Origin of the sequence: Sneathiella chinensis (assembly GCF_012720115.1) — a bacterium.
GTDB lineage: Bacteria > Pseudomonadota > Alphaproteobacteria > Sneathiellales > Sneathiellaceae > Sneathiella > Sneathiella chinensis.
In genome coordinates this window covers 282,000-488,587 of sequence record NZ_VNWN01000007.1, presented here as the reverse complement: position 1 = coordinate 488,587, position 206,588 = coordinate 282,000, and the positions used below count along the sequence as shown (strand labels likewise).

General features: G+C 57.2%; 201 protein-coding genes and 5 tRNA genes (1 of these 206 only partly in view). 124 read left to right on the top strand and 82 right to left on the bottom strand.

Translation table 11 applies throughout. From position 1 onward, the window contains the following. Positions 1-98: 98 nt before the first annotated feature. The 27 genes from rpsJ (at position 99) to rplQ (ending at position 13,857) form a co-directional block, all read left to right on the top strand. Positions 99-413, top strand: a complete 315-nt coding sequence (gene rpsJ, locus FQB27_RS14845) for a 30S ribosomal protein S10 (protein ID WP_169561832.1) — start codon at positions 99-101, stop codon at positions 411-413. A 6-nt stretch (positions 414-419) separates the two neighbouring features. Further along, a complete protein-coding gene (gene rplC / locus FQB27_RS14840; protein ID WP_169561831.1) occupies positions 420-1,154 on the top strand; it encodes a 50S ribosomal protein L3 in 735 nt (244 codons plus the stop codon). A gap of 14 nt (positions 1,155-1,168) precedes the next feature. Beyond that, on the top strand, positions 1,169-1,789 hold the full coding sequence (gene rplD, locus FQB27_RS14835) for a 50S ribosomal protein L4 (protein WP_169561830.1): 621 nt from the start codon (positions 1,169-1,171) through the stop codon (positions 1,787-1,789). Further along, on the top strand, positions 1,786-2,079 hold the full coding sequence (locus tag FQB27_RS14830; protein WP_169561829.1) for a 50S ribosomal protein L23: 294 nt from the start codon (positions 1,786-1,788) through the stop codon (positions 2,077-2,079). The genes rplD and FQB27_RS14830 overlap by 4 nt, the downstream gene beginning before the upstream one ends. A 3-nt stretch (positions 2,080-2,082) precedes the next feature. Then, the gene (gene rplB, locus FQB27_RS14825; protein ID WP_169561828.1) at positions 2,083-2,919 is read left to right on the top strand and encodes a 50S ribosomal protein L2; all 837 of its coding nucleotides are present in this window, start codon (positions 2,083-2,085) and stop codon (positions 2,917-2,919) included. A 10-nt stretch (positions 2,920-2,929) separates the two neighbouring features. Further along, positions 2,930-3,208, top strand: a complete 279-nt coding sequence (gene rpsS, locus FQB27_RS14820) for a 30S ribosomal protein S19 (RefSeq protein ID WP_169561827.1) — start codon at positions 2,930-2,932, stop codon at positions 3,206-3,208. A gap of 2 nt (positions 3,209-3,210) precedes the next feature. Beyond that, positions 3,211-3,591, top strand: a complete 381-nt coding sequence (rplV, locus tag FQB27_RS14815) for a 50S ribosomal protein L22 (protein WP_169561826.1) — start codon at positions 3,211-3,213, stop codon at positions 3,589-3,591. Next, positions 3,591-4,301 (top strand): 30S ribosomal protein S3, encoded by a 711-nt coding sequence (gene rpsC / locus FQB27_RS14810; protein WP_169561825.1) that lies wholly within the window; start codon positions 3,591-3,593, stop codon positions 4,299-4,301. The genes rplV and rpsC overlap by 1 nt, the downstream gene beginning before the upstream one ends. 17 nt (positions 4,302-4,318) lie before the next feature. Further along, a complete protein-coding gene (rplP, locus tag FQB27_RS14805; RefSeq protein WP_169561824.1) occupies positions 4,319-4,738 on the top strand; it encodes a 50S ribosomal protein L16 in 420 nt (139 codons plus the stop codon). Between the two features lie 2 nt (positions 4,739-4,740). After that, the gene (rpmC, locus tag FQB27_RS14800; RefSeq protein WP_169561823.1) at positions 4,741-4,932 is read left to right on the top strand and encodes a 50S ribosomal protein L29; all 192 of its coding nucleotides are present in this window, start codon (positions 4,741-4,743) and stop codon (positions 4,930-4,932) included. A 12-nt stretch (positions 4,933-4,944) separates the two neighbouring features. Further along, positions 4,945-5,181 carry a 30S ribosomal protein S17 gene (gene rpsQ, locus FQB27_RS14795; protein WP_169561822.1) on the top strand — a complete coding sequence of 79 codons (237 nt, stop codon included), beginning with the start codon at positions 4,945-4,947 and terminating at the stop codon, positions 5,179-5,181. Positions 5,182-5,215: 34 nt separating this feature from the next. Next, entirely contained in the window at positions 5,216-5,584 is a 369-nt protein-coding gene (rplN, locus tag FQB27_RS14790; protein ID WP_169561821.1) for a 50S ribosomal protein L14, read from the top strand. Beyond that, a complete protein-coding gene (rplX, locus tag FQB27_RS14785; protein ID WP_169561820.1) occupies positions 5,584-5,907 on the top strand; it encodes a 50S ribosomal protein L24 in 324 nt (107 codons plus the stop codon). Before rplN ends, rplX begins: the two co-directional genes overlap by 1 nt. A gap of 11 nt (positions 5,908-5,918) precedes the next feature. Then, entirely contained in the window at positions 5,919-6,467 is a 549-nt protein-coding gene (gene rplE, locus FQB27_RS14780) for a 50S ribosomal protein L5 (protein ID WP_169561819.1), read from the top strand. Positions 6,468-6,484: 17 nt separating this feature from the next. After that, complete coding sequence (gene rpsN, locus FQB27_RS14775) at positions 6,485-6,790, top strand: 30S ribosomal protein S14 (RefSeq protein ID WP_169561818.1); 306 nt, start codon at positions 6,485-6,487, stop codon at positions 6,788-6,790. Positions 6,791-6,805: 15 nt separating this feature from the next. Beyond that, positions 6,806-7,204 (top strand): 30S ribosomal protein S8, encoded by a 399-nt coding sequence (gene rpsH / locus FQB27_RS14770; protein ID WP_169561817.1) that lies wholly within the window; start codon positions 6,806-6,808, stop codon positions 7,202-7,204. Positions 7,205-7,212: 8 nt separating this feature from the next. Beyond that, the gene (rplF, locus tag FQB27_RS14765) at positions 7,213-7,746 is read left to right on the top strand and encodes a 50S ribosomal protein L6 (protein ID WP_169561816.1); all 534 of its coding nucleotides are present in this window, start codon (positions 7,213-7,215) and stop codon (positions 7,744-7,746) included. 9 nt (positions 7,747-7,755) lie between these two features. After that, on the top strand, positions 7,756-8,118 hold the full coding sequence (gene rplR, locus FQB27_RS14760) for a 50S ribosomal protein L18 (protein ID WP_169561815.1): 363 nt from the start codon (positions 7,756-7,758) through the stop codon (positions 8,116-8,118). Positions 8,119-8,129: 11 nt separating this feature from the next. Beyond that, positions 8,130-8,681 (top strand): 30S ribosomal protein S5, encoded by a 552-nt coding sequence (gene rpsE / locus FQB27_RS14755; RefSeq protein WP_169561814.1) that lies wholly within the window; start codon positions 8,130-8,132, stop codon positions 8,679-8,681. Continuing rightward, positions 8,674-8,862: a 50S ribosomal protein L30 gene (gene rpmD / locus FQB27_RS14750; protein ID WP_169561813.1), complete on the top strand. Its 189-nt coding sequence runs from the start codon at positions 8,674-8,676 to the stop codon at positions 8,860-8,862. Before rpsE ends, rpmD begins: the two co-directional genes overlap by 8 nt. A gap of 30 nt (positions 8,863-8,892) precedes the next feature. Further along, the gene (gene rplO, locus FQB27_RS14745; RefSeq protein ID WP_169561812.1) at positions 8,893-9,372 is read left to right on the top strand and encodes a 50S ribosomal protein L15; all 480 of its coding nucleotides are present in this window, start codon (positions 8,893-8,895) and stop codon (positions 9,370-9,372) included. A 52-nt stretch (positions 9,373-9,424) separates the two neighbouring features. Next, positions 9,425-10,771, top strand: a complete 1,347-nt coding sequence (secY, locus tag FQB27_RS14740) for a preprotein translocase subunit SecY (protein WP_169561811.1) — start codon at positions 9,425-9,427, stop codon at positions 10,769-10,771. After that, a complete protein-coding gene (locus FQB27_RS14735; RefSeq protein ID WP_169561810.1) occupies positions 10,768-11,418 on the top strand; it encodes an adenylate kinase in 651 nt (216 codons plus the stop codon). The genes secY and FQB27_RS14735 overlap by 4 nt, the downstream gene beginning before the upstream one ends. A 102-nt stretch (positions 11,419-11,520) precedes the next feature. Beyond that, entirely contained in the window at positions 11,521-11,889 is a 369-nt protein-coding gene (gene rpsM / locus FQB27_RS14730; RefSeq protein ID WP_169561809.1) for a 30S ribosomal protein S13, read from the top strand. A 2-nt stretch (positions 11,890-11,891) separates the two neighbouring features. Then, positions 11,892-12,281 carry a 30S ribosomal protein S11 gene (gene rpsK / locus FQB27_RS14725; RefSeq protein WP_169561808.1) on the top strand — a complete coding sequence of 130 codons (390 nt, stop codon included), beginning with the start codon at positions 11,892-11,894 and terminating at the stop codon, positions 12,279-12,281. Between the two features lie 100 nt (positions 12,282-12,381). Continuing rightward, positions 12,382-13,395 carry a DNA-directed RNA polymerase subunit alpha gene (locus FQB27_RS14720; protein ID WP_169561858.1) on the top strand — a complete coding sequence of 338 codons (1,014 nt, stop codon included), beginning with the start codon at positions 12,382-12,384 and terminating at the stop codon, positions 13,393-13,395. Positions 13,396-13,425: 30 nt separating this feature from the next. Then, on the top strand, positions 13,426-13,857 hold the full coding sequence (gene rplQ, locus FQB27_RS14715) for a 50S ribosomal protein L17 (RefSeq protein WP_169561807.1): 432 nt from the start codon (positions 13,426-13,428) through the stop codon (positions 13,855-13,857). 72 nt (positions 13,858-13,929) lie between these two features. Here the strand turns inward: rplQ and FQB27_RS14710 are convergent, their stop codons facing one another. Then, positions 13,930-14,379, bottom strand: coding sequence for a hypothetical protein (locus tag FQB27_RS14710; protein WP_169561806.1), 450 nt, complete (start codon positions 14,377-14,379; stop codon positions 13,930-13,932). Positions 14,380-14,534: 155 nt separating this feature from the next. On the opposite strand from FQB27_RS14710, the gene FQB27_RS14705 reads away from it, so the two are divergent. From FQB27_RS14705 to leuA, 6 genes are all read left to right on the top strand, one after another. Continuing rightward, on the top strand, positions 14,535-15,965 hold the full coding sequence (locus tag FQB27_RS14705) for a DegQ family serine endoprotease (protein WP_169561805.1): 1,431 nt from the start codon (positions 14,535-14,537) through the stop codon (positions 15,963-15,965). Further along, entirely contained in the window at positions 15,962-17,278 is a 1,317-nt protein-coding gene (locus tag FQB27_RS14700) for a replication-associated recombination protein A (protein ID WP_169561804.1), read from the top strand. Before FQB27_RS14705 ends, FQB27_RS14700 begins: the two co-directional genes overlap by 4 nt. Beyond that, positions 17,275-17,655, top strand: a complete 381-nt coding sequence (gene crcB / locus FQB27_RS14695) for a fluoride efflux transporter CrcB (protein ID WP_169561803.1) — start codon at positions 17,275-17,277, stop codon at positions 17,653-17,655. The genes FQB27_RS14700 and crcB overlap by 4 nt, the downstream gene beginning before the upstream one ends. After that, positions 17,652-18,653: an RluA family pseudouridine synthase gene (locus FQB27_RS14690; RefSeq protein WP_169561802.1), complete on the top strand. Its 1,002-nt coding sequence runs from the start codon at positions 17,652-17,654 to the stop codon at positions 18,651-18,653. Before crcB ends, FQB27_RS14690 begins: the two co-directional genes overlap by 4 nt. A 21-nt stretch (positions 18,654-18,674) precedes the next feature. Beyond that, positions 18,675-19,190 carry a hypothetical protein gene (locus FQB27_RS14685; RefSeq protein WP_169561801.1) on the top strand — a complete coding sequence of 172 codons (516 nt, stop codon included), beginning with the start codon at positions 18,675-18,677 and terminating at the stop codon, positions 19,188-19,190. A 381-nt stretch (positions 19,191-19,571) separates the two neighbouring features. Beyond that, positions 19,572-21,242 carry a 2-isopropylmalate synthase gene (gene leuA, locus FQB27_RS14680; RefSeq protein ID WP_169561800.1) on the top strand — a complete coding sequence of 557 codons (1,671 nt, stop codon included), beginning with the start codon at positions 19,572-19,574 and terminating at the stop codon, positions 21,240-21,242. Between the two features lie 31 nt (positions 21,243-21,273). Here leuA and FQB27_RS14675 read toward each other — a convergent pair whose 3' ends face one another. Then, positions 21,274-22,224, bottom strand: coding sequence for a DMT family transporter (locus FQB27_RS14675; protein ID WP_206374693.1), 951 nt, complete (start codon positions 22,222-22,224; stop codon positions 21,274-21,276). A gap of 234 nt (positions 22,225-22,458) precedes the next feature. Between FQB27_RS14675 and FQB27_RS14670 the strand changes: the two genes are divergently transcribed. The 3 genes from FQB27_RS14670 to FQB27_RS14660 all read left to right on the top strand — a co-directional run bounded on the left by FQB27_RS14670 (position 22,459) and on the right by FQB27_RS14660 (position 24,390). Next, positions 22,459-23,139 (top strand): HAD-IA family hydrolase, encoded by a 681-nt coding sequence (locus tag FQB27_RS14670; protein WP_169561799.1) that lies wholly within the window; start codon positions 22,459-22,461, stop codon positions 23,137-23,139. Positions 23,140-23,239: 100 nt separating this feature from the next. Next, positions 23,240-23,935, top strand: a complete 696-nt coding sequence (locus FQB27_RS14665; RefSeq protein WP_169561798.1) for an ATP12 family chaperone protein — start codon at positions 23,240-23,242, stop codon at positions 23,933-23,935. A 176-nt stretch (positions 23,936-24,111) separates the two neighbouring features. Continuing rightward, positions 24,112-24,390, top strand: coding sequence for an acylphosphatase (locus tag FQB27_RS14660; RefSeq protein ID WP_169561797.1), 279 nt, complete (start codon positions 24,112-24,114; stop codon positions 24,388-24,390). On the opposite strand, the gene lipB is transcribed toward FQB27_RS14660, so the two are convergent. Continuing rightward, positions 24,368-25,024, bottom strand: a complete 657-nt coding sequence (gene lipB, locus FQB27_RS14655; protein ID WP_169561796.1) for a lipoyl(octanoyl) transferase LipB — start codon at positions 25,022-25,024, stop codon at positions 24,368-24,370. The genes FQB27_RS14660 and lipB overlap by 23 nt on opposite strands. A 131-nt stretch (positions 25,025-25,155) precedes the next feature. Between lipB and FQB27_RS14650 the strand changes: the two genes are divergently transcribed. The 3 genes from FQB27_RS14650 (at position 25,156) to FQB27_RS14640 (ending at position 27,235) form a co-directional block, all read left to right on the top strand. Then, entirely contained in the window at positions 25,156-25,404 is a 249-nt protein-coding gene (locus FQB27_RS14650) for a FliM/FliN family flagellar motor switch protein (protein WP_169561795.1), read from the top strand. Between the two features lie 114 nt (positions 25,405-25,518). Further along, a tRNA-Leu gene (locus tag FQB27_RS14645) sits at positions 25,519-25,605 on the top strand. 577 nt (positions 25,606-26,182) lie between these two features. Further along, complete coding sequence (locus FQB27_RS14640) at positions 26,183-27,235, top strand: hypothetical protein (protein WP_169561794.1); 1,053 nt, start codon at positions 26,183-26,185, stop codon at positions 27,233-27,235. Between the two features lie 79 nt (positions 27,236-27,314). Here the strand turns inward: FQB27_RS14640 and FQB27_RS14635 are convergent, their stop codons facing one another. The 3 genes from FQB27_RS14635 to FQB27_RS14625 form a co-directional block, all read right to left on the bottom strand. Then, the gene (locus FQB27_RS14635; RefSeq protein WP_169561793.1) at positions 27,315-28,544 is read right to left on the bottom strand and encodes an NnrS family protein; all 1,230 of its coding nucleotides are present in this window, start codon (positions 28,542-28,544) and stop codon (positions 27,315-27,317) included. 105 nt (positions 28,545-28,649) lie between these two features. After that, positions 28,650-29,300, bottom strand: a complete 651-nt coding sequence (gene msrA / locus FQB27_RS14630) for a peptide-methionine (S)-S-oxide reductase MsrA (RefSeq protein ID WP_169561792.1) — start codon at positions 29,298-29,300, stop codon at positions 28,650-28,652. A gap of 99 nt (positions 29,301-29,399) precedes the next feature. Further along, positions 29,400-29,975 carry a PAS domain-containing protein gene (locus FQB27_RS14625; protein ID WP_169561791.1) on the bottom strand — a complete coding sequence of 192 codons (576 nt, stop codon included), beginning with the start codon at positions 29,973-29,975 and terminating at the stop codon, positions 29,400-29,402. A gap of 220 nt (positions 29,976-30,195) precedes the next feature. Between FQB27_RS14625 and FQB27_RS14620 the strand changes: the two genes are divergently transcribed. Continuing rightward, positions 30,196-32,523 carry an NADP-dependent malic enzyme gene (locus FQB27_RS14620; protein WP_169561790.1) on the top strand — a complete coding sequence of 776 codons (2,328 nt, stop codon included), beginning with the start codon at positions 30,196-30,198 and terminating at the stop codon, positions 32,521-32,523. Then, positions 32,523-33,929 carry a magnesium transporter gene (gene mgtE, locus FQB27_RS14615; protein WP_169561789.1) on the top strand — a complete coding sequence of 469 codons (1,407 nt, stop codon included), beginning with the start codon at positions 32,523-32,525 and terminating at the stop codon, positions 33,927-33,929. The genes FQB27_RS14620 and mgtE overlap by 1 nt, the downstream gene beginning before the upstream one ends. Positions 33,930-33,940: 11 nt before the next feature. Here mgtE and FQB27_RS14610 read toward each other — a convergent pair whose 3' ends face one another. Next, the gene (locus tag FQB27_RS14610; protein ID WP_169561788.1) at positions 33,941-34,840 is read right to left on the bottom strand and encodes a LysR family transcriptional regulator; all 900 of its coding nucleotides are present in this window, start codon (positions 34,838-34,840) and stop codon (positions 33,941-33,943) included. A gap of 105 nt (positions 34,841-34,945) precedes the next feature. On the opposite strand from FQB27_RS14610, the gene FQB27_RS14605 reads away from it, so the two are divergent. From FQB27_RS14605 to FQB27_RS14580, 6 genes are all read left to right on the top strand, one after another. Then, positions 34,946-35,425: a PaaI family thioesterase gene (locus FQB27_RS14605; protein WP_169561787.1), complete on the top strand. Its 480-nt coding sequence runs from the start codon at positions 34,946-34,948 to the stop codon at positions 35,423-35,425. After that, entirely contained in the window at positions 35,422-35,874 is a 453-nt protein-coding gene (locus FQB27_RS14600) for a PaaI family thioesterase (RefSeq protein ID WP_169561786.1), read from the top strand. Before FQB27_RS14605 ends, FQB27_RS14600 begins: the two co-directional genes overlap by 4 nt. After that, on the top strand, positions 35,874-37,046 hold the full coding sequence (locus FQB27_RS14595) for an isovaleryl-CoA dehydrogenase (RefSeq protein ID WP_169561785.1): 1,173 nt from the start codon (positions 35,874-35,876) through the stop codon (positions 37,044-37,046). The genes FQB27_RS14600 and FQB27_RS14595 overlap by 1 nt, the downstream gene beginning before the upstream one ends. Before the next feature lie 55 nt (positions 37,047-37,101). Beyond that, positions 37,102-38,289: an acetyl-CoA C-acyltransferase gene (locus FQB27_RS14590; RefSeq protein ID WP_169561784.1), complete on the top strand. Its 1,188-nt coding sequence runs from the start codon at positions 37,102-37,104 to the stop codon at positions 38,287-38,289. A 39-nt stretch (positions 38,290-38,328) separates the two neighbouring features. After that, the gene (locus FQB27_RS14585; protein ID WP_169561783.1) at positions 38,329-39,462 is read left to right on the top strand and encodes an acyl-CoA dehydrogenase family protein; all 1,134 of its coding nucleotides are present in this window, start codon (positions 38,329-38,331) and stop codon (positions 39,460-39,462) included. Positions 39,463-39,600: 138 nt separating this feature from the next. Further along, positions 39,601-40,206, top strand: a complete 606-nt coding sequence (locus FQB27_RS14580; protein WP_169561782.1) for a 2-hydroxychromene-2-carboxylate isomerase — start codon at positions 39,601-39,603, stop codon at positions 40,204-40,206. A 59-nt stretch (positions 40,207-40,265) separates the two neighbouring features. Here FQB27_RS14580 and FQB27_RS14575 read toward each other — a convergent pair whose 3' ends face one another. Next, a complete protein-coding gene (locus FQB27_RS14575) occupies positions 40,266-41,048 on the bottom strand; it encodes an SDR family NAD(P)-dependent oxidoreductase (protein ID WP_169561781.1) in 783 nt (260 codons plus the stop codon). A gap of 147 nt (positions 41,049-41,195) precedes the next feature. Between FQB27_RS14575 and FQB27_RS14570 the strand changes: the two genes are divergently transcribed. The 5 genes from FQB27_RS14570 (at position 41,196) to FQB27_RS14550 (ending at position 47,056) form a co-directional block, all read left to right on the top strand. Then, positions 41,196-42,803: a carboxyl transferase domain-containing protein gene (locus tag FQB27_RS14570; RefSeq protein WP_169561780.1), complete on the top strand. Its 1,608-nt coding sequence runs from the start codon at positions 41,196-41,198 to the stop codon at positions 42,801-42,803. A gap of 10 nt (positions 42,804-42,813) precedes the next feature. After that, positions 42,814-43,608 carry an enoyl-CoA hydratase-related protein gene (locus FQB27_RS14565; protein WP_169561779.1) on the top strand — a complete coding sequence of 265 codons (795 nt, stop codon included), beginning with the start codon at positions 42,814-42,816 and terminating at the stop codon, positions 43,606-43,608. Between the two features lie 17 nt (positions 43,609-43,625). Next, entirely contained in the window at positions 43,626-45,641 is a 2,016-nt protein-coding gene (locus FQB27_RS14560; protein WP_169561778.1) for an acetyl/propionyl/methylcrotonyl-CoA carboxylase subunit alpha, read from the top strand. Positions 45,642-45,644: 3 nt separating this feature from the next. After that, positions 45,645-46,550, top strand: coding sequence for a hydroxymethylglutaryl-CoA lyase (locus FQB27_RS14555; RefSeq protein ID WP_169561777.1), 906 nt, complete (start codon positions 45,645-45,647; stop codon positions 46,548-46,550). A gap of 71 nt (positions 46,551-46,621) precedes the next feature. Then, positions 46,622-47,056: a DUF1489 family protein gene (locus FQB27_RS14550; RefSeq protein ID WP_169561776.1), complete on the top strand. Its 435-nt coding sequence runs from the start codon at positions 46,622-46,624 to the stop codon at positions 47,054-47,056. A 52-nt stretch (positions 47,057-47,108) separates the two neighbouring features. Here FQB27_RS14550 and FQB27_RS14545 read toward each other — a convergent pair whose 3' ends face one another. From FQB27_RS14545 to FQB27_RS14530, 4 genes are all read right to left on the bottom strand, one after another. After that, positions 47,109-47,903 carry an ABC transporter ATP-binding protein gene (locus FQB27_RS14545; protein ID WP_169561775.1) on the bottom strand — a complete coding sequence of 265 codons (795 nt, stop codon included), beginning with the start codon at positions 47,901-47,903 and terminating at the stop codon, positions 47,109-47,111. After that, entirely contained in the window at positions 47,900-48,811 is a 912-nt protein-coding gene (locus FQB27_RS14540) for an ABC transporter permease subunit (protein WP_169561856.1), read from the bottom strand. Before FQB27_RS14540 ends, FQB27_RS14545 begins: the two co-directional genes overlap by 4 nt. 18 nt (positions 48,812-48,829) lie before the next feature. Continuing rightward, the gene (locus tag FQB27_RS14535; RefSeq protein WP_169561774.1) at positions 48,830-49,813 is read right to left on the bottom strand and encodes an ABC transporter substrate-binding protein; all 984 of its coding nucleotides are present in this window, start codon (positions 49,811-49,813) and stop codon (positions 48,830-48,832) included. 110 nt (positions 49,814-49,923) lie between these two features. Beyond that, complete coding sequence (locus FQB27_RS14530; protein ID WP_169561773.1) at positions 49,924-51,990, bottom strand: molybdopterin-dependent oxidoreductase; 2,067 nt, start codon at positions 51,988-51,990, stop codon at positions 49,924-49,926. A 208-nt stretch (positions 51,991-52,198) separates the two neighbouring features. Between FQB27_RS14530 and FQB27_RS14525 the strand changes: the two genes are divergently transcribed. From FQB27_RS14525 to FQB27_RS14510, 4 genes are read left to right on the top strand one after another with little or no spacing between them, the layout of a single operon-like run. Next, complete coding sequence (locus FQB27_RS14525) at positions 52,199-52,930, top strand: lysophospholipid acyltransferase family protein (RefSeq protein WP_169561772.1); 732 nt, start codon at positions 52,199-52,201, stop codon at positions 52,928-52,930. A 6-nt stretch (positions 52,931-52,936) separates the two neighbouring features. Further along, positions 52,937-54,208: a 3-deoxy-D-manno-octulosonic acid transferase gene (locus tag FQB27_RS14520; protein WP_169561771.1), complete on the top strand. Its 1,272-nt coding sequence runs from the start codon at positions 52,937-52,939 to the stop codon at positions 54,206-54,208. Continuing rightward, complete coding sequence (gene lpxK / locus FQB27_RS14515; RefSeq protein ID WP_169561770.1) at positions 54,205-55,191, top strand: tetraacyldisaccharide 4'-kinase; 987 nt, start codon at positions 54,205-54,207, stop codon at positions 55,189-55,191. The genes FQB27_RS14520 and lpxK overlap by 4 nt, the downstream gene beginning before the upstream one ends. After that, on the top strand, positions 55,184-56,074 hold the full coding sequence (locus FQB27_RS14510; protein WP_169561769.1) for a lysophospholipid acyltransferase family protein: 891 nt from the start codon (positions 55,184-55,186) through the stop codon (positions 56,072-56,074). Before lpxK ends, FQB27_RS14510 begins: the two co-directional genes overlap by 8 nt. A 21-nt stretch (positions 56,075-56,095) precedes the next feature. Here FQB27_RS14510 and FQB27_RS14505 read toward each other — a convergent pair whose 3' ends face one another. Both FQB27_RS14505 and FQB27_RS14500 read right to left on the bottom strand, forming a co-directional pair. Next, positions 56,096-57,175, bottom strand: a complete 1,080-nt coding sequence (locus FQB27_RS14505; RefSeq protein ID WP_169561768.1) for a Leu/Phe/Val dehydrogenase — start codon at positions 57,173-57,175, stop codon at positions 56,096-56,098. A 224-nt stretch (positions 57,176-57,399) separates the two neighbouring features. Beyond that, positions 57,400-58,503, bottom strand: coding sequence for an NAD(P)/FAD-dependent oxidoreductase (locus FQB27_RS14500; RefSeq protein WP_169561767.1), 1,104 nt, complete (start codon positions 58,501-58,503; stop codon positions 57,400-57,402). 260 nt (positions 58,504-58,763) lie between these two features. Between FQB27_RS14500 and FQB27_RS14495 the strand changes: the two genes are divergently transcribed. Next, a complete protein-coding gene (locus FQB27_RS14495; protein ID WP_284347891.1) occupies positions 58,764-59,636 on the top strand; it encodes a division plane positioning ATPase MipZ in 873 nt (290 codons plus the stop codon). A gap of 236 nt (positions 59,637-59,872) precedes the next feature. Continuing rightward, positions 59,873-60,238, top strand: a complete 366-nt coding sequence (locus FQB27_RS14490; protein ID WP_169561765.1) for a hypothetical protein — start codon at positions 59,873-59,875, stop codon at positions 60,236-60,238. Between the two features lie 87 nt (positions 60,239-60,325). Here the strand turns inward: FQB27_RS14490 and pgmG are convergent, their stop codons facing one another. From pgmG to FQB27_RS14465, 5 genes are all read right to left on the bottom strand, one after another. Then, positions 60,326-61,711, bottom strand: a complete 1,386-nt coding sequence (gene pgmG, locus FQB27_RS14485; protein ID WP_169561764.1) for a phosphoglucomutase/phosphomannomutase PgmG — start codon at positions 61,709-61,711, stop codon at positions 60,326-60,328. A 27-nt stretch (positions 61,712-61,738) separates the two neighbouring features. After that, positions 61,739-63,049, bottom strand: coding sequence for a UDP-glucose dehydrogenase family protein (locus FQB27_RS14480; protein WP_169561763.1), 1,311 nt, complete (start codon positions 63,047-63,049; stop codon positions 61,739-61,741). 47 nt (positions 63,050-63,096) lie between these two features. Continuing rightward, positions 63,097-63,978, bottom strand: a complete 882-nt coding sequence (gene galU / locus FQB27_RS14475; RefSeq protein ID WP_169561762.1) for a UTP--glucose-1-phosphate uridylyltransferase GalU — start codon at positions 63,976-63,978, stop codon at positions 63,097-63,099. A gap of 70 nt (positions 63,979-64,048) precedes the next feature. After that, the gene (locus FQB27_RS14470; protein ID WP_169561761.1) at positions 64,049-64,783 is read right to left on the bottom strand and encodes a DnaJ domain-containing protein; all 735 of its coding nucleotides are present in this window, start codon (positions 64,781-64,783) and stop codon (positions 64,049-64,051) included. Positions 64,784-64,792: 9 nt separating this feature from the next. Next, entirely contained in the window at positions 64,793-65,500 is a 708-nt protein-coding gene (locus FQB27_RS14465) for a vWA domain-containing protein (protein ID WP_169561760.1), read from the bottom strand. 114 nt (positions 65,501-65,614) lie between these two features. On the opposite strand from FQB27_RS14465, the gene FQB27_RS14460 reads away from it, so the two are divergent. Both FQB27_RS14460 and FQB27_RS14455 read left to right on the top strand, forming a co-directional pair. Further along, entirely contained in the window at positions 65,615-66,904 is a 1,290-nt protein-coding gene (locus FQB27_RS14460; RefSeq protein ID WP_169561759.1) for an NAD(P)/FAD-dependent oxidoreductase, read from the top strand. A 32-nt stretch (positions 66,905-66,936) separates the two neighbouring features. Next, positions 66,937-68,265 carry an MATE family efflux transporter gene (locus FQB27_RS14455; RefSeq protein ID WP_169561758.1) on the top strand — a complete coding sequence of 443 codons (1,329 nt, stop codon included), beginning with the start codon at positions 66,937-66,939 and terminating at the stop codon, positions 68,263-68,265. Between the two features lie 42 nt (positions 68,266-68,307). Here FQB27_RS14455 and FQB27_RS14450 read toward each other — a convergent pair whose 3' ends face one another. The 5 genes from FQB27_RS14450 to FQB27_RS14430 all read right to left on the bottom strand — a co-directional run bounded on the left by FQB27_RS14450 (position 68,308) and on the right by FQB27_RS14430 (position 72,165). Further along, positions 68,308-69,357 (bottom strand): AbrB family transcriptional regulator, encoded by a 1,050-nt coding sequence (locus tag FQB27_RS14450; RefSeq protein ID WP_169561757.1) that lies wholly within the window; start codon positions 69,355-69,357, stop codon positions 68,308-68,310. A gap of 90 nt (positions 69,358-69,447) precedes the next feature. Further along, entirely contained in the window at positions 69,448-70,056 is a 609-nt protein-coding gene (locus tag FQB27_RS14445) for a pyridoxamine 5'-phosphate oxidase family protein (RefSeq protein ID WP_169561756.1), read from the bottom strand. Next, on the bottom strand, positions 70,053-70,790 hold the full coding sequence (locus tag FQB27_RS14440; protein ID WP_169561755.1) for a hypothetical protein: 738 nt from the start codon (positions 70,788-70,790) through the stop codon (positions 70,053-70,055). Before FQB27_RS14440 ends, FQB27_RS14445 begins: the two co-directional genes overlap by 4 nt. Before the next feature lie 20 nt (positions 70,791-70,810). Next, the gene (locus FQB27_RS14435) at positions 70,811-71,224 is read right to left on the bottom strand and encodes a response regulator (protein ID WP_169561754.1); all 414 of its coding nucleotides are present in this window, start codon (positions 71,222-71,224) and stop codon (positions 70,811-70,813) included. Between the two features lie 173 nt (positions 71,225-71,397). After that, complete coding sequence (locus tag FQB27_RS14430) at positions 71,398-72,165, bottom strand: SDR family NAD(P)-dependent oxidoreductase (RefSeq protein WP_169561753.1); 768 nt, start codon at positions 72,163-72,165, stop codon at positions 71,398-71,400. Positions 72,166-72,337: 172 nt separating this feature from the next. Here FQB27_RS14430 and FQB27_RS14425 point away from each other — a divergent pair, with 172 nt between their 5' ends. Beyond that, the gene (locus FQB27_RS14425) at positions 72,338-73,246 is read left to right on the top strand and encodes a pseudouridine-5'-phosphate glycosidase (protein ID WP_169561752.1); all 909 of its coding nucleotides are present in this window, start codon (positions 72,338-72,340) and stop codon (positions 73,244-73,246) included. On the opposite strand, the gene FQB27_RS14420 is transcribed toward FQB27_RS14425, so the two are convergent. Genes FQB27_RS14420 through FQB27_RS14405 form a run of 4 tightly spaced genes read right to left on the bottom strand, consistent with a single transcriptional unit; the run spans position 73,238 to position 76,172 of the window. Continuing rightward, complete coding sequence (locus FQB27_RS14420; protein ID WP_169561751.1) at positions 73,238-73,654, bottom strand: DUF6691 family protein; 417 nt, start codon at positions 73,652-73,654, stop codon at positions 73,238-73,240. The genes FQB27_RS14425 and FQB27_RS14420 overlap by 9 nt on opposite strands. A 2-nt stretch (positions 73,655-73,656) precedes the next feature. Next, complete coding sequence (locus FQB27_RS14415) at positions 73,657-74,100, bottom strand: YeeE/YedE family protein (RefSeq protein ID WP_169561750.1); 444 nt, start codon at positions 74,098-74,100, stop codon at positions 73,657-73,659. Continuing rightward, positions 74,101-75,867, bottom strand: coding sequence for a SulP family inorganic anion transporter (locus FQB27_RS14410; protein WP_169561749.1), 1,767 nt, complete (start codon positions 75,865-75,867; stop codon positions 74,101-74,103). Further along, a complete protein-coding gene (locus tag FQB27_RS14405; protein ID WP_169561748.1) occupies positions 75,864-76,172 on the bottom strand; it encodes an ArsR/SmtB family transcription factor in 309 nt (102 codons plus the stop codon). Before FQB27_RS14405 ends, FQB27_RS14410 begins: the two co-directional genes overlap by 4 nt. 81 nt (positions 76,173-76,253) lie before the next feature. Here FQB27_RS14405 and FQB27_RS14400 point away from each other — a divergent pair, with 81 nt between their 5' ends. Further along, complete coding sequence (locus tag FQB27_RS14400; RefSeq protein ID WP_169561747.1) at positions 76,254-77,114, top strand: MBL fold metallo-hydrolase; 861 nt, start codon at positions 76,254-76,256, stop codon at positions 77,112-77,114. 165 nt (positions 77,115-77,279) lie between these two features. Here FQB27_RS14400 and FQB27_RS14395 read toward each other — a convergent pair whose 3' ends face one another. Then, positions 77,280-78,503, bottom strand: coding sequence for a serine hydrolase (locus tag FQB27_RS14395; RefSeq protein ID WP_206374688.1), 1,224 nt, complete (start codon positions 78,501-78,503; stop codon positions 77,280-77,282). Positions 78,504-78,856: 353 nt separating this feature from the next. Here FQB27_RS14395 and FQB27_RS14390 point away from each other — a divergent pair, with 353 nt between their 5' ends. From FQB27_RS14390 to clpA, 5 genes are all read left to right on the top strand, one after another. Continuing rightward, complete coding sequence (locus FQB27_RS14390) at positions 78,857-79,549, top strand: hypothetical protein (RefSeq protein WP_169561746.1); 693 nt, start codon at positions 78,857-78,859, stop codon at positions 79,547-79,549. 213 nt (positions 79,550-79,762) lie between these two features. Beyond that, a complete protein-coding gene (locus FQB27_RS14385) occupies positions 79,763-80,344 on the top strand; it encodes a phasin family protein (protein ID WP_169561745.1) in 582 nt (193 codons plus the stop codon). Between the two features lie 196 nt (positions 80,345-80,540). Next, a complete protein-coding gene (locus tag FQB27_RS14380) occupies positions 80,541-80,747 on the top strand; it encodes a dodecin (protein WP_169561744.1) in 207 nt (68 codons plus the stop codon). A gap of 158 nt (positions 80,748-80,905) precedes the next feature. Further along, positions 80,906-81,268 carry an ATP-dependent Clp protease adapter ClpS gene (gene clpS, locus FQB27_RS14375; RefSeq protein ID WP_169561743.1) on the top strand — a complete coding sequence of 121 codons (363 nt, stop codon included), beginning with the start codon at positions 80,906-80,908 and terminating at the stop codon, positions 81,266-81,268. Between the two features lie 44 nt (positions 81,269-81,312). Then, on the top strand, positions 81,313-83,625 hold the full coding sequence (gene clpA, locus FQB27_RS14370) for an ATP-dependent Clp protease ATP-binding subunit ClpA (protein WP_240953540.1): 2,313 nt from the start codon (positions 81,313-81,315) through the stop codon (positions 83,623-83,625). An 81-nt stretch (positions 83,626-83,706) separates the two neighbouring features. Here the strand turns inward: clpA and FQB27_RS14365 are convergent, their stop codons facing one another. From FQB27_RS14365 to FQB27_RS14345, 5 genes are all read right to left on the bottom strand, one after another. Then, positions 83,707-84,828: a ferritin-like domain-containing protein gene (locus tag FQB27_RS14365; protein WP_169561741.1), complete on the bottom strand. Its 1,122-nt coding sequence runs from the start codon at positions 84,826-84,828 to the stop codon at positions 83,707-83,709. Between the two features lie 144 nt (positions 84,829-84,972). Further along, positions 84,973-86,124 (bottom strand): GNAT family N-acetyltransferase, encoded by a 1,152-nt coding sequence (locus FQB27_RS14360; protein WP_169561740.1) that lies wholly within the window; start codon positions 86,122-86,124, stop codon positions 84,973-84,975. Beyond that, complete coding sequence (locus FQB27_RS14355) at positions 86,121-86,915, bottom strand: glycerophosphodiester phosphodiesterase family protein (protein WP_169561739.1); 795 nt, start codon at positions 86,913-86,915, stop codon at positions 86,121-86,123. The genes FQB27_RS14360 and FQB27_RS14355 overlap by 4 nt, the downstream gene beginning before the upstream one ends. Continuing rightward, positions 86,899-87,366 carry a RidA family protein gene (locus FQB27_RS14350; protein ID WP_169561738.1) on the bottom strand — a complete coding sequence of 156 codons (468 nt, stop codon included), beginning with the start codon at positions 87,364-87,366 and terminating at the stop codon, positions 86,899-86,901. The genes FQB27_RS14355 and FQB27_RS14350 overlap by 17 nt, the downstream gene beginning before the upstream one ends. A 47-nt stretch (positions 87,367-87,413) precedes the next feature. Next, positions 87,414-88,889 (bottom strand): aldehyde dehydrogenase family protein, encoded by a 1,476-nt coding sequence (locus tag FQB27_RS14345; protein ID WP_169561737.1) that lies wholly within the window; start codon positions 88,887-88,889, stop codon positions 87,414-87,416. A gap of 199 nt (positions 88,890-89,088) precedes the next feature. Here FQB27_RS14345 and FQB27_RS14340 point away from each other — a divergent pair, with 199 nt between their 5' ends. Beyond that, a complete protein-coding gene (locus tag FQB27_RS14340; RefSeq protein WP_169561736.1) occupies positions 89,089-90,378 on the top strand; it encodes an adenylate/guanylate cyclase domain-containing protein in 1,290 nt (429 codons plus the stop codon). Between the two features lie 23 nt (positions 90,379-90,401). On the opposite strand, the gene FQB27_RS14335 is transcribed toward FQB27_RS14340, so the two are convergent. After that, positions 90,402-91,133: a GGDEF domain-containing protein gene (locus FQB27_RS14335; RefSeq protein WP_169561735.1), complete on the bottom strand. Its 732-nt coding sequence runs from the start codon at positions 91,131-91,133 to the stop codon at positions 90,402-90,404. Between the two features lie 294 nt (positions 91,134-91,427). Here FQB27_RS14335 and FQB27_RS14330 point away from each other — a divergent pair, with 294 nt between their 5' ends. The 3 genes from FQB27_RS14330 (at position 91,428) to FQB27_RS14320 (ending at position 94,704) form a co-directional block, all read left to right on the top strand. Continuing rightward, positions 91,428-92,294: an EipB family protein gene (locus tag FQB27_RS14330; RefSeq protein ID WP_169561734.1), complete on the top strand. Its 867-nt coding sequence runs from the start codon at positions 91,428-91,430 to the stop codon at positions 92,292-92,294. A gap of 62 nt (positions 92,295-92,356) precedes the next feature. Further along, on the top strand, positions 92,357-93,607 hold the full coding sequence (locus tag FQB27_RS14325; RefSeq protein ID WP_169561733.1) for a YjgN family protein: 1,251 nt from the start codon (positions 92,357-92,359) through the stop codon (positions 93,605-93,607). Then, positions 93,607-94,704 carry a M48 family metallopeptidase gene (locus FQB27_RS14320; protein WP_169561732.1) on the top strand — a complete coding sequence of 366 codons (1,098 nt, stop codon included), beginning with the start codon at positions 93,607-93,609 and terminating at the stop codon, positions 94,702-94,704. Before FQB27_RS14325 ends, FQB27_RS14320 begins: the two co-directional genes overlap by 1 nt. Positions 94,705-94,714: 10 nt before the next feature. Here FQB27_RS14320 and FQB27_RS14315 read toward each other — a convergent pair whose 3' ends face one another. Genes FQB27_RS14315 through FQB27_RS14300 form a run of 4 tightly spaced genes read right to left on the bottom strand, consistent with a single transcriptional unit; the run spans position 94,715 to position 97,893 of the window. Continuing rightward, entirely contained in the window at positions 94,715-96,007 is a 1,293-nt protein-coding gene (locus FQB27_RS14315) for a DNA polymerase IV (protein WP_169561731.1), read from the bottom strand. 14 nt (positions 96,008-96,021) lie between these two features. Next, positions 96,022-96,927: an ROK family protein gene (locus FQB27_RS14310; protein WP_169561730.1), complete on the bottom strand. Its 906-nt coding sequence runs from the start codon at positions 96,925-96,927 to the stop codon at positions 96,022-96,024. A 2-nt stretch (positions 96,928-96,929) separates the two neighbouring features. Further along, positions 96,930-97,601, bottom strand: a complete 672-nt coding sequence (locus FQB27_RS14305) for an HAD family hydrolase (protein ID WP_169561729.1) — start codon at positions 97,599-97,601, stop codon at positions 96,930-96,932. 16 nt (positions 97,602-97,617) lie between these two features. Then, on the bottom strand, positions 97,618-97,893 hold the full coding sequence (locus tag FQB27_RS14300; protein WP_169561728.1) for a DUF3572 domain-containing protein: 276 nt from the start codon (positions 97,891-97,893) through the stop codon (positions 97,618-97,620). Between the two features lie 200 nt (positions 97,894-98,093). On the opposite strand from FQB27_RS14300, the gene FQB27_RS14295 reads away from it, so the two are divergent. Both FQB27_RS14295 and FQB27_RS14290 read left to right on the top strand, forming a co-directional pair. Next, positions 98,094-98,471, top strand: a complete 378-nt coding sequence (locus FQB27_RS14295; protein WP_169561727.1) for a response regulator — start codon at positions 98,094-98,096, stop codon at positions 98,469-98,471. A gap of 3 nt (positions 98,472-98,474) precedes the next feature. Then, positions 98,475-99,848 (top strand): PleD family two-component system response regulator, encoded by a 1,374-nt coding sequence (locus tag FQB27_RS14290; protein WP_169561726.1) that lies wholly within the window; start codon positions 98,475-98,477, stop codon positions 99,846-99,848. Positions 99,849-100,043: 195 nt separating this feature from the next. Here FQB27_RS14290 and rpmG read toward each other — a convergent pair whose 3' ends face one another. The 11 genes from rpmG to FQB27_RS14235 all read right to left on the bottom strand — a co-directional run bounded on the left by rpmG (position 100,044) and on the right by FQB27_RS14235 (position 113,380). Continuing rightward, positions 100,044-100,211 (bottom strand): 50S ribosomal protein L33, encoded by a 168-nt coding sequence (gene rpmG / locus FQB27_RS14285; RefSeq protein ID WP_025899811.1) that lies wholly within the window; start codon positions 100,209-100,211, stop codon positions 100,044-100,046. Between the two features lie 100 nt (positions 100,212-100,311). Next, a complete protein-coding gene (locus tag FQB27_RS14280) occupies positions 100,312-101,490 on the bottom strand; it encodes an MFS transporter (protein ID WP_169561725.1) in 1,179 nt (392 codons plus the stop codon). A gap of 6 nt (positions 101,491-101,496) precedes the next feature. Then, positions 101,497-102,129, bottom strand: coding sequence for an NUDIX hydrolase (locus FQB27_RS14275; protein ID WP_169561724.1), 633 nt, complete (start codon positions 102,127-102,129; stop codon positions 101,497-101,499). Continuing rightward, entirely contained in the window at positions 102,126-102,845 is a 720-nt protein-coding gene (locus FQB27_RS14270) for an NUDIX hydrolase (protein ID WP_169561723.1), read from the bottom strand. The genes FQB27_RS14275 and FQB27_RS14270 overlap by 4 nt, the downstream gene beginning before the upstream one ends. A 188-nt stretch (positions 102,846-103,033) precedes the next feature. Next, positions 103,034-103,441: a DUF983 domain-containing protein gene (locus FQB27_RS14265; protein ID WP_169561722.1), complete on the bottom strand. Its 408-nt coding sequence runs from the start codon at positions 103,439-103,441 to the stop codon at positions 103,034-103,036. 138 nt (positions 103,442-103,579) lie between these two features. Further along, a complete protein-coding gene (gene rnr, locus FQB27_RS14260; protein ID WP_169561721.1) occupies positions 103,580-105,889 on the bottom strand; it encodes a ribonuclease R in 2,310 nt (769 codons plus the stop codon). 29 nt (positions 105,890-105,918) lie between these two features. After that, the gene (gene topA, locus FQB27_RS14255) at positions 105,919-108,636 is read right to left on the bottom strand and encodes a type I DNA topoisomerase (RefSeq protein WP_169561720.1); all 2,718 of its coding nucleotides are present in this window, start codon (positions 108,634-108,636) and stop codon (positions 105,919-105,921) included. A 68-nt stretch (positions 108,637-108,704) separates the two neighbouring features. Then, positions 108,705-109,826: a DNA-processing protein DprA gene (dprA, locus tag FQB27_RS14250; protein ID WP_169561719.1), complete on the bottom strand. Its 1,122-nt coding sequence runs from the start codon at positions 109,824-109,826 to the stop codon at positions 108,705-108,707. A 626-nt stretch (positions 109,827-110,452) separates the two neighbouring features. Then, positions 110,453-111,097, bottom strand: coding sequence for a glycerol-3-phosphate 1-O-acyltransferase PlsY (plsY, locus tag FQB27_RS14245; protein WP_169561718.1), 645 nt, complete (start codon positions 111,095-111,097; stop codon positions 110,453-110,455). 43 nt (positions 111,098-111,140) lie between these two features. Beyond that, positions 111,141-112,436, bottom strand: coding sequence for a dihydroorotase (gene pyrC, locus FQB27_RS14240; RefSeq protein WP_169561717.1), 1,296 nt, complete (start codon positions 112,434-112,436; stop codon positions 111,141-111,143). Next, positions 112,433-113,380, bottom strand: a complete 948-nt coding sequence (locus FQB27_RS14235) for an aspartate carbamoyltransferase catalytic subunit (protein WP_169561716.1) — start codon at positions 113,378-113,380, stop codon at positions 112,433-112,435. The genes pyrC and FQB27_RS14235 overlap by 4 nt, the downstream gene beginning before the upstream one ends. Positions 113,381-113,637: 257 nt before the next feature. Between FQB27_RS14235 and FQB27_RS14230 the strand changes: the two genes are divergently transcribed. Beyond that, a complete protein-coding gene (locus FQB27_RS14230; RefSeq protein ID WP_169561715.1) occupies positions 113,638-115,200 on the top strand; it encodes a PAS domain-containing sensor histidine kinase in 1,563 nt (520 codons plus the stop codon). 64 nt (positions 115,201-115,264) lie between these two features. Here FQB27_RS14230 and ruvX read toward each other — a convergent pair whose 3' ends face one another. After that, the gene (gene ruvX / locus FQB27_RS14225) at positions 115,265-115,666 is read right to left on the bottom strand and encodes a Holliday junction resolvase RuvX (protein WP_240953518.1); all 402 of its coding nucleotides are present in this window, start codon (positions 115,664-115,666) and stop codon (positions 115,265-115,267) included. A gap of 167 nt (positions 115,667-115,833) precedes the next feature. On the opposite strand from ruvX, the gene gatC reads away from it, so the two are divergent. The 3 genes from gatC to gatB are packed head-to-tail and all read left to right on the top strand — an operon-like array spanning position 115,834 to position 119,058. Further along, entirely contained in the window at positions 115,834-116,121 is a 288-nt protein-coding gene (gene gatC, locus FQB27_RS14220; RefSeq protein WP_169561713.1) for an Asp-tRNA(Asn)/Glu-tRNA(Gln) amidotransferase subunit GatC, read from the top strand. Next, positions 116,121-117,602: an Asp-tRNA(Asn)/Glu-tRNA(Gln) amidotransferase subunit GatA gene (gene gatA / locus FQB27_RS14215; protein ID WP_169561712.1), complete on the top strand. Its 1,482-nt coding sequence runs from the start codon at positions 116,121-116,123 to the stop codon at positions 117,600-117,602. The genes gatC and gatA overlap by 1 nt, the downstream gene beginning before the upstream one ends. Before the next feature lies 1 nt (position 117,603). Further along, positions 117,604-119,058 (top strand): Asp-tRNA(Asn)/Glu-tRNA(Gln) amidotransferase subunit GatB, encoded by a 1,455-nt coding sequence (gatB, locus tag FQB27_RS14210; protein ID WP_169561711.1) that lies wholly within the window; start codon positions 117,604-117,606, stop codon positions 119,056-119,058. 190 nt (positions 119,059-119,248) lie between these two features. Here gatB and ppa read toward each other — a convergent pair whose 3' ends face one another. Then, positions 119,249-119,782 (bottom strand): inorganic diphosphatase, encoded by a 534-nt coding sequence (ppa, locus tag FQB27_RS14205; protein WP_169561710.1) that lies wholly within the window; start codon positions 119,780-119,782, stop codon positions 119,249-119,251. Between the two features lie 435 nt (positions 119,783-120,217). On the opposite strand from ppa, the gene FQB27_RS14200 reads away from it, so the two are divergent. After that, complete coding sequence (locus FQB27_RS14200; RefSeq protein WP_169561709.1) at positions 120,218-122,326, top strand: sodium-translocating pyrophosphatase; 2,109 nt, start codon at positions 120,218-120,220, stop codon at positions 122,324-122,326. A 104-nt stretch (positions 122,327-122,430) separates the two neighbouring features. Here the strand turns inward: FQB27_RS14200 and FQB27_RS14195 are convergent, their stop codons facing one another. Beyond that, complete coding sequence (locus tag FQB27_RS14195) at positions 122,431-124,662, bottom strand: methyl-accepting chemotaxis protein (RefSeq protein WP_169561708.1); 2,232 nt, start codon at positions 124,660-124,662, stop codon at positions 122,431-122,433. A gap of 283 nt (positions 124,663-124,945) precedes the next feature. Next, a complete protein-coding gene (locus FQB27_RS14190) occupies positions 124,946-125,407 on the bottom strand; it encodes an outer membrane protein assembly factor BamE (RefSeq protein ID WP_169561707.1) in 462 nt (153 codons plus the stop codon). A gap of 189 nt (positions 125,408-125,596) precedes the next feature. On the opposite strand from FQB27_RS14190, the gene FQB27_RS14185 reads away from it, so the two are divergent. The 9 genes from FQB27_RS14185 (at position 125,597) to FQB27_RS14145 (ending at position 131,764) form a co-directional block, all read left to right on the top strand. After that, entirely contained in the window at positions 125,597-126,145 is a 549-nt protein-coding gene (locus tag FQB27_RS14185) for a ubiquinol-cytochrome C chaperone family protein (RefSeq protein WP_169561706.1), read from the top strand. A 189-nt stretch (positions 126,146-126,334) separates the two neighbouring features. Continuing rightward, positions 126,335-126,904 carry a DUF177 domain-containing protein gene (locus tag FQB27_RS14180; protein ID WP_169561705.1) on the top strand — a complete coding sequence of 190 codons (570 nt, stop codon included), beginning with the start codon at positions 126,335-126,337 and terminating at the stop codon, positions 126,902-126,904. A 68-nt stretch (positions 126,905-126,972) separates the two neighbouring features. Beyond that, positions 126,973-127,158, top strand: a complete 186-nt coding sequence (gene rpmF, locus FQB27_RS14175) for a 50S ribosomal protein L32 (RefSeq protein ID WP_169561704.1) — start codon at positions 126,973-126,975, stop codon at positions 127,156-127,158. Positions 127,159-127,204: 46 nt separating this feature from the next. Beyond that, complete coding sequence (gene plsX, locus FQB27_RS14170; RefSeq protein ID WP_169561854.1) at positions 127,205-128,317, top strand: phosphate acyltransferase PlsX; 1,113 nt, start codon at positions 127,205-127,207, stop codon at positions 128,315-128,317. 50 nt (positions 128,318-128,367) lie between these two features. Beyond that, positions 128,368-129,339 (top strand): beta-ketoacyl-ACP synthase III, encoded by a 972-nt coding sequence (locus tag FQB27_RS14165; RefSeq protein WP_169561703.1) that lies wholly within the window; start codon positions 128,368-128,370, stop codon positions 129,337-129,339. 223 nt (positions 129,340-129,562) lie between these two features. Next, entirely contained in the window at positions 129,563-129,868 is a 306-nt protein-coding gene (locus tag FQB27_RS14160) for an integration host factor subunit alpha (protein WP_169561702.1), read from the top strand. Between the two features lie 14 nt (positions 129,869-129,882). Continuing rightward, complete coding sequence (locus FQB27_RS14155; protein ID WP_240953516.1) at positions 129,883-130,380, top strand: MerR family transcriptional regulator; 498 nt, start codon at positions 129,883-129,885, stop codon at positions 130,378-130,380. Between the two features lie 106 nt (positions 130,381-130,486). Continuing rightward, positions 130,487-130,563: transfer RNA gene (locus FQB27_RS14150), tRNA-Pro, on the top strand. Between the two features lie 139 nt (positions 130,564-130,702). Next, a complete protein-coding gene (locus FQB27_RS14145) occupies positions 130,703-131,764 on the top strand; it encodes a COX15/CtaA family protein (RefSeq protein WP_169561701.1) in 1,062 nt (353 codons plus the stop codon). 157 nt (positions 131,765-131,921) lie between these two features. On the opposite strand, the gene FQB27_RS14140 is transcribed toward FQB27_RS14145, so the two are convergent. The 6 genes from FQB27_RS14140 to FQB27_RS14115 form a co-directional block, all read right to left on the bottom strand. Further along, positions 131,922-132,689 (bottom strand): hypothetical protein, encoded by a 768-nt coding sequence (locus tag FQB27_RS14140; RefSeq protein WP_169561383.1) that lies wholly within the window; start codon positions 132,687-132,689, stop codon positions 131,922-131,924. Between the two features lie 48 nt (positions 132,690-132,737). After that, positions 132,738-133,559, bottom strand: coding sequence for a CsgG/HfaB family protein (locus FQB27_RS14135; RefSeq protein ID WP_169561700.1), 822 nt, complete (start codon positions 133,557-133,559; stop codon positions 132,738-132,740). Further along, on the bottom strand, positions 133,549-133,944 hold the full coding sequence (locus FQB27_RS14130) for a hypothetical protein (RefSeq protein ID WP_169561699.1): 396 nt from the start codon (positions 133,942-133,944) through the stop codon (positions 133,549-133,551). The genes FQB27_RS14135 and FQB27_RS14130 overlap by 11 nt, the downstream gene beginning before the upstream one ends. A gap of 266 nt (positions 133,945-134,210) precedes the next feature. Further along, complete coding sequence (locus tag FQB27_RS14125) at positions 134,211-135,491, bottom strand: O-acetylhomoserine aminocarboxypropyltransferase (RefSeq protein ID WP_169561698.1); 1,281 nt, start codon at positions 135,489-135,491, stop codon at positions 134,211-134,213. Continuing rightward, a complete protein-coding gene (locus tag FQB27_RS14120; RefSeq protein ID WP_169561697.1) occupies positions 135,478-135,981 on the bottom strand; it encodes a CoA-binding protein in 504 nt (167 codons plus the stop codon). The genes FQB27_RS14125 and FQB27_RS14120 overlap by 14 nt, the downstream gene beginning before the upstream one ends. Positions 135,982-135,984: 3 nt before the next feature. Next, complete coding sequence (locus FQB27_RS14115) at positions 135,985-136,782, bottom strand: enoyl-CoA hydratase (protein ID WP_380683354.1); 798 nt, start codon at positions 136,780-136,782, stop codon at positions 135,985-135,987. Positions 136,783-137,004: 222 nt separating this feature from the next. On the opposite strand from FQB27_RS14115, the gene FQB27_RS14110 reads away from it, so the two are divergent. From FQB27_RS14110 to rpsI, 3 genes are all read left to right on the top strand, one after another. Beyond that, positions 137,005-137,424, top strand: a complete 420-nt coding sequence (locus FQB27_RS14110; RefSeq protein ID WP_169561696.1) for a PaaI family thioesterase — start codon at positions 137,005-137,007, stop codon at positions 137,422-137,424. A 234-nt stretch (positions 137,425-137,658) separates the two neighbouring features. Continuing rightward, entirely contained in the window at positions 137,659-138,123 is a 465-nt protein-coding gene (gene rplM / locus FQB27_RS14105) for a 50S ribosomal protein L13 (protein WP_169561695.1), read from the top strand. A gap of 2 nt (positions 138,124-138,125) precedes the next feature. Further along, positions 138,126-138,644, top strand: a complete 519-nt coding sequence (gene rpsI / locus FQB27_RS14100) for a 30S ribosomal protein S9 (RefSeq protein ID WP_206374683.1) — start codon at positions 138,126-138,128, stop codon at positions 138,642-138,644. A 175-nt stretch (positions 138,645-138,819) separates the two neighbouring features. Here rpsI and FQB27_RS14095 read toward each other — a convergent pair whose 3' ends face one another. After that, entirely contained in the window at positions 138,820-139,716 is an 897-nt protein-coding gene (locus FQB27_RS14095; protein WP_169561693.1) for a hypothetical protein, read from the bottom strand. Between the two features lie 557 nt (positions 139,717-140,273). On the opposite strand from FQB27_RS14095, the gene FQB27_RS14090 reads away from it, so the two are divergent. Further along, a complete protein-coding gene (locus FQB27_RS14090; protein ID WP_169561692.1) occupies positions 140,274-140,795 on the top strand; it encodes a PAS domain-containing protein in 522 nt (173 codons plus the stop codon). Between the two features lie 21 nt (positions 140,796-140,816). Here the strand turns inward: FQB27_RS14090 and FQB27_RS14085 are convergent, their stop codons facing one another. Then, positions 140,817-141,446 (bottom strand): CatA-like O-acetyltransferase, encoded by a 630-nt coding sequence (locus FQB27_RS14085; RefSeq protein ID WP_169561691.1) that lies wholly within the window; start codon positions 141,444-141,446, stop codon positions 140,817-140,819. Positions 141,447-141,624: 178 nt separating this feature from the next. On the opposite strand from FQB27_RS14085, the gene FQB27_RS14080 reads away from it, so the two are divergent. Together FQB27_RS14080 and FQB27_RS14075 are read left to right on the top strand one after the other, a co-directional pair. Then, entirely contained in the window at positions 141,625-142,221 is a 597-nt protein-coding gene (locus tag FQB27_RS14080; RefSeq protein ID WP_169561690.1) for a TetR/AcrR family transcriptional regulator, read from the top strand. Next, positions 142,218-143,177 (top strand): MBL fold metallo-hydrolase, encoded by a 960-nt coding sequence (locus tag FQB27_RS14075; protein ID WP_169561689.1) that lies wholly within the window; start codon positions 142,218-142,220, stop codon positions 143,175-143,177. The genes FQB27_RS14080 and FQB27_RS14075 overlap by 4 nt, the downstream gene beginning before the upstream one ends. 76 nt (positions 143,178-143,253) lie before the next feature. Here FQB27_RS14075 and FQB27_RS14070 read toward each other — a convergent pair whose 3' ends face one another. Then, positions 143,254-143,904 (bottom strand): LysE family translocator, encoded by a 651-nt coding sequence (locus FQB27_RS14070; RefSeq protein WP_206374681.1) that lies wholly within the window; start codon positions 143,902-143,904, stop codon positions 143,254-143,256. A 355-nt stretch (positions 143,905-144,259) separates the two neighbouring features. Between FQB27_RS14070 and FQB27_RS14065 the strand changes: the two genes are divergently transcribed. From FQB27_RS14065 to argC, 6 genes are all read left to right on the top strand, one after another. Next, the gene (locus tag FQB27_RS14065) at positions 144,260-145,321 is read left to right on the top strand and encodes an extracellular solute-binding protein (RefSeq protein ID WP_348540536.1); all 1,062 of its coding nucleotides are present in this window, start codon (positions 144,260-144,262) and stop codon (positions 145,319-145,321) included. Between the two features lie 82 nt (positions 145,322-145,403). Further along, positions 145,404-146,549, top strand: a complete 1,146-nt coding sequence (locus tag FQB27_RS14060) for an ABC transporter ATP-binding protein (protein WP_169561687.1) — start codon at positions 145,404-145,406, stop codon at positions 146,547-146,549. After that, positions 146,546-147,409 (top strand): ABC transporter permease, encoded by an 864-nt coding sequence (locus FQB27_RS14055; protein WP_169561686.1) that lies wholly within the window; start codon positions 146,546-146,548, stop codon positions 147,407-147,409. The genes FQB27_RS14060 and FQB27_RS14055 overlap by 4 nt, the downstream gene beginning before the upstream one ends. A gap of 11 nt (positions 147,410-147,420) precedes the next feature. Further along, entirely contained in the window at positions 147,421-148,281 is an 861-nt protein-coding gene (locus tag FQB27_RS14050) for an ABC transporter permease (protein ID WP_169561685.1), read from the top strand. A 202-nt stretch (positions 148,282-148,483) separates the two neighbouring features. After that, the gene (locus tag FQB27_RS14045; protein WP_169561684.1) at positions 148,484-148,795 is read left to right on the top strand and encodes a hypothetical protein; all 312 of its coding nucleotides are present in this window, start codon (positions 148,484-148,486) and stop codon (positions 148,793-148,795) included. Between the two features lie 42 nt (positions 148,796-148,837). Continuing rightward, a complete protein-coding gene (gene argC / locus FQB27_RS14040) occupies positions 148,838-149,905 on the top strand; it encodes an N-acetyl-gamma-glutamyl-phosphate reductase (protein ID WP_169561683.1) in 1,068 nt (355 codons plus the stop codon). Between the two features lie 136 nt (positions 149,906-150,041). On the opposite strand, the gene FQB27_RS14035 is transcribed toward argC, so the two are convergent. After that, complete coding sequence (locus FQB27_RS14035) at positions 150,042-151,862, bottom strand: PHA/PHB synthase family protein (protein ID WP_206374679.1); 1,821 nt, start codon at positions 151,860-151,862, stop codon at positions 150,042-150,044. Between the two features lie 230 nt (positions 151,863-152,092). Between FQB27_RS14035 and FQB27_RS14030 the strand changes: the two genes are divergently transcribed. The 8 genes from FQB27_RS14030 (at position 152,093) to FQB27_RS13995 (ending at position 159,757) form a co-directional block, all read left to right on the top strand. After that, complete coding sequence (locus FQB27_RS14030; RefSeq protein ID WP_169561682.1) at positions 152,093-153,334, top strand: OmpA family protein; 1,242 nt, start codon at positions 152,093-152,095, stop codon at positions 153,332-153,334. A 114-nt stretch (positions 153,335-153,448) separates the two neighbouring features. Beyond that, positions 153,449-154,660, top strand: coding sequence for an LL-diaminopimelate aminotransferase (locus tag FQB27_RS14025; RefSeq protein WP_169561681.1), 1,212 nt, complete (start codon positions 153,449-153,451; stop codon positions 154,658-154,660). Between the two features lie 10 nt (positions 154,661-154,670). Further along, entirely contained in the window at positions 154,671-155,951 is a 1,281-nt protein-coding gene (locus FQB27_RS14020; protein ID WP_169561680.1) for a homoserine dehydrogenase, read from the top strand. Between the two features lie 53 nt (positions 155,952-156,004). Beyond that, entirely contained in the window at positions 156,005-156,964 is a 960-nt protein-coding gene (glpX, locus tag FQB27_RS14015) for a class II fructose-bisphosphatase (protein ID WP_169561679.1), read from the top strand. A gap of 8 nt (positions 156,965-156,972) precedes the next feature. After that, positions 156,973-158,757, top strand: coding sequence for a single-stranded-DNA-specific exonuclease RecJ (recJ, locus tag FQB27_RS14010; RefSeq protein ID WP_169561678.1), 1,785 nt, complete (start codon positions 156,973-156,975; stop codon positions 158,755-158,757). Between the two features lie 124 nt (positions 158,758-158,881). After that, positions 158,882-158,956 (top strand) — tRNA-Glu (locus FQB27_RS14005). A gap of 181 nt (positions 158,957-159,137) precedes the next feature. Then, a tRNA-Glu gene (locus FQB27_RS14000) sits at positions 159,138-159,212 on the top strand. A gap of 242 nt (positions 159,213-159,454) precedes the next feature. Continuing rightward, a complete protein-coding gene (locus FQB27_RS13995; RefSeq protein ID WP_169561677.1) occupies positions 159,455-159,757 on the top strand; it encodes a hypothetical protein in 303 nt (100 codons plus the stop codon). A 12-nt stretch (positions 159,758-159,769) separates the two neighbouring features. Here the strand turns inward: FQB27_RS13995 and FQB27_RS13990 are convergent, their stop codons facing one another. Continuing rightward, positions 159,770-161,062 carry a pentapeptide repeat-containing protein gene (locus FQB27_RS13990; RefSeq protein ID WP_169561676.1) on the bottom strand — a complete coding sequence of 431 codons (1,293 nt, stop codon included), beginning with the start codon at positions 161,060-161,062 and terminating at the stop codon, positions 159,770-159,772. A 160-nt stretch (positions 161,063-161,222) separates the two neighbouring features. On the opposite strand from FQB27_RS13990, the gene FQB27_RS13985 reads away from it, so the two are divergent. Next, positions 161,223-161,474, top strand: a complete 252-nt coding sequence (locus FQB27_RS13985; protein ID WP_169561675.1) for a hypothetical protein — start codon at positions 161,223-161,225, stop codon at positions 161,472-161,474. A 101-nt stretch (positions 161,475-161,575) separates the two neighbouring features. Here the strand turns inward: FQB27_RS13985 and FQB27_RS13980 are convergent, their stop codons facing one another. After that, a complete protein-coding gene (locus FQB27_RS13980; RefSeq protein WP_169561674.1) occupies positions 161,576-161,929 on the bottom strand; it encodes a PilZ domain-containing protein in 354 nt (117 codons plus the stop codon). Between the two features lie 259 nt (positions 161,930-162,188). Between FQB27_RS13980 and FQB27_RS13975 the strand changes: the two genes are divergently transcribed. Together FQB27_RS13975 and FQB27_RS13970 are read left to right on the top strand one after the other, a co-directional pair. Beyond that, positions 162,189-162,452 (top strand): hypothetical protein, encoded by a 264-nt coding sequence (locus FQB27_RS13975; protein WP_169561673.1) that lies wholly within the window; start codon positions 162,189-162,191, stop codon positions 162,450-162,452. Continuing rightward, positions 162,452-162,976: an O-acetyl-ADP-ribose deacetylase gene (locus FQB27_RS13970; RefSeq protein ID WP_169561849.1), complete on the top strand. Its 525-nt coding sequence runs from the start codon at positions 162,452-162,454 to the stop codon at positions 162,974-162,976. Before FQB27_RS13975 ends, FQB27_RS13970 begins: the two co-directional genes overlap by 1 nt. 91 nt (positions 162,977-163,067) lie before the next feature. Here FQB27_RS13970 and FQB27_RS13965 read toward each other — a convergent pair. Next, positions 163,068-163,141, bottom strand: a tRNA-Gln gene (locus tag FQB27_RS13965). A 330-nt stretch (positions 163,142-163,471) separates the two neighbouring features. Here FQB27_RS13965 and FQB27_RS13960 point away from each other — a divergent pair. The 4 genes from FQB27_RS13960 to FQB27_RS13945 all read left to right on the top strand — a co-directional run bounded on the left by FQB27_RS13960 (position 163,472) and on the right by FQB27_RS13945 (position 168,129). Continuing rightward, positions 163,472-164,434, top strand: a complete 963-nt coding sequence (locus FQB27_RS13960; protein WP_206374675.1) for a Ppx/GppA phosphatase family protein — start codon at positions 163,472-163,474, stop codon at positions 164,432-164,434. 6 nt (positions 164,435-164,440) lie between these two features. Next, a complete protein-coding gene (locus FQB27_RS13955) occupies positions 164,441-165,163 on the top strand; it encodes an RlmE family RNA methyltransferase (protein WP_169561672.1) in 723 nt (240 codons plus the stop codon). Between the two features lie 185 nt (positions 165,164-165,348). Continuing rightward, entirely contained in the window at positions 165,349-166,809 is a 1,461-nt protein-coding gene (gene guaB / locus FQB27_RS13950) for an IMP dehydrogenase (RefSeq protein WP_169561671.1), read from the top strand. A gap of 9 nt (positions 166,810-166,818) precedes the next feature. After that, a complete protein-coding gene (locus FQB27_RS13945; RefSeq protein WP_169561670.1) occupies positions 166,819-168,129 on the top strand; it encodes an RsmB/NOP family class I SAM-dependent RNA methyltransferase in 1,311 nt (436 codons plus the stop codon). Positions 168,130-168,185: 56 nt separating this feature from the next. Here the strand turns inward: FQB27_RS13945 and FQB27_RS13940 are convergent, their stop codons facing one another. Next, complete coding sequence (locus FQB27_RS13940) at positions 168,186-170,024, bottom strand: hybrid sensor histidine kinase/response regulator (protein ID WP_169561669.1); 1,839 nt, start codon at positions 170,022-170,024, stop codon at positions 168,186-168,188. Between the two features lie 287 nt (positions 170,025-170,311). Between FQB27_RS13940 and guaA the strand changes: the two genes are divergently transcribed. The 6 genes from guaA (at position 170,312) to FQB27_RS16730 (ending at position 189,215) form a co-directional block, all read left to right on the top strand. Beyond that, positions 170,312-171,859 (top strand): glutamine-hydrolyzing GMP synthase, encoded by a 1,548-nt coding sequence (guaA, locus tag FQB27_RS13935; protein ID WP_169561668.1) that lies wholly within the window; start codon positions 170,312-170,314, stop codon positions 171,857-171,859. A 269-nt stretch (positions 171,860-172,128) separates the two neighbouring features. Then, positions 172,129-174,891, top strand: coding sequence for an AAA domain-containing protein (locus tag FQB27_RS13930; RefSeq protein ID WP_169561667.1), 2,763 nt, complete (start codon positions 172,129-172,131; stop codon positions 174,889-174,891). A gap of 542 nt (positions 174,892-175,433) precedes the next feature. Then, on the top strand, positions 175,434-178,628 hold the full coding sequence (locus FQB27_RS13925; RefSeq protein WP_169561666.1) for a hypothetical protein: 3,195 nt from the start codon (positions 175,434-175,436) through the stop codon (positions 178,626-178,628). A gap of 11 nt (positions 178,629-178,639) precedes the next feature. Next, complete coding sequence (locus tag FQB27_RS13920; protein ID WP_169561665.1) at positions 178,640-183,970, top strand: hypothetical protein; 5,331 nt, start codon at positions 178,640-178,642, stop codon at positions 183,968-183,970. Continuing rightward, on the top strand, positions 183,967-186,738 hold the full coding sequence (locus tag FQB27_RS13915; RefSeq protein ID WP_169561664.1) for a hypothetical protein: 2,772 nt from the start codon (positions 183,967-183,969) through the stop codon (positions 186,736-186,738). Before FQB27_RS13920 ends, FQB27_RS13915 begins: the two co-directional genes overlap by 4 nt. Before the next feature lie 140 nt (positions 186,739-186,878). Then, positions 186,879-189,215, top strand: a complete 2,337-nt coding sequence (locus FQB27_RS16730) for a YecA family protein (protein WP_169561663.1) — start codon at positions 186,879-186,881, stop codon at positions 189,213-189,215. A gap of 909 nt (positions 189,216-190,124) precedes the next feature. Here the strand turns inward: FQB27_RS16730 and FQB27_RS13905 are convergent. Then, positions 190,125-190,304, bottom strand: a complete 180-nt coding sequence (locus tag FQB27_RS13905; RefSeq protein WP_169561662.1) for a hypothetical protein — start codon at positions 190,302-190,304, stop codon at positions 190,125-190,127. Positions 190,305-190,469: 165 nt separating this feature from the next. Between FQB27_RS13905 and FQB27_RS13900 the strand changes: the two genes are divergently transcribed. The 4 genes from FQB27_RS13900 (at position 190,470) to FQB27_RS13885 (ending at position 194,505) form a co-directional block, all read left to right on the top strand. Continuing rightward, positions 190,470-191,117 (top strand): DUF2659 family protein, encoded by a 648-nt coding sequence (locus FQB27_RS13900; RefSeq protein WP_169561661.1) that lies wholly within the window; start codon positions 190,470-190,472, stop codon positions 191,115-191,117. Between the two features lie 56 nt (positions 191,118-191,173). Beyond that, on the top strand, positions 191,174-192,517 hold the full coding sequence (locus tag FQB27_RS13895; protein WP_169561660.1) for an outer membrane protein assembly factor BamB family protein: 1,344 nt from the start codon (positions 191,174-191,176) through the stop codon (positions 192,515-192,517). A 9-nt stretch (positions 192,518-192,526) separates the two neighbouring features. Then, on the top strand, positions 192,527-193,861 hold the full coding sequence (gene der / locus FQB27_RS13890; RefSeq protein ID WP_169561659.1) for a ribosome biogenesis GTPase Der: 1,335 nt from the start codon (positions 192,527-192,529) through the stop codon (positions 193,859-193,861). Positions 193,862-194,103: 242 nt separating this feature from the next. Beyond that, positions 194,104-194,505 (top strand): hypothetical protein, encoded by a 402-nt coding sequence (locus FQB27_RS13885; protein ID WP_169561658.1) that lies wholly within the window; start codon positions 194,104-194,106, stop codon positions 194,503-194,505. A gap of 68 nt (positions 194,506-194,573) precedes the next feature. Here the strand turns inward: FQB27_RS13885 and FQB27_RS13880 are convergent, their stop codons facing one another. The 13 genes from FQB27_RS13880 to rpsF form a co-directional block, all read right to left on the bottom strand. Beyond that, positions 194,574-195,629, bottom strand: coding sequence for a hypothetical protein (locus FQB27_RS13880; protein WP_169561657.1), 1,056 nt, complete (start codon positions 195,627-195,629; stop codon positions 194,574-194,576). A gap of 87 nt (positions 195,630-195,716) precedes the next feature. Beyond that, positions 195,717-196,427 (bottom strand): SDR family NAD(P)-dependent oxidoreductase, encoded by a 711-nt coding sequence (locus tag FQB27_RS13875; protein ID WP_169561656.1) that lies wholly within the window; start codon positions 196,425-196,427, stop codon positions 195,717-195,719. Between the two features lie 17 nt (positions 196,428-196,444). Continuing rightward, entirely contained in the window at positions 196,445-197,914 is a 1,470-nt protein-coding gene (purF, locus tag FQB27_RS13870) for an amidophosphoribosyltransferase (protein WP_169561655.1), read from the bottom strand. Beyond that, on the bottom strand, positions 197,911-198,603 hold the full coding sequence (locus tag FQB27_RS13865) for a CvpA family protein (RefSeq protein WP_169561654.1): 693 nt from the start codon (positions 198,601-198,603) through the stop codon (positions 197,911-197,913). Before FQB27_RS13865 ends, purF begins: the two co-directional genes overlap by 4 nt. Before the next feature lie 22 nt (positions 198,604-198,625). After that, a complete protein-coding gene (gene radA, locus FQB27_RS13860) occupies positions 198,626-200,002 on the bottom strand; it encodes a DNA repair protein RadA (RefSeq protein ID WP_169561653.1) in 1,377 nt (458 codons plus the stop codon). 67 nt (positions 200,003-200,069) lie between these two features. Next, entirely contained in the window at positions 200,070-200,846 is a 777-nt protein-coding gene (locus FQB27_RS13855; protein ID WP_169561652.1) for an ABC transporter ATP-binding protein, read from the bottom strand. 4 nt (positions 200,847-200,850) lie between these two features. Beyond that, a complete protein-coding gene (locus FQB27_RS13850) occupies positions 200,851-201,627 on the bottom strand; it encodes an MlaE family ABC transporter permease (RefSeq protein WP_169561651.1) in 777 nt (258 codons plus the stop codon). A gap of 19 nt (positions 201,628-201,646) precedes the next feature. Then, on the bottom strand, positions 201,647-202,765 hold the full coding sequence (alr, locus tag FQB27_RS13845) for an alanine racemase (RefSeq protein WP_169561650.1): 1,119 nt from the start codon (positions 202,763-202,765) through the stop codon (positions 201,647-201,649). Continuing rightward, positions 202,765-204,243 (bottom strand): replicative DNA helicase, encoded by a 1,479-nt coding sequence (locus tag FQB27_RS13840; protein ID WP_169561649.1) that lies wholly within the window; start codon positions 204,241-204,243, stop codon positions 202,765-202,767. The genes alr and FQB27_RS13840 overlap by 1 nt, the downstream gene beginning before the upstream one ends. A gap of 233 nt (positions 204,244-204,476) precedes the next feature. After that, entirely contained in the window at positions 204,477-205,052 is a 576-nt protein-coding gene (gene rplI, locus FQB27_RS13835; RefSeq protein WP_169561648.1) for a 50S ribosomal protein L9, read from the bottom strand. Continuing rightward, entirely contained in the window at positions 205,052-206,008 is a 957-nt protein-coding gene (locus tag FQB27_RS13830; RefSeq protein ID WP_169561647.1) for a DUF2232 domain-containing protein, read from the bottom strand. Before FQB27_RS13830 ends, rplI begins: the two co-directional genes overlap by 1 nt. Before the next feature lie 46 nt (positions 206,009-206,054). Further along, the gene (gene rpsR, locus FQB27_RS13825) at positions 206,055-206,291 is read right to left on the bottom strand and encodes a 30S ribosomal protein S18 (RefSeq protein WP_169561646.1); all 237 of its coding nucleotides are present in this window, start codon (positions 206,289-206,291) and stop codon (positions 206,055-206,057) included. After that, positions 206,291-206,588 carry the 3' portion of a 30S ribosomal protein S6 gene (rpsF, locus tag FQB27_RS13820; RefSeq protein WP_169561645.1) on the bottom strand. The gene runs 125 nt beyond the window's last position, so the window shows 298 of its 423 coding nt (coding positions 126-423); the start codon falls outside the window, past its right edge; it ends in the stop codon at positions 206,291-206,293. The genes rpsR and rpsF overlap by 1 nt, the downstream gene beginning before the upstream one ends.

The following is a 206,588-nucleotide window of genomic DNA, read 5'->3' as shown; positions in this document are numbered from 1 at the left end:
GGACTGTTGGTGCTGGCGTCGTTTCCAGCATCACCGAGTAAGAAGATATTATTTAGGCCGCTCCAGCGGGGCGGCCATTTTCTGGAGTGACCAGAGTAATGGAAAACCAAAATATCCGCATTCGCCTGAAGGCGTATGATCACCGTGTACTCGATGCTTCGACAGGTGAGATCGTCAACACAGCCAAGCGCACAGGTGCGCAGGTTCGTGGTCCGATCCCTCTGCCGACACATATCGACAAATACACCGTTCTGCGTGGTCCGCACATCGATAAGAAGTCACGTGAGCAGTTCGAAATTCGCACTCACAAGCGTGTTCTGGATATCGTAGAGCCGACGCCTCAAACTGTGGATGCACTGATGAAATTGGACCTCGCCGCAGGCGTCGACGTGTCCATCAAGTTGTTGGGGTAAGGCAAAATGCGTTGTGGAATTATCGCAAAGAAAGTCGGAATGACCCGAGTCTTCGACGACGAAGGCCGCCATGTTCCGGTAACCGTTCTGGAAGTTGACAACTGTCAGGTTGTTGCCCACCGGAACACAGACAGCCACGGTTACAATGCCATGCAGATCGGCGTTGGCAAAGCCAAGGTCAAGAATGTCAGCAAGGCAATGCGCGGTCACTATGCGAAAGCAAATGTTGAACCGAAGCGCAAGCTGGCTGAATTCCGGATCTCTGAAGACGGTTTTGTCGATGTTGGTGCTGAACTCACTGTCGACCATTTCGTCGCTAACCAGCAGGTTGACGTTGTGGCAACCAGCATCGGTAAAGGCTTCGCCGGCCCGATGAAGCGTCACAACTTCGGTGGTATGCGCGCCTCTCACGGTGTGTCTGTTTCTCACCGTGCACACGGTTCTACGGGTCAGTGTCAGGATCCGGGTCGTACCTTCAAGGGTAAGAAGATGGCCGGTCACATGGGCGCAGCCCAGGTGACAACACAGAACCTGAAGGTTGTCTCCACTGATCTGGAGCGTGGCCTGATCCTCCTGAAGGGTGCCGTTCCGGGCTCCAAGGGCGGTTGGGTATTCGTTTCTGACGCCGTGAAGAAAAATCGTCCGGAAGATGCTCCGTTCCCCGCTGCCGTTCGCGTAGCTGGTGGTGCAGCAGCACCTGCCGAGGAAGCGCCTGCGACAGACGCTCCCGTTGAAGAATAAGAGGGACTGACCCAATGAAGGTTAAAGTAATCAACCTCGAGAACAAGGCAGCCGGCGAAATTGAGCTGGCCGACGAGGTATTTGGATTGGCTCCGCGTGCGGATCTGCTCCAACGGATGGTAAAGTATCAGCTGGCGGCTCGCCGCTCCGGCACACACAAGACGAAAGACGTCTCCGAGGTTTCCGGTACTGGTACCAAACCGTTCAATCAAAAAGGTACAGGACGTGCCCGTCAGGGTCAGAAGCGTGCACCTCACCAGCGTGGTGGTGGTGTGGCTCATGGTCCGGTTCTTCGCTCTCATGCGCACTCTCTGCCGAAGAAAGTGCGGAAGCTGGCACTGAAGAACGCCCTGTCCGCCAAACAGGCTGAAGGCAAACTGATCATCGTTGATGAACTGAAGGCCGATGCCGCCAAAACCAAAGTGATGGCAGAAAAGTTCAAAGCCCTTGGCTGGGAATCCACACTGATCGTGGACAGCAAGGAACCTGATGCCAATTTCGCGCTGTCCGCACGGAACCTTCCCCGTGTCGACATTCTGCCGGAAGCCGGTGCAAACGTTTACGACATCCTGCGTCGTGACACACTGGTTCTGACAAAGAGCGCAGTTGAAAGCCTGGAGGCACGACTGAAATGAACCAGGAACGTATGTACGACATCCTGCTGGGCCCGGTAGTTACCGAAAAGTCCACAATGGGATCCGAATTCAATCAGGTTACATTCCGTGTAGCCCTGGACGCAACAAAGCCTGAAATCAAAGAAGCAGTGGAAACACTCTTCAATGTGAAGGTGACCAACGTCAACACCAACCGGACAAACGGTAAGGTAAAGCGTTTCCGCGGTCGCATCGGCCAGCGTTCAGATTACAAGAAAGCCATGGTGACCTTGGAAGAAGGTCAGACCATCGACGTGACTACGGGGATCTAAACAATGGCGCTGAAGAATTACAAGCCGACTACACCCGCTCAGCGTGGCCTGGTCCTTGTTGACCGGTCCGAGCTGCACAAGGGCAAGCCTGTTAAGTCTCTGACAGAAGGCCTGTCCGGAAGCGGCGGTCGTAACAACTACGGTCGTATCACTGCACGCCGTCGTGGTGGTGGACACAAACGGACATACCGGATTATCGACTTCAAACGTCGTAAATTTGATGTACCGGCCACCATCGAGCGTTTCGAATACGATCCGAACCGTTCTGCCTTCATCGCGCTGATCCGCTATGAAGATGGTGAGCAGGCCTACATCCTGGCCCCGCAGCGTGTGTCCGTTGGTGACACCGTTGTTGCCGGTCAGAATGTTGACATCAAGCCGGGCAACGCCATGCCGATGAAGAACATGCCGGTCGGTACCATTATCCACAACGTGGAAATGAAGCCGGGCAAGGGCGGCCAGATGGCCCGTTCCGCCGGTACCTATGTTCAGCTGATTGGTAAAGACGCCGGTTACGCCCAGCTTCGTCTGGCTTCTGGTGAGCAACGCATCGTTCCTGCTGAATGCATGGCAACAATCGGTGCCGTATCCAACCCGGACCAGAAGAACGTCAAACTGGCGAAAGCCGGTCGTTCCCGCTGGCTTGGCCGTCGCCCGTCCGTACGTGGTGTGGCCATGAACCCGATCGATCACCCGCATGGTGGTGGTGAAGGTCGTACTTCCGGTGGTCGTCACCCGGTTACTCCGTGGGGTAAACCGACTAAGGGCAAACGGACTCGTAACAACAAGTCCACAGACAAGATGATCATGCGGCGCCGTCCGCAGAAGCGGAAGAAATAAGGAGCGCTAGATGGCACGTTCAGTTTGGAAAGGCCCATTTGTTGATGGGTATCTGCTGAAAAAAGCAGAAACTGCTCGCGAAAGTGGCAAGAAACAAGTTATTAAGACCTGGTCTCGCCGTTCGACAATTCTTCCCCAGTTCGTGGGTCTGACTTTTGGCGTTTATAACGGCCAGAAGTTCGTCCCGGTCCTGGTGGATGAAGACATGGTGGGGCATAAATTCGGAGAATTCTCTCCCTCCCGTACATACTACGGCCATGCGGCCGATAAAAAGGCCCGGAGGAAATAAACATGGGTAAGCAGTCCCTCGAAAGGCAGCTTGCGGATAACGAAGCACAGGCCAAAGGCATTCGTCTTCGTGTCAGTCCCCAGAAGCTGAACCTCGTGGCAGGACTTATCCGCGGTAAGTCCGCGGAAGCCGCGCTGAAAGACCTGACCTTCTCCAAGCGTGCGATTGCACGCGACGTGAAGAAGGTTCTTCAGTCCGCCATTGCCAACGCTGAGAACAACCACCAGCTGGACGTTGACCAGCTCTATGTTGCCGAAGCACATGTTGGTAAAGCGCTTGTCATGAAACGGTTCCGGGCTCGTGGACGTGGCCGCGCAAGTGGTATCGTCAAACCTTTCAGTAACATCACCATTGTGGTCCGTGAACGTGAGGAGCAAGCATAATGGGTCAGAAAGTTAATCCGATTGGCCTTCGCGTCGGCATCAACCGTACCTGGGATTCCCGCTGGTACGCCGATGCGTCTTATGCTGATCTCCTGCACGAAGATCTGAAGATCCGCAAATTCGTGGAAAAAGAACTGGCACAGGCTGGTGTCAGCCGTGTGATCGTTGAGCGTCCGGCCAAAAAGTGCCGCGTTACGATCCACGCTGCACGGCCGGGTGTGATCATCGGCAAGAAGGGCGCAGACATCGAAAAGCTGCGCTCCAAGATTGCCCAGATGACTGCGTCTGAAGTTCACTTGAACATCGTCGAGATTCGCAAGCCGGAAATCGATGCTGCCCTGGTGTCCCAGAACATCGCCCAGCAGCTTGAACGGCGTGTGGCATATCGTCGCGCCATGAAGCGGGCTGTACAGTCTGCCCTGCGTCTTGGCGCAGAAGGCATCAAGATCAACTGCTCAGGCCGTCTTGGCGGTGCTGAAATTGCACGTGACGAATGGTACCGCGAAGGTCGCGTTCCGCTTCACACCCTGCGTGCGAACGTTGACTACGGAACCGCCGAAGCGCTGACCACTTACGGTATCATTGGTATCAAGACGTGGATCTACAAAGGCGAAATTATGGAACATGACCCGATGGGACAGGAAAAGGCCCAGGAAAAGCACCAGTCATCTGGTCGTCCTGCAGGTCGCCCCGGTGGACGTCGCGGATAATATAAAGAGGTGATCTCATGCTTCAACCGAAGCGCACAAAATTTCGTAAAGCGCACAAAGGACGCTTGAAGGGCGTCGCAAGTTCAGGTACAACCCTCAACTTCGGCGCCTACGGTCTCAAGGCTGTAGAACCCGGACGTATCACTGCGCGTCAGATCGAGGCAACTCGTCGTGCGGTAACACGTCATATCAAACGTGCTGGTCGGGTCTGGATTCGTGTCTTCCCCGATGTTCCGGTATCAAAGAAACCTACCGAAGTCCGTATGGGTAAGGGTAAGGGGTCTCCGGAATATTGGATGGTTCGTATCCAGCCGGGCAAGATCATGTTTGAACTTGACGGTGTTCCCGCTGACCTTGCCAGAGAAGCGTTTGAACGCGGTGCGGCAAAGCTGCCGATTAAAACCAAGTTTGTTACCCGTCTCGGCGAAGGGGGTTGACCATGAAGGCACAGGAATTACTGGGCAAAAGTGCGGATGAGCTCAAAGAAGAGCTCATCTCACTCAAAAAAGAGCAGTTCAATCTTCGCTTCCAGCAGGCCAGTGGTCAGCTGGAGAACACGGCACGTGTGCGCGAAGTTCGTCGCGACATCGCTCGTATCAAGACAGTGATGTCCGCGAACACAGCGTCATAGGAGAATTAAGCAATGCCGAAGCGTATCCTGCAAGGGACAGTTGTAAGCGACAAGAACAACCAGACTGTTGTTGTCAACGTAGAGCGTCAGGTCATGCACCCGCTCTACAAAAAATACATTGGCCGGTCTAAAAAGTACCATGCCCATGATGAGAAAAATCAGTTCAAGGAAGGGGATGTGGTTCGCATCCAGGAAGCCGCCCCTCGCTCTAAACTGAAACGTTGGGAAGTCCTTTACGATAACGCTTGATTGAGCGTAATCGTACCAAACGAAGGTAAAGACTATGATTCAAATGCAAACCAACCTGGAAGTCGCCGACAACTCCGGCGCGAGACGGGTGCAGTGCATTAAGGTTCTGGGCGGCTCCAAGCGGAAAACCGCCTCAGTTGGTGACAAGATCATCGTTTCCGTAAAGGAAGCCATTCCGCGTGGTCGCGTTAAAAAAGGTGACGTGCAGACAGCCGTTATCGTGCGCACCAAGAAGGAAATCCACCGTCCGGACGGAACCGCAATCCGGTTCGACACGAACGCTGCCGTTCTGGTCAACAAGCAGGGTGATCCTATCGGAACCCGTATTTTTGGCCCGGTCACCCGTGAGCTGCGTGCCAAAAACTACATGAAAATCATTTCATTGGCTCCGGAGGTGCTGTAATGGCTGAGAAATTTGCTGTTAAGAAGGGCGACAAGGTTGTCGTCCTCACCGGTAAGGATAAAGGCAAGAGCGGCGAAGTTCTGCGCGTTGTCCGCGAAGACCGCCGTGCCGTCGTTTCCGGCGTCAACATGGTGAAGCGTCACACAAAACAAAGCCAGACCGAACAGGGTGGTATTGTTGAGAAGGAAGCGCCGATCCACCTGTCCAACATCGCCGTGCAGGATCCGAAGGATGGCAAGGCAACTCGCGTTGGGTACAAAACACTCGATGACGGTCGGAAAGTTCGCTTTGCCAAGCGCTCCGGCGAAGTTATTGATCAGTAAGGGGCAGGAATATGACTACGCCAAGACTGAAAACCGTTTACAACGAAGAGCTTCGTGCGAAGCTTATGGAAAAATTCAGCTACGCCAACGAAATGATGATTCCGAAACTGGAAAAAATCGTCATCAACGTTGGCTGTGGTGATGCCGTAAGCGACTCCAAGAAAGTTAAGTCCGTTGAAGCCGAGCTGGCCAAGATTACTGGTCAGCGTCCGGTTATTACGATTGCGAAGAAATCCAACGCGGCCTTCAAGCTGCGTGAAGGTATGCCGATTGGCGCCAAGGTGACCCTTCGCAAGAACCAGATGTACGAATTCCTCGATCGTCTGGTCAACATCGCACTGCCACGTGTACGTGACTTCCGCGGTGTTTCTGCAAAGAGCTTTGACGGTCGTGGCAACTACGCCATGGGCCTGAAAGAGCAAATCGTGTTCCCGGAAATCGACTATGATGATGTAGCCGACGTTCGGGGTATGGATATCGTGATCTGTACGACTGCGAAAACCGACGAGGAAGCTCGTGAGCTTCTGAGCGGTTTTAACATGCCGTTCAAGATCAATTGATCCAAGGAGAATAGAGAATGGCTAAGAAAAGCGCCGTTGAAAGAGATCTGAAGCGCCGCAAGTTGGTGGAAAAATTTGCCGCCAAACGTGCAGAACTGAAGGCGATTTCTTCAGATGAGAGTCTTCCCCAGGAAGAACGCTTTGCCGCCCGCCTGAAGCTGGCTGCATTGCCGCGCAACTCATCAAAGACCCGCATCCGCAACCGGTGTGAACTGACCGGTCGTCCGCGCGGTGTCTATCGTAAACTGAAACTGTCCCGTATCGGCCTGCGCGATCTCGCGTCCACAGGTCAGATCCCGGGTATGGTCAAGTCAAGCTGGTAATAGGGAGATACAAAGATGTCATTCAGTGATCCCCTCGGCGATATGCTGACCCGTATTCGTAACGGACAGAAAGCCCGGAAAAGCTCTGTAAAGAGCCCGGCCTCCAAACTGCGCGTAAACGTTCTGGAAACCCTGAAGCGTGAAGGCTACATCCGCGGTTATGAAACTGCTGAAACCGAGCCAGGCAAAGCGGAAATCACCATCGAACTGAAATATTATCAGGGCGAAGGCGTGATCGAGCACGTAAGCCGTGTTTCCAAGCCAGGCCGTCGTGTCTACTCTGGTGTTAAGGATCTGCCGACTGTTCGTAACGGTCTTGGTATTGCCATCCTGTCCACACCGCGTGGTGTTCTGTCAGACAATGAAGCTCGCGAAGCCAATGTAGGCGGCGAAGTTCTCTGTAAAGTCTACTAGGAGGAATTATGTCTCGTATTGGAAAACATCCGGTGACAATCCCTTCAGGTGTAGATGTACAGCTGAACGACAAGGACGTTACCGTTAAAGGCAGCAAAGGCGTCATGAGCATGACCTTTGTTGACGATGTCGTGGTTGAGCGCGTGGAAGACCAGATCTGGGTCAAGCCGCGTGACGCAAGCCAGAAAGCCCGCCAGATGTGGGGTATGCAGCGGACACTGCTGAACAACCTGGTTGAAGGTGTAAGCAATGGCTTCACCAAGAAACTGGAAGTTGTCGGCGTTGGTTACCGTGCTGCCGTACAGGGCAACACCCTGACTTTGAACCTGGGCTTCAGTCATGACGTGAACTATCCGATTCCGGAAGGGATCGAGATCAAGTGCCCGTCACCGACAACCATTGAAGTTTCCGGCTCCAACAAACAGCGTGTTGGACAGGTTGCTGCTGAAATCCGCAGCTACCGCAAACCGGAACCCTACAAGGGTAAAGGTGTCAAATATGCGGACGAGTTTATCTTCCGTAAAGAAGGTAAGAAGAAGTAGGACACGACCATGGCAAATTCTAGAGAATTATTTGAGCGTCGTCGCCGTAGAATGCGGGCGCGCCTTCGCAAGGTATCCAACGGGCGTCCGCGTTTGTCCGTACACCGCTCCGACAAGCAGATCTATGCCCAGATCATCGATGATGTTGCAGGCCGCACACTGGCGTCTGCTTCAACACTCGAAAAGGATCTTCGTGAAAAACTCAAGTCCGGTGCTGACAAGAGCGCCGCGGCTGAAGTTGGTAAGCTGATTGCCGCACGTGCCCTCGAGGCAGGTGTCAAGGAAGTCGCTTTCGATCGCGGCGGATATCAGTATCATGGCCGGGTCAAGGCCCTCGCCGATGCCGCCCGTGAAGGCGGGCTTACCTTCTAAGGGGATTGACTATGAGCAGACCTGAGCAAACAGAAAAAGGCGATTCAGAATTCGTCGAAAACCTTGTCCACATCAACCGTGTGGCCAAGGTTGTAAAGGGTGGTCGTCGCTTTGCCTTCGCCGCCCTGGTAATTGTTGGTGACCAGAAAGGTCGCGTTGGGTTCGGTCACGGTAAAGCCCGTGAAGTTCCTGAAGCGATCCGCAAGGCAACCGAGGATGCAAAGAAAAAACTCATCCGTGTACCGCTTCGCGAAGGCCGGACACTTCACCATGATGTGAAGGGTCACTACGGTGCCGGTAAAGTGATGCTGCGTCCTGCACCGGCTGGTACTGGCGTTATCGCCGGTGGTCCGATGCGCGCAGTCTTTGACTCCCTTGGCGTCCAGGACGTTGTGACAAAGTCCATCGGTACCTCAAACCCGTACAACATGATCCGTGCGACGTTTGAAGGCCTGAAGTCCATGCAGTCACCGCGCCAGATTGCTGCCAAGCGTGGCAAGAAGGTTTCTGATGTGGTCGGACGTCGTTCCGTTGATACAGTGAAGGAGGCCGTCGATGGCTAAGGCAACTGTTAAAGTAACACAGACAGGCAGCCCGATCGGTCGGCACAAGTCCCAGCGTGCAACGCTGGTCGGCCTTGGCTTGAACAAAATGAACCGGACTGTTGAACTGGAAGATACCCCGTCCATTCGGGGTATGATCCGCAAAGTCAACCACCTGGTGCGTGTTGAAGAAGCCTCCTGAGGCTTTTCGGCAGGATAAGGAAAACACAATATGCGTTTGAATCAAATTTCCGACAATGCAGGTGCCGTCAAGAACCGCACCCGCGTTGGCCGCGGTATCGGTTCCGGTAAAGGTAAGACTTCCGGTTCCGGTCAAAAGGGTCAGAAATCACGGTCCGGCGTTGCCATTAAAGGTTTCGAAGGCGGCCAGATGCCGATCCACCGTCGTCTGCCGAAACGGGGCTTCAAGAACATCTTCAGCAAAGACTTTGCTGTTGCCAACTTGGGCCGCGTACAGGCAGCGATTGAGGCTGGTAAACTGGATGCCAAGGAAACCATCACAATTGCCAAGCTGCAAGAAGCTGGTGTTGTGGGCAAGGTTGTCGACGGTGTTCGTCTGCTGGCGAAGGGTGAGCTGACATCGAAGGTTTCCTTCGAAGTTACTGGCGCTTCAAAATCAGCAATCGAAGCTGTTGAAAAAGCAGGCGGCTCTGTCACTCTGACAGCACCGGCTGCGGCAAAATCCGAGTAAAGAATGAGTACAGGGCAGCGTATGCTGCCCTTTTAATCTGGAGTTTCTCTACATGGCGTCTGCAGCAGAACAAATGGCTTCATCCATGAGCTTTGGGGCATTTTCCAAAGCGACGGAACTCAAGAAGCGTTTGTGGTTTACGCTTTTCGCTTTGATCGTGTACCGGATCGGTACCTACATCCCGATTCCGGGTGTCGATCCCAACGTTCTTGCTGATGTGTTCGCCCAGAACTCCGGTGGCGTACTCGGGATGTTCGACGTTTTTGCTGGTGGTGCGCTTGGCCGCATGACCATTTTTGCGTTGAACATCATGCCTTACATTTCCGCCTCCATCATCATGCAGTTGATGACGTCCATCTCTCCGCAGATGGCGCAACTGAAGAAAGAAGGAGAGCAGGGGAGGAAGAAGATCAACCAGTATACCCGCTATGGCACAGTCTTTCTGGCTGCCTTGCAGGGGTATGGTATCGCGGTTGGCCTGGAGGGGATGTCCCTGTCCAGCGGCCAGTCTGCGGTGATTGATCCCGGCCTCTATTTCCGCATTACCACAGTGATCACACTGGTTGGTGGTACCGTCTTCCTGATGTGGCTGGGTGAGCAGATCACCGCCCGCGGTGTTGGTAACGGTATCTCCCTGATCATTTTCTCCGGTATTGTCGCAGCCTTGCCCGGTGCCCTTGTAGGGACACTTGAACTGGGCCGTACAGGCGCGCTTTCCACCCTCATTATCCTGTTCCTGCTGATCCTGTCAGTTGCCGTGATCGCGTTCATCGTGTTCGTCGAACGGGCGCAGCGCCGGGTCCTTGTCCAGTATCCAAAGCGTCAGCGTGGCAACAAGACCTATGGGGGCCAGAATTCCCACCTGCCGTTGAAACTGAATACCGCAGGTGTCATTCCGCCGATCTTCGCATCCTCTCTGTTGCTGATGCCGATTACAGTGGCCGGTTTCTCTGCTGGCTCCGGTCCGGAGTGGCTGACAACCATCACCACCCTGCTGGGGCATGGGCAACCGCTCTATATGCTGCTGTATGTGGTTGGTATCGTGTTCTTCTGTTTCTTCTATACGGCTGTTGTGTTCAATCCGGACGATACAGCGGACAACCTGAAGAAACATGGTGGCTTTGTGCCTGGCATTCGCCCCGGTAAACGGACGTCGGAATATCTCGACTATGTCCTGACCCGTTTGACTGTTGTTGGCGCTGCCTATCTGTCCCTGGTCTGTATCCTGCCGGAGATCCTTGTCTCCCAGTGGTCCGTACCGTTCTACTTCGGTGGTACATCCCTGTTGATCGTGGTGTCGGTAACCATGGATACGGTGGCACAGATTCAAAGTCACCTGTTGGCCCACCAGTATGAGGGATTGATCAAAAAATCCAAATTGGGGGGACGTCGTAAATGATTCTTATTCTCTTGGGGGCACCAGGTGCCGGTAAAGGAACCCAGGCTCAGCGTCTGCAGGACAAACATGGTTTGATCCAGCTCTCCACCGGAGACATGCTGCGGGCGGCCGTGGCCGAAGGGACCGAAGTGGGCCTGAAGGCAAAGGAAGTGATGGAGCAGGGTGGACTGGTGTCAGACGACATCATGACCGGCATCATTTCCGACCGTCTGGACCAGCCGGATTGTGCCAATGGGGTCATCCTGGATGGCTTCCCCAGAACCGAAGCACAGGCAGAAGCACTTGATTCGATGTTGAAGGACAAAAAACTGTCCCTGAACGCCGTAATCGAGATGAAAACTGACGATGAGGTACTTGTAGAACGGGTCACGGGCCGTTATACATGTGCCAACTGTGGCGCCGGGTATCACGATATTTTCTTGAAACCGGCAAAAGATGGTGTGTGTGATAAATGCGGAGGGACCGAGTTTACCCGCCGTAGTGATGATACTGAAGAGACCGTAAAGTCCCGTTTACAGGCTTATCACAATCAGACCGCACCACTGTTACCCTACTACAAGGGCAAAGGCGTTCTTAAGCAAGTCGATGGAATGGCCGATATTGATGAAGTCACACAACAGATCGAAGCAGTCCTGCAGGAAATCTAGGGTGTTGACTACGTATTACAAATTTATATAATCGCGCGCTTCCCGGAAGCGGGTGAGACACCGGGTCAGTGTGGCCCGAATTGGTGATGAGGAGAAACTAGCGTGGCTCGTATTGCTGGTGTAAATATCCCGACTAACAAGCGGGTTCAAATTGCACTGACCTACATTCACGGCATTGGCCCGGCCTTTGCCAAGGAAATTTGTGAATCTGTTGGCGTTGAAAGCGCTGTTCGTGTCAACGAACTGAGCGACGCTGACGTTGTGAAGATTCGCGAATTCATCGACAGCCATTATACGGTTGAAGGCGATCTGCGTCGTGAAACCGCAATGAACATTAAACGACTGATGGACCTCGGTTGCTACCGTGGCCTTCGGCACCGTCGCGGTCTGCCGGTTCGTGGACAGCGCACACATACAAATGCCCGGACCCGTAAAGGCCCGGCCAAGCCAATTGCTGGGAAGAAGAAGTAACAATGGCACGTGATAAAACCCGTATTCGCCGCCGCGAACGTAAAAACATTATCTCCGGTGTCGCGCACGTAAGCGCAACCTTCAACAACACCAAGATTACCATCACCGATGCACAGGGCAACGCCATTGCTTGGTCATCCGCTGGTTCTCAGGGATTCAAGGGTTCCCGCAAATCCACTCCGTTCGCTGCGCAGATTGCTGCTGAAGATGCAGGCAAGAAGGCACAGGAACACGGAATGAAGACCCTTGAGGTTGAAGTTAAAGGTCCTGGGTCAGGACGTGAATCCGCTCTGCGTGCATTGCAGGCTGTCGGCTTCACAATCACGTCCATTCGTGATGTGTCTCCGATTCCGCACAACGGTTGCCGCCCTCCCAAACGCCGTCGCGTTTGATCCGGAACGGATTTCGTTGTGGGTACAGTAAGGACTGTACTGACTGTTTTGAGGACAAAGCAGGCCCGTGGTGGGCCTGCAAAGCTATGAGGTCAATGCCGTGATTCAGCAAAACTGGAAAGAGCTAATCCAGGCTAATCTCTCGATCGAACCGGGAGATCAGAGTGATCGCGAAGCAACCATTGTCGTTGAACCGCTTGAAAGAGGGTTTGGCCTGACACTTGGTAACGCTTTGCGCCGTGTTCTTTTGTCAAGTTTGCAAGGCGCCGCGATCACATCCATTCAGATCGATAACGTTTTGCACGAATTCTCCTCTATCGCCGGCGTGCGTGAGGATGTCACCGATATCGTCCTGAACCTGAAATCGCTTGCCATTCGCAGCCATGTGGAAGGTCCGAAACGGATCAGCCTGAAAGCGTCTGGCCCGTGTGCTGTTACCGCAGGCATGATCGAAACCGGTGCCGATATCGAGATCATGGATCCTGAACAGGTTCTGATGCATCTTGATGACGGGGCGACCATCAGCATGGAAATGACGGTCAACACAGGCAAGGGATATGTTCCCGGCTCTGCAAACCGTCCTGAAGATGCGCCGATCGGCCTTATTCCGATCGATAGCCTCTATAGCCCAGTCCGCAAAGTGACTTACAAGGTCGATGCCGCCCGTGAAGGTCAGGTTCTCGACTATGACAAACTGACATTGAAGGTTGAGACTAACGGAACGGTTAGCCCGGAAGATGCTGTTGCATTTTCTGCCCGTATCCTGCAGGAGCAATTCCAGCTGTTCATCAACTTTGAAGAGCCGGAAGAAGTTGTCATCAAGGAAGAAGTGAACGAGCCGGAATATAATCCGAATCTGTTCCGCAAGGTGGATGAACTGGAACTGTCCGTTCGTTCTGCCAACTGCCTCAAGAACGACAACATCACCTATATCGGTGACCTGGTACAGCGCACAGAAAACGAGATGCTGCGTACGCCGAACTTCGGCCGTAAGTCACTGAATGAAATCAAGGAAGTATTGGCCGGTATGGGTCTGCACCTTGGAATGGAAGTTAAGAACTGGCCGCCAGAGAATATTGAAGATCTGGCTAAGCGGTACGAACAACAATATTAAAGCAGATCTGGCTGCTTTGGAGTTACTACAATGCGTCATCGTAAATCTGGACGTAAGTTCAGCAGAACATCATCCCACCGTCAGGCGATGTTTGCCAACATGGCAGCGTCCCTGATTAAGCACGAACAAATCAAAACCACGCTGCCGAAGGCAAAAGACCTTCGTCCGATCGTTGAAAAACTGATCACCCTTGGCAAGCGCGGCGACCTGCACGCCCGTCGTCAGGCTATGGCCGTTCTTTCCGAAAAGGCGATCGTCGACAAGCTGTTCAGTACGCTGGCAGAACGGTATGCAGAACGTAAGGGCGGTTACTCCCGTGTTCTGAAAGCCGGCTTCCGCACAGGCGACGCAGCCCCGATGGCTGTCATCGAGCTGGTTGAGCGCGACGTCGAAGCAAAGGGCAAGGACAGCGGTCCGGTCCAGTCTGACGAAGAAGTTCTGGAAGCAGAAGCTGTTGCATAACAGCGAGGCTTGATAGACATTAAAAAAGGCAGCCGATTGGCTGCCTTTTTTATTGCGGATATGGGGGAAGGGTCAGTTGACGATATCCTTGATGATGTCATAGATCAGGTTGGCCCCACGCTTTAGAAGCACCACATCATTCCCGACAATGACCCGTTCATACAGGCCATCCCGGTGGGGAAGGCGGTAATAGAGGTCACGCGGCAGGTCCCGCTTGGCAAGGCCGGGGGGCAGGGTGCCATTGCGGGCCAGTTGCTTTGCCAGCCCGGGAGGCAGTGTGTCCTTCTTGGCGAGGCCGGGCGGCAGACCCTTTTTCGATTTGTGTTTCTTGTCATGATACCGGTCATCCCGGTCGCGGAAAAAGTCCCGGATGATCCGGCGTTCGATTTCACTGAAGACGATATCAAGGGCTTCGTCAGAGTCCTTGACGGTTCTTTGGGAAGCCATTGCGGAAGGGGTAACGGCGGCGGTGCTGCCAATCGCCACGCTACCAAGGACCAGACACGCCAAAATTTTCTTCAAAATGCATCTCCAAATGTGGTGCCAAGGGGTTATATTTCGAAAGAAGGGCGGGAATTTCCCCCTTCCTGATACAAGAGAGTAAAACATCTCAATCGCTGTTGGATAGCGGTAAAAATTGGTTTTTTTGTGAAGCGGTACAAAGCGGAGAAAATGAAATGAACGCAACAGGATCAATCGGACGACAAGGTCTGTTCGCTTTGGTGGTTGCCGGCAGCCTGATCATGGCGGGGGGAACCGTCGCCGCAAAAGAGGATCGGGTTCCGACCAATCAGGCTGAAATCACCCTGACATTTGCGCCGCTGGTGAAAAAGGCCGCGCCCGCCGTGGTGAATATCTTTACCAAAAAAACCGTAGAGGCAAAAAGCCGGAGCCTGTTCCGCGATCCGTTCTTTGAACGGTTTTTCGGCCCCGGTTTCGGGAAGCAGCGGAACCAGAAGCGCACACAAAACTCGCTGGGCTCCGGGGTGATCATCAATGCGGACGGCACCATTGTCACCAACTATCACGTTGTGAACGGGGCCGATGAAATCACCGTGGCCCTGCATGACCGGCGCGAATTTGACGCCAGTGTGGTGCTGGAGGACGAGCGGACCGACCTTGCCGTGTTGAAAATCAACACCGAGGGCGACCCGCTGCCATTTCTGGAGTTCAATGATTCCGATACCTTGGAGGTTGGTGATCTGGTGATTGCCATTGGGAACCCGTTCGGCGTGGGCCAGACCGTCACCAGCGGGATTGTGTCCGCCCTCGACAGGAATGCCGGTGTGGGCAACGACATTCGGTCCTTCATCCAGACCGATGCGGCCATTAACCCCGGAAACTCCGGCGGCGCGCTGCTGACCATGGACGGGCGACTGGCCGGGGTCAACTCGGCCATTTTTAGCAAGGGCGGCGGATCTCTTGGTATCGGATTTGCGATCCCGGCCAATCTGGTCCGGTCTGTTCTGGCCAATGGTCTTGCCAATGGCGAGGTGATCCGGCCGTGGCTTGGCGCCAGTGGGCAGCGGGTAACACGGGATGCCGCAGAAAGTCTTGGGCTGGACCGGCCGGGCGGTGTGCTGGTGAACAGTATTTATCCGGGTGGGGCCGCCGCAAAGGGGGGCCTGAAGGTTGGCGATGTGGTGACATCGGTTGATGGCAAGGAAGTGCTGGCGCCGGAAGCCCTGCTCTATCGGGTCTCCACAGGGGAGATCGGCAAGACGACCGCTCTCGGTATTTACAGGAACGGCCAACATATCGAAGTGAACGTTCCCTTGCAAAAAGCGCCGGAAGACCCGCCGCGGGATCTGGTGACACTGGGCGGGCCGCAGCCACTGGCCGGTGCAGAGGTGGGGAACCTGTCTCCGGCCCTTGCCCTTGAAATCGGATTTCCCGCCTTGGCCAAGGGGATCGTTGTCACGGGCGTGGAAAAAGACAGTCTGGCCGAACGCTATGGCATTCGGCGGGGCGATATCATGCTGGCAGTCAACGGCAAGAAGGCCGCCAATACCCGTGATTTGCAGCGCCTTCTGGTGGCAGCGAAGGGCCGCTGGACCATTCAGATGGCCCGCAATGGTCGGGTGCTGACCTTCCAGGTGTCCCGGTGACCGACCTGTTTGGGGATAAGGGCGCCGCAGCGGACAGCAACCGTCCGCTGGCCGAAAGGCTGCGCCCGACAACCCTGTCCGAGGTGGTCGGGCAGGACCACCTGTTGAAGGAAGGGGGGACGCTGCAGCGGATGCTGGATGCTGGCTGGTTGGCGTCCCTGATCCTGTGGGGGCCGCCGGGGTCCGGAAAAACCACCATTGCCCGGCTTCTGGCCGAGGAAGTGGACTTGCATTTCGAGCAGATTTCCGCCGTCTTTTCCGGCGTTGCCGATCTTCGAAAGGCCTTTGATGCCGCTAAAATGCGCAAGCAGAACGGCAAGGGAACCCTGTTGTTCGTGGATGAGATCCACCGCTTCAACCGATCCCAGCAGGACGGCTTTCTGCCCTATGTGGAGGATGGCACCGTGACCCTGATCGGGGCGACCACGGAAAACCCGTCCTTTGAACTGAACGGGGCCTTGTTGTCCCGCTGTCAGGTGCTGGTGCTGGAGCGCCATAACGAGCAGTCTTTCGCCGCCTTGCTGGAGCGGGCGGAGGAGGTGGAAGGGCGTCCTGTCCCGCTTGATGAGGAAGCGAGGGAGGCCCTTGCCGCGCTTGCCGATGGGGACGGGCGGTTCTTCCTCAATATGGTGGAGACAGTTTTCAAGACCGGAACAGAGCCGCTGACCCGCAGCCAGTTGTCACAGGTCATTTCCAAGAAGGCGCCGGCCTATGACAAGGACCGGGACGGACATTACAACCTGATCAGTGCCTTGCACAAATCCTTGCGCGGGTCCGATGTGGATGCGGCCCTCTATTGGTTTTCCCGCATGATGGATGGCGGCGAGGACCCGCTTTATATCACCCGCAGGCTGGTGCGGTTCGCCGTGGAGGATATCGGTATGGCCGATCCCAATGCGGTGCTGCAGGCCAATGCAGCGCGGGATGCCTATCAGTTTCTGGGCAGCCCGGAAGGGGATCTGGCCATTGCGCAGGCGGTGATCTATCTGGCGACGGCGCCGAAATCCAATGCGGGATATGCGGCGTTCAAGTTGGCGGCGAAATCGGCGCGGAAAAATGGCTCGCACATGCCGCCCATGCATATCCTGAACGCCCCCACCCACTTGATGAAGGATTTGGGCTACGGCGACGGATACGCCTATGATCACGATGCCGAGGATGGTTTTTCGGGTCAGAACTACTTCCCTGATGACATGCCGCGCGAGGCGTATTACAAGCCGGTGGAAAGAGGGTTTGAAAGGGATATTGCCAAGCGCCTTGACTACTGGAAACGGCTCAGGGCAAAACGGCAGACGAGCGGAGGCGACAGATGAACATGTACCTGTCCATTGCGATCGGGGGTGCCCTTGGGGCGTGCGCCCGATATGGTATGGGAACCATGGCCTTGCGTCTTCTTGGTCCGGGCTATCCGTATGGAACGCTGGCGGTGAATGTTCTGGGGTCGCTGGTGATGGGGGTCCTGATCGAACTGATGGCCCTGCGGTGGTCACCATCGCCTGAGCTTCGGGTGTTTCTGGTCACTGGGTTTCTCGGCGCGTTTACGACCTTTTCGACCTTCTCCCTTGATGCGGCGAACCTGTTCCAGAAGGGCGCCTATGTGGAAGCTGGGGGGTATATCCTTGTTTCCGTTGTTCTTTCCATTGGTGGCCTGTTTGCGGGCCTCCAGTTAATGCGGGTGATCCTGTCATGAGCCGTGTACACTATATCGAAGTCACCGAAGCCGAGGGAGACCAGCGGCTGGACCGGTGGTTCAAGACCCATTTTCCGGGGGTCACCCACGGGCAGCTTGAAAAACTGCTGCGAAAAGGGGAAATCCGGGTCGACAAGAAACGGGCCAAATCCAAGGACCGGCTTGAGGCCGGGCAGTCTATTCGTATTCCGCCGTTGCCCGATGATGCCTTCAAGCCGGCGCAGGCCCGAAGCGAAAAGCGCGCCGAGCAGAATGTCCTCAGTGATTACGACATTGCCGATATTCGCGGTATGATCCTGCATATGGACGATCAGGTGATTGTCCTGAACAAGCCCGCAGGTTTGCCCGTACAGGGCGGCAGCGGACAGAGCCGCCATGTGGATGGCCTGCTGGACGGTCTTCGGTTTGACTATGACGAGCGGCCCCGCCTGACCCACCGGCTTGACAAGGATACGTCCGGGGTTCTGGTGATCGGGCGCACCCGTCAGGCGGCCAAACACCTGACAGAGGCGTTTAAGCGCCGCACCACCCGCAAGATTTACTGGGCACTGGTTGCCGGTGTTCCGCGTCCGGCGCAGGCGACCATTTCCTATAACCTGACAAAGATTGTCACAGCCAACGGGGAAAAGGTCGTTGTAGATCGGGACGGGCAGAAGGCTATCAGTGACTATTCCGTTGTGGCCGTGGCCGGTACCAAGGCGGCGTGGCTGACGCTGAAGCCGCTGACCGGACGGACCCACCAGTTGCGGGTCCATTGCGTGGCCATTGGCACCCCGATTGTTGGCGATGGTAAATACGGCGGCAGCGATGCCTTTCTGGAAGGGGCGATTTCCAAGAAGATGCATCTGCATGCCCGCGAGATCACCATTTCCCACCCGGACGGGCATGACCTGACCGTCACGGCGCCGCTGGCACAGCATATGGCCGCCACATGGAAGCTGCTGGGGTTCCATGAAAATGATTACGAGGACCCGTTCCTTGATCTTGGAAATGTATAGAGTTTAGGTGAGGAGAAGATCATGAGCTTTCGGGCACTGGTGGCGGTCGCCATCCGGTTGGCGGGTGTTTTCATTCTGGTCAGTCAGCTTTATTCCCTGATGTATGAATGGGAATTCTGGGTGACGGAAAATTCGCTGGAATATTTGAATTTCTTCCTGTTGGCCTTTGTGTTTAGCCTTGTGGGGTTGCTGATGATCAGCTTTCCGGTCGCCCTGTCGGGGTTGGTGCTGAAGGGGATTGTCCCGTCGGATGAACCCATGCCGGAATGGAAGCGGGATGACCTGCAATCGGTCGGCGTGATGGCTGTCGGGGTGTTCCTGCTGTCCGGCGTGGCGGTGGATGCGTCCTACTATCTGACGCAGGTGGCACAGGCGGCGTCCGGCAATGACGGCCCGTCCCAGGTGGAACTGATCCGGGATCTGGTTCCCTTGGTGGTTCAGGCCGTTCTGGCGTTGTGGCTGTCCTTCGGGGCACGGGGGCTGGTGTCGCTTTTCACCGGGAAAAAGCAGGCGGACACAAAAACCGGGTCTGTATAAGGTTTTTACCTTGACTATCTGTTGGGGATCGATAAATTTTCCTTCATGCAATATTCAGATCGACTACTAGGGCTACTACGACTAAGCAACCCGACGCTTTGAAAAGTGTCGGGGTGGATGATGTCCTTTTCCCTAATTCAGTCGAGAACTCAAATGCAATATGACAGCGCCGACCGGCCTGAAATCAGAAAAAACAGCAGAAAATTACAGACGGGATACAAACGGCAGGATGACTGGATAGGGTCATCCGGGGGGCTCTCTCGACTTATTGGCGGTCACCAAGGCTGGTAGCGCTTTGGTGACCGTATCCGGGCTGCTTAAAAACACAAAAACTGAGAGACAAGGCACAACTAGAGCCGCTAGAAATTTGAGGATAGAGTAATGAACTTCGTTCCCGGTGAAAAATACAAGGCATTCGAACCGATCAACTTGCCGGATCGCCAATGGCCCTCCAAGGTGATCGAGAAGGCACCGATCTGGTGCAGCGTGGATTTGCGGGATGGTAACCAGGCCCTGATCGAACCCATGGGGCACGAGCGTAAGCTGCGCATGTTCCGTCATCTGGTCAGCCTTGGCTTCAAGGAAATCGAGGTCGGTTTCCCGTCCGCATCCCAGACCGATTTCGACTTTGTTCGCTACCTGATCGACAACAACGAAATTCCCGATGGCGTCAAGATCCAGGTCCTGACCCAGTCCCGCGAGGAATTGATCCGCCGGACCTTTGAAGCCGTTCAGGGCGCAAAAGAGGCGATTGTTCACCTCTACAACTCCACCTCCACCCTGCAGCGGCGGGTGGTGTTCGACATGGACCGGGAAGGGATCAAGCAGATTGCCATCGAAGGCGCGAAGCTGGTGCGCCAACTGGCCGACGAGATGCCGGAAACCAAGATTCAGATGGAATATTCTCCGGAAAGCTTTACCCAGACCGAGCTGGATTACGCCTGCGAGGTTTGTGGGGCTGTCATGGATATCTGGAAGCCGACCCCGGACAACAAGATCATCATCAACCTGCCGGCCACGGTCGAGGTGGCAACCCCGAATATCTATGCCGACCAGATCGAGTGGATGCACCGCAACCTGCCGAACCGGGACTGCATCATCCTGTCCCTGCACCCGCATAACGACCGGGGCACCGGCGTTGCCGCGGCCGAGTTCGGCATCATGGCCGGTGCAGACCGTGTGGAAGGGACCCTGTTCGGCAACGGCGAGCGGACCGGGAACGTGGACGTGGTGAATATCGCCATGAATATGTATACCCAGGGCGTCAACCCGGAACTGGATTTCAGCAATATCAACGAAGTGGTTCGCACCGTTGAATATTGTAACCAGTTGCCGGTTCACCCGCGTCATCCGTATGGCGGTGAGTTGGTGTTTACGGCCTTCTCCGGCTCCCATCAGGATGCGATCAAGAAAGGCTTCGCGGCCCTGAAACAGGCCAATGCCGAATTGTGGGAAATTCCGTATCTGCCGATCGATCCGCAGGATCTGGGACGCAGCTACGACGCGGTGATCCGTGTGAACAGCCAGTCCGGCAAGGGCGGCGTCGCTTATCTGCTGCAAGAGGATTACGGCATTGAACTGCCGCGCATGTTGCAGGTCGAGTTCAGCAAGGTGATCCAGAAAATCACGGATGAAACCGGCAAGGAACTGTCATCGTCCTTTATCTATGACGTCTTTACCGAGGAATATCTGGAAGCCAAGGGCGATCTCAGCTTTGTCAATCACCAGACAACCGTGGACACCCATGCGTCCGAGCGTCGTGTCCTGAGCGCCAACGTGGTGTACAAGGGCGAGGAGAAAACCGTTGAAGGGTCCGGCACCGGCCCCATCGATGCCTATATGAGCGCCCTTAAATCCAGCATCGGCGTTGATCTGTCGGTCAATGACTACCGCGAACATACAACAGGGTTCGGTGCCGATGCGGTTGCCGTCGCCTATGTGGAAATGCGGAAACCCGACGGAACACCGGTTTACGGTGTCGGGCGTCACGCCAATATCGTAACGGCGTCCTTGCGGGCCATTACCAGCGCGGTCAACCGGGCTGCTAACTGACCTATAATTTGATCCTGAAAAAGCCCGGTGTTCAGCCGGGCTTTTTTGTGCCGAAATGCCGGAATATCCGGCCGTCAATAACCAGAAGACCCAAGGCGATGCAGCCCATACCAAGAACCATCAGCGTCGTCAGGGCCTCATCCAGAAACAGGATGCCGAGCACGACCGCGCTGGCCGGGACCAGCAGGGTAACGAGCGACGCATTGGTGGCGCCCGCGTTATGGATCAGCCGAAAATAGAGAATATACGCGAAGGCGGTACTGAACAGGGCCAGCGCCGCAAGGGACAGCCCCACATGCAGGCTGAGGGAGGGGATGAACGTCCACGGACGGTCCAGCAGCAGGACCGGCAAGAGCAGCAGCAGGCTTGATCCGCTGACCTGCCCGGTGGCAGTCACAAGCGGCGACAGGCCAGCCCGACCAAACCGACGCCCATAGACAACAGCAACCCCATAGGAAAGCGCCGCCCCCAGAATGGCCAGTTGTCCCAGAACCTCCGGTCCGGAAAAGCCAACCGACCGGATGTCCGGCCCGATCATGAGCGCCACGCCTGCAATTCCGAACAGAATGCCGACAATCCGCTGACCGGTCAGGCGCTCCGATGGCTCGCGGGTGGCCAGATGGGCAACCACGGCGGCAAAAAGCGGTGTTGTGGCATTCAGGATCGCCGCAAGACCGCTGCCGATCTGGGTTTGGCCCGCAACGATCAAGGAAAAGGGGATCAGATTGTTGATCAACCCCATCAACAGGAAGGCTTTCAGCAGCGCCGGGTCTCGGGGGAAGGCAATGCCGCGTATCTTCAGGAACAGAAGCAGGGCGCAGGCCGCAATGAAGACGCGGGCAAAGACCACGGACAGAACCGGAACTTCCTGAACGGCCACCCCGTTGAAGAAAAAGGACCCGCCCCAAAGAACGGACAGGAAAAGAAGCAGGCCCCAATTTGCAAGGGACATTCCGGTTGAGGGGGAGGGGCAGGGCGTCATTGGTAATCCTGATGCGGGACGATAAAAACAAGAACGGTGAGCATAGAGGATCGGGCGGCAGTGGTCTTCCCGGATTTGGGGATTGAATATGCTAGGCTTTCTGCACGGGAACCCCGGCGGCGGCGCTAATCCGTTTGGCGTTCAAGGGGGGAATAGTCTAAAGATTGAAGGCAGAAAAGTAATTTTTAGCGGGCGTTCCCGAAGACAGGGCGCCTGACAAGGGAAACGGTTTCAATGGTGAATGACTCTCCTCTCAAACTTGTCGTGTTCGATTGCGACGGAACGCTGGTCGACAGTCAGTACAATATCATCAGTTGCATGGACCGGGCGTTTGAAGAAAGCGGCTTGATCCCGCCGGAGGGGCGGGCTGTGCGCTCCATCATCGGCCTCAATCTGGATCAGGCCATTCATGAACTGATGGAGGACAAGGAGGATTTCGATCTTCTCGCCCGTCTGGTGGAGAGCTACCGGCAGGCGTTCAAGGCGCAGCGACTGTCCGCCGATCATCACGAGCCTTTGTTCGAGGGAGTACGGGAAATCCTTGAGCAGTTGGAGGCCGACGGCGTGCTGATGGGGGTTGCCACCGGAAAATCCATGCGCGGCCTGAAGGCGGTGATCGAGCAGCACGGCCTTGAGAAATACTTCATCACCTTGCAAACCCCGGATCACAATCCCGGAAAGCCCCACCCGCAGATGCTGGAGAAGGCCATGGATATGGCGGGGGTTGGGCCTGAAAATACGCTCATGATCGGGGACACAAGTTTTGATATGATGCTGGCCAAGAATGCGGGCAGTACGGCCGTCGGCATTACATGGGGCTATCATGACCGGGATATTCTGATTGGCTCAGGCGCGGATCACCTGATTGACAACTTTGCCCCGCTGCCCGGGTTGTTGGCCGGGCTTGGGCGCTGAATGTTGGCAGTTTTGCTTGCAATTCTGCAAATAAACTCTATAAACCAAACGACTGTTTGCTTTATGCAATTGTAACAGACCGAACAGGTAAAGACATTTTATGAAAAGGTTTTACAAGACAGCCGCAGCAGGGGCCGTTGACGGCGGATATTCTGTGTTTCTGGATGGTCGTCCCCTCAAGACACCGGCCAAATCCCCGCTTGTCGTATGTTCATCTGCCTTGGCTGAAACAATTGCAGGGGAGTGGGAGGCGCAAGGGGAGAAAATCCAGCCCCAAAGCATGCCCCACATGAAACTTGCCGCCACGGCCATTGACCGGGTTACGACCCAGCGGGACCATGTGGTGGAGGAGATCGCAGCCTACGGCGGAACGGATTTGCTTTGTTACCGGGCCGCCTATCCCCAGCAACTGGTGCGTAAACAGACAGCAGCGTGGGATCCGGTACTGGACTGGCTGGCGGGACGGTTTGACGTTCACCTGAAAACCACGACCGGGATTGCCCATGTTCAGCAGGACCCGAACCATCTGGCCATCATGAGGGAGGTTGTGGAACAGCAATCCGACCTGAAACTGTCCGCCATCCACACAATTGTCAGTCTGACCGGGTCGCTGGTGGTGACATTGGCGGTTGTGGACGGGCATCTGGATGCGGATCGGGCCTTCGAGATCAGCGAACTGGATGAAACCCATACCATAGAGGAATGGGGTGAAGATGCGGAAGCCGCAGAACGAAGAAGGAATAACAAGCAAACCCTTGCGGCAGCCGTAGAATATTTGAACCTTTGTGAACAGTGACAAAACCTGGCCCAGATCAGGGACCATGTCCGGGAGATGATATGAAAGATATAATTCAACAACTCTTTAAGGCGAAAAAGGGAGAAAAAGAAAAATGTTCAAGCGGTCAAGGCCAAGGCGGGCGATACATTGGCTGTGGATGATGTCATTCTTGAATTTGAATAGGACATGATCCCATGAAAACAGTTCACGCTCGCATCTCAGGCAAGGTACAAGGTGTCTGGTATCGGGCGTGGACCGTTGAACAGGCCAAAACCCATGGTATCCGGGGGTGGGTGCGCAATCGCACGGACGGAACGGTCGAGGCCCTGTTTCAGGGCGATGGCCAGACCGTTCTTGCCTTGCTCGAAAAATGTAAGGATGGGCCCCCCATGGCCAAGGTAACGGACATCTCCACCGAAGATGTGGTTGAGGCGTCCGTCTATCTGGACTTTACGGCAGAATCGACCCTTTAAGGCCGTTCTGCAGGAAGATTTTCTCAAAACTGGCACGAAGTTCGATGTCGAATTCCGGCAGGGTAACGGGAATACCCTTATCCACCAGCGACGTCACACCGTGTTCTGTAATCCCGCAAGGGACAATCCCGGCATAATGCCCAAGATCCGGCTCCACATTGATGGAGATACCGTGAAAGCTGACCCATTTGCGGACCCGCACGCCAATGGCGGCAATCTTGTCTTCCCTGGCGCCATCGGCAACCCAGACACCAACCCGGCCATCGCGCTTTTCCCCCTTGATCTGATATTGGGCCAGCACATCAATGACCCAGTCTTCAAGATCCTGCACAAAGGCGCGGATATCGGCACCCCGCTTTTTCAGGTCCAGCATCACATAGGCAATCCGCTGTCCGGGGCCGTGATAGGTATACTGGCCGCCGCGGCCCGCCGTATGGACGGGAAACAGGTCCGGGCGGACCAGATCAGCCGCATCGGCGCTGGTGCCCGCTGTGTACAGGGGTGGGTGCTCCAGAAGCCAGACAAGTTCGTTGGCGGTGCCGGCACGAATGGCGGCCACCCGGTCCTCCATTTCCTGAAGGGCCTGCTCATAGGGGACAAGCTCGTCCGATATCTTCCATTCAATCGTATGCATAGGGCCTTATAACATTTTTCTGTTTCCGGGCAACCGGATCGGATATATCTCGGAAAACGGTCACATTTTAAGGGAATGGTAACCATACCCGATCATAGTAGGGCGGAATTGGTTCATGAACAGGGTGCATTATGGAAGATAAGGCAATCAAGGGCGTTGATGTGGAAATCTCGGTCGTTCTCGGCAAGGCCGTGATGCCGATTCACCAACTCCTGAAAATGGGTCGCGGCGCCGTGATCGAGCTGGATACCGGGGTCGATGACGACGCCATGGTGCTGGCCAACAACAAGCCCATTGCCTTTGGGGAAATCATCGTGGTGGATGACAATATTGGGGTTTCGATCACCGACAAGGTCAGCCCGAACCAGCGGGATTTCTGATCCGGCTCCTGTCTTTTTCATATCAGGGAAATAAAATTAAGTGGCGGATTTGAAAAATAATTCATTCTCCACTTGCCAGTGAGGAAAACATTTGTTATTTCCCTGCCTCACCAAGCGGTCGTGGCGGAATTGGTAGACGCGCAGCGTTGAGGTCGCTGTCCGGTAACACGGGTGGAAGTTCGAGTCTTCTCGACCGCACCAAAACAAAAAGCCCCTGAGGTCTCTGACTTCAGGGGCTTTTTGTTTTTTGGTCGATTGCGCTGAGATGTTGCAGGGATTGCATGAAACATCCTGTGAGTGCAGCACTCCTTTCGCGCCCCTTATGTGCTATACGGTTGATCCTGCCTGACCCGGTGAATTGAGGTCATCGGTGGTGTCCATGTGATTGTCTTCATCGACCCTTCGACTGGTCTTCCCGGTCTCCCCTAAAGTGATCCCGGCTGCGACGATCCCCGATGCTGCGAGCATGGGGACGACTTACACCATTTTATCGGTGAAGAAGGCGACGGTGTAGGATGGCACCAGCGCAATCGCTGCCTTGAGCAACGCTCCCTTCAAGCTTTCCATAGTCATTCTCCCTGTTTTGTTCGGAGCGTACGTCTTTATGTGTGGAAGGGTAAATGGGCCGGGGTGTTGGGAGGGTGAATGTGGTGTTTTTGTTGATAACAACATTATTTGACCGACTGCGGTGTTTTGAAGTGTAATTTATGTGAAATTTTGTTGTCATAAAGGCGTGGGAAGGTGAGGTCCTTGGAAAACTAGAAATGGTGGACGTCACATGTTCAAAAAAGCTCTTCTTGTTGCAACCTGCCTTGTTGTCGGAACCTACGGGTCGATTGCAGGCGCTGCCGAAATTTCAAAAGACCGCCTTAACAGCATTCTGGCAACCAGCCCGCTGGAAATGGCCACAACCGGGGCCTGGACCGTATCGGCCTATGACCGCCTGATGGGGTATATCCATTCCATTCAGGACAAGGAACTGCGGACCCTTGTTCTGGACATGTACCAGAACCCGAAAACCACCGTCTTCAAGGCGGAAGCCGACCGGGATGCGCTGCGGATTGCACCGGCCGCCGGGGGCATCGGGCACCATTACTATCCGGGCGGGCTTGCCGTTCATCTGGTGGAAGTGATTGAAACCGCCCTTGGTTGGGTCCGCATGTTTGAGGAAATTCACGGCATCCGCACCACCGACCGGGATCTGGTGATTGCCCAGCTTGCCCTGCATGACTGGAGCAAGCTGTGGTACAACTGGGATGAAAAAACCGGCAAGGTGAAGAAGCCTGAATGGTTCCCGAAATCTTGGGGTGGTCAGGACGGCATCGCCCGTTGGGGCTGGATGGGTGAGCATGGTGCGGTTGTCTATGCGGAACTGATGAAGCGGAATGCACCGCAGGATGTTCTGTTCGGCGCGGCCTCCACCCACTTTGATCCGCACTGGGATGTGGATGTAACGGACAAGGATGGCAAGAAGCAGGGCTTCAACGCCGCCATGGTTGAGGCCGCCGACTATGCTGGCACCAAGGCCCCGCAGATTGACATGGAAAAACGCAAGGCGGAATGGTTCCTGTCCAACTACACCGATGGCGACTGGTCTTATTCCCAGTATGTGGCAGGCCTGTCCGCTCACAAATGGATCCGCGATGTGGCCGAGGAACTGGGTTACAAGCGGGACAGCGTCGAGGCCAACAAGCTGGCCTGGTTCGTTCTGTCACGGATTTCCGATTTCAAGCTGTATAGCCTGTACCAGAATGCGGATTTCTCTGACGAGGGGGTCAAGGAAACCATTCGCGATATTCTGGCCGATTCCTCTGATTTCGAAGTGAAATAAGACCGTCTGTCATTGCTCTGTTCAGGCCCACCGGTGTTTTGCGCCGGTGGGCTTTTTTTATGGTGCGGGCGGGGACGGGTTAGCCCGCTTTTCCGTCCGGGCGGGGGCGGATCAGGATGGGGGTATAGACCACCAGATACAGGCACCAGACAACCAGCCAACCGGCGCCTGCCGTGATGATCCCGGCAAAATACCAATCAGGCAGAAAAGTGGCCGGAATAACCCGCAGCAGCATGGACAGGATCAGGATGAAATAGGCGGCGGTGATAAAAGGGCTGACAACAAGGGGGCGGCCCGTGTGCCCAAGGGCGATGCGGGACATCATGCCGTAAATCATGACACCAAGGCCCCCGATGGTGATCACATGCAGGCTGGCGGGCTCGCTGATACTGTCAAAGCTGTGCGAGGTCGCCGCGGCAAGGAACCCAAGGCCGAGCAATCCATACCCCGCATGCAGGACCCACATCAGCGGATCGGACAGGGTGCGTCCGCCCTGCCAACGGGACAGGCGGGCCAGAACCAGCAGGCCTGCCGCCACATTGAGAAGAGCCAACACCCAACCCGGCAGGGGAAAGAGGCTGGCAAGGACGGTCAGCAGGCACGCAATCAGGGTCGCCCGGACAAGAAGCGGGGGGCTGTCGGACAGGGGAGGCTTGCCCTGTCGGGCCAACCAGTTGGAGGTGAAAAAGGGAATGACCCGCCCGCCGATCATGACGGTCATCAGGACGAACAGCCCGATGGCAAAGCGCAGGCCCGTTGCCGCCGCCCCGTCTGTGCCCGTCCCGCCAAGGGTTTCGGCATGAAACAGGATATTGCCAAGGGTGATCAGCAGCAGCAGGGGGATAAAACCGGCATTGCGCCAAAGGCGCTTTTGCAGGATGGGGCGGGCAATCATGAAGGCAAGGGCCGGGACGAAGGCAAGGTCAACCAAAGCCACCATCCATGCGGGCAGCAGGCCGGCGAAAGTCATGGTCAACCGCCCGGCCAGCCACAACAGGAACAGGCCGACCAGCGGTGCCCCGTGAATGCGGGGGCTGCCCGCCCAGACGGGCACGGCCGTTGTCAGGAAGCCGGCGGCAACAGCGACGATAAACCCGAACACCAGTTCATGCCCGTGCCAGAGGGTAAGGGAAAGCGGGGTCGCCCCCGCCAGCGGGGAGGCGAGGCCCGCCAGATCAAGCAGAAACAGGAGGAGCGCCAGCGGTGCGTAAAGCGCCGCTGCCAGAAAGAAAACCCGAAAGCCTGTTTCGAAGAGGGGGAGGCGGGCGAGGGTCTCAGTGCCGGTGTGGGTGTCGGAAGCGTTTTGCATGGCAGGCTCCTGTCCAGTGATCAGGAAATGCTAATTTTAATAACGCTCCTTGGAAAGGGGAAAATGGGCCTGCGTGACAATGGGTCGCAAGAGACGCGAAGGCAATCAGGGCCTGTGCCCGGCAGGCCGAATGGTGGAGGATGGGGCCGCTGCAATGCCCTTGTGGGCCTCGTCCCCCCACAGGTCGCGAATGCGGGCGTCACGGCCACAGTTGAAGCGGTAGAATTTATAGCGGATCGGGTTTTTCAGGTAATAATCCTGATGATACTCCTCGGCGTCGGTCCAGAGGCCTGCGTCCCGAACCGGCGTGACGATAGGGGCGGGCAGGCGGCTGGATGCCTCCAGTGCGGCCTTGGAGGCCTGTGCCTGACGTTTCTGTTCGGGGGAGTTTGCGAAAATGGCCGTACGATAGGAATTCCCCCGGTCACAGAACTGGCCGCCGTCGTCGGTCGGATCAACAGACCGCCAAAAGACATCCAGCAACGCCTGATAGGAAACGCGGGACGGATCGAAGGTAATGCGTACGGCCTCGATATGATTGCCGTGATTGCGATAGGTGGGGTTGGGCATCTGCCCGCCCGTATAGCCGGAGACGGCAGAGATCACGCCGTCCACATGCTCGAAATCCTTTTCGACGCACCAGAAGCATCCACCGGCAAAGGTGGCAACCTCAAGGGGTGCCTCGGCGAAGGTGGTCTTGCCAGCAAGGGTCGCCGCGATCAGCAGGGCGGCAAGGGAAACGGGTCTGGTAAGCATGTCTTTCTCCTTCGTTTTTCATGAAGGTAGGCATTGCGGGGCCAGACGCCAATCACCCTTGAACACAGATCGGTGAACAGGGGCCGGTAAGCCGGGGGGTTAGAGGATCGTGGCAAAGTCTTTCGGGACGGTGCCCACCAATATGCGGTCAAGAACACCATCCCGGTTTTCCATGGGCAGGAGAAGGCGGCACCAGCGTGTTGATTGTGAAGCGCTGTAAGAGGCTGTATGCTCGGAATACAGGGGCGTCTTGAGTTTCATGACGGCCGGATATTGGGCCAACGACAGGCGGCCCGGCACTTCGCCAAATTCGGAAATCCACTTGCCGGTCATTTCGCGTCCGACCAGTTTGGCCACATTGGAGCCATAGACGCGATAGCGGAAGTCGGTGCCGTTCTCGTTGGGTTCCAGAAGCAGCACATTGCCGATGGCCTTGATGAAGTCCTCCGGGTTGATCTGGGAGTAACGGGCAATCGTCCCGTCGCCTCGCAACCCCTGCCAATAGGTCCAGAGAATCCGGTGTTCGGGGATGTCGAAGTCTTCTTCGCGGGTTTGGTCAGGGTCAAGGGTACAATAGGACAGGGCCTGGACTTTCAGATCCCTTTGATCCGGAAGGATGGCCTTGATGGGATCATTGTCGGGACAGGAACCGGTGTAATAACGAAATGAAGGCATTGTACAGCTTCTGATGTAAGATGAGGGCGGATAACTTCAATCAAGAGTAACTGCCGGAATTTTCAAACAGATTATGTTGATATAGGCAAATGGTAAACTTTTCGTAGACAGGGAAAGAAATAAAGCGAAATGCCGGATTTTCCTGAAAATTAAGGTGGTCATTCACGGGCGCTTTGGGTAAACCCTAGGGCGTTGCCGACTCATTTCAAAGGACACAGGTATGGCGTCAGATTTGCAGCAAAAAGCATTGGATTATCATCGGTTTCCCAAAGCCGGTAAGCTGACCATCTCCCCGACAAAACCCATGGAAACGCAAAGCGACCTTGCACTGGCCTATTCGCCGGGGGTAGCGCATCCGTGTCTTGCCATTGCCGAGGATGAAAATCAGGCGGCAAGCCTGACGGCCCGCGGCAACCTTGTCGGCGTCGTGACCAACGGCACGGCCGTGCTGGGCCTTGGGGCCATTGGCCCGCTGGCATCCAAGCCGGTGATGGAAGGGAAAGCGGTCCTGTTCAAGAAATTCGCCGGTGTCGATGTGTTCGATATCGAGCTGAATGAGCGAGACCCGGAAAAGCTGGTGGATATCATTGCGGCCATGGAACCCACCTTTGGCGGCATCAACCTTGAGGATATCAAGGCCCCGGAATGCTTTATCGTCGAAAAGCTGTGCCGGGAGCGGATGAACATCCCGGTTTTCCATGACGACCAGCATGGCACGGCCATCTGTGTGGCGGCGGCGGTTTATAACGCGCTGCGGGTTGTGGGCAAGGATATCGGCAAGGTCAAGCTGGCGGCCTGCGGGGCCGGGGCGGCGGCGTTGGCCTGCCTCAAGCTGCTGGTCAGTCTGGGGCTGCCGAAAGAAAATATTGTGGTCAGTGATATCCACGGCGTGGTCTATGAAGGCCGCGAAGTGGAGATGGACCCCTACAAGTCCGAGTTCGCGGTGGACACCAACATGCGGACCCTGTCCGAGGCTGTGAAGGATGCGGATATCTTCCTTGGCTGCTCCGGTCCGGGGGCCCTGACCAAGGACATGGTTGCCACCATGGGGGAACGTCCGATCATTTTGGCGCTGGCCAACCCGACACCGGAAATTCTGCCGGAAGAGGTTCGCGAGGTGCGCCCGGATGCCATCATCGCAACCGGCCGGTCCGATTATCCCAACCAGGTGAACAACGTTCTGTGTTTCCCGTATCTGTTCCGCGGGGCGCTGGATGTGGGCGCGACCGAGATCAACGAAGACATGAAGATTGCCGCCGTCAAGGCCATCGCCGATCTGGCGCAGGCCGAACAGTCGGACATCGTGACCAAGGCCTATGGGGGCGCGGCCCTCAGTTTCGGGCCGGAATACCTGATCCCGACACCGTTCGATCCGCGTCTGTATGTTGAAGTGGCCTATGCCGTGGCCAAGGCGGCCATGGACAGCGGTGTTGCCGCCCGTCCGGTGGATAGCCTTGAGCTGTACCGCGAGAAACTGCGGAACTTCATTTACCGGACCCGCTTTGTCATGAAGCCGGTCTTTGACAAGGCCCGCAAGCAACTGATGCGGGTCGCCTATGCGGAGGGCGAGGACGAGCGGGTGCTGTCCGCCGTCCAGACCGTGGTGGATGAAGGGCTGGCCCTTCCCATTCTGGTGGGTCGCCGCAAGGTGATCGAATTCCGGATTGAAAAGATGAAGCTGCGCCTCAAGCTGGATCGGGACTTCCAGCTTGTCGATCCTGAAGATGATCCCCGCTACCGGGAATATTGGCAGGCCTATCACGCCATTCGCGAACGCGAAGGCGTCGATCCGGATACGGCCCGGGCGCATATCCGCACCAATACGACCATTATCGGTGCCATGATGGTGCATCTGGGGCATGCGGACGCGCTGGTCTGCGGGACCTACGGGAAGTACAGCAAGCATTTCAACCGGGTATCCGGCATCATTCCGCTGCGGGATGGGGTCCGTCACGCATCGGCGCTGCATCTTCTGGTGTCCAACGACCGGGCGCTGTTCTTCTCGGATACGCAGGTACGCGAACAGCACACGGCGGAGGAACTGGCCGAACTGACGATTTTGGCGGCGGATGAGGTCAAGCGTTTCGGGATTGAGCCGAAGGTGGCGCTGATTTCCTATTCCAACTTCGGGTCTGCGGATGTGCCGTCTGCCCGAAAGGCGCAGGCAGCCCTGAAGATCATCAACCGGTTGGCGCCGGAGCTTTCCGTGGAAGGCGAGATGAAGGCGGATTCGGCGCTGGTGCCGGAAATCAGAAACACCATCTTCCCCAATTCCCGCATGGAAGGGGCGGCCAACCTGCTGATCATGCCGGACCTGGATTCTGCGAATATCAGTTACAATATTGCGAAAAGTCTTGGAAACGGGATCGCCGTTGGACCAATCCTGATCGGTATGTCAAAATCCGTTCATATTACTGTGCCATCTGTCACGGTTCGGGGGCTTGTCAATATTACAGCGATTGCGGCCGTGGATGCACAGGATCATCAGGCAGGGACCATGATGCATGGCCTTGCTTCACGGAAAAAGCGTATCAAGGGTGATGGTTAATGAATGAACTGCGATTTCAGGACGGAAACGAAGAAGCCGCGCCGCCGCGTGAAGACGACGAAGGTCTTTACGGCATGACGGACACGACCGTTCAGGAAATCGCAGAGTCCCTTGAACTGGGACAGGAAGACCCTATTCGTGAGGTGGTGGCCGAGTTGCACACCGCCGACCTTGCCGACCTGATCGAACAGTTGAAGTCCAAACACCGGACGCTGCTGTTCGAGGTGGCCGGGGACCTGATCGACCCGGAAGTCTTTTCGGAAATTGACGAAAGCATCCGGGATGATCTGGTCGAGGACATGGACCCGACGGAAATCGCGGCCGTTGTCACCGAACTGGAACTGGATGACGCGGTTCACGTTCTGGAAGACCTTGAAGAGGAAGACCAGCAGGATGTTCTGAGGGAGCTTCCCGCAGAAGACCGGCTGGTGATCGAGCAGAGCCTGTCTTATGACGAGGATTCTGCCGGTCGTCTGATGCAGCGGGATACCATCGCGGTGCCCGAATACTGGAATATCGGTCAGACCATCGATTACCTGCGGGATACGCAGGACCTGCCCAACGAATTTTACGAAATCTTTGTCGTTGACCCGCGCCACCATCCGGTGGGCACCATCCCCCTTGACCGGGCCATGCGCAGCCAGCGGACAGTCAATGTGCGGGACATCATGAACCGCGAACAGAAACTGATCCCCGTTGATATGGATCAGGAAGAAGTGGCCTATCTGTTCCAGCAATATCGTCTAGCATCAGCGGCGGTGGTGAACGAGAGCGGGGCGCTGATCGGCATGATCACCGTTGACGATATCGTTGACGTTATCAACGAAGAGGCCGAGGAAGATATCCTGCGGCTGGGTGGTGTGTCCGAGGATGACCTGTTCGGGTCCATCATGGGGACCACACGCACCCGCTTTACGTGGTTGTTGGTCAACCTGCTGACGGCGGTTCTGGCATCGATTGCCATCGGTTTCTTTGATGCAACCATGGAAAAGATCATTGCGCTGGCCGTTCTCATGCCCATCGTGGCCAGCATGGGGGGCAACGCGGGGACCCAGACCCTGACGGTTGCGGTGCGCGCCCTTGCCACCCGTGAACTGACATCGAACAACATGTTCCGTATCCTCGGGAAAGAGGCCATCGTCGCCTTTCTGAACGGGACGGCCTTTGCCATCCTGATCGGGCTGGTGGCGTGGATCTGGTTCGGGGATCTGTCCATTGGCTGGGTCATTGCCGTCGCCATGGTGGTGAACATGCTGGTGGCAGGGGTTGCCGGTATGGCCATCCCCATCGCGCTGGATCACTACAAGATCGATCCGGCGGTGGCGTCCAGTGTGTTCGTGACGACCATTACCGATATTATCGGCTTTGTCGCCTTTCTCGGGATTGCCACGCTGGTCCTTCTTTGATTTTCGAGGGGCTAACGCGCCCAGTCCAGATTGGACGACCCCTGACGCTTGGGGTGCCAGTCATGGCTGGTGGCGAACAGCCGGAAACTTTCAACCAGTTCGTTGCGCTGGGTTGCCGGGGTGACAAGGCCTACGCTCCGCGAAATGGTGATCCCCTCCACGGGGCGCTGGGTGACGCCCGGATGATACAGGATGTCCGGCGCCATACATAAGCCAACCCCCGCCGCCACATAGGAAAGCGCCTTGTTGTTCTCGTCCGTTCGGTAAACGATGTTGGGGTTCACCCCTTTCTTGGCAAAGGTGCGGGTAACCTCTGCGGCGGTGGGGCAGTGGCTGCGATGCACGAAATCCAGCCGGTTCAGGTCCTGCAGCCCCACATAAGGGCGGGACAGCAGCGGGTGGGTCAGCGGCAGCAGCAGGACACAGCGGGTCGAGAACAACCGCTCAAAGCCTGTCCGCGGGCCGTCCGGGGCGGGCAGGGTCAGGGCCACATCAATCCGGTTTTCATCCAGCAACGCCTGAAGTTGCTCGGCCGTGCCTTCCTTCAGGGCGATCTGGATATCCGGGTGGGCCTTTTTAAAATCCTCCAGCAGCGGTGCCAGGTGGTTGCCGGGAACAAAGCGGTGAACCCCCAGCCGCAGTCGCCGGGCGGAGGGTTTGCCGCGGGCTTCCTGCAGGGCGGCATTGCATTCATAGATAATGGTGCGGGCGCGGGGCAGAAAGCGGTTGCCTGTGTCGGTCAGGGTGACACTGCGGGCGCCGCGATTGAACAGGGGGCTTCCCAGTTCCGTTTCCAGCTTCTTGATCCCGGCGGACAGGGTGGGCTGACTGACGAAAGCGCGTTCCGCCGCCCGCGAGAAATTCCCGGTTTCCACAACAGCCAGAAAATAACGAAGTTGGTAGAGATCCATCTATAGACAGTATCAATGGGTGCGATTGAAGTAAACGATTTTGTCTATAGGAGGTCGGGGGCTATACTCCCTTCCCAGATCAGTTGGAGAAGAGGGGAAAACTCCATGCAACGGTTCAGGCCGCAAAATCCTGACTTTGAAAATACCGTTCGGGACAGTTTTTCCCGGCAGCCCTTCATGATGCTTGTGGGGGCCCGGATGGAACGGGTGGCGCCGGGCTTGTGCGAAATTGTTCTTGATCATCGGGAGGACCTGACCCAGCAGCATGGCTTTTTCCACGGCGGGCTGGTGTCATCCATTGCGGACAGCGCGGCCGGATATGCGGCCTATTCCCTCTACCCGGAGGAGAGCACCGTGTTGACGGTCGATCTGAAGGTCAATTTCCTGAACCCGGCGGAAGGGGCACGCCTTCGGGCCCGGAGTGAAGTGGTTCAGGCGGGAGATATCCTCTATCACCTCAAGGCGGATGTCTTCGCCGAGGGGGAGGGGCAGTCTGTTCATTGCCTGACCGGGTATTTCTCGATGATGTGCCTGCATGGCCGGAAGGATACGGTCAACCTTGGGCGGACGGGGGAAGGTACATGACGAACCGGATGCAACCGGACTTGGAACAGGGCCTTCTGGCGGGCTTTGAAAGCCGGAATTTCATGCGCCATCTTGGTGTTGAGATCACCGTATTGGAGCAGGGCGTCTGTGACATGGCGCTGGATCACCGGGACAGTCTGATGCAGCACGGTGGTCGGTTCGACAGCGCCGTCCTTGGGGCGCTGGCGGACATGGCAGCCGGGACGGCAGGCCAGACCCTGATGCCGGCGGGAGAACGCTGCCGGACGGCGGAATACAAGCTGAACCTTCTGGCAGCGGCAGAGGGAGCACGGCTGGAGGCGGAGGCGCGGATCGTCAAGGCGGGCCGGACGCTGAAAGTCGCCGAAACGAATGTGTACTGTATCAATGAGAGCGAGCGGAAACATGTGGCCATGGCGTTGGTGACGCTGGTGGCCGATGGGACCCCTAGACAAGAGAAGGACGTTTGATGTCAGCAATTCATTATCCCAGCCTGAATTTTGATCTGGGCGAAACCGCCGATCTGATGCGGGAGACCGTCAGGAATTTTGCACAGGCCGAACTGGCCCCGCGGGCCGCGGAAATCGACGCCACCAACCAGTTCCCCATGGACGCATGGCGCAAGATGGGTGATCTGGGACTGCTGGGCATTACGGTCGAGGAGGAATATGGCGGTTCCGGCTTCGGATATCTGGAGCATTGTATCGCCGTTGAGGAAATCAGCCGCGCGTCCGCGTCGGTGGGGCTGTCTTACGGCGCGCATTCCAACCTGTGTGTGAACCAGATCCGCCGGGCAGGAACCGAGGAACAGAAGCAGAAATACCTGCCCAAGCTGATTTCCGGGGAACATGTGGGCGCGCTGGCCATGAGCGAGCCGGGCGCCGGGTCCGATGTGGTGTCCATGCGCCTTCGGGCCGAGAAAAAGGGCGACCGCTATATCCTGAACGGAAACAAGTTCTGGATTACCAATGGACCGGATGCGGATGTTCTGGTGGTTTATGCGAAAACCGAGCCGGATGCGGGCCCTCGCGGGATCACGGCCTTCCTGATCGAGAAGGGCTTCAAGGGGTTCTCGACCGCGCAGAAGCTGGACAAGCTGGGGATGCGCGGGTCCAACACCTGTGAACTGGTGTTTGAGGATTGCGAAGTGCCGGAGGAAAATATCCTCGGGCCGCTCAATGGTGGGGTTCGCGTCCTGATGAGCGGGCTGGATTATGAGCGGGTTGTCCTGTCCGCCGGCCCCCTTGGTATCATGAGCGCCTGCATGGATGTGGTCATTCCGTATATCCATGACCGGGAACAGTTCGGCGAGCCTATCGGCTCGTTCCAGTTGATGCAGGGCAAGGTGGCCGACATGTATTCGACCATGAATGCCTGTAAGGCCTATGTCTATACGGTTGCAAAAGCCTGCGATAGGGGCGAAACTGCCCGCAAGGATGCCGCAGGCGTTATCCTCTATGCGGCGGAGAAAGCCACATGGATGGCGCTTGAGGCAATCCAGGCGCTGGGTGGGAACGGATATATCAATGAATACCCGACCGGCCGTCTGTTGCGGGATGCAAAACTGTACGAGATTGGCGCCGGAACCAGCGAAATTCGCCGTATGTTGATTGGACGTGAATTGTTCAATGAAACGGCCTAGAAAGACCGCTGAAAACAACAACAAAATATATATGTACTGAAGAGTGGAGAATGAAATGAGTGACGATCCAGTAGTCATCGTAGGAATGGCCCGGACACCAATGGGTGGTTTTCAGGGAGACCTGGCCGATGTAAAGGCCCCGGTACTGGGCGCCGTTGCAATCGAGGAAGCCATGAAGCGGGCTGGCCTGAGCGGAAGCGATATTGACGAAGTCGTCATGGGCTGCGTTCTGCCGGCCGGTCTTGGTCAGGCTCCGGCCCGTCAGGCCTCTTTCGGTGCCGGTATTCCGGACAGCGTCGGCTGTACAACCATCAACAAGATGTGTGGCTCCGGCATGAAGGCCGCCATGTATGCCTATGACGCGATCAAGGCGGAAAGCGCCAATGTCATGGTTGCCGGTGGCTTTGAAAGCATGACAAATGCCCCTTACATCCTGCCGAAAATGCGCAGTGGTGCCCGTCTTGGTCATGCCGAGGTAAAGGACCACATGTTCCTGGACGGTCTGGAAGACGCCTATGAAGAAGGCCGCCTGATGGGCAGCTTCGCCGAGGAAACAGCCGGTCTGTACCAGTTTACCCGTGAGGATCAGGACGCCTATGCGATCGAGTCGCTGGCGCGCGCCAAGAAAGCAACGGAAGACGGCAGTTTTGCTGATGAAATTGTTTCCGTGACCGTCAAGACCCGCAAGGGCGAGGTGGTTTTCGACAAGGACGAACAGCCGCTGAAAGGCAACCCGGACAAGATCCCGACACTGCGTCCGGCCTTCGCCAAGGACGGCACCGTAACGGCTGCCAACTCCTCCTCCATCTCTGATGGTGGTGCGGCGCTGATCCTGATGAAGGAAAGCGAAGCCAAGAAGCGCGGTCTGAAGCCGGTCGCGAAATTCCTGGCCCATTCCACCCATGCCCGCAAGCCGTCCGAATTCACACTGGCGCCGATTGATGCGATTGCCAAGGTGATGGACAAGGTGAACTGGACCAAGGACGACGTTGATCTGTTCGAAATCAACGAGGCGTTTGCCGTTGTTGCCATGGCTGCGATCAAGGACCTCGGTCTGGATCACGCCAAGGTGAACGTGCATGGCGGTGCCTGTGCGCTGGGTCACCCGGTTGGGGCTTCCGGTGCGCGTATCGTTGTTACGCTTCTGTCTGCACTGAAGAAATACGGCAAGAAGCGCGGTGTCGCCGCTCTTTGCATCGGCGGTGGTGAAGCCACAGCCATGGCTGTGGAGCTTGTAGACTAACAGTCAGGAAATGGACGCCAGACGGCAGGAAGACAAAAAATGATTCTGAGTGAAGAGCAGACCATGATCCGCGATATGGCGCGGGATTTTGCAACCAACCGTCTGGCGCCGGATAGTGTGGCGTGGGAAAAGGCTGCGGCCATTCCCCGCGCCATTTTTGATGAAATGGGGGCGCTTGGCCTGATGGGCATGACCGTTCCCGAAGCCTATGGCGGCGCGGATACGGATTATGTGTCCTATGCGCTGGCGCTGATGGAAATCGCCGGAGGGGACGGGGCCGTTTCAACGGTCATGAGCGTCAACAACTCCCCCTGTTGCGCGGCAATCCTGAAAGACGGGACCGAAGAACAGAAGCAGGCCTATCTTGTGCCGCTGGCAAAGGGCGAGAAAATCGGTGCCTTCTGCCTGACAGAGCCCCATGCGGGATCGGATGCGTCCGCGCTTCGGACCCGGGCGGTGCGCGATGGCGACGATTACATCATTAACGGCACCAAACAGTTTATCACCTCTGGCAAGATCGGCGGTGTGGCCCTTGTGTTTGCGGTCACCGACCCGGACGCGGGCAAGAAAGGGATCAGTTGCTTCATTGTCCCGACCGATACACCGGGATACCGGGTTGCCTCAATCGAGGACAAGCTGGGACAGAAGGGGTCCGATACCTGTCAGATCGCCCTTGAGGATGTGCGGGTTCCCGCCTCGGCCATGCTGGGGACGGAGGGGGCCGGCTATCGCATTGCCCTTGCCAATCTGGAGACGGGCCGGATCGGCATCGGTGCCCAGAGCGTGGGCATGGCGGCGGCGGCCCTGAAACATGCCGTGGAATACGCCAAGGAGCGGGAATCCTTTGGCACACGAATTATTGACCATCAGGCGGTCGGGTTCCGCCTTGCGGATATGGCGACCAAGGTCGAGGTTGCCCGCCAGATGGTCCTGCATGCGGCCTCGCTGAAAGACGCAGGGCAGCCCTGCCTGACCGAGGCCAGCATGGCCAAGCTGTTCGCGTCTGAAATGGCGGAGGAAGTCTGTTCCGGGGCCATCCAGACCCTTGGGGGGAATGGTTTCATTGCCGATTACCCCGTTGAGAAAATCTATCGCGATGTCCGGGTTTGCCAGATTTACGAAGGCACTTCGGATATCCAGAAAATGGTGATTGCCCGGACCCTGGCCGCCTGATCAGGGGCCATATGGCCCCGGGTCTACTGCTTGCCCGCGCCGGAAAAGGCGACCTGTAGCCTGCGGGATACGGAGGGGCACGTATATAACGGTATGTAAAAAGTGGATTAAACAACAAGAACAAGGACTGATAGGATTATGAGTGACCCGATTGAGTTTTTCTTTGAGTTTGTCTCCCCCTACGCCTATGTGGCGGCGCACCAGATCAACGCGGTTGGTGACAAGCATGGCCGGGAGGTTATCTGGCGGCCGCTGTCCCTTGGGCATGTGTGGAAAATGATCGGGGCGACCAATGTGGGGCCGGGGGGCCTACAGCAGAAGTCAAAATACATCATGATGGATTCCGCCCGTTCCGCCAAGCTGACGGGCCTGCCCATGGCCAAGCCCGCCGTCTTTCCGGTGGATGCCAAACTGGCCCGGCTGACCTATTACCGGCTGGCTGAAAAGGATCCTGCGGTGGCCCGGAAATTCGCCCTTGGTGTCTTTGATAAATTCTGGGCCCATAGCGAGGAAATCACCGATGTGGCCCATCTGGCAGACCTGATGAAATCACTGGATGTGGACCCGGCGGAACTGGACGCGGCGCTTGGGGATGACGCGGCCAAGGCGGCCATGATTGCCTCAACCCAGGCAGCGGTCGATTGCGGTGCCTTTGGCATGCCGTGGTTCCGGGTTGGGGATCAGGTTTTCTGGGGGGCCGATCGTGTCGCCCATATCGACCAGTATCTGGCCCAGCAGGGCTAAAGAGAGCAAAGAAACATGTGCCTGCGGTCCCGGACAGGGGCCGCAGGCCATTGCAGGGATCAGAACAGGAAATACCCGCCGTCAATAAGGAAAGTATCGCCCGTATGGTAGGCACTGGCATCAGACATAATGTAGACAGCGATCCCCCCGAAATCGTCGGGGTTGCCCCAGCGGCGGGCCGGGATACGCGGTTTCACATTGTCAGAGAATTTCTGCCAGTTGAAGGCAGGTTCCGTCATGGCTGTCTCGATCCAGCCGGGCAGGATGGCGTTGGCCGTGATGCCCTTGCCGGCGAATTCAACCGCCATGGCTTTCAGCATGCTGATCAGGCCCCCTTTGGTGGCGGCGTAATGCTCGTTCCGGGCCGCGCCGGAGACCGCCGCAAGACTGGCCGTACCAATCAGCCGTCCGCCGGGATCGCCGTTGTCCGCCCGCTCCGCCATGTGGCGGGTTGCCGCGCGAAGGGTATAGAAGGCACCGTCAAGGTTGACGCCAATCACCCGTTGCCAGTCGGCATCGTCGATATCAAGGAACGATTTCTTGCCAGAGGTGACACCGGCATTGGCAAAGCAACCATCCACCCGGCCAAACTGGCTGAGCGTTTCGGCAAAGCAGTCGTTGACTTCCTTTTCGTTGGCAACATTGCAGGACAGAGCCGCGACACGGGTGCCGAACGGTTTCAGTTCCTCAAGCGCCGCCGCGTTCTTTTCCGCATTGGTGCCCCAGATGCAGACATCGCCGCCCGCTTCGGCAATGGCTTTGCCCATTCCAAGCCCGATGCCGCCGTTTCCCCCTGTGATCAGGGCGACCTTTCCCGTCAGGTCAAATGCTTTATAGGCCAATTGTGCCTCCCTTTTTTTTGTTTGTTGAGTGAAAAACGCCTAGCACATCGCCGTGTGAAGGCCAAGGAAATGATTGTGAACACCGCACGAGACTGGCGACAGTTTCGCGCTGGACCGTTCGTTACTGCAAAAAGGAATTTTGCGTAAATGTCTGTTCTGAAAAGTAACCTGAACACCCGAAGCGATGACTTCAAGGCCAATGCCGGGCATATGCAGGGACTGGTCGATGACCTTCGCGAAAAGGTCGCCGTGGTCAAGCAGGGCGGCGGTGAACGCGCCCGTGACAAGCACCTTTCGCGAGGCAAACTGCTGCCCCGTGAAAGAATTCGCAAACTGTTGGACTCGGGGTCTCCCTTTCTGGAATTCAGCCAGCTTGCCGCGTGGGACATGTATGGCGGGGATATCAACTCCGCCGGGATCATCACCGGCATCGGGCGAGTTTCCGGACGCGAATGTGTGGTGGTCTGCAATGACGCCACGGTCAAGGGCGGGACCTATTATCCGATGACTGTGAAAAAGCATCTCCGCGCCCAGGAAATTGCCCAGCAGAACAAACTGCCCTGCGTCTATCTGGTGGATAGCGGCGGGGCCAACCTGCCGAACCAACAGGATGTGTTCCCGGACCGGGATCATTTCGGGCGGATTTTCTTCAATCAGGCCAATATGTCCGCCGAGGGGATTCCGCAGATCGCTGTGGTGATGGGGTCCTGTACGGCGGGCGGCGCCTATGTGCCGGCCATGTCGGATGAAAGCATTATTGTCCGCAATCAGGGCACCATCTTCCTTGCCGGTCCGCCCTTGGTGAAGGCCGCCACGGGCGAGGTGGTATCGGCCGAGGATCTGGGCGGGGCCGATGTGCATTCCCGGACCTCCGGTGTGACGGACCATTATGCGGAAAACGATCTGCACGCGCTGGAACTGGCACGAAATGCGGTGGCCACCTTCAACAAGCCCAAGCAGGTGGGGCTGGATATCCGCACCCCGAAAGAACCGCTTTATGATCCAAAGGAACTGTATGGCCTGATCCCGCAGGATACCCGCCAGCCTTTTGATGTGCGCGAGGTGATTGCGCGCATTGTGGATGGATCGGAATTCGATGAATTCAAGAAACTCTACGGCACCTCGCTGGTGACCGGTTTTGCCCATATCCACGGATACCCGGTGGGGATTGTCGCCAATAACGGCATCCTGTTCTCGGAATCTGCCCTCAAGGGGGCCCATTTTATCGAACTCTGCTGTCAGCGGAATATCCCGCTGGTCTTCCTGCAGAATATCACCGGGTTCATGGTCGGTCAGAAATATGAAAGCGGCGGCATCGCCAAGGACGGGGCCAAGCTGGTGACGGCGGTGGCAACAGCCAAGGTGCCCAAATTCACCATGATCTTCGGCGGCTCGTTCGGGGCGGGGAACTATGGCATGTGCGGGCGGGCTTACAGCCCCCGGATGCTGTGGATGTGGCCCAATGCGCGGATTTCCGTGATGGGCGGCGAACAGGCGGCATCCGTTCTGGCCACCGTCAAGCGCGACGGCATGGAGGCACGGGGCGAAAGCTGGAGCGCGGATGAGGAAGCCGCCTTCAAGGCCCCGATCCAGCAGCAATATGAACAGGAAGGGCATCCCTATTTCTCAAGCGCCCGCCTTTGGGATGACGGCATTGTTGATCCGGCAGACAGTCGCCGGGTTCTGGGCCTTGCCCTGTCCGCGTCCTTGAACGCACCAATCGAGCCAACCCGGTTTGGCCTCTTCAGAATGTAAGGAAATCAGAATGAGTGAAGAATCAGCCGTATTGCACTTTTCCACCGATGGTATTGCCACTGTCACCCTGAACCGTCCTGATGTTCACAATGCGTTTGACGAGGAACTGATCGAACGGCTTGGGGACATGTTCGAGGATCTGGCTCATCAGGAAGGGGTGCGGGCCGTTGTTGTCGCCGCCGCCGGTAAAAGCTATTGCGCAGGCGCCGATTTGAACTGGATGAAGCGGGCCGCCCATTTTACCGAGGAAGACAACCGCGAGGATGCGCTTCTGATGGGGCGCATGCTGAAAAACCTGCACGCCATTCCCAAGCCGACCATCGCCCTTGTGCAGGGGGCTGCTTATGGCGGCGGGCTGGGGCTGGTTGCGGCCTGTGATATCGCCATTGGCGTACAGGAGGCCAAATTCTGCCTGTCCGAGGTGAAGCTGGGCCTGATCCCGGCGGTAATCTCGCCCTATGTGGTGGAAGCCATCGGTGTGCGGGCCTGCCGCCGGTATTTCCTGACCGCCGAGATTTTTGATGCGGAAGAAGCCTATGGTCTGGGCCTGCTGCATGAGGTGGTGCCGAATGTGCACGATCTTGCCGAGGCGCGGGACCGGATATTGGAACGGGTGATGGCCAACGCCCCCGAGGCCATGGCCGATTCCAAGGACCTGATCTATACGGTTGCAGGGCGGCCCATTGATCAGGACGTGGTCAGCGAAACAGCCGATCGCATCGCGACGCGGCGGGCTTCTGACGAAGCGAAAGAAGGCATCACCGCCTTTTTCGAGAAGCGGAAGGCAAACTGGATTCAATCTTAATAAAGGCGGTTTAACCGGTGTTTAGAAAAATACTGATAGCAAATCGCGGCGAGATCGCTTACCGCGTCATGGATACCGCCAGAAAAATGGGGGTGAAAACAGTCGCTGTCTATTCCGAGGCGGATGCGACAGCGCGTCATGTTCAGATGGCCGATGAAGCGGTTCTTCTGGGACCGGCGGAGGTGTCGGAAAGCTACCTGAAAGGGGATGCGATCCTTGAGATTGCCAAACGCACCGGGGCCGAGGCCATCCATCCGGGATATGGTTTTCTGTCCGAAAATGCGGCCTTTGCGGATAAATGCGCGGCAGCGGGCGTCAAGTTCATTGGGCCGCCCGCAGACGCCATTCGGGCCATGGGCCTGAAGGATGCCGCCAAGGCAACCATGGAAGAGGCAGGCGTTCCCGTTGTCCCCGGTTATCACGGGGCGGGACAGGATGCGGACATGCTGGCCGCCGAGGCAGAAAGGATCGGGTTTCCGGTCCTGATCAAGGCGGTGGCTGGCGGCGGCGGCAAGGGGATGCGCCGTGTGGACAGCGCCGGGGAGTTTCCCGAGGCACTGGCCGCAGCCAAGCGGGAAGGGGCCAGCGCCTTTGGCGACGACCGTGTGTTGATCGAGAAGTTTCTGGTCAAGCCCCGGCATATCGAGATTCAGGTTTTCGCGGATAGCCACGGCAATGCGGTTCACCTGTTTGAGCGGGACTGCTCCTTGCAGCGTCGCCATCAGAAGGTGATCGAGGAAGCCCCGGCACCGGGTATGCCCGAGGCCATGCGCGCCGCCATGGGGGCCGCCGCGGTGGCCGCCGCCAAGGCCATCGGTTACGAGGGCGCGGGAACGGTCGAGTTTATTGCCGACGTTTCCAATGGTCTTCAGGAAAATGGCTTCTATTTCATGGAGATGAACACCCGTCTTCAGGTGGAACATCCGGTAACCGAGATGATCACCGGGCAGGATCTTGTGGAATGGCAACTGGTTGTGGCGTCCGGCGGCGAGTTGCCGGTGATGCAGGACGGTCTGACCATTTCCGGCCATGCGCTGGAGGCCCGGCTCTATGCGGAGGACCCGGATAATGACTTCCTGCCCGCGACGGGACCACTGCTGCGTCTTCGGGCCCCGGAACAGGAAAACGGCATCCGGGTGGATACAGGGGTTCGCGAAGGGGATGTGGTGACGCCCTTCTATGACCCGATGATTGCCAAGCTGATTGTCTGGGGCGAAGACCGGGATAAGGCCCTTCGCAAAATGCAGGGGGCGCTGGCCGGGTACGAGGTTGCCGGGCTGGTGACCAATCTTGAGTTCCTCAAGAATGTGGCGGGTCACCCGTCCTTTGCGGGGGCGGATCTTGATACCGGGTTTATTGACCGGTTCCGGGATACGCTGGTACCGGAAAAGCCGCCCCTGACGGCAGAGCATTTCGTTCTTGCGGCCTTGCATCTGCAATTGCTGGCCAAACAGGAAATCAATGCCGTGGCCAGCCGGTCAGCGGACCCGTATTCCCCGTGGAATGACGGTACCGCATGGCGGATGAATGACACCGCGCATGTGGATTACGCCTTCGAGGACGGGGATGAGGACATTCTGGTTCATGTGACCTGCGAGGGTGAGGGGTTTGTCATGGCCGTGATGGGGCGCAGCTTCACCGCTGGCGGCGTTTTGGAGCAGGATGGCAGCCTTCGGGCCTCCATTGATGGTCACATCCTGTCGGCCTCGGTCGTCATTGATAAAGAGCGGCTGACCCTGATTGTCGGGGGCAAGCAAGTGGAAATGACCCGCCGCATGACGGATTTTGACGGCAGCGGTGATGAGGGCGGGGCCGGTGCGGTCATGTCCCCGATGCCGGGCAAGATCATTCAGGTTTCCGTTACGGCGGGACAATCGGTCTTGAAGGGCGACCCCTTGCTGGTTATGGAAGCCATGAAGATGGAACACAGCCTGACCGCCCCCTATGACGGGGTAGTTGCGGATGTGTTCTTTGAAACCGGGGATCAGGTGGAGGAAGGTGTCCTTCTGATCCGCATGGAAGATGAGGAATAGAGTATGAGTTATCCAGCAGCCGTGCGGTTGTTTGAAGTGGGCGCACGGGACGGCCTGCAAAACGAAAAGCAGGAAGTCCCGACCGCTATCAAGGTGGAATTGATCGAACGGCTGGTGGAGGCCGGTGTCACTGCCATTGAAACCGGCAGCTTTGTGTCCCCCAAATGGGTGCCGCAAATGGCGGATACGGACAAGGTAATGGCAGAGATCACGCGCAAAAGCGGTGTGGTTTATTCTGTGCTGACCCCGAACATGACGGGCTATGAGATGGCCCGGGCGTCCGGCGCGACCGAGATCGAGGTTTTCAGCGGTGCTTCGGAGGCGTTCAGCCAGAAAAATATCAACTGTACCATTGATGAAAGCCTGGACCGGTTTGCGCCGGTTATGGAGGCGGCAAAGCAGGATGGCATTCCCGTTCGGGCCAGCGTTTCCTGTGCGCTTGGCAGCCCCTTTAAAGGCGAAGTCATCCTGCCGGCAAAGGTCGCGGATGTCTCGAAAAAGCTCTATGACATGGGCTGTTACGAGGTTTCCATTGCCGATACCATTGGTGTTGGCACCCCGTTCAAGACCCGGGAGGTTCTGGAGGCGGTGGCCAATGTGATCCCGCTGGAGGTGATGGGGGTTCATTTCCACGATACCTACGGGCAGGCGCTTGCCAACCTTTCGGCAGCGCTGCAGATGGGGATTGCCCGTCTTGACAGTTCGGTCGCCGGTCTGGGCGGATGTCCCTATGCGCCGGGGGCAACCGGCAATGTGGCAACCGAAGATGTGGTCTATATGCTGAATGGCATGGGGATTGAAACAGGGATTGATCTGAACAAGCTGGTGGAAACTGCGTGGTTCATCTCGGGTTTTCTGGGGCGGAAGCCCGTCTCCCGCGTGGCTAACGCCATGAAAGCGAAACTCTGATTTTCAGGGAAAGACGGACGGGGAATGGGGGGCTCTAGACAGGGTCCCCCATTCGCGTTATCTAACAGGACATGACTGTTCATCTTGTAAAAGTATGTGTGGGCGTAACGTCTGTGGACCAGCTACGCTCCCTCCAGCAGAGGCGCCTGATTGCAGGCCCGCTCTGCCATGTCACCAAGCAGCGGCCCCAGCGGGATGCCGAACTGCTGGACGGTGGTTCCCTGTACTGGATTATCAAGGGACATGTTGCCGTTCGCCAGCGGATTACCGAGCTTGAACGCCTTTATGACGGGGAAGGGGAGAAGTGCGGCCTTATCCTTGATCCGGAACTGGTGGAAACCGAACTGTTTTCGCGGAAACCCCATCAGGGCTGGCGCTATCTTGAGGCCGAGGACGCCCCGCGTGACCTGCGCGATATTGTTGAGGAAGCCGGGGAAGACGAGGACAGCGAAGGGGAACTTTCCCCGGAAATGGCGGCCGAGCTCCGGGAACTCGGCCTGATCTGACGGGGCGCGAACGCCCCTCAGTCAATTGTGCCCCCTTCGGGAAGGGGCACCTTCAGGAAAGAAGCAGGCTGTCGTCGGAGAGTTCCTCTCCGTGGGCCTTTTCAAACATGCGGATCAGGTCGGGAACATCCAGACCCTTGCGATCCTCTCCGGCCACATCCAGAACCACACGTCCCCCATGCAGCATGACTGTCCGGTCCCCATAGTCCAGCGCCTGACGCATGGAATGGGTGACCATGATGGCGGTCAGGTTGTTTTCCTGCACGATGTCCCGTGTCAGGTCCATGACAAAGGCGGCAATGCGCGGATCAAGGGCGGATGTATGTTCATCCAGCATCAGGACACTGGACGGTTGCAGGGACGCCATCAGCAAGCTGACGGCCTGCCGCTGGCCACCCGACAGAAGTCCCATCAGGTCCTCAAGCCGGTTTTCCAGCCCCAGACCCAACCGCGACAGTTTATCCCGGAACAGGGCATGGGTTTCCTTGGTAACGGCCCGGCCAAGGCCGCGCTTGCGCCCTCGTGACCATGCCAGCGACATGTTTTCCTGAATGGTCAGGTTTTCGCAGGAGCCGGCAAGGGGGTCCTGAAACACACGGGCCACAAGACCGGTCCGCTTGGGTGCGGGCCATGTGGTGATATCCACGTCATCCACCAGAATTCGGCCTTCATCCAGTGGCAATTCGCCAGCGATGGCGTTTTGCATGGTGGATTTCCCGGACCCGTTGGAGCCGATGACACAGACAAACTGTCCCTTTGGAACCGTGAGATTGAGACCGGACAGGGCCCGGGTCTCCATGACGGTTCCCTTGTTGAAGGTGATTTTCAGGTTTTCACAAACAATCATGACCCGGCCTTCTTCCTGAACATTTTTGCAAAACGGCTACCGGGAAGAACCAGCGCCATGGCCACCAGAACAGCGGTGACAAGTTTCAGGTCCTGTGCCTCAAGGCCGATAAAGTCGGCATTCAGGGCAAGGCTGACAGCCAACCAATAGACGATGGAGCCAACGATACAGGCCAGTGTGGCGCGCATGATGCTGCGCGGATTGAGAAGGGCTTCGCCGCCAATGACGGAGGCCAGACCGATCACAATGACGCCCACCCCCATGGTGACGTCCGCGGACCCCTGACTTTGGGCGAAGACAGCGCCGGCAAGGGCCACCAGCCCGTTGGCCATGGCCATGCCCAGCAGGATCATCCGTGAATCATAGATGCCGTTGGCGCGGGCCATCTTGGGATTGGCACCGGTCGCCCGCATGGCAAGACCGGTTTCGGAATTCAGGAACCAGTCCAGCGCCAGCTTGATGATAATCGCCAGAAGCAGGAACACCACCGGCATCAGCATATAGCTGGCAATGCCCAGTGTATTTGCCAGATCGGCAAACGGCGTCAGGATCGTTTCCTCGGTGATCAGCGCCACGTTGGGGCGCCCCATGATCCGAAGATTGATGGAATAGAGCGCGATCATCGTCAGGATACTGGCCAGCAGGTGCAGGATCTTCAGTTTGACGTTGAGGATCGCGGTGATAAATCCGGCAAGACACCCGGCGGAGATGGCAATCAGGGTGGCCACCCACGGGTTGAACCCTGCAACGATGAGGGACGCGGAGACGGCCGCCCCCAAGGGGAACGAGCCGTCAACGGTCAGGTCCGGGAAATTCAGGATCCGGAATGAAATAAAGATGCCTAGGGCGACCAAACCGTAGATAAATCCAAGTTCGACCGCCCCGAGAAAAGCAATGAGGCTCAAGATTGACCCCTAGTATCTGAGTTACTGAATGACTTCCTTGGCGGAAGCGATGACGCTTTCCGGAATGGTCAGGCCCATTTTTTCTGCGGAGGCTGGGTTGACGAACAGTTCAAGAATGCTCGGAAACTCGACCGGGATATCGCCCGGGTTTGCCCCTTCGAAAATCTTTGCGACGGTCTGGCCAGTCTGGCGACCCAGCGCATAGTAGTTGAAGCCAAGAGCCGCAGCCGCGCCGCGTTTCACGCTGTCCGTGTCACCGGCGAAAACCGGGATTTTACCGTCAATGCCGACCTTGACCACGGCTTCGAACGCGGAAACGATGGTGTTGTCTGTCGGGACATAGATGGCGTCGGCCTTGCCGACCAGACTGCGGGCAGAGGCCAGAACCGCGCCACTGTTGTTGGCGCCAGCCTTGACCACTTCAAAGCCGAGACCCGGAGCTTCCTTCTCGATCATGTCGATCAGGGAAATGGAGTTGGCTTCACCCGGATTGTAGAGAACGCCGATTTTCTTGGCGTCCGGCATGATGCTGCGGACCATTTCCAGATGCTTCTTGATCGGGGACATGTCAGACACACCCGTCACATTATCACCCGGCTTTTCAAGGTTGGAAACCAGCTTGGCCGCAACGGGGTCGGTGACCGCGCTGAAGACAACAGCCTGATCCTTTGGTGCCTTGGCGATGATCGCCTGGGCGGACGGTGTGGAAATGCCCACGATGACATCAGGGCTGGAGCCAACAAACTTACCGGCAATGGTAACGGTTGTCGGGATGTCGCCCTGTGCTGTCTGGTGCTCAACCGTCAGGTTCTTGCCCTGTTCATAGCCAAGCGTGGCCAGTTCATCGACGATACCCTTGTGAACGGCGTCCAGCGCCGGATGTTCCACAATGGCGGTAACGGCAAGGGTTTTATCCGCTGCCTGCGCCATCGGGGCGGACAGGACGGTTGCTGCCAGAAGGGCGGTTGCGGCTGCCCCTTTGAGTAAGCCGAAAGTCTTTTTCATTTGAAACTCCCCAATACTGATTTTTACTGTTTCTTGGTTTAGGTCTTTATAGAATGTCTTGTTCGTTTATGCATCAAATAGATTGCAGGCCAGCGGGAATGACGATTGTGTCATTCCTTCCTGATCCAGACCGCAGTGTCATGGAAGGCCGCGCCGCCATTCGGCTTGGCGGCATCCGCCCCGACCAACAGGTTGATGCCGATCTTTTCGATAAAGAATTTTCCGGGCCAGATGCCTTCTACCACAACGGTTCCGGGCTGGAGGCCGTCGAAAACCTCTACATGGATCAGCAGCGATCCTTGTGCATTTCCCATGCGGACAATATCGCCTGCCGCCACGCCGATGGTTTCGGCATCACGGTCGTGGATCATGACCGTGGGCCGCTTTTCCCGCTTGAGCGAGGTCGGCGTGGCCGTGAAGGATGAATTCAGGAAATTCCGGGCCGGGGCCGTCACCAGCCGGTAAGGGTGATCGGGTGTGGCCTTGTGGATCACATCCCAGTGATCGGGCAGGGCAGGCATTCCGGCGAAATCGGGGCCCACAAGGGACCAGTCCGGCGTGAAATGGAATTTACCGTCGGCGTGGCCGAACCCTTCCAGATAATGGGCCTGTTCGAACGGTACCTGGGCATCCAGCCAGTTATGGGTTTCAAAGCCGTCGATCCCCGGCCAACCGGACCGTTGCAGGGTCTGGTCAATCAGCTCGCGGGCGGACATGTCGAACCCTGCATGGCGGGCCCCCAACCGTTCGGCCAGTGCGGTGATCACCTCGTGGTTGGAGCGGCATTCGCCCAGCGGCTCGATTACTTTGAGGCCAAGATTGATATGGTTCTGGCCGCCCGCCTGATAGAGGTCGTCATGCTCCACGAAGGTGGTGGCGGGCAGGACGATGTCCGCCATTTTGGCGGTTTCGGTCATGAATTGTTCGTGGACACAGACAAACAGGTCCTCGCGGGCAAATCCTTCATGCACCTTGGCAAGGTCGGGCGCCACATCCATGGGATTGGTGTTCTGGATCAGCAAGGCGGTCACAGGCGGGCCGTCGCCAAGGTCCTTTGGGTCCCCGGTCAGCACGGCGCCAATGCGGGACTGGTCCAGCATCCGCACGGACGGGTCCACGGCATCCAACCCCTCGGTCAGGGTCTTGTCCCAGTGGTAAAGCTGGCCGTTGGTGTGAAAGGCCCCGCCGCCCTCATGCTGCCAGCATCCGGTAACGGCGGCGATACAGGCAGCGGCGTGCATGTTGACGGCGCCGTTGCGGCTGCGGGAAAAACCGTATCCAAGGCGGAAGAAGGTTTTCGGCGTTGATCCCACCATGTGGGCAAAGGTCTCGATTTCTTCCACGCTGAGGCCGGTGATGTCTGCGGCCCATTCCGGGGTGCGGGTTTCCAGATGGGTTTCCAGTTCCGCATACCCCTTGGTGTAGCGGGCCATATAGTCCCGGTCGGCATATCCGTCACGGAACAGCACATGCATGACCGCACAGGCAAGGGCGCCATCCGTGCCCGGCCGGACCATCAGGTGCATGTCCCCGGTCAGTGCGGTGGCGTTGCGGTAGGGGTCGATCACCACGATCTTGGCGCCGCGTTCCTTGCGGGCGCGGGTGGCGTGGGTCATGACGTTGATCTGGGTGTGAACCGCATTGGTGCCCCAGATGACCACAAGGTCCGACTTCGCCATTTCACGGGGATCGGCCCCCCGATAGGCCCCGGTGGCGGCTTTCCAGCCGCCCCATGCCAGATTGATGCAAATGGTGGAATGCTGGCCGGAATATTTCTTCACATGCCGCAACCGGTTGATGCCGTCGCGCTGGATCAGCCCCATGGTTCCGGCATAATAATAGGGCCAGATGGTCTCGGGTCCGAAGGCGGCCTCGCGCTTCAGGAATTCTGCGGCCACCGTATCAAGGGCCTCATCCCATGAAATCTGTTCCCACTGACCGGCCCCCTTGGGTCCGACCCGTTTCAGGGGGTGCATCAGGCGGTCCGGATGGTGGGTCCGCTCGGCATAGCGGGCGACCTTGGCACAGATAACCCCGGCGGTATAGCTGTTGTCGCCAGCCCCGCGCACGCGGCCGATCTGTTGATCCCCCAGTTTTTCAATCTCAAGAGAACAGGTCGACGGGCAGTCGTGGGGACAGGCGGAGCGTTTGATGTCAACTGCGGGCATATCGGTCATGCGGGTCTCGTCTGGTGTCGGGAGCGGTCAGGTTACGTTCGATTAACCGTAGAATGTTATGGACGGACCTGCAATATGGGAAAGTGTGTGAAGGGGCTGGAAACAGGGGCCTTTTCATGAATAAACTTCAATAAATCTGGTATTGCGATACCGGGCGGGATATATGCATCCTGTTTTTTGGTGAATTTGGACAGAAACCGGCAAAGCCTTGAAAAAGATCCTGAAAAGTGACGCGATGAAATCCGTGATCAGCCGAATAGCCGCAGGCTATATCTGGCTGGTTTACAGAACCAGTCGCTGGCAGATTGAAAATGCGGACTTGCCCAACCGGTATGTGGATGAAGGCAAGCCCTTTATCATGGCCTTCTGGCATGGCCGGTTGCTGATGATGTCCATCGCCAATCGCCCGCCGGCCCGCGCCCATGTGCTGATTTCCCGGCATGGGGATGGGGAGTTGATCGCCCGGACCATCAAGCACTGGAACCTTGACAGTATCCGGGGCTCCACTTCACGCGGCAGTGTCCCGGCGCTAAAGGAAATCCTGCGGGTGATCCGCAAGAAGGAAATTGTCGTGATTACCCCGGACGGGCCGCGTGGCCCCCGTATGCGGGCACAGGATGGTGTGGTGCGGATTGCCGCCCTGACCGGGGTGCCGGTCTTTCCGGTCAGTTACTCCACGACCCGGGGACGGTTCCTGAAAAGCTGGGACCGGTTTTTTCTGGCCAAGCCGTTCAGTCGCGGTGTCATGCTGTGGGGGGACCCGATCGAGGTCGCCCGGCAGGAGGACCCGGCAGCCTATGAGGACGCACGGCTGGAAATTGAGAACCGCCTGAACGAATTGACCCGTGAAGCTGATCTGCGCTGCGGTCACGAGCCGGTTGAACCGGCGGATCCCGCTGATCCGGCAGCTTCCGTCCGCGCCGCAAAGAAGGTATCGTAGCCGCCCATGTATATGTCGCTTTATAACGGCCTGTTGGCGCTGGCCTATCCGTTTATCAAACGCCATATGAAGAAACGACTGGACAATGGCAAGGAGGATGCCGCCCGGTTCGAGGAACGCTTTGGCGAGCCGACCCGCGTGCGCCCGCCGGGGCCATTGGTCTGGATCCATGCCGCTTCGGTGGGGGAGGCGGTATCCGTCCTTCCCCTGATCCGGGAGCTGGTAGCGCGGGACAGGCGCCGTTCGGTTCTTCTGACAACCGGGTCGGTGACATCGGCGCGCCTGATGCAGGATCAGTTGCCGCCGGGCGCCCTGCACCAGTTTGTCCCCATTGACACCAAGGAAGCGGTGGGCCGTTTCCTTGACTACTGGCAGCCGCAGGCAGCGGTCTGGATGGAATCGGAAATCTGGCCGAACCTGATCAACCAGACCCACCGGCGCCATATTCCCATGTTGATGATCAATGCCCGGATTACGGAAAGTTCGTTCAGCATGTGGCGGAAGACGGGCGGCTTTGCCAAACGCCTGCTGGGCAAGTTCACCTATATCCATGCGCAATCCTCCATCGCCGGGGAACGGCTGAAATATCTGGGGGCAAAGAATGTCGAGGTGCTTGGCAACCTGAAATTCTGCTCGCCGCCGCTGCCCTTCCATACAGAAGGGTTCCGGGCCGCCCGCGCCGCGTTCGAGGGGCGCCGTCTGTTTCTGGCCGCCAGCACCCACAAGGGCGAAGAAGGGATCATTGCCGCCGCCCATCAGGCCCTGAAGAATTCGGTGCCGCGTTTGTTGACGGTGATTGTCCCGCGTCACCCGGAACGGGGCGATGCGATTATCCAGAAACTGACCGAATCGGGGCTTGTGGTGGCGCAACGATCCCGCGGCGAAAACGTCACGCCGCAGACGGATATCTATCTGGCCGATACCATTGGCGAGCTTGGCGTGTTTTACCGGCTGGCGGATATTGTTTTCATCGGCGGATCGCTGGTCGAGAAGGGCGGGCAGAACCCGCTGGAGGCCGCACGGTTGAACTGTGCAATCATGCACGGCCCGCATATGAGCAATTTTGCCGAGATCGCCGAGGACCTGTATAATGAGAAGGCTGCCCTGCGGGTGAACAATCAGGGCGAGTTGATCACGGCCACCAAAACCCTGTTCGCCGATATAAATGTGCGATCACGCCTTTCCAATAATGCACAGGAAGTTGTAAAAAAGGGAGAGGCGCTTCTTGGTCATCTGGTCAGGAAGGTGGAAGAGACTATGACAGGGGAGAAGCCGTGAAAGCCCCGACTTTCTGGAAACGCGACAGCGGCTCCATTTGGCCAACCATTCTTGAACCGATCAGTTTCCTGTACAGGGCGGCGGATGCCGTCAACCGGCGTTTGACGCGCACCCATTCTGTTGGCATTCCGGTGATCTGTATCGGCAATATTATCGCGGGCGGGGCCGGAAAAACCCCGGTAGCCCTTGCGGTGGCCCGATACCTGATGTCGGAAGGATGGAATGTGCATTTTCTGTCTCGCGGCTATGGCGGCAAGGCCGAAGGGCCGGTCCGGGTGGTTCAGGATGTGCACAAGGCGGCCGATGTCGGGGATGAGCCTTTGTTGTTAGCGGCGGTGGCCCCCACATGGGTCGCAAAAGACCGCGTCAAGGGCGCGGAGGCGGCCGTCAAGGCCGGTGCCGACGTTCTGGTCATGGACGACGGGTTCCAGAATTTCAGCCTGCACAAGGATATCTCCATTCTGGTGGTGGACGCGGGGTTCGGGGTCGGCAATGGCCGGGTTCTTCCGGCTGGCCCCATGCGCGAGACCGTGGACAGTGCGCTGTCACGGGCCGATGCGGTGGTGACCATTGGCAACGGTCCGGGACTGGCCCTGCCTGAGGGGGCCTCGATCCTGTCCTTCCGGGCCAAACTGGTGCCGAAAGCCATGATGAATGAACTTGTCGGGGAAAAGGTGGTGGCCTTCGCCGGGATCGGGCGACCTGCCAAATTCTTTGAAAGCCTGATGGATGCGGGGGCGGAACTGGTGGAAGCGGTGGAATTCCCCGATCACCATGCCTTCACACAGGAAGACATCATGAAACTTGTGGAAAAGGCAGCCCTGCATGATGCTGCCCTTGTGACCACGCGCAAGGATTATGTGCGCCTGCCGGATGATGCGAAATTGATGACCACCGCCTTTGATGTGGAACTGGTTTTCCAGAAGCCTGCCGATTTACAAAAACTGTTTACCCGGCGTTTGGGAGAACATGAAGATGCCTGAACGTCCCGCCGAAGAAGAGGTGTCGCTGCGGTACCGTCTTGAATGGCTTTTGGTCCGGTTTGCATTCTGGTTGTTCAGGGCGCTGGGGCGTCGGCGTTCGTCGGCGCTGGGCGGATGGCTGGCCCGCAAGGTCGGCCCCAGACTGTCAGCCCATAAAACGGCGGAACGCAACATGGCACGGGCCCTGCCCGAAATTGATGCCGCAGAGCGGGCGGTCCTGCTGGACCGCATGTGGGACAATCTGGGCCGGAATATCGGTGAACTTCCCTTTATCGGGCAACTGGATTTTGCGTCCCCGGATGTGGAGCTGGTGGGGGCGAATTATCTGGATGAATATGCCCGCTCCGGCAAGGCCGCTTTTTTTGTCTCGGCCCATTTTGGGCCGTGGGAAATGTGCCCCAGCGTCGGCAAGCATTGCCAGGTACCGATCACCATTGTTTACCGGGCGGCCAACAACCCGCTGGTGGACCGGTTTTTTCAGGATCAGCGTCATGATCCCTACAGCACGTTCGTGCCCAAGGGAAAAACCGGCGCTCTTGCCATCATGCGGGCGGTCCAGAAAAAAGGCGCCATTGCCCTTCTGAACGACCAGAAGCTCAATCAGGGGCTGCCCATCCCGTTCTTTGGTCGGGATGTGATGACCGCCCCGGCGATTGGGGAACTGGCCTGCCGGTATTCCCTGCCCATTTATCCGGTGAAGGCGGAACGCCTGCCGGAAGGGCGTTTCAGGGTGACCGTATCCGCCCCGCTGGACCTTCCCGATACGGGGGACCGGCAACAGGATGTGATCGAGACCCTGACCCGGATCAACGAGATGTACGAGGATTGGATACGGGAAAAGCCCGACCACTGGTTCTGGGTTCATAACCGCTGGTCGGACTGACGATATTCATCAAAATTTGTTTTAACCGGTTATTTTTCTTATTTTGGTGTTTTCATGTTTTCTGGCCCGTGCGGCCTCAATGCGTTCCCACGCCAGGGTATCGGCGATTTCCCCGGTGGGTTTGTTGTCTCGTGCCGCTCTTTCAAAAATGCGGAGGGCGGTTTGGTGAATGCCGGCCACTTCCTGCATGGCTTTCTGCCGGTTGAAGCCGGGGCCTTCGTGACTGATGATAATGATGCCCCCGGCATTGATGGCATAATCCGGGGCATAGAGGATATTCCGGTTCATCAGGTCAATTCCATGCCGTGGTTCGGCCAACTGGTTGTTGGCGGAACCGGCAACGATTGTGGCTTTCATGTCCGGGATGGTCTTGTCATTCAGGATGGCCCCAAGAGCGCAGGGCGCAAAGATATCCACGTCCTGTGAGGTGATGGTTTCCGGGGCAACGGCAACGGCACCCAAATTCTGGACGGCCTTGTTGACCAGCTTGTCATAGATATCCGATACCACCAGTTCCGCGCCGGCCTCGGCCAGATATTCGCACAGGCCATATCCCACATGGCCCAGCCCCTGTACGGCCACCCGCACACCCTTCAGGTCCGGACGCTTCAGGCGGAATTCCGCGGCTGCCAAAAGGCCGTTGAAGACCCCCCATGCGGTTGCGGGGGAGGGATCGCCCACCTTGCCTTCGCTGATCCCGGCGATATGGGGGGTGGTGTGTCTTGCGGCTTCCAGATCGGCGACGCTGGTTCCCACATCCTCGGCGGCGATGTATTTCCCGCCAAGGGTATCAACGGCCCGGCCAAAGGCCTCGAACAGGGCTTCTGACTTGTCCGTCCGGGCATTGCCGATGATGACCGACTTTCCGCCGCCAAGGTTCAGGCCCGCCAGCGACGATTTATAGGTCATGCCCCGCGAAAGACGCAGCACATCCTCCAGTGCTTCTTCATCATTTCGGTAGGCCCACATTCGCGTTCCGCCCAAAGCCGGGCCAAGGGTCGTATCGTGTACGGCGATGATGGCTTTCAGGCCGGTGTTTCTGTCATGAAAGAACAGGACGGATTCATGATCATCAAAATCCTTGGATGCAAACACTGACATTGGTTTCCTCGCTAGACTGATTTTTTTGGCAAAGCCCATATGTATGAGGGTTTCGCGATGGGCAGAAAAATCAACGCTTTTCGCCCGTTTGCGTGAAATACGCAGCAAGTTTGCGTATTTGTCCGGCGGCGGGTGGGTTTGTTACCTGTTTCGGCGGGAACGGGAAATTTTTTATCGGCCCTTTTCCCGGGGCACACGCCCCGCCGAAATGCTCAGGCCATGATTCAGGGGCGCCTTTCCAGCAGATCGGCAACATGATCGGCAATGGCGAGGCTGGAGGTCAGGCCCGGGCTTTCCATGCCAAACAGGTTGATCAGGCCGGGAACGCCATGCTGGTCCATGCCGTAAATGGCAAAGTCCATGGCGGGGTCGTTCGGTCCCTGAATTTTTGGCCGGATACCGGAATAGGCAGGGATCAGAGAGCCGTCTTTCAGGTCCGGGTAATATTTCCGAATGGCATCATAAAAATCGTCGGCCCGCGCCGGGTCCACGTCATATTGCAGATCATCCACCCATTGCTGATCGGGGCCAAAGCGGATTTGCCCGGCAAGGTCCAGGGTCACATGAATGCCAAGGCTGGCCGTGTTGGGCACCGGATAGATCAGGTGCCGGAAGGGGGAGGGGGCGTGCATGGTGAAATAGCTGCCCTTGGTCAGGTGGCGGGTCGGGATATGGGCGGCGTCCAACCCCCGGATATTTTCGGCCACCCCTTGCGCCTGCAACCCGGCGGAGTTGATCAGCTTTCGGGCTGTCAATGTCATGCCGCCCGCCTCGACCTGAAAGCCGCCGGGCAGGATATCCGCTTTCTCGAACGGGGACAGATAGGCAATGGCCCCGCCGTGGGATTCGATCTCCCCAACAAGGGACAGCATATATTGATGGGTGTCGATGATGCCGGTGGACGGGGACAGCAGCGCCCCTTCGCAGCGAACCGCGGGCTCCAGTGCCTCTGCCTCGGCCCGGCTCAGGCGGCGAATATCATCCACTCCGTTATTGCGGGCCTTTTCCTGAATGGCGGCCAGAATGCCGGTTTCTTCCGGGGTGGTGGCAACGATCAGTTTGCCGGTTCTCTGGTGCGGGATGGCGTGATCCTCGCAATACCGGTACAGGCGTTTCTTGCCGTCCACACAGAAACGGGCCTTCAGACTGTCTTTCGGGTAATAGATTCCGGCGTGAATAACCTCACTGTTGCGCGACGAGGTCCCTTCGCCGAAATGGGGGGCTTCCTCAAGGATCAGGACCTCTTGTCCCCGCCGGGACAGTTCGCGGGCGATGGCAAGGCCGATAACGCCGGCGCCGATGACGATTGTCTCGATGTCGTATTGCATGTCTGGTGTCAGTGTTGTTGCTGTGTCGTTACGATATTCTTTTGCCGCAGGGTATCATGAAAGTGGGGGCGAGGAAGGCACAACCTGAGGAAAGCGATAATTTGGCGGCTGTAGCAATTGCGCCATAGGCCCCCTGCAAGGCAGCAGCCACGATATCTTGATACTTGTCATGAGACGGTGGCTGGTTTAATTCTGATGCCGGGAGCCGGAATGTCTCCGGAGCAATTGGATTGCGTTCCCGTCCATGAGTGGAGTTCGACGTGACTGTAACTGTAGAAGAGACCAAGCCAGCCACAACTGACCCGGCCACCAGAGCGCATATTATCGTTATTGGGAACGCCAAGGGGGGATCCGGAAAATCCACAACCGCCATGCATGTGGTGGTCTCCCTGCTGACCATGGGATACAAGGTTGGGGCCATCGATCTGGACGGCAAGCAGAAGACAATGGGCCGGTATATCGAAAACCGTCAGGCCTTCGTGACGCAGCGCCGTCTGGACCTGCCCATGCCGGACTTGCGGGTGATCGAGCCCAGCGACAAGAAAAACATGGACGAAGCCCAGAGTGACGAACGGACCCGTTTTGTCGGGGCCTTGCAGGAACTGGTTTACAAGAATGATTTCGTGGTGGTGGATTGTCCCGGCGCGGACAGTTTCATTGCCAAGCTGGGGCATTCCTTTGCCGACACGCTGCTGACCCCCATGAATGACAGCTTTATCGATCTGGACCTTCTGGCAACCGTGAACGAGAAGACCCTCGATGTGGAAAAACCGAGCTGGTACAGCGAAATGGTCTGGGAGCAGCGCAAGCGACGGGCACTGATCGACAAGCACCAGATCGACTGGATTGTCATGCGGAACCGGTTGTCCCATACCGATGCCCGCAACAAGCGGAATATCGAGACCATTTTGGAAAAGCTGGCATCCCGCATTTCCTTTCGGGCTGCCCCCGGTTTTGGTGAACGGGTGATTTTCCGGGAATTGTTCCTGAAAGGCCTGACCATGCTGGATTTGCAGAAGAAAGGCGTCGGGGTCAAAATGTCCATGAGCCATGTGGCCGCCCGTCAGGAGGTCCGCCACCTGATCCGCGCCCTGAACCTGCCCGGCGTGGAAGAGCGGCTTGAAAGAATCTGATCGCCGAGCGGCAGATTTCCCGATTTCCAGTTTTTCACAGCGGCCTGCTTCGGGCCGCTGTTTTTTTATGGGGGGTTATGGGGTAGGAAACACGCCGGGACGGGTGATAGGGGTCACAAAAATTAACCTGTATATCATATATTAACAATTTCTCATTAAATATTATATATATGTATAGGGGAAGAGTAACCGTATGGTTCTGCTTCCTAATTGTCGCCATTCGTCAGGAGGAGCGTATGTCCAGCTTGATCAAACGTATCAGACAGTCATTTTCTGTACTGCGCATGCGCTCTGTCATTTCTTGTGGACTTTCCGTATTGGTTCTGGCCGCTGCGATGGTTTCATTTCAAGTGACAGACGCATTTGCTCAGAACGCCTGTTTTGAGCGGGGGGCGCTTGTCAAACATCTCGGGTTGAAGTTTTCAGAGGTTCCTGTCGCGGCGGGTCTTGCCGCCAATGGCAGTGTTCTGGAGGTTTTTACCAGTGAAGACGGGGTAACCTGGACCATTGTCCTGACCCAGCCCAATGGCGCGACCTGCGTCATGGCCTCCGGGCAGGCATGGATGGGAATCCCGGTGAAGAAAAAAGAGAAAATTAGCTGATAAGAGGCTGATTTATAATCAAAAAAGCCGTCTCAATCACAAGGTTTGAGGCGGCTTTTTTGTGACGATTTCCGCCCGCTCAGGCGATTACAGGGCCGGACAGTCGATGTTGGCACGGGAAAGATAGTCCAGCATGTCCGCCTTGACGCTTTCCAGTTCCTCGTCATGCCGGGCTTCGCAGCGGGCAACCAGAACGGCCTGTGTGTTCGAGGCGCGCAGCAGCCACCAGCCACCGCCGCTGGTAACCCGAACCCCGTCAATATCGGAAAAATCCGCGCCTGCGTCTTTCAGGATCGCGGTAATCCGGTCCACGGCGTCGAATTTTTCCTCGTCCGGGCAGGGGAACCGCATTTCGGGCGTGTTGATCATGCGGGGCAGGGCATCCAGAAGATCGTCAATGGTCTTGTCCTGTGAGCCCAGGAAATTGAGCAACCGGAGCCCCACATAAAGGGCGTCATCATAGCCGTAATAGGTATCGTTGTAGAAAATATGGCCGCTCATCTCGCCGGCGAGGGGGGCTTGCAGTTCCGCCATCCGGGTCTTGATCAGGGAATGGCCGGTTTTCCACATGACAGGGGCGCCGCCCAGATTGGCGATTTCGTCAAACAGAACCTTGCTGGCCTTCACATCGGCAATAATCGGCGCGTTCGGGTTGGCGGCCAGCACTTCGCGGGACAGGATGCCCAGAAGCTGGTCACCCCAGATGATATTGCCCCGGCTGTCTACAACACCAATGCGATCGCCATCCCCATCAAAGGCAATGCCAAGATCGGCGCCGATGCCCTTCACGGTGCGGATCAGGTCCTGCAGGTTTTCCTCGACGGTGGGGTCAGGGTGGTGATTGGGAAAGCTGCTGTCGATCTCATCATACAGCAGCACATGACGGCCCGGCAGTTTCGAGACGGTCTTGCGGACGGCCTCGCCGGTGACACCATTGCCACAATCCCAGACAATGGACAGGTCGCTGGGGTTCTGGAAATCCTGAAGCATCCGGGCCACATAGCGGTCCATAACCGGATCGTCGGAAACGGCCCCTTCACCGTCCGTGAACTGTCCGCTGGCGGCCCGTTGTCCCAAGGCCTGAATATGGGCCCCAAAGAACGGTTTGCCCATCTGGACCATCTTGAACCCGTTATGGGATGGCGGGTTATGGGACCCGGTGATCATGATGCCGTTGCGGGTTTCAAGCTCGTATGTGGCGAAATAGAGCATGGGGGTCGGTCCCATGCCAATGCGGATCACATCCACGCCTGAGGCGCGCAGGCCGCGCACAAGGGCCTGTTCCAGTTCCGGGGAACTGGCGCGGCCATCATATCCGACGGCGACCCTCTGGTCCCCGTTCTCGATCATTTGGCTGCCAAAGGCGCGGCCAATGGCCTCTGCATCGGCGGGAAAGAGCGTTTCGCCCACAATGCCGCGAATATCGTATTCACGCAGGATGGTCGGGTGAAAATGGTGCTTTTCCACGGGCATGGCAGTCCCCTTGATGTTTTTGTGCGTTTAGCGTACCGGCCGTCCGATACAGGTATAGGAAAATCCTCGTTCCACCATCAGGTCCGGTTCGTACACGTTGCGAAGATCGACCATGACCGGTGTTTTCATGGATTGTTTGACCCGGTCAAGGTCAAGGGCACGAAACTCGTTCCACTCAGTAATGATGACAAGCGCGTCCGCATTGTCCAGTGTCTGGTAGGCATTATCGCAAAAATTTATGTCTGTCAGCAGCAGGGCCGCCTCTTTCATGCCTTCAGGATCATAGGCATGAATGCGGGCGCCGTGGGCCTGCAGCTTGGGCAGGATGTCCAGACTGGGGCTTTCGCGCATGTCATCCGTATTGGGTTTGAAGGTCAGGCCAAGCACGGCAATCTTTTTTCCGTCCACATCGCCGCCGCAGGCCGCGATAACCTTTTCCGCCATTTCCAGTTTGCGGTTCTCGTTGATGTCAATGACCGCATCGACAATCCGTAAGGGGGTTTCCACCATGCGCGAGGTTTCCAGAAGGGCGCGGGTATCCTTGGGAAAACAGGAGCCGCCAAAGCCCGGTCCGGGATGCAGGAATTTCGGGCCGATCCGCCCGTCAAGACCGATCCCGCGGGCCACGTCATGAACGTCCGCCCCCACCTTTTCGCACAGGTTGGCGATTTCGTTGATGAAGGTGATCTTGGTGGCCAGAAAGGCGTTTCCGGCATATTTGGTCAGTTCAGAACTTTCCAGCGAGGTAAACAGAATAGGCGTCTGGATCAGCGACAGGGGGCGGTAAATGGCCTCCATAACCTGCCGGGCCTTCTCGGACGAGGTGCCGACAACCACCCGGTCGGGCCTCATGAAATCCTCGATGGCGGCGCCTTCGCGCAGGAATTCGGGGTTGGAGACAACATCAAACATGTCGCGGTCACACAGGCTGGCAATCAGGTCCTGCACCTGTCGGCCGGTGCCAACGGGAACGGTTGATTTGGTGACCACCACCGTATAGCCCTCAATCGCGGCGGCAATTTCGCGGGCGGCCTCGAACACGAAGGTCAGGTCGGCCTGACCATCGCCCCGGCGGCTGGGGGTGCCCACCCCGATAAAGACCGCATCGGCCGAGCGGACAGCCGCACCAAGGTCCGTGCCAAAGGTCAGGCGCCCGGCGTCCACATTCTTGCGCACCAGCGTTTTCAGGCCGGGTTCAAAGATGGGAATTTCTCCCTGCCGGAGGGCGTCAATTTTTGAGTGGTCCTTGTCAACACAGATGACATCGTGACCAAATTCTGAAAAGCAGGTACCCGAGACCAATCCAACATATCCGGTTCCGATCATGGCAATACGCATGGTGAGGTCTCTCCTGACTTTCCGATACTGGGGTAATTTGTGATGTCTTAAAGGTCGGCGGCAAACTGCCGGATGGCGTGGATCATTTCATGGCGCATGTCTTCACGCTCCAGCGCAAAGGCGATATTGGCTTTCAGAAAGCCGGCCTTGTCCCCGCAATCAAACCGCGTTCCCTCGAACCGGAGGCCATAGAAGGAACTGGTCTTGAGCAACTGGCTCATGGCGTCGGTGAGCTGGATTTCGTTGCCAGCGCCGCGGGTCTGGTTTTCCAGAATACCGAAGATGGACGGTTCCAGAATATACCGTCCGATGACCGCCAGATTGGACGGGGCCTCGCTGGGGTCGGGTTTTTCAACCATATGTTCCACGGTCACGGTTTTGCCGTTGTCGGAACTGGGTTTTACAATGCCGTAGCGGGACGTGTGTTCATGGGGGACTTCCATGGTCGCCAGAATATTCCCGCCGCCCAGTTCATCGCGGATTTTCATCATCTGCTCAAGGCAGGGGGTTTCGCTCAGGATCAGGTCGTCAGCCAGAATGACAGCAAAAGGTTCATTGCCGACAAATTTCTTGGCGCACCAGACCGCATGGCCAAGGCCCAACGGGTCCTGTTGCCGGATATAGGCGACCGAGCCGTTTTCCGGCAGGCAATCTTTCAGGATCTTGACCAGTTTGTCCTTGCCCCGTTCCTGCAGGACGCTTTCCAGTTCGAAATTATGATCGAAATGGTCTTCAATGGTGACCTTGCCCCGGCCCGTGATGAAAATGAACTCCTCGATACCAGCGGCGCGGGCTTCATCAACGGCGTACTGGATAAGGGGCTTGTCAACCACGGGAAGCATTTCCTTGGGCATGGCTTTTGTCGCGGGCAGAAACCGCGTGCCAAGTCCGCCAACCGGAAATATGGCTTTGCGTACCATTTGGGGCATAAATGAACCTATTTGTTACATGGTTACGGGTTTATCGCACTCTGATACGCCCCATGCAAGCGGGGAAATGTTACGAATTGATGAGAACATCCTTGGCCTGATTGATTTTTGCGGCCATGTAGGCAGAGCCGCCGCGGTCGGGATGGAATTTTTTCATCAGGCGCCTGTGGGCGGCCCGGATATCGGATTGGCTGGCGCCTGACTTCAGTTCAAGAATTTCAAGGGCTTCCGTGCGGCTCATCTCGCTGCCGTTCGGGCGGGCATGTCCATTGCCTTTATACTGTTGCCTGCCGTTTTGGCTGTTGCCCTGTTCCTGCTGGTCCCGGTGGTCGTCCTGTTCCGTGTCCTGTCCGAAACGGCGATCCCGATAGGTGTTCAGGATGGCAACGCTTTGGGCATCGGCGGACAGTTCCGCTTCCAGCGCGGCCAGTTCCGCCTGTGACAGATCAGACAGGCGGCGCCCTTCGAAACTTCCCTGCAGGACTTCCGCATCCATGTCCCCTGAATCGTGATCCAGTATGGCATGCAGCCATTCGGTTTTTACGTCCGACTGCTGCCCGGGTGAGGGGCGGGAGGGGCGAAACAGCGGGCGGTTCCTGAGCAGGAAAAACGCCGCGATGGCAAGGGGCGGGGCAAACTGGAAGCGGCCTGTATAGGCAAAGAAAGCCGCAAGGCCGCCCAGCACAATGGCGCCGCTGATGCGAAAGGCCTTGATGAGGGTCCGGGGATTGGCGTTCGCCAATGCCTGTCCCCCTACGATAAGGGCCACCAGTAGGGAGATCCCGATGATAAAATAAGCAAGCATGAGGCCAGTTTACTTGATTTGTTTGGCCAACAGAAGAACTTCTCTGGCCGCTTTGTTGCTGTAATTCTCAAGGGCCTTGCGTCCGCCCGTGGCATAGACAGCAACCGCCTTCAGAAGATTGCGAAGGGTGGTGGCGCTGTTCATGTCAAACCGGCAGTAGGCCCCGCCCGTCAATTTGGTGATTTGCCGGAAACAGGTTTCCGCCGTGGGTTCATATCCTTCCTGAAAGATGAACACAGGAACATTGTTCAGGCCCAGCTTTCCGGCCAGATGGCACAGGTGATCGGCGTCTTCCTCCATGCAGTCCCCCACATAGACCACCGCGTTGACCTTCTGCTGGTCGTTCTGGCGAAGGGTATGTTTCAGGACCTTGCCAATCTGGGTATGCCCACCAAGGCAGGTTACCCGCGACATGGGGCGGACAAGGGCGCGGCTGTCGGTTGTCCAGGGCGTTGCCTTGAATTCACCGAACCCGCGAAAGAACGCGATCTGAAGCTCCAGCTTTCCGGTTTCGGCGGCGGCGTCGAACATTTCCCGCTGCAAATGGGCCGCATGGTCCCATGTGGGCTGCCGACTGGCCGTGGCATCAATGGCAAAAATCAGTCGTCCATTGGCCCCGCCGGTGGTTCTGACCGGGGTGACGGATACTTTCCGAAGGAAGGCCTCAACATCGCTTTTGTTGTTTTGGCTTGAGGTTTTATCTAGTTCATGGCTCATTTTAATAGGACGTTGGTTTGGAATGCTCCCGTTTAGATTTAAGTAGGCCCTGAACAGGCGTTTTTCAAATCCGATATTGATCACATAAAAACAACCGACAGTACAGGGGGAAGGATGGGCGTTCGCGAACAGGCACAGGAAAAACCCTGGTGGTGGGAAGCCGCACCGCTCTCAGAACCGAACCCGGACCTGCCGTCCTCGCGGGTGGATGTGGCGATTGTGGGGGCCGGATTTACCGGGCTGTCGGCGGCCCTGACCCTGGGTAAGGCAGGTCTTTCCGTTCTGGTGCTGGATGCGGACCGGCCCGGTGCCGGGGCCAGCAGCCGCAACGGGGGCATGGTCGGATATCTTTTGAAACCCGGCCTTGGCGGGCTGATCGCGGCATATGGCGAGGACAAGGCCAAGGCCGTATATGCCGAGGCCCTGCAGTCGGTTGCTTTCCTGAAAGACCGGGTGCAGGAAGAGGGGATAGACTGTGATCTGGCCCTCAGCGGGCGGTTGTACCCGGCGGTCCTGCCAAAACATCTGGAGGCCATGGCGCGGGAGGCAGAGAGGCGTAAAACCCTGCTGGGAACGTCGGAAGATGTGGTTTCCGCCGATGCTTGCCGGGACGATGTGAAAAGTGATCTTTATGTGGGCGGGGTTCGGCAACTGGGCACGGGCGGCTTGCATCCGGCCAAGTATGTGAAGGGAATGGTGTCCGCCGTTCTTGCCCACAACGTCAGGATATCCGCCCCGAACCGGGTTCTGGCCGTGCATCGGCGCCGTCAGGGGTTTGAACTTGTGACCGAGGCAGGGGTGGTTCAGGCGGATCAGGTCCTGCTGGCCACAAATGGATATAGCGGGCCCGTGTTTCCCTTCTTGCAGCGCCGGGTCATTCCGGTTGGCAGCACCATGATTGCCACGGAACCATTGCCGGAAGAACAGGTTCGGGCGCTGTTCCCGACGGGGCGCATGATTACGGACAGCCGCAAGATGCTGAGTTATTACCGGCCCTCACCGGATGGGCGCCGGGTGTTGCTGGGCGGGCGTCCAACCGTCTTGCCCGCGTCCCCGGCGCGGCAGGCTGATGCCCTGCGGCGCAGGCTGGTCGAGATTTTCCCGGAACTCGCCGGAACAGGGATCAGCCATGTCTGGTCCGGCAAGGTTGCCTATGATTTTGAGGCGCTCCCCACCATCGGCCGGCAGGAGGGGATATGGTATGCCCTTGGATATTGCGGGTCGGGCGTCGCCATGTCCGGGTATCTGGGGCACAAGGCGGCCTTGAAAATTCTGGGTCACGCCGATGGGCAGACCGCGTTTGATGATTTACCTTTTCCAACCCGCCCGTGGTATAGGGGAACCCCGTGGTTCCTGCCCTTTGCCATGGCTGGTTATCAGATGCGCGACAGATTGCGGTTCTGATCTCTATTCGTATGTGAAAGACCTGAAAAGACATGAATTCCCTGTTTCATTCGGCAACCCATCGTGAAGTCCTGTGGCTGGCGTGGCCGATTATCCTTTCCAACCTGTCGGTACCCTTGCTGGGGGCGGTGGATACGGCGGTGGTTGGGCATCTTCCGGGCCCACAATATCTGGGCGCGGTTGCCATCGGGGCCATGATTTTCAGTTTCCTGTATTGGGGGTTCGGCTTCCTTCGCATGGGGACCACCGGTTTTGTTGCGCAGGCGGCCGGGGCGGAAAACAGCGACGAAATTCGGACCGTTCTGGCCCGTGCCCTGATTTTGGGGGGCGGATTGGCGGTGCTGATCCTGCTATGTCAGGTGCCGGTCCTCGCCGCCGCCCTTTATCTGGTGGAGGGGAGCGAGGCCGTTGAGGCCGGGGCCACTGCCTATTTCAGTATCCGGGTTTGGGGCGCGCCGGCGGTTCTGGCAAATTATGCGTTTCTGGGTTTTTTCATCGGCCTTGGGAATACCCGCGCCGCCCTGATGACGCAGGTCTTCATGAACGCGGTGAATATCTGTCTGGACCTGATTTTCGTGCTGGGTCTGGATATGGGCGTTCCCGGTGTGGCCTTCGCCACGGTGCTGGCGGAATATAGCGCGGTTCTGTTGGGGGCCTATCTGGTGCGGCGCGAACTGTTGATGATTGGCGGTCGCTGGCTGAAACAGGCGATCCTGTCCCTGTCGGACATGAAGCAGTTGCTGGCCGTCAATCTTGATATTTTTGTGCGGACAATCCTGCTGATTTTCTCTTTCGCCTATTTCACCGCGCAGGCGGCCAAAATGGGCGAAGAGACACTGGCCGCCATGGCGGTCCTGATGAATTTTGTCCATTTCCTGTCCTTCGGTCTGGATGGGTTCGCCCATGCGGCAGAAGGGCTGGTGGGCCGGGCCGTGGGCCGGGGGCAACCGGACAGGCTCAATCAGGTTGTGGGGATCAGCAGTTTCTGGGCGGGTGCCGTGGCGCTGCTTTATGCAGGGATCTATGCTGTGTTCGGGCCGGACTTCATCAATCTTCTGACCAGCGTCAGCGGGGTTCGGGACGTGGCGAATGACTATCTGATCTGGGTGGTGGTGATGCCGCTTGTGGCGGTGTGGCCCTATCAATTGGACGGGGTCTTTATCGGGGCCATGCAGTCGCGGGAAATGCGGAACGGTATGATTCTGTCCTTTGCGGCCTATTTCGCCGCCCTGCATGTGTTTTCGTCCTTTTGGGGCGCACACGGCCTTTGGGCCGGGCTGGTGGTGTTCATGGTCATGCGGGGCCTGACTTTGACATGGGTCTATCCGCGTGTCCTGAAGCGGGCCCGCGGCATGGCATGACAGGCATGGCATGACAGGGACGGGGGAAGGGGCGGCGACCGGTCAGGACGGGTCCGGTTTCTGTCTGTCCCAAAGTTTGCTTACCGTTGGATAGGCCAGCGGCACAATGGAGATAATGGCGGTGATCCGGATCACATGCATGATGGACACGAAGGCCACATCAATGCCAAGGGCCAGCGCAACCAGTGACATTTCCGCCAGTCCGCCCGGTGACAGGGCAAGGATCAGGCCGGGAATGCTGACCCCCACAAAGGAGGTCGCGAAATAGGACAGCAGGACCGCCAGCAGCATCATGACAACGGTCGATCCAAGGCTGAGAACGATGATATGCCGGATTTCATGCCATGTGGTGCCAAGGAAACGCAGGCCGATGGCGGTGCCGATCACAAGCTGGGCCGCATAGACAATCAGCATGGGCGGCTTGGCGCTGGTGATGCCGGTAATCTCGAAGATGGCGGCCACGGCAAGGGGGCCCATCAGGTGGGATGCCGGCAGCCGGATCAGTCCGCCGCCCACATAACCAACCACGGCGGCAAGGGACAGCCAGAGATAGCCTTCAAGGTCGCCCCAGTTGCCGATCAGGTCCAACTCGCTTGCGCCGGACTGGATATCCGCCCCGTATCGAAAGGCAAGGGGAACAGTCATCACCAGAAACAGGATGCGGGTTGCGTGGATCAGGGCAATGGCCCGCCCGTCGCCGCCTTTCGCCTCGCCAACCTCATACATTACGTTGAAACCCCCCGGCGCACTGGAAAAATACGCGGTGATGGGGTCGAACCCGCCGATTTTCCGATAATACCAGTAGATGACGATCATGGACAGGACCACATTCAGGGTCAGCAGGGCCAGACCGTTCTGCCAGACGGACAGGTTCTGGAACAGGCCGGGTGAAAAACTACTGCCAAGCATGACCCCGAGAACCGCCGTCATAACCTTGCGAAGGCCGTCATGAACCTGAAGCGTCATCCCGCGCAAGGCCAGAACGGTGGTCAGGCACATGGACCCCATCATCCACGCGAGCGGCAGGTCGAGGAGAAAGAAAGCCAGACCGCCTACAGCGCCGTAACAGAGGGATTTCAGGGTTCCATTCATGACAGGGTACTACCGAAAAGTGAGGGTGAGAGGAGGAGAGAGTGAGGGGGCGGGACAGGGCAGGCGGAGGCCAGCCTTGAGGCAGAAAGATCAGTAAAGCTTTTCCTTGTAGGAGGTTTCAAGAGCCGCATCCAGTTCCCGGACATCATGACCGGCAATCTGGTCCGCGAGAATCTGACCAAGGCTTGGGAAGGATTTCTGGTCGATCCGGTGGCTGTCACCCCACAGATCAGAGCGAATGATGCTTTTGCCGCAATGCATGTAGGCCTCGCGCACCGTAACACGGATGACCGAGCGAGGCGGCTTGCCGTTCACGGAAAATTCCTGAAGCAGGTCGGGGGCCGCGATAATGTCTGCGGGGCCGTTTACGCGCAGGGTTTCCCGAATGCCCGGCAGAAAGAAAATTAGCCCGATTTCCGGGTTTTCCAGGATATTGCGCAGGCTGTCGGTCAGGTTGTTGCCGATCCGGTCGGGGATCAGCAGGGTTTTGTCATCCACAACCCTGACAAAGCCGGGCTCATCCCCCTTGGGGGAGGCATCTTCCCATCCATCCCGGTTCGAGGTGGCCATCACCAGAAACGGGGAGAGGGAGATGAAATGCCGGGAATGCGGATCGAGAGAGGGGAGAAGTTTCTTGCGGACAGCCTCACGGACGGGGCCATACAGGCTTTCCAGTTTTTCGAGCGTATCTATTTTCATGGCTCTTGGTGACCTTGCAGAACCGTTTCAAAAGAATAGGAAAACGGCAGGGAAATCGGCCCCATTTTTTCTGTGCGTTGTTCTCGGATCGGGGCCGAAAGAATATTTTCCCTTATAAAGTCGCCGAGTTCCGTGTCCGGCGCAAGAGTGGTTTTGATTTTTTCCTGTATCTGGCGCTGGGTCAGGGCGCTGAAATCGCCCCGATCGCCGGGTAATTCGGCAAGTGCCACCGGCGTTCCGTCCGGAGCAAGGGCACCAAAGCGGCTGATATAGGCATGGGCCATCTCAAGCCTGCCGGTGACATCACAGGTCAGGGACAGCCTTTCAAGGCGGGAGTAGCGGTAATTCTTCCCGACCGCCTCGGTCTCGTGCATACGGGAAAGCTGGTCCGGTGTCAGCCAGGTGATGTGGCAGCGGGTGCCCCCTGTTTGGCTGGGATGCAGGGTTGCCGGAACAGCACCATAGCCGGAAAAATGAGCGGAATAGACACAGCAAAACCCTTGCAGCTGGGCGGCCGTGACGAAGACCGGGGCGAAGTTTCCCTCCTTCGGGAACTTCCGCATCAACTGTTCCGGTGCCGCGTTGGAGCCAGACGCCAGAACGGGAATGCGGTTCCTGAAATCAAGAGACGCCGGCAGGGGATGGCATTCCCCCCTGTCCAGCAGGAAGGAGCCTTCCGGCCTAGTGTAGGGATAGCGCAGGGCGCGTTCCAGATCGTCTTTTTCCGCAAGCATGCAACGGTCCTGTTACAAAATCAGGAGAGCGCCTCACGCAGGTCCGCCAGCTTGACGGGTTTGGTCAGGCTCTGGATACCGGAGAGGCCACGGGCATCGCCCAGATTTTCCGCCAGTTCCACATACCGGGGGTTGTACCCTGATACGATGATAATCCGTGACGTACATTTTAGTTTTGCCAGCCAACCGATCAGCTCAACCCCGTCGGTGCCGGGCATGACCATATCCAGAACCAGAACGTCAGGCGGTGTCTCCCGATAGGATTTCTTGAAGTCGGACGCATTGTCCGTAACAACAACATCATACCCCAGATTCTTACCCACTTCACCGACATAGTCGCCGAAGTCCCGCTCATCATCAATAATCAGCAGGCGCTTTGCTGTGTCTTGCGCAGCGGTTGTTCCGTCAGGCTTGAAGACAGTTGTATCTGTCATGATTTATGCCCGTTCATTGGATGAAGTCCCCCCTCGTATCTCACCTTTGACGGGAAGGTCCCTTAATCCTTTCCCGGTGATGCTGGCGGCATGTTATCGAAAAAAAGTGGGGAGGAAAAGGTAATGAATTGAAAAAAATTGTAATTAATTTATCACCTTTTCCTTCTATTCGGTTAGCGAACCAGATGCATTCCGCCATCGATGATGACGGTTTCGCCGGTCACGAGGGCTGTTCCCTCAACAAACCAGAGGACGGCGTCGGCTACATCTTCCGGTTGAGCGACTTTTGCCATGGGTACGGTTTTCAGAAGGCCGGCCTTGTTCCGCTCGTAATCCTGATCGCCCCAGCCTTCGCGAAGCCAGCGGGTTTCGATCATGCCGGGGCAGACGGCATTGACCGTCACCTGTGGTCCCATGATCCGGGCAAGGGCCTTTGTCATGGAGTTGAGCGCGCCCTTGGACGCCACATAGGCGATGGAGGAGCCGTGCCCGTGCGTGCCCGCAACGGAAGAGATCATCACCACCCGGCCAGCGTCACTTTTGCGAAGATATGGCTCACAGGCGCGGGTCATCTGGAACGGGCCAATGGTGTTGACGGCATAAATGTCGTGGAAGTCCTGCACATCCAGTCCGTCAAGGTCCTGATGGGCGACAAACTTGGTGCGACCCGCATTGTTGATCAGGGCGTCAATCCGGCCCCATTTCTGGACAGCAGCCGCCGCCATGGCGCGGCAATCCTCGTCTTTTGAGACATCGCCCTGAAACAGCAGGCCTTCAACACCGCACTTTTCCACTTCGGACAGGGTTGCCTTGGCGTCGTCTTCGCTTTTTGTGTAGTTGACGACAACATTATAGCCCTTCTTGGCAAGGGCGATTGCAATGGCCGCCCCGGCCCCGGTGGCTGATCCGGTGACGATGGCGACTTTGTTGGATGAGACCATCCTTAGTTCCTCCAATTGTTATTTTTTATTGGCGGGAGAGTAGCTTGAAGCCTTGCGGCCTTTCAATGGAAAAGGCGCCTTTCCGGTTTAAAAAAGGCTTGATCCCCCGTGGATGACGGGGTACGGCCATAACGACGGGTTGGGATCGGCCCCTATATGGAAAGGAAACATCATGAAGATTGCGTATTCTGCTGAGGTGGCTGCCGCCCTTGAGGCCGGACAGCCGGTTGTTGCGCTGGAATCCACCATTATCAGTCATGGGTTTCCTTATCCGAAGAATATGGATGTGGCCGCCGAGATGGAGGCCGTCATCCGCGAAGAGGGGGCCGTTCCCGCCACCATCGCCATCATCCGGGGCGAGATCAAGTGTGGCCTCAGCGCCGAGGAGCTTGAGCATCTGGCCAAATCCGACGGCGTTCTGAAATGCTCTGTTCGGGATTTGCCGGTGGTTGTCGGCAGTGACCGGACTGGCGCCACAACGGTGGCCTCCACATCCTATATCGCGGAGCGGGCCGGTATTCGCGTGTTCGCCACCGGCGGCATTGGCGGGGTCCACCGGGCCGAGGAAGGCGCGGACGGGTTTGATGTTTCCGCCGATCTTCTGGAATTGTCCCGATCCCGGGTCATCGTGGTGGCGGCAGGGGCAAAATCCATTCTGGACCTGCCGGCCACGCTGGAAGTTCTGGAAAGTTACAGCGTGCCGGTTGTGGGCTATAAAACCAGCACTTTCCCGGCGTTTCACAGCCTTTCAAGCGGTCTGCCTGTCCCGGCGGTCGCAGATAGCACGGCGGACCTGATCCGGATTGCCCGGCAGCATTTTGCGCTGGAATTGCCATCGGGGATGCTGGTTTGCAATCCCATCCCGGAAAAAGACGCGCTTTCCAATGAAGAGGTGGAGGCGCTGGTGGATCAGGCAAGGGCTGAGGCCGTCGCGGCGGGGATCAAGGGGGCCGCGATGACCCCCTATGTCCTTGGGGCCCTCAACCGGGTGTCCGGGGGACGCACCAGCGAGGTGAATATGGCCCTTGCGCTGAATAACGGCCGGCTTGCTGCCAAGCTGGCCGCCGGTTTGTCATCGTGACGCGGGAAACAGGATTTTCGCGCCAAAGATACCCACGACCATGGACAGGACGAAGGTCAGGATTTTAGGTTCCGCATAGGCAAGGGAACTGATGGCCGGTCCGGGGCATAGTCCGCCAACGGCCCAACCGATACCGAACAGGGCTGCGCCAATGATCAGGCGGCTGTCAATATCCTGCCGGGTGGGAACGTGAAACTTGTCCCCGAAAATCGGGTGCGGCCGCTTCAGCAGAAGACGGAAGGCGATAAAGGTGACGCCGACCGCGCCGCCCATGACGAAGGCGAGGCTGGGGTCCCAGTTGCCGGTGATGTCAAGGAAGCCGACAACCTTGCCGGGGCTGACCATGCCGGACAGGGCAAGACCATACCCAAACAGAACGCCTGCGAGTGTTGCGATAATATTGAACATGATCAGGACCCCGTCACCATACGAATAATGAAAACAACAAGCGCCGCGACGACCATGAAGGTCATTGTGGCCACCAGCGAGCGGACAGACAGACGGCCAATGCCGCATACGCCGTGACCGCTGGTGCAACCGGCGCCGATATTGGTTCCCGCACCGACCAGCAGGCCGGCGACGATCAGCGCCGCATAGTGGACGTCATCGGAAAAATTGTAGGGGTTGATGTTGATGAAGCTGATATCACCGCCGAGAACGGGAAACAGGGCCGCGCCGCCGATCAGTCCCAGAATGAACAGGATACGCCAGCGGGCAAAGTCAAGGGTGGGCGGGATCAGGCCGCCCAGAATGCCGCTAATACCGGCAATGCGGCCCCCGGCCAGCATCAGGGTGGCCGAGATCCCGAGGATCAGGCCGCCTGCCAGTGACAGGAAGGGTGTGAAATTCTCCATTTAAATACTCCAGTCCGGATGGTTGAAGAGCGGATTGCCTTTTTCAGACAAGGTTTTGAAGGCATCATAGGTGCTCAGGAAAACCTGCCCCGAATGATGCTGTTTGAAAAATTCGGTGTTTTGAAGCCGGTCCATGACCGGTCCCTTGACCTCTGCCAGATGCAGGCGGATGCCGGTTTCGGCCAGTTCCTTCTGCATCATCTCAAGGGTGTGCAGGGCGCTGCCGTCGATGCTGTTGATGGCGCTGCAGATCAGCAGGATATCCGTCAGGTCCTTGCGGGCCGCCACCTCGTTCAGGATGAAATTCTCAAGATAGGCGGTGTTGGCAAAGAACAGGCTTTCGTCAATGCGGAGCGCCAAAAGGTGCGGATAGGTCCTGACCTTGTGGCGCCGCACATTGCGGAAATGTTCCGTATCGCCTACCTGTCCGACAATGGCGATATGGGGGCGGCTGCTGCGCCAGAAATGCAGCGCCAGCGAAATGGCAAGGCCGGCGATCAGCCCCTGTTCGATCCCGAATTGCAGGACCGCCACAAAGGTGATGCCCTGTGCGATGCCGTCCGCCTTGTCATAGGCGAGGTTCTTGAGAAAGCCCTTGATGTCCACAAGGTCCAGAATGGCCACAAGGATAATGGCGGCCAGAACCGATTTCGGGACCGAATGGAACAGGGGGGTGAACAGGACCAGCGTGGCTGCAATCAGGGTTGCGGTGATGATGGCGGCAAGCTGGGTGTTGGCGCCTGCCGCAAAATTGACCACGGACCGGCTGAACCCGCCGCAAACCGGGCTGGCCCCCGTAAAGGCCGATCCCAGATTGGCGAAACCGAGGCCCCAGGCTTCCTGATTGACATCCAGTTTTTCCCGTCGCCGTGAGGCCAGAACCTTGGCGATGGCAACACTTTCCACATAACTGATCAGGGTGATCAGCAGGGCCGAGGGCAGCAGATCCTGCGCGATCCCCATCCCGAGGGTCACATCCGGCAGGGCGATGGAGGGCAGGCCTTCCGGTATGGTGCCGATAATGGCAACGCCTGCCGTTCCGTTCAGGTCAAGGGACAAGACCAGAACTGTCATCAGGATCAGCACCATCAGTGGCCCGGTCTTGGATAGCCCGGCGGACAGGGGCTTCAGGGGCGGAATTTTCTCGATCAGCGGGGCAAGATACTTCCGGGCCAGATGCAACAGGACAACACTGCCAAGCCCGATCATGACAGTGGTCTGGTTCAACCGGTCGGGCAGGGCCTCCAGTTCCTTAAGCGAGAACAGATCGGAGAAGGCCAGTTTTCCGTCCAGTCCCACAAGGGGGGAAAGCTGGCTGAAGGCGATGACAAGGGCCGCCGCACTGGTAAAGCCGGACATGACGGGGTGGCTGAGAAATTCGGTCATGAAGCCAACCCGGAACAGGGCAATCAACAGAAAGCCGACCCCAACCATGAAGGACAGGATGACGGCCGACGCGATATAGGTTTCGCTGCCGGGCTCGGCAATCTTGGACAGGGAATAGGCAACCATCAGCGATGCCACCGCCACCGGCCCCACGGCCAGCGTCCGGCTGCTGCCAAACAGCGCATAGAGGAGCGGCGGGGCGATGCTGGCATACAGACCGATTTCAGGGGGCAGTCCCGCAAGGGCCGAATAGGCCATGGCCTGCGGGATCAGCAGGATGGCCGTGATGATCCCGGCGGTCAGGTCGCCCGAGAAATGCCGGCGGTCATAGTTTTTCAGCCAGCCATAGGCCGGGACAAGGCGTTGGGCGAGTTCCGTCATGTGTCCCCGTTATCCTTGCAGTAAAGGTTGTAAAGGGTGGAGATGACGTTGCGGGCCTCATCCCCGGTCAGGGAATAGTAGATGGTCTGGCCTTCGCGGCGGGTTTCCACCAGTTCGTCTTTTCTGAGCAGGGCCAGTTGCTGGGAAATCGTCGAGGGGCGAAGTTGCAGCATGTCCGCAAGCTGCCCCACGGACTTTTCCCCATCGTTAAGCTGGCACAGCAACATGAGGCGCGTCTCGTTCGAGAGGGCCTTCATCAGAATGCTTGCGCGACCGGCAGATTTTCTCATTTCCTCGATATTCATACTTGCGTATCTACATAGATATGAATATAAAGTCAAATAGAATGAGAAGACGATCATTGGAAATTATGTGTGGGGATTGAAATGAAACCGGACGTCACAGCCTTTTTTCACAAGCCGACCTTTACGGTCTCGTATCTTGTGAAGGACCCGGAAAGTCGGAAATGCGTGCTGATTGATACAGCCCTTGATTTTGACCATAAATCAGGCCGGACGGCGACAGAGGCAGCGGATGCCATTGCGGATTATGTCCGTCAGAACGATCTTGATGTTGTGTGGATTCTGGAGACGCATGTTCATGCGGACCATATCACCGCCGCGCCCTATCTGAAGGAGCAGCTTGGCGGACAGATTGTCATCGGCGAGCAGGTCACGGCGGTACAGAAAGTCTTCAAGGGCGTTTTCAATGCAGGCGAGGGGATGTGCACGGACGGCACCCAGTTTGATGTGTTGCTGGCCGATGACGCGGTTCTGGAATGCGGCGGACTTCGCATTCATGCCATCGCAACGCCGGGGCACACACCTGCCTGCATGAGCTACCATATCGGTGATGCGATCTTTGTGGGGGATACCCTGTTCATGCCCGATTTCGGGACGGCCCGGTGCGACTTCCCGGGCGGGGATGCGGCGCAGCTTTATCGCTCTATCCGGAAAATCCTGTCCTTCCCGGATGAGACCCGCCTGTTCATGTGTCACGATTATGCGCCGGGTGGCCGCGAATATCAGTGGCTGACATCCGTGGGCGAGCAGAAGGAAAAGAATATCCACGTTCATGACGGTGTTTCCGAAGCGCAGTTCGTCGAGATGCGGACGACCCGCGACAAGGAACTGGATATGCCGCTTCTGATCCTGCCGTCTGTGCAAGTCAATATGCGCGCCGGACATTTCCCGGAACCAGAGGATAACGGCGTCAGCTATCTGAAAATTCCTGTGAACGCCCTGTAATCATAAACGGGGGGCGCTGCAGGGGCACCTCGGATTCCAAGACAAAAAAGGCGGCATTCCGATCGGGAGTGCCGCCTTTTTTTAATGTTTTCTGTTTGTATGCTCGCGGCCAGAAGAGCGCGATAAAGGTGCTTGCTTTCAGGGTGAGCCAGACCGTCCGTCAGGTTAGTTGCGGGCCACCCGGATCAGGTTGCCATCCACCGGAGAGACCACGAAGCAGGCAACGGATTTGTCCATCAATGTCCGGCAGATGGATTTGGCGTTCTGTTCGGTGAAGCCAACCATTTGCGCCCGATAGATGGAGCCGCTGTCGGTGCTGACCTTCTGGATGTTGAAGCGTCCGCCGTCCATCATCCCGCCAGTCAGGCCGGTAACATGGTTCAGCTGGTCCCGTGCATTGCCAACGCGAGAGAAGGCCCCCACTTGAATGCCCCAGTCCCCATCGGACGGATCGGGCAGGATCGCCGGCTGCGGCGTCGGGATGGTTGCTGCGGTGCTGGCGGTTGATGCCTTCATGATGCCGCCCTCAACGGTGTTGTGGGGGCTACCAAGGGCAATGCTGACCGGGCGGGAGTTGGGAATGGGAACCACGGAGGGTTGCGCCAGTTCCATACGCTCAAAGCCCTTGTCGAGCAGGGATTTCATGTGCAGGTCACGGCTTTTGGCGGTGCGACCGCCGAACACAACGCCGATCAGGCGGTGGTTGCCGCGCTTGGCGGAGGCAACAAGGTTGAAGCCGGACGCCCGGATATAACCGGTCTTGATGCCATCCGCGCCCTTGTAGCTGGACAGCAGGTTGTTGTGGTTCTTGAAGCTCTTGCCCTTGTAATCAAAACTCTGCAGCGAGAGATAGTGATAGAATTGCGGGAAGTCGTGGATCATGGCCGCGCCCAGAATGGCCATGTCGTGGGCCGTGCTGCGCTGGCGCCGGTTCGGCAGCCCGCTGGCATTGCGGAAGGATGTCCGGTGCATGCCAAGTTTGCTGGCCTTTTCCGTCATCATGCGGGCAAAGGCGGCCTCGGTCGGGGCCATGGCTTCGGCCAGAACCGTTGCGGCATCGTTGGCGGATTTGGTGATCAGGCCAAAGACGGCATCGCGAACCGAAATGGTGCTGCCTTTTTTCAGGCCCAGTTTTGTCGGGGTCTGGCCTGCGGCACGGGCGGATACCTTCAGTTTCTGGTCAAAGCTGAGCTTGCCCTGGTTAATGGCCTCGAAGGTCATGTACAGGGTCATGATCTTGGTCAGGGAGGCCGGGTACAGCCGCTGGTTCGCGTTTCTGGAGAAAAGGATCTTGCCGGTTCGGCTGTCCATCACAACGGAGGCGTAGCGGCTGGCTTCTGCGGTTGTCGGCGCCAGTGTGGCAGCCAGAACAACGAAAAGGGCAAGCACGGAAACGAAAAGTGACAGGAAATGTCCCCTCGTGCCACTTTTTTGTCTTGTTTGGCCAGTAGCGTGCTGCCTTGCAATGTTTTTCCGGAAAAGTGACACAGGAAAACCTATTTTTGTTTTAACAAATTACTCAAACCACGACGTGTACCCCTGACACAATGTGAAGTTTAGAAAAACTTGCGAATCATGTCCAACAAATTCCTTTGTCGTCGCGTATAATTCAGGAAAAGGACGGATTTTCATTTGGAATGACTGTTCCGAAGAAACCGTTTTCCCTTTTTATGGTCATGAGCATTATAAGGCAGGTTTGTTAAGATAAGGTAACCGCAGGCCTGAAAGAAAAGAGGAACGCCATGAATGTTTTTGCCCGCTTGGGGGTTGTCTGTTGTCTTGCTGTTGGTGCGGCGGCCTGTGCTGCGGACGGGGGAACCGGAAACCCCATTGTTCGGCCGTTCCAGTATTTCTCCTATGCCAACGGGGATGATATCCGCGCCCTGTGTGAGCCGGGAGGCACGTCACGATACCGGATTATCTATAACGCGCTATATGAGGAGCAGGTCCGCACCTATGACATTGTCCAGGCGTTTGGCGCCGGGGAAGGCATACAGGAAACGCGGGTGTTCCGGCGTGGTCTGGGAGGGCAGGTGGATATCTATAGTGACGGTGTGGATTTCCGAAGCAATTTTCATTCCCGTGTTCCGCTGGACCTTGATGATCTGGTGGCCATTGACCGCGCCCTGATCGAGGCGGGCTTCGAGGCGCCGACCCGAAACGGCCTGAAGCTTCATTCCGACGAATTTTACTGGATTGCTATGGTTTGCCGGGATGGGGTGTTCAAGTATCAGGCCTGGACAAAGCGGACGACCGATTTGGCAGACCTGCCGTTTGTGGAGGTTCTGTCCCCCCATGACGAGACCGGGGTCAAGGTGGCGCCGCCGGTGGAACCTGTGTTTCAGCACCGGGGCGCCCGCCCCACCAACAGCCGGGACATGTCCAGCAGCAGCTATTTCTCGATGGAGGTGGGGGATAACGGGCTGAAGTTGTAAAAGGCGGATGTGGTCTTGCACAAAAAAAGTTGGATTGTTTTTTGTGACCTTTTTCATGTTTTGAAAATTATGCAATAAAATCAAATGTTTGATTGCTTGTATAATTTTTTGTGCGCTGCACAATTTTTCTTGACATGTGAGGGTTTATGAATATATAAAGTGCGTATTGTTGCAGTGCAACATTTTGGAAGACGCTACTTGAAAGGCAATCTGATGAGCAAGACAACTGCTGCCAAAGACAAAGTGGAAACCGGAACCTCTGCTTTCGGCGCCGCTGATGCAACCAAAGAATTCGAAGCCCTGTTCAGCACAGGCCGCAAAACCCTGCAGGATGCTTTCCTGTCCGGGACAGACGCCGCTGAAAAGGCATTCAAGACGGGAAGTGAAGCGGTAAAGACCAACTTCACCAAAGCCGTCAAGGACGGAAAAACGCAGGTTGAGAAGGCAACCAAATCCCTGCGCGAAGCCTCCTATTTCGATGCGGAACTGACTGATCCGTTCCTGACAGCCGGGACCACCGCCGTTGAAAAAGGCGAGAAAATCAGCACCGAGCTGATGGATTTCGGTTCTGGTCGTGTGGAAGCCTGCTTCACTGCCTACCGGTCCATCCTGAAGGCTGATGACGTTCAGAAGGCTCTGGAAGTTCAGTCCGAGTTTACCCGCTCTGCGGTGGAAACCTACGCAACGGAGTTCGGCAAGCTGAACACCATGATGATCGATGCTACCAAGTCCGTAATGGAACCTCTCGGCGCTCAATACGCCGCTGGCTTTGACAAGTTCCTGAAACAGGCCTGAGACTGAAATTACAGTCAAATCAGTAGCATGTCTCCGATCAGGGCCTGGAAATTTTCCAGGCCCTTTTCATTTTCCGGACAGGCATGTTGATATTTTTCAGCGGCCCGGAAGGAAAAAACGCCAAAATTTTCCCTATATTGTTTCTGTGGTTCGGAAGTTCATCGCAAACAGGAGCAAAAAAGAAGGGGAAGTCGCCATGTCTGATCATGTCTACAAGATGATCGAGATTGTCGGAAGTTCCGCAAACAGCACGGATGATGCCATCCGGAACGCCATCAGGAAGGCCAGTTCTTCGCTGGACCATCTTGACTGGTTCGAGGTGGTGAATACCCGTGGACATCTTGAAAATGGCGATGTTGCGCATTTTCAGGTGACCCTTAAAATCGGTTTCAGGCTGGATTGACAGGGGGACCTTGCCCGTGCGGGCAGGGGAACAGGACAGCGCTGAAAATAGTCCCGGACAATTAGCAATTTTTTTTGAAATTCCTGCTATGATCTCTAATTATGTAAAAGAGGGGACAATTCCGTCGCCTATTTGATCATTGTCATGAAAATCGAAAAATGCGGAAGTCAGGTGCTGTGATTATTGTGTCCAACGGTAACGATAAAAAAAATGTAGATGATGGCGATCTGGGGACCGGGATTGCGACGAAAACCAAGCCCAAGGCCAAAAAGCCGTCCATGTGGCGTGTTCTGTTACTGAACGACGATTACACCCCGATGGAATTTGTTGTCTACGTGCTCCAGCGATTTTTCAACATGGATGAACAAACCGCGGCCAGGATTATGTTGCATGTCCACCAGAAAGGCGTCGGAAATTGTGGCGTTTTTCCCTACGAGGTGGCCGAAACCAAAGTTGCGCAGGTAATTGATTTTGCACGCGAAAATCAACATCCTCTGCAATGTACGATGGAGAAGGAATAGTGCCTGGATTTTCAAACTCACTAGAGGAAAGCCTGCATCGGGCCATGGCTCTGGCAACCTCCAGACGCCACGAATTCGCCATGCTGGAACACTTGCTGTTCGCCCTGACAGAAGATCAGGATGCGGCGTCCGTAATGCGGGCGTGCAATGTGGACCTGGACATCCTGCGCAAGGATCTTGATGAGTTTATCACCGATGAACTGGATGATCTGGTTCTGGACGCTTTCGTCGAGGCGCGACCAACCCTGTCTTTTCAGCGGGTGGTACAGCGCGCCCTGATCAATGTGGAAAGCTCTGGCCGGGAAGAGGTGACGGGGGCCAATGTTCTGGTCGCCATTTTCTCGGAACGGGAAAGCCATGCCGCCTATTTCCTGCAAAAGCAGGAGATGACCCGGCTGGATGCCATCAGTTATATCAGCCACGGGGTCGCCAAGGCGCCGGGCAAGAGCACGACGCGGGTCGTGCGCGGTACGGACTCTGAATTTAAGTCCGAGGCGGAGGAAAACACCTCTGAAGAAGAGCATCCGACCTCTTCCGAAGCGTTGGAGGCCTATTGCGTCAACCTGAACGAAAAGGCAGCCAAGGGAAAGATCGATCCGCTGATCGGTCGGCAGGACGAGGTGGATCGCACCATTCAGATCCTCTGCCGCCGGTCCAAGAACAACCCGCTTTACGTGGGGGACCCCGGCGTTGGCAAGACCGCCATCGCCGAGGGGTTGGCCCGCCGGATCGTCAATGGCGAGGTGCCGCAGGTGCTGCTGTCTTCGGTGATTTATTCACTGGATATGGGCTCCTTGCTGGCCGGAACCCGGTACCGGGGGGATTTCGAGGAACGCCTGAAAGCGGTCATCTCGGAACTGGAGGCCATGGACAATGCCATCCTGTTTATTGATGAAATCCACACCATTATCGGGGCGGGGGCCACAAGTGGCGGTGCGATGGATGCGTCCAACCTGTTGAAGCCCGCGCTGGCGAGTGGTGCCATAAGATGCGTTGGATCAACGACTTACAAGGAGTTCCGCAGCCACTTTGAGAAGGATCGGGCGTTGCTGCGCCGGTTCCAGAAAATCGATGTGAACGAACCCAGCATCCCGGACGCGGTCAAGATTCTGAAGGGCTTGAAGCCGTATTTCGAGGAATATCACAACATCCGTTACACGGCGGATGCGCTGAAAAGTGCGGTGGAACTGTCCGCCCGCTATATCAATGACCGGAAATTGCCGGACAAGGCCATTGACGTGATCGACGAGGTGGGCGCGGCCCAGCTTCTGAAACCGGAAAGCCGCCGCAAGAAAACCATCGGCGTCAAGGATGTGGAGGAAACGGTTGCCAAGATTGCCCGCATCCCCCCCAAATCCGTATCCAAGGAAGATACCGAGAACCTGCGCAAGCTGGATGTAGACCTGAAACGGGTTGTCTTTGGTCAGGATCAGGCGATCGAGGCGCTGGCAAGCTCTATCAAGCTGGCCCGTGCTGGCCTGCGCGAGCCGGAAAAACCCATTGGCTCCTATCTGTTCTCAGGGCCGACCGGGGTGGGTAAGACGGAAGTCTCCCGCCAGTTGGCGTCCATTCTGGGGGTGGAACTGGTCCGTTTCGACATGTCCGAATATATGGAACGCCACACGGTCAGCCGCCTGATTGGCGCGCCTCCGGGATATGTGGGGTATGATCAGGGCGGACTGCTGACCGATGCCATCGACAAGCAGCCCCATGCGGTTTTGCTGCTGGATGAAATTGAAAAGGCCCACCCGGACCTGTTCAACATCCTGTTGCAGGTCATGGATCATGGCAAGCTGACCGATCATAACGGCAAGCAGGTGGATTTCCGCAACGTGGTGCTGATCATGACCACCAACGCCGGGGCCCAGGAGATGAGCAAGCAGGCCATCGGGTTTGGCAGCGGTCTTCGGGAAGGTGAGGATGAAGAGGCGATCAAGCGTCTCTTTACACCGGAATTCCGCAACCGTCTCGACAGTGTCATTCCCTTTGCCCCGTTGCCGCCGGAAGTGGTCTCACGGGTGGTCGAGAAATTCATCCTGCAACTGGAAACCCAGCTTGAGGACCGGAATGTCACCCTGTCCCTGACCGATGCGGCGGCCTCGTGGCTGGCCGAGAAGGGATATGATGTCCATAATGGCGCCCGGCCACTGGCCCGTGTCATTCAGGAGACCATCAAGAAACCCCTGTCTGAGGAACTTCTGTTCGGAAAACTGGTCAAGGGCGGCCATGTGAATATCGGCCTGAAGAAGGGCGAACTGACCTTCGATATCGAAAGCACCGCGGGCGGTGCCGAACCGGAAAAAGCCGATGGCGGGAAAACCAAAAAAGGGAAAAGCAAGGATAGCGAAACAGTCTGATCCTGATCCTTTTCCTGATACCAATAAAAAAAGGCGGGTCCAATGGGACCGCCTTTTCTGTTTTCGCGCTGTGCAGCCGGATTATCCGGCAGCAGAGATCGGCTTCTGACCGATGATCTTGCGATTCTGGTTGATGTCTTTCAGATAGGCGATGCCCTCGTCGGCGATGGCGTATCCGACCATGTCCTCGCTCTCGCCGTCGATTTCGTCCATATCGATCCAGTGAGAGTAGAGCGGACGGGTGCGGTCCGTGATGATCCCTGATTTCAGCAGGGTTTTCACCAGAACCCGGAAGATGTTGGTGGATTCTTTCAGCGCCTCGCGCCGGTCCGCATCGGTAAAAACCTCGCGGCAGGCATCACGAACCCATTCCCATTCCAGCCCGAACTGGGCGTAGATGGATTGTTTCTGGCGAATGTTGATCAGGTTGAACAGGACGGTTTCAAAGCATTTTGCTGCCCAGTCCTCAACCCGGTCATGTTCCTCGCGGGACAGTTTTGGAATGGTCCGATCGGCCCAGATCTTGCCGAACTTGTGATGGAAGGCCTCGTCGGTCATGACAAGCTGGGTCAGGCGCTTGAGCAGCGGATCATTGGTTTTGGAATGGAAGCTGGCGAACGCCCCCATGGCCAACCCTTCCACCAGCATCTGCATACCCACCAGTTTCTTGTAGACCTCCTCTGCGCCGACCAGTTCCTGAAGCAGGCCGCCAAGGCTTTCGCCCACAGGGTAGGGGCTGCCCCACCGGGTCTGGATATAGCGGCTGAAGGCGGTGACGTGGCGCGCTTCCTCGCGGGTCTGGTTCGACGCATATTCCTGCGCGCCCGGGTCCAGCAGGATGTGGCACAGGCTGGCGCTCAGGGACAGGGCGCCCTGTTCGCCGTGCAGGATGCTGGACAGGCTCCAGCGGGTACTTTCATTGGCCAGCTTGATCTGCTGCCCCTCATCCAGCCGGTCGGCCACGGCGCTGAGAAGCTCGGGGAAGGTTTCCCGAGGCATGATCATTTCGTTATTGATGTCAAACGGCGTTGAAAAATCGATATAGGCCGTGTCCAGCGGGTCCCAGAAATGGTCGTGGGTTGCTGAAATGATCTGGTCGAAGGCACTGGTGCGGGTTCCGTAGCGGGCCGGATCAAGCATGGCCGGAAAGTCATCGGAGGCCACCGCATTATAGATGGGGTCGTGATTGATATGATCAGTCATGAGGACGTTTCTCCATTTGATATGGGCGTTTGTCGCCTCTTATCGCGTGACGTTTACGTAAACGTAAAGATTAGAATACACGGTTTTGGAGAAATGGCAATGTAATATGGAGCTAATCCACAAGTCCCGAATATGGCGGGTGGGTCAGGTCTTTTTAAACGGGGTAAAGCGGTTCATGTACTGGATTTCCGCGTCCATATCGCGGGTTTCCGCTTTCAGGAATTCGGCGACCGCGTCGTGAAATCCGGGGTCCTGCATCCAGTGTGCCGAGAATGTCCTGGTCGGCAAATAGCCGCGCGCCAGTTTGTGCGGGCCTTGCGCCCCGGCCTCGACCCGGTTGATCCCGTGGGCGATGGCATAGTCGATCGCGCGGTAGTAGCAGGTTTCAAAATGCAGGAATTTATGATCCTCGGTGCACCCCCAATAACGCCCATACAGGCAATCCCGGCTTTGGAAGTTGAGGGCCCCGGCAATGTAGCGGCCCGCATTCTTGACCATGAACAGGACAATCTGATCGCCCAGTGTCTCGCCAATCTGGTCAAAGAAGGCCCGCGTCAGGTACGGCGTGCCCCATTTCCGGCTGCCCGTATCCATATAGAACGAGAAAAACGCGTCCCAATGCAGGGGGGTGATCTGGTCGCCGCTCAGGGTTTCGAATTCCAGCCCCTGTTCGTTGGCCTCCCGCCGTTCTTTTCGGATGGCCTTTCGCTTGCGCGAGGACAGGGCGGTCAGAAAGTCGTCAAAATTCTCATACCCCTCGTTGACCCAGTGAAACTGTTCGCCCGTGCGGATCAGGTAGCCCAGTTCCCGGGCGGCGGCCAGATCCTCCTCGCGAAGGAAGGTAGCATGCACGGAGGACAGGCCCAGCTTGATCGCAATCTGTTTGGCGCCAGAGGCCAGCAACGCCTTTCGTTCCGCTTCGTCCGGCCCCTTGGGCACAAGGAAACGGGGGCCGGTCACCGGCGAGAACGGGACAGACAGTTGCAGTTTGGGGTAATAGCGCCCGCCAGCCCGCTCATAGGCATGGGCCCAACTGTGGTCGAAGACATATTCCCCCTGACTGTGACCCTTCACATACAGGGGGGCGACGCCTGCCACGGATTGATCCGCGTCCCGCCGGAGCACAAGATGATAGGGCATCCAGCCCGTCTCTGCCGTGGCTGATCCGCTTTCTTCAAGCGCCTTCAGGAAGGCGTGGGAAACAAAGGGATGGTCGTCGGACAGGCATCCGTTCCAGTCCTGTTCGTCCAGTTCGGAAATGGCGTTCAGGGTGCTGAGGGTATAGGACACGGTCATGGGCTCTTGCTTTTGGGGGAACAGCCCGGTTTTCTGACAAGGTCCGGCGTCAGGGTTTCAAAGATCACATTGTCGGCATGTTTGCGGGCATGATCAAGCTGATCCTGACGGGTGACGGTCCAGGCCAGTGCCGGGATGTTCCGACGCCGGACGCGACGGACGGGCCAACTGTGCACGTCCCGGACATCATAACCGATATAGTGCGGCGCGCTCATTCTGTTGAACAGCATCTGCCCCATCATGAATTTCCGGTGCAGGGGCATTTTCTTGGGCGGCGACTTCATGGCCAGTTGCCCGCGAATGATGTGCGGCGCGTTCAGGCGGAACCATTGCAGGATCCACGGATCGAAACTCTGGATCGAGAAATCCCCGCCATAGCCGGTCAGGGCCTCATGAACGGTTTGCGACAGGCGATCCGGCCCTTCCGGGTCGTGTTTCAGTTCAATCACCAGCGGCACGGTGCCGTTCACCACCTGCAGGACTTCCATCAGGCCGGGCAGGGTGTCCGGCCCGCTGTCCAGTTTCAGGGCGGTTAGCTCGGCAAAGGACACCTGTTTGACAGCCCGGGGGTCACCGGTCATGCGGATCAGGGTATCATCATGGAAAACCACGGGAAGACCGTCCGCTGACAGATGCACATCCAGTTCGATGGGCAATCCCGCCTGCATGGCCTGCCGAAAGGCGGACAGGCTGTTTTCGGCAATGCCGGCGGCGCTGTCATGCAGGCCGCGATGGGCGATGGGCTGGCTTGTCAGCCAGCCCGGCGCCTTTGGCTCAGCGGATTTCGACAACGGCGTCAATCTCGACTGCGGCATTTCGGGGAAGGGCGTTGGTGCCAACGGCAAAGCGGGCATGACGGCCCTTGTCACCGAATACCTCAACCATCAGGTCGGACGCGCCGTTGATGACAACAGGCTGTTCGGCAAAGCCGTCCACGCAGTTCACAAAACCGCCCAGCTTGACAACCCGCTGGACCCGGTCCAGATCGCCGCCGCAGGCCGCCTTGACCTGTGCGATGATGTTCAGGCCGCAAACACGGGCGACTTCGGCGCCTTCCTCGGTGGTGTATTCGGCGCCAACCTTGCCCTGATACCCGATCTGGCCGTTCACAACCGGAACCTGCCCGGAAACATAGACCAGATTGCCGGATACCACATAGGGGACGTAATTGGCGGCCGGGGCCGCAGCTTCCGGCAGGTCAATGCCGAGTTCGGCAAGGCGTGCGTCGATTGTTCCTGTCATGTATTTTCCGTCCTTTTATTGTCTTGTCCTGTATGGGGCGGTTTGGATCAACCGCCCGGGCGACCGCCGCCGCCGTCTGTAATGCGAATGCCTACATTCTTCGTTTGGACGTAATTAAGCAAGGCTTCTTGTCCTTTTTCACGGCCATAGCCGGATCGCTTTGTCCCGCCAAACGGGGTTTCGATACCCCCCGCAAACCATTCATTGACGAAAACCTGCCCGGCCACAAGGCGGTCCGCAGCCCAATGGGCCGTGGCCAGATCGCGGGTATAGACCCCGGCGCAAAGGCCATAATCGGTGCCGTTGGCAATGGTGAGGGCTTCTTCCGGGTCGTCATAGGTCAGGATCGAGAGGACCGGCCCGAAGACTTCCTCGCGGGCGATGGTCATGTCCGGGGTCAGGTTGGTGAAGACGGTCGGCTTGATGAAGTGACCGGCCATGCCTTCCGCCCGTCCGCCGCCGGTTGCGGCTTCCGCACCGGCCTGAAGGGCGGCCAGACACATGCCGTCGATCTTGTCGGCTTGCGGACCCGAGATCACAGGCGTGATGTTGTGTTCCTCGATGCCGGGGCCAATGGACAGGGACGCCACCTTGGCCACCAGTTTCTCGATCACCTGATCATGCAGGGAGGTGGGCACGATCAGCCGGGACTGGGCTGAACAAACCTGACCGGCATTGCTGAAGATACCGGCCGCTGAGGAATTGATGGCCTGATCCACATCGGCGTCCTTGAACAGGATGCCGGCGGATTTTCCGCCAAGTTCCATAACGCAAGGCAGGACCCGTTCCGCCGCCGCCCGAAGGATGCTCTGTCCGGTTTTCAGTGAACCGGTGAAAACGATGTGATCCACATCCGGGTGGGCGGAAAGATAGGCGCCGCAATCATGGCCGAATCCGCACAGGATGTTGACCGCCCCCTTTGGAACACCGGCCCGGTGACAGGCCTCGGCGATGAAATAGGTGGACAGCGGTGACAGTTCCGGGGATTTCAGGACCACAGTGTTGGCCGTCGCAAGGGCGCAGGCCACGGACCGGGCGGCAATCTGAAGGGGGAAGTTCCACGGAACGATCTGGGCGGAAACCCCGAACGGGGAGGGGATCGTGTAATCCACATAATCCGCACCCAGCGGGATCATCCGGCCTTCCAGTTTATCGGCAAGGCCGCCGTAATAGGTGAAGTAACGCGCCGCCGCGAGGGCCTCGTTGCGGCCGCCTGTCAGGGTCTTGCCGTTGTCGAGGCATTCCGCAAGGGCAATCTCGTCCGCCATTTCGGTCAGGTGGCGGGCAATTTCGAACATCAGGATGCCCCGGTTGGTCGGGCGCATGTTGTACAGCTCGCGCGAGTTGTAGCAGCGCCGGGCGGCCGCAACGGCCAGATCCACATCGGCCTGTGTGGCGCGGGCGACATCGGCGATATGTTCAGCCGTTGCCGGGTTCTCGATGGCAATACGCTCACCGTCCACACCGTCAACCCACTGACCGTCGATATAGTTCTGCCAGTATTTCTTTAACTCTTGAGCCATTGTTTCCTCTTTATCCGGGTGGTTTGCCTTACCCGTTTGCGCCGTCCAGGCCCGAACCATGTGCCGGGCTACCTCCAGGACCTGTTTATATTGTTTGATATCGAACAGTTTTTATTTGATGCTCGTGCTCTGTCAAGCCTTCTAATCACCTGTGTTGTTACTATATGCTTTTAGGCGAGTGACTGGTAGTGAGGTGGTAATGGGTTCGCAGACGATCAAGACTGAACAGGAATGTAAGCACCTGCCTGCACAAACCCCGGAAGAGGAATTCTTTGACTGGCTGATGGAAGCGGGTCTTTCCGGTCTGCCCCTTGCGGATCTTCTGGCCCAGTTTTGCGAGCGTCTTGAGGCGCTGGATGTGCGGATACAGCGGGCCAATATCGCGCTGAGTGCCATTCATCCGCAGGTCAGTGCCTTCATGTATACGTGGCGCAAGTCGGAAGGAACGGTCCTCAGTACCAATATCCTGCATTCGGACGAGCCGGGGGAGGGTTGGTTCGCCAGTCCGTTCTTCTACATGCTGTCCAACAACACTTATTTCCTGCACCGCCCGCTGCAAAAAGACAGTGATCTTGATTTCCCTGTTCTGGTGGAATTCCGGGACGAGGGGCTGACCGACTGGTTCGCCCGGATTTTCGATTTTGGCTGGAGCCACGAAAATCTTCTTCCCGAGAACGCCACAGGCCTGATCACCTCGTGGGCGACCTGCAAGCCCGGTGGCTTTACCGAGCGTGATTTTGCTCTGCTGGGCAAGGCCGTTCCATTGCTGGGGCTGGCTATCAAGGGGATTGCCTCTTTCGATATGGCGGAAACCGTGCTGCAAACCTATGTGGGGCGGGGAACGTCCCGCAAGGTGCTGTCCGGGAATATCCAGCGGGGCGCCGCCGACAGCATCGACGCAGTGCTGGTCTTTGCCGACCTTCGGGGGTTTACGGTGTTGTCGGACCGGATCAACCAGTCCGATATCATGTTTACCCTGGATGAGTATCTGGAGCGCATGGCCGATCCCATTGAGCGGGCGGGCGGCGAGATTCTGAAATTCATGGGGGATGGCATGCTGGCCACGTTCCCCATGCGGCCGGACGAGGAGGAGGATATCTGCCGGACGGCCCTGTTATCGGCGATTGAAATGCTGTCCCGGATCAAGGAACTTAATCTGGAGCGTCAGGCGAAGGGGCTGCTCAGTATGGAACTGGACGTGGCCCTGCATGTGGGCGAGGTGATGTACGGCAATGTAGGGTCCCAGACCCGGCTGGATTTCACCGTGGTCGGTTCCGCCGTGAACGAGGTCAGCCGCATGGAAAGCCTGTGTGATGCGCTGGGGCGGGATTTTGTGATTTCCGGTGAGTTTGCCCGGCGGGCCAGAACCTGCACGGAAATCCTGCAGCCGCTGGGCCACCATGTCTTGCGCGGTGTGGAGAAACCGAAGGAGCTGTTCGGGCTTTCCCCCCAAGCGGCCTTGCTGATTGAGGCGCATACCTGCCTTTAATCCGGCAGGTCGGGGCAGGGCCCCTATTGCAGGGCGCGGGCCGCACCTGCCTGACGGCGTTCTCTCTTGTTCTTGTACATGCTCAGGTCCGCTGCCCGCAGGACACGGTCATAGCTGCTGTCCCTGTCAAAGGCGGCAAGGCCCATGCTGACGGACAGGGGGGTGTCGCCATCACGAAGCTGGACGGTGCTGTCACACAGGGTTTCCTGAATTTGCCGGGCGCGATTGAAGCCGTCCTTCTGGTTGGCATTGGTCAGGACAAACACAAACTCGTCCCCGCCAAGACGGGCGATGAAGTCCGTATCGCGCAGGTTTGCCGCCAGAACCTCGGCGATTTTCTGCAGCATCTTGTCGCCGGCATCATGGCCAAAGGTATCGTTGATCTGCTTGAACCGGTCGATATCCAGAAAGGCGACAATGCCTTCGTTCCCGTGGCGGCGGGCAAGGGAAATCTCGCGGTCGAGAAATTCTTTCAGGGAGCGACGGTTGTGCAGACCGGTCAATTCATCCGTTGAGGACAGGTTCTCCAGTTCGCGAATGCGGGCCTGTTGTTCGAAGATGTGCTGTTCGGCACTGGCCGCATAGGCAAGCACACGGTTGATCAACGCCCAGTGGTTGGCCTCTCCTTCCGGACGATGCCTGTCATTATTCTTCAGGCCGTCGGCAAGATCCTCAAGATATTTGGTGATATCCCCGCCATTCTGAACAGATGTTTTAATGTCCAATGCCGCTGCGACAGAAAATGTTGCTGACATATAAACCACTCCTTGATCTCGTCGTCCGGGCTTCGCCCGTCCTGATTACCGTTTTCATAAAGGCTTTTCTCGCCTCGACCCCATACAAGCAAGGAGTGTGCCATTTTCGGTTAGGCCAAATTTGCCATTAAAAACAACCGCCTTTAACAGCCGGGTGGGAGGGCGGATAGGTTGTTTATGGTCGCAAGGGGGAAAAAAGTTCCGGGTGCAGGACAGGAATTTCCGAATGGGTAAAATTTTATCAAACCGCCAGAGTTTCAGCTTCACACGGGCGGGACAGAGGTTTATTACTGGATGATTATAAAAACAGCCCAACTGAAACGCAGCGTTGATTTGATGACAGACAAGATCGCCTACCGACTTTCCATACTTTTTTCCCTGTTCGGCCTGTTTGCGGTGGTGGCACCCGCTTTATCCCATGCAGGGGGTGTGGCGCTGGCCTCTCATCGGGCGGTCTATGATCTGACCCTGAAGGAATTCCACCGCGACGGGGGGATCGAGGATGTGCGCGGCCGGATCGTCATGGAGGTAGAGAATTCCTGTGAAGGGGTGCTGATGAACCAGCGGATGCTGGTGGAACTGCTGAATATCAGTGGGGACAGCATGACATCAGATTATCACCTGTCCACCTGGGAGGATCGGGCCGGTCAGTTGATGCGCTTCACCATGTCCAATGTGCTGAATGGCCGGACCATCGAGAATTACGATGGTGTGGCAAACTTGGGATCCGCAGGGGGCAGTGTCACCTTTTCCGAAGACGGGGCGGACCGCCTTGACCTGCCCGAAGGGGTGATCTTTCCGACGGGGCATACCCGGGAAATCCTGAAATCGGCAAAGGCCGGGAAAAACCTTCTTTCCGCCAAAATCTATGACGGGAACGGGGTCAATGGCCTGTTCGATACCCTGACCGTGATCGGCAAGAGCGGAAAAAGCGACAGCACCCTTCTGAAGGACAGGGATATGGGCAATTTGCCCTACTGGCCGGTGCAGATGTCCTATTTTGATCTCAGCGCCCAAAGCAACGAGCCGGAGTTTGAGGTGGGTTTGAAAATGTTTGAAAATGGTGTGGCCAGCGACCTTGTCCTGAAATACGAGGATTTCTCCCTGAACGGCAGTCTGGTTCAACTGGATATATTGGATACTGCCGGTTGTGGAAATTGACAATTCGTGAATGCCCCGGTAGTTAAAAAGAACTTTCCAACCTGCCGGATCAAGGGGCTAAAATGTATCAGGGACAGGACCAATCGGGCGAGGCTGGTGGCCTGCCGTGGCAAAACACATCCAGAGGGCAAGAGGCCAATTCCCCCTTTCTGGAATTTGATTGCAGAATAGCGCCCGTAGTGGGCCGTATTTACAAGAACAAGTTGCTGGGCATTGTGACCCTCGGGTTTTACCGGTTCTGGGGAAAGACGCATTTGCGCCGTCTTTTGTGGAACGGCACCCGGTTGGGCGAGGACCGGCTGGAATATCACGGCACGGGTAAGGAACTGTTTATCGGGTTCCTGATTGCCCTTGTGATCCTGACACCCCTTTTGTTTGTGGTGGGTGTGGTGTCATCGGTGCTGGCCCTGACCGCACCGGCGCTGGAAATCATCGGAAGCCTGCTGAATTTTGCGGTTCTGTTCGCCTTCTGGCAGTTCGCCCGCTACCGTCTGTGGCGCTACCGGCTGAGCCGGACCTCATGGCGATCCATCCGCTTCTATCTTGAGGGCAAGGGGCTTCGGTTCATGGGCATTTCCCTGCTGTGGACGCTGGCCAGCCTGTTCAGCCTCGGACTGCTTTATCCGGTCCTGCGCCAGAAGCTGCTGGACTATCAGATCAATAACACGGTGTTCGGCGACCAGAATTTTCGCTTCACCGGGACGGCTGGCGGCATGTTCAAGACCTATCTGCCGTTCATCCTGTCCAATGCCTTCCTGTTGTCGGGGGCGATCCTGTATTTCGTGTTCTATTCGCCCGTCACCTTTTCCGATCTTGGGGGCGGCGAAATGGCCAGCTATGAACAGACTGCTGCGACCGGCGAATTCTCCCTGATCCTTATGGGGGTTGCACTGCTGTCCATGATTTTCATGGTCATGGGCAGGGTGCATGAAATCCGGTTCATGGCGGCCAACATGTCCTTTGGCGAGGCCCGGTTCCGTTCCGAACTGCCGGTATCCCGGGTACTGCTGGTCTTTATCATCATGGGGGTGCTGACCATTGTGGCCTATGGGGCGCTTTTCATGCTGCTGCCGCAGCTTATGATTGCGGACCCGATCATGATGATTGTCCTTGTTCTGGTGTTCTTTGTGGTCATTTACCTGCTGTTTGATGTGCTGAAAACGGTGTTTCTGGTAATGCCGCTGATGCGTCTGTTCTGCCGGACCCTGTATATCACCGACATCTCGTCCTTCGAGACGGTCGCTGCCCGGTCCGGCGAGTCGCCGCGCTACGGCGAAGGTCTGGCCGATGCGCTGGATGTGGGGGCCTTCTGATGGGGCTTGCAACAGGACGTCTGTTTGATGGGCGGAGTGCCGGGGCCGTGTCCGTCTCGGTCTATATCCGGGCGAATGAACTGGTGATCGAGGATGAAGCCGGGACGCCTGTCGGAGTCTGGTCTCTGGATGAACTGCGGGATGTCAGTCCGGTCCCGTCAAAGATCGAAATCTCCCTCTCTTTCGGGGAGGAAGACCCGGCCCGCCTGACCATTGGGGATGCCGGTTTCATTGCCGATATTCGGCGCCAATGTCAGACCCTGAACAAGCGTCGCCCCCTGCAGGCTGGCTGGTGGAAGCCCTATGCCATCTGGATTGGCGGGGGCGCGGCATCGGTTGCGGTCCTGTTTGTCTTCGTCTTGCCATTTCTGGCAACGGTGGTGGCCAACATGCTGTCAGACGATACACGGGATCGGATCGGCCGTGAAACCAAGGACTATATCATCAAGACGTTTGCACGGGACAAGTCCCCGGACAAGGCCATTTGTGAAGGCACCGCCGGACAGGCCGCGCTTGAAGGGCTGGTCGCAAGGCTTGCCTCGGCCGAGGCCGGGACATCCACACCGATCACCCTGACGGTTGTGAAAAGCAAGGTGCCCAACGCGCTGGCCCTGCCGGGCGGGCATATGGTGATTTTCTCGGAAATGATTGACCACGCCGACCGCCCGGACGCACTGGCCGGGGTTTTGGCCCATGAAATCGCCCATATCCGCGAGAAGCACCCGATCAACCTGTTCGTGACCAATGTGGGCATTGCAACGGTGTTCAGTCTGGTGCTGGGGGATATCAGCGGCGGTACGATCATCGCCGGTGTGGGGCAGATGGCGGTCGGGGCCGCCTATACCCGTGATTTTGAACGCGAGGCGGACAGCCTTGCCACCCGCATCATGACGGAATGGCAGTATGACATGTCGGCCATGATCCCGCTGCTGCGCAGTCTGGAGCCGAAAGCCCGATTCATGCATGTACCGATCTTTGCCACCCATCCGGGGATGGAGGAGCGGATAGAAAAGATTGAGGCGGCGGGGAATACGGGGGCCGGACCTGCCCTTGGGGCCGATGAATGGGCCGCCGTCAAGGCCATGTGCGGCGCCTGACGCCGGGCGCCTATTTTTTACGGGGGAGGCTGCGGCCCTTGCCGATGGCCTCCGTCCCGAATTTCTGACGGACCTGATCGATCGCGCTTTCAATGGTTTTGCGCTTGCCGCTGTCCCGGTCCAGCAGGTCGGGGGCGTCGGCGTCTTCCCGCTTGCCAAAGCTGCTGACCCCGATCCCGATCAGGCGGAACTTTTTATTAACCGCCTCTTTTTCCAAAACCGGTTTAACAAGTTGATACAGGGTTTCAGCCAGTTGCGTTGGCCGGGGCAGGGTGTGGCTGCGGGTCAGGGTTTTGAAATCGCCGGTTTTCAGCTTCAGGGTAATGGTGCTTCCGGCTTTGTCTGACGCTTTCAGGCGGGCCGAGACTTTTTCACAGAGCGGCCAGAGCCGGGCGAGCAGGATGTCCATATCGGATGTATCGGTGGCAAAGGTGGTCTCCGCCGAGATGCTTTTGGCTTTTTGCCGCGGAGTGACCCGGCGCTTGTCCTGCCCGCGGGACAGGTGAAAAAGCTGGCTGCCCATCTGGCCATAGCGGGCGACAAGGTCTCGTTCTTCCCGGTGTTGAAGCTGTCCGATGGTGGAAATGCCATCCCGCGCCAGCTTTTGGTTCAGGGCCTTGCCCACCCCCCAGATGTCGCTGACGGGGCGGGGGGCGAGAAACTTCACGGCCTCCTGTCGGCCAATCACGGCAAAGCCGTCCGGCTTGTCCAGATCGGAGGCCAGCTTGGCCAGATACTTGTTGTAGCTGAGCCCTACGGAAACCGTGATGCCGATGGTTTTGCGAATTTCCGCCGCCAGCCACATCATGGATTGGGCCGGGCTGCGGCCATGCAGCTTTTCCGTGCCGGACAGGTCCAGATAGGCCTCGTCAAGGGATAAGGGTTCAATAGACGGGGTCAGTTTCTGAAATAGGGTATGGATGGCCTTGCTGACCTCGGAATAGACGGCCATGCGGGGCGTGACGATGACCCCGTCCGGGCAGAGCTTCTTGGCCTTGTACAAGGGCATGGCGGAGCGGACACCGGACATGCGGGCGATATAGCAGCAGGTGCTGACCACGCTGCGGGGCGCGTCATAGGCCATGATGACAGGCTTGCTGAGAAGTTCGGGATTGTCCCGCTTTTCGACTGCCGCGTAAAAGGCATCACAATCCATATGGGCAATGCTGAGGTCCAGCAGTTCGGGATGGCGGACAAGGCGCGGAGACCGGCAGGCGGGACACCGATGCAGGCGCACCGGTTCCCCGTCCGGGGTGGTCTTTTCCGGGATGACCCTGAAACAGGTTCGGCAAAGCGTGGTCATGGCGGGCCTGCCGGTTATGCCGCCGGGGGCCACAGCCATGCCGCCCCGCGAACGCCGGAACTGTCGCCGTGGCGGGCCTTCACAAAGGGGGTGTCGATCCCGTCGGAAAAGGCATATTCCTGCCACAGGCGGGGGACATTCTCGTAAATCCGGTCCAGATTGGACAGGCCGCCCCCACAAACGATGATCTCCGGGTCCAGAATGTTGATCACATGGGCCAGCGCCTTGGCCAACCGCCGCTCATAACTGGCGAGGGTCCGCTCTGCGGCGGCATCCTGCTCCTGTTCGGCAAGGCGGACAATTTCGGCGGGGGTGGGGCCGCCCGACCCGACCGCATCGTGGGAGGCGCTGAGCCCCGGCCCGGACAGAAAGGTTTCAATACATCCCTTCTTGCCGCAATAGCAGTCCGGCCCCGGTCGTTCATTCTGGTTGGCCCAGGGCAGGGGGCTGTGACCCCATTCACCGGCGATGGCGTTTCTGCCGGTCAGAACCCGGCCATGCACCACAATGCCGCCGCCAACCCCGGTCCCAAGAATGATCCCAAAGACACTTTCCCGGCCCGCCCCGGCGCCGTCCGTGGCTTCGGACAGGGCAAAACAGTTGGCGTCATTGGCCAACCGCACGGGCCGCGCCAGACGTTCGGACAGGTCCGTTTCAAAGGGGTGGCCGATCAGTTCGGTGGTGTTGGCGTTCTTGACTAGTCCGGTACGGGGGGACAGGGTGCCGGGGATGCCGACCCCAACGGTCCCGGTCTGTCCGGTTTCCTGTTCGGTCAGCTGGACCAGAGCGGCGATGTTGTCCACGATGTCGGCATAACACCCGCGCGGGGTGCTGTTGCGGGTGCGGAAAAGCGCATCCCCGTCCTGCCCAAGGGCAATGACCTCTGTTTTTGTGCCGCCAAGATCAACACCAATGCGCATGATCAGCCCTTTTCCAGTGTGCTGAAAATGTGGGTCTGGATATCGGGCCAGCTTTCCAGTCGCACATGGCAATGCTCGGCGGGGCCAAGCAGGGCGGACAGGCGCGGGTCGGCGATATAATGCAGCCGGTTGACAGGCGCGGCATGTTTGCTGACGGACTGGTGGTTATGAGGGATGTCATCAATGAAGAAGGCCGGCCTTGTGACATGGTCTGTCATGTGTTTCACGACCCGCCCCTTGGGACCGACATTGGCGATCAGGGGGAAATCCATTCCGTTCTCGATCAGGCTCGTGCGCCTTTTGTCGGCATATTTTGGCGGCACATTGCTGAGCACGACAATCTGGGCATGGTTGGACAGGGTTGCCAGATGCTCCGCTGCGCCTTCCACCGCCGGAAGACTGTGGCACTGGCGATCGAAAAAGTCGTTGATCAGGTGGCCGATGGCCTCAGCCTCAAGCGGGATCTGGGTGTCCTTGCGGCGGATGTTGCCATGCAGGGCAAAGGACGACCAGTCGAAATACAGCCCTTCTTCCTCAAGGTAGCTTTCCAGCCCGACCATGAAGTTGAACAGGACCTCATCCGCGTCGGTGATGATCAGCGGTCGGTCGGGGTCCAGACGCAGGGACTTCAATTGTTCCTGTACGTCTTTGTGAATTTGTTCGTCTTGGGACACGGTGGTGCAACTCCTGTCAGTAATCCTGCACGGCGCCGGGGAACAGGGGGCGAATCCGGGCAGGCATGTCGGGGGCGATTTCATATTGTTCGCAGAAATCGACAAGGATATCTTCATGGTTGAGCAGGAAATCAAGTGTACCGCCGAAAACTTCGGGATTGGCGGGCAGTTCCGTCAGGTCCCCTGCGGTGATGCCGGTTTCGTTCATCAACCAGTTCAATTTTTTTTCGTCGCTCACCAGATAGGTGATTGCCTGCAGGCAGATAATATCGGCAAGGTCTTGATTTTTCATGTTTTTCCTGAATTTGTCCATTATGGCGATAGTAACAGAATATTAAATATATTTAGGGAGAATTGTCTGGCTAGGCTCACTATTATCATAAATGGAGCGTTTTTCTGTAGAAAGGTATTCAGGAAACTCTATTGTGGGTCACACGGTGTTGCCGGGGTGCGGAATGCCAAGCGCATCACCAGGGGAAGGACAACCGAGGAATGGAAACGGTGTCAAAGAAAAAGGTACTCATTGTTGAAGACAATGAACTGAACATGAAGTTGTTTCATGATCTGTTGGATGCGCACGGGTACGAAACCCTTCAGACCAAGGACGGGATGGAGGCGCTGTCTCTGGCGCGGGAGCATAACCCGGATTTGATCCTGATGGATATCCAGTTGCCGGAAGTCTCCGGGCTGGAGGTGACCAAATGGATCAAGGAGGATGAGAATCTGAAATCCATCCCGGTGGTTGCCGTGACGGCGTTCGCCATGAAGGGGGACGAGGAAAAGATTCGTGAAGGTGGCTGCGAAGCCTATGTGGCCAAGCCCATCTCCGTTGAGAATTTCCTGAAAACCGTGCGTGATTTCCTAGATTAAGATATGTCTGCTCGTATTCTTGTCGTCGATGATGTCATTCCCAACGTAAAGATTCTGGAAGCCAAGCTCTCTGTTGAATATTACGACGTCATTACTGCGTATAATGGTCCAGATGCCCTTGTCCTTGCCGAGGAAGAGTCACCTGACCTGATCCTGCTGGATGTGATGATGCCGCAGATGGACGGGTTTGAGGTCTGTCAGCGGCTGAAAAAGAACCCGGTGACAGCGCATATCCCCGTGGTCATGGTGACCGCCCTCAGCGAGACGGCGGACCGGGTGCAGGGCCTTGAAGCCGGGGCTGATGATTTCCTGACCAAGCCGGTGGATGATGTGGCGCTGTTTGCGCGTGTGAAATCCCTACTGCGCCTCAAGATGATGATGGATGAGTTTCGCCTGCGGGAAGCCACCAGTCAGGATCTGGGTGTAATCAGCCCGGAAGACGGTCCGGGGTCGCTGAACCAGAAGGGTCGCATTCTTGCCATTGATGATAACAATTTTTCCGCCCAGCAGCTTCGCGCCGTCTATGAGGAAAAATATGATGTGACCATCGAGGGCGACATGGAGGAAGCCCTTGTGCTGGCCCGCGGCGGCGATTTCGATCTGGCCGTGATCAGCATGAACTGTACGGGTTTTGATCCGCTTCGCCTGTGTTCCCGGATTCGCACGCTGGAGGAAACCCGGCAGTTGCCCATTCTGACGCTGGTGGACGATTCGGATACGGAGCGTCTTGTGAAGGGGCTCGAATTGGGGGTGAATGATTATGTCATGCGCCCCATCGACAATAACGAACTGGCCGTCCGCACCCGGACGCAGGTGCTGCGCAAGCAGTATCAGGACCGGTTGCGTCACAATTATCACCGCAGCATGGAACTGGCCGTAACGGACGCCCTGACGGGGCTGTATAACCGCCGCTACATGACCAATCACCTGAACACGCTGTTGTCCAAGGCAGGCGCCGATTACCGGCCTGTGTCGCTTCTGATCATGGATATCGACTATTTCAAGAAGGTCAACGATACCCACGGTCATGATGTGGGCGATGATGTGCTGAAGCAGTTTTCCAGCCGGATCGGGAAGAGTGTTCGCGGAATCGATCTTGCCTGCCGCTTTGGCGGGGAGGAATTCGTCGTTGTCATGCCGGATACGGATCTGGCGGTGGCAACCGGTGTGGCGGAACGTCTGCGCCGCGAAGTGGCAGGACAGCCTTTCTCCGTCTCGCAAGGGACGCTGGAGCTGGATATCACCTGTTCCATCGGTGTGACCATGTCCCAACCCAACGAACAGAGCGATACGCTTCTCAAGCGGGCCGATGAAGCCCTCTATCAGGCCAAGCGTGACGGCCGTAACCGGGTTGTGACCAACAGCGCCCCGGCCTGAGGCAAAAGCCACCTTTCCTGATTATTCCTGCCATCCCTGTTTCTGCGATCGCTGCCTGCTGGCTGCTGTCGCCGGGACAGGTGCGTTCTTTTCCGGGGAGCCGGGCAGGGGGCTGATGCGGATGTTGCGCCGGGATGCAGGCATAAAAAAAGCCGCGCCAGAGGCGCAGCTTTTTTAATTCAGAAACCAAAAACCTTATTTGATTTTTGCTTCCTTGAATTCCACATGCTTGCGAGCGACCGGGTCATATTTGCGCATGACCATCTTCTCAGTCAGCGTACGCGGGTTCTTCTTGGTTACATAGTAGAAACCGGTACCGGCAGTGCTCACCAGCTTGATCTTCAATGTGGTCGGCTTAGCCATTTGAGATACTCCGTCTTTCGCCTGCCACATTGCAGGTGAATTGATAATTGAAGCCCGGAAAATACGGATTTATTCGCCTAAGTCAAGCGTTGTCGCACATTTATTCGCGATTTTCCGCAATGACCGCCAGCTTGAGTTTGTTTCGGACCTGTTGAAAGGTCACAAGCACGAAAATAGCACAGATAACAGCAAAAGTAAGCGGCATTCCGTGCGGCTCATAGACTTTCATGGCAACCCCCGCAGAGGCAGGCCCGATCAGGCTGCCAAGGCCCCAGAGAACCCCTACAGCGGCGTTGGCGGTGATCAGTTCGGCGCCCTTGAACTGCTGTCCCATCAGGACCAGCGCCAGCGTATAAGTTCCCACAACAGCGCCGCCCCAGAAGATGAGCATGGGCCATAAGAGAAGCGGGATATTGATGAGAAAGGGCAGGGACAGGGTTCCGGCCAATCCCAGCAGGCCGCAAACCAGAATCATCACCTCCCGGCTGGTCCTGTCGGCAATCCAGCCAATGGGGAATTGCAGCAGGATATTCCCGGCCAGCAGAACACTGGCCATCAGAACGGAAATTTCCGGTGTCAGGCCGTTCTTGACCCCGTATACCGGCAGCAGGGTGAGAATCGATCCGTCAAAGAAGGCAACCAGCAGGGCCGCCGCACAGATCATGGGGGCCATCTTCATGAAAGTGAAGATGGAAAAGCCGCTGTGGCCGGAAAGGTTGGGATAATTCCCCCGGGTATAGAGAAAGAAGAAACCGGCGGTCGAGATAATGGCGGCGGACACAAAGAACGGGAAATTCCCCTCCGCCCCCAGAAGATTGACCAGCACCGGCCCGATGGCAAACCCGCAGGTCATGGAGGAAATATAGATGGCCACCGTGCGGCCCCGTTTCTTTTCCTCGGCCACCTGATTGAGCCAGGTTTCACTGACTAGAAACAGAACCGCCATGGCCAGCCCGATCAGCAGGCGAAGCAGGAACCAGAATGCCAGATTGTCCCAGATCCCCAGGCCGACAATGGACAGGCAGCACAGCCCGAGAGACGCCCACAAAATCTTGCCGGTTCCGAAGATACGGGTGAGGGCCGGAATGAAGGGAGAGGCCAGCAGGAACGACAGGGCCGGAAGGGCCCCCATGATGCCGATTACATCGCTGCCAATACCCCGCAGTTCCAGTTTAAGCGATACTAGGGGGATGGTCAGGCTGAGGGACATGGACATGGCCGTTACGGCCGCAATGATGGCCACAATGGCCCGCCGCCTCAATACCGCTTCTGTTGTCAATTGGGCCTACTTTTCTCTGCGAACGCTGGGGACACCGTTCCTGTAGGTATACAGCTGAACGGGGTCGGAAAGACTGACCTTATTTGACAGGATAGAGACCAGTTCTTCAAGGACAAACTCGGTCACGTCCACAAGGGGCATGGCCAGCGCCTCGTCCAGCGGGAACCACCTGAGGTCGATTAACTCCCCCGAGCCGCCAAGGTCGCCCGTGATATGGGCCGCATCCACGGTCAGGAACCGGGTGTTGAAGCGGATCGGATTGCCCGCCGGCGTGATGGCCCGGACGATGTAATCCAGATTGGACAGGTCGGGCTGCAGGATGTTGTCCTCGCACTTGCCGATGACCAGACCGGTTTCCTCAAAGGTTTCGCGAACGGCGGCAACGCCAAGACCGTGGGCCATGTCACCGGGTGTGGAAAGCTGGTTGCTGACCGGGGTTCTGAGCGGGGACAGGCAGCCGGTGGTCAGGTCTTCCGGGTCAACACGTCCCCCCGGAAAGACATACACATCGGGCAGAAAGCGGTGCCCCTTGGCCCGCTTCCCCATCAGAACGGAGACATTGTCCCCGTTCCGTTCATAGATTAAAAGACTGGCCGCATCCCGTGGGCGCGCCGGTGTGGTGGGGGAAAAACTGTTCATTCTGTTGTAAAAATCCGTTTTCCGCCAACCATCTTGAACAGTTGCACCGGCCGTTCCGGAGACGGGGCCGGACGGGCCTTCAGATAGTCGCCCACCTGTTTGAGAATATATTCGGTGATTTGCGGAATGTTGAGGTCAAGGGCCTCATCCAGGGTGACCCATTTCATGTCCAGCAATTCGCCGGAACCATCCAGACGGCCGGTGATGTCCGTTCCGTCGGCGACGAAGAAACGGGTGTTGAACCGTTTTTTGCGCATGGGCGGTGTCACTGCACGGGCGATATAGTCAAGGCGGGACAGGTCCGGGCCGCAAGTCTGGGTGCCGAAGTCGTTCCACACCGACACTTTCGAGCGGTAGGGCCGGTCAAACGAGGCGGACAGCAGCAGGCCCGTTTCCTCGAAGGTTTCGCGAATGGCAGCCATGGCAAGGGCGCGGGCACGGGCCGGGCTACATCCGCCGCGGCAAAGGCGCATCAGCACATCATCGCGCAGGTCCCTTGCAGGTTTTACGCGCGAGTCGGCCGGATCGACACGGCCGCCCGGAAACACATAGGTGTTGGGCATGAAGCTGTGCTTGCCGCTCCGCTCTCCCATGAGGATTTCGGTGCGGGGGCCTTGCTGGCGGTAAATGATGATGGAGGCGGCGTCTTTCGGACGCGGGGCTTTGGAGCCATCAACGCGGTTTTCCGCGATTGTTCTTTTTTTGTTGTCGCTCATTATACTCAATCCTTTTCTTACCCCCCTAAAGTGCCATGGTTGAGGGGAACAAGTCTAGACCCAGAACAGGCAAAAGCGCCGACCATGGTGCAAATGCGGACGGGCGCTGCCGGGCAGGCGACCAGAAGCCCACTGTCAGAAGCAGACAGGAATGCGGGCGCGAGGTGGCCGTAGAGGAGAGTAAGGGGTCAGTCTATCTGCTGGGCGGAATAGCCATCCGTATCGCCGCTGAAGCCGTGCATGCCGCGGGCCCATTGCAGGCCGATCAGCGCCCCCTTGATATGGGGCAGCAGCCAGACGGCAAACAGGCAGGACAGGGGCAGCCAGATCACCAACTGAACCCACATGGCCGGGCTGAAGGCTTTTTCCACGGTCAGGATGCCGGAAACCACAAAGTGAAGAACGATGAACATGGTGAAATAGGGAGGAGCATCGTCAGCCCGCTGGTGGAACAGTTCCAGTCCGCAGGACGGACAGGTATGGTTCACCTTGATATAGCCACTAAAAATCTTGCCATTGCCGCAGCCGGGGCATTTCCCCAACAAGCCACGCAGCATGGCCTTTTTCATGTTTCTATCCGCAGGAGAGGAAGTCATGGTCACCTGTTCTTTCGCACGATCGAATAGACGATGCTACCATGCAAGGTGACCATTTATGCAACCAAATAGCCGGGTTGCGACACTCTGCCGCACATATTACGGAAAGTGAAATCAATTATAGGTAAAGAAGTAATATTACTTCCGTGCTTTTTTCCGTTTTTCGCCTTTCGGGGTGGTCCGCTTCCTCTTTTTCGGGCCGAATCCCGGCTTTCCGCCGCCGCGAGCGGATTTCTTCTGGGTGGTGGTCCGGCCCCGCCGGTGCTTCTTCGCATCGAACGCGGAGCCGCCATTTCCATCCTCGATGGAGACAATGGTGCTGCCGGTTACGATATCCACTTCCCGCAGTTGCACGGCCAGCCTGTCGGCAAGGCGATAGACAACGCCGGTTCTCTCGCCGATCAGGCGATGGCGATCCTCGTCATACATGAAAAAGTCGTGACCGAGGGTGGAAATGGGGGCAAGGGCATCGGCCCCGGAATCATCGAGGGTCAGGAACAGGCCTGCCCGCGTTACGCCGGTCACCTTGGCCTGGAATACCGCGCCCACCTGATTGGCCAGAAAGACAGCGGTAAAGCGGTCAAGGGTCTGGCGTTCGGCCACCATGGCGCGCCGTTCCAACCCGGATATTTTCTCGCCGATTTCGGACATGGCCTCTTCTTCTTCGGGGCGCAGGCCATCCTTGCCGAAATGCAGCGCGGAAATCAGGCTGCGATGAACAAGCAGGTCGGCATAGCGCCGGATCGGCGATGTGAAATGGGCATAGTTTTTCAGATGCAGCCCGAAATGGTGCAGGTTTTCCGGGCTGTAGACCGCCTGTGCCTGAGACCGCAGGATCAGGGAACTGATCAGTTCCTTGTCGGTTTCAGATTGGGCCTTGGCCAGAATGTTGTTGAAGGTCGCGGTCCGCAGAACCTGTCCCTTGGCGAAACTGATATCCATGTCGGCGAGGATTTCCCGCAGGCCTTCCAGTTTTTCCCGGTCCGGTTCCTCATGAACACGGAACATGCAGGGGCGGCGCTTTTCAATCAGGGTTTCCGCCGCAGACACGTTCGCCTGAATCATGAATTCTTCAATCATCATGTGGGCGGCAAAGCGGGTCTTCTTGTGCACGGCCTTGATGAAACCGTCCTCGTTCAGTTCGATCTTGCGTTCCGGCAGGTCCAGATCAAGGGGCTGCCGCCGATCCCGGGCTTTTTTCAGGGCGTAATAGGCACCGAACAGGGGCTTGATGATGCCCTCTGTCAGGGGGGCGGTCATTTCGTCGGGATGGCCGTCATAGGCGTTTTGCGCCTGGGTATAGGTGAGCGAGGCCTTGCTGCGGATCATGGCCCGCATGAAGCGGTGCCGCAGCTTGTTGCCGTCCGCATCGAACCACATATGCACGGCCATGACGGGCCGATCCACATCATCGTGCAGTGAGCACAGATCGCTGGACAGTTCATGCGGCAGCATGGGGACCACGCGATCCGGGAAATAGACCGAGTTGCCGCGGGTCCGTGCCTCGCGGTCGAGGGCGGAGCCATAGGTCACATAATGGGCCACATCGGCAATGGCGACCAGCACCTGCCAGCCGCCCTTGTTGGCGGGATCGTCATCGGGCGCCGCCCAGACGGCATCATCCCGGTCCCGGGCATCGGCCGGGTCAATGGTGACAATGGGCCAGTCGCGAATGTCGGTCCGCTCGCCAAGGTCGACAGGTTGCGCCTTCTCCGCCTCGGCAATGGCCTTGTCGCTGAATTCGTGCGGCAGGCCGTGGGCGTGGATGGCAATCAGGCTGATGGAGCGGGAATCCCCCATGGCCCCCAGCCGTTCGGTGATCTTGCCTTCGGGCAGGCCCATCTGGCGGCCGGGAAGGAGTTCGCAAATCACCACATCGCCGGAATTGGCACCAAGGGAATTTTCCTTGCGGACCACCACCTCTTTTTTGATCTTGCGATCGGTGGGTTGCACGCGGCCATCTTCACCGACCTGCGTGTAAACCCCAAGAAGCGGGCCGGTCGCGGTTTTCAGGTGACGGATAATGCGGGCGGTATAGGTCCCATCCTTCTGTTTCGAAAGACGGGCAAGGATGCGATCCCCCTTGCCGGGGGCCGCTGTCCGTCGGGACGGCGCCTGTTCCACATAAATGGTCGGCGGCGGGCTGTCATGATCCCAGTGGGTGGGGGTTGCCAGAACGTCCCCGTCCGGGTCCAGATTACTGATTTCCAGTACCGCCACTCCGGGCAGGCTACCGGGGACCGACAGTTCCCGTTTCCGGCCCAGATCGAACGAGCCTTCGCCCACCAGTTCCTTCAGGATCTTCTTGAGATAGATTCGGTCGGCTCCCCGAATGTTGAAGGCACGCGCAATCTCCCGTTTTCCAACGGGGGTGTCACTGCTTTCGATAAAGGCCTTTACCTGCTCCTTGGTGGGCAGGGGCGGCGGGGTCTTCGGGTGCTTGTCCAAAATATATCTTTTCCAAATGTCCGGTCCGGTCAGGCGTCACTGCCGGACGCGGATTTGCTGGCAGCGGCTTTCTTGGCCGGAGCTTTTTTCGCGGTGGTCTTGCTGGCCGCCGGCTTTTTGGCTGCGGTTGTTTTCTTGGCTGCGGGCTTTTTGGCCGGGGCCTTCTTGGCAGGCGCTTTCTTGGCCGCGGTTGTCTTCTTCGCAGCGGTCTTGCCAGCCAGTTTCGGCTTCTTGCCCGACTTCGCAGCCCGTTCCGCCAGAAGGGTAACCGCGTCCTCCAGCGTGATGGTCATGGGATCGGATGTCTTGGGAATGGTCGCATTGATCCCGCCATGGGTCACATAGGGGCCATAGCGTCCATCCTTGACATTGATGTCGGCACCATCTTCCGGGTGGGCCCCCACAACCCGAAGGGGCGGGGCTGCCCGTCCGGCACCGCCGCGGGTCTTGGCGCTGGCCAGAAGTTCCACGGCGCGGTTCATGCCCACGGTCAGGACTTCCATGCCACTGGTCAGGCGACCATATTTCTTGTCGCATTCCACATAGGGGCCATAGCGCCCGAGACCGGCGGTAATCATGGAACCGCTTTCCGGGTGCGGGCCGATCTGTCGGGGCAGGGCCATCAGTTGAACGGCGATTTCAAAATCAACATCCTCAAGCGGGATGTCTTTCGGGATGGAAACCCGCTTGGGTTTTTTCTTCGGTTCGGCCTCGCCCAGTTGCAGATACGGGCCATAGGGGCCCTTCCGCAGGGTGATCATCAGGCCGGTATCCGGATCAAGGCCAAGCTCCTTTGGCCCATCATCAATTTCAGAGCTGCCGTCATCGTCACCGGATGTGCCCAGCTGACGGGTGTAGCGGCATTCCGGGTAATTGGTGCAGCCGATAAAGGCGCCAAAACGACCGGTTTTCAGGCCAAGGCGGCCCTCGTCACATTTCGGGCAGGCACGCGGGTCGGTTCCGTCCTCGCGGGGCGGGAAGACATGGGGGCCCAGAACCCGGTTCAGTTCTTCCAGCACATCGGTGATGCGCAATTCGGACGTGCCTTCGACGGCAATGCTGAAATCGTTCCAGAAATCCCTCAAGACCTGTTTCCAGTCCACCTTGGCGTCAGAAATATCGTCCAGCCGTTCTTCAAGCTGGGCGGTGAAATCATATTCCACATAGCGCGTGAAGAAAGAGGACAGGAAGGCGGTAACCAACTGGCCCTTGTCTTCCGGGATAAAGCGTTTCTGGTCCAGCTTGACATATTCCCGGTCCTGCAGAACCGAGATGATGGACGCATAGGTGGACGGACGGCCAATCCCCAGTTCTTCCAGCTTCTTGACGAGGCTGGCTTCGGAATAGCGGGGGGCCGGTTCGGTGAAGTGCTGGTCCTCGCGGACATCCTCGGTGGTGACAGCTTCCCCTTCCTTGACGGCGGGCAGGCGCTTGCCATCCTTCTCATCGTCGGCGTCGTCCTGACCTTCTTCATAGAGTTTCAGGAAGCCGGCGAAGCGGACCACACTGCCCGTGGCGCGGAGGATATTGCCCGTTCCATCCGTGAAATCGATGGTGGTGCGCTCCAACTGGGCGCTTTCCATCTGGCTGGCGACGGTCCGTTTCCAGATCAGTTCATACAGGCGCAGATGTTCCTGATCAAGGAACCGGGCCATTTCTTTCGGCGTCCGGGACAGGTCGGTGGGGCGAATGGCCTCGTGCGCTTCCTGGGCGTTTTTGGATTTTGTCTTGTACATGCGCGGCGAGGCGGGCACGTATTCCTCGCCATATTCCTTGGCGATGACATCGCGGCAGCCGTGAATGGCTTCCATCGCAAGGCTGACACCGTCCGTACGCATATAGGTGATCAGACCGGTGGTCTCGCCGCCGATATCGAACCCTTCATACAGCTTTTGTGCCACCATCATGGTCCGCTTGGCGCCAAATCCCAACTTGCGGGAGGCTTCCTGCTGCAGGGTCGATGTGGTGAACGGCATGGCCGGGTTGCGGCGTGCGGGTTTCTTGGTCACCGTGTCCACGCTGAAGGAACCGGCGCGGACCTTGTCGGCAATGGCCTTGGTCACGTCCGCGTTCGGCATGGAGAATTTTTCCAGCTTCTGCCCCTCAGCATGGGTGAGGCGGGCGGTAATGCTGCTGCCTTTCCCGGTCAGGAAGTCGGCATCGATTGTCCAGTATTCCTCGGGCTTGAAAGCCTCGATTTCCAGTTCCCGTTCGCAAATCAGGCGAAGCGCGACCGATTGCACGCGGCCGGCGGATTTGGCACCGGGCAGTTTGCGCCACAATACGGGCGACAGGGTGAAGCCGACCAGATAGTCAAGGGCGCGTCGGGCCTGCTGCGCATTCACAAGGTTCATGTCCAATTCACGCGGATTGGCAATCCCGTCCAGCACGGCCTTTTTCGTGATTTCGTTGAAAACCACGCGGCTGACCTTGGTGTCCTTGATCTTTTTCTTATCCTCCATCACCTTCAGCACGTGCCAGGCAATGGCCTCTCCCTCGCGATCCGGGTCAGTGGCAAGATACAGGTTTTCCGCGCCATTAAGAGCGTCCGCTATGGCCTTGATATGCTTGGCGGATTTCGCGTCATTCTGATAGTCCATCGCGAAGTCTTCTTCCGGCTTCACCGATCCATCCTTTGATGGCAGGTCGCGGATATGACCATAGGACGCCAGAACCGTGAAGTCCTTGCCCAGATATTTGTTGATCGTCTTCGCTTTTGCCGGAGATTCCACGACAACTACATTCATCGAAACACCACAGTCTTTCTTTGTTTGCCTGCCTCGGCATGTTGGACATTCGTCCAAATATAGAGAGGCTACCGCGTTAAGGAAACCCTGTTTCCAAAATGGCGTTCTAGTCCGCCTGCCAGTTCCAGTTCAAGCAAAATCGTTAAAATTGTGGAAGGGGACTGATCTGAGAGGCGGATCAACTCATCAATACTGATGGGCACCGGGGAGAGAAGTTCGAGGATGCGGGGGCGGGCCTCAGACAGGGTTTTTTCGGCCGGAGAGGGGGCCGGGGCAAGGGCGTGAAGGGGGGCATCCGGTTCGGCAAGGGCAGGCCCGCGACCGGTTGCAAGTTCGGCCATGATGTCGTCCACACTTTCTGCAAGAAGGGCGCCGTTACGGATCAGGTTGTTGGTGCCCCGCGCCCGCGGATCCATGGGCGAGCCGGGAACGGCAAACACGTCGCGCCCCTGTTCTGCGGCAAACCGCGCCGTGATCAGAGAGCCGGAGCGGGGCGTGGCCTCCATCACCAGAATGGCGCGGGACAGGCCGGAGATGATCCGGTTGCGGCGGGGAAAGTGGCGGGCCTGCGGCGTGGTGCCAAAGGGTTGTTCAGCCACAAGGCATCCCTGTTCGGCAATCTGCTGTTGCAGGGCCGCGTTCTCGCGGGGGTATGTCACATCGATCCCGCCGCCAAGGACGGCCACCGTCCCCCCCGCAAGCGATGCCTGATGGGCCGCACTGTCAATGCCCCGCGCCAGACCCGAGGCGATGATCAATCCCCGGTTCGATAATCCGGCGGCGAATTGCGCCGTCAGCTTCAGGGCCACGGCAGACGCATTGCGGGAGCCGACAATGCCAAGGGTCTCGCGGGTCAGAAGGTGGGGGGGCCCTTTGACACTGATCAGGGGCGGCGGATCGGAAATTTCTTTCAGAAGGGGCGGATAACCAGGTTCCGAGGCCCCGATCATGCGGCCGCCAAAATCAACAAGGGCGCGGGCCTCCTGAACGGCCTGTTGTTTCGGGCAGACCCGGATTGGTTTCTTTCGGCCGCCGTTTCGCGCCAGTTCAGGCAGCGCCTTCAAGGCCTCACCCGCCGAACCATACCGCCCGAGAAGATGATAAAAGGTCACCGGGCCGACATTTTCCGACCGGATCAGGCGCAGCCAGTCCAGCTTTTCCGATGATGAGAGTTCCTGTGTCGCAAGCATTTGAAAAATGTGAACAAAGAATTTTCACCCGTCAATTGAAAAATAAATAATATTTTACAAGTTATGCGCTAATTTCCGGTGCCGTCTTCAGGGCATTTCGGGGACAGATCAAACAACTGCGACAGCAGGCGCCTGCACCAGCAGGGCCGGGGCGCAGGCGAAGACGGTGCAGAAGGAGGCGCGGGAAAAGGTGGCGGTGACAGCGACGGCGATAAAGAGGAAGACGCACCCGCCGATACGGGGAGAGGGGGTGCGGATTGTGTTTCCGGGGCCGCCGAAGATATCACAGATGGCGTTGAGATTGCGGGGCGCGCGGCGGCTGGGGGTGAGGCTGCGGGGCGGCTTGGGGCTTGGTTGCGCTTGGACGGGCGGCGGCGATTGTCATTGCGATGCTGATGGCAACAGGTGCGCATTTTTGACGGGGGCGGCATTCTGGCGGTCAGGGCCAGCACCTGATCAATGAAATGCAGTTTCGCTTGATGGTCCAGAAGGACAAGGCGTTTGACGCCCACACAGTAATTGTGCGCTGGACTGTTGCTGGGCATGGGGGCACTCCACAAGCGAGTTTCGCAGGGGATGTGGTGTCGGTTGTTCCGTTTTTCAATAAAACAACCGACGATCCAGCCTTATTTCTTGCCGATCCGGGGTTCCTTGCCGGTCAGCAGGCGGGCAATATTTTCATGATGGCGAATAAAGATCAGAACCGCCATGAAGGCAGCGAACTGAATGCGCTGAACATCCCCGTAATAGATATCGCCGATCGGGTAATCCATCAGCAGATAAATATAGAGCGGGGACAGGGCCGCCGCCAACAGCGCGGACAGGGACGAGATGCGGAACAGCAGGGCCGAGGCCAGCCATGTCAGCGCAACGGCAAGACCCGCTGGCCAAGATGCGGCCAGCATGACCCCGATAAAGGTGGCAACGCCCTTGCCGCCCTTGAATTTCAGCCAGACCGGGAACAGGTGCCCCAGAAACGCCCCGCCGCCTGCCAGAACCGCATAATCCTGTGTCAGGTAGGCGTTGGCCAGCAGGACGACAACCGCGCCCTTGCCCCCATCCAGAAGAAGGGTGGCGAGGGCCAGCCCCTTGTTTCCGGTCCGCAGCACATTGGTCGCCCCGATATTGCCGGAGCCGATTTTGCGCACATCGCCCAGTCCGGCCAGTTTCGTCAGCACCAGACCAAACGGAATGGAGCCGATCAGGTAGCCGACAATCGCGGCCATGAAAAACGGCCAGGTAAAGCTGAGGTCGCCAAGGGGTTCAGGCATGGTTTGACTTTCTGTGGTTCAAGCTACGGCTATCGATCTGTCGTTATCGTTCAAATACAGTCCTGCCACCGACCAGCGTTTTTACAACGCGGCCCTGCAGCAGATGACCATCAAAGGCCGTATTCTTGGACTTTGATTGCAACTGTGTGCCATCAACTTGCCATGGTTTTTCCAGATCGAAAAGACAAAGGTCCGCAGGCTTGCCCTTTTCAAGGCGTCCGGCATCGATCCCCAGCAGGCGGGCCGGGGCAATGGTCATGGTCCGCAGCAGGTCCAGCAATCCCACATCCCCATTGTGATAGAGACGCAGGCTGACCGGCAACATGGTTTCCAGTCCGATGACACCGGGTTTCGCCTGGGCAAAGGGAACGCGCTTGCTGTCGGCGCTTTGCGGCAGATGCTGGGACGAGATCACATCGATGGTTCCGTCCTTGATGGCCTCGACAACCGCCATGCGGTCCTCTTCCTCCCGCAGCGGCGGAGAGACGCGGGCGAAGGTCCGGTATTCCCCGACTTCCAGATCATTGAGGGCATGATAGTGCGGGGCGGTGCCCGCCGTGACCTTCAACTGTTCGTCCTTGGCCCGGCGAATGGAATTGAGGGCGTCAGCCGTGCTGAGATGGGCGGCGTGCCAGGTGGCACCGGTCATGGCAACCAGCCGGATATCCCGCTCGACCAGAATGGCTTCGGCGCAGGAAGGGATGGATTTCAGACCCATGAAAGTGGCGGTCCGTCCGGCGGTCATGACACCGCCGCGGGCCAGCGACGGTTCTTCCGCATGGACGATGACCGGCAGGCCGAACATGGTGGAATAGGACAGGGCCCGGCGCATGAGATTGATATTCCCAACCGCCATCTGACCGTCACTGAAGGCGACAACGCCCGCTTCGGCAAGCAGGCCAAACTCGGCCATTTCCTCGCCCAGCAGGCCTTTTGACAGGGCGCCGGTCACCACCACATTTACCGGGCAGGTTTCGCGGGCGCGGCGGGCCACAAGCTCCACAAGGGCGGCCTCGTCGATCACCGGTTCCGTGGCCGGAAAGGCATTGATGGTCGTAACACCGCCTGCCGCTGCGGCAAGGCCGGCGGTGGCCATGGTTTCGCGATGTTCCTTGCCCGGCTCACACAGATAGGCATGGGCATCCACAAGGCCGGGGCTGAGGCAAAAACCGTTGCAGTCTTCAAAGGAGGCCCCGTCCGGCAGGGTGTCGGCGGTGATGTGCGGCCCGAAATCGGCCACCAGACCGTCTCGGATCAGCAGGCCGCCCCGCACATCAAGGTCGGTTGCCGGGTCCAGAAGACGGGCATTCAGAAGGGCGTGGGGATGTGTCCGGGTCATGACCGGGCTCCTTGTGTCAGAAGGTCCAGACAGGCCATGCGGACGGCCACGCCCATTTCCACCTGTTCGGAAATTGCACTGATATTCAGGTCGTCGGCAATTTCACTGTCAATTTCCACACCCCGGTTCATGGGGCCGGGATGCATGATCAGCGCATCAGGCTTGGCCACTTTCAGCTTTTCCTTGTCCAGCCCGAACAGGTTGAAATATTCGCGAATGGACGGAACGAAAGCGCCCTGCATCCGTTCGGTCTGCAGGCGCAGCATCATGACAATGTCCGCATCCTTCAGGCCTTCCTTCATGGAATGATAGACCTCCGCCCCCAGTTTGCGGGCGTTGGACGGCAGCAGGGTTGTTGGGCCGACCAGCCGGACGCGGGCGCCCATGATGTTCAGCAGGGCAATGTTGGACCGGGCCACACGGCTGTGCAGGATGTCGCCGCAAATGGCAACGGTCAGGCCTTCCAGCCGTCCCTTGCGGTTGCGGATGGTCAGGGCGTCCAGCAGGGCCTGTGTGGGGTGTTCATGACTGCCATCGCCGGCGTTGATCACGGCGCAGTCCACTTTCTGGGCCAGCAGGTGCGGGGCGCCGGAATCGGAATGGCGGATCACCAGCACATCGGGGTGCATGGCGTTCAGCGTCATGGCCGTATCAATCAGGGTTTCCCCCTTCTTGACCGAACTGGAACTCACGGACATGTTGATGACATCCGCGCCGAGCCGAAGACCGGCCGCCTCAAAGGATGTCCGTGTACGTGTGGAGTTCTCGAAGAAAAGATTGATCTGGGTGAAGCCGTGCAAGAGCGACAGCTTCTTGTCCCGGCCACGGGATTTGTTCACATAGCCTTCTGCAACATCCAGCAGCAGCGTAATATCCTGCGCGGAAAGCCGGGCGATATCCAGAAGGTCCCTGTGGGCAAATCGTGATTTGTCTAGCTGTGTCATCAAAAGGAAAGTGTATAGCCATCATCCCGGCTTGGGGCAAGTGTCTGATTGCCCGGTCTGTGAATGCCGCTTGTGGGGGGGAAATGGGGGCGCAGGACAGATCCCGGAAAATAGCCGTCCGAGGTGGGGGCGAGGGACTGTTTTTCAGGTGCGTTGATTTAAATCAATGTGACCTTGCCGGTAAATCGACACCCTCCCGGCCGTAACAAGGTTCAGTATGCGGATAATCGTTCGCAATGTATGGTATGGAGTGGGGTATGAGGGTCGCTTTCGAGATTGACACTGAAGTCGGTTTCAGCAGGGATTTCGATGTTTCCTGCGGTGAACACTCCAAGGAGGCGGGCAATGGGAAAGTCGATGATACCAGCCTGTTTCTGACACTTGCGAACCAGATGCCGGATGCGGTCATCGTTCACATCGATGGCAATATTGTTTTTGCAAATGACAAGGCGGCCCCCTTGTTCGGGGTGAAAAGCACCGATTCCCTGATTGGTTGCAACCTTCTTGAATTCGTTCATCCAAACGATCAGGAAATGGTTTTCGCGCGGATCAGCGGCATCATGGAAGAGCGCCTGTCCCTGACCCCCATGGAATATACGATCCGCCGCCAAAGCGGTGGTGCCTGCCTGATCGAAAGCCGGGGGGCCCCGGTGGCGTGGGGCAATCGCCTTGCCGCACAGGTTGTTTTCCGGGACCTGAGTGTCCGCGAGGAAAAGGACGAATTGCTGCGTACGCTCAGCAGTGCGGTTGAGCAATGCCCGGACAGCGTTATCGTGACCGATCGCAAGGGCTGCGTTGAATATGTCAACCCGCAGTTTGCCGTTCGGACCGGCTACAGCCTTGAGGAAGTGCGCGGCGGCAGTCTTGCCTTCCTGCAAAAGCGGAGCACGCCGCGGGACCAGTTTATCACCATGATCAGGGAGGTCCGGCAGGGACGGATCTGGCGGGGAGAATACCGCAACCTGACCAAACACGGTCAGGAATACTGGGCACAGGTGTCCGTATCGCCCGTCGTCGATAAGAACGGTACGATTTGTCATTATGTGGGGATCATGAAGGATACCACAGATCGCAAGGTGGCCGAGGATCGACTGAAACAGGCGCTGCGGGAAGCCGAGGTGGCCAACACGGCGAAATCCGCTTTTCTTGCCAATATGAGCCATGAATTCAGAACGCCGCTGAATGCCATTATCGGGTTCAGCACCCTGCTGCGCAGTTGCTCAAAGACCATGACCCCGGAAAAGATCGAGGAATATGCGTCCTACGCGCTGGAAAGCGGCGAGCATATGCTGAGGCTGGTCAATGACCTGCTGGACCTTGCCAAGATCGAAGGCAATCATCTGGAACTGGAAGACAATGAATTCCAGATTTCCGGCGTGATTGACAGCGCGGTCAGAATGATCGCCGACAAGGAAGGCGAGGGTAAATGCGATCTTGATGTGACGATCCGCGAGGATTTTGTTCTGCACGCCGACATGCGCCGCATCCGGCAGATTGTCCTGAACCTGCTGTCAAATGCGGTCAAGTTTTCTTGCGGGGAACAGGTCTCTGTCGAGGTGGGGCTGGAAGACGGTCCGAAAATTATCATCCGGGATACGGGAATCGGCATGACCGAGGAGCAGTTGAGAATTGCCCTTTGCCCCTTCGGGCAGGCGGAAGGCGGTGCCTTTACGAAAAAATATGAAGGGGCTGGCCTTGGATTGCCGCTGGCCGCCAACCTTGCCGAGTTGCATGGCGGCCACCTGACGCTGGAAAGTTCTGTGGGCGAGGGGACAACCGTGACCCTGCGGTTGCCGGAAGGCCGGTTGGCTCATTCCTGAAGTCTGACCATTGAGATATGAGGCCGCATCATCTCGCGGTGCGGCCCTCCCAGTGGACCGATTCCTAACTCATGTAATCAAGGGCGCCCTGAAGGATGAAGGCGGCGGCCATCTTGTCGACCACTTCGCTGCGCCGCTTTCGGGAGGCATCGGCCTCCAGCAGGGTGCGGGTGACGGCGGCGGTGGACAGGCGCTCATCCCAGAAACACATGGGAAGGTCGAAATTCTCTTCCAGGTTTTTCTGGAACTGGCGACTGGACTGACACCGGGGGCCTTCGCTTCCATCCATGTTGAGGGGCAGGCCGATCAAAAAGCCACCGATATTGTACTCCTTGATAACGGCAGCAATTTCCGCAACGTCATCGCGGAATTTTTTTCGCTTGATGGTCTTGAGAGGGGTCGCCACTTTCAGGGATGTATCCGAGATGGCCAGCCCGATTGTTTTTGTGCCGGGGTCGAATCCCATAAGCCTTTGGTCAAGGGCAATGAAATGTTTCAAATGGGTGGGGTTGCCGAGGAGCATTCGTTACGCTAATTTGCGCCCATTGTCGGTTTGGCGCTTCTGTTCGAGTCATACAGGTAGTTTCCGGGCCGACCTTCCGGATTAAGCATCTATACAGCAAAGGGTGACACATGTCGCTTGATAAAGCCACTGTGGCGAAAGTAGCCAACTTGGCGCGCATCCGGGTTGAGGAAAAAGACCTTGAACCGCTTGCCGCTGAACTGAATTCGATTTTGGGATGGGTTGAACAACTGGGTGAAGTTGACACCGAGAATACAGCCCCCATGACCTCGGTCGCCGATATGCAACTGCGCTGGCGGACTGACGAGATTTCCGATGGCGGTTATCAGGAAGACATTGTCGCCAATGCCCCCGGCCATGAAGATGGCTTCTTTGCTGTTCCGAAGGTGATTGAATAATGAGTGACCTGACAAGACTGACCATTGCCGAGGCCCGCGACGGGCTGGCCGCCGGCAAGTTCTCCGCTGTGGAACTGACCGCAGCGCATATCACCTCCATGGATGCCGCAAGAGGCCTGAACGCCTATATCACGGAAACCCCTGAAAAGGCCGTCGAGATGGCAACCGCCTCCGATCAGCGCCGTGCGCAGGGAACCGTTGGCAAGATGGAAGGCATTCCGCTGGCCATCAAGGACCTGTTCTGCACAAAGGACACCCTGACAACGGCCGCGTCCCATATCCTTGACGGCTTCAAGCCGAAATATGAAAGCACCGTCACCACAAATCTGTGGAATGAAGGCGCTGTCATGCTGGGTAAGGTAAACCTTGACGAGTTCGCCATGGGCTCTTCCAACGAAACCAGCTTTTACGGCAATGTGGTCAACCCGTGGCGCCGCCAGACAGACGACCAGCCGCTGGTTCCGGGTGGGTCCTCCGGCGGGTCCGCAAGTGCAGTGGCCGCCTATACGGCAATGGGGGCGACCGGTACGGATACCGGCGGTTCCATCCGCCAGCCTGCCGCCTTTACCGGCATTGTCGGGATGAAGCCGACCTATGGCCGTTGTTCCCGGTGGGGCGTGGTTGCCTTTGCGTCCAGTCTGGATCAGGCCGGGCCCATGACCCGGTCCGTTCGCGATGCCGCGATCATGCTGGAAGCCATGGCCGGGTTCGACCCGAAAGACAGCACCAGCGTGGATATGGATGTCCCGAATTTCGAGGCCGCGCTTACTGGCGACATCAAGGGCCTGAAAGTGGGGATCCCGAAAGAATATCGTCTGGACAGCGTTCCGGCGGAAATCCAGTCCCTGTGGGACAAGGGGATCGAGTGGCTGAAGGCTGCAGGTGCCGAGATCGTCGAGATCAGCCTGCCACACACAAAATATGCCCTGCCGTCCTATTACATCATTGCCCCGGCCGAAGCGTCCAGCAACCTGGCTCGCTATGACGGGGTGCGTTATGGCCTTCGGGTCGAGGGCAAGGATCTGGCCGACATGTACTCCCGCACCCGTGCGGAAGGCTTCGGGTCGGAAGTACAACGCCGTCTGCTGATCGGGACCTATGCCCTGTCTGCCGGTTATTACGATGCCTATTACCTGAAAGCCCAGAAGGTCCGCGCCCGGATCGCCGAGGATTTCAACACTGCCTTCAAGGAAGTGGATACCATCCTGACGCCAACAGCGCCGTCCGCGGCCTTTGCCTTTGGCGAGAAGTCCGGCGGGGACCCGCTTGAAATGTATCTGAACGACGTGTTCACCGTACCGGCAAGTCTGGCCGGTCTTCCGGGGATTTCGCTTCCGGCGGGTCTGTCCGGGGACGGACTGCCGCTTGGCCTGCAGTTGCTGGGCCGCCCGTTTGACGAGGAAACAGTGATCAGAACCGCAGGTGTTCTTGAAGAGGCTGCGGAATTTACCGCCAAACCTTCCGATTGGTGGAGAGGATAACATGGGAATGATTATTCAAGGCGCAACAGGCGATTGGGAAGTTGTCATCGGTATGGAAGTCCATGCCCAGGTGACATCCAAATCCAAGCTGTTTTCCGGTTCTGCAACCGAATATGGTGCCGAGCAGAACTCGCAGGTCTCGTTTGTGGATGCGGCCATGCCAGGCATGCTGCCGGTCATCAACGAAAAGGCTGTTGAGCAGGCGGTTCGCACCGGGCTGGGCCTGAAGGCGAAGATCAACAAGCATTCCGTGTTCGATCGGAAGAACTACTTCTATGCCGACCTGCCGCAAGGCTATCAGATCAGCCAGTTCCTGCAGCCGATCGTTGGCGAAGGGGTGATCACCATCGATCTGAAGGATGGGGAAACCCGCGAAATCGGTATTACCCGCCTGCATCTGGAACAGGACGCGGGCAAGAGCATTCATGACCAGCATCCCAGCATGTCACTGGTCGACCTGAACCGGTCCGGCATCGCCCTGATGGAGATCGTGTCCGATCCGGACCTGCGTTCCCCGGAAGAGGCCGCGGCCTACATCAAGAAGCTGCGCAGCATCCTGCGCTATCTTGGAACCTGTGACGGTAACATGGAAGAAGGCTCCATGCGGGCCGACGTGAACGTTTCTGTTCGCCGTCCCGGTGAGCCGTTCGGCACCCGCTGCGAGATGAAGAACATCAACTCTGTCCGCTTCATCCAGCAGGCGATCATCTATGAAGCCAACCGTCAGGTGGACATTCTGGAAGCCGGCGGTACGGTTGATCAGGAAACCCGCCTTTATGACAGCGTCGAGGGGGAAACCCGGTCCATGCGTTCCAAGGAAGAAGCGCATGACTACCGTTATTTCCCGGACCCGGACCTGTTACCGCTGGAATTCGATGATGCCTTCATCGAGAAAATCCGTGCCGATCTGCCGGAACTGCCGGACGACAAGAAAGCGCGGTTCGTCAACGATCTGGGCATTACCGCCTATGATGCGGGTGTTCTGGTTGCGGAAAAGGAAATCGCCGACTTCTTCGAGGCCGTGGCCAAGGGGCGGGATGCGAAACTGTCCGCCAACTGGGTGATCGGTGAGCTGTTCGGCAACCTGAACCGGACCGGCAAGTCCCTGTCCGATAGCCCGGTATCCGCCGACTCGCTGGGTGAACTGATCGATCTGATCAAGGATGGAACCATTTCCAACCGGATCGCCAAGGAAGTGTTCGAGGAAATGTTCGAAACCGGTAAGGCCGCCGAGGCGATTGTCGAGGAAAAAGGCCTGAAGCAGGTTTCTGACACCGGTGCCATCGAGGCGGCCATTGACGAGGTCATTGCCGCCAATCAGGACAAGGTGGCAGAATATCGCGGTGGTAAGGACAAGCTGTTTGGCTTCTTCGTCGGTCAGGTCATGAAGGCCACCGGCGGCAAGGCCAACCCGGGTGTGGTCAACCAGTTGCTGCGTCCGAAACTGGACGGCTAATCAGGTCCGAAACAGAATGACAGCCGGCTCACGTTGCGGGGTCGGCTCTCTCTTTGAAACCCTGCCGGTCTCCGGCAGGGTTTTTTTATGGCTGAACGTCCCGGACAAACAAAAACCCCCGCCGGCGGCGGGGGTCTGTCACGGTGCGCAGGCTCCTGTTGTCAGGGGCGTGCGGTATGTGGGTCGGTGATTAGCCGATCAGGGCATCCTTGGTCAGGGATTTCTTGATCATTTCAGCGGCTTCATCGGCATCGCCCCAGCGGACGATCTTGACCCATTTGTTGGCTTCCAGATCCTTGTAATGTTCAAAGAAGTGGGAAATCTGGTCCAGCAGAACGCCCCGCAGATCGGAGTAGTTCTGGATGTTGGAGTAGTAAGGGTGCAGGCTGTCCACCGGAACGCCGAGGATTTTTTCATCCTGTCCGGCTTCGTCTTCCATGATCAGGACGCCGACGGGGCGGGCGCGCAGGACAGCACCGGGAATGACCGGGATCGGGCCCGCAACCAGCATGTCGGTCGGGTCGCCGTCATCGGCCAGAGTGTGAGGGATAAAACCGTAGTTGCAGGGATAGAACATGGCGGTGTGAAGGAAGCGGTCCACAAACATGGCGCCTGAGTCCTTGTCCACTTCGTATTTGACCGGCACGCCACCGATAGGAATTTCGATAATGACGTTTACGTCCCAGGGGACATCTTTACCGGCGGAAATCTTTGAAATATCCATTTCTAGCTATGCTCCTCAAAATCGTTGGCGCCCGATTAGCATGTTCTTGACTTCAAGGCTAGATTCGAATGTAAAAACTTTGCTGTTTTTTGCTTGAAAGCGGCGAAAAACCGATTTTTTGCGGCTCTTTTACAGGACTTTAGTTGCCGGAACGGGACCGGCGGGGGCGGTTCTTCTCTTATCCGGTTTGTGTAAAATCAGGGTATGGAAAGTATTCAGAAAGTTGTTCTTGTAAAATTGGTTCGGGGGCAAATAAAGCCCCTGTATTCAGACAAAAGGTCGAACCGGAACAGGTAGTTGCGTATATTATTTTTATCTGTCATGGTAGATATATACAGTTGATTACCCTGTAATGATTAGCGTCGAGTAGGGACATGGAGCCCAAATAATCACAATTTAAGCAGGTCCCGGATCTGCAGAAATGGGGTGGAGTCAATGTCAGCAGTAATGTGGATTCCGATTGTTTGTGGGTTGGTTGCGCTTGTTTACGGGGTATATGCCGGGCGTTCCGTTCTGTCAGCAGATGCAGGGACGGTGCGCATGCAGGAAATTTCCGCGGCGGTGCAGGAAGGGGCAACCGCATACCTGAACCGCCAGTATCTGACCATTGGGGTGGTCGGGCTTGTTATCTTCGTCATTCTCTGGTTTTTGCTGGGCGTCAAGGTGGGGATCGGCTTCCTGATTGGCGCCGTTCTGTCGGGTGCGACCGGTTTTATCGGCATGAATGTGTCGGTCCGGGCCAATGTTCGCACGGCTGCCGGGGCGGCGGTTGGCCTCAAGGAAGGGCTGGCCATCTCGTTCAAGGCGGGGGCGGTGACCGGGCTTCTGGTGGTGGGGCTCGCCCTGCTGGCGGTTGCCGGATACTATTCCATTCTGGTCAGCATGAATGTTGAGGGGCGGGAGATGATCGACAGTCTGGTCGCGCTCGGCTTCGGGGCGTCGCTGATTTCAATTTTTGCCCGGCTTGGCGGGGGGATTTTCACCAAAGGGGCCGATGTCGGCGCCGATCTCGTCGGCAAGGTCGAGGCTGGCATCCCTGAGGATGATCCCAGAAACCCGGCCGTTATCGCCGATAATGTGGGGGACAATGTGGGAGACTGCGCCGGAATGGCGGCGGACCTGTTTGAAACCTATGCGGTGACGGTGGTGGCGACCATGGTTCTGGCGTCCATCTATTTCGCGGACAATCCGGCCATGATGATCTATCCTCTGATGATTGGTGCCGTCTGTATCCTGACATCGGTGATCGGCACGTTTTTTGTGCGGCTGGGGAACAGCACCAACATCATGGGCGCCCTTTATAAGGGGTTCGTGGCGACGGCGGTCCTGTCTGCCATCGGGCTGTGGCCAGTGACGGCCATGGTGATCGGCACGGGAACGGAATTTACCGTGTCGGGTAAAACCTTCACCGGGGCCAGCCTGTTTTACTGCGGCCTGATCGGGTTGGTGGTGACGGGCCTGATCATCTGGGTGACGGAATATTACACCTCCACCAGTTACCGACCGGTGCGCAGCATTGCCAGTGCGTCGGAAACCGGACATGGCACCAATGTCATTCAGGGGCTTGCCGTCTCCATGGAGGCAACGGCCATTCCAGCCATCATCATCTGTGCGGGCATCATCGTTGCCTATAATCTGGCGGCGCTGTTCGGGATTGCCATCGCGGTGACCAGTATGCTGGCCCTGGCCGGTATGGTTGTGGCGCTGGATGCCTATGGTCCGGTGACGGACAACGCGGGCGGGATTGCCGAAATGGCGGATATGGATGAAGACGTGCGCAAGACCACCGATGCGCTGGATGCGGTGGGCAATACCACCAAGGCAGTGACCAAGGGGTATGCCATCGGGTCTGCGGGATTGGGGGCACTGGTCTTGTTCGCCGCCTATACCGAGGATCTGGCCTATTTTATCTCGAATGCCACACCGGAACGGTTCTCGTTTTTTCAGGGAGTGGAGCTGAATTTCAGCCTGCAAAACCCGTTTGTTGTGGTTGGCCTTATTCTGGGGGGCTTGCTTCCCTATCTGTTCGGGGCGCTGGGCATGATGTCTGTGGGGCGGGCCGCCGGGTCCGTCGTGCGGGAAGTGCGCCGTCAGTTCAAGGAAATTCCCGGTATTATGGAAGGAACGGGCAAACCTGATTACGGGCGGGCGGTCGATCTTCTGACACGGGCCGCCATCAAGGAAATGATTATACCGTCCCTGCTGCCGGTGCTGGCACCGCTGGTGGTGTTCGGGATTGTCATGTTGATTGCGGACAAGTCCGCCGCCTTCTCCACCGTGGGGGCCATGCTTCTGGGGGTGATCATCACCGGGCTGTTCGTGGCCATTTCCATGACCGCCGGGGGCGGGGCCTGGGATAATGCCAAGAAGTATATCGAGGATGGCAATCACGGTGGCAAGGGAACCGATGCCCATGCGGCAGCGGTGACCGGCGATACAGTTGGGGATCCCTACAAGGATACGGCGGGACCCGCCGTCAATCCCATGATCAAGATCACCAATATCATTGCCCTGTTGTTGCTGGCGGTGCTGGCCCACGGCTAGGCAGTCCTGAAAAGAAAGACGGGCAGCCCCATGGCGGGGTGTCCGGGCAAAAAGAAAGGCCGGTCCCTTGCGGGGCCGGCCTTTTTCTTTCAGGAGGGATGCCGTCAGGCGGCACGAATGTCGGACAGGAAGGATTCGATATCCGTTTTCAACTGGTGGGAAAGTTGGTCAAGGGAGTTGGACGCCGACAGCACCTGATTGGAGGCGGCGCCGGTTTCCTGTGCCTTGACGGACACCTGTTCGATATTCAGGGATACCTCGTTTGTTCCCTTCGAGGCTTCCTGAACGTTGAGGGAAATCTCGTTGGTGGCAGAGGCCTGTTGTTCCACGGCAGACGAAATGCTGACCGTTGCCTCGCGGATGGACTGGATGACCTTTCCGATATTGTCGATGGCGGTCACCGTTCCTTCCGAAGCCCCCTGCATTTCGTTGATCTGGGTGGCGATTTCCTCGGTTGCGCGGGCGGTCTGGTTGGCCAGATTCTTTACTTCGCTGGCCACAACGGCAAAGCCTTTACCAGCCTCGCCAGCGCGGGCGGCCTCGATGGTGGCGTTCAGCGCCAGAAGGTTGGTCTGGGCGGCGATGTCGTTAATGATGGTCACGATTTCGCTGATCTTCTTGGTGGATTCTGCCAGTGAGTGCACGGACTGGGTGGAATTGTCAGCCTCGCGAACCGCATCTTCGGAAACCCGCGACGCCTGGGAGGCCTGACGGTTGATTTCCCCGATAGAGGCGGACAGTTCTTCCGCCGCCGAGGCAACGGTTTGCGTGTTGGATGAGGCCTCATGCGCCGCCGAAGCAACAATTGTGGACAGTTCCTGTGAGCTGTCGGCGGTGGACACCAGATTGTTGGCGGTTGCCTGCAACTCGGTCGCGGCCCCCGTCAGGGTGGAGAGCAATTCGGATACCTTGCCTTCGAAACCCCGGATGATGTTGGTAATCCGTTCGGCGCGGGCGGCTTTTTCCTCGGCATCGGCGGCTTCGCGCTGACGTTCCTGTTCCACCCGTTCCTGTTCGGCTTCCCGTTCGCGTTTCTCCCGTTCGGCTTCCCGTTTGGCGGCTTCGGCGGCTTCCTGTTCCAGACGTTTCTGTTCAATGGCGCTGTCCTTGAACACCTGCAGGGCGCCAGCCATGTCGCCAACCTCGTCCGTCCGCCCGCGGGAGGGGATCTCCACGGTCAGGTCGCCACTGGCAACGGTTTTCATGGCCGTTGTCATGTTGGCCAGTGATTTTGCGATGGTGCGGGCGAAGAAGACGCCAACAGACCCCACGATGATCAGCAGCAGGCCACCGATCAGCGCCATGTTGTTGCGAATGCCGACAACAGGGGCCATGAATTCAGGTTCATCAATCTCGGCCAGAATGGCCCATTCCGTCCCCATGAATTCAAAATGGGCATATTGGGAGATGACCTCGGTGCCGTTGTAATCAACAGAGAACATGGTCCCGTTTTCGCCCGCCAAAGCCCGTGCGGCAGCTTCGGTGTCAACGGTTGTGACGAGAAGGGTCGGGGTGTCGGAGAAGCGGGAGTTGCTCCGCATCAGCTTGTCCTTGCCCACCAGATAGCTTTCACCGGTTTCACCAAGCCCGGCGCTGTTCTGCATCAGGTTGTCGATCCGTTCGGTGGAAAGCTGGAACGCCACCACGCCAACGACAAACCCGTCCATCAGAACCGGAGAGGCGATGAAGCTGGACGGCTCGTTATGGCTGGCAGCGTAGGGGGAGAAATCGGTAAAGATCTGGTCCGTGACGCTTTCCGCCTTGACGGAGGCTTCATAGATGCGGGCGAGATCGGTGCCCTTGTAGGGGCCGGACAGGATATTGGTTCCGAAATCCTCTTCTTTATGCACGCTGTAGATCATGTTGCCGTCCATGTCGAACAGCAGGATGTCATGATAGCCGCGGGATTTCATGTAGGAGCGCAGCCATGGGTGGAAGCGCTGGTGAATCTCACTGTAGTAGGAGCCGTCCCCGACGCTGTCGAGCTGGTCCCGTTCCTGTTCCGGGTGGGGGTTGTTGTGAATAAAGCCGTTCTGCAGGACTTCCGTGGGATTTCCAGAAATGCCCAGCCAGGCTGTCCCGAATTCGGAGATCGCGTTGACAATCACCGGGTTTGTTGCCGTGACCTCCAGATCATCCCGAACGGAGGACATAAGCTGGGTCAGTCCCAGTTTGCGGGATTCGAGGGTGACATCCAGTTTCTTTCTGACTTCCTGTTCAACCGCATCGGCGCCGGACAGATAGCCCGTGACACCAAGAGCGATACCCAGAACGAGGGAGGAGGAAATGATAAGCAACGGCAGCTTTTGGGCCAGCTTGAGCCTTAAAGGGAACATGGGGGAGATCCTTATCGACAAACGTTGTTTTTATAGCCAGCCGAGAGGGTACGGAGGCTTTATTCTAGTTTGGAGCCGAGATAATCGGCGGATGATTTGCCGAACAGGGTTAGTTCAGAAATATTAATAATTTGATAACCACCGTAAAAGTGGTTCGGGCAGGGGAAGCGTTCTCTGTTTTTCGTCACGGATGGCAGTCGCGCACGATGCGAAAAGGACGCAAAAACCCGTTCAGCCCTTGGGGAAACAGGGGCCTTTGGTGCAGGATTAAAGGCGCTCTGGATCAGTTGGCGTTGGGGTTGAAGCGACCGAAGTTGCCAAACAGCTGTTCAAAGAAGCCCAGTTCATTGCCGCCTGTCGGGGTGGTGCGGTCTACCATATCGATTTCGCGGCCATCTTCCTTGCTGTAATTCTTGATGTCGGTGACCACTTCGTTCTCGTCAAACTTGATGACAATCACGTTTTGCTCGATCACATCCTTTTCCAGAAAGGCGATATGTTCTGTTTTCCGGCTGATATAGTACCAGGCCTCTCCCTGCTCGGGGAAGGTGGAGATGCTGGAAGGGGAGCCGAGGGCGGCCAGAACACCATCCTTGTCGGAGATGCCTTTTTCCACCTTGGCGATCTGTTCTTCATCCAGACGGTAGCCCTTTTCCTCGCGGACAGGGTCGCAGGCAACAAGCGTCACGGCAACAGCCCCGACAAGGGCCGTATTCAACAGTTTTTTCATTGATTTCGCTGTCATGATGTTCGCCATGATATCCGTAAAAGACAGAACAGGATGATGATCAAGGCGCTTCCGGGTCGGTCCGATTGTTGACAGACGACCGCCAAGCGCTTAATTCAGGCTGCATACATGCCATTTAATTGAGGCAAATGTCAAATATTTCGCGGCTTTGACAGCAGGTCGCGTGTTCCTCGGCAAGGTAGGATCATGATTCTGAGCAAGTTTTTCAGGCGCGACCCGTATAAAGGGGCGGTAACCGACCTCTACACGGCGATTGTCAACCAGGCCCGCCAGCCTGATTTCTATCTGCGGGGCGAGGTTCCCGATACGGTGGATGGCCGGTTCGAGATGATCGTCCTGCATACCTATCTGGTGTTGCGCCGCCTGAAACGGGAAGGCGAGGACATGGCCGGCCTGTCGCAGGCCCTGTTCGACCAGCTTTTCGCCGACATGGACCAGTCCCTTCGCGAAATCGGGGTTGGGGACCTGAGCGTTGGCAAGCGGATCAAGGAAATGGCAACCCTGTTCTATGGTCGGGTGGCGGCCTATGATACGGCCCTTGATGGCGGCGAGGAGACACTGGAAGACGCCCTTCGGCGCAATCATTACCGCACCGTGGAAGGCGGCCCGTCCGAAGCGGCGGTCAGCCTGTTGGCGGAGTATGTGCGGAGGAATTCCGACGCCATGGCGGCTGAGGATGTGTCCGGTCTGGTCAAGGGTCAGGTTCGCTTTCAGCCTTTTGAAGGCGAGGCCTGACAAGGGCGCTGGCTGATATGTTTTTCTGGCCGGTTTTTTGTATGTAAAACAATTGATTAGCTGAATTCACGAAAAGCCGTTGACCCGCCGCCCTGAAACGCTTATTTTCGCGCCTTCGAATCGTGGGCCGGAACGTTGCATCGAAAACGGTCTTTGGCAGATCATTGAGGAGCTGGAAAGGGTCGTCCCATGAAGGAAGCCGGGGAAGAATTTGCTCGGTGGGTTAATGTCGAGCGTTTGGGGCGTGATGTCCTGCGTTTTGATGTGGAAGCGTCTGAAGATCAGAGGCTGGCCCTCGCGAAAAGCCTGAATATACTGGCCGTTTCGTCCTTTAGAACCGCAGGAGAGGTCCGGCGGTCCGAAACGACCGGACAGGTGGAAGTCAGCGGAACCGTGGCGGCAGAGGTGTCGCAGGCCTGTGTTGTGACGCTGGAACCTGTCGTACAGAAAATTGAAGAGGCATTTAACGTGTGCTACACATTCGATGCGGCGGAAGCCGGTGTCGATGAGGTGGAACACAGCATGAGCCTGGAGGATTCAGACCTGCCGGAGCTGATTGTGGACAACAAAATTGATGTTGTTCATACCGCAGCAGAGCAGATCGCCCTGGTCATGGACCCGTATCCAAGGGCGGAAACTATTGACGCATCGAGCGCAGCAGGATATCTGCATGACGCAGATGGAGATATGGCCGAGGAAGGCAAGGTGGAAACATACAAGCCTTTTGCCGATCTGAAGAGCCTGATGGACAAGAAGTAAGCCGCGAGAGCGGAGTGGTGTTTTGGTCAGTCACCGGTTTTCCGGTGCATGAATGAGAGACGAAGAAAATGGCAGTACCTAAGAAGAAGACAACCAAATCCAAGCGTAACATGCGTCGTGCACATGATGCACTGAGCGGTACACAGGCAAGCGAATGCCCGAACTGCGGCGAACTGAAGCGCCCGCACCACATCTGTGGTTCTTGCGGTCACTATGACGACCGTGAAGTTCTGGACACTGCTGAAGTACTCTAATCAGACAGTCCCCGTTTATCGTTAGACACAAGAACCGGACTGTATGATGAGCAAAGACGTTGTTATTGCCCTTGACGCGATGGGGGGAGATCACGCCCCTGATATTGTTATCAAGGGGGTGGACATCGTCCGTGTTCAGTTTCCACAGGCCCGGTTTTTGCTGTTTGGGGATGAGAAACGTCTGGCCCCGCTTCTGGATGCCCATCCGGGAGTAAAGGAGGTCTGCGAGGTCCGTCATACGGATCAGGCCATCAAGGGTGAAGACAAGCCGAGCCAGGCCCTGCGCAAGGGCCGCCAGAGCAGTATGCGACTTGCCATTGACGCTGTGCGCGAGGGCGAGGCGGGAGGCGTTGTCTCCGCCGGGAATACCGGTGCCCTGATGGCTATGGCGAAATTCTCGCTTCGGACCCTGCCGGGCATTGATCGCCCGGCCATTGCTTCCATGCTGCCGTCGCTGAAAGGCGAGACGGTGATGCTGGACCTTGGGGCCAATGTGGAATGCGACGCCGACAATCTGGTTCAGTTTGCGGTCATGGGCGCCGACTTTGCCCGTGCCGTTCTTGGCCGGGTGCCTCCTCGGGTCGGCTTGCTGAATGTCGGGGTCGAGGAACTGAAAGGCAGCGATACCATTCGCGAAGCCGGGGACCGCTTGCGATCCATGGAAAATCCCCCGTTCGAATATTGCGGCTTTATTGAAGGCGACGATATCACACGCGGCACGGTCGACGTTGTTGTAACCGATGGCTTTACCGGGAATGTGGCGCTGAAGACAGCGGAAGGGGTGGCAAGCCTGTTTGCCAACTTCCTGCGGGTCGGCTTTAAAAGCTCTCTTTTGTCAAAACTCGGTTATCTTCTGGCCCGTGGCGGCCTGCGAATCCTCAAGGACCGACTGGATCCCCGTGGCTATAATGGCGGGGTTTTCCTTGGCCTGAACGGTGTTTGCGTGAAAAGCCATGGCGGCACGGATGCCCTTGGATTTGCCAATGCGATCGCGGTCACCATCGAAATGGTTTCCGAAGGGATGATCGATAAAATGATTGCCCACTTCAAGGCCTTTGATGCGCAGGGCAAGTTAGGGCATAATGGGGATACCCCATCAGTTGATCCCGATTCCGATGAGGACGGGTTGCCTGCTGATACCGAAAAAGTAAAACAATAGAGTGTCACAATAGAGTCTCCGGTATCTGATTTGCCGGAAGTGGAGCTGTTATGCGTCGTTCAGTAATTGCCGGGACAGGGTCCTACCTGCCGGAAAGAATCCTGACCAATGAAGAATTGTCCACCATGGTGGATACCTCTGACGAGTGGATTGTGGCCCGCTCCGGGATTCGGCAACGGCATATTGCAGCAGACGGCGAACTGACGTCCGATCTTGGGACGAAAGCGGCGCAGGCGGCGCTCGACAATGCCGGTCTGACGGCCAATGACATTGATCTGGTTCTGGTGGCGACGGCCACGCCGGACGAAACCTTCCCCGCAACCGCGACCACGGTTCAGCACAAGCTGGGCATGACAGGCGGGTTCGCTTTTGACGTTCAGGCTGTCTGTACCGGTTTCATCTATGCACTGGCGACAGCGGATAATTTCATCAAGGCCGGACAGGCCAACCGGGCGCTTGTGATCGGCGCCGAGACATTCTCTCGCATTGTGGACTGGGAAGACCGGACCACGTGCGTTCTTTTTGCGGACGGCGCCGGGGCCGTGGTGCTGGAAGCCTCGGAAGAGGCGGGTACCAATGCCGACCGGGGCGTTCTGACATCCCATCTGCATGCGGATGGTGGCAAGCACGACCTGCTGTATGTGGACGGCGGGCCTTCCTCGACCCGGACCACGGGTTACCTGCGTATGGAAGGCCGCGAGGTGTTCAAGCACGCGGTGACCAATCTGGCCAGCGTGGTGAACGAGGCCCTTGAGGCCACCGGTCTTGCCCCGGACGATATCGACTGGCTGATCCCGCATCAGGCCAACAAGCGCATCATCGACGGCACAGGCCGCAAGCTGAAGATGCCGGCGGAAAAGGTTGTGGTGACGGTTGATCGGCATGGCAACACCTCTGCGGCGTCTGTTCCGCTGGCGTTGGACGAGGCTGTGCGGGATGGCCGGGTGAAGCGCGGCGACCTGTTGCTGCTTGAGGCGATGGGCGGCGGATTTACCTGGGGGTCTGCCCTGGTTCGTTTCTAGTCCGGGCCCGGTTTGACCGGGGCAGGAGCTTTCCGAATCTTCCAAACCAGATTCGCAACCTGTAGGGGCGAATTCCGGTTTGAAGGCTGTTCAATTTCAAGGCGTTAGTCGAAAATAACGGTGAATCACTCTGATTCCCGTTCTGTTCCGGGAAATATCCCCATAACAGTTGACGGTCTTTTCTGCTGTGATAATCCTTTAGCAACGGTGCGAGGTGGGAAACATGAGCAAAAATACACTGACCAGAGCAAATTTGGCCGAAGCAGTTTACCAAAAAGTTGGTTTGTCCCGTAATGAGTCTGCCGCGTATGTAGAGGAAGTCCTGGGCGAGATTGCCGATCGTCTTGCCGGAGGCGAGTCCGTCAAGATTTCATCCTTTGGCAGTCTGCAGGTTCGGCAGAAAAGCGGGCGTGTGGGCCGCAACCCGAAAACCGGCGAGGAAGTCCCCATTGAGCCGCGGAAGGTTCTGGTGTTCCGGGCTTCCCATGTCCTCAAAGACAAGATCAATAACGGCGTCCGTGAAGGCTGATCTGGCGAACGGAGATGGCCGAAAGTATGGTGCGCAAGACCCAAAAAGACCCGGATGCGTTCAGGACGATCAGTGAAGTATCGGACGAACTGGACGTGCCTCAACATGTCCTGCGGTTCTGGGAAACGAAATTCGCTGTTGTCAAACCGCTGAAACGCGGGGGCGGTCGGCGCTATTATCGTCCTGCCGATGTGGAACTGATCCGGGGCATTCGCGATCTTTTGTATACCCACGGCTTTACCATCAAGGGCGCGCAAAAGCTGCTGAAAGAGCAGGGCGGGAAGATTGGCAATATTGATGCCCTTAAAAATCCGGCACCGGTTTCTGTCTCTCTGACGTCTGACGGGGATGACAGTCCGGCGGATGCGGCTCCGGCTCCGACCGAGGAGGCCGCCGCAGCAGCAGCGCCTGCCGGACAGAATACCGATCTTGACGAGGGTTCGAGGGCGCGGCTTCACGCCATCCGGGAGGAGCTTAAAACCCTTCGGGAGGTGCTGGCGAGCGCGCTGTAACCCGCAGTTTTAAAGGGGTTTTAAAAAAAGTTACCCGAAGCACACAGAGGCGTTGCAATGGCTGAACAGGAAAGCTATAGTGCGCGCCGATTGACACACCCATTGGCGGGCAGTAGCGCAGCCTGGTAGCGCACTATACTGGGGGTGTAGGGGTCGTCGGTTCAAATCCGGCCTGCCCGACCAACAAGAAGGCCTCGGCTCTTGCAGCCGGGGCCTTTTTTGTTGCCCTGCATTGTCCGGGGGTGGGACCCGCGACGCGAACGGGGCGGGATGCGATTCTATTTTCGTTGCATATTTTCCACCCGGCGGTATCTTCTCCGCCATGATGACGATGACTTCTTCCTTTTCCGTAACCCGCAGTCGTGACGATGCCCGCCTTGTGGCCGGCTGGCTGTTGACCGTGGCGTTTCTTGTTTTCTGTATGGTGGTTCTGGGCGGGGTGACGCGCCTGACCGAATCCGGCCTGTCCATGGTGGAATGGCGCCCGGTAACCGGCTGGCTACCGCCCCTGACAGAGCAGGCATGGGATGCGGAATTTGAGAAATATAAGGCCTTCCCGGAATACCAGAAGGTCAACAAGGGCATGTCCCTGTCCGCATTCAAGGAAATTTATGCCTTTGAATATGGCCATCGTCTTTTGGGACGGATTATCGGTCTGGCCTTCTTTGTACCGTTTGTCCTGCTGTTGATTGCCGGGCGCATCCGCCTGGCGCAGGTTCCCCGGTTGCTGATGCTGTTTGTTCTGGGCGGCTCGCAAGGTCTGATGGGATGGGTCATGGTGAAAAGCGGCCTGATCGATCAGCCGGATGTCAGCCATTATCGCCTGACGGCCCATCTGGCGCTGGCCAGCCTTATTCTGGCGGCGCTGTTATGGTCGGCCCTTGATTTGCTGTATCCGGGGCAGGCCGGTGTGCGCGGGCGCCCGGAACGACTGGTCCGGTGGAGCCGGATTGTTCTGGCCCTGATCGGGCTGCAAATCTTGATCGGCGGCTTTGTGGCGGGCCTGAAGGCCGGGCTTATTTATAACGAATGGCCGTTGATGGGCGGCCAGTTCGTGCCCGAGGATATTTTCCATATGACGCCGTGGTACATGAATTTCATGGAAAATGTGGCGACGATTCAGTTCACGCATCGCATGGTCGCCTATGCGGTAACGGCGGCCGTGATCCTGTTGTTCCTGTTTGCCCGCAAGCCGGGGACGGGGGACCGGGCCCGCGCCGGGATTACCTTCCTGCTGTTCGCGGTGTTGGCGCAGGTGCTGATCGGTATCTGGACCCTGATCACGGTTGTCCCGGTATCCTTGGGCGCCCTGCATCAGGGGATGGGCATGATTGTCCTTGCGCTGGCGGTCTCCGTCGTCCACGAACTGTCGGCCCCGCGCTGACAGAAAAAGGCCAGCCCGAAGGCTGGCCCAAAACCCCGACCCCTGAAATCCGTCAGGATCGGATGCGGGTAAGGATCGTCATTGCAGGATTGACAATCGGTTCCATGTTCATCACTTGGTTCGCGAGGCGTGGAAGTTACCTTGATGCACGGCCTGTTCAGTTGTCTCCATCATGATGGTCATCATCTTCGTCTTCGTCATCATTGCCGTTGCCGTTGCCGTTGCCGTGGCCGTTGCCGTTGCCGTTACCGTTACCGTTACCGTTGCCGTTACCGTTGCCGTTACCGCCCTCATCGCTGCTGTCACTATCGGCACTTGCTTCTGCAGTCGCATTTGCTGATGCGTAAGCAATCAAGGATAGGTAAAGGTTGATGTTTGTTTCGTTGGAAAAGTCAGTGTTGGCAAGTGTATCAGAAAGTTGCTTCAATGCCCATGTGTTGTCGGAGAGTGCGCCTGCGTACATTTCAAAGTACTCAGTGAGCATTGACGCGACTTCGGGGTCCATACCTGCCCATCCAAGTGTGTGCCCGACCTGGGAGTTGCTGAGGGTGACCAGTGAGCCGGTATTCTGGAAATAGAAGCCGCTGGTTTGTTTCCCGTCCTCGTCTGTTTCTTCCTGTAGATCGGGGAAGTTATTGTTCGCAATCTGAGTTAGGTTCGGCCCGGCGTTGATACCGGAGTAAATGATGCTGCCAGAGGGTAAGACCATTTCAATAGGCTCAATTGTCTGGCCTTGAGTGCCGGTGGCAGGACGCATGCCGAAGAAATTGACACTGTTATTACCGACCTGATTGGCGATATTGCCATGGTTAACTGAGTCACCATAGAGAGAGCCTGTTTGTCTCGGGGTTTCGGTGGCGTGGGAGATTGACGCAACCATCAGAAGCGGCAGGGCTGCGAGTGGCAGGATAAATTTCTTAATCATACTGAATATAACTCCAAATAATGAAAAGGCCCCCCTGTGGGGTGGTTATCAGGTTTTTTGTTTTAGAACGGGTTGGTCGCCCGAGGCGGCGGTGGTTTCTTCGACCCCCTCGATGGCGTCGACGATTTGTTCGCATTCCTCGGCAAGGGACGGATGGGTCTGCTTGAGCAGGGAATAGAGACCAAACTGCAGCATGGAGCGGAGGGAGAGTTGTAGCGGTTCCCGGTTCCCGGCGCTGAAATCCACATCCACGAGGGTGGAGCCGAAGAAACGCCCGATGCCGAAGCCGGCCTCATCCGCAAAAATCTGCTTTGAGATATTGACCGCGCCAATCACCTCGGTGGTGCGGGCATCGGTCAGGTGCAGGTCAAGCCCCACAAGGGCGCGGTGCTGGCGATAGCGGGGGCCGATCCCGGCAATGGTGACCTCGGCGGCGGCCCCGGGAATGAAGTCGAGTGTGTTGATGGAGCCGGAAATATAATAATCCATGGGCATGAAGTTGTCAGGCTTCAGGATGCCCCACTTGACCTCCATGATGCTAAGGCGCGGATCCCGGCGATTGACCGTTTTCTCGGCGCCGGCATCCCGCAGGATCGTTTGCACCATGTCACCGGCCCCCTGACTGACAAACCGGCCGGTTCCTTCAAGGTCGGTGGCAATCTTGCCGGTGGCGTCGGTGATTTCACCCACAGCCCATGTTCCGGTCATCACGTTCTGACCGGCGATGCACTGCACCAGCGTGTTATAGGGGGTGGAGACGGTCTGGACCGGTGGGCCCTGTTCCAGCGTGATGTTTTTCCCAGAGGACGCAACGCAGCCACTGAGGAAGAGGAGGGACGCCCCGGTCAGGAGTGCGGCTTTAATCGGCATGGGATCCTCCCACGTCGCAGGTGTTATCGCCGGTGGAATCTGTCTGGTTCAGATTGTTTTCGTCCAGTTGCGCCTGTGTGGTGACCGGGCCGCAGTTGATGGCGCCAACCTCTGCACCGGTGATCACGCTATCGGAAATGATGATCTGTGAGCCGATATTGGTGCTGGAATAGTAGCTGTTATAGGTATTGAAGCCGTCATAAAAGCCGCCCTTCGCCTTGGCAATCATGTCGGCGGTGTTGGATTTGATGCCCCTTTCATAGGCGCTTTGATTTCCAACGCTGCTGGACCAGTTTCGTCCGGCGCTTTGAGGTTCCGCCGTGGCATGGAACAGGGGCACGGACAGGAGCGCTGTCACGGCAATGAAAAGAACAGGGGTTTTCATTTTTCCCTCTCTGATTGTGGTGTTTGTCAGAACAGGGAAATTGGGAAGCGATATTTTAAATTCAACTAAAATAAATGAATATTTTAATTATTTTTTAAATTAATAATATCGTATTCATGTTGGTGGTTTAAATATTCGCTCAACAAGTTCTGTATTTTAAATGGAATGTCTTAAATGAAAAAGGGCCGTTTCTGGTTTGTCTCAGAAACGGCCCGACTTTTAATTTGGTTGGTGTGGCGAACTACCGGTCACACAGCATTTTATCTTCAGGCGCTGGCCAGCGCCTTTTCCAGATCGGCAATGATGTCATCCGCATGCTCGATCCCGACGGACAGACGAATGACGTCCGGTCCGGCACCCGCAGCGATTTGTTGTTCTTCGCTGAGCTGGCGGTGGGTGGTGGAGCTTGGGTGAATGATCAGGCTGCGGGTATCCCCAATATTGGCGAGGTGGGAGAACAGTTCCACAGTCTCGACCATCTTGATCCCGGCTTCATATCCGCCCTTGATGCCAAAGGTCAGAACCGCGCCGCCGCTGGCATCCTTCAGGTATTTCTTGGCGAGCCCGTGATAGGGGTCGTCTTCCAGACCGGCGTAGGACACCCAGGAAACCTTGTCATGGTTCTTCAGGAAGGTGGCGACCTTCAGGGCATTTTCGCCATGCTGCTTCATGCGGAGGTGCAGGGTTTCGATGCCGGTGGTGATCATGAAGGCGTTGAACGGCGACAGGGCCGGGCCCAGATCCCGCAGGCCAAGCGCCCGGCAGGCAATGCCAAAGGCCAGTTCACCAAAGGTTTCGTGGAACTTCATGCCGTGATAGGACGGGTTCGGCTCGCTCAGGGTCTTGAACTTGTCACTGGCGCTCCAGTCGAACTTGCCGGAATCCACAATCATGCCGCCAACGGAGTTGCCGTGCCCGCCAAGGAACTTGGTGGCGGAATGAACCACAATATCTGCACCCCATTCGATGGGACGGCACAGGTACGGGGTGGCCAGAGTGTTATCGACGATGAGGGGAATGCCTGCCTCATGGGCAATCTTGGCAATGGCCTCGATATCGGTGACCACACCGCCCGGGTTGGCGAGGCTTTCGATGAAGATGGCCTTGCATTTCGGGGTGAGGGCAGCCTTGAAGTTGTCCGGGTTGGCCGGATCGACAAAGCGGACATTCCAGTCGAATTTCTTGAAGGACTGGCTGAACTGGGTGATGGACCCCCCATACAGACGGCTGGACGCGAGGAATTCATCGCCCGGTTCCATCAGGGTGTGGAAGACAATCATCTGCGCTGCATGACCGGAGGCAACCGCAAGACCGGTGGCGCCGCCTTCCAGGGTGGCGACGCGTTCTTCCAGAACGGCATTGGTCGGGTTGGTCAGCCGGGAATAGATGTTCCCGAAGGCCTGCAGGTTGAAAAGTTCGGCTGCGTGGTCCACGTCATCGAAGACATAGGAGGCAGTCTGGTAAATCGGTGTAATACGAGCCCCCGTGGTCGGGTCCGGGGCGGCCCCGGCATGTACGGAGAGAGTCTCGAATTTAGGATTTGACATTACGGTTTCCTAGTAACTGATTGCGTTTTGATGAAATAATGCGCGAACGGCCCCCCATATAGGCGATTTCGCCCGACAGACGGCCAAACTCGATTTTCGGACAGCGGTTCATGACGACCCGCAGGCCCGCCCCCTCGGCCAACTCGGCGGCTTCGGGGCTGATGACACCCAACTGCATCCAGAGCACCTTCGCACCAATGGCAATGGCGTCTTTCGCAATGGCGGGAATGGCGTCGGAATTGCGAAAGCAATCCACCATATCCACCGGTTCCGGGATGTCACCCAATGTGGCGTAAACTGTCTCTCCCAGCAGTTGTCCGCCTGCCTTGCCGGGGTTGACCGGCAGGACGCGATAGCCCTTTCTTTGCATGTAGCGCATGACAAAATAGGATGGTCGGACCGGGTTGTCGCTTGCCCCTACAACGGCAATGGTCTTCACATCCTTCAGGATATCGCTGATATAGTTGTCTTCGTAGGTTTCGTGGTCCATGACCTATTTGCCTTGCCACGTGGGATCGCGTTTCTCAAGAAACGCCGAGATACCCTCTTTGGCATCCTGTGTCTGCATATTTTCCGCCATCACCCGCGACGCAAGGTCATAGGCCTGATCCAGCGGCAGGGAAAGCTGCTGGTAGAAGGCGGTCTTGCCGATACTGACGGTCAGCGGAGACTTGGCGGCAATGCGCCGGGCAAATTCCGCAACCGTTCCCGCCAGATCAGCGGCGGGGACGGCCCTGTTGATAAGGCCGATCCGGGCGGCATGTTCGGCATCAACAAGGTCGCCGCCCAGCAACATTTCCATGGCATGCTTCGGGGCCACATTGCGGCTGAGCGCCACCATGGGGGTGGAGCAGAACAGGCCGATATTGACCCCCGGCGTCCCAAAGCGGGATGTATCGCTGGCAAAGGCAAGGTCGCAACTGGCAACAAGCTGGCAGCCCGCCGCCGTTGCCACACCGTCCACCTTGGCGATTACCGGCTTTGGCAGGTTGACCACCGTTTGCATCATGTGGCTGCACTGGTCGAACAGGGCCTGCATGGTGTCAAGTCGGCTGTCGCCGATGACTTCTTTCAGGTTATGTCCTGATGAAAAGGCCGGGCCTTCCGCCTCGATCACCACAACATGGATGTCCCGCCGGTCCGCAAGGGCGGTCAGAGCGTTTGTGATATCTGTCATCATGGCCGAGGACAGGGCATTCCGGCTGCTGGCGTCGGTCAGGCACAAGGTGGCGACACCCTCTTGGGTGGTGACCCGCAGGCGCTCACCTCCGGTGTCTTGCCGGTGTGGCATGTCCTGTTCTTTCATGGTGCCATCCTGTCTTGTCGGTTCAGGCATGTCCCTGTTCCCCGCCGCTTTTCACGCTGTTGTCCTGCGCCTAGCTTAACCCTTTTCCGTCTTGGTTCAATTGCTTATCACACCCGGTGCAGACACGGGGGATATTTCTCGCTCGACTGGAACAGGAGCATGGCATAATAAGGAAACGATTACATAACAAAAAAGAAGAGTAGTGCCATGCCCGTTATGACCCCTGCCATGCTGGAGCAGTTTATTCTGGATGAGTTTCCGCAGGTCAATCACCTCAACTGCAAGATCCATTCCGTGGATGACGAGAATATTGAGGTCTCCATGATCGCGAGCGACCGTCACCTGCGTCCAGGCGGTACCGTTTCCGGTCCGGCCATGATGGAACTGGCGGATGCCACCATGTATTTCCTGTTGCTGGCGCAAATCGGTCCCGTGGCACTGGCCGTGACCACCAATCTCAGCATCAATTTCCTGCGCAAGCCCGCGCCGGGACGGATTATTGCCCGGGGACGGATTCTGAAACTGGGGAAAACCTTGGCGACCGGCGATATCTCGCTTTATTCCGAAGGCAGCGACGATCCGGTGGCCCATGTGGTGACAACCTATTCCATCCCGCCAAAACGCTAGTGTTTTCAAGGGCTTTTCGCAGCCGTTCCTGACCGGTGGGGAAGGGCCGCCGCAAGGGCCTTCTGAAATGCCCTCAAAATTTGCGGTATTATGATACCTCATACGTAGGGCGGTGAATTTATTGCGTTTTTTCGTTTGACTTGGCCCCAAAGTGAAATTATACACAGCCTTCAAGTTTCAGGGGTTATTGTGCCCTTGTTTGTTTTGGCACGCTGTAGCGAAGGCTGAATATAGATGAAAACCTATTCTGCAAAACCGACAGAGGTTGAGAAGAAGTGGCTGTTGATCGACGCTGAAGGGCTCGTTCTCGGTCGTCTCGCCGCTATCGTTGCGAACCGTTTGCGCGGTAAGCACAAACCAATGTACACACCGCACATCGATTGCGGTGACAATGTTGTCATCATCAATGCTGAAAAAGTAGGGCTGACCGGCAACAAGATGAAGAACAAGACGTTCTACTGGCACACCGGTCACCCGGGCGGCATCAAGAGCCGTACTGCCGAGCAGACCCTGAACAGCGCGCACCCTGAGCGCCTGATCATGAAAGCGGTACAGCGCATGCTGCCGCGCGGTCCGCTGGGACGTGCTCAGTTCGGTAACCTGCGTGTATACGCTGGCACAGAGCATCCTCATGAGGCTCAGCAGCCTGAAGTGCTGGATGTTGCTTCCATGAACTCTAAGAATACAAGGAGTGTTTGAGTATGTCTGACGAAGCAACCTCCCTTGAAGACCTGAAAAACCTGACAACCGGCGCTGCTGCCGAAGCAGGTTCAGAAGTCATCGAAGCTGCCGACGTTCTGGATGTTGAACTGCCGGAGCCGAAAATCGACGAGCATGGCCGTTCCTATGCGACAGGCAAGCGTAAAAACGCTGTTGCCCGCGTCTGGATCAAGCCGGGTAACGGCAAGGTCACCATCAACGGTCGCCCGCAGGAAGAATATTTCGTTCGTCCGGTACTGCGCATGATCATTGGCCAGGCCTTTGGTGTTGCCGATCGCGTTGGTCAGTTCGACGTTGTCTGCACCGCAAAAGGCGGCGGATTGTCCGGTCAGGCAGAAGCCGTTCGTCACGGTATCTCCAAGGCCCTGACTTACTACGAGCCGGCTCTGCGTCGTCCGCTGAAAGCCGCTGGCTTCCTGACACGCGACAGCCGTGTTGTTGAGCGTAAGAAATACGGTCGCGCGAAAGCCCGTCGTAGCTTCCAGTTCTCAAAACGTTAATCTGCTGGCGTCCGCGCCACGGAACAGAAAGGGTCGCCATTTGGCGGCCCTTTTTTTGTGCCTGAAGGAAGGAGGAGAAAGCGTAGCTGTAGGGTTTGTTTGTGGCTCATTGCTTAAAGGGTTTTGCGTATTGTCAGGTTATGGCTAAGCGTTGGTAAACATTATTCTATAAAATTTATTTCTGTGTACTCTTGGGAGATTTTCTTGGCCGTCTTGAGAAAAGAGTATCAACTAAAAAATAAGTGATGCCGAATAGAAAGCCTTCAAATAGTGCCTCTCCAAATATTGAAAACTCTTCGATATTAATTCCGTCGGATATATCTAGGTTTTTTGAATAAGCTTTGAATATTGCGAAGCATGCTGAGAAAAAAAGGATAATTTTTATTCTTCTGATTTTTGACTTCTTGATCCGTTGTTCAGTTAAGTTTTCTGTTATTCTCTTGGTGAACTCTTCTGGGTTTCTTTCTTTAAGATCACTTAACTCATACACTTCGCCATAATCGTTAAACGGTGTTGGTATCCATTTCCATACGAGTAAGAGGAACCCGCAAATTTCGCAGAGTACAGAATAGCCGATAAGTGTATAGCTTAACGCTGTTGGGTGGCTGGGCTTCTGGTAGAAGTCTATAAATAGGTATATTTTTGCAACAGTTGGTAAAAACAACGCAAAAATCAGCAATAATAAAAGCCACAGAATTATTAACAGGTGGGGCACATATGCGAATTGTGTTTCTGTTTGATGTTCTGTTTTGTGGAATGTTATTTCTCGAAGTGTTCCCTGTTTCCATTGAAGTAACCAATTGGCTCTGTGCTCGCTGGGAATTTTCTCTTTGGCGTAGGAAGAGATGGTATCGGTAAGATCTCTTGCGAAAAGGGCGACTGCCGATGAAATTAAAAACAAGGTGGAAATAACAGAAAGGAAAAATTCTTTAATTAAAAGTATGTTTTCACTGGATATGTCAAGAAAGTTAAAGTTCTTTCCCAATGTTACGTTTGAAGCGAATAAGGTAAAAAGGCATACTGACGCCGTTATGTAAGTGTAGTGCCAATAGGAATTTAATTCAGAAGGCACGAGTAAAAACGTTACTAATAAATTTTTCATTATAAAATTCTTCGTTTATATCGGCTCGTATTTTTTCCCTCAATTCAGCATCTTGTCCGGCGCGGAGTGTGTGCCAAGTTCTCTTTACAAAAGTCATATCTATACGGTTCTCATCGTAATTAGTGATTTCCCGTATCACTCTAATGGAGCGCCTTGAGGTAAGTCATCAGGTTTTAGTGTCTTCAGTATATCCGTTCTCGTTTAAATTGTGGTTTTTGAGGATATCTTTTTTTTAAGGTCTGACGGGTATGGGTTGTATGTAGTGATATGATTCTCTCGTTTGCGGCGGAGAAGGGGCCGTTGCGGGGATAGCGGCGTTCATTTCGCAGGCGGCGGATATTCGGTTTCCCCGCAAATGAAGGGGTAAGGGGAGGGATGGGGTGTTTATAAGTCGAAACGCATAAAATGAGTTGAAATTTAATCAGTTTCGGTAACTATGCATAGAAAAGGGATAGATAAACACAATACGGCATAACTAAAGACCTAGTGCTGGGGGCGGTGCGGGGTGCTTTAAAAGGGGGACGATTTTGACCGCGTACGGGCATATTGATTGGCAGGCCGATGATATTGCTGAATTTGTACAATACTGGCGGGGGGTTCAGGGAGAAGGGGGCATACCAAGGCAGTCCGATATCGATCCTGCGGAAATCCGGCATTTGCTGCCGGGGGTGGCGATCTGTGAAATGCGGGCCAGCGACCATATCCATTGCCGTCTGGTCGGGACCGGCCTTGTTCATGACTTCGGGCGGGAGCTGACGGACAGCAATTTCCTTGATATGTGGCAGGACAGTCACCGCGGGGAGGTGTATGAGGCCCTGCAGGCGGTTACATCCGGCCCATGCGGTATTCTGGTCACGCTGGCGGCAACCACCGAATGCGGACTGACCCTTACGGCCTATGCGGTGGGATTACCGCTTCTGGATGGCGAGGGTGATCCCAATCGCCTTATTTTTCATGTTGCGTGGCCGGAGCGGTCCGGCAGCCGGGTTCCGCGAGAGGACAAGGTAGAAACCTTCGCCGTTGCCCGCCGGACATTTTTCCCGGTCTGACCGGCCTTGACGGCCCGCCCTTCAGGAAAAGGGATGTGATTTCAGGGTTTCCTCGGTCCGCTGGAGGAAGAGGGAGGCGTGATAACCGTCCATGAGGGCATGATGCGCCTGCAGGTTGAGGGGCAGGCTCCAGCGGTCATTTATCTTGCTGATCCGGCCCCAGGCAATACGCGGAATGCAATCATCCGGGCCATTGGTTGGATGTGTCAGGCCGGTAAAGTGGGTCCACGGGGCGCAGGACAGATAGGTCCATTCATCGGTCTTGGTGGTTTGGGTCAGGACCGTCTGGGCCTTCCCGGCGGCAATTTCCGCCGTGCAAAGGGCATTGAACCGTGTCCAGTCATCCGTGAACCGCACCTGACAAAATGCAAACTGGTTGCCCTTGATGGGAACGGTGAAGGACGGGTGGGTGACCTCATGTTCCACCACCGCATCACCGCGCAGGCGCAGGCGCATTTCCGGGATGCTGTTCACGGCTGTCATGATGGCAAAAAGAACCCCATTGAACACGCTGATCCCTGTGGGTTTTACCTCTTCCATGAACCGGGTGGCGTCAATGTCGGCGGTGATGCTGAAATGAGGGTTGGCCGTTTTCCTGAACAACTCGTATGAACCACGGCGGTCCCATTGCCGGATGTCGATTTCTTTCACAGCAGCCTCGATCTGGTGTTGGTTTCTAGTGTTGTAGCATGACCGGCACGGGATTGCGCCTGATCTTTGAAAAGGAGGGGCGCGAGGGATCGCTGAGAAAATACTTGCCATGGGCGCGAAATCAATAATATATAGACCGGTCTATTTTATTGAGGGACAAGAAAAAGGGAAGGTCTTCATGAGCATGAAGAAGGGGGAGCAGACACGGCAACGGCTTGTTGCGGCCGCGGCTGGCCTGTTTCAGGAGAAAGGCTACGCCGCAACGGGCCTCAGCGATATTACGCGGGCCGGAGAGGTTCCGAAGGGGTCGGTTTACTTCCATTTTCCGGGCGGCAAGGAAGACATTGCCGTCGCGGCAGTGGAGCAGGGGCGGGACCAGATACTGGAAGGCTTGAGGATGGTTGCCGACAGTGCGGGAACCTTGACAGCGAGGCTGGACGCGATCCTTGATCATTTCGCCGAGATGCTGGCTGCGTCTGGATATGCCAAGGGCTGCCCCATCGGGGCGCTGGCCGGTGAGTTGTCGCCTGTCTCTTCCAAGGTTCAGGGGGCGTGTGCCGGGGCCTATTCTGCGTGGCAGGAAACATTGCAAGGGATACTGGCCCCGGATGGAAGCCGCGAAATGCAGGCCCGCCAAGGGGCGGAGCTGTTCCTGTCGGCGGTGGAAGGGGCCTTGTTGCTGGCCCGGACATATCAGGACAGGGGGCCGCTGGATCGGCTGAAGGGGACGCTTGTCCCGGTAATCGTGAATTTGATGGAGGGGGAGAGGTCATGAAGAAGGTATTGCTGGGCGGTATTGGGCTGCTATGTGCGGCGGCGGGTGCGTTGGTCTGGTCATCCTGGCCGTCCCGTATCGACCTTGGGTCATATCCGGAAAAGCCGGTACTGGAAAGCCGGATCAATATGGACCCGGCTGAGATGGCGCCGGTACGGTTGTATGGCTTTTCGACCGGGTCCAACCAATCGCCAGAAGCCCTGATCTTTCAGGGGGGCAGCCTGACGGAGACGCATGTTTCCGTGTTTTCCGGTGTGCTGGTGGAGCATGAAAAGGGCCGTTTTCTGTTCGAAGGGGGTATTGGGCGGGATATTGACGATCAGTTCCAGAACAACATGAATTTCTGGCAGCGGGAATTGTTCAAGTTCGAAAAGGATGAACCGGCGGTGGATCAACTGGCCCGTGCCGGGATCGGGGCGGGGGATCTTGATTTCGTTCTGCTGTCCCACCTGCATTGGGATCATGCCGGTGTGGCCGCTGATTTTCCGGCGCTTCCCGTCGCGGTGACAGAGGATGAATATAAATGGGCCATGCAAAGCGGAGAGGGGCCGGGCTTCTTCCGGGAGCAGTATGACGGGGATTTCCCGTGGCGTTTCATCCGTTTCGAGGATGGGCCTTTTGAGACCTATGACCGGTCATGGGATGTTTACGGGGATGGCAGTGTTGTTGTCGTGCCGTTCAAGGGGCACACGGCGGGAAGTCTTGGCATGTTCGTGACCACCGGTGCAGGAGAGCGCCTGTTGTTTATCGGGGATGTGTCATGGGCAGAGAGGGCGCTTCATATTCCGTCCCTTCGGCCTGCTTTGACCCAGCCGCTGGTGGATCTGGATATGGAGGATTTGCGCGAGGTTCTGGCCGATATCCATTACCTGATGAAGCGATACCCGGACCTGCGGGTTATCCCGACCCATGACAAGCGCATGATTGATACCCTGCCGTCCCTGACGGAGCGGTAGAGGTTAGCGGCTGCTGAGGTTTGGGCGCCGAGTGGGGCCGGGTGGGTGCCGGGTGGGTGCCGGGTCAGGCGCCGGGTCAGGCGCCCTCTCTCAGCAGGTCCCAAAGGTCCTTGGCCGGAATGATGGCGCCCAGCAGCATGACCGTGCTGCCTGCGGCCCGTGTCATCCATGCGCCGCCGCTTTTGCTGTGGCTGAGGAAGGTGGTGATGAACCCGGCGAACAGGCCGACCGACCCCATGACGAACAGGGCTGTCAGTTGGAACAGGACGCCGAAAAAGACAAACTGGCTTGTGGTGTGGCCTGCATCGGTGTCCACAAACTGCGGCAGGAAGGCAAGGAAGAACAGGGCCACCTTCGGGTTCAGGATATTCATGAGGATGGTCTGGCGGTAAATGCGGCCAAGTGGCGGTTGTGCCGTGTCGCCTGACATCTGGACCGGCCCGCTTTTCGCAATCTGCCAGCCGATATAGATGATATAGGCCGCCCCTGCATATTTGATGATGCCGAACAGAAGGGGGGAGGATGCCAGAATCGCCGACAGGCCAAGGGCAGCCAGCGTGATATGGACGAAAATGCCACTGACCAACCCAAGCGCGGCAACAAGGCCAGCTCGTGGTCCCTGCGCCAGTCCCCGCATGGCCACATAGACGATGTCAGGCCCGGGGGCGACCGTCAGAAGAAAGGCGGCAGATAAAAATAGCAGTATGGTCGAAAAATCGGGTATCATCGTAAAAACGCCCTCGGTCGGTTGTGGGGAGAAGGTATCCGTTCGTCTGGGGGAAGACAAGAAAAACGGAAGGCAAGGGAGGCTTTCGCAATGTTTCAATATCTTTCGAAATATTGTCAAATTTCTTTCAAGAAATATTCGTTGCTTTGAAAAACACCGTTGCGTAGGGTTGTCATCCGCTGGTATGAACCATCGCAAAACGAGCTGTCGTTGTTGGGTTTTAAGATTAAAAATTTACCGCAAACATTTGATTTTGCTTGTTAAATTGCGTTTGGTGTGACAAAGCTGGTATATCTGATACGAACAAGCAGCCAAATATTCGAGGAGGCGCGATATGTTGAAACAGAAACTGAAAATGGTGACGGGGCTTTTGGTCGGTGCGTCCGTTCTGGGACTTTCCGGTGCGGCCAATGCTGAAACGCTGCGTCTTTTGACATGGGGGGGATATGCCCCGGAAAATGTCATCGAGCTGTTCCAGAAGGAAACCGGCATCGAGGTTGAGGTCACCAAATCCAACAACGAAGACATGATTTCAAAGCTGCGGGCCACAGGTGGTTCCGGCTTCGATCTGGCACAGCCGAGCCAGGACCGGATTGCCGGTGCCCAGTTCGAGCATGAAATCTACAAGCCGATCGATCTGTCCAAGATCAATGCTGACCTGTTCATCGCCTCCATGATGGACGGCACCAAGAAGAACACCACGGTTGACGGCAAGGTTTACGGCGTTCCGCACATCTGGGGAACAAGCGGCCTGATCGTGAACCGCAAGGAAGCCGGTTCCATTGCGGACTATACCGACCTGTGTTCCGAAGCGGTTGCCGGCAAGGTCTCCTACCGTCTGAAGCGTCCGACCCTGATCGGTTTCGCCTTCTCCATGGGAATGGACCCGTTTGCGGCCTATGACGACACCGCCAAATACAGCGAAATCATGGGTAAGGTCGAAGAAAAACTGATCGACTGTAAATCCAACGTGAAATCCTACTGGTCCGGTGGGGATGCCCTGATGAACCTGATCCGCTCTGGTGAGGTCACCGCAGCCATGGCCTGGGATACAGGTGGATGGAAGCTCAATCAGGAAAATGCTGACGTGACCTTCGTTGCGCCGAAATCCGGTGCGCTTGGCTGGATCGACACCTTTGCGCTGCCGGCCAAGACCAAGAACGAGGAAGCCGCCTACAAGTGGATCAACTTTGTGATGCAGCCGAAGATTGCGGCCATGATCACCGCTTCTGCCGGCAACTTCACCGCGTCCAAGGGTGCGGATGAGTTTGCAGAACCGGCCCTGAAAAAGCAGTTCCAGGACAGCTTCCCGCCGGAAGCCATCGACAACATCAAATGGTATCCTCCGGTACCGGCTGGTCTTGAAGATATCGAAGGCAAGGTTCTGGATCGTGTGAAAGCGGCTCAGTCCAACTAATCGACGATGATGAGCGCGCCCCTTCGCAGAAATGCGAGGGGGCGTCTTTGTATTTTTAATTGTGAATTTTAAGGTATCCCGGATGGCGAATGGAGCGGACGTGAGCGAGTTTGATCTGGAATGCAGCAACCTGACAAAGCGGTTTGGCGGGTTTACGGCTGTAAACAATATTTCCTTTAATATCCCGAACGGATCTTTCTTTTCCATTCTGGGACCATCAGGGTGCGGCAAGACCACCTTGCTGCGGATGCTGGCCGGTTTTCTGGAGCCGGATGAAGGGGATATCCGTATCAAGAACCGTTCCATGTTGGGGGTGCCCCCCAACAAGCGGCCCGTGAATATGGTGTTCCAGCATCTGGCGCTGTTTCCCATGATGACAGTGGCCGAAAATATCGCCTATGGCCTGAAGCGGCAGGGCGTGCCCAAGGCGGAAATCGCGGTCAAGGTTCAGTCTGCGCTGGACCGGATCAATCTGCCGGACGCAGGTCCCAAACGGGTTGACCAGCTTTCCGGCGGACAGAAACAACGGATCGCCATTGCCCGCTGTCTGGTTCTGGACCCGGATGTATTGCTGCTGGACGAGCCGCTGGGCGCGCTGGACCTGAAACTGCGGGAACACATGAAGGTGGAACTGAAACAGCTTCAAAGTCAGTTCGGCACCACCTTTGTCTATATCACCCACGACCAGTCCGAGGCGCTTGTCATGTCCGATCAGGTGGCGGTCATGAATAACGGTGTCTTTGAGCAGGTCGGTGATCCGCAGGACCTTTACTATAATCCGAAAACCGCCTTTGTGGCCGGGTTTGTTGGCGACACCAACCGCTGGAAAGGGGTTGTGAAGGCAACCTCCGGGAGTGAGGTTCAGGTGGCCACCGATGATGGCCTGACCCTGACCGCCACCGGTATCGGGCAGGGCTGCAAGACCGGGGATGCGGTCGATATCTTTGTCCGCCCGGAAAGTGTCGCGCTCAGCCGGTCGGCGGACGCGCTGTCGGGCATGGAAAATCGCCTTGCCGGTCAGGTCAAGAATGTCCTGTTCAATGGCGCCAACAGCCGTATTCTGGTGCAGGACCCGACCAATGGCGGCGAGATCATGGTTACCCTGCCGCAAACCGGCGAGTTCAATGATCTGCGGGCCGGGCAGGACCTGCATCTGGGATGGAAGCTGTCCCAAGCCAAATGCTTTGCGCAAGAGGCCGGAAAAGCCTCCGGGGCGGAGGTCGCATGAAGCTCGGAAATTCCTCAAAACTGGGCCTGCTGCTTCTGATGGCACCGCTGCTGATCTGGCTGTTTGCCCTGATCCTGCTGCCTCATGTGGACATGTTCTTCCTGTCAATCCGGGAAAAGGTTGCGCCGCGGGTCTATCAGACCAGCATGGCCAACTATATGGAGTTCTTTAACGAGCCGCTCTACTGGAACACCTTCGCGCGGACGGCCGTCATGTCCATCCTGACCACGGCCATCACCTTGCTGATCGCTTTTCCGATCTCCTACTATATTGCCAAGATGCTGAAAGGCCGGATGAAGGCGTTTCTGTTCGTGCTGTGTTTGCTGCCCTTCTGGGTCAGTGAACTGGTCCGCACCTTCGGCTGGATGATCCTGCTGCGGGAAACGGGGATTGTCAGTTCCACCCTGCAATGGATGGGCGTTGTCGATGGCCCGATCGAGTTCCTTTATACGGATGCGACAATCCTTGTGGGTCTGGTCTATTCGTCCATGCTGTTCATGGTGGTCCCGTTGGTGAGCACCCTTGAAAGTCTGGATGACAGCTATATCGAGGCGGGATACGACCTTGGCGGCAACGGCTTTACCGTGCTGCGGGAAGTAGTAATCCCCCATGCCATGCCGGGTATTGTTTCCGGCTGTATCGTGGTGTTCATGCTGTCTCTTGGCAACTATCTGACGCCCGTGTTGCTGGGCGGCAAGGACAGCCTGTGGTTCACCGAGCAGATTTACGCGCAGTTCATCACCCGCTTCAACTGGGAGCAGGGGGCGGCCTTCGGGTTCCTGCTGTTGATCCTGTCTTCCCTGATTGTCTGGGCCGGTCTGAAACTCAGCCGCCAGACCCTGTCTGAAACAATGGGTTAGGGGAGCGTATCATGATTTCATCCATTCCCCAGTCACGGACATTCCGCGGTATCTATGCCGCCTATGTGTCCCTGTTCTTTATCTATCTGGTGGTGCCGCTGGTTGTTGTGGCGGTGTTTGCGTTCAACGATTCCCTGTTTCCGTCCTTGCCGTGGAAGGGCTTCACGCTGGACTGGTTCTTCAATGATACCGAACCCCGGTTGGGGGTCTTTCATGACCGGGGCATCCTGAAGGGTGTCGGGGTGTCGCTGTTCGTGGCCTTCTGGGTGACGGTCCTGTCCCTGTTTGTGGGGACCTGCAATGCGTTCCTGTTTGAACGTAACAGCTTCCCGTTCAAGAATGTCCTCTATGTGATGGCCCTGCTGCCGCTGGTCATTCCGGGGATTATTCTGGGTATTTCCATTCTGGTATTCTCCAACTCGCTCGTGAACGGGGTGGAGGATCTTCTGGGATGGGAGCTGGAATTCCTGCGGCCGGGTCTTGTGCTGGTGATTTTGGGCCAGTTCTCCTTCATCACCACAATCAGCACGCTGGTTATCTCCGCCCGGCTTCGCAAGTTTGACCTGTCTCTGGAAGAGGCGGCGCTCAACCTTGGGGCCAGCAAGATGACCGCTGTCTGGACCATCACCATTCCCTACCTGAAACCGGCCTTGGTCGGGGCGGGGATCGTGGCCTTCCTGATGTCGTTTGAAAACTTCAATACGACCCTGATGCTGGTGGCATCGGATTCGCCGCTGACCATCACCATGTTTGACCGTCTGCGCGAGGGGTCCACACCGGCCCTGAACGCGATCTCGCTGCTGCTGATGATCGTGTCGGCCATTCTGGCCTTCATCAGTATTCTGGTACAGCGCGAGAAGGGCGTGAAATAACCGGTCAGAACCGGACCCGGGCGGAGGCGATAACGGCTCCGCCCTTTTTTTTGCCTGCGCTGTCCTTTTGGGCGGCGGAAGGCACGCTGGCAGGGGCGCGGATGAAGGGGCCTTTGCAAAGGGGGCAAAATGATGTAGAAAGCTTCACCTTTTCAGCAATGGATTTCAGTGAGAAAATAAAGTGGAATACCCGATCAAGACTATGGAAAATGTCACTCTGGAAGACCTTGGAATTACTGCGGTTTCCGAAGATGCTTTTACTTTGACCATCAAGGGCTATTCCCATCGCCTGACCGGCGAGGAACTGATTACCGAGATGACGGATCAGCTTGATGTGCGGGGATCCGTTCGCAATGCGCTTCTGCGGAAGGCGCAAAAAGAGATTCTGGCAGGACTGAAACGCGGCCCCTTGCGATTAGGGGAAGAGGAACGCGAAAGTTTTGATTTGAACATCCTGATTTGGTTCGCCGATAAGGTTTTGAAGGGCGAACACAAATCCTACCTGACAGAATAATCTCAAAAAGGGAGCGAGCCGGAAGCGGTTCGCACAAGAAAAATGACAGCGACAGCAACATCAAAAAAGATCAAGGCCGGTATCCTGGGGGCCAGTGGCTATACCGGGGCGGAAGCCATGCGGCTTTTGCTGCGGCACCCGTCTGTTGAACTGACCCTGCTGACCGCCGACCGTAAAGCCGGACAGAGCGTTGAGGAAGTCTACCCTCATCTTGGGGGCTATGGTTTGCCGGACATGGTCTCTGTTGAGGATGCGGACTGGAATTCCGTGGATGTGGTCTTTTGCGGCCTTCCCCACGGGACCACACAGGAAATTATCGCGACCCTGCCGAAAACGGTGAAGGTGGTGGATATGTCCGCCGACTTCCGTTTGCGGGACCCGAAAACCTATGCCGAATGGTACGGCGGGGAACACACGGCGCTGGACCTTCAGAAAGAGGCGGTTTACGGCCTGACAGAGTTGTACCGGGATCAGGTGCGGGATGCCCGTCTGGTCGCGTGCCCCGGCTGTTACCCGACCGCGACCCTGATTGCGCTGTTGCCGCTGGTTGAGGCCGGGCTGGTTGATCCGCTGGATCTGGTGATTGATGCCAAGTCCGGCGTCAGTGGGGCCGGGCGCGGATTGAAGCAGAACACGCTTTTCTGTGAAGCTGGCGAAGGGCTGAGCCCTTACGCGGTGGCAAGCCACAGGCACGCCCCGGAAATCGAGCAGGAAGTGGCAAAATTTGCGGGTCTTGCAGCAGCGGACGTTCGGGTCAACTTTGTCCCCCATCTGGTTCCCATGAGCCGGGGCGAGTTGGTGACCTGCCACGTTCGGTTGAGCGAGAGGAAAACGGCTGCGGACCTGCGGTCAGAGTTTGAAAACCGGTATCAGGGTGAGCCCTTTGTCCGGGTGTTGTCCGCCGGCGCCATTCCCCAGACTCAGATGGTCCGGGGATCGAATAATTGTGTGATCGGTGTGTTCGAGGATCGTATTCCCGGCCGGGCGCTGGTGATTGCGGCCATTGACAATCTGGTCAAGGGCTCCAGCGGTCAGGCAATCCAGAACATGAACCTGATGTTTGGTCTTGAAGAAACCGCGGGACTGGAGCAAGCGCCCCTGTTCCCGTAAAATAACAAAAAAAACGGAGGAACTCTCAATCTAGGGGCTGTTGTCCTGTCAGACGTGAAAAGGGGGCCCAAGGCCCCCTTTTTTTGTGGTATTGCCCTGCCTGTTCGGCGCGGGCACGGGCGGGGCAGTCTCAGCCTCAGCCCTTGCGGCCCAGCTTTGCCTTGGTCTTGACGTAGGAGCCGGGCGCATCCTCGATCGGTTTCAGTTTGCCCTTGGCCGGGTCGCGGGCGGCAACCTTGGCCCCCGATTTTTTGGACAGCCACTTGTGCCAGTCCGGCCACCATGATCCGGGCAATTCCTCGGCATCTTTCAGCCATGCCTCGGCCGTCTCGTAGGTCTTGCCGGTCTTGTTGACCCAATGCTGGTATTTCTTGGCGTCGGGGTGGTTGATCACCCCGGCGATATGGCCGGAGCCAGCCAGCATGAATTCCGCCGGGCCGCTCATCAGCTTGGTGGCTCGGAAGACAGATTCAAACGGCGCGATATGGTCTTCCTTGCTGGCCTGGACAAAGATCGGGATGGTCACTTTGGACAGGTCGATCGGTTGTCCGCCCAGTGTCAACCCGCCCGGCTTGCTGAGCAGGTTTTGTTTATACATGTTGCGCAGATAGAAGCTGTGCATCTTCGGCGGCATGTTGGTGGTGTCGGAATTCCAGAACAACAGGTCGAACGGAATGGGCTCCTTGCCCATCAGGTAGTTGTTGATCACAAAAGACCAGATCAGGTCGTTGGACCGCAGCATGTTAAAGGTCATGGCCATGTTGCGCCCTTCAAGGAACCCGGCCTCGGCCATCTTGCGCTCGATCATCTGGATCTGTTCCTCGTCGGTGAACAGCAGCAGGTCCCCCGCATGTTCAAAATCCAGTTGCGCCGCGAAGAAGGTACAGGCCGTGATCCGTTTCTCTCCGACAGCGGCGAGATAGGCGAGGGTGGAGGCCATCAGGGTCCCGCCGATGCAATAGCCGATGGCGGTCACCTCTTTTTCGCCGATGGTGGCCTCAATGGCATCCAGTGCGGCCAGAATGCCTTCGGACATATAGCTTTCAAAGGTCTTGTCCAGATGCTGTTCATCCGGGTTGATCCATGAAATGACAAACACGGTATAGCCCTGATCGACGCACCAGCGGATGAAGGAGTTTTCCTGCTTCAGGTCAAGGATATAGAACTTGTTGATCCATGGCGGGGTGATCAGCAGCGGTTTCTTGTACACCTTGTCCGTTGTCGGGCTGTACTGGATCAGTTGCATCAGGTCGTTCTGGTAGACCACCTTGCCTTTCGAGACGGCGATATTCTCACCGACCACGAATTTCCCTTCCGGCACCATCTTGGGGTTCAGGACACCTTTCCCTTCCTGCAGGTCGTCCAGCAGGTTCTTCAGGCCATGAACCAGATTTTCACCCTTGGTCTCGTAGGTCTGTTTCAACACATCCGGGTTTGACCAGAAGAAGTTGGTGGGCGACAGGGCGTCCGTATACTGCTTGGTATAGAAGTCAATTTTCTTGCGGGTCGTGGCGTCCAGTCCCTCCACGTCGGCGACGGTGTCGTTGATCCATCGGGACGTCAGAAGGTAACTTTGCTTGATATAGTCGAAGATCTGGTTGCGGTTCCATTCCTCAGACTTGAAGCGCTTGTCGCCTTTTTCAGGCTCAATGACCGGTTTGGCCCCCTGGCCAGAGGCGGCAAGGGCCGCATTTTTCCAAAGCTCCATATAGCTGGACCACAGGCTGGCCTGCGCGTTCATCAGCTTGGCCGGGTCGGCCACCATCTTCTGGCTCAGTTCCAGAAAGGCCTTGCCGATATTGAACGGATCCGGGTCATATCCGGATTCGGCCTGTTGCTTGTAAAACTCCGTGATAAGCGCCTGGCTTTGCTGTGTGATCGTTGCCAGGTTGTCAGCAAATTCCTGACCGCTTTCCAGAACGGTGTCGCTGGCTGTTTTGTCTTTGCTGTCCTGCACCTCGAAAACCCCTCAAGTTTGCAAGTGAATCGGTCTTCCATATACCCCTATATATAATGTGTAATAAATAAACCCGGTTGAACATCAAAAAATTCCAAACCCGCAAGATTTTCTGGGTATCCTCTCGAAAACATTGCGGAATTGTCACCTATATGGTTTAAGTTGTGCGTGTTAAATGGAAACGACAAGTATGGGGCGTGACTCTTGTGGGGGTATGCATCCGGTGGTTTATGCAGGTAACAGGCAAGAAAATGGTGTTTGAGCAGATTTCCTCTTCAGGTGAACTCGAAAAGTTGAAGTCGGGTGTATCCCGACTGGCGCTGGGGGCTGTGATGCTTGCGGTGGCCGGTTGTTCAACCCCGGACTGGGCCGATCCGACCGACTGGTTCGATGGCAGCAGCGGCGATGCAGACCGCCCGCAACAGATTGAACAGCCACTGGACGAGGAAGGGGAATACCCCAATCTTGGCGATGTCCCGGAAGAGCCGGGAACCACGGTCTCGATTGAGGATGCCCGCACCATTCAGGAAGGCCTCAAGGCCGACCGGGCCAATGCCCAGTATACGGACGAGAGCCTGCGCGCCGACACTGCCGTTCAGCCAACCCCGAAACGCAAGCGGACCACCCCTCCGGCTCCAGCTCCGGCAGCGACCACCTCAGCGGTGGGTCCGGCCGTGACCGCGTCGCCGGTTCCGCCAGTGACCGCAGCCCCGGTTCAGGTGCCGCCGGTACCGAACAGCGCCGCACCGGTAACCCCGGGTGCCGTTTCCGCTGCCCCGGCAACGGCAGGGCAGATGCCCGCCGCCGCACCGATTACCTCGCCGCAGCAGGCCTACGCCCAGACGGTTCCGGGAACCGGCACCGTGGTGATTGATGGCAATGTGGGCAATGTCTATCAGCAGCAACTGGCTGCCTCTGCCGCGACCACAACAACCCTGCCGGCAAACACCCATTTCCAGCCGGCCCCCATGCAGCCCCTTGGGGCCAGCGCGGTAACGGTCCCGCAAATCGTTCAGGATACCTATAACCAGCCCATGGCGGCGGGCTATAATGCCGCTGTTTCCGGCGGTGCCGCCCCGGCCTATGGGGCCGGTGTTTCCGTTCCGGGGGCAAGCTCCGCCAAGCCGGATGCCGTGATCTATTTCGATGTGGGGTCATCCCGCATCGGTTCCGGCGACCGCCAGAAGCTGTCCGCGATTGCCAACGCACAGAAATCAGGCGGCGGCGTGATCCGCATTGTCGGTCATGCGTCCAGCCGGACACGGGAACTGCCGCTTGACCGTCACCTGATGGTCAACCTTCGCATGTCGCAGGAACGGTCCAGTGCGGTTGTCACCAGCCTGATCAATATGGGTGTCCCATCCGAACAGATTGTTGTTGAATCTGTCAGTGACCGGATGCGGGTGTCCGATGAATCCATGCCGAGTGAGGAAGCAAAAAATCGCCGGACCGAGATCTTCCTCGTCAGGTAAGAAAAATTTGTATAGATAATGTCTGAATTCTGCCTGTCTTCCTGAACCCGGCCCGGTGCCGCTGTCGGGGAGGCGGGTAGCCCTGTCCCCATATCCAACCTGAGAAAAAAGGCCATGAATCCCGAATTCCATCGCATTAAACGGCTGCCGCCATACGTATTCGAAGAAGTCAATCGTATGAAAGCCGAAGCGCGAGCGGCGGGAGAGGACATCATCGATCTGGGCATGGGCAACCCGGATACGCCGACACCGCCCCATATCGTCGAGAAACTGGTGGAAACCGTGCAGAACGGCCGGACCCACAGATATTCGACCAGTCGCGGTATTCCGGGACTGCGGCGGGCCAATGCGGCCTATTACAAGCGGCGCTTCGGCGTGGACATTGACCCGGAAACGGAAACCATCGCAACCCTCGGCTCCAAGGAAGGGCTGGCAAACCTTGCCATGGCCATCACGGCGCCGGGCGATGTGATCCTGTCCCCGAACCCCAGCTATCCGATTCACCCCTACGGCTTCATCATTGCAGGGGCCGTGATCCGTCACTTCGAGGTCGGGCCGGGCATCGACTTCTTTGAGGCACTGGAGCGGGGGATGCGCCATTGCATCCCGACACCGACCTGCCTGATTCTGAACTTCCCGTCCAACCCGACGGCAATGACGGTCGATCTGGACTTCTATCGCAAGGTGGTAGACTACGCCAAGAAGCACGGCATGTATATCCTGTCGGATCTGGCCTATGCGGAAATCTATTTCGGCGAGGAGAAGCCGCCGTCCATCCTGCAGGTGGAAGGGGCCAAGGATATCGCGGTCGAGTTTACCTCGCTCAGCAAGACCTATTCCATGCCGGGCTGGCGGATCGGCTTTGCCACCGGGAACCGCAAGCTGGTTTCCGCGCTGACCCGGATCAAGTCTTATCTGGATTACGGGGCGTTCACCCCCATTCAGGTGGCGGCAACAGCGGCGCTGAACGGCCCGCAGGACTGTGTTGAAGAAGCCCGCGCCATGTACCGGTCGCGCCGCGATGTAATGATCAGCGGCATGAAGGCGGCAGGCTGGGATATTCCCTCACCGGAAGCGACCATGTTCGCCTGGGCGCCGATCCCGGAACCTTTCCGGGAAATGGGAAGTCTTGAGTTCTCGAAGCTGTTGCTGCAAAAAGCACAGGTGGCGGTTGCGCCGGGTCTTGGCTTTGGTGAACATGGGGACAAGTTTGTCCGGATCGCCATGGTCGAGAATGAACAGCGGATCCGGCAGGCCTGCCGGAATGTGAAGAAATTTATGTCAGAGGCAGAAGCCCATCTGGCAGAGTATAAATCGAAAAGGTAATGGCAGAATCATGAGAATTGGTGTCGCGGGTCTTGGAACAGTCGGTGTCGGTGTCCTGAAAATCATTGAACAGCATGGAAAATTGCTGTCTGACCGAACCGGCCGGAACTTTGAGGTTGTTGCCGTTTCCGGGCGGAGCCGCACCAAGGACCGTGGGGTGTCTCTGGACGGGATGACCTGGTACGACAATGCGGTCGATCTGGCGTCTGACCCCAATGTGGATATGGTTCTGGAACTGATCGGCGGCAGCGAGGGTGTGGCACGGGACCTTTGTGTCGCGGCCCTTGAAGCCGGAAAGCCGGTTGTGACCGCCAACAAGGCGTTGCTGGCTGTCCACGGCACCGAACTGGCCCGCCTTGCCGAGAAAAACAATGTGCCGCTGGCTTATGAGGCGGCGGTTGCCGGGGGCATCCCCATCGTCAAGGCCATGCGCGAAGGTCTTGCCGCCAACGCCATCAGCCGGGTTTACGGGATCCTGAACGGAACCTGTAACTATATCCTGACGGAAATGGAGGAAACCGGCGGTGACTTTGCGGCCATTCTCAAGGATGCGCAGGATCTGGGCTATGCCGAGGCGGACCCCAGCTTTGACGTGGATGGGGTTGATGCCGCGCACAAGCTGGCCATCCTGACCAGTCTGGCCTTTGGCACACCGGTCGATTTTGACAGCGTCTATATCGAAGGTATCCGCGAGGTTTCCGCGCAGGATATCGCCTTTGCACAGGAATTCGGCTATCGCATCCGCCTGTTGGGTGTGGCCCGCCGGACAGAGCAGGGGATCGAGCAGCGCGTTCATCCGTGCATGGTGCGAAAAGATACGGCCATTGCCAACGTTTCCGGCGTGTTCAACGCCGTGGTTGCCGAAGGCGACTTCGTTGACAGCACGGTCTATGAAGGTCGCGGTGCCGGTGAGGGACCGACCGCGTCGGCGGTGATGGCGGATGTGGTGGATATTGCCGCAGGCCGTGTCTCCCCGACCTTTGGCATTCCTGTGGACAAGATGACGGACATTCCAAAAATTCCTGTCGAGGAACATGTGGGTTGTTATTATGTCCGTCTGTCTGTATTTGATCGTCCTGGCGTTATTGCAGATATTTCGGCTGTTTTCAGGGATGAGGAAATCTCCATTGAAAGCCTGTTGCAGCGGGGACGTTCCCCGGAAGAGGCCGTATCTGTTGTATTGATTACCCACGAGGTCAAAGAAGCGGCACTTTCCCGTGCCCTTGAAAAGATTGAGGCGTTTGATCACAGCGCGGCCCGTCCCCGCATGATCCGGATTGCCAAACTTTAAACTGAATTGGACCGGGGAAGCGCTTTCGGTCCGTTTGATTTTGGAAGAAGAAGATGTCTGAAAATTCACCACTCGATAGAAAGCTTACCCTGGAAATCGTCCGCGTCACCGAAGCGGCGGCCCGTGCTGCGTGCACCCTGGTTGGCTTTGGCGACGAGAAAGCCGCTGATCAGGCCGCCGTTGACGCCATGCGCACGGCGCTCAATGAACTGGATATCGATGGCACCATCGTGATCGGTGAAGGGGAGCGCGACGAAGCCCCCATGCTGTATATCGGCGAGAAAGTCGGTACCGGCAAAGGTCCGAAACTGGATATCGCCCTTGATCCGCTGGAAGGGACAACCCTGACCGCGAAAGGCGGCCCGAACGCACTGGCCGTGATCGCCTTTGCCGAATCCGGGAACTTCCTGAACGCACCGGATACCTATATGGAGAAAATCGCGGTTGGTGGCGGACTGCCGGAAGGCATCGTCAATATCGACCGTCCGGCTGGTGAAAACATCAAGGCCATTGCCGAAGCCAAGGGCGTTGCTGTCAACGAAACCATGGCTTGCGTTCTGGATCGCCCGCGTCACGCTGAAATCATTGCCAGCATTCGCGAAGCCGGTGGCCGTATCAAGCTGATCTCCGATGGGGACGTGGCTGGTGTCATGGCAACCGCCGATCCGGAATCCGGTATCGACATGTATGTGGGAACAGGCGGCGCACCGGAAGGTGTTTTGGCGGCTGCGGCACTGCGCTGCATTGGTGGCCAGATGCAGGGCCGTCTGGTTTTCCGCAATGACGACGAACGGGCGCGCGCGGCGAAATGGGGTATTGAGGATCTGCACAAGATCTACAACCTTGAAGAACTGGCAGCTGGCAACGTCATCTTTGCCGCAACCGGCGTAACCGACGGCAACATGCTGAAAGGCGTTCACCAGAAGGGCGGACGTGTCTATACGGAAACCATCGTCATGCGGTCCCACACAGGCACCGTGCGGTATATCCGTGGTGACCACAAAGTCAGATAAGGTTTGATATGAGTGAGCAGGAAACACCGGCTTTTTTGGGTGTGGAGTGCTCACTCAAAAACCGGAAATGGCGATTGCGCTCCACCAATGAGCGCCTTGGACTGACCATTGCGCAGCGGCTGGGGGTGCCTGAAATTGTCGGGCGTGTTCTGGCCGGCCGCAATGTGGATATTGATGGGGCGGAACGCTATTTGTCGCCCACCCTTCGGGATTTGATGCCCGACCCTTCCTCCTTCAAGGATATGGACGTTGCCGCTGCCCGCATTGTCGAGGCCATCCAGAGCGGCCAGACCATTGCCGTGTTTGGCGACTATGACGTTGACGGGGCAACCTCGTCCGGGGTTCTGAAGCGTTTCTTCGACATGATCGGTGTTCCCCTTGTGGTCTATATCCCCGACCGCATGGAAGAAGGCTATGGTCCCAATATAAATGCATTTAACCGGTTAAAGGGTCAGGGGGTTGATCTGATCATCACCGTGGACTGCGGGATTGTTGCCTTTGACGTGTTGGATCAGGCGGCGGATACCGGTCTGGATGTCATAATCGTCGATCACCATCAGGCGGAAACCCGCCTGCCAAAGGCCGTGGCGGTGGTCAATCCCAAGCGCCATGACGAAAGTCAGGAATATACCTATCTAGCGGCGGTGGGGGTCGCCTTCCTGCTGCTGGTGGCGGTCAATCGGGATCTTCGGAAATTGGGGTGGTACGCGGACCGCAAGGAACCGAACCTGATGGCGCTGCTTGATCTGGTGGCGTTGGGGACGGTTTGCGATATTGTGCCGCTTCATGGCCTGAACCGGGCCTTTGTGACACAAGGCTTGAAGGTGATGGCCCGGCGGGCCAATCCCGGACTGGTGGCCCTTTCGGATGTGGCTGGGCTGGACGAGACACCGGGCACCTATCATCTGGGCTTTCTGCTGGGGCCGCGGGTCAATGCGGGGGGGCGGGTTGGCAAGGCCGACTTTGGGGCCCGTCTGCTATCCAGCAACAACCCGTCGGAATGTCAGGAACTGGCCCGGTACCTGAACGAGTATAATCAGGAACGCAAGGATATCGAGGTTGCCGTTACCGAAGAGGCCATGGACCTGGTGGAGAAAACCGGACGGGACAAGGACCCGGTTCTGGTTGTCGCCGGGGAGGGATGGCATCCGGGTGTGATCGGTATTGTCGCCAGCCGCCTGAAGGACGCGTATCAGCGGCCGACCATTGTCATCGGTCTGGATGGCGCCGAAGGGAAGGGATCGGGCCGGTCAATGCCCGGTGTGGACCTTGGTGCGGCGATCGGCGCCGCCCGGCACAAGGAATTGTTGTTGGCTGGTGGTGGTCACGCCATGGCCGCCGGGTTGACCGTGGCGCGGGACAAGGTGGCGGACCTGACCGATTTCCTGATGGAGCGATTGTCGAAATCCGTGGACACGGCCCTTCAGAATGCCAGCCTTGGTATTGACGGCGCCCTCGGGCTTGAAGGGGCGACGGTGGAGCTGGTTACCCAGCTTGAACAGGCCGGGCCCTATGGGGCGGGCAACCCGGAGCCCAGATTCGTCCTGTCCAATGTGCGGATTGCCACGGCCAGTATTGTCGGGGAAAATCATGTGCGCTGCATCCTGACCGGGGCCGGGGGGCGGGGGCGCCTTGCGGGGATTTGCTTCCGCAGCCTTGAAACGCCGCTGGGGGACAGCCTGCTGAACCATCAGGGGGCCAGCTTTCATATTGCCGGGCATCTGAAGAAGAATACCTGGCGCGGACAGACCACGCCCCAGTTGATGATCGAGGATGCGTATCGGCGAACCTGACGGGTAGGCCGCCGGGGGGAAATGGCTAAATTCCGGGGCAAGAATAAAAATTTTGCGGGTCTGGAATTTTTTGCTTGCTTTGTCTCCCGAACACCTTTAAATCCTCCCTCCAACGACATGATGTGTCCCCTTCGTCTAGTGGTTAGGACGCCAGATTTTCATTCTGGAAACAGGGGTTCGACTCCCCTAGGGGATGCCATCGTTGTTGGCATCTCTTCTGATGCAGCATGTCGTTGTTTCCAGTCTCTGGAAGAAAATGAAGCGCCGGTCTGGCGCCATTTTTCTGCTCAACAGGCTGGGAGGAAATATGGAGATAATAAGATTTTTTGCTTGCCTTCGGGCGTGAAGAGCTTTAAATCCTGCCTCCAGAAACACAGTGTGTCCCCTTCGTCTAGTGGTTAGGACGCCAGATTTTCATTCTGGAAACAGGGGTTCGACTCCCCTAGGGGATGCCACCTCTGCCGGCATCGCTTGACACAATGTGTACCCCGCCACCACGGTGGCCCCGCTTTTCCCCATTTACAGTTACGCTTACAGTCTTGCAGGCACCTCCCTGATCTGATCCGGGTTTGGTCTTGTGCTTGTCATGCGCCCCTGTCACACTCTGTTTGAAAGGGACGGGTGCCCGCACCATATGACACGTCAGGTGCGATGAGAAACCGTCCCGCCTGTCCATATGCTATGCCAGAGGGTGACCATGGATTTGCGTTTGTGTTTTGAGAACAAGGCCGGTGTCAGAATTGACGAGGCGTCCGTCTTTCGTCATTACGCGGAAAACTACCTGAGCGGTTTCCAGATCGAGTGGGGCGGGTCAATCAGTGTTCCCCACGGGGATACCAGCACCACGCCGATGGAGCCGCTGTGGCAGTATTTTATCCGCACCGCCAGCACCGCCTGCCGGGATTACCTGATCGAGTATCTGGAGCGCAATCCCATGGCCGGCTATTTCGTGCATGTCTATCAGTGCGAGGCGGGCGAACATGACCGGAAAATCCACTAGTCGCCGGTCGTTCTAGACACCTGTTTTTTCCAGGGGCGTTGATGTGGGGGCAAAGCGGGTATCTTCGGTATCCGCGCCGCTAAGGTCTGCGCCCCGCAGATTGGCCCCGACAAAGTCGGCGTCAATCAGGTTGGCCTCGGTCAGCAGGGCGTTTTCAAGCGAGGTTCCCCGAAAGGTCGCAGCCGACAGATTGGCAGGCCATTTCTTGCCGAGGGGGTGGCCTTCATGGTCCTTGAGATCGACGGCGGTCAGGACGGCGTTATCCAGATTCCCGTTGGCAAGGTTGGAATGGGACAGATTGACCCCTTCCATCACGGCATTCTTCATGTTGACGCCCTGTAGCTGGCAGTGGGACAGGTCCGTCATCACCAGTTGAGACCCTTCCAGATTACAGCCCCGCATGTCGCAACCGCGCATGTTGGCCCCGCTGAGGGCTGAATGGCTGAGATTCATGCCCGCAAGGTCCATGCCGGACAGGTTGGCGCGCTCCCCCTTGGCCCCGTTTGTCTCTACCCAGTGAAAATGCTTTTCAAGCAGGGCCTGAAGGTCCGGAGGCAGGGAGGGGGAGGGTGCAGGGCTGTTGGACGGCGCGGTGATGTTTCTGGCCTTGCTAAGGTCCGTACCGGCCAGAATGGCGCCCGTCAGGTTGGCGTTTTGGAAGCTGCATCCATCCACAATGGCACCGCTTAAATCCGCATTGGAAAGATCGGCACCGGTCAGGTTTGAATTGGTCAGGTCACACCCGGCCATGTTGGCGCCCACAAGGCCCGCATTCAGCATTTCCGAATTGCTGAGATTGGCGCCGTTCAGCTGGGAATGGGCCAGATTGGCATTGGCGAGCAGGGCACCGGACAGGTTGGCCCCTGCCAGGTTTGCCTTTTCCGCAATGACATTCTCCATTTCGCTGTCCCGAAGGTCGGACGATCCGAAGGTGATTGTCTTGCCGCCGCTCAGGATCATGGAGCCGCCACGGAAATCCGCTTCCTGCAGGTTGGCCCCCCGCATGCGGGCACCTTTCAGTTCGGCCCCCCGAAGGTCGGCGCGGATCAGAAGGGCGTTGGTCAGGTCTGCCTTGGTCAGGTCCACGGCAAACAGGTCCGCCGCAATCAGGTTGGCGTTTCGGAAAATGGCACGGGACAGCTTGCTGCCGGACAGGATGGATTTTTGCAGCTTTGCCCCTTCAAAATTGGCACCGGAGAAATCCTGCTGGCGGAAATTGGCCTGCCGCCCCTGACTGGGGTCCCGCAACCACTGGATATGAAGTTCCAGCATTCTGAGTATGTCTTGCGGCGTCATGGACGTCATGCTGTTTCAAGGCTCCGGTCGTGCCCTTGGGTCGGCTTGGTGTGGAAATTGAACATTAACCTTTACTGATTTATAGAAGATCAAAGTTAACAGTTTCTTTCCCCGGTCCCTGTAAAATGGGCGGATCCTGTCAAAAAGTTGGTAAGTGGAGACATTGGGGATGAAGATAACGCAGGTTCAGGTGGATGCCCTGCAGAAATGGGTCAGTGATCGCAGTGCCGCCTATATGGCCAAGGGTTTGTCTCTTGCGGCGACGTCGGGTGTTGAGGAGTTGTCCGACTTCCGGGAGGGTGGATTGCGACCTGAGGACAACGCCAAGTCACTGGCCGAGTTGAAGGCGGAATGGACGCAGGCCGAAGAGTTTTATCGTGATGCCCGCCAGCTTCTGTTTGCAGGCCGTCAGGGCGGCTAGGGGGCGTGTGTGGATCGGGGCAGGCGTTGTTGCGTCTGTCCTGCCCGTCCCAATCCTGCCCAACCCAATCCGGCCGACAGAGTGGGGAAGGCGCGGGCCTGTCAGGCCGACGCCGGTGCCGCCTGTTCCTGACGCTTTTTCTCCACAATGCGGGTGATCTGCTGGATAAAGCGTTCTTCCTTGTCCGCCGAGATTTCAAACCGGACGCCGACACCGTCCTTCATCTGCCGCACGACCCGTGCCGGAATAAAGCCCATATCGTCAATATTGACGGTGATGCGGGTTTGGTCCGCCAGTTCAACATCCAGCTCGATACCGGCGCCGCCTGCAGAAATGTTTAGAATTTTTCCCGGATGGTGGCCGCTCTCTGCCTGAATGGTTGTCGGGCTGGATACCAGAATCCGCTTGTGGCTTCGCCGGTTGGGCGTTGCCGTGTTCGTTGTTGTGTTCGTCATGAATTCCCCCTCTGCAACGTAGGAACGAAATAGGTTGATCGTAATATCCCGCTCCGGTTGGACTGTATAATTTTACTAAAATGGTTAACAAGCGGTTGCCCGAACGGAAAAAAAAGATGCGGCCAGTTATCCATATGGGAAAAGAGCGGGGGAAGACGGTATCGTTAAACTTTTGTTTAGGTTGCCGCCGTATCCTTGGAAAATACATGTTTTGCGTATATGGCGGCTTTCTGGTATAGTTCGCACTCATAAAAGGTGAATGATGCACCAGCTCGAACTCGAAGAAATTGTGAACGGTCTGAAGGCCGATATTTCCAGACCTGCGGGACTGGACAGGAAAACCGTTGCCGATCGGGCCAACATGGCCAACGCAGCGGCCCTTGCCATGCTGACAGAAACCGTTGCCGAAAAGAATGACGCACCGCTGGCCGCCAAGGCCGCTGATCTTCGCATGTTGGCGCGGGAGTTGGGCGATATCACCGATTATATCGCTACTCTTGAACAAAGGTCCGCAAAACGCTGATTCCCTTTACGCTGCAATGCTGGCGGGGCGATATCACCACACTTGCGGTGGATGCCATCGTCAATGCTGCCAATGAAAGCCTTCTGGGCGGGGGCGGGGTGGATGGTGCCATTCACCGGGCCGCGGGGTCAGACCTTCTCGAATTTTGCCGGACACTGGGCGGATGCCCCACAGGGCAGGCGCGCCTGACGCCGGGGTTCAATCTGCCGGCGCGGCATGTGATTCACAGGGTGGGTCCTGTCTGGCACGGCGGACAGCGGGGGGAGGCCGATCTCCTGGCTCAACGCTACATGAACAGCCTTCGTCTCGCTCACGAGACCGGCCTTGAAACCCTTTCCTTTCCGGCTATCAGCACGGGCGTCTTTGGTTTTCCGGCCAAAAGCGCCGCCGCCATCGCCGTTCAAACCCTGCTCGAATGTGGTCGGGCCGGGGATCTCTCCGTTCGGGAAATAACCCTTGTCGCCTTCAGCGAACAGGACCACAGCATCCTGACCCACGCCATCACCACTCATCAAGCCTTGTAAGGAATGTTGATGTTCGAAATGGGCGCAGAAAATCTGAGCCTATCTGCAGTGTTTGGGCTGTTTTATGTGTCGAGATTTTGGGGGAGAAGAGTGGCTGGGGAACCAGGATTCGAACCTGGATTGACGGAGTCAGAGTCCGCTGTCCTACCGTTAGACGATTCCCCAGCAAGGTTTGAAAGGAAGTTCCTTTCGTGTCGTGGCGCGTCATGTAACAAGTCCCGGAAATGTTGTCAATGCTCTATAAATCAGTTTCTGCATTATTTTTTTTGTGAAAGAAGAACCTTAACCTGCTAATCTTGGGCTCAAAGGGGCAGTTTGCCCGCAAATTTTGGTCCTGGAGGGACGACCTGAGTGACAGTGACGGATGGTCAACGAAGGGGACGAGACGGAAAGAGGAGATATCGAGGAAAACGACGGCGCGGCGGCAAGAAAGCAGGACGATGGTCCCATGTCTATGGGGCACTGGATCTTGGAACGAACAATTGCCGGCTGCTTGTGGCCAAACCGGAAGCCAAGAGCTTTCGCGTTATCGATAGTTTTTCACGGATCGTTCGATTAGGAGAGGGTGTCAGCCAGACAGGGGAACTGTCTGAGGATGCCATGGACAGAACGGTGGAGGCGCTTGCCGTCTGTGCCGAGAAAATGAAATTCAGAGGGGTGACCCGGATGCGATGCGTCGCAACCGAGGTATGCCGCAAAGCAAATAACAGCGAGGCGTTCCTCGCCCGGGTGGAAGATGAGGTCGGCATCAAGCTGGATATCATCACCACCGAGGAAGAGGCCGGATTGGCCGTGGACGGATGTTCGCCTCTTCTGGATTACCGGAATCACTATGCCCTTGTTTTTGATATTGGCGGGGGCAGCACCGAATTGATCTGGCTGCGGTTGAACGGACGGCATGGCAACAAGGTTCTTGGCTGGCGGTCCATTCCCTATGGGGTTGTCACCCTGTCGGAGCGGCATGGCGGCGTGACAGTCACCGATCAGGCCTATCAGGGCATGATCACAGATGTCATGGAGCATATCACCGGGTTCGAGCAGGAGCACAACATCGCCCAGATCATTCGGGGCGGACGGGTGCAGATGCTGGGCACATCCGGTACGGTAACAACACTGGCGGGTGTACATTTCGGCCTGAAACGGTATAACCGCCGTCAGGTGGACGGGGCGTGGCTGAACACGGCCAAGATGATCGAGATTTGCGAGCGTCTTGCCAGCAGCGATTACAAGGCCCGGGTCGCGGAACCCTGCATCGGGCAGGAACGGGCCGATCTGGTCGTATCCGGGTGCGCCATTGTTCAGGCCATGCACAACACATGGCCGGTGCGAAAATTGCGTGTGGCGGACCGGGGCGTTCGGGAAGGCCTGTTGTTCGGATTGATGAACGACGCCGACCGGGAAAATAAGGCGGCTCCTGTCCCTGCACAAGAACAGACGATCAAGGAAAGTAGAGTTTAGAACCCCATGACTGCATCGGGCGGAAAGAAAAAAGGCAAGGGCGGGAAGAGCGAGAGCAGCTCCACAACCGGCCGCTTGCTGCATACCAAGGTGAAGACAGCCCGGGGACGGAAATATTCGTCCAAGCTGTGGCTGGAACGTCAGCTGAACGATCCTTACGTGGCCGAAGCGCGGGCGCGGGGCTTCCGGTCCCGTGCGGCGTTCAAGCTGTTGCAGCTTGATGATCGCTATAACCTTCTCAAACCGGGTGATTCTGTGGTTGACCTTGGGGCCGCCCCGGGCGGTTGGACCCAGATCGCGGTGGAGCGTGTCGGTGCCCAGAAGGGCAAGGGCAAGGTTCTGGCCGTGGATATTCTGGAAATGGAACCCATGCCGGGCGCCGAGGTGATGCAGCTTGATTTCACGTCCGAGGATGCGGACAAGCGTGTGAAGGCAGCCCTTGGCGGACCGGTGAACGCGGTGATTTCCGACATGGCCGCGCCCACAACGGGGCATCGCCAGACCGACCACCTGCGGATTGTCTATATGGTGGAACTGGCCCTTGCCTTTGCGGAGGATGTGCTGGCACCCGGCGGGGTGTTCGTGGCCAAGGTTCTGAAGGGCGGTACGGAGAATCATCTTCTCGACCAGCTCAAGCGGAATTTTGCCGTTGTCCGTCACGCCAAGCCGGAGGCAAGTCGCCCGGATTCACGCGAAGCCTATGTGGTTGCCACGGGGTTCCGGGGCTAGGAAACGCACCGCCCGGAATTATCTTGCGCATTTGGCGTCTGAACAGCCTGAAACTTGCGTCAAGCCGGGCTGCAAGAGGCGTCATGAGGGGGCCGTGCCAAAAAAAATGGACGGCCTCATTTTTACACTTTGCATTTCAAAACTTGCCTGTATGATCTGCCTGCAATTCCGAAGGAGTTGCCTAAATGAAAATTCGTGAAGCCTATACATTCGATGATGTTCTGCTGCAGCCCGCAGCCTCAGATATTCTTCCCGCCCAAGTTAATACAACAACGCGCCTGACAAACGAGATCGAGCTGGGAATTCCGCTTGTCTCCAGTGCCATGGATACCGTAACCGAAGCCCCGATGGCTATTGCGCTTGCCCAGGCCGGTGGTATCGGCGTGATCCACAAGAACCTGTCCATTGAGGAACAGGCCAATGAAGTCCGCCGCGTTAAGAAATTTGAAGCCGGCATGGTCGTCAACCCGGTGACCATTTCCCCGCAAGCACCCCTGTCCGAAGCCTTGCACCTGATGCAAATCCACAAGATTTCCGGTATCCCGGTGACGGAAAACAAATCCGGTAAGCTGGTCGGTATCTTGACCAACCGGGACGTCCGTTTTGCAACCGATTCCAGTCAGGCTGTCTATGAGCTGATGACACGCGATGGTCTTGTGACCGTCAAGGAAGGCGCCACGCAGGACGATGCAAAGCGCCTTCTGCACCAGCACCGCATTGAAAAACTGCTGGTGGTGGATGACAGTTACCGCTGCATCGGCCTGATCACCGTCAAGGATATCGAGCGGTCCACCCTCTACCCGAACGCCAGCAAGGACAAGCAGGGCCGCCTGCGGGTTGCCGCCGCTGTCGGTATTGGCGATGACGGTCTGGAACGGGCGCAGGAACTGATTGCGGCCGATGTGGATGTGATCATTGTCGATACGGCGCATGGTCATTCCTCCCGCGTGCTGGAAGCTGTCTCCCGCGTGAAGGGGCTCAGCAGCTCCATTCAGGTGATCGGCGGTAATATCGCCACTGCCACCGGCGCCGAGGCTCTGATTGATGCCGGTGTGGATGCCGTCAAGGTCGGTATCGGCCCCGGTTCCATCTGCACAACCCGGATTGTGGCCGGTGTGGGAACCCCGCAGCTGACGGCCATCATGGATGCGGCAGAGGTTGCCAGCAAACACAACATTCCGGTGATCGCCGACGGCGGGATCAAGACATCCGGTGACCTTGCAAAGGCCATTGCCGGCGGTGCATCCTGCGCCATGATCGGCTCGCTTCTGGCGGGTACGGATGAAAGCCCGGGAGAGGTCTTCCTGTTCCAGGGACGGTCCTTCAAGTCCTATCGCGGCATGGGGTCTCTTGGCGCCATGGCACGGGGGTCTGCCGACCGTTACTTCCAGGAAGAAGTATCCGACAACCTGAAACTGGTTCCGGAAGGGATCGAGGGGCGTGTCCCTCATCGCGGTTCCGCCAATGCGGTTATCCATCAGCTTGTTGGCGGCCTGAAGGCAGCCATGGGCTATACCGGCAGTGAAACCATCAAGGCCCTGCAGGAGCGGGCGACCTTTGTGCGGATCACCAACGCCGGTCTGAAGGAAAGCCATGTTCATGATGTGGCAATCACCCGCGAAGCCCCGAACTACCGTCAGGGATAAGGAAATAGCATGACCCCGTCTGCCCGTTTGAGTTCGGTCATCGAACTGCTGACCGATGTTGAAAATACGAGCGGGCCGGCGGAGCATGTGATCAAGCGCTATTTCAAGGCTCGCCGGTTCGCCGGCTCCAAGGATCGGCGCTGGATCACCGAATTTTTCTATGACATTCAGCGCCGCCGGGGGGAACTGGTCTGGCTGGCAGAGCAGGGGCAGCTTGCCCCCGTGCCGCGCAGTCTGGCCCTTGTCGGGCTTGTCTATCTGGCCGGTATCTCAGTGGAAGAGGTGGAAAGCCTTTACCTGAGCGGCTCTTACGCTGCGGACCCGCTTAGCCCGGAAGAAAAGGCCGTTCTGGTCAGCCTGCCGGACGCAAACAGGGACGCCATGCCCCTTGCTGTCCGGGGCAATTTCCCGGACTGGCTGATGGACCGCTTGACGGCGTCTTATGGTGCACGGATGGAAGCCGTTCTTCAGTCCTTTCAGGACCGGGCACCATTTTGCTTGCGGGTCAACACCCTGAAAACCGACCGCGAAGAGGTCTGCCGTATTCTGGCCGAGGATGGCATCCCCTGTCACCCGACGGAAATCAGCCCTGTCGGCATTCGGATTGAGGAGAGGGTTAACCTCAATTCCCATCCGGTCATGGAGCGGGGCCTTGTGGAAATTCAGGATGAGGCCGCTCAGATCGCGGCCCTTCTGGCCGATGCCGGTCCCGGCATGAATGTGGTGGATTATTGCTGCGGTGCCGGGGGCAAGGCCCTTGTCATGGCGGCGACGATGCAGAATACCGGCCTTCTTCGGGCCTTTGATATCAACCCCCGGCGCATGAAGGATATTGCCATCCGCACCCGCCGGGCCGCTGTTGGTATTGTCCAGTCCCTTGCCCTGCAGGGGAATGACGAGGATGCGGAGATCCTCTCCCGGATTGAGGGAGAGGCCGATCGGGTCTTTGTGGATGCGCCGTGCAGCGGCTCTGGCACATGGCGGCGTCAACCGGATCAACGCTGGTCATTGACCCCGGAAGGTCTGGCTGACCTTGTCGCGGTGCAGGCGGATATTCTGGATACGGCCTCTGCGCTGGTGGCGCCGGGCGGGCGGCTTGTCTATGCGACCTGTTCCATTCTGGAAGAGGAAAACGCAAGCCAGATCGCGGCCTTTCTTGCCCGTCACCCAGACTTTGAAATCCTGCCTGTCTCCGATCTATGGGACGGGGTTGGTTTGTCCGAGGCCGAGGCCGGGCAGGGGGACTTTCTGTCCCTGACGCCGGCAGACTACGGAACCGACGGCTTCTTTACGGCAATCCTGCAGCGCACCGGCGCCTGAGATCGATCTTGTTGCCCCCGCCAGATCGGCAAGGGCGCTGTTTGGCCCTGATCCGTTCAGTCCTGATCTTTCGCCTGGGGCAGATACAGGGAAACGGTGGTGCCTTTTGTCGGGGTGCTTTCAAGGGTCGCAAGGCCGTTTGACTGTTTTGCAAATCCGAACACCATACTGAGGCCAAGCCCCGTTCCCTTGCCAACTTCCTTGGTGGTGAAAAACGGATCAAACGCTTTTTGGACATGATTTTCGGGCATGCCTCCGCCCGTATCCTGCACGGACAGCTGAACATAATGACCGGGCAGCAATTCCTTCAGGGCCGGTTTGGTGTTTTCCGCCCGCTGCACATGGTTGCGGGTGGACAGCGTGATCAGGCCGCCGTCCGGCATGGCGTCACGGGCGTTATTGGCAAGGTTCAGGAGGGCATTTTCCAACTGCCCCACATCGCTAAGGGCGTCCCAGATATCGTCCTGATGATCCACCACAATGCGGATATCCGCCCCAAGACCCGGTTCCAGCAATTCAAGAAGATTGCCGACGGTTTTGCGAAGGTCAATGGGGGCGGGGCGCAGCCGTTGCTTTCGGGAATAGGCAAGAAGGCGCTGCGTCAGGTCTGCCCCCCGCGTTGCCGCCCCCTGAATTACATTCAGATGATGGGCGGCCGCGCTGTCTTTCCCTGCCGCCCCTTCAAGCAACAGTTCCGAATTGCCCAGAATGACGGCCAGCAAATTGTTGAAATCATGGGCAATCCCGCCGGTCAGGCGGCCCACGGCCTCCAGCCTTTGGGACTGCAGGCGGGTTTCCTCAAACTGGCGGCGGACGGTAATGTCCCGGCCCACCCCGCGATACCCCTGAAAGCTGTTGCTGTGATCGAACACCGGCTTGCCCGAGATGACCGCATACCGGGTTGAGCCGTCGGGATGCTGAAATTCGCAATACAGGTCTTTCAGGACATGGTAGGGCGAAAAATGATCCAGATAGAAGCGCCAGTCCTTCTGTCCGCCTGACGGGCGCAGCAGTTCCATGAAGGAGCGCCCGACGATATCATCCTGTTGCAACCCGGCAAGGGCAAGGCCCCGGTCGGACATATAGGAGATGCGGTGCTGGGGGTTGGTTTCCCACATCCAGTCCGACGCCGATTCCGTAAAATCGCGAAACCGCTCTTCGCTTCGGGCAAGGTCCCGCTCGGCATAGGCCCGCAAGGTGACATCCTCATAGGTGGAAAACAGCCCGACGCCGGGGACCCACTGGGCATGAATTTCCAGAATGGTGCCGTCGCCGCGCTTCCGCTGGAAATGCAGGTGGTCGTTTGGAAGGATCAGGTCCAGCCATTGCTGATAGGCCGTCTCCTCGGAAACGTCTCCATATTCGCCGTTGCGGGCAAGATACCGGGTGATCTCCCGCAGGCTGCTGCCGGGCTGGAGCAGATGGACGGGGATGTTGAACAGGGTCGCCGTCTGCCGGTTGGCCAGCAACACATTCAGGTTTTCATCCAGAAGAAAAATGCCGTAGGGCGCGCGGTCAAGAACCGCCTCGATCATCTCGTTTTTGCGGCGGACCTCGTTTTCGGCCTCTATCCGCAAAAGGGTTTCCCGGCGATAGTTGATCACATGGGGGAACCACTTGCTCATGCCATAGAAAATCAGTGTGGCGCCCGGCAGTAAAAGAAGGGGGGTTAGATAATCCTGCCCGTCTGGAAAAGAAAGTTGGGGGATATGGTTCTTCAGGGGCGTCTGCATCAGATACTGCCACCCGAGGGCAAACGAGATCAGGACCAACCCGCCGACAATATGCAGAAGCCCGACTTCCCGCCGAAGGATATGGCGAAAATGATAGAGAATTGCGCCTGTCAGGATAATGACAATCAGAAGTTCCAGCAATTCCGGTTTCAGAAGGGGCACGGCAGCAATTCTCTTGTTGTTTTGTTTGTTTGGCAATGGGATGCCGGGAACGCGTAACCGAGGCTTTCTGTAATCGCTTTTGGTAATGAAAAAAAGGAATAATTTTATTAAAATTGCATATATCTTTCGTATCGGGGCGATGGATAAGAGGCGGGGCGGAAATTTAACTTCAAAAACGATCCCTTTTTTGAAATACCGGGCGCGGCCTCTGCCGCAGTGCAAAAATATGCGGCGGCAGGCTTTAAAACGCGCTGGACTTTGCGGGTATCTGCGGCTAAACACCGATTATGAAAAACAGCATCCTGATCATCGACTTTGGAAGTCAAGTCACCCAGCTAATCGCGCGCCGGGTCCGCGAGGCCGGGGTTTACAGCGAGATTGTTCCCTTCAACAGTGCTGCCGAGAAATTGCCCGGGATTAACCCGAGTGGCATTATTCTGTCGGGCGGTCCTGCGTCGGTCATCGGGGATGAAACCCCGCGGGCGCCGGAAGCCGTGTTCGAGATGGGGGTTCCTGTTCTCGGTATCTGCTACGGACAGCAGACCATGTGCGCCCAGCTGGGCGGCCGGGTCGAGGCGCCGGACCACCGCGAGTTTGGCCGGGCCGAAGTGGACGTGGTTGCCGATTGCGCCCTGTTTGACGGGGTCTGGGAAGTGGGCCAGCGTGATCAGGTGTGGATGAGCCACGGCGACACCGTCACCGCCATCCCGGAAGGCTTCACTGCCGTTGCGACCTCAAAGGGGGCTCCCTTTGCCGTGATCGCCAATGATGAAAAGAAATTCTATGGGGCGCAGTTCCACCCCGAAGTGGTGCATACACCGCGCGGCGCTGAACTGATCTCCAATTTCGTGCACAAGATTTGCGGCCTGCCGGGCGACTGGACCATGGCCAGCTTCAAGGAACAGGCGATCGAAAGCATTCGCCGCGAGGTCGGGGATGGCAAGGTCATTTGCGGCCTGTCCGGTGGTGTTGACAGTTCTGTTGCGGCTGTCCTGATCCACGAGGCAATCGGCGATCAACTGACCTGCGTTTATGTGGATAACGGCCTGATGCGGGCGGGCGAGTCCGAACAGGTGGTCAGCCTGTTCCGCGACCAGTACAACATCCCGCTCATTCATCGTGATGCGTCGGACCTGTTCCTGGATGCGCTGGAAGGTCAGGATGACCCGGAAGTCAAGCGCAAGACCATTGGCCGGATCTTCATCGATGTCTTTGACGAGGAAGCCAGCAAGATCGGCGGCGCCGAGTTTTTGGCGCAAGGCACCCTCTATCCGGACGTGATTGAATCTGTCTCCTTCGCGGGCGGTCCCAGCGTGACCATCAAGTCGCACCACAATGTTGGCGGTCTGCCGGAACGGATGAACCTGAAACTGCTGGAGCCGTTCCGGGAGCTGTTCAAGGACGAGGTCCGTGCCCTCGGGCGGGAACTTGGCATGGCAGCGGAACTGATCGATCGTCACCCGTTCCCGGGACCGGGGCTGGCCATTCGTGTGCCGGGTGCCGTGTCACGGGATCGTCTGGACATCCTTCGCAAGGCGGACACCATCTATCTTGAGGAAATCCGCAATGCGGGTCTCTATAACGAGATTTGGCAGGCCTTTGCCGTGCTGCTGCCGGTGCGCACCGTGGGTGTCATGGGGGATGGCCGGACCTATGAATATGTCTGTGCCCTGCGGGCGGTAACCTCGACGGACGGCATGACCGCCGACTACTACCCGTTCAGCCACGACTTCCTCGGCCGCGTCTCAACCCGCATCATCAACGAGGTCCAGGGGATCAACCGGGTCGTCTACGACACCACCTCCAAACCCCCCGGAACCATCGAGTGGGAATAACCCCCTCCGATACGGCCCCAACCCGGCCAAATCACAACCAAGCCCGCCTAACCCGCGGGCTTTTTTGTTTTTGGGGTTCTGCGGAGCCTGAGATCAAGGCTCCGCAGAACCTTTGGTTGATTTTGTTCGCTATGAATAAATTGTTAATCTTGAAGTCCTATGTTGATGGGAAATTAAGACTAACAACAGAGAAAATTTTATTGCAGTCAATTGGGGGAGGGGAAAACCACCCGCATTCTGAATTGCGTTCGTGAGGGGGGCGGGCGGCGATGGCTTCCGTTTGGGTTAGGGGTCAAGACAAGACCAAGCAAATCAGCGATTGGACAATAGCGCAGAACAGGGCATCGAGTGAGCTGGTGCTCATTTGCCATTTTCCATCTGGAAAATCTTTCCGGGCGCCGCTTGATGAGTGCCGGGTTGAGCCTTGTGAGGAGAGAAAAGGGGGACTTCTGTCCGCAGATGGAGGAAGAACCTTCGCAGCAGCAGAGAAGGTGACAGTCTATGGCGACAAATATGCGGTCATACACTATTCGGGAAAGCAGAAATATCGCGTGGTGAATGTGGATGACTGTGTAGCCAGTCCTGAGACGCGGATCAAGGACGGGGCTGTCTTCCGCTATTTTTCCAAGGTGGTGAAGGCTCGGCAAGTGCAGGCAGAGGCCAAGGAAAGAGAAAGCGACAAGGGACAAAAGCAAGGACAGGAGCAAAAGCAAGAGCTGGGTCCGACAACGATTGTCGGGAGTATTGCGGAGCAGATGAAGTCTGTGCTGCCGTCCAGAGAAACGGTGTTACATGCCTATTGTACTGGAGAAAATGAGGCGCGGAAGCCTGCAAAAGAACTCATTTATCCCTTTGGTCTGAATGAAAGTCAGATCATGGCCGTCGAACGGGCCTTTTCCTCCCAAATCAGTTTGATTGAAGGGCCTCCGGGAACGGGTAAGACGCAGACCATATTGAATATCATTGCCAATATTCTATTGCGCGGGGAAACGGTCGCGATCCTTTCCAATAACAACGCTGCCGTTGAGAATGTCTATGAAAAGCTCGACAAGGTTGGTCTGGGGTATCTGGTGGCCCGATTGGGGAATGCTACCAAGCGAAAGGCTTTTTTCGAAGACCTTCCGGATACACCTTCTGCGGAACCGCTCCCTCCGCCCCCGATGGAGAAGATTCAGGGCATTTTGGAGACGGTTAAGGCGGATCTACATGCCCAGAACGAGGCAGCGCGGCTTCAGGTTGAGCTTGATGAACTCACCATTGAGCGGCGATATTTTCTGAAGTGGCAGGGGGAAAGCGGCAGCGAAGCATCTGTCCCGCTCAAGAAATACAGGTTGAGTTCACAGAAAGCGCTGGATCTGGTGGCTTATCTTTCTCACCTTGGGACGCGGCGGATAGGGTTGCGAGAGCGGTTTCACTTTCTTATTCACTTCAGGATCTTGAGGGTGAAGCCTTTTTATGATCTGGAGTGGCGGAAAGCCCTTATCTATGCCTTGCAGCTTTATTACTATGACAATGAGTTGGCCGCCAAGAAAGCCGATCTGAAAACTGCTCAGACACGGTTGACGCGAAATCGTTTCGCAGGGCTGCAGGCGGAACTGGTCGCCGGATCAATGGCTTGGTTCAAGCATCATCTTCATGAGGTGATCCCGCAAGGAACGCAGTTCACTTTAAAGACTTATCATAAGAAATTTGGTGAGTTTTTAAGGCGTTTTCCGATAGTTGGCAGCAGCACCCATTCCATAATCAAGTCGATTGAAGAGGGGACCCTTCTGGACTATGTCATTATTGACGAGGCCTCGCAGCAGGATATCGTGCCAGGCATTCTGCCCTTGGGGTGCGCCCGAAATCTGATCGTTGTTGGAGATAGAAAGCAGCTTCCCCATATTCCGGCAAATGTGAATGTCCCCCCGCCCGCAGAATTTTATGATTGTGACAGGTATAGCCTTCTTGATTCTTTTGTCGGTGTCTTTGGAGACACGGTACCGATAACCTTGCTGAAAGAGCATTATCGCTGCCACCCCAGAATAATTCAGTTCTGTAACCAACAATTCTATGACAACCAGCTTGTTCCGATGACCGAAGACAAGGGGGAGGAAGCCTTGAAGCTGGTGGTGACGGCGAAGGGGAACCATACGCGGTGGAACAAAAATCAGCGAGAGTTGGATTCGCTGCTTGAAACCCTCAGGATGGAGGGGGATGGTGCGTTGGCCGAGGATGGGAGCAGGGGTTTTATTGCTCCCTACAACGCACAGGTCAGACTTTCCCGAGAGCGTCTTCCCGCAGAGTATGTCAAGGACACCGTTCACAAGTTTCAGGGGAGAGAATGCGGGGAGATCGTGTTTTCCACCGTTCTCGACAAAAAGAAAAGCAGCCAGAGGTCATTGGGTTTTGTGGACGATCCCCATTTGGTGAATGTAGCGGTTTCTCGGGCTAAAAACAGATTTACGCTGGTGACCGGGGACGATGTCTTCGCTGCGGGGAACGGGCATATTTCAGCGTTGGTGCGGTATATTGAATATTATGCGGATAAGAAGCATGTCCACCGTGCGCCCGTCGTTTCGGCATTTGATCTGCTGTATCAGGAATATGATCAATCTCTCGAAAGGCTCAATGCGCGGCTGAGGTCACGGGATTCCCGGTATAAAAGTGAGCAGATCGTCGCCCGGCTGTTACGTGATGTTCTGTCCGGAACAGGCTATCAGGGCATCACATTCCATTGTCAGATTGCCCTTATCCAGTTGGCCTCCTTGGCCAATGAGGGGCTGACTGCACGAGAGAGGGAGTTCATGAGAAATGGAGCCAGTTGTGATTTCGTGCTGTATTACAAGGTGGGGAAGGCGCCGTTGGCTGTGATCGAGGTTGATGGTGGTTCTCATGAGGCGGCTCTCCAAGCGGAACGGGACAACTTGAAAGACAGCATTCTTGTAAAAAGCGGAATTCCCATGCTGCGGCTTCAATCCGTGGAAAGTCACGTCGAAGAGACGATTGAGGCCTTTATAGTCGCCTGTATGAAAAGGCAGGAGGCTGCCTGAATTCAGGTGTTTTCTTTAGTGTTTGATTTGCTCGAATATAGTGCATCAATTAGATAGAAGTGACTGACTATGCGAAGTCGTTTTTTATTATATTTTGTTAAGTGTTTTATTATTATTTAATTATAATTTTAATATTTTATTAACCATTTTTTTGGAAGTTTTTCTCTGATTTTCACCTCTTGTGATTAAATATATTCTGCGTTACCCTTTATGAGTGTGTGTGGGCGCAGGGTGTGGTGCGTCCTTTGGATTTCGTACGAAACAGCAGGGGCGGCGTAATGACTTCCGGGACAGTAAATAGTGATGTATTGGAGTGTCTTGAGGCGGCGACGGTTGAGTTGGCGTTGGTCCGGTTCATATATGGATTATTCGAAACCCCCATTCCAGAGACAGCGGGGCAACAGTTTGATCCATATACAGATCACACCCTGTCGTTCTCCCCAGGATTGCGTACCCGAGATGATGGACAATTAGGAGATACAACCGGTTTTATCGAGCTTGGCCTGGACGTCCCGGACAACGGACGGTACTGCTGGGAGCTTATGAAGGGCGGAAAATGTATCGCCAAGGTTGAGGCATTAGGCGACGAGAAAGTCAGACTGGTTGCCTCTCTTGGGGGGCATTATGAGGTCTTTTTACGCCGTTTGCCTGATGCCCACATTGTTTGTGTGTACCGGGTGTCTTTGCCGCAGTTTGTCTTTGTTTCCGCCGATTTGGCGGATATTGCCTCTTCACTGACAGGGCTTTCCATTCCGGCAGACCGGCAGGCGGATGTCTGGCAGGCTATCCTGAAAACGGCCAAACCGGTTGCGCATCATATCCTGCGACCTGCCAATTTCCGAATGATTTGGCCCGGAGATACAATACCGGAGCCGTTCAATATCCACGAAATCGATCCTGACAGGACATTGGCGCCAAGGGCACCGCTTTCCTATGAAAACGAGAGTACAGGCAAGGTGGAAGGGGTTTATCTGGCGCCGTCAATGGTGACCATTGCCGCACCGGATCATTGTTTGGCGAAAGCTTCCGACATTATGGCGGCTTTAACAGAGGCGGTACAGAAGTCGGCTTTGGGATTGGCGTCCGGGCTGGCCCTGAAGATGCTGCGCGAACTTTTCGGAGCCCGTTTGCCAGAGATGGAAGCGGGCATGGCGGACCTGCCAAAGCGCTTTGAGGATGAGCCTGACTGGGGTTTTGATGGATTTCTTTCTGCACTGGGGGTCGGGATGCTTCGTATGGGCTTCGGGGCAATGTCCTATTCTGGGGACCCGCTTTCCGGTGATGCCGGGGGCGAGGTTGATCAGGCGCTGAGGACGTTGGCCGCCGGGGTAGACTGGTCGGACGACACAGCCGAGAGTTACCAGCGGTTCATTGCGGCGGCAGGGCGCATGGTGGGGGTCTATGTTGCCCGTGCGGCGGCGCGGTTGCAGAATGTACCGGTTGAGGAGGGCGGGCACCAGATTGATCAGGAGGATGGGACGGTTCTTGTCTCGGGCAACCTGATGGCGGCGCAACCGGCAGAACCGCTGAAAGATATTCTGGGTCTGTGGCGGCCTACCGCCGAGGCCGGACCTCGCGCAGTAACGGAGCTGATCCCGGACTTGCAGGATCAGTCGCAACGTGCGCAGCAGGTGGCTGGCGGACCGATCAGTGTTGATCCCCGGTTGCCGGACCCCAAGCGTTGGGTTGATCTTGTTGCCTTGGAAACGGTCCCTTTTCGTACGGGCCGGCATCTTGCAGGCCCAACAAGCAAGTATGATGTTCTGGCGGGCATTATTTCCGATGATGCGCTGGATTACCTGAATGCGGCTTTCGGCCTTCTTCCGACCGCCTATGGCCCGTTTCAGTTCCTGCCGGGTGACAGGGATCGTGCAATTGATGAAGCGGATACCGGTGTTCCCGTCTATCAGGGGACGGCTCAGCCGGATAAGCGTCCTGCGGATGATCTGATTGCTGTACTTCAGAATGACCTGAAGGCGGTTGGGATTGATTTGGGGCTTCAGGACAAGGGCTTTTATGCCTATCGGCGTTGGAGCAGCGGCAAGCAGAAGTATGACGGCAAGGCAGGCGATCGGCCTGCAAGTGACGGTGGGGAGACGTTGAGAAAAGCGCTCAAGGCCGGGAATACCGGTTGGGCAGTGCGGGAGTTTCAACTGGCGTCTCGCTATCCCAATCATGTTGCGGAACGACTGGACGCAAAACCGCATTACACAGACCGTCTACATGTGGTTGCCCGGCACAATGATACGTCCATTGAGACGCGCGTTGCATCGAATTCACCTAGTAAAAATGTGAACGGTGAACTGCGGCTTTGCGAAGCTGAAAACCTGCGCCGCTGGCGGTTCCAGCGGTTGCGATACCCGGTTGTGGTCGTTGCGGGTTCTAATGATGACCCGCATGGTGTGGCTATGGAGAAGAAGAAGATAAGTGATGAGGAAACGATTACGATCCCTAAATCCCCTGTAGAAAATCTGGTGCAGACGGATCAGGCCCCTTCTAATGGATATCGTATGTATGTGGTGGACCGGTCCGGCTATTTCGGGGCGGATGATCAGGCTCAAGTTCTGGCATACTATGGGACTGGTGGCTGGGGAGGGCCGGCCAGCGGTAAAAATCACCCGACTGTTGATCTGACCCCGGACAATATCCTTGGTGTGCCGGCGGCGGACTGGAGACCGGGGACACCGGGGCCGGATGAAACGGAAACAGAGCGGAAGGAGCGGGAGCGGCGAGAGCGGTTCCTGAGCGCCTTCCGGGTGCTTGCTGCCGTCGGGGAGGTCGAGGCTCGTGGTCATTTTGACGGTTTAAACGCTTATGACAGTTCGGTCTTTTCATATCCGACTTTCCATCACACATTGAGCTTGCCGGGGAGTGAACTGAATAACAAGGCCCGCCCAGGCCTGATGTCCCCCCTTATTCGTTGGTTGCAGGCGCCAGATGACGTTTTTCTGAAAAGTATTTACCCGGATGTCACGGCCGATACATTGCCTGATTTTCCATCCCCGTATCCGTCCGAGCAGTCCGAGGTGGAGGAATTGCGAGGGAAGCTGAAGGACAAGCTGGCGGCAATTTATCACGGAGCCTTCGGGGGGTTCGGGGTGGGGGCCAGCGAGCTGGAACAAACCTCAGAGAGAACAGGAATTGTGACGATTAGCGGCTTGACCGAAGTGGAACAGGCCGACGGGACGAAGATTGATTTGAGTGCGGATTGGAATAAGCAGAGCTCTGCACAGCAGCGGAGGCAACAAGCCGTTTACCAGTCTTATATGCAATGGTTTCGGACATGGCATTGGATTTATCGGTTTATTGCGCCGTTGCGGCAGGATCAGGCATTGCGGGCCGTATTGTTCGCGTATGAAATGGATTGGATCAAGCGCAAATTATCGGGTGTCACGAATGACTTTCGAACGGAAAAGGGACGGGCGGTCTATGTCCGGCTTGCGGTTCGTGGATCTCCCTATTTCAGTGTGGGGGACGCCGTGGCTGCTGTCAGAAGGGTCCGGGGCAGACGGAATATCGCGATTGATGAGGCGGCGGCGGTTCTGAACGCAATACAGAATTTGGCCAATCGGGAAACGGATGCGGAAAAGAAGGGAAAAATTCTAAAGCTGCATGAAAGCACCCAAAACTGCCGGGACTATAGTGCCACCGATATTGGCGCTCTTTCCACCAGCAATCAGTCCGTCACGGTTTATGAAGAAGTGCGCAATGATGTGCTGCGCCGGTTGGTTCTTTAGGGGAGGGGCACATGAACAGAACGCATATTCTTCGCAATCTTGGTTTCCTGTCACAACTGGACAGGTTTCTGCTGAATGTTCCCGCTCTAGCCGCGCTGACGGATTTTGCGCAGATCCAGTTCATTGTTGAGAAATGGCAGGGCGACCGGGTCACCCTTCACGGTGAGGTGATACTGGACACAGAAAACGCCGTTGAACTGTTAGGGGTTCAGGTTGTTTTCGGGCAGGTGGTTGGGGATCCTCTTCGTATCCCGTTTGTGATCGAAACAGCCGCATTTCCGGTTTATGCCGTACTGACGGCGCTGGCTGTTGCAAGCGGACAACTGGATCTGGAGGCCGTGGCCGAACAATTGGCGGACGAGGATTTGCAGGACCCGGACGAATTGTTCCGCCGTTATGATACTGATTTCGGGGATATTACCGTGTCGTTTGGTCCGGTTCCGGTGCAACTGGTCATTGGCGGTGACTACCTGACGGTGGGGCGGCATGTCACCGATGCTACCGGTCAGTCGGTTGCCGTGGAGCCTGATCCCGCCGCGGGACCGCTTCGCATTCCGTTGGGGAACGCGACGGTGACAGCGGGCCGGGCGGGGCTGGCTGTCGGGTTTGACGGCGAAGACAGTTTCACGCTGCCGCCCTTGATGCTGGATGGAACAGGGCTGGCGATCGAGTTGAAGGCGCTGACGGTAAAACTGGCCGATGGGCCTGTGCCGAACAGCGTGGCCGCCTTGGGAGCAGATAAGGGGTTCGATGAAAGCTGGCGCGGTGTTTTCGCAGAGGAGGTGACGGTTTGGAATTTGGATCGTGTTTTCCCCGGCGGTCCTGAACAGGATGCCGCCGCCGCAGCGCATGCCCGACTGACGGCAACAGGATTTGCCATTGATGCACGGGGATTGACCGGGACCGTTGGCTGGCAGCGGACGCCGGCCGCAGGGGACGTCCTGTCCCTCAAAACCGTTGAAATCGGGTTCGATCGGACCTGGTACCCCCTGACAGCAAAGGCAGGGGGGCAGGTTTCTCTTGATCCGCTGGACGGGGGGATCGTCGGATATGAGGCGCGTCTGGAACTGGACCCCTTTGCCGAGGTGTCAGCGCGGTGGCGTTTGATGCTGGCCCTGACAGACCAATCGCCGGGGGGGCCCGTTGTTGCCATCGATAATCCACCCGCTGCCCTTGGCGGAACCCTGACGGCCGCCGCAGCGATGCTGGGGGAAGGGGATCTGGCGCTGCTGTTTGGGGCTTTGTCCGCCGGGCAGGCCGCAGATTTGCTGTCGTGGGATCGGCTTGCCCTGACGCAGGCGACGATGGAGGGTACGCTGCGGGCGGATGGGTTTGACCTGTTGGCCAGTCTCGGCTTTGAGATGGATGCTGAATTGCAGGTGATGGACGATCCGGTGCCGTTGTCGTTGATGGCGGGGGATGTAAAACTGTCCTACCGCACTGGCGAGGGGTTCAGCAGCGACTGGAAATTGAGCGACCGTCTTGATCTGGCGGTCCCGCTGGATGTGGATATCGGGGGGCAGGCCACTCTTGAGCGGCTGACACTCCGGCGCCGGGATGATGGTGCGCTGGTCATTGAGCTTGGGGTCGAGACTGACGGGACCGGGGATCTCATGATTGGCGGACTGCCCAACGTGGTGTCACTGGTCTATCACCCCGGTCCGCCGCCGCGCTTTACGGTGGAATTGAAGCGGGACGGGCAGGAACTGACCCTGCTGGTGCCGGGTGTTCTCTATGCCAAGGGATCGTTGCAACGCAGTGATGAAGCGTTCCCGCAGGTCGGGGAATTGTCCTGGGGCGATACCTTGCGGGCGGCTCTCACGGCCTATCTGGTCGGGGACGGACGGGCAACGCTGCCAAAGCATCATCTGGAAAAGGAATATTATCTTTTCGCGCTGGATTTTGGCTTGCTGACCTCGACGCGGGAAGACGGATTAAAGGCCCTTGTGCTCAGTGGCGATTTGTCGTTCAAGCCGGGGATTCCGCTCGGGGCAACGGGGACCGCCCTTTATGGCATGGGGTTGACCTATGCGCAGAATGCCCGACCGGATACAGAGGATGGTGATTATCCGGGATGGTTCCTGCGGACAGATCCTGCCTTTACCACCCATGCTTCCAAATGGTTGCCGAAAGGGGATCATTGGGGCTTTGGTGCGTCGGTTTCCCTGGGGTCGCAACCGGATGACGGACGATCGTGGAATGTCACCGCCGGTCTGTTTCTCCTTTTGCCCGGCCCGGTGATTGGCATTACCGGAAAGGGATCGCTTTTTGCGCCGCCTCCGCCGTTGCCTGCCGGTGGCACAGGGCGAAGTGTAAACGCCCCGTTTGCCGCTGCGATCTCTCTCGACCTTTTGAATGATCGCCTGAAAGCCGAACTGACGGCGGACATCGAGGTGGCCGCCGGGGGAACCAGTCTTCTGGAACTCTATGTCCCTGCCAAGGTGGATGCCAGCCTGGGGGCACCGCTGGACATGTCCCTGTCTGTGGGGCAGTACCAGCCCATGGATGCGCGGGTGGTTGGCAAGGCCCTGAGCCTGTATGAAGTGACCAGCTATATCATGGCCACCACGCAGGGAATTGAGGATTTCCCGCAGCCGGGTATCAACCTGCCGGGCTTTGCCATGGCCTATGGTGGCAGTGGGGGACTGTCTGTCGGTTTCTCCTCGGCGATTGCGGAACTGAAACTCAGCGTTCACGCCGGCTTTGATCTGGGGGTCAGTCTGGCCAGCCCGCCCATGATGGTGGGGCAGGTCTTTATTGACGGCAGTCTGGTCGCCCGTCTGGCCTGTGTGATGGTGAATATGGGTATTCGGACAGAACTGATGGTGGTTGCGCCGGATCCCTTTGAATTGAGTGGCAAGGCCCGGATCAGTGTCGGCCTGCCGTGGCCGCTGCCGGATATCAATTTTTCGGGTGATTTCAGACTGGGGGCGAAAACCCGCTGGCCGGATGATTATCATTACCCCGACAACCCGATCAGTGACATTTCACTATTCCCCCGCCCGCAAGGGACCGCCCAACTGTTTCAGGGAGACAGTTTCGACGGTCAGGTAATTGATGAGGCCGGTGCCGTTACAGGGGTTCCCGTCGATGCTGGCCTGTTGGTTGCTTTCCGTACGTCGGTTGGAAACCTGCATCCTGTTGTGGGGGATGTGAAGACACAGGCCGATGATGCGGCCGACCCGGTTTGGGAGGTGGCAACCACTGGCCGCACGAATGACGGGCGCACCGTTCGAAACGGATGGCGGCACATTGTGACGGATATCCGTATCCGAGAGGCCGGACAGCCGAAAACCATACCGGGCGGATGGGCCTTCAAGGGGGTTGCCGGAACGACGGACGGGTCCGTCAATCAGGCAAGCGGCGGTCAGGCGGTTCGAAACACCCTGACATTGATGGCACCGCTGGATGCCCCCGTGGAGCGACGGTATGGCACCGGCGCAGAGGTTCTGGGTGAGGCCATTGCCAGTTGGCGGGCCTGTGAAATCGTACCCAGCCCCAAGGAACTGGGCGTTGCGCATACGGTGCCCGATCCAAGGACCTTCGGGATAGAACGGCTTCTGCCCCGGTCGCCGGCTTATCTGTTGGCGGACCAGTGGTACAGGCTGAAGCGGCATGCGCCAGAACCGGGGCCGGATATCCGTGTCAGCTATCAGCCGCCGAGTGCGGGGAATACAGCTTTTCTGGCCAACTTTGACCTGTTGCGGTCGATGATTTTGACCCGGCCGCAAGACCTGCGCTTCCGGGTGCCTGCGCCGCTGCAAAGCCAGAAGTTTGTCCTGACAGTGCCAACGGCTGTTTTCGCTCGCGACAATGATATGCAGAAGGCCTTTCAGCGCGGTGCCGGCATGCAGGCGCCTGCGGGGGTGCTGCAATTGCATGTTCCGGCAGGGGGGAATGGGCGATCCATGTATTTTGCCCTTCGGCGTGGGGTTGTTCTGGACGTCCGGGATGAGAAGGGAGCCGGACTGGAGGTTGAGGCCATTTTCAACAGCACGCTTGTTATCAATCCCGGCGAAATCTGGGAGGTCCGGCGGCTGCACTTGCCAGTGGGTATTGAAACCCTGAATGTCAGTGCCTTCCAGTCCAGATCGGTCGGGAACGGGACGCTGGGTTTCTACGGAGCGCTTATGCTTGGCGCGGAATGGTATATGGATTTCCAGACCCGTCAGGAGGCGGTGCAGCGCAAGCAGGAAGCAACCGTGGAAATGATTACGGAACTTTGTGGGCAGTCAGCGAATTGGTCGAGCGGGGGGGCCGCAGGGCTGTTGCAGCCTGATACCGACTATGAAATCGAGGTCACCGTCCAGACACATCACGCCCGGCAATATGATGACGGGCCGCTTGAAATCGCAGCGGAGTTCAAGACATTTACCCGCCGGGGCCGGTTCCGCACAGAGGCAGATATCAGGCATCCCTTGCGAGGGCGCAGTCCGGCACCCGTTTGGGCCCCTGATGATCCGGACCCCTGGGTGGTGGATACCGTTCCGGCAAGGGGGCAGTGTCATTATCGGCAAAATGCCCTGCAGGTTGCCTTTGCAGATGCCCTGACCGCAGGGCGGATTGCCGCCCACCAAAGGCAGTTGCAGTTGAAGCTGACCCATGAGTCCGGCCAGTCGCTGCAGGAACGGGCCGATATCCTGCTTTCTGAAAAGAAGGAGGAACTCTCCCGGTTGCAGGACATTGTGTCCGACTATCTGGAGGGACAACCCTGCCTGAACCTGCAGGACCCTGTGTGGATATCCTTGATCCACCGGTTCAATACCCTGCTGGAGCCGGGTGCGTATCTGGCAGAGCTTGTAGCGGGGGACGCGGCGGGGCAGCGCCCTGCCGTCACGCTACATGAATGGCGGTTCCTTGCGTCTCGCTGGCTGACCCTTGAAGATCATATGGAAGCCCACGCCGTGAAGCCGATTCCCGAGCCGGGTATCGCCGCCGAGCGAATCCTTCACATGTCCGGGCGTCTGTCAAACGGGGCGTTCTTCCGCGAGGATGACGGTTTGCTGGATGGATTGCTTTATGAGGATCTGGGGCTCTCTCCCTTTGCGTCGCCAGACAGCCCGGAGATGCAGATCAGGGTTTTTGAGGATGGAGTTGCAGCCATCCTGCTGGATGGGCCGGAACCCCTTCTTGGGGAGGAAATGCAGATAGAGGTCCGCCAGAATGCGCACGTTCAGGCCATTTCCGCCATCGTGTCCAACGTGGCACGGACGCGGGCGCTGGTTTGCATGACCCAGCCCATTGCGCCGGGCCCGATCACCCTTCACGTCACGGCTGAGGGCCGGCAGCATGTGCTGCAGGCCAATGTCCCGGAACTCAACGAATTGCTGGAGGCACTATGACCAAAGTATTGGCTGATGCCGGTTTGTTATCTCTGTCCGCCCTGCCGTTGCAGGCCGGGGCAGATGCAGCCTTGCCCGCAGGCACTCATTTGCGGTGGCATCTGTCACCGGAACTGGGTTTCCCTCATGCCGGGTTCCGTGTCCGCCGCCGTCCGGCACCGACATGGCCGTGGAAAAAGAGTGAGGCCTTTCGGGCTCTTATAACAAGGCATAATGTGGCAACCTCGGCGGCGGGGGTTCATTTGTCCAATCATCCGCTTCGAATCGAACAGGCGACCGTTACCTCTGATTTCGGCTTGCGAAGTGAACAGGGCAGGCCCATGCGATTTGTCTATGAACAGCGCGAACGGGAGGATCCCGTGTTTCAGCCGTGGGTGCGTTTCGCCGTCATACTGGAGGGTGGCAGCAAGGCATTGGCGGCAATGGTGCGCATGCGCGGGTTCACCCGGCGCGGGGACAGTACCGTTGAGGTGGCCTCGGTCCGCAAGAGCTTTCGGCGGCTTGCACCCGTCGTCTATCGCGGCGCTCTACGCCGGGCCATTTTTATCAGCGCCGCTGAATTACAGTCCGTATCACTGCAAATCGGTCGGGGGCTGGTGGTGCGCGAAATTCTCTACTGTACCGCCGACCACCTGCATCAGCAGCGGGATTGGGAGGATCTTGCCATCCTGCCGCCGCTCTGCCGGGAAGGCACGGCGGATGTGGTCGCGCCGGATGATCTCCGTCAAATGGCGTTCGAACGGTTGCGAAACATGCGCCCGCTAAAGCGTCCCGCTGATCCGGCGGCGCCGGGCACAGGACGATCCCTGTCCATGCGCGATCATATGCTGTTCGAGAAGGCCGTCCTCCGACAAGCCGAAAAGCTGGCCGATAGCCAGACAAAAGCATTCCGGCAGGAAATCGAAGAGCGGATTCCCCCCGGCCAGATCCTCCTCAATGATGTGGAGGCAGAGCCGCTCAGGAATGAAGACGGCAGGGAAGGGGAAATCGGTTTTCCGTTTTATGGTCTGCTGCAGGCCGGGGCCTTTGAAAGCCATATCTCCGCCTTGCTGGGGCTGGGGTATCGGGATGAGGACAGCGCCGAAGGCGGGGTCTGGGACTATGGCGTGGATGCGGTTGTCTCCTCCATGTGGCTCTACATTTCGCAATTAACCCCGGCCATGCGGGAGGCCATGAATCTGGTGCGTCTGCCGCCGCAGCTTGTTGCGCACGGCCCCAACGCAAAAGTCTGGGGCGCCGTGCCGAAGGGGTTCCGGCGCGTTTTCGCCTGTGCGCTGGATCAGAAGGCGGGGCGCCCTGCGTCTGTTCCCGTGCCGGGGGTGCGCGCGCAGGCGATTGACGACCCTACCGGGAACCCGGTTCAGGCGGCGGTGGCCGTGACGGTCCTGCCCAACAGTCACGCGGTTCGCCCCTTGCTCTGGCGAAAAGACGGGCGGGCTGTGCATCCGTTGTCTCCCACGGATCCGGTCTCCGGCTTGCTGGTGCCTACATTGCAGAATGGCCAGTTGCATCTGAGCGCGCGGGACGCCAGCCTGACGGATTATGGAAACAAAAGGTATCAGGCTGCCAATATGGACATATTCGGTCGGGCCAGCGCCATTGCGACAACCACCTGCCGGGTGGAGGACGAGGTGCCGCCGCCCGCACCGGCCTCTCTGGAACTGGTGCTGGGGGATCCCTCCGCCGGGAACGAGAAACATTTTCCGAAGGCTCAGTCCCGGTTCCGCTGGACCAATGCCATGGCTGCCGCGGCCCCGGATTTGCGATACCTGCATATTTACTGGCGGTCAGGCTATGCCGAGGCAGAGGAGATCATGGCTGCGCGGGATGGGCATCTTCGCATTGACTGGCCGCTGCCGCAGGGGCAAAGGGTCGAGCGGGACGCGGAAGGCCTTACCCTGATCAATGACCTGCCGCTGGATACCGCCCGTGACGGATATCGGCGGCAGGTATCCGCCCTTTGTCTGGCAGAGGATCAGGCGGGTAACCTGTCTGTTCCCTCGCAGGCCGTTCAGGCAATTCTGGTGGATGAAATCAAGCCGACACCGCCCAAGCAGCCAGACGATGTACAGTGGAGCACATGGCCCGATGCCGTCGGCGAGGTTCGCTGGCGCTGTCGCTGGACCTTACCGGACGGGGCATCCGCAGCGCGGATATCAAGTGCCTCGGAAACCCGCCTTCTGAACTTGGCCGGTGTGGACAAACAGACCCACTATCGCCTCCCGGATGCGGACCGTGCCGAGGCCCTGAAGCAACTGGCGATTACGCTGCCGCAGGCTTTTGTGCCCGAGGCGCTGGGCTATCCCGAAACCGTTACGTGGCATGACGTTGTGATGAAAGCGGGCAGCCGGGATTTCAGGGTGGTTGTCACCGAATTTATCGGTGCGACCGGCCAGAAGGCCCCGTGGCCGGATAGTCCCGAATATTTCTCCGTTATCCGGGCGCGGTCGCTGGAACCGTTGCCGGTTCCATCATTGACGGTGGACATGACAAACCGGCAGGCCAGCATCCTCCCGGCGTCAAATGGGCGCGGTACTGTTGAGATTTATGCCATCCATTCCCCCGCGGATATTGCCAGAATACCGTTTCAGGCACCGATCGGAACCATGGAGGTCTCACAACTTTCCAGCCTGTCACACCAACCTGCCCCCAACCCTGATCCCGATCCTAACGCCGCTCCCCGTTGGGTCGGCTATCTAGCCCGTCTTGCCCACCCCGACGGCCGACACTCCGACTATTCCCCTCCCGTCTGGCGAGAGATCCGATAACGGGGGTGGGGCCTTAGGAGGACAGTCGGGGCAAGCTAATTCTAGGAGTTTCGGAGATGTTTTGGAGGAAGTTTGTAAGTGATTTGATATTTATGATTACAAATAAGAATCAAGAGCCCCAGAAGAATAGTGAGGTATAAATGTATGGAGAAGAAAATAGAAAGTTGGCTGCGACTTCTTCGTTAAAAAATATGGAAGTCATTGCAGCCGAAATGCGTGAGTTGATTGTCTCAATACCTCCGCTTGATTTGCTCGGCTATATCTACGCTCAGCTACTGATAGAGCCGAAGGAAACTGGATACGCCCCCAAAGGGCAACAGCATTTGAACTCCCCTAGCGATTTAAAAAACCAAACACAGTTCTTACTTGAATACGTACACGCGGTTCTGGCATCTGACGCGGAGCCTGTAGATATGATATTCGATGAAGCCCGGTGCAATCAACTACTTGAACTTGGTATAAAATTGAGAGAGCAGGCCATAGTCTTTGCTATGGCCACTTCCGCAGATGCTAGAGGTGGTATCTTTGGCCCTAGTACAGCCAAAATCGAATTTCACGCGAAATCTGCTTGGCTCACAATTCGTGGAAATCGTTATCAAGTTTTGGAGGGTGAGTTCTATAATTACGTTCTAGCTCCTCACAATGATGTCTTGGAGGAAGTGTACGGTATTGGTTCTGCAGAGGTTGCAGAAGGCTTTCAAGAGATGGCCGAATCCATGCGCTCCGGAATTTTGGATGCTGCAACAGTGGCTATGGAGGATTGTAAGGCAGTGCAAGCCTTTTCTCTAGCGCAAGGCAAGTCTATGGAAGACGTTGTTGAGGTTTGGGAAGCGTCCAATCCGGAACACTCAAAAGCGGTCGAGGAGGCGATCGATGATATGTTTCGCGGTGGAGTTGCTAATGTAAGTCGTCACACGAAGTTACCATCAACGCTTTTAGCGGACTTGTCGTACCGGCGCGGAGAAGATACCGAGTTTTTTGCAGCGGGGGATTTTGTAGGGACACCCTATCGGACACTGCCAGCACGTAAGAAACCCCTAATTCAGATTGGGTCAGATTACTACGCGTTAGACTTCTGTTTTGCGCGCGATGCGGGATATCGTGCACTCCTCTATAACCTCCTTCAACGAAAGCCGGATTACAAAAAGACCTTCGAGGAGCGCCAAAAGGCGATGAGCGAAGCTGCCTTTGTCGACATTCTGTCCGCCCAGCTTCCGGGAGCGACGGTTCTGCAGGAGGTGTACTACAAGGATCCGATCAGCAAGCAGTGGTCGGAAAATGATACACTCATCTTGATTGATGACGTGTTGTTCTTAGTTGAAGCCAAGGCTGGCGCCGCTGCCACCATTGCGTCGCCAGCACTTGATTTTGACCGTCACGCTCAGTCCGTACAGGACTTGTTTCTGAAGGCATACAAGCAGTGTGAGCGATTCTTCAATTATCTAAATTCTGCAGATGAAGTGCCTCTCTATCACTTCGTGGCGGGAAAATACCAAAAGTGTGCGAATGTACGCTGCGCGGACTACCGTGTGATGGTGCCAGTTGGGTTAACGGTCGAGTCATTCTCGCCCTTCTCCACGTATTGCAAGGAATTGCCGCAGGTTGGTCCTCTACTTGGCAAGCATGCCTTCGTTTCACTTTCAATTGACGATTTGTTCGTGCTCAAGCGACTTTTGCCGACACCCGGCGAGTTCATTCATTATATGGAGGTTCGGCAAAACTTGGCAGGGATGAAGGGGGTTCGTCTCTACGACGAGTTTGATCACCTAGGTGGATACTTGATGCAAAATCGCTTCGATCTGGACCTTGACAGGATGTTAGGGGCGGGTAAAGCGAACATGCTTTTCTTGGATGGTATGAGCGATATCGTTGATAAGGCTTTCGAGGGAATGAATTGGAAAAATGAATCTTTTCCAACACAGGACATCCCGGAAGAGATGCGGAAGTTGCTTGGGGCACTGGACGCCACTCGATATCCGGGGTGGCTTGAAGCGGAAAGCCATATTCGTGATCTGGGGGAGGGGGGGCGCAATAACTTCGCAAAAATGTTATGTGATTTTCGTCAAACCTTGGAGCAGCATCCTTTTTGTTATTTTACTCTCTATGGTGAGGGGGAGCCACTTTTTGTTTGGTTGCAGAAGTCTGGCCACCAGATTGATTGGCCTCAGGTCAACGATAAGGCTAGTGCAGTTGCACTTGCTACCAAGGCTTCTAAAGTTGTCGGGCTTGTTGCAGAAGTAGAGGTTGATGGAGTTTATCGTCGGGCAGAGGCTTTCGAAGTCCGCATACCTGCAGGGAAGACGGGGGGAAACACCCATATCTACGAAGATGCAATGAGAATGGCGAGGTCGGACCGATTGATCAAGCTTAACCGCTCAACCGAAACCTTCTCGCCCGTTAAAAGAAAGAAGGTCGGGCGAAATAGTCCGTGTCCCTGCGGTAGTGGTGTAAAGTATAAGAAATGTCATGGTCGGTGAGTGCGTTCATGCCGTGTCAGTCGAATTGACTGGTGGCGGGGATGTCCAGCGTGGCCGGTATTCCGTTAAAGTCATGAAATTAAAGTAAACATTCATCGGGGCCGGATTGGCGGTGGGAGATGTTTATTTTGAGGGCATGATATGCTTGAAATTTTCGCGGTTTTATGCCATATATTAGTCATTGGCTGATGTTCCGGTTCGGGGTTGTTTTTCGGTTACGGAAAGGCAGTTTTCCGAGGATTTCCGGGGCACAAAAGCCAATCATAACGATGCCAAGTGCATGTCGTGCCATGGGTGCGGGGTGCAGACCGGATATATGGATGAAATTTTGAGGACGCCCATTTCGGCGCCGCGCGGAAAACAAGGACATCCCGTCTGGTGAAGGTGAATTGGCACCGCGGAGGTTGAAAAACCGCTTCACGCCTGTTTCAGGGTGAGGGGTTTCGAAAATCTTTTGCACGCCCAGGGAGGAGCCCTCGGACGAAGTTTGACGCGTCCACCCCATGGGGAGTTGCTCTATCTTCTGTCTCCCATCTCCCATCTCCCTCCGTCCCGCACCCCTAGTCCTGCATCCTCTGTCTTGACCAGTTGATTCCGCACTCCATCGACGCAATTCATTGGCTACACCTTACCTGCGCCGCTCCTCCCTTAATCATTTTATCGAAGTCGTTCCGCCACGCTCAACCGGTTTGTCGTAACTGCCTTTATGCAAGTTCTTTCCGCCTTCCTGTCAGGTTCCCGTCTTCGCGAGCCGCTTTCCCAAGGCGCTTTTCCAAGCCGCTGGCCCGGAAAAGGGGGCGGCTTCAGGAGGCCGGTGCGGGTGTTGTTGTCTTTGGTCGCTTTTACCGGCCATGGGGCGTGGGTATGGCGAGGTATGGCGTTGCGCGGTATGGCAGCGGCGCGGGAGGATCAAAGAGGTCCGAGAAGGGTATAGAGGATGGACGCGCCGAAGGCGATGGCGAGCCACAGGGCGATGCTTCGCAGCAGGGCCTGCCGGCTGGAGCGGCGGGCATAGTAAAGAACGCCGGGCAAGACTAGAAACGCGACCATGATCAGGGCAACCAGCCGCAAAACCTGATGTTCTTCCATTGTTTTTCGTCTCCCCCTCGCTGGAAATCGGTTTTGTGCGACTAGCCTACAGGTAAAATCGCCTTTTTTATGTCGAAATTGTCGGGCACCACAGGATCAGTGTTTGCCATTGCATATCAGGCGGTTTATTTTATCCCGCAAATTCAAGCGATACTGGAGTTTTTTGTGTCCGATATTTTCAGCGAAGTGGACGAGGAAGTCCGCAAAGACAAGTCCCTTCAACTGTGGAAGAAGTACGGTAATTTTGTCATTGGCGGTTCTATCCTGATTGTCGCGGCAACGGCGGCTGTGGTCGGGTGGCAGAATTATCGCCAGTCCGAGGCAACTGCGCAGGGCGACCAGTTCTATGAAGCCACCGTGTTTCTTGCTGACAAGAAATTCGAGGATGCCAGTGCGGCCTTTGCGGATCTGGCCGAAAACGGCAATGACGGCTACCGGGGTCTGGCCCGCCTGCGTCAGGCAGAGGCCCTGATGTCCGCTGGCAAGGGCGCCGAGGCGCTGGACGTGTATGATGCGCTGGCCGCCGATAGCGAAGTGGGCAAGGAGTTTTCCAGCCTTGCCCGTATTCTGGCCGCCTATTACCTGCTGGATAACGGCAGCACGGACGATGTGCGATCCCGCGTCGAGGGCCTGACCGAGCCGGGCAGTGTTTTCTTTGCCAGTGCGCAGGAGATTGTTGCCCTCAGCTATTTGAAGGATGGCAACCGGGACGAGGCGCGTCGCCTTCTGTCCGCACTGAAAGAGGATGCCGCCGCACCGCAAGGTGTCAAGGCACGGGCGGAAGAGGTCCTGAAGGCAATCGCCGAGGGGTAAGCCTGTCCCGGACCGGGACGGTTATGCAGAGCATGAATTGAAGAGTGGGGCCTGTGGTGAAGAAAACAGTCGCTTATGCCGTAAAAACAGCATCGATCGGCGGAATGCTGATCGTGCTTTCAGCCTGTGAAATGCTGCCTGACTGGCTGGGCGAGGCGCAAGCACCGCCGCTGCCGGGGGAGCGGATTTCCATTCTGGCGCTGGAACAGTCGCTGGAGCCGGATGAAGGTCTGTCCGACCTGACCGTTCGGCTGCCCGGGCCTTACGTGAACGAGAACTGGCCCCAATCCGGCGGAACGGCCAGCCATGCCATGCACCACCTGACACTGGCCGATGACCTGAACGAGGTCTGGCGCGTCAGTATCGGGCAGGGGTCCGATGATGAAAACCGGGTGACAACCGCGCCGGTCATTGCCGATGGCCGCGTGTTTGCCATGGACAGTGAAAGCCGGGTTCGCGCCTTCTCGCAGGAAGATGGCAAGAAATTGTGGGCCGTCAACCTGACCCCGCGCGGGGAAGAGGATGGCGTCGTTGGCGGTGGGGTTTCCGCTGAATATGGCCGGGTTTTTGCGTCAACCTCCTATGGCGAGGTCTATTCCCTTGATCCGGAAAGTGGCGGGATGTACTGGAAACAGGATATCGGCGCGCCCATCCGTTCCGCCCCGACCATCGCCGAAGGGCATGTTTTCGTCGTTACCTATGACAGCCGGGTGTTTGCCCTTGATGTGCTGACCGGTGAGGTGGAATGGTCCTATGAAGGGGGCATGGAAATTACCGGCCTTCTGGGCGCGGCCAGCCCGGCCGTTAGCAGCGGCACGGTGGTTGTGCCGTTCTCATCAGGTGAGCTCTATGCCCTTCGGGCTGACAACGGAGAGCAGGCATGGTCCGACCAGTTGCAGGCTCGTCGCCGGTACAGCTCCCTGTCTTCCATTTCCGATATTGTCGGTTTCCCGGTAATCGATCGCGGCATGGTGTTCGCGGCCAGTTATTCCGGCCGGATGGTGGGCATTGACTTGCGCTCCGGTAACCGTAAATGGGTGCAGGAAATCTCAACCACACAGACCCCGTGGGTTGTGGGCGACTTTATCTATGTGGTGACAACGGACGGTGAGTTGGTCTGTCTTTCCCGCAGCAACGGCCTGATTCGCTGGGTCCGTCCGCTGGGTAAATTCGAGGACCCGGAAGAAAAATCAGGCCTGATTGTGTGGGCAGGGCCCATTCTTGCAAGTGATCGTTTGATTTTGGTGTCCAATTACGGTATTGCGGTGTCTGTTTCCCCCTATGACGGTAAAATTCTGGGGAAAGTGGAACTCTCTGACAACGCCTCTATTGCGCCCGTCGTCGCGGGGGGAATGTTGTTTGTCTTAACGGACGATGCCCAGTTGGTGGCATATCGCTAGTTTATAAAAATGTCTTTTACAGTTGCAATCATTGGCCGACCCAATGTGGGAAAGTCGACCCTGTTCAACCGTCTGGTCGGGAAACGACTGGCGTTGGTGGACGATACGCCGGGCGTGACCCGGGATCGTCGTGAAGGGGACGCCCGGATCGGCTCGCTTAAATTCAAGGTGATCGACACCGCCGGTCTGGAAGAGGCGTTCGACGACAGCCTTGAAGGACGGATGCGACGCCAGACGGAAATGGCGCTGGAAGAGGCGGATGTGGCCCTGATGCTGTTTGATGCCCGGGCGGGTATCACGCCGCTGGATTCGCATTTTGCCAACTGGCTGCGGAAATCCGATGTGCCGGTGATCCTTGTCGCCAACAAATGCGAGGGCAAACAGGCCGAGTCGGAACTCTTTCCCGCGTACAAGCTGGGTTTGGGCGATCCGTTACCGTTGTCTGCAGAGCATGGCGATGGCATGGGCGAACTGTTCGATGCGCTGCTGCCTTATGAGCGGGAGATCGAGCCGGAAATCGCCGCCAAGGACCGGCCGCTGGCGCTGGCCATTGTGGGCCGCCCGAACGCGGGTAAATCCACACTGGTCAACAAGATCATCGGCGAGGAACGCCTGCTGACCGGCCCCGAGGCCGGTGTGACACGGGACGCCATTTCCGTTGAATGGGAATTTGACGGCCAGAAGATCAAGCTGGTGGACACGGCGGGTATCCGCCGCCGCGCACGGGTTCAGCAAAAGCTGGAGAAACTGTCCGTTGCGGACAGTCTGCGGGTGATCAAGATGGCCGAGGTGGTCGTTCTGGTTGTCGATGCGGATGTCTCCTTCGAGAAGCAGGACCTGACCATTGCCGCCCACGTGATCGAGGAAGGGCGCGGCCTTGTGGTTGCTGTCAACAAATGGGATGTGGTCAAGGACCGGCAGGCCATGTTGAAGCAAATCCGCGAGAAGCTGGAAATTTCCCTGCCGCAGGTGCGCGGGGTTCCGGTGGTCACCCTGTCCGCATTGACGGGCCGGGGGCTTGAAAAACTGCTGCCGCAGGTGATCGAGGTTTACCGCCTGTGGAACAAGCGGATCAGCACTTCGCAGCTGAACCGCTGGCTGGAACATATGCTTGAGAAGCATCCGCCGCCAATGGCGAAGGGACGCCGCCTGAAGATCCGGTATATGACGCAGGTGAAATCCCGTCCGCCGACCTTCTCGTTGTTCATGTCATCACGGGGTGAACTGCCGGAATCCTATATCCGCTACCTGATCAACGGGTTGAGAGAGGATTTCAACATGCCGGCGGTGCCAATCCGGATTTCGCCGCGCACCGGCAAGAACCCCTACGCCAAGGATACCTGATCGATCCTTGCAAAGAACAGGACGCCCCGCATTGCCGGGGCGTCTTTCGTTTTGGGGCCGGTTTTTGTATCTCCCTTGCGTTGGCCCTGCATCGCCCCTGAAATCCCCATCCGTCAATCCCCCGATCATCCTTGTGCTTTTTTCGCGGCCCCCGGAAAACATCTTTTTCATATTCAGGAATAGGTGTATTAGGGAATTCTTGATTGTGGGCGCAGGGCATGATTGCAAAAGGGGGAAAGACAATGGGACGGAAACTGGGTCTGATCTATATCCGGCTGGCCATTTTATGGTTGCTGGGCGGTATGATCTTTGGGACATGGCTCGGCATTACCGAGAATTTTCAATATTCCAATCCGCATGCGCACGCCAATCTGGTGGGGTTTGCCGTATCGGCCCTGTTTGGCCTGATACTGGCGGTGTATCCGGCTGTGGCTTGCCCCAAACTCGGGATGCTGCAACTGGTGGTCTATCAGGTGGGGGCGGTCCTGCTGGTGGCAGGCAAGGTGGTGGTCAGTGATGATCCGACCAATGTGGGGCTGGTCGCCACAGGATCAATCGTCACCATTATCGGGACGGCCCTGTTCGCGGTGATGCTGTTTACCGCGGGACGGCGAAAAACGACGGAAGCCGAAGCGGCCTCCTAGCGGCTGAAGGGCGGCCATTCAGGGAACAGGGGCGGAATTCAGCGGATCTGAGCATCCGCCCCGGTGTCTCAGGCTGTCAGACGGCGGACGGTCCAGACCAGCTTTTCATCATTTACCTGTTCCATATCCAGGGTCATCATCTGGCGATGGGACCGGATGGTCCCCAGCCACAATTCCTTCCAACAGGCGAGCAGGATATGCCGGTCCTGACCGGACAGGCCGCGCAGGACCCGAAGGCCTGTATGCTCAAAGCTGGCCTGATTGTCGTTCTGGCCGGGCAGGGGGCGGACCTCGTCACCCATTCCTTCCATCATGGACATCAGGTAGCGGGCCGCATCTTCCGGGGTGCCGTCCGTTGCTTCCACGATCTTGGCCGTTTCAGGATAATATTGCAGGCCGATCAGGCGGGCAGCAAGGCCGCCAAGGGTGCGGGTTTCCTCGGCGCCGATCACGGCGGCCAGTTCGGCAAGCCCGTTGCGGATATAATCCATGGCATAGTTCCGGTTGGCCTTTTCCAGCCGGACCTCGTTCCATTCCTGTGCCGGGGGGGCGGGTTGGGCGGCCGGATCGAAGGGCGGCGGTAATTCCCCCTTGGCGAATTGCAGGCGCTCCTCGTCCGTCAGGTCGTGGTCATATTCCTTGAAATATCCGCAGAAGCCGAACTCGCCAGTCATGTCCTCGGATACACAGACATAGCCAAGGCGCGGGTTCTTGAGGGACACACCGTTATGGGCATACCAGCCGCGCAGGAACCCCCGGCTGACGCCAATGGGCACGCCGCAGATAGTGGCCCCGTGATACATCCAGCGGGGATAGCGGAAGCGGACCCATGCTTTCTTGCTGTTTTCTTCCATATACTCGACGGGGACACCGCCGATGGAGTTGGAGAGAACGTGATACTTGGCGCAGGCCACCGCATCGGGTTCGTTTCGAAGGCCCAGTTTGTCGAAGCTGCTGAGGAACTTGTCCAGATGCTGGCGCCGGAACAGGCGGAACATCCAGTCTTCCATTACATCCGGCCCCTTGCGGGTGGAAATCATCAATTGCAGGCCCAGCAGATAAGCGTGGTGAATTTCTGCCTGTGCCTTGATGGGGGATAGGGAGGGAGAGGGCGTGGTTGTCATGGGCGGACCTTCCATTCTTGGAATGTTGTTTTGTCCGCATTGTAGACCGCTTCCCCGAACAAGGAAAGCGGTCTCAAGAGGGCCTGATCAGGCGGTCTGCCGGATCAGGGTACCGTTGTCGGTGAAATCTTCAGCAAGCGCGTTCAGGAACAGGTGGGCCCGATCCTCTGGCGTCGGCAGGGTGGTTTGATCTTCACCGGGATAGGCCGCAAGGCGCAGCTTGGTGGCGGTTGGGCCCGGATCGATCAGATTGACCTTCAGGTTGGTTTTGGACACTTCCGCCGCATAGGTGCGGATCATTTCCTCAAGCGCCAGTTTTGACGCGGAATAGCCGCCCCAATAGTGCTTGTGCTGTCCGGCCATATCTGATGTGACGAACAGGGCGCGTCCTGCCTCGCTTTGGCGCAGCAGCGGATCAAGGGCCCGCAGCAGGCGGCAGTTGGCATGCACATTCAGGCGGAACACATCTTCCCACAATTTCGGGTCATAGTGGGGAAGCGGTGTCAGCTTGCCCAGCATGCCCGCATTGCCGACAAGGATGTCCAGTTTCTTCCAGCGTTCCAGAAGCGGCGCGGCAAGGCCGTCAATGGCGTCTGTCTCGGTCAGGTCCATGGGCACCAGCGTGGCTGTGCCCCCGGCGTTCTGGATGGCGTCATCCACCTCTTCGAGGGCGCCGACAGACCGGGCAATCATGATCACATGGGCGCCTTCGGCGGCAAGGGCTTTTGCAACGGCGGCACCGATGCCCCGTGATGCCCCGGTGACCAGGGCAATCTTGTCTGAAAATCGTTTGGACATACTCGTTCCTGTGGAGGTTAGCTTTCGGACAATAGCGTCAGTTCGTTGTCAGCGCCACTGTCATGGTCAACAAGGTCAATCGGGTATTCGCCGGTAAAGCACGCATCGCAATATTGCGGGGTGGCGGCATTGCGGCCTTTCTCTCCCATGGCCACATACAGGCCGTCGAGGGAAATGAAGCTGAGGCTGTCAGCACCGATGAACTTGCACATTTCGTCGATGTCATACTGGGCGGCCAGCAGTTTCTGGCGGCTGGGGGTATCCACACCGTAGAAGCAGGAATGGGTGGTTGGCGGGCTGGCGATCCGCATATGCACCTCGGCGGCACCGGCATCGCGCACCATCTGTACGATCTTGGTGGAGGTGGTCCCGCGAACAATGCTGTCATCCACCAGAACAACCCGCTTGCCCTTGATCAGGGCCTGGTTGGCGTTGTGCTTCAGTTTGACGCCAAGGTGACGGATCTGGTCGGTGGGTTCGATAAAGGTGCGGCCCACATAATGGTTGCGGATGATGCCCAGCTCGAACGGCAGGCCGGATTGTTCGGCATACCCGATGGCGGCGGGGGTGCCGGAATCCGGCACTGGGATGACCGCATCGGCCTCGACAGGGTTCTCGATGGCGAGCTGACGGCCGATCCCCTTGCGCACATCATAGACGGAGCGGTTTTCCACCACACTGTCCGGACGGGCAAAATAGATATGCTCGAAAATGCAGAAACGCTTCTGCGGGTTGGTATAGGGAGAGGTGGAGGAAATCCCTGTCTCGTCAATGACAATGACCTCGCCCGGTTCCACATCGCGGATAAATTCGGCACCGATAATATCCAGGGCGCAGCTTTCCGATGTCAGGATATAGGCCCCGTCCAGCTTGCCAAGAACCAGCGGGCGCACCCCGAACGGATCCCGCATACCGACCAACTTCTTGCTGGTCAGGGCAACGAGGGAATAGGCGCCCGTGATTTTATGCATTGCATCAACAATGCGGTCTACGACCTTGATTTTCTTGCTGTTTGCGACAAGGTGAATGATCACTTCCGTATCCATTGTGGACTGGAAGATGCTGCCCTCCGCGACCAGTTGCCGGCGCAGGGTGGAGGCATTGGTCAGGTTGCCGTTATGGGCCACGGCAAGGCCGCCATTGGCAAGGTCGGCAAAGATGGGCTGAACATTCCGAAGCACCGTACCGCCGGTGGTGGCATACCGGTTATGACCGACCGCTGCATCGCCCTTGAGGCTCTTGATCACATCCTCGGAGGAGAAATTGTCGCCGACCTTTCCCATGGCCTTGTGGCTGTGGAAGTGGCGCCCGTCATGGCTGACGATCCCGGCGGCTTCCTGTCCGCGATGCTGCAGGGCATGCAGGCCAAGGGCGGCAAGGGCGGCTGCCTCGGAATGGCCGTAGATGCCAAAGACACCGCATTCCTCATGCAGTTTGTCGTCATCAAAAGGGTTGCAGAGATTGAGGGAGGTTACATGTTCGGTCATTGGGTTACCTGAGTACCTTTAGTGAGATTTTCCATCTGCTGACGGGATTGGGAATCATAGCCTTTGTCCAGCGTTTCAAGGGCTTCCTTTACGTTTTTCTCCACATCGTCACGAACGCCTTCGGGGATGGCCTCGTAACCTTGCTTCACGCTATCTGCCGCGTCCTGCCCGGTCTTCAGGGCCGCCAGCAGGTTTTCCTGCATTTCCGGCGGGGTCAGGCGGGCGACAAACTCACCACTTGCCATGACAATGGGCAGCATCTTGGCTTCCATAATGGCCTCGGGGTGGTTTTTCGGCGGGATGAACTGCACAAAAATCAGCCACCCGATACCCACCAGAACAATCGCACCTGCCATGCCGAAGAAAATACCCAAGGTCCTGTCAAGCGCCCCGAGGGCGGATGCCTTGACCTTCTCCGAGATCGCATGGGTGATATAGGACAAAATGACCAGACAGAGAATAAAAAAGACCGCGCCGGTGACAATATCCGCGACCAGAAGGTTGGGGATGAACTCGCGGGTAAATCCTTTCAGGTGCGGAAAGGCGTACAGGGTGGCGAAAACCGACCCGACCCAGCCGGAAACGGTCAGGACCCCTTTGGCAAAACCCCAGATGAAACCGAAGATCGCGGAAATGGCGAGCAACACCAGAATGGCGCCATCGGTGATATTAATCGGTAACTGTTCCATGGATGCGCTACTAACCTCGTGTTCAATTCCCGGTCTGGGACTTGGCCTGTGTGAACAGGCTGACAATTTCGCTCAGATGTTCGACTTCGATAATCTTGATCGTCGGGTCCTTGATCTTGCTGCCCAAGGGAATGATCGCATTATCAAAGCCCAGTTTCGCGGCTTCCTTCAGGCGGCTATCCGTCTGACTGACAGGGCGGATTTCCCCGGACAGGCCAATCTCGCCGAAGATGATACTGTTTTCCGGGACCGGTATGTCGGACACGGATGAAATCAGGGCCGCCGCCACCGCAAGGTCGGCTGCAGGCTCGCTGACACGCAGGCCACCCGCCACGTTCAAGTATACTTCATTTCCGGCCAGCGACAAACCGCAACGGGAATCCAGAACGGCCAAAATCATGGACAGGCGACTGGAATCCCAGCCCACCACCGCCCGGCGCGGCGTCGCCTGCTGCGAGGCGGCGACAAGCCCCTGTATTTCCACCAGCAGGGGGCGGGTTCCCTCCATCCCGGCGAAGACCGACGCGCCGCTGATTTCCTTGTCCTTGTTGGTAATGAACAAGGAGGAGGGGTTGTTGACTTCCTGAAGACCGTTGTCGGTCATCTCGAATACGCCAATTTCGTCGGTGGCGCCAAAGCGGTTCTTGACCGCCCGCAGGATGCGGAACTGGTGGCCGCGATCCCCCTCGAAATAGAGCACCGTATCGACCATATGTTCCAGCACGCGGGGGCCGGCAATCTGGCCGTCCTTGGTGACATGCCCGACCAGCATGACCGCTGTGTTCAGTTTCTTGGCAAGGCGGATCAATTCCTGCGAACAGGCGCGCACCTGCGAGACGGTTCCGGGCGCACTGTCCAGATTGTCCGCATACATGGTCTGGATGGAGTCGATCACCAGCAGATGGGGGGGCTCTTCTTTCTCAAGGCTGGAAATGATATCGCGCAGCGAGTTCGCCGCCGCCAGCTTGACCGGGCTGTCGGCAAGACCAAGCCGCCGGGCCCGCATGGAGATTTGCCGGGTCGCTTCCTCGCCCGAGATATAGGTGCATTTATACCCGGACTTGGCCATCCGTCCGACGGCCTGCAGCAGGATCGTGGATTTGCCGATGCCGGGATCGCCGCCGATCAGGACGGACGAGCCGGGCACAAAACCGCCGCCCAGCACCCGGTCCAGTTCGGACAGGCCGCAAACAGAGCGCGCATAATCGGCGGTTTCCGTATCAAGTGAAGTGAAAACAATCTGGCGGCCCTTGCCAGAGGACAGGCCCTTGGGAACAACCTGGTTCGTGGTGTCCTCGGTGATGGAGTTCCACTCTCCGCAGGCATCGCACTTTCCCTGCCATTTGCGATAGGTGCTTCCGCAGGTCTGGCAGGCATATTGTTCCGTAACTCGTGCCATTATGGGCCTTGATCGCCTTTAAAATATGCCAGGGCAGCGCGGGGCATGGTCGAGGCCACAGACTGCTCTAGGGTTTCAGTATATCCAGTTCTATGGGGCCCTTTATATCGCCTCGGACGAACTGTTCAACATATGGATTGCCACAGTGTTCAATTTCATCCGCCGGCCCCACCCAGACGACCTCTCCCTTATAGATCAGCGCGATCCGATCGGCAATTTTTTGCGCGCTTTCCATGTCGTGGGAAATGGTCAGGGTGGAGGCCCCCAGATGCCGGGTGCAATCCCGGATCAGGTTGTCGATGACATCGCCCATGATGGGGTCCAGCCCCGTGGTGGGTTCATCGAAGAAAATGATTTCGGGATTGGTGGCAATGGCGCGGGCAAGGCCAACGCGCTTTTGCATGCCAATGGACAGTTCCGACGGGTTGCGGTTGGCCATGTCCGGGCCAAGGCCCACAAGGGCCAGCTTTTCAATGGCCACATCGCGGGCGTCGGACCGCTTCATGCCATGCGCCTGTATCAGGCCAAAGGCCACATTCTCCCAGACCGGCAGGCTGTCGAACAGGGCCGCATACTGGAACAGCATCCCGGTTTTCCGCAACGAGGCTTCCCGCTCGCTGGCGGGCAGGCCGACGATCTGCTTTCCGTCGATATAAATCTCGCCGCTTTCCGGGGTCAGCAGGCCCAGAATACATTTCAGCATGACCGACTTGCCGGTTCCCGATCCGCCGATCACAACAACGGATTCCCCGGCCTTCACATCCAGCGTCAGGTTGTTGAGAACATGTTTGCGGCCAAAGGACTTGCACACATTGTTCAGGCTGATCTTGGCGTGTTCCGTCATGGCGTCAGTCAAGCAGCAAAACGGTCAGGAAATAGTCGCTGATCAGGATCAGGATGAAGGAGGAGACCACCGCATTGGTTGTCGCCCGTCCAACGCCTTGGGCTCCGCCGGTGGAATTGAAGCCGTGGTAACATCCCATCAGGGAGACAATAAAGCCGAACACGGAAGCCTTGATCAGGCCGGACACCACGTCCCGGGTTTCAAGGAAATCAAAGGTGTTCTTCATGTAGGAACTGGCGTTGAAGCCAAGGGATTCCGTCGCCACCAGAAAGCCGCCGGATACCCCGATGATATCGGCGATCAGCACAAGGGCGGGCAGGGTGATCATGCCGGCCAGAATGCGCGGCGCGACAAGATATTTATAGGGGTTGGTGGACAGGGTGACGAGGGCGTCAATCTGTTCGGTGACCCGCATGGTGCCGATTTCGGCGGCAATGGCCGCACCGACCCGGCCAGCCACCATCAGGCCACTCAGGACCGGGGCCAACTCGCGGGTCAGGCCGATCACCACAATGGTGGCAACCGCGCTTTCCGCATTGAAGCGGGAGGATCCCACATAAATTTGCAGGGCAAGGACCATGCCGGTGAACAGGGCCGTCATGCCCACCACAGGCAGGGAGTAATAGCCGATGCTCATGAGTTGCTTGAGGAACAGGCGCAGGAAAAACGGGGGAAGGAACACATGCCGGACGCTGTGTCCGGTGAACATGGTCAAATGTCCGACAGCCCTCATGAAGTTGAGGGTGACGCGGCCAATCTTGGCCAGAAAGTTCCATTCCATACGGTTAACCCTACACCACTCAGTCTATATATCGACGATAATACCGATGCCCCAGTGATGTAAGCAACTCATAGGAAATGGTGCCTGCCTTGTCCGCCAGTTCGTCGATGTCGATGGCACCGCCGATCAGGCTGACCAATTCTCCCGGCTTGCACAGCTCCGGTTCCACGTCCGTAACGTCGATCGTGAGCATATCCATGGAAACTCGCCCCACCACAGGAATTTTCCTGTTCTGTATCGCACAAAATGCCGAATTGCCAAAAGCCCGGAAATATCCGTCGGCATAGCCTACGGAAACCGTTGCAATTCTGCCATTTTTAGCCGTGCGATAGGAGGCACCATAACCAACCGCTATATTGCTGTCAACGTCATGAACTTGCAGGATTTTTCCCTGCAAATGGATCACCGGCCTCACCGGGCTGGGTTTTCCGGGGGTCGGGTTGCCGCCATAGAGGGCCACACCGGGCCGGGCCAGATCCCGCTGAAACTCTGGTCCCAGGAAAATTCCGCTGGAATTGGCGAAGGATACCGGGGTGTCCCGAAGGGCAGGTGGCAGCAGCGAGATGGCCGTGTTCAGCTTTTCCAACTGGAACTCGTTATAGCTGTTTTCCGGGCTGTCGGCGCAGGCCAGATGGCTCATCAGATACTCAACCTCCAGACCGTCCAGCCAGTCGGGGTTTTCCGCCAATTCCCGCAGTGGGCCTTCCATCAGGCCAAGGCGGGAAATGCCGCTGTCCAGATGCAGGATGCAGGGCAGGGGGCCGTGGCGGGATGCCGCAGCGGACCACCGCCGGATTTCTTCAAGACTGGTCAGGCAGGGCGCCAGTCGGTCCCGGACATAGAGCTCTTCGCAGTCCTGAAACAGGCCGCTCAGGATGAAAATTTCCACATCCGGCAACAGGCGGCGCAGGGTTACCCCTTCTTCGGGCAGGGCGACAAAGAACTTTCGGCATCCTTCCTCGGCCAGCGCGGGGGCGACCCGCTCAATCCCGAGGCCATAGGCATCCGCCTTGACCACGCCTGCGCATTCGGTGTCGCCCAGTTTTTCCTGCAGGGTCCTGTAATTGGCCCGCAGCGCGCCAAGATCAATGGTCAAATAGCCGCCCGCCAACCGGGGTTCATGGGCGAGCGCCATCATTACATATGCTCCGGCAGGTGATCGTCGAGAGCCAGATCGCCAAAGCGGGTGAATTCCGGCTGGAAGTGCAGCTTGACGATCCCGATGGGGCCGTGACGCTGTTTGCCGATGATGACCTCGGCCATGTTGTGAACCTTTGCCATGCGTTCTTGCCATTCCGCGTGTTCCGGGGTGCCCTCACTGGGTTCCCGTCGTCCTTCGTAATATTCTTCACGATACACGAACATGACCACGTCCGCATCCTGTTCAATTGACCCGGATTCACGAAGGTCGGACAGTTGCGGGCGCTTGTCTTCCCGGTTTTCCACCTGACGGCTGAGCTGGGACAGGGCGATGACCGGGATGTTCAGTTCCTTGGCCACGGCCTTTAGGCCCTGCGTTACCTCGGAAATTTCCTGAACGCGGCTGTCGGTCCGGCCGGACCCCTTCATCAATTGCAGATAGTCGACCACAATCATGCCAAGGCCGTGGCTGCGCTTCAGGCGCCGGGCCCGGGTGCGCAGTGCGCCGATGGAGATGGCCGGTGTGTCGTCAATATACAGGGGCAGTTCGGACAGCATGGCACTTTGCGGGACCAGCCTGTTGGCAAACTCGTCATCGGTCAGGTCACCGCGCCGCAGTTTTTCGGAACTGATTTCCGTTGCCTCGGCCAGAACACGGCCAACCAATTGCTCGGCGGACATTTCAAGCGAGAAGAACCCGACCGGGGCGCCCTCTTTGCCCCCGGTATCCCGGTAGGCCTTGGCCGCGTTATAGGCAATGTTGGTTGCCAGCGACGTTTTACCCATGGACGGACGCCCCGCAAGGATCAACAGGTCGGAATTGTGCAAGCCCCCCAGCTTGGCGTTCAAATCCCGCATCCCTGTTGTTACACCTACAATGTCGCCGTCTCGCTGGAAGGCTTCCTCAATGGACTTGACGGCCTCCGCCACAGCGACTTTAACGGGGATCAGGCCCCCTTCGTGACTTCCATTTTCCGCCAGACCGAAAAGCTGCCGTTCGGCATCTTCAATCTGGGAATTCGCGGTCTGGTTCAGATCGGACTCATATGCCGTGTTGACAATGTCCTCGCCAAGGTTGATCAGCTCGCGCCGCAAGGCCAGATCGTAAATGATACGGCCATAGTTTTCCGCGTTGATAATGGTCGTCGCCGATGCCGCCAGGTGAGCCAGATACTGGGCTCCCCCAATCTCACTGAGGGCTTCGTCCCGGTCGAAATACGCCTTCAACGTGACCGGGTCCGCAATCTCTCCCCGTTCGATAAGCAGGGTGGCGGCATCAAAAATCCGAGCATGAACCGGTTCGAAAAAATGCTCGGCACGCAGGAACCCACCGACCTTCGATGCCGCTTCGTTGTTAACCAGGATGGCACCCAGCAAATCGCGTTCGGCATCCGGGTTGTGAGGGAGGCTCCTGAACTTTACGGCGGAGTAGCCCTCGGAACTGCTGGTATCGGGATTAAGGACAGTACTTTCCATGACGGGACCCTATCATAACTGGTTCAGAATGATCAGATGCTTTTAATACACGCTGGGGGAAAAACTGTGGACAAGTTTTTTCCACACGCTGGGGATAACGGGGATATCTTGCAGAGACCCTTGATCTTCAGCGGACCTTTATCCCCGTCCGGGCTGGGGACAAAAAAAACGGCATCCCGAAAGGGACACCGCTTTTTCTGATCGTCACCCGCCGCGAGGGCGGGTGGTATCTCTTATTCCTCGCCCATAAGCTGTTCGTCAGCTTTGGATTCGAAGACTTCATTGATGGCTTCATCGCGGTTGTCGAGGGCTGCTTCCGCAGCTTCTTCAACAGACTCGCCACGTGCCTGAATTTCAGCTTCTTCGTGAGAGCGGGCAATGTTGACCGTGACGGACACGATAACTTCCGGGTGCAGACGGATGCGGACATCGTGCAGGCCAAGGGTCTTCAGAACCTTGTCCATGATGACCTGTTTGCGATCCACGGTGTAACCGGCGTCTGTAACAGTCCGGGCAATGTCCTGGGTGCTTACAGAACCGTAAAGCTGCTGGCTTTCGCTGGCGGCACGGATCAGGACAACGGTTTCGCCGTCCAGTTTTGCTGCAACCGCAGTTGCTTCGTCTTTGCGCTTCAGGTTGTCAGCTTCAAGCTGAGCCCGCTGCTTTTCAAAGATTTCAAGATTATCCTTGCTGGCGCGCAGGGCTTTACCCTGTGGCAGCAGGAAGTTGCGGGCGTAACCGTTCTTAACTGTCACGACATCGCCCATTTGACCGAGTTTCTCAACGCGCTCAAGCAGTACAATTTCCATCAGTCATCCTCCTGGTGGGGGGCCGCAGCTTGGCGGCCACGAAACCCAATCCAACTATCAGCCAATCCCAGTAAGGTGATTACCAGTATCGGCCATAACATTACAATTACTATCAAATACACGGCCGCCAAAATGGCGGGACGGTAATTCCAGTTTCTAGATACTCCGTGGATCACGGCCATTCCCTGAAGGAAGAACGCGATCTCCAGTACAACCACCACTGACCCCACAACCGGACCGGCATCTTTCAGGATGAAGCTCAGGGCGACAATCCCGATGGTTACCAGGGCCAGCCATTTTGGCATTGCCATCCCGGACAGGGCCGGGGTGGGGCGCAGGTTCTTTCCAAACCGTACCAACAGACCTTGGGCAAGGCTTCCGCTCGTGAGGATCAGGATCCCCCAGAACGGGCCAAAGACCTGCGGTATGAACCAGACCAGTTCCTCGGCGCTCAAGGTTGCGTATATACCCCCCATTTTCCGAACTTCCGGAAGAATGACATCAAACTGCGATATCAGGCCTTCCCGAAGGGAGGTGTTCATGTAGAGCAGCAAGGCTGCCATCATGGACAGGGCGATACAGACGCATATCCAGCAGATCGTAAGCCGGTCTACCGGATACCAGAATATCTTGTTGTCTGCCTCACGCCATAACAGGGCCTGCCGAACGATAAAAATCACAGGCAAACCACAGGTTGCGACATAAGTCAGACCGAATAACGGTCCTGCCGTCAGCCCCGCAACAACCGCACCGGCGGCAACGGAGAGGGCGGCACTTGTGACCCCCAGACCCAACCCTGAAAGAAACAGGGGGACGAGGGACAAGGTCATCAGGGCCATTGCCTGAAAAGCACTTCCCGGTGCAGTGCTTCCGCCTGCATTGCCGATAACCGACAGCGACAGGAAGAGGGTGCTTACAACACCGAGGGCAATACTTGACGTTACAGCCTTGATCATGACCCGTTACTCTGGAAAGGCGGTGGTCCGCCTTACCGGAAGTACCTTACTTTACGACAAACGGCATCAGCGCGATATTGCGTGCCCGTTTGATTGCTCTTGCAAGTTCCCGCTGTTTCTTGGCGGAGACTGACGTGATTCGGCTCGGCATGATCTTGCCACGCTCGGAAACGAAACGCTGCAGAAGCTTGATGTCCTTGTAATCGATCTTCGGTGCACCTTCGCCGGAAAGCGGGCAAGTGCGGGGACGACGGAAAAACGGTCGACGTTGTGCAACAGACATTATTCTTCCCCTTCTGAAGTAGATGCGTTTTTGGTTTTCTCTTCGGACTCGTTGGACGCATTGTCATCAGAGTCGGCAGAGCGACGGCCCGGACGGGCGCTCTTGGCCTGCAGCATGACGCTGTCGCCTTCTTCGAGTTCCTCAACGCGGATGGTCATGTGACGCAGGACGTCTTCGTTCAGAAGAAGGTTGCGTTCCAGTTCCTTAACGGCGTCTACGGGGGCGTCGATGTTCAGGAGAACATAGTGGCCTTTGCGGTTTTTCTTGACCTTGTAGGCAAGATTGCGAAGACCCCAG

What these genes read in the sequence shown, in the direction of transcription:
- FQB27_RS14345 (WP_169561737.1), bottom strand. Translation starts at nt 88,889, where the DNA reads ATGGCTCAAGAGTTAAAGAAATACTGGCAGAACTATATCGACGGTCAG.
- FQB27_RS14675 (WP_206374693.1), bottom strand. Translation starts at nt 22,224, where the DNA reads ATGACGCCCTGCCCCTCCCCCTCAACCGGAATGTCCCTTGCAAATTGG.
- rplN (WP_169561821.1), top strand. Translation starts at nt 5,216, where the DNA reads ATGATTCAAATGCAAACCAACCTGGAAGTCGCCGACAACTCCGGCGCG.
- FQB27_RS14050 (WP_169561685.1), top strand. Translation starts at nt 147,421, where the DNA reads ATGATTTCATCCATTCCCCAGTCACGGACATTCCGCGGTATCTATGCC.
- plsX (WP_169561854.1), top strand. Translation starts at nt 127,205, where the DNA reads ATGAGCAAAGACGTTGTTATTGCCCTTGACGCGATGGGGGGAGATCAC.
- clpS (WP_169561743.1), top strand. Translation starts at nt 80,906, where the DNA reads ATGCGGAAGTCAGGTGCTGTGATTATTGTGTCCAACGGTAACGATAAA.
- FQB27_RS14295 (WP_169561727.1), top strand. Translation starts at nt 98,094, where the DNA reads ATGGAAACGGTGTCAAAGAAAAAGGTACTCATTGTTGAAGACAATGAA.
- FQB27_RS14625 (WP_169561791.1), bottom strand. Translation starts at nt 29,975, where the DNA reads ATGCCTTCATTTCGTTATTACACCGGTTCCTGTCCCGACAATGATCCC.
- guaA (WP_169561668.1), top strand. Translation starts at nt 170,312, where the DNA reads ATGAAAAACAGCATCCTGATCATCGACTTTGGAAGTCAAGTCACCCAG.
- FQB27_RS14620 (WP_169561790.1), top strand. Translation starts at nt 30,196, where the DNA reads ATGGCGTCAGATTTGCAGCAAAAAGCATTGGATTATCATCGGTTTCCC.
- alr (WP_169561650.1), bottom strand. Translation starts at nt 202,765, where the DNA reads ATGATGGCGCTCGCCCATGAACCCCGGTTGGCGGGCGGCTATTTGACC.
- FQB27_RS14445 (WP_169561756.1), bottom strand. Translation starts at nt 70,056, where the DNA reads ATGAAAATAGATACGCTCGAAAAACTGGAAAGCCTGTATGGCCCCGTC.
- FQB27_RS14705 (WP_169561805.1), top strand. Translation starts at nt 14,535, where the DNA reads ATGAACGCAACAGGATCAATCGGACGACAAGGTCTGTTCGCTTTGGTG.
- FQB27_RS14365 (WP_169561741.1), bottom strand. Translation starts at nt 84,828, where the DNA reads ATGACTGATCATATCAATCACGACCCCATCTATAATGCGGTGGCCTCC.
- FQB27_RS14185 (WP_169561706.1), top strand. Translation starts at nt 125,597, where the DNA reads ATGATTCTGAGCAAGTTTTTCAGGCGCGACCCGTATAAAGGGGCGGTA.
- ruvX (WP_240953518.1), bottom strand. Translation starts at nt 115,666, where the DNA reads ATGGGATTCGACCCCGGCACAAAAACAATCGGGCTGGCCATCTCGGAT.
- rpsN (WP_169561818.1), top strand. Translation starts at nt 6,485, where the DNA reads ATGGCTAAGAAAAGCGCCGTTGAAAGAGATCTGAAGCGCCGCAAGTTG.
- pgmG (WP_169561764.1), bottom strand. Translation starts at nt 61,711, where the DNA reads ATGCCCGTGGAAAAGCACCATTTTCACCCGACCATCCTGCGTGAATAC.
- FQB27_RS14055 (WP_169561686.1), top strand. Translation starts at nt 146,546, where the DNA reads ATGAAGCTCGGAAATTCCTCAAAACTGGGCCTGCTGCTTCTGATGGCA.
- FQB27_RS14595 (WP_169561785.1), top strand. Translation starts at nt 35,874, where the DNA reads ATGTCAGCAATTCATTATCCCAGCCTGAATTTTGATCTGGGCGAAACC.
- FQB27_RS13855 (WP_169561652.1), bottom strand. Translation starts at nt 200,846, where the DNA reads ATGACGGAACACGCCAAGATCAGCCTGAACAATGTGTGCAAGTCCTTT.
- FQB27_RS14060 (WP_169561687.1), top strand. Translation starts at nt 145,404, where the DNA reads ATGGCGAATGGAGCGGACGTGAGCGAGTTTGATCTGGAATGCAGCAAC.
- pyrC (WP_169561717.1), bottom strand. Translation starts at nt 112,436, where the DNA reads ATGACCCGGACACATCCCCACGCCCTTCTGAATGCCCGTCTTCTGGAC.
- FQB27_RS14350 (WP_169561738.1), bottom strand. Translation starts at nt 87,366, where the DNA reads ATGACAGGAACAATCGACGCACGCCTTGCCGAACTCGGCATTGACCTG.
- gatB (WP_169561711.1), top strand. Translation starts at nt 117,604, where the DNA reads ATGGGAATGATTATTCAAGGCGCAACAGGCGATTGGGAAGTTGTCATC.
- FQB27_RS14550 (WP_169561776.1), top strand. Translation starts at nt 46,622, where the DNA reads ATGACTGTTCATCTTGTAAAAGTATGTGTGGGCGTAACGTCTGTGGAC.
- FQB27_RS14420 (WP_169561751.1), bottom strand. Translation starts at nt 73,654, where the DNA reads ATGTTCAATATTATCGCAACACTCGCAGGCGTTCTGTTTGGGTATGGT.
- FQB27_RS14120 (WP_169561697.1), bottom strand. Translation starts at nt 135,981, where the DNA reads ATGGACCACGAAACCTACGAAGACAACTATATCAGCGATATCCTGAAG.
- rplV (WP_169561826.1), top strand. Translation starts at nt 3,211, where the DNA reads ATGGGTAAGCAGTCCCTCGAAAGGCAGCTTGCGGATAACGAAGCACAG.
- FQB27_RS14290 (WP_169561726.1), top strand. Translation starts at nt 98,475, where the DNA reads ATGTCTGCTCGTATTCTTGTCGTCGATGATGTCATTCCCAACGTAAAG.
- argC (WP_169561683.1), top strand. Translation starts at nt 148,838, where the DNA reads ATGACAGCGACAGCAACATCAAAAAAGATCAAGGCCGGTATCCTGGGG.
- crcB (WP_169561803.1), top strand. Translation starts at nt 17,275, where the DNA reads ATGAACATGTACCTGTCCATTGCGATCGGGGGTGCCCTTGGGGCGTGC.
- FQB27_RS14360 (WP_169561740.1), bottom strand. Translation starts at nt 86,124, where the DNA reads ATGACCGTGTCCTATACCCTCAGCACCCTGAACGCCATTTCCGAACTG.
- rplO (WP_169561812.1), top strand. Translation starts at nt 8,893, where the DNA reads ATGCGTTTGAATCAAATTTCCGACAATGCAGGTGCCGTCAAGAACCGC.
- FQB27_RS14110 (WP_169561696.1), top strand. Translation starts at nt 137,005, where the DNA reads ATGCCCGTTATGACCCCTGCCATGCTGGAGCAGTTTATTCTGGATGAG.
- rplF (WP_169561816.1), top strand. Translation starts at nt 7,213, where the DNA reads ATGTCTCGTATTGGAAAACATCCGGTGACAATCCCTTCAGGTGTAGAT.
- rpsJ (WP_169561832.1), top strand. Translation starts at nt 99, where the DNA reads ATGGAAAACCAAAATATCCGCATTCGCCTGAAGGCGTATGATCACCGT.
- gatC (WP_169561713.1), top strand. Translation starts at nt 115,834, where the DNA reads ATGTCGCTTGATAAAGCCACTGTGGCGAAAGTAGCCAACTTGGCGCGC.
- FQB27_RS13850 (WP_169561651.1), bottom strand. Translation starts at nt 201,627, where the DNA reads ATGGAATGGAACTTTCTGGCCAAGATTGGCCGCGTCACCCTCAACTTC.
- lipB (WP_169561796.1), bottom strand. Translation starts at nt 25,024, where the DNA reads ATGCATACGATTGAATGGAAGATATCGGACGAGCTTGTCCCCTATGAG.
- FQB27_RS13880 (WP_169561657.1), bottom strand. Translation starts at nt 195,629, where the DNA reads ATGACAACCACGCCCTCTCCCTCCCTATCCCCCATCAAGGCACAGGCA.
- galU (WP_169561762.1), bottom strand. Translation starts at nt 63,978, where the DNA reads ATGCCCCAAATGGTACGCAAAGCCATATTTCCGGTTGGCGGACTTGGC.
- FQB27_RS14505 (WP_169561768.1), bottom strand. Translation starts at nt 57,175, where the DNA reads ATGTCAGTGTTTGCATCCAAGGATTTTGATGATCATGAATCCGTCCTG.
- FQB27_RS14340 (WP_169561736.1), top strand. Translation starts at nt 89,089, where the DNA reads ATGGGTTCGCAGACGATCAAGACTGAACAGGAATGTAAGCACCTGCCT.
- FQB27_RS13975 (WP_169561673.1), top strand. Translation starts at nt 162,189, where the DNA reads ATGATGCACCAGCTCGAACTCGAAGAAATTGTGAACGGTCTGAAGGCC.
- FQB27_RS14200 (WP_169561709.1), top strand. Translation starts at nt 120,218, where the DNA reads ATGTCAGCAGTAATGTGGATTCCGATTGTTTGTGGGTTGGTTGCGCTT.
- leuA (WP_169561800.1), top strand. Translation starts at nt 19,572, where the DNA reads ATGAACTTCGTTCCCGGTGAAAAATACAAGGCATTCGAACCGATCAAC.
- der (WP_169561659.1), top strand. Translation starts at nt 192,527, where the DNA reads ATGTCTTTTACAGTTGCAATCATTGGCCGACCCAATGTGGGAAAGTCG.
- FQB27_RS14330 (WP_169561734.1), top strand. Translation starts at nt 91,428, where the DNA reads ATGATTATAAAAACAGCCCAACTGAAACGCAGCGTTGATTTGATGACA.
- FQB27_RS14265 (WP_169561722.1), bottom strand. Translation starts at nt 103,441, where the DNA reads ATGACTTCCTCTCCTGCGGATAGAAACATGAAAAAGGCCATGCTGCGT.
- FQB27_RS14545 (WP_169561775.1), bottom strand. Translation starts at nt 47,903, where the DNA reads ATGATTGTTTGTGAAAACCTGAAAATCACCTTCAACAAGGGAACCGTC.
- recJ (WP_169561678.1), top strand. Translation starts at nt 156,973, where the DNA reads ATGAGTGAGCAGGAAACACCGGCTTTTTTGGGTGTGGAGTGCTCACTC.
- FQB27_RS14155 (WP_240953516.1), top strand. Translation starts at nt 129,883, where the DNA reads ATGGCCGAAAGTATGGTGCGCAAGACCCAAAAAGACCCGGATGCGTTC.
- rpsQ (WP_169561822.1), top strand. Translation starts at nt 4,945, where the DNA reads ATGCCGAAGCGTATCCTGCAAGGGACAGTTGTAAGCGACAAGAACAAC.
- FQB27_RS14400 (WP_169561747.1), top strand. Translation starts at nt 76,254, where the DNA reads ATGAAACCGGACGTCACAGCCTTTTTTCACAAGCCGACCTTTACGGTC.
- FQB27_RS14735 (WP_169561810.1), top strand. Translation starts at nt 10,768, where the DNA reads ATGATTCTTATTCTCTTGGGGGCACCAGGTGCCGGTAAAGGAACCCAG.
- FQB27_RS14435 (WP_169561754.1), bottom strand. Translation starts at nt 71,224, where the DNA reads ATGACAGATACAACTGTCTTCAAGCCTGACGGAACAACCGCTGCGCAA.
- FQB27_RS14650 (WP_169561795.1), top strand. Translation starts at nt 25,156, where the DNA reads ATGGAAGATAAGGCAATCAAGGGCGTTGATGTGGAAATCTCGGTCGTT.
- FQB27_RS13920 (WP_169561665.1), top strand. Translation starts at nt 178,640, where the DNA reads ATGAACAGAACGCATATTCTTCGCAATCTTGGTTTCCTGTCACAACTG.
- FQB27_RS14380 (WP_169561744.1), top strand. Translation starts at nt 80,541, where the DNA reads ATGTCTGATCATGTCTACAAGATGATCGAGATTGTCGGAAGTTCCGCA.
- FQB27_RS14570 (WP_169561780.1), top strand. Translation starts at nt 41,196, where the DNA reads ATGTCTGTTCTGAAAAGTAACCTGAACACCCGAAGCGATGACTTCAAG.
- FQB27_RS14390 (WP_169561746.1), top strand. Translation starts at nt 78,857, where the DNA reads ATGAATGTTTTTGCCCGCTTGGGGGTTGTCTGTTGTCTTGCTGTTGGT.
- FQB27_RS14535 (WP_169561774.1), bottom strand. Translation starts at nt 49,813, where the DNA reads ATGAAAAAGACTTTCGGCTTACTCAAAGGGGCAGCCGCAACCGCCCTT.
- FQB27_RS14605 (WP_169561787.1), top strand. Translation starts at nt 34,946, where the DNA reads ATGCAACGGTTCAGGCCGCAAAATCCTGACTTTGAAAATACCGTTCGG.
- FQB27_RS14690 (WP_169561802.1), top strand. Translation starts at nt 17,652, where the DNA reads ATGAGCCGTGTACACTATATCGAAGTCACCGAAGCCGAGGGAGACCAG.
- FQB27_RS13840 (WP_169561649.1), bottom strand. Translation starts at nt 204,243, where the DNA reads ATGGAAAGTACTGTCCTTAATCCCGATACCAGCAGTTCCGAGGGCTAC.
- rpsS (WP_169561827.1), top strand. Translation starts at nt 2,930, where the DNA reads ATGGCACGTTCAGTTTGGAAAGGCCCATTTGTTGATGGGTATCTGCTG.
- FQB27_RS13865 (WP_169561654.1), bottom strand. Translation starts at nt 198,603, where the DNA reads ATGGAACAGTTACCGATTAATATCACCGATGGCGCCATTCTGGTGTTG.
- FQB27_RS16730 (WP_169561663.1), top strand. Translation starts at nt 186,879, where the DNA reads ATGTATGGAGAAGAAAATAGAAAGTTGGCTGCGACTTCTTCGTTAAAA.
- rplB (WP_169561828.1), top strand. Translation starts at nt 2,083, where the DNA reads ATGGCGCTGAAGAATTACAAGCCGACTACACCCGCTCAGCGTGGCCTG.
- FQB27_RS13985 (WP_169561675.1), top strand. Translation starts at nt 161,223, where the DNA reads ATGAAGATAACGCAGGTTCAGGTGGATGCCCTGCAGAAATGGGTCAGT.
- rplP (WP_169561824.1), top strand. Translation starts at nt 4,319, where the DNA reads ATGCTTCAACCGAAGCGCACAAAATTTCGTAAAGCGCACAAAGGACGC.
- gatA (WP_169561712.1), top strand. Translation starts at nt 116,121, where the DNA reads ATGAGTGACCTGACAAGACTGACCATTGCCGAGGCCCGCGACGGGCTG.
- FQB27_RS14275 (WP_169561724.1), bottom strand. Translation starts at nt 102,129, where the DNA reads ATGAACAGTTTTTCCCCCACCACACCGGCGCGCCCACGGGATGCGGCC.
- FQB27_RS14490 (WP_169561765.1), top strand. Translation starts at nt 59,873, where the DNA reads ATGTCCAGCTTGATCAAACGTATCAGACAGTCATTTTCTGTACTGCGC.
- FQB27_RS13885 (WP_169561658.1), top strand. Translation starts at nt 194,104, where the DNA reads ATGGGACGGAAACTGGGTCTGATCTATATCCGGCTGGCCATTTTATGG.
- FQB27_RS14600 (WP_169561786.1), top strand. Translation starts at nt 35,422, where the DNA reads ATGACGAACCGGATGCAACCGGACTTGGAACAGGGCCTTCTGGCGGGC.
- FQB27_RS14580 (WP_169561782.1), top strand. Translation starts at nt 39,601, where the DNA reads ATGAGTGACCCGATTGAGTTTTTCTTTGAGTTTGTCTCCCCCTACGCC.
- purF (WP_169561655.1), bottom strand. Translation starts at nt 197,914, where the DNA reads ATGACCGAACATGTAACCTCCCTCAATCTCTGCAACCCTTTTGATGAC.
- mgtE (WP_169561789.1), top strand. Translation starts at nt 32,523, where the DNA reads ATGAATGAACTGCGATTTCAGGACGGAAACGAAGAAGCCGCGCCGCCG.
- FQB27_RS13930 (WP_169561667.1), top strand. Translation starts at nt 172,129, where the DNA reads ATGGCTTCCGTTTGGGTTAGGGGTCAAGACAAGACCAAGCAAATCAGC.
- rplQ (WP_169561807.1), top strand. Translation starts at nt 13,426, where the DNA reads ATGCGTCATCGTAAATCTGGACGTAAGTTCAGCAGAACATCATCCCAC.
- FQB27_RS13990 (WP_169561676.1), bottom strand. Translation starts at nt 161,062, where the DNA reads ATGACGTCCATGACGCCGCAAGACATACTCAGAATGCTGGAACTTCAT.
- FQB27_RS14230 (WP_169561715.1), top strand. Translation starts at nt 113,638, where the DNA reads ATGAGGGTCGCTTTCGAGATTGACACTGAAGTCGGTTTCAGCAGGGAT.
- rpmC (WP_169561823.1), top strand. Translation starts at nt 4,741, where the DNA reads ATGAAGGCACAGGAATTACTGGGCAAAAGTGCGGATGAGCTCAAAGAA.
- rplD (WP_169561830.1), top strand. Translation starts at nt 1,169, where the DNA reads ATGAAGGTTAAAGTAATCAACCTCGAGAACAAGGCAGCCGGCGAAATT.
- FQB27_RS13955 (WP_169561672.1), top strand. Translation starts at nt 164,441, where the DNA reads ATGACTGCATCGGGCGGAAAGAAAAAAGGCAAGGGCGGGAAGAGCGAG.
- FQB27_RS13995 (WP_169561677.1), top strand. Translation starts at nt 159,455, where the DNA reads ATGGATTTGCGTTTGTGTTTTGAGAACAAGGCCGGTGTCAGAATTGAC.
- FQB27_RS14160 (WP_169561702.1), top strand. Translation starts at nt 129,563, where the DNA reads ATGAGCAAAAATACACTGACCAGAGCAAATTTGGCCGAAGCAGTTTAC.
- rpsR (WP_169561646.1), bottom strand. Translation starts at nt 206,291, where the DNA reads ATGTCTGTTGCACAACGTCGACCGTTTTTCCGTCGTCCCCGCACTTGC.
- FQB27_RS14180 (WP_169561705.1), top strand. Translation starts at nt 126,335, where the DNA reads ATGAAGGAAGCCGGGGAAGAATTTGCTCGGTGGGTTAATGTCGAGCGT.
- FQB27_RS13945 (WP_169561670.1), top strand. Translation starts at nt 166,819, where the DNA reads ATGACCCCGTCTGCCCGTTTGAGTTCGGTCATCGAACTGCTGACCGAT.
- FQB27_RS14555 (WP_169561777.1), top strand. Translation starts at nt 45,645, where the DNA reads ATGAGTTATCCAGCAGCCGTGCGGTTGTTTGAAGTGGGCGCACGGGAC.
- FQB27_RS14065 (WP_348540536.1), top strand. Translation starts at nt 144,260, where the DNA reads ATGGTGACGGGGCTTTTGGTCGGTGCGTCCGTTCTGGGACTTTCCGGT.
- FQB27_RS14450 (WP_169561757.1), bottom strand. Translation starts at nt 69,357, where the DNA reads ATGAATGGAACCCTGAAATCCCTCTGTTACGGCGCTGTAGGCGGTCTG.
- FQB27_RS14480 (WP_169561763.1), bottom strand. Translation starts at nt 63,049, where the DNA reads ATGCGTATTGCCATGATCGGAACCGGATATGTTGGATTGGTCTCGGGT.
- FQB27_RS14455 (WP_169561758.1), top strand. Translation starts at nt 66,937, where the DNA reads ATGAATTCCCTGTTTCATTCGGCAACCCATCGTGAAGTCCTGTGGCTG.
- FQB27_RS14590 (WP_169561784.1), top strand. Translation starts at nt 37,102, where the DNA reads ATGAGTGACGATCCAGTAGTCATCGTAGGAATGGCCCGGACACCAATG.
- rpmG (WP_025899811.1), bottom strand. Translation starts at nt 100,211, where the DNA reads ATGGCTAAGCCGACCACATTGAAGATCAAGCTGGTGAGCACTGCCGGT.
- FQB27_RS14510 (WP_169561769.1), top strand. Translation starts at nt 55,184, where the DNA reads ATGCCTGAACGTCCCGCCGAAGAAGAGGTGTCGCTGCGGTACCGTCTT.
- rpsE (WP_169561814.1), top strand. Translation starts at nt 8,130, where the DNA reads ATGAGCAGACCTGAGCAAACAGAAAAAGGCGATTCAGAATTCGTCGAA.
- FQB27_RS13875 (WP_169561656.1), bottom strand. Translation starts at nt 196,427, where the DNA reads ATGTCCAAACGATTTTCAGACAAGATTGCCCTGGTCACCGGGGCATCA.
- rpmD (WP_169561813.1), top strand. Translation starts at nt 8,674, where the DNA reads ATGGCTAAGGCAACTGTTAAAGTAACACAGACAGGCAGCCCGATCGGT.
- FQB27_RS13980 (WP_169561674.1), bottom strand. Translation starts at nt 161,929, where the DNA reads ATGACGAACACAACAACGAACACGGCAACGCCCAACCGGCGAAGCCAC.
- FQB27_RS14235 (WP_169561716.1), bottom strand. Translation starts at nt 113,380, where the DNA reads ATGACACAGCTAGACAAATCACGATTTGCCCACAGGGACCTTCTGGAT.
- FQB27_RS14020 (WP_169561680.1), top strand. Translation starts at nt 154,671, where the DNA reads ATGAGAATTGGTGTCGCGGGTCTTGGAACAGTCGGTGTCGGTGTCCTG.
- FQB27_RS14130 (WP_169561699.1), bottom strand. Translation starts at nt 133,944, where the DNA reads ATGAAAACCCCTGTTCTTTTCATTGCCGTGACAGCGCTCCTGTCCGTG.
- FQB27_RS13830 (WP_169561647.1), bottom strand. Translation starts at nt 206,008, where the DNA reads ATGATCAAGGCTGTAACGTCAAGTATTGCCCTCGGTGTTGTAAGCACC.
- guaB (WP_169561671.1), top strand. Translation starts at nt 165,349, where the DNA reads ATGAAAATTCGTGAAGCCTATACATTCGATGATGTTCTGCTGCAGCCC.
- FQB27_RS14165 (WP_169561703.1), top strand. Translation starts at nt 128,368, where the DNA reads ATGCGTCGTTCAGTAATTGCCGGGACAGGGTCCTACCTGCCGGAAAGA.
- FQB27_RS14425 (WP_169561752.1), top strand. Translation starts at nt 72,338, where the DNA reads ATGAAGATTGCGTATTCTGCTGAGGTGGCTGCCGCCCTTGAGGCCGGA.
- FQB27_RS14410 (WP_169561749.1), bottom strand. Translation starts at nt 75,867, where the DNA reads ATGACGGAACTCGCCCAACGCCTTGTCCCGGCCTATGGCTGGCTGAAA.
- FQB27_RS14135 (WP_169561700.1), bottom strand. Translation starts at nt 133,559, where the DNA reads ATGCCGATTAAAGCCGCACTCCTGACCGGGGCGTCCCTCCTCTTCCTC.
- FQB27_RS14500 (WP_169561767.1), bottom strand. Translation starts at nt 58,503, where the DNA reads ATGCAATACGACATCGAGACAATCGTCATCGGCGCCGGCGTTATCGGC.
- FQB27_RS14315 (WP_169561731.1), bottom strand. Translation starts at nt 96,007, where the DNA reads ATGACCACGCTTTGCCGAACCTGTTTCAGGGTCATCCCGGAAAAGACC.
- plsY (WP_169561718.1), bottom strand. Translation starts at nt 111,097, where the DNA reads ATGCCTGAACCCCTTGGCGACCTCAGCTTTACCTGGCCGTTTTTCATG.
- FQB27_RS14190 (WP_169561707.1), bottom strand. Translation starts at nt 125,407, where the DNA reads ATGACAGCGAAATCAATGAAAAAACTGTTGAATACGGCCCTTGTCGGG.
- secY (WP_169561811.1), top strand. Translation starts at nt 9,425, where the DNA reads ATGGCGTCTGCAGCAGAACAAATGGCTTCATCCATGAGCTTTGGGGCA.
- rplX (WP_169561820.1), top strand. Translation starts at nt 5,584, where the DNA reads ATGGCTGAGAAATTTGCTGTTAAGAAGGGCGACAAGGTTGTCGTCCTC.
- msrA (WP_169561792.1), bottom strand. Translation starts at nt 29,300, where the DNA reads ATGCTTACCAGACCCGTTTCCCTTGCCGCCCTGCTGATCGCGGCGACC.
- FQB27_RS14665 (WP_169561798.1), top strand. Translation starts at nt 23,240, where the DNA reads ATGAAAAGGTTTTACAAGACAGCCGCAGCAGGGGCCGTTGACGGCGGA.
- rpmF (WP_169561704.1), top strand. Translation starts at nt 126,973, where the DNA reads ATGGCAGTACCTAAGAAGAAGACAACCAAATCCAAGCGTAACATGCGT.
- FQB27_RS13905 (WP_169561662.1), bottom strand. Translation starts at nt 190,304, where the DNA reads ATGGAAGAACATCAGGTTTTGCGGCTGGTTGCCCTGATCATGGTCGCG.
- rpsI (WP_206374683.1), top strand. Translation starts at nt 138,126, where the DNA reads ATGTCTGACGAAGCAACCTCCCTTGAAGACCTGAAAAACCTGACAACC.
- rplI (WP_169561648.1), bottom strand. Translation starts at nt 205,052, where the DNA reads ATGGAAATTGTACTGCTTGAGCGCGTTGAGAAACTCGGTCAAATGGGC.
- FQB27_RS14685 (WP_169561801.1), top strand. Translation starts at nt 18,675, where the DNA reads ATGAGCTTTCGGGCACTGGTGGCGGTCGCCATCCGGTTGGCGGGTGTT.
- FQB27_RS14195 (WP_169561708.1), bottom strand. Translation starts at nt 124,662, where the DNA reads ATGTTCCCTTTAAGGCTCAAGCTGGCCCAAAAGCTGCCGTTGCTTATC.
- glpX (WP_169561679.1), top strand. Translation starts at nt 156,005, where the DNA reads ATGTCTGAAAATTCACCACTCGATAGAAAGCTTACCCTGGAAATCGTC.
- FQB27_RS14470 (WP_169561761.1), bottom strand. Translation starts at nt 64,783, where the DNA reads ATGCTTGCTTATTTTATCATCGGGATCTCCCTACTGGTGGCCCTTATC.
- FQB27_RS14635 (WP_169561793.1), bottom strand. Translation starts at nt 28,544, where the DNA reads ATGCAAAACGCTTCCGACACCCACACCGGCACTGAGACCCTCGCCCGC.
- FQB27_RS14325 (WP_169561733.1), top strand. Translation starts at nt 92,357, where the DNA reads ATGTATCAGGGACAGGACCAATCGGGCGAGGCTGGTGGCCTGCCGTGG.
- FQB27_RS14125 (WP_169561698.1), bottom strand. Translation starts at nt 135,491, where the DNA reads ATGTCAAATCCTAAATTCGAGACTCTCTCCGTACATGCCGGGGCCGCC.
- FQB27_RS14670 (WP_169561799.1), top strand. Translation starts at nt 22,459, where the DNA reads ATGGTGAATGACTCTCCTCTCAAACTTGTCGTGTTCGATTGCGACGGA.
- rplM (WP_169561695.1), top strand. Translation starts at nt 137,659, where the DNA reads ATGAAAACCTATTCTGCAAAACCGACAGAGGTTGAGAAGAAGTGGCTG.
- rpsH (WP_169561817.1), top strand. Translation starts at nt 6,806, where the DNA reads ATGTCATTCAGTGATCCCCTCGGCGATATGCTGACCCGTATTCGTAAC.
- FQB27_RS13915 (WP_169561664.1), top strand. Translation starts at nt 183,967, where the DNA reads ATGACCAAAGTATTGGCTGATGCCGGTTTGTTATCTCTGTCCGCCCTG.
- clpA (WP_240953540.1), top strand. Translation starts at nt 81,313, where the DNA reads ATGGCTCTGGCAACCTCCAGACGCCACGAATTCGCCATGCTGGAACAC.
- FQB27_RS14385 (WP_169561745.1), top strand. Translation starts at nt 79,763, where the DNA reads ATGAGCAAGACAACTGCTGCCAAAGACAAAGTGGAAACCGGAACCTCT.
- rplE (WP_169561819.1), top strand. Translation starts at nt 5,919, where the DNA reads ATGACTACGCCAAGACTGAAAACCGTTTACAACGAAGAGCTTCGTGCG.
- FQB27_RS14075 (WP_169561689.1), top strand. Translation starts at nt 142,218, where the DNA reads ATGAAGAAGGTATTGCTGGGCGGTATTGGGCTGCTATGTGCGGCGGCG.
- FQB27_RS14465 (WP_169561760.1), bottom strand. Translation starts at nt 65,500, where the DNA reads ATGAGCCATGAACTAGATAAAACCTCAAGCCAAAACAACAAAAGCGAT.
- FQB27_RS14830 (WP_169561829.1), top strand. Translation starts at nt 1,786, where the DNA reads ATGAACCAGGAACGTATGTACGACATCCTGCTGGGCCCGGTAGTTACC.
- FQB27_RS14030 (WP_169561682.1), top strand. Translation starts at nt 152,093, where the DNA reads ATGCAGGTAACAGGCAAGAAAATGGTGTTTGAGCAGATTTCCTCTTCA.
- rplC (WP_169561831.1), top strand. Translation starts at nt 420, where the DNA reads ATGCGTTGTGGAATTATCGCAAAGAAAGTCGGAATGACCCGAGTCTTC.
- topA (WP_169561720.1), bottom strand. Translation starts at nt 108,636, where the DNA reads ATGAATGTAGTTGTCGTGGAATCTCCGGCAAAAGCGAAGACGATCAAC.
- FQB27_RS14070 (WP_206374681.1), bottom strand. Translation starts at nt 143,904, where the DNA reads ATGATACCCGATTTTTCGACCATACTGCTATTTTTATCTGCCGCCTTT.
- FQB27_RS14520 (WP_169561771.1), top strand. Translation starts at nt 52,937, where the DNA reads ATGTATATGTCGCTTTATAACGGCCTGTTGGCGCTGGCCTATCCGTTT.
- FQB27_RS14415 (WP_169561750.1), bottom strand. Translation starts at nt 74,100, where the DNA reads ATGGAGAATTTCACACCCTTCCTGTCACTGGCAGGCGGCCTGATCCTC.
- radA (WP_169561653.1), bottom strand. Translation starts at nt 200,002, where the DNA reads ATGGCACGAGTTACGGAACAATATGCCTGCCAGACCTGCGGAAGCACC.
- FQB27_RS14640 (WP_169561794.1), top strand. Translation starts at nt 26,183, where the DNA reads ATGTTCAAAAAAGCTCTTCTTGTTGCAACCTGCCTTGTTGTCGGAACC.
- FQB27_RS14080 (WP_169561690.1), top strand. Translation starts at nt 141,625, where the DNA reads ATGAGCATGAAGAAGGGGGAGCAGACACGGCAACGGCTTGTTGCGGCC.
- FQB27_RS14610 (WP_169561788.1), bottom strand. Translation starts at nt 34,840, where the DNA reads ATGGATCTCTACCAACTTCGTTATTTTCTGGCTGTTGTGGAAACCGGG.
- FQB27_RS14045 (WP_169561684.1), top strand. Translation starts at nt 148,484, where the DNA reads ATGGAAAATGTCACTCTGGAAGACCTTGGAATTACTGCGGTTTCCGAA.
- FQB27_RS14270 (WP_169561723.1), bottom strand. Translation starts at nt 102,845, where the DNA reads ATGAGCGACAACAAAAAAAGAACAATCGCGGAAAACCGCGTTGATGGC.
- FQB27_RS14310 (WP_169561730.1), bottom strand. Translation starts at nt 96,927, where the DNA reads ATGCGCATTGGTGTTGATCTTGGCGGCACAAAAACAGAGGTCATTGCC.
- FQB27_RS14115 (WP_380683354.1), bottom strand. Translation starts at nt 136,782, where the DNA reads ATGCCACACCGGCAAGACACCGGAGGTGAGCGCCTGCGGGTCACCACC.
- FQB27_RS14300 (WP_169561728.1), bottom strand. Translation starts at nt 97,893, where the DNA reads ATGAAAAATCAAGACCTTGCCGATATTATCTGCCTGCAGGCAATCACC.
- FQB27_RS14530 (WP_169561773.1), bottom strand. Translation starts at nt 51,990, where the DNA reads ATGACCGATATGCCCGCAGTTGACATCAAACGCTCCGCCTGTCCCCAC.
- FQB27_RS13925 (WP_169561666.1), top strand. Translation starts at nt 175,434, where the DNA reads ATGAAGGGCGGAAAATGTATCGCCAAGGTTGAGGCATTAGGCGACGAG.
- FQB27_RS14440 (WP_169561755.1), bottom strand. Translation starts at nt 70,790, where the DNA reads ATGCTTGCGGAAAAAGACGATCTGGAACGCGCCCTGCGCTATCCCTAC.
- FQB27_RS14320 (WP_169561732.1), top strand. Translation starts at nt 93,607, where the DNA reads ATGGGGCTTGCAACAGGACGTCTGTTTGATGGGCGGAGTGCCGGGGCC.
- FQB27_RS14335 (WP_169561735.1), bottom strand. Translation starts at nt 91,133, where the DNA reads ATGTCAGCAACATTTTCTGTCGCAGCGGCATTGGACATTAAAACATCT.
- FQB27_RS14405 (WP_169561748.1), bottom strand. Translation starts at nt 76,172, where the DNA reads ATGAATATCGAGGAAATGAGAAAATCTGCCGGTCGCGCAAGCATTCTG.
- FQB27_RS14660 (WP_169561797.1), top strand. Translation starts at nt 24,112, where the DNA reads ATGAAAACAGTTCACGCTCGCATCTCAGGCAAGGTACAAGGTGTCTGG.
- FQB27_RS14460 (WP_169561759.1), top strand. Translation starts at nt 65,615, where the DNA reads ATGGGCGTTCGCGAACAGGCACAGGAAAAACCCTGGTGGTGGGAAGCC.
- rpsK (WP_169561808.1), top strand. Translation starts at nt 11,892, where the DNA reads ATGGCACGTGATAAAACCCGTATTCGCCGCCGCGAACGTAAAAACATT.
- FQB27_RS14025 (WP_169561681.1), top strand. Translation starts at nt 153,449, where the DNA reads ATGAATCCCGAATTCCATCGCATTAAACGGCTGCCGCCATACGTATTC.
- FQB27_RS14430 (WP_169561753.1), bottom strand. Translation starts at nt 72,165, where the DNA reads ATGGTCTCATCCAACAAAGTCGCCATCGTCACCGGATCAGCCACCGGG.
- ppa (WP_169561710.1), bottom strand. Translation starts at nt 119,782, where the DNA reads ATGGATATTTCAAAGATTTCCGCCGGTAAAGATGTCCCCTGGGACGTA.
- FQB27_RS14140 (WP_169561383.1), bottom strand. Translation starts at nt 132,689, where the DNA reads ATGATTAAGAAATTTATCCTGCCACTCGCAGCCCTGCCGCTTCTGATG.
- FQB27_RS14565 (WP_169561779.1), top strand. Translation starts at nt 42,814, where the DNA reads ATGAGTGAAGAATCAGCCGTATTGCACTTTTCCACCGATGGTATTGCC.
- FQB27_RS14585 (WP_169561783.1), top strand. Translation starts at nt 38,329, where the DNA reads ATGATTCTGAGTGAAGAGCAGACCATGATCCGCGATATGGCGCGGGAT.
- FQB27_RS14145 (WP_169561701.1), top strand. Translation starts at nt 130,703, where the DNA reads ATGATGACGATGACTTCTTCCTTTTCCGTAACCCGCAGTCGTGACGAT.
- dprA (WP_169561719.1), bottom strand. Translation starts at nt 109,826, where the DNA reads ATGCTTGCGACACAGGAACTCTCATCATCGGAAAAGCTGGACTGGCTG.
- rpsC (WP_169561825.1), top strand. Translation starts at nt 3,591, where the DNA reads ATGGGTCAGAAAGTTAATCCGATTGGCCTTCGCGTCGGCATCAACCGT.
- rplR (WP_169561815.1), top strand. Translation starts at nt 7,756, where the DNA reads ATGGCAAATTCTAGAGAATTATTTGAGCGTCGTCGCCGTAGAATGCGG.